The organism is Paraburkholderia sp. BGA-UO-ETr-F21, from assembly GCF_059567925.1.
Genome location: NZ_JCAQOY010000040.1, coordinates 856084 through 1086769, shown reverse-complemented (window position 1 = coordinate 1086769; position 230686 = coordinate 856084). Strand labels below are relative to the sequence as shown.

General features: G+C 63.1%; 190 protein-coding genes, 2 tRNA genes, 2 pseudogenes and 1 riboswitch (1 of these 195 cut by a window edge). Of the genes and pseudogenes, 87 read left to right on the top strand and 107 right to left on the bottom strand.

From position 1 onward, the window contains the following. Positions 1–286 precede the first annotated feature (286 nt). From lpdA to aceE, 3 genes are all read right to left on the bottom strand, one after another. Entirely contained in the window at positions 287–2095 is a 1809-nt protein-coding gene (gene lpdA, locus AC57B1_RS37265; protein ID WP_408301729.1) for a dihydrolipoyl dehydrogenase, read from the bottom strand. Between the two features lie 262 nt (positions 2096–2357). After that, the gene (gene aceF / locus AC57B1_RS37260) at positions 2358–4016 is read right to left on the bottom strand and encodes a dihydrolipoyllysine-residue acetyltransferase (protein WP_496420190.1); all 1659 of its coding nucleotides are present in this window, start codon (positions 4014–4016) and stop codon (positions 2358–2360) included. Positions 4017–4103: 87 nt separating this feature from the next. Continuing rightward, the gene (gene aceE, locus AC57B1_RS37255) at positions 4104–6800 is read right to left on the bottom strand and encodes a pyruvate dehydrogenase (acetyl-transferring), homodimeric type (protein WP_091792880.1); all 2697 of its coding nucleotides are present in this window, start codon (positions 6798–6800) and stop codon (positions 4104–4106) included. Between the two features lie 275 nt (positions 6801–7075). On the opposite strand from aceE, the gene fixL reads away from it, so the two are divergent. The 5 genes and pseudogenes from fixL to folD all read left to right on the top strand — a co-directional run bounded on the left by fixL (position 7076) and on the right by folD (position 14297). Continuing rightward, positions 7076–9592 (top strand): oxygen sensor histidine kinase FixL, encoded by a 2517-nt coding sequence (gene fixL / locus AC57B1_RS37250; protein ID WP_408347710.1) that lies wholly within the window; start codon positions 7076–7078, stop codon positions 9590–9592. Continuing rightward, positions 9589–10233 (top strand): oxygen response regulator transcription factor FixJ, encoded by a 645-nt coding sequence (fixJ, locus tag AC57B1_RS37245; RefSeq protein WP_007181270.1) that lies wholly within the window; start codon positions 9589–9591, stop codon positions 10231–10233. Before fixL ends, fixJ begins: the two co-directional genes overlap by 4 nt. Before the next feature lie 600 nt (positions 10234–10833). Next, positions 10834–12236: pseudogene (locus AC57B1_RS37240) on the top strand (DUF3300 domain-containing protein). A gap of 18 nt (positions 12237–12254) precedes the next feature. After that, on the top strand, positions 12255–13196 hold the full coding sequence (locus tag AC57B1_RS37235; protein ID WP_496420189.1) for a DUF2950 domain-containing protein: 942 nt from the start codon (positions 12255–12257) through the stop codon (positions 13194–13196). Between the two features lie 240 nt (positions 13197–13436). Next, the gene (gene folD / locus AC57B1_RS37230) at positions 13437–14297 is read left to right on the top strand and encodes a bifunctional methylenetetrahydrofolate dehydrogenase/methenyltetrahydrofolate cyclohydrolase FolD (protein WP_496420188.1); all 861 of its coding nucleotides are present in this window, start codon (positions 13437–13439) and stop codon (positions 14295–14297) included. A gap of 195 nt (positions 14298–14492) precedes the next feature. On the opposite strand, the gene AC57B1_RS37225 is transcribed toward folD, so the two are convergent. Then, the gene (locus AC57B1_RS37225; RefSeq protein WP_496420187.1) at positions 14493–15608 is read right to left on the bottom strand and encodes an acyltransferase family protein; all 1116 of its coding nucleotides are present in this window, start codon (positions 15606–15608) and stop codon (positions 14493–14495) included. Positions 15609–15942: 334 nt separating this feature from the next. On the opposite strand from AC57B1_RS37225, the gene AC57B1_RS37220 reads away from it, so the two are divergent. Continuing rightward, positions 15943–18051, top strand: a complete 2109-nt coding sequence (locus AC57B1_RS37220; protein WP_408187439.1) for a M3 family metallopeptidase — start codon at positions 15943–15945, stop codon at positions 18049–18051. A gap of 100 nt (positions 18052–18151) precedes the next feature. Here AC57B1_RS37220 and AC57B1_RS37215 read toward each other — a convergent pair whose 3' ends face one another. Next, positions 18152–19444: an amidohydrolase family protein gene (locus AC57B1_RS37215; RefSeq protein ID WP_496420186.1), complete on the bottom strand. Its 1293-nt coding sequence runs from the start codon at positions 19442–19444 to the stop codon at positions 18152–18154. A gap of 213 nt (positions 19445–19657) precedes the next feature. Between AC57B1_RS37215 and AC57B1_RS37210 the strand changes: the two genes are divergently transcribed. Continuing rightward, positions 19658–20356 carry an aspartate/glutamate racemase family protein gene (locus AC57B1_RS37210; protein WP_496420185.1) on the top strand — a complete coding sequence of 233 codons (699 nt, stop codon included), beginning with the start codon at positions 19658–19660 and terminating at the stop codon, positions 20354–20356. A gap of 188 nt (positions 20357–20544) precedes the next feature. Here the strand turns inward: AC57B1_RS37210 and AC57B1_RS37205 are convergent, their stop codons facing one another. Then, positions 20545–21930, bottom strand: coding sequence for a hypothetical protein (locus AC57B1_RS37205; RefSeq protein ID WP_496420184.1), 1386 nt, complete (start codon positions 21928–21930; stop codon positions 20545–20547). A gap of 872 nt (positions 21931–22802) precedes the next feature. On the opposite strand from AC57B1_RS37205, the gene tssF reads away from it, so the two are divergent. From tssF to AC57B1_RS37185, 4 genes are all read left to right on the top strand, one after another. After that, entirely contained in the window at positions 22803–24689 is a 1887-nt protein-coding gene (gene tssF, locus AC57B1_RS37200) for a type VI secretion system baseplate subunit TssF (RefSeq protein WP_496420183.1), read from the top strand. Positions 24690–24777: 88 nt separating this feature from the next. After that, positions 24778–27537, top strand: a complete 2760-nt coding sequence (locus tag AC57B1_RS37195) for a type VI secretion system Vgr family protein (protein ID WP_496420182.1) — start codon at positions 24778–24780, stop codon at positions 27535–27537. Positions 27538–27575: 38 nt separating this feature from the next. Further along, positions 27576–28976, top strand: a complete 1401-nt coding sequence (locus tag AC57B1_RS37190) for an N-acetylmuramidase family protein (protein WP_496420181.1) — start codon at positions 27576–27578, stop codon at positions 28974–28976. Then, a complete protein-coding gene (locus tag AC57B1_RS37185) occupies positions 28960–29706 on the top strand; it encodes a hypothetical protein (protein WP_408347675.1) in 747 nt (248 codons plus the stop codon). The genes AC57B1_RS37190 and AC57B1_RS37185 overlap by 17 nt, the downstream gene beginning before the upstream one ends. A gap of 383 nt (positions 29707–30089) precedes the next feature. Here the strand turns inward: AC57B1_RS37185 and AC57B1_RS37180 are convergent. Together AC57B1_RS37180 and AC57B1_RS37175 are read right to left on the bottom strand one after the other, a co-directional pair. Next, positions 30090–30166: transfer RNA gene (locus tag AC57B1_RS37180), tRNA-Met, on the bottom strand. Positions 30167–30244: 78 nt separating this feature from the next. After that, positions 30245–30532 (bottom strand): hypothetical protein, encoded by a 288-nt coding sequence (locus AC57B1_RS37175; RefSeq protein ID WP_091792866.1) that lies wholly within the window; start codon positions 30530–30532, stop codon positions 30245–30247. 171 nt (positions 30533–30703) lie between these two features. On the opposite strand from AC57B1_RS37175, the gene xth reads away from it, so the two are divergent. Continuing rightward, positions 30704–31480, top strand: a complete 777-nt coding sequence (gene xth / locus AC57B1_RS37170) for an exodeoxyribonuclease III (RefSeq protein WP_091792865.1) — start codon at positions 30704–30706, stop codon at positions 31478–31480. Between the two features lie 67 nt (positions 31481–31547). Here the strand turns inward: xth and AC57B1_RS37165 are convergent, their stop codons facing one another. The 4 genes from AC57B1_RS37165 to glnA form a co-directional block, all read right to left on the bottom strand. Beyond that, positions 31548–33629: a prolyl oligopeptidase family serine peptidase gene (locus AC57B1_RS37165; protein WP_496420180.1), complete on the bottom strand. Its 2082-nt coding sequence runs from the start codon at positions 33627–33629 to the stop codon at positions 31548–31550. Between the two features lie 154 nt (positions 33630–33783). Then, positions 33784–35298, bottom strand: a complete 1515-nt coding sequence (gene ntrC / locus AC57B1_RS37160; protein ID WP_091792863.1) for a nitrogen regulation protein NR(I) — start codon at positions 35296–35298, stop codon at positions 33784–33786. 35 nt (positions 35299–35333) lie between these two features. Further along, positions 35334–36476 carry a nitrogen regulation protein NR(II) gene (gene glnL / locus AC57B1_RS37155; protein WP_091792862.1) on the bottom strand — a complete coding sequence of 381 codons (1143 nt, stop codon included), beginning with the start codon at positions 36474–36476 and terminating at the stop codon, positions 35334–35336. Between the two features lie 199 nt (positions 36477–36675). Beyond that, on the bottom strand, positions 36676–38091 hold the full coding sequence (gene glnA, locus AC57B1_RS37150) for a type I glutamate--ammonia ligase (protein WP_091792861.1): 1416 nt from the start codon (positions 38089–38091) through the stop codon (positions 36676–36678). Positions 38092–38532: 441 nt separating this feature from the next. On the opposite strand from glnA, the gene AC57B1_RS37145 reads away from it, so the two are divergent. Then, a complete protein-coding gene (locus tag AC57B1_RS37145; RefSeq protein WP_091792860.1) occupies positions 38533–38997 on the top strand; it encodes a rhodanese-like domain-containing protein in 465 nt (154 codons plus the stop codon). Positions 38998–39260: 263 nt separating this feature from the next. Here the strand turns inward: AC57B1_RS37145 and AC57B1_RS37140 are convergent, their stop codons facing one another. The 4 genes from AC57B1_RS37140 to AC57B1_RS37125 all read right to left on the bottom strand — a co-directional run bounded on the left by AC57B1_RS37140 (position 39261) and on the right by AC57B1_RS37125 (position 43239). Continuing rightward, positions 39261–40097, bottom strand: a complete 837-nt coding sequence (locus AC57B1_RS37140; protein ID WP_408347669.1) for a competence/damage-inducible protein A — start codon at positions 40095–40097, stop codon at positions 39261–39263. A 30-nt stretch (positions 40098–40127) separates the two neighbouring features. Beyond that, entirely contained in the window at positions 40128–40961 is an 834-nt protein-coding gene (locus AC57B1_RS37135; protein ID WP_091792858.1) for an EI24 domain-containing protein, read from the bottom strand. Between the two features lie 201 nt (positions 40962–41162). Beyond that, the gene (locus AC57B1_RS37130; RefSeq protein ID WP_408347663.1) at positions 41163–42161 is read right to left on the bottom strand and encodes a sterol desaturase family protein; all 999 of its coding nucleotides are present in this window, start codon (positions 42159–42161) and stop codon (positions 41163–41165) included. Positions 42162–42219: 58 nt separating this feature from the next. After that, a complete protein-coding gene (locus AC57B1_RS37125; RefSeq protein ID WP_408187247.1) occupies positions 42220–43239 on the bottom strand; it encodes a YVTN family beta-propeller repeat protein in 1020 nt (339 codons plus the stop codon). A 251-nt stretch (positions 43240–43490) separates the two neighbouring features. On the opposite strand from AC57B1_RS37125, the gene AC57B1_RS37120 reads away from it, so the two are divergent. Both AC57B1_RS37120 and AC57B1_RS37115 read left to right on the top strand, forming a co-directional pair. Next, positions 43491–43772: a hypothetical protein gene (locus AC57B1_RS37120; protein ID WP_408347660.1), complete on the top strand. Its 282-nt coding sequence runs from the start codon at positions 43491–43493 to the stop codon at positions 43770–43772. Between the two features lie 59 nt (positions 43773–43831). Beyond that, a complete protein-coding gene (locus AC57B1_RS37115; RefSeq protein WP_496420179.1) occupies positions 43832–46477 on the top strand; it encodes a YadA-like family protein in 2646 nt (881 codons plus the stop codon). Positions 46478–46737: 260 nt separating this feature from the next. On the opposite strand, the gene hrpA is transcribed toward AC57B1_RS37115, so the two are convergent. Next, positions 46738–51129, bottom strand: coding sequence for an ATP-dependent RNA helicase HrpA (gene hrpA, locus AC57B1_RS37110; protein ID WP_496420178.1), 4392 nt, complete (start codon positions 51127–51129; stop codon positions 46738–46740). A gap of 23 nt (positions 51130–51152) precedes the next feature. Here hrpA and argA point away from each other — a divergent pair, with 23 nt between their 5' ends. The 3 genes from argA to proP all read left to right on the top strand — a co-directional run bounded on the left by argA (position 51153) and on the right by proP (position 55153). After that, positions 51153–52541 (top strand): amino-acid N-acetyltransferase, encoded by a 1389-nt coding sequence (gene argA / locus AC57B1_RS37105; RefSeq protein ID WP_091792853.1) that lies wholly within the window; start codon positions 51153–51155, stop codon positions 52539–52541. 109 nt (positions 52542–52650) lie between these two features. Next, a complete protein-coding gene (locus AC57B1_RS37100) occupies positions 52651–52923 on the top strand; it encodes an oxidative damage protection protein (protein WP_007181244.1) in 273 nt (90 codons plus the stop codon). A 727-nt stretch (positions 52924–53650) separates the two neighbouring features. Continuing rightward, on the top strand, positions 53651–55153 hold the full coding sequence (gene proP / locus AC57B1_RS37095) for a glycine betaine/L-proline transporter ProP (protein ID WP_286162033.1): 1503 nt from the start codon (positions 53651–53653) through the stop codon (positions 55151–55153). 72 nt (positions 55154–55225) lie between these two features. On the opposite strand, the gene AC57B1_RS37090 is transcribed toward proP, so the two are convergent. The 4 genes from AC57B1_RS37090 to AC57B1_RS37075 form a co-directional block, all read right to left on the bottom strand. Next, a complete protein-coding gene (locus AC57B1_RS37090; RefSeq protein WP_408347651.1) occupies positions 55226–55714 on the bottom strand; it encodes a metallophosphoesterase family protein in 489 nt (162 codons plus the stop codon). 138 nt (positions 55715–55852) lie between these two features. Continuing rightward, positions 55853–56662: a hypothetical protein gene (locus AC57B1_RS37085; RefSeq protein WP_496420177.1), complete on the bottom strand. Its 810-nt coding sequence runs from the start codon at positions 56660–56662 to the stop codon at positions 55853–55855. 206 nt (positions 56663–56868) lie between these two features. After that, on the bottom strand, positions 56869–57285 hold the full coding sequence (locus AC57B1_RS37080; RefSeq protein WP_091792851.1) for a VOC family protein: 417 nt from the start codon (positions 57283–57285) through the stop codon (positions 56869–56871). Beyond that, positions 57282–57824: a helix-turn-helix domain-containing protein gene (locus AC57B1_RS37075; RefSeq protein ID WP_408347645.1), complete on the bottom strand. Its 543-nt coding sequence runs from the start codon at positions 57822–57824 to the stop codon at positions 57282–57284. Before AC57B1_RS37075 ends, AC57B1_RS37080 begins: the two co-directional genes overlap by 4 nt. Positions 57825–58312: 488 nt before the next feature. Here AC57B1_RS37075 and AC57B1_RS37070 point away from each other — a divergent pair, with 488 nt between their 5' ends. Then, positions 58313–60733 (top strand): glucose/quinate/shikimate family membrane-bound PQQ-dependent dehydrogenase, encoded by a 2421-nt coding sequence (locus AC57B1_RS37070; RefSeq protein WP_408347642.1) that lies wholly within the window; start codon positions 58313–58315, stop codon positions 60731–60733. A 687-nt stretch (positions 60734–61420) separates the two neighbouring features. On the opposite strand, the gene AC57B1_RS37065 is transcribed toward AC57B1_RS37070, so the two are convergent. Further along, positions 61421–62572 carry a branched-chain amino acid ABC transporter substrate-binding protein gene (locus AC57B1_RS37065; RefSeq protein ID WP_091792846.1) on the bottom strand — a complete coding sequence of 384 codons (1152 nt, stop codon included), beginning with the start codon at positions 62570–62572 and terminating at the stop codon, positions 61421–61423. 124 nt (positions 62573–62696) lie between these two features. Further along, positions 62697–63944 (bottom strand): NAD(P)/FAD-dependent oxidoreductase, encoded by a 1248-nt coding sequence (locus tag AC57B1_RS37060; protein WP_496420176.1) that lies wholly within the window; start codon positions 63942–63944, stop codon positions 62697–62699. Between the two features lie 343 nt (positions 63945–64287). Here AC57B1_RS37060 and AC57B1_RS37055 point away from each other — a divergent pair, with 343 nt between their 5' ends. From AC57B1_RS37055 to AC57B1_RS37015, 9 genes are all read left to right on the top strand, one after another. Then, on the top strand, positions 64288–65700 hold the full coding sequence (locus AC57B1_RS37055; RefSeq protein ID WP_408301681.1) for an aminotransferase-like domain-containing protein: 1413 nt from the start codon (positions 64288–64290) through the stop codon (positions 65698–65700). 206 nt (positions 65701–65906) lie between these two features. Then, positions 65907–66215, top strand: coding sequence for an EthD family reductase (locus AC57B1_RS37050; RefSeq protein WP_408347630.1), 309 nt, complete (start codon positions 65907–65909; stop codon positions 66213–66215). 392 nt (positions 66216–66607) lie between these two features. Further along, a complete protein-coding gene (locus tag AC57B1_RS37045; protein WP_496420175.1) occupies positions 66608–67324 on the top strand; it encodes a FadR/GntR family transcriptional regulator in 717 nt (238 codons plus the stop codon). A 50-nt stretch (positions 67325–67374) separates the two neighbouring features. Next, positions 67375–69087 carry an IlvD/Edd family dehydratase gene (locus AC57B1_RS37040; RefSeq protein ID WP_408347627.1) on the top strand — a complete coding sequence of 571 codons (1713 nt, stop codon included), beginning with the start codon at positions 67375–67377 and terminating at the stop codon, positions 69085–69087. Positions 69088–69113: 26 nt separating this feature from the next. Then, on the top strand, positions 69114–70022 hold the full coding sequence (locus AC57B1_RS37035; protein ID WP_496420174.1) for a dihydrodipicolinate synthase family protein: 909 nt from the start codon (positions 69114–69116) through the stop codon (positions 70020–70022). Positions 70023–70363: 341 nt separating this feature from the next. Beyond that, positions 70364–71203, top strand: coding sequence for an ABC transporter permease subunit (locus AC57B1_RS37030; RefSeq protein ID WP_496420342.1), 840 nt, complete (start codon positions 70364–70366; stop codon positions 71201–71203). Continuing rightward, positions 71200–71943, top strand: a complete 744-nt coding sequence (locus AC57B1_RS37025) for an ABC transporter ATP-binding protein (RefSeq protein ID WP_408184554.1) — start codon at positions 71200–71202, stop codon at positions 71941–71943. Before AC57B1_RS37030 ends, AC57B1_RS37025 begins: the two co-directional genes overlap by 4 nt. Before the next feature lie 35 nt (positions 71944–71978). After that, positions 71979–72983 carry an NrtA/SsuA/CpmA family ABC transporter substrate-binding protein gene (locus AC57B1_RS37020; RefSeq protein WP_091792838.1) on the top strand — a complete coding sequence of 335 codons (1005 nt, stop codon included), beginning with the start codon at positions 71979–71981 and terminating at the stop codon, positions 72981–72983. An 11-nt stretch (positions 72984–72994) separates the two neighbouring features. Continuing rightward, positions 72995–74209 carry an acyl-CoA dehydrogenase family protein gene (locus tag AC57B1_RS37015; protein WP_496420173.1) on the top strand — a complete coding sequence of 405 codons (1215 nt, stop codon included), beginning with the start codon at positions 72995–72997 and terminating at the stop codon, positions 74207–74209. A gap of 48 nt (positions 74210–74257) precedes the next feature. Here the strand turns inward: AC57B1_RS37015 and AC57B1_RS37010 are convergent, their stop codons facing one another. Continuing rightward, positions 74258–75319, bottom strand: coding sequence for an LLM class flavin-dependent oxidoreductase (locus AC57B1_RS37010; RefSeq protein WP_496420172.1), 1062 nt, complete (start codon positions 75317–75319; stop codon positions 74258–74260). A gap of 419 nt (positions 75320–75738) precedes the next feature. Here AC57B1_RS37010 and AC57B1_RS37005 point away from each other — a divergent pair, with 419 nt between their 5' ends. Beyond that, on the top strand, positions 75739–76995 hold the full coding sequence (locus tag AC57B1_RS37005; RefSeq protein WP_496420171.1) for a cation:proton antiporter domain-containing protein: 1257 nt from the start codon (positions 75739–75741) through the stop codon (positions 76993–76995). Between the two features lie 88 nt (positions 76996–77083). Here the strand turns inward: AC57B1_RS37005 and phoU are convergent, their stop codons facing one another. Continuing rightward, on the bottom strand, positions 77084–77791 hold the full coding sequence (phoU, locus tag AC57B1_RS37000) for a phosphate signaling complex protein PhoU (RefSeq protein WP_091800274.1): 708 nt from the start codon (positions 77789–77791) through the stop codon (positions 77084–77086). A gap of 67 nt (positions 77792–77858) precedes the next feature. Beyond that, a complete protein-coding gene (locus AC57B1_RS36995) occupies positions 77859–78299 on the bottom strand; it encodes a hypothetical protein (RefSeq protein WP_496420170.1) in 441 nt (146 codons plus the stop codon). 402 nt (positions 78300–78701) lie between these two features. Here AC57B1_RS36995 and AC57B1_RS36990 point away from each other — a divergent pair, with 402 nt between their 5' ends. Beyond that, positions 78702–78899, top strand: a complete 198-nt coding sequence (locus tag AC57B1_RS36990) for a DUF3562 domain-containing protein (protein ID WP_496420169.1) — start codon at positions 78702–78704, stop codon at positions 78897–78899. A gap of 156 nt (positions 78900–79055) precedes the next feature. Here the strand turns inward: AC57B1_RS36990 and AC57B1_RS36985 are convergent, their stop codons facing one another. Then, entirely contained in the window at positions 79056–79979 is a 924-nt protein-coding gene (locus AC57B1_RS36985; protein WP_408347601.1) for a LysR family transcriptional regulator, read from the bottom strand. A gap of 104 nt (positions 79980–80083) precedes the next feature. On the opposite strand from AC57B1_RS36985, the gene AC57B1_RS36980 reads away from it, so the two are divergent. Then, positions 80084–80827 (top strand): SDR family oxidoreductase, encoded by a 744-nt coding sequence (locus AC57B1_RS36980; protein ID WP_496420168.1) that lies wholly within the window; start codon positions 80084–80086, stop codon positions 80825–80827. A gap of 61 nt (positions 80828–80888) precedes the next feature. Here the strand turns inward: AC57B1_RS36980 and AC57B1_RS36975 are convergent, their stop codons facing one another. Then, positions 80889–82640, bottom strand: coding sequence for an IlvD/Edd family dehydratase (locus tag AC57B1_RS36975; protein ID WP_496420167.1), 1752 nt, complete (start codon positions 82638–82640; stop codon positions 80889–80891). Between the two features lie 300 nt (positions 82641–82940). Here AC57B1_RS36975 and AC57B1_RS36970 point away from each other — a divergent pair, with 300 nt between their 5' ends. The 4 genes from AC57B1_RS36970 to arsH all read left to right on the top strand — a co-directional run bounded on the left by AC57B1_RS36970 (position 82941) and on the right by arsH (position 85670). Further along, a complete protein-coding gene (locus tag AC57B1_RS36970; protein ID WP_408300664.1) occupies positions 82941–83273 on the top strand; it encodes an ArsR/SmtB family transcription factor in 333 nt (110 codons plus the stop codon). A gap of 128 nt (positions 83274–83401) precedes the next feature. Next, entirely contained in the window at positions 83402–84487 is a 1086-nt protein-coding gene (gene arsB / locus AC57B1_RS36965) for an ACR3 family arsenite efflux transporter (RefSeq protein WP_496420166.1), read from the top strand. After that, positions 84484–84906 (top strand): arsenate reductase (glutaredoxin), encoded by a 423-nt coding sequence (arsC, locus tag AC57B1_RS36960; protein WP_091792828.1) that lies wholly within the window; start codon positions 84484–84486, stop codon positions 84904–84906. The genes arsB and arsC overlap by 4 nt, the downstream gene beginning before the upstream one ends. Next, positions 84906–85670 (top strand): arsenical resistance protein ArsH, encoded by a 765-nt coding sequence (arsH, locus tag AC57B1_RS36955; protein WP_496420165.1) that lies wholly within the window; start codon positions 84906–84908, stop codon positions 85668–85670. The genes arsC and arsH overlap by 1 nt, the downstream gene beginning before the upstream one ends. A 90-nt stretch (positions 85671–85760) precedes the next feature. Here arsH and AC57B1_RS36950 read toward each other — a convergent pair whose 3' ends face one another. The 11 genes from AC57B1_RS36950 to AC57B1_RS36900 form a co-directional block, all read right to left on the bottom strand. Beyond that, a complete protein-coding gene (locus AC57B1_RS36950; protein WP_408347583.1) occupies positions 85761–86987 on the bottom strand; it encodes an HlyD family secretion protein in 1227 nt (408 codons plus the stop codon). Beyond that, positions 86988–88508, bottom strand: coding sequence for an efflux transporter outer membrane subunit (locus AC57B1_RS36945; protein WP_496420341.1), 1521 nt, complete (start codon positions 88506–88508; stop codon positions 86988–86990). A gap of 56 nt (positions 88509–88564) precedes the next feature. After that, positions 88565–89551: a glycosyltransferase family 2 protein gene (locus tag AC57B1_RS36940; protein ID WP_496420164.1), complete on the bottom strand. Its 987-nt coding sequence runs from the start codon at positions 89549–89551 to the stop codon at positions 88565–88567. A 10-nt stretch (positions 89552–89561) separates the two neighbouring features. After that, positions 89562–91082: a DHA2 family efflux MFS transporter permease subunit gene (locus AC57B1_RS36935; RefSeq protein WP_091800267.1), complete on the bottom strand. Its 1521-nt coding sequence runs from the start codon at positions 91080–91082 to the stop codon at positions 89562–89564. Between the two features lie 143 nt (positions 91083–91225). After that, positions 91226–92557, bottom strand: a complete 1332-nt coding sequence (locus AC57B1_RS36930; protein ID WP_496420163.1) for a glycosyltransferase — start codon at positions 92555–92557, stop codon at positions 91226–91228. Between the two features lie 10 nt (positions 92558–92567). Beyond that, the gene (locus AC57B1_RS36925) at positions 92568–93137 is read right to left on the bottom strand and encodes a methyltransferase family protein (RefSeq protein ID WP_408347574.1); all 570 of its coding nucleotides are present in this window, start codon (positions 93135–93137) and stop codon (positions 92568–92570) included. Positions 93138–93151: 14 nt separating this feature from the next. Then, positions 93152–94114: an alpha/beta fold hydrolase gene (locus AC57B1_RS36920; protein ID WP_496420162.1), complete on the bottom strand. Its 963-nt coding sequence runs from the start codon at positions 94112–94114 to the stop codon at positions 93152–93154. A 433-nt stretch (positions 94115–94547) separates the two neighbouring features. Beyond that, positions 94548–95717: an acetylornithine deacetylase gene (gene argE / locus AC57B1_RS36915; RefSeq protein WP_496420161.1), complete on the bottom strand. Its 1170-nt coding sequence runs from the start codon at positions 95715–95717 to the stop codon at positions 94548–94550. Next, on the bottom strand, positions 95710–96387 hold the full coding sequence (locus tag AC57B1_RS36910; RefSeq protein ID WP_496420160.1) for a DUF1028 domain-containing protein: 678 nt from the start codon (positions 96385–96387) through the stop codon (positions 95710–95712). Before AC57B1_RS36910 ends, argE begins: the two co-directional genes overlap by 8 nt. A gap of 10 nt (positions 96388–96397) precedes the next feature. Beyond that, positions 96398–96835, bottom strand: a complete 438-nt coding sequence (locus AC57B1_RS36905; protein ID WP_496420159.1) for a RidA family protein — start codon at positions 96833–96835, stop codon at positions 96398–96400. Between the two features lie 59 nt (positions 96836–96894). Next, the gene (locus tag AC57B1_RS36900) at positions 96895–98238 is read right to left on the bottom strand and encodes a flavin-containing monooxygenase (RefSeq protein WP_496420158.1); all 1344 of its coding nucleotides are present in this window, start codon (positions 98236–98238) and stop codon (positions 96895–96897) included. Positions 98239–98499: 261 nt separating this feature from the next. Between AC57B1_RS36900 and AC57B1_RS36895 the strand changes: the two genes are divergently transcribed. The 6 genes from AC57B1_RS36895 (at position 98500) to AC57B1_RS36870 (ending at position 105186) form a co-directional block, all read left to right on the top strand. Beyond that, the gene (locus AC57B1_RS36895) at positions 98500–99426 is read left to right on the top strand and encodes a LysR family transcriptional regulator (protein WP_408347556.1); all 927 of its coding nucleotides are present in this window, start codon (positions 98500–98502) and stop codon (positions 99424–99426) included. A 182-nt stretch (positions 99427–99608) separates the two neighbouring features. After that, the gene (locus AC57B1_RS36890) at positions 99609–100772 is read left to right on the top strand and encodes an SRPBCC family protein (protein WP_496420157.1); all 1164 of its coding nucleotides are present in this window, start codon (positions 99609–99611) and stop codon (positions 100770–100772) included. Positions 100773–100801: 29 nt separating this feature from the next. Further along, complete coding sequence (locus AC57B1_RS36885; RefSeq protein WP_408347550.1) at positions 100802–101983, top strand: ABC transporter ATP-binding protein; 1182 nt, start codon at positions 100802–100804, stop codon at positions 101981–101983. A gap of 1 nt (position 101984) precedes the next feature. Then, positions 101985–103031 carry an ABC transporter substrate-binding protein gene (locus AC57B1_RS36880; protein ID WP_091792814.1) on the top strand — a complete coding sequence of 349 codons (1047 nt, stop codon included), beginning with the start codon at positions 101985–101987 and terminating at the stop codon, positions 103029–103031. Positions 103032–103068: 37 nt separating this feature from the next. Then, positions 103069–104322 carry an ABC transporter permease subunit gene (locus tag AC57B1_RS36875; protein WP_408300688.1) on the top strand — a complete coding sequence of 418 codons (1254 nt, stop codon included), beginning with the start codon at positions 103069–103071 and terminating at the stop codon, positions 104320–104322. 36 nt (positions 104323–104358) lie between these two features. Further along, the gene (locus AC57B1_RS36870; protein WP_408184578.1) at positions 104359–105186 is read left to right on the top strand and encodes an ABC transporter permease; all 828 of its coding nucleotides are present in this window, start codon (positions 104359–104361) and stop codon (positions 105184–105186) included. Positions 105187–105193: 7 nt separating this feature from the next. Here the strand turns inward: AC57B1_RS36870 and AC57B1_RS36865 are convergent, their stop codons facing one another. The 6 genes from AC57B1_RS36865 to AC57B1_RS36840 form a co-directional block, all read right to left on the bottom strand. Continuing rightward, positions 105194–105769, bottom strand: a complete 576-nt coding sequence (locus AC57B1_RS36865; protein WP_408347547.1) for a TMEM175 family protein — start codon at positions 105767–105769, stop codon at positions 105194–105196. Between the two features lie 141 nt (positions 105770–105910). After that, positions 105911–106279 carry a cupin domain-containing protein gene (locus AC57B1_RS36860; RefSeq protein WP_496420156.1) on the bottom strand — a complete coding sequence of 123 codons (369 nt, stop codon included), beginning with the start codon at positions 106277–106279 and terminating at the stop codon, positions 105911–105913. A 27-nt stretch (positions 106280–106306) separates the two neighbouring features. Continuing rightward, positions 106307–107707: an FAD-containing oxidoreductase gene (locus AC57B1_RS36855; protein ID WP_496420155.1), complete on the bottom strand. Its 1401-nt coding sequence runs from the start codon at positions 107705–107707 to the stop codon at positions 106307–106309. 167 nt (positions 107708–107874) lie between these two features. Beyond that, positions 107875–108063, bottom strand: a complete 189-nt coding sequence (locus AC57B1_RS36850; protein ID WP_091792808.1) for a hypothetical protein — start codon at positions 108061–108063, stop codon at positions 107875–107877. A gap of 221 nt (positions 108064–108284) precedes the next feature. After that, on the bottom strand, positions 108285–110594 hold the full coding sequence (locus AC57B1_RS36845; protein ID WP_408300635.1) for a putative bifunctional diguanylate cyclase/phosphodiesterase: 2310 nt from the start codon (positions 110592–110594) through the stop codon (positions 108285–108287). A 290-nt stretch (positions 110595–110884) separates the two neighbouring features. After that, positions 110885–111664, bottom strand: coding sequence for an SH3 domain-containing protein (locus AC57B1_RS36840; RefSeq protein ID WP_496420154.1), 780 nt, complete (start codon positions 111662–111664; stop codon positions 110885–110887). A 299-nt stretch (positions 111665–111963) separates the two neighbouring features. Between AC57B1_RS36840 and AC57B1_RS36835 the strand changes: the two genes are divergently transcribed. After that, complete coding sequence (locus AC57B1_RS36835) at positions 111964–112542, top strand: lysozyme inhibitor LprI family protein (RefSeq protein ID WP_408347535.1); 579 nt, start codon at positions 111964–111966, stop codon at positions 112540–112542. A gap of 210 nt (positions 112543–112752) precedes the next feature. Here AC57B1_RS36835 and AC57B1_RS36830 read toward each other — a convergent pair whose 3' ends face one another. The 4 genes from AC57B1_RS36830 to AC57B1_RS36815 all read right to left on the bottom strand — a co-directional run bounded on the left by AC57B1_RS36830 (position 112753) and on the right by AC57B1_RS36815 (position 116399). Then, positions 112753–113295: a nucleoside deaminase gene (locus tag AC57B1_RS36830; protein ID WP_496420153.1), complete on the bottom strand. Its 543-nt coding sequence runs from the start codon at positions 113293–113295 to the stop codon at positions 112753–112755. A gap of 43 nt (positions 113296–113338) precedes the next feature. Beyond that, positions 113339–114469 carry a BMP family ABC transporter substrate-binding protein gene (locus tag AC57B1_RS36825; RefSeq protein WP_408347529.1) on the bottom strand — a complete coding sequence of 377 codons (1131 nt, stop codon included), beginning with the start codon at positions 114467–114469 and terminating at the stop codon, positions 113339–113341. 161 nt (positions 114470–114630) lie between these two features. Continuing rightward, positions 114631–114939 carry a helix-turn-helix domain-containing protein gene (locus AC57B1_RS36820; protein WP_408300629.1) on the bottom strand — a complete coding sequence of 103 codons (309 nt, stop codon included), beginning with the start codon at positions 114937–114939 and terminating at the stop codon, positions 114631–114633. Between the two features lie 17 nt (positions 114940–114956). Continuing rightward, on the bottom strand, positions 114957–116399 hold the full coding sequence (locus tag AC57B1_RS36815) for an aminotransferase-like domain-containing protein (protein ID WP_496420152.1): 1443 nt from the start codon (positions 116397–116399) through the stop codon (positions 114957–114959). A gap of 171 nt (positions 116400–116570) precedes the next feature. On the opposite strand from AC57B1_RS36815, the gene AC57B1_RS36810 reads away from it, so the two are divergent. Continuing rightward, positions 116571–118886 carry an FdhF/YdeP family oxidoreductase gene (locus tag AC57B1_RS36810; protein WP_496420151.1) on the top strand — a complete coding sequence of 772 codons (2316 nt, stop codon included), beginning with the start codon at positions 116571–116573 and terminating at the stop codon, positions 118884–118886. Positions 118887–118910: 24 nt separating this feature from the next. On the opposite strand, the gene AC57B1_RS36805 is transcribed toward AC57B1_RS36810, so the two are convergent. The 3 genes from AC57B1_RS36805 to AC57B1_RS36795 all read right to left on the bottom strand — a co-directional run bounded on the left by AC57B1_RS36805 (position 118911) and on the right by AC57B1_RS36795 (position 120343). Further along, positions 118911–119414: a M48 metallopeptidase family protein gene (locus AC57B1_RS36805; protein WP_091792800.1), complete on the bottom strand. Its 504-nt coding sequence runs from the start codon at positions 119412–119414 to the stop codon at positions 118911–118913. A gap of 19 nt (positions 119415–119433) precedes the next feature. Beyond that, entirely contained in the window at positions 119434–120066 is a 633-nt protein-coding gene (locus tag AC57B1_RS36800; protein ID WP_408184589.1) for a hypothetical protein, read from the bottom strand. Between the two features lie 192 nt (positions 120067–120258). Further along, positions 120259–120343, bottom strand: a tRNA-Leu gene (locus tag AC57B1_RS36795). 194 nt (positions 120344–120537) lie between these two features. Between AC57B1_RS36795 and AC57B1_RS36790 the strand changes: the two genes are divergently transcribed. Beyond that, entirely contained in the window at positions 120538–121608 is a 1071-nt protein-coding gene (locus tag AC57B1_RS36790; protein WP_496420150.1) for a LacI family DNA-binding transcriptional regulator, read from the top strand. Between the two features lie 97 nt (positions 121609–121705). Here AC57B1_RS36790 and AC57B1_RS36785 read toward each other — a convergent pair whose 3' ends face one another. After that, entirely contained in the window at positions 121706–122359 is a 654-nt protein-coding gene (locus AC57B1_RS36785) for a hypothetical protein (RefSeq protein ID WP_496420149.1), read from the bottom strand. A gap of 490 nt (positions 122360–122849) precedes the next feature. Between AC57B1_RS36785 and AC57B1_RS36780 the strand changes: the two genes are divergently transcribed. Genes AC57B1_RS36780 through AC57B1_RS36760 form a run of 5 tightly spaced genes read left to right on the top strand, consistent with a single transcriptional unit; the run spans position 122850 to position 127584 of the window. After that, positions 122850–123899 (top strand): ABC transporter substrate-binding protein, encoded by a 1050-nt coding sequence (locus AC57B1_RS36780; protein WP_091792796.1) that lies wholly within the window; start codon positions 122850–122852, stop codon positions 123897–123899. Further along, complete coding sequence (locus tag AC57B1_RS36775; protein ID WP_408347510.1) at positions 123896–124720, top strand: ABC transporter permease; 825 nt, start codon at positions 123896–123898, stop codon at positions 124718–124720. The genes AC57B1_RS36780 and AC57B1_RS36775 overlap by 4 nt, the downstream gene beginning before the upstream one ends. Before the next feature lie 47 nt (positions 124721–124767). After that, a complete protein-coding gene (locus AC57B1_RS36770; protein WP_496420148.1) occupies positions 124768–125670 on the top strand; it encodes an ABC transporter permease in 903 nt (300 codons plus the stop codon). Next, positions 125667–126713, top strand: coding sequence for an ABC transporter ATP-binding protein (locus AC57B1_RS36765; RefSeq protein ID WP_496420147.1), 1047 nt, complete (start codon positions 125667–125669; stop codon positions 126711–126713). The genes AC57B1_RS36770 and AC57B1_RS36765 overlap by 4 nt, the downstream gene beginning before the upstream one ends. Before the next feature lie 43 nt (positions 126714–126756). Then, positions 126757–127584 (top strand): phosphodiesterase, encoded by an 828-nt coding sequence (locus AC57B1_RS36760; RefSeq protein ID WP_496420146.1) that lies wholly within the window; start codon positions 126757–126759, stop codon positions 127582–127584. 22 nt (positions 127585–127606) lie between these two features. Here the strand turns inward: AC57B1_RS36760 and AC57B1_RS36755 are convergent, their stop codons facing one another. Next, positions 127607–128092 (bottom strand): DUF2569 domain-containing protein, encoded by a 486-nt coding sequence (locus AC57B1_RS36755; RefSeq protein WP_496420145.1) that lies wholly within the window; start codon positions 128090–128092, stop codon positions 127607–127609. Between the two features lie 227 nt (positions 128093–128319). On the opposite strand from AC57B1_RS36755, the gene AC57B1_RS36750 reads away from it, so the two are divergent. Beyond that, complete coding sequence (locus AC57B1_RS36750; protein WP_091792790.1) at positions 128320–129528, top strand: MFS transporter; 1209 nt, start codon at positions 128320–128322, stop codon at positions 129526–129528. Between the two features lie 25 nt (positions 129529–129553). On the opposite strand, the gene AC57B1_RS36745 is transcribed toward AC57B1_RS36750, so the two are convergent. The 5 genes from AC57B1_RS36745 to AC57B1_RS36725 form a co-directional block, all read right to left on the bottom strand. After that, entirely contained in the window at positions 129554–129982 is a 429-nt protein-coding gene (locus AC57B1_RS36745) for a response regulator (RefSeq protein WP_408184595.1), read from the bottom strand. Positions 129983–130002: 20 nt separating this feature from the next. Continuing rightward, positions 130003–130635: a response regulator gene (locus tag AC57B1_RS36740; protein ID WP_408184596.1), complete on the bottom strand. Its 633-nt coding sequence runs from the start codon at positions 130633–130635 to the stop codon at positions 130003–130005. Positions 130636–130795: 160 nt separating this feature from the next. Beyond that, the gene (locus tag AC57B1_RS36735) at positions 130796–131368 is read right to left on the bottom strand and encodes a ferritin-like domain-containing protein (protein ID WP_496420144.1); all 573 of its coding nucleotides are present in this window, start codon (positions 131366–131368) and stop codon (positions 130796–130798) included. Between the two features lie 101 nt (positions 131369–131469). Continuing rightward, the gene (locus AC57B1_RS36730) at positions 131470–131631 is read right to left on the bottom strand and encodes a DUF1328 domain-containing protein (RefSeq protein ID WP_006052455.1); all 162 of its coding nucleotides are present in this window, start codon (positions 131629–131631) and stop codon (positions 131470–131472) included. 108 nt (positions 131632–131739) lie between these two features. Further along, complete coding sequence (locus AC57B1_RS36725; RefSeq protein WP_091800263.1) at positions 131740–131916, bottom strand: DUF1328 domain-containing protein; 177 nt, start codon at positions 131914–131916, stop codon at positions 131740–131742. Between the two features lie 252 nt (positions 131917–132168). Here AC57B1_RS36725 and AC57B1_RS36720 point away from each other — a divergent pair, with 252 nt between their 5' ends. Further along, entirely contained in the window at positions 132169–133638 is a 1470-nt protein-coding gene (locus tag AC57B1_RS36720; protein ID WP_408347492.1) for a sensor histidine kinase, read from the top strand. A 235-nt stretch (positions 133639–133873) separates the two neighbouring features. Continuing rightward, the gene (locus AC57B1_RS36715) at positions 133874–134008 is read left to right on the top strand and encodes an entericidin A/B family lipoprotein (protein ID WP_091792786.1); all 135 of its coding nucleotides are present in this window, start codon (positions 133874–133876) and stop codon (positions 134006–134008) included. Positions 134009–134345: 337 nt separating this feature from the next. Here AC57B1_RS36715 and AC57B1_RS36710 read toward each other — a convergent pair whose 3' ends face one another. Continuing rightward, entirely contained in the window at positions 134346–135140 is a 795-nt protein-coding gene (locus AC57B1_RS36710) for a DUF4397 domain-containing protein (RefSeq protein ID WP_408300601.1), read from the bottom strand. Positions 135141–135500: 360 nt separating this feature from the next. Here AC57B1_RS36710 and AC57B1_RS36705 point away from each other — a divergent pair, with 360 nt between their 5' ends. Further along, on the top strand, positions 135501–137543 hold the full coding sequence (locus AC57B1_RS36705; RefSeq protein WP_496420143.1) for a 2,4-dienoyl-CoA reductase FMN-binding domain-containing protein: 2043 nt from the start codon (positions 135501–135503) through the stop codon (positions 137541–137543). A 66-nt stretch (positions 137544–137609) separates the two neighbouring features. On the opposite strand, the gene AC57B1_RS36700 is transcribed toward AC57B1_RS36705, so the two are convergent. Beyond that, on the bottom strand, positions 137610–138539 hold the full coding sequence (locus tag AC57B1_RS36700; protein WP_408347483.1) for an EamA family transporter: 930 nt from the start codon (positions 138537–138539) through the stop codon (positions 137610–137612). A gap of 944 nt (positions 138540–139483) precedes the next feature. Here AC57B1_RS36700 and AC57B1_RS36695 point away from each other — a divergent pair. From AC57B1_RS36695 to AC57B1_RS36670, 6 genes are all read left to right on the top strand, one after another. Beyond that, positions 139484–139894, top strand: a complete 411-nt coding sequence (locus AC57B1_RS36695) for a GreA/GreB family elongation factor (RefSeq protein ID WP_177204949.1) — start codon at positions 139484–139486, stop codon at positions 139892–139894. A 149-nt stretch (positions 139895–140043) separates the two neighbouring features. Next, a riboswitch (TPP riboswitch) is annotated at positions 140044–140162 on the top strand. Between the two features lie 94 nt (positions 140163–140256). After that, the gene (thiC, locus tag AC57B1_RS36690) at positions 140257–142188 is read left to right on the top strand and encodes a phosphomethylpyrimidine synthase ThiC (RefSeq protein ID WP_408347480.1); all 1932 of its coding nucleotides are present in this window, start codon (positions 140257–140259) and stop codon (positions 142186–142188) included. 264 nt (positions 142189–142452) lie between these two features. Further along, positions 142453–142665, top strand: a complete 213-nt coding sequence (locus AC57B1_RS36685; protein WP_091792782.1) for a YMGG-like glycine zipper-containing protein — start codon at positions 142453–142455, stop codon at positions 142663–142665. A 262-nt stretch (positions 142666–142927) separates the two neighbouring features. Beyond that, positions 142928–143419 carry a hypothetical protein gene (locus AC57B1_RS36680; RefSeq protein WP_091792781.1) on the top strand — a complete coding sequence of 164 codons (492 nt, stop codon included), beginning with the start codon at positions 142928–142930 and terminating at the stop codon, positions 143417–143419. Positions 143420–143743: 324 nt separating this feature from the next. Then, entirely contained in the window at positions 143744–145342 is a 1599-nt protein-coding gene (locus AC57B1_RS36675) for an L-lactate permease (RefSeq protein WP_408184601.1), read from the top strand. Between the two features lie 573 nt (positions 145343–145915). Continuing rightward, on the top strand, positions 145916–146842 hold the full coding sequence (locus tag AC57B1_RS36670; protein ID WP_496420142.1) for a DMT family transporter: 927 nt from the start codon (positions 145916–145918) through the stop codon (positions 146840–146842). A gap of 874 nt (positions 146843–147716) precedes the next feature. Here the strand turns inward: AC57B1_RS36670 and bamC are convergent. Further along, on the bottom strand, positions 147717–148952 hold the full coding sequence (gene bamC / locus AC57B1_RS36665) for an NlpB/DapX family lipoprotein (RefSeq protein ID WP_496420141.1): 1236 nt from the start codon (positions 148950–148952) through the stop codon (positions 147717–147719). Positions 148953–149466: 514 nt separating this feature from the next. On the opposite strand from bamC, the gene AC57B1_RS36660 reads away from it, so the two are divergent. Continuing rightward, entirely contained in the window at positions 149467–149877 is a 411-nt protein-coding gene (locus tag AC57B1_RS36660; protein WP_408347834.1) for a DUF2844 domain-containing protein, read from the top strand. 9 nt (positions 149878–149886) lie between these two features. On the opposite strand, the gene AC57B1_RS36655 is transcribed toward AC57B1_RS36660, so the two are convergent. Continuing rightward, on the bottom strand, positions 149887–150186 hold the full coding sequence (locus AC57B1_RS36655; protein ID WP_496420350.1) for a hypothetical protein: 300 nt from the start codon (positions 150184–150186) through the stop codon (positions 149887–149889). On the opposite strand from AC57B1_RS36655, the gene AC57B1_RS36650 reads away from it, so the two are divergent. Then, a complete protein-coding gene (locus tag AC57B1_RS36650) occupies positions 150152–151240 on the top strand; it encodes a DUF3443 domain-containing protein (protein ID WP_496420140.1) in 1089 nt (362 codons plus the stop codon). The two genes, AC57B1_RS36655 and AC57B1_RS36650, sit on opposite strands and share 35 nt — an antisense overlap. A 147-nt stretch (positions 151241–151387) precedes the next feature. Next, the gene (locus AC57B1_RS36645; protein ID WP_496420139.1) at positions 151388–153262 is read left to right on the top strand and encodes a glycosyl transferase family 1; all 1875 of its coding nucleotides are present in this window, start codon (positions 151388–151390) and stop codon (positions 153260–153262) included. Positions 153263–153477: 215 nt separating this feature from the next. Here the strand turns inward: AC57B1_RS36645 and AC57B1_RS36640 are convergent, their stop codons facing one another. Beyond that, positions 153478–153960 carry a hypothetical protein gene (locus tag AC57B1_RS36640; protein ID WP_496420138.1) on the bottom strand — a complete coding sequence of 161 codons (483 nt, stop codon included), beginning with the start codon at positions 153958–153960 and terminating at the stop codon, positions 153478–153480. Positions 153961–154282: 322 nt separating this feature from the next. On the opposite strand from AC57B1_RS36640, the gene AC57B1_RS36635 reads away from it, so the two are divergent. Further along, entirely contained in the window at positions 154283–154912 is a 630-nt protein-coding gene (locus AC57B1_RS36635; RefSeq protein WP_496420137.1) for a cadmium resistance transporter, read from the top strand. Between the two features lie 125 nt (positions 154913–155037). On the opposite strand, the gene AC57B1_RS36630 is transcribed toward AC57B1_RS36635, so the two are convergent. Next, positions 155038–155367, bottom strand: a complete 330-nt coding sequence (locus AC57B1_RS36630) for a hypothetical protein (protein ID WP_408347460.1) — start codon at positions 155365–155367, stop codon at positions 155038–155040. A gap of 334 nt (positions 155368–155701) precedes the next feature. Between AC57B1_RS36630 and AC57B1_RS36625 the strand changes: the two genes are divergently transcribed. Both AC57B1_RS36625 and leuA read left to right on the top strand, forming a co-directional pair. Further along, the gene (locus AC57B1_RS36625; RefSeq protein WP_496420136.1) at positions 155702–156586 is read left to right on the top strand and encodes a class I SAM-dependent methyltransferase; all 885 of its coding nucleotides are present in this window, start codon (positions 155702–155704) and stop codon (positions 156584–156586) included. 267 nt (positions 156587–156853) lie between these two features. Then, positions 156854–158572 (top strand): 2-isopropylmalate synthase, encoded by a 1719-nt coding sequence (gene leuA / locus AC57B1_RS36620; protein ID WP_496420135.1) that lies wholly within the window; start codon positions 156854–156856, stop codon positions 158570–158572. Between the two features lie 171 nt (positions 158573–158743). Here the strand turns inward: leuA and AC57B1_RS36615 are convergent, their stop codons facing one another. The 8 genes from AC57B1_RS36615 to AC57B1_RS36580 all read right to left on the bottom strand — a co-directional run bounded on the left by AC57B1_RS36615 (position 158744) and on the right by AC57B1_RS36580 (position 168690). Then, positions 158744–159526, bottom strand: a complete 783-nt coding sequence (locus AC57B1_RS36615) for an amino acid ABC transporter ATP-binding protein (RefSeq protein WP_408347454.1) — start codon at positions 159524–159526, stop codon at positions 158744–158746. Continuing rightward, positions 159526–160203: an amino acid ABC transporter permease gene (locus tag AC57B1_RS36610; RefSeq protein WP_091792769.1), complete on the bottom strand. Its 678-nt coding sequence runs from the start codon at positions 160201–160203 to the stop codon at positions 159526–159528. The genes AC57B1_RS36615 and AC57B1_RS36610 overlap by 1 nt, the downstream gene beginning before the upstream one ends. A gap of 22 nt (positions 160204–160225) precedes the next feature. Further along, positions 160226–161008: an amino acid ABC transporter substrate-binding protein gene (locus AC57B1_RS36605; protein WP_496420134.1), complete on the bottom strand. Its 783-nt coding sequence runs from the start codon at positions 161006–161008 to the stop codon at positions 160226–160228. A 357-nt stretch (positions 161009–161365) separates the two neighbouring features. After that, on the bottom strand, positions 161366–162817 hold the full coding sequence (gene hydA, locus AC57B1_RS36600; RefSeq protein WP_408347451.1) for a dihydropyrimidinase: 1452 nt from the start codon (positions 162815–162817) through the stop codon (positions 161366–161368). A 69-nt stretch (positions 162818–162886) separates the two neighbouring features. Continuing rightward, the gene (locus AC57B1_RS36595; protein WP_496420133.1) at positions 162887–164398 is read right to left on the bottom strand and encodes an NCS1 family nucleobase:cation symporter-1; all 1512 of its coding nucleotides are present in this window, start codon (positions 164396–164398) and stop codon (positions 162887–162889) included. 111 nt (positions 164399–164509) lie between these two features. Next, the gene (gene preA / locus AC57B1_RS36590) at positions 164510–165847 is read right to left on the bottom strand and encodes an NAD-dependent dihydropyrimidine dehydrogenase subunit PreA (RefSeq protein ID WP_496420132.1); all 1338 of its coding nucleotides are present in this window, start codon (positions 165845–165847) and stop codon (positions 164510–164512) included. A 66-nt stretch (positions 165848–165913) separates the two neighbouring features. Beyond that, entirely contained in the window at positions 165914–167263 is a 1350-nt protein-coding gene (locus AC57B1_RS36585) for an NAD(P)-dependent oxidoreductase (protein ID WP_496420131.1), read from the bottom strand. 146 nt (positions 167264–167409) lie between these two features. Beyond that, positions 167410–168690, bottom strand: a complete 1281-nt coding sequence (locus tag AC57B1_RS36580; protein ID WP_496420130.1) for a Zn-dependent hydrolase — start codon at positions 168688–168690, stop codon at positions 167410–167412. A 302-nt stretch (positions 168691–168992) separates the two neighbouring features. On the opposite strand from AC57B1_RS36580, the gene AC57B1_RS36575 reads away from it, so the two are divergent. The 3 genes from AC57B1_RS36575 to AC57B1_RS36565 all read left to right on the top strand — a co-directional run bounded on the left by AC57B1_RS36575 (position 168993) and on the right by AC57B1_RS36565 (position 170454). Further along, positions 168993–169742, top strand: coding sequence for a TetR/AcrR family transcriptional regulator (locus AC57B1_RS36575; RefSeq protein WP_496420129.1), 750 nt, complete (start codon positions 168993–168995; stop codon positions 169740–169742). 83 nt (positions 169743–169825) lie between these two features. After that, positions 169826–170062 carry a type II toxin-antitoxin system Phd/YefM family antitoxin gene (locus AC57B1_RS36570; protein ID WP_408347436.1) on the top strand — a complete coding sequence of 79 codons (237 nt, stop codon included), beginning with the start codon at positions 169826–169828 and terminating at the stop codon, positions 170060–170062. Further along, positions 170059–170454 carry a type II toxin-antitoxin system VapC family toxin gene (locus AC57B1_RS36565; RefSeq protein ID WP_408347433.1) on the top strand — a complete coding sequence of 132 codons (396 nt, stop codon included), beginning with the start codon at positions 170059–170061 and terminating at the stop codon, positions 170452–170454. Before AC57B1_RS36570 ends, AC57B1_RS36565 begins: the two co-directional genes overlap by 4 nt. Before the next feature lie 52 nt (positions 170455–170506). Here AC57B1_RS36565 and boxA read toward each other — a convergent pair whose 3' ends face one another. The 4 genes from boxA to AC57B1_RS36545 all read right to left on the bottom strand — a co-directional run bounded on the left by boxA (position 170507) and on the right by AC57B1_RS36545 (position 176165). Continuing rightward, positions 170507–171748, bottom strand: a complete 1242-nt coding sequence (gene boxA, locus AC57B1_RS36560) for a benzoyl-CoA 2,3-epoxidase subunit BoxA (protein ID WP_408347430.1) — start codon at positions 171746–171748, stop codon at positions 170507–170509. Positions 171749–171801: 53 nt separating this feature from the next. Continuing rightward, positions 171802–173229 carry a benzoyl-CoA 2,3-epoxidase subunit BoxB gene (boxB, locus tag AC57B1_RS36555; protein ID WP_091792759.1) on the bottom strand — a complete coding sequence of 476 codons (1428 nt, stop codon included), beginning with the start codon at positions 173227–173229 and terminating at the stop codon, positions 171802–171804. Between the two features lie 165 nt (positions 173230–173394). Further along, positions 173395–175065: a 2,3-epoxybenzoyl-CoA dihydrolase gene (gene boxC, locus AC57B1_RS36550; protein WP_496420128.1), complete on the bottom strand. Its 1671-nt coding sequence runs from the start codon at positions 175063–175065 to the stop codon at positions 173395–173397. 116 nt (positions 175066–175181) lie between these two features. Then, positions 175182–176165, bottom strand: a complete 984-nt coding sequence (locus AC57B1_RS36545) for a helix-turn-helix transcriptional regulator (protein WP_408347424.1) — start codon at positions 176163–176165, stop codon at positions 175182–175184. A 193-nt stretch (positions 176166–176358) separates the two neighbouring features. Between AC57B1_RS36545 and AC57B1_RS36540 the strand changes: the two genes are divergently transcribed. The 6 genes from AC57B1_RS36540 to AC57B1_RS36515 all read left to right on the top strand — a co-directional run bounded on the left by AC57B1_RS36540 (position 176359) and on the right by AC57B1_RS36515 (position 183710). Continuing rightward, positions 176359–176826, top strand: a complete 468-nt coding sequence (locus tag AC57B1_RS36540) for a DUF4863 family protein (protein ID WP_496420127.1) — start codon at positions 176359–176361, stop codon at positions 176824–176826. Positions 176827–176834: 8 nt separating this feature from the next. Then, a complete protein-coding gene (locus tag AC57B1_RS36535) occupies positions 176835–178430 on the top strand; it encodes a 3,4-dehydroadipyl-CoA semialdehyde dehydrogenase (RefSeq protein ID WP_496420126.1) in 1596 nt (531 codons plus the stop codon). 120 nt (positions 178431–178550) lie between these two features. Continuing rightward, positions 178551–180143, top strand: coding sequence for a benzoate-CoA ligase family protein (locus tag AC57B1_RS36530; RefSeq protein ID WP_496420125.1), 1593 nt, complete (start codon positions 178551–178553; stop codon positions 180141–180143). An 8-nt stretch (positions 180144–180151) separates the two neighbouring features. Beyond that, the gene (locus AC57B1_RS36525; RefSeq protein ID WP_496420124.1) at positions 180152–181003 is read left to right on the top strand and encodes an alpha/beta fold hydrolase; all 852 of its coding nucleotides are present in this window, start codon (positions 180152–180154) and stop codon (positions 181001–181003) included. Positions 181004–181190: 187 nt separating this feature from the next. Further along, the gene (locus AC57B1_RS36520; RefSeq protein ID WP_408184624.1) at positions 181191–181517 is read left to right on the top strand and encodes a hypothetical protein; all 327 of its coding nucleotides are present in this window, start codon (positions 181191–181193) and stop codon (positions 181515–181517) included. An 81-nt stretch (positions 181518–181598) separates the two neighbouring features. Next, positions 181599–183710, top strand: a complete 2112-nt coding sequence (locus tag AC57B1_RS36515) for a phosphocholine-specific phospholipase C (RefSeq protein WP_496420123.1) — start codon at positions 181599–181601, stop codon at positions 183708–183710. Positions 183711–183821: 111 nt separating this feature from the next. Here AC57B1_RS36515 and AC57B1_RS36510 read toward each other — a convergent pair whose 3' ends face one another. The 8 genes from AC57B1_RS36510 to AC57B1_RS36475 are packed head-to-tail and all read right to left on the bottom strand — an operon-like array spanning position 183822 to position 190814. After that, the gene (locus AC57B1_RS36510) at positions 183822–185111 is read right to left on the bottom strand and encodes an MSMEG_0569 family flavin-dependent oxidoreductase (protein ID WP_408347410.1); all 1290 of its coding nucleotides are present in this window, start codon (positions 185109–185111) and stop codon (positions 183822–183824) included. Between the two features lie 26 nt (positions 185112–185137). Next, on the bottom strand, positions 185138–185422 hold the full coding sequence (locus tag AC57B1_RS36505) for an MSMEG_0570 family nitrogen starvation response protein (RefSeq protein WP_091792750.1): 285 nt from the start codon (positions 185420–185422) through the stop codon (positions 185138–185140). A 14-nt stretch (positions 185423–185436) separates the two neighbouring features. Beyond that, positions 185437–186606, bottom strand: a complete 1170-nt coding sequence (locus tag AC57B1_RS36500; RefSeq protein WP_496420122.1) for an MSMEG_0565 family glycosyltransferase — start codon at positions 186604–186606, stop codon at positions 185437–185439. Continuing rightward, on the bottom strand, positions 186603–187586 hold the full coding sequence (locus AC57B1_RS36495; protein ID WP_496420121.1) for a sll0787 family AIR synthase-like protein: 984 nt from the start codon (positions 187584–187586) through the stop codon (positions 186603–186605). The genes AC57B1_RS36500 and AC57B1_RS36495 overlap by 4 nt, the downstream gene beginning before the upstream one ends. Further along, entirely contained in the window at positions 187583–188200 is a 618-nt protein-coding gene (locus tag AC57B1_RS36490) for an MSMEG_0567/Sll0786 family nitrogen starvation N-acetyltransferase (protein ID WP_496420120.1), read from the bottom strand. Before AC57B1_RS36490 ends, AC57B1_RS36495 begins: the two co-directional genes overlap by 4 nt. 2 nt (positions 188201–188202) lie before the next feature. Continuing rightward, a complete protein-coding gene (locus AC57B1_RS36485; RefSeq protein WP_496420340.1) occupies positions 188203–189273 on the bottom strand; it encodes an MSMEG_0568 family radical SAM protein in 1071 nt (356 codons plus the stop codon). Continuing rightward, a complete protein-coding gene (locus tag AC57B1_RS36480) occupies positions 189266–190312 on the bottom strand; it encodes a Nit6803 family nitrilase (protein WP_408184630.1) in 1047 nt (348 codons plus the stop codon). The genes AC57B1_RS36485 and AC57B1_RS36480 overlap by 8 nt, the downstream gene beginning before the upstream one ends. A 19-nt stretch (positions 190313–190331) precedes the next feature. Further along, positions 190332–190814, bottom strand: a complete 483-nt coding sequence (locus AC57B1_RS36475; protein ID WP_054040483.1) for an MSMEG_0572/Sll0783 family nitrogen starvation response protein — start codon at positions 190812–190814, stop codon at positions 190332–190334. A 351-nt stretch (positions 190815–191165) separates the two neighbouring features. Between AC57B1_RS36475 and AC57B1_RS36470 the strand changes: the two genes are divergently transcribed. The 3 genes from AC57B1_RS36470 (at position 191166) to AC57B1_RS36460 (ending at position 196178) form a co-directional block, all read left to right on the top strand. Then, positions 191166–192557, top strand: coding sequence for an aminotransferase-like domain-containing protein (locus AC57B1_RS36470; protein WP_408184631.1), 1392 nt, complete (start codon positions 191166–191168; stop codon positions 192555–192557). Positions 192558–192775: 218 nt separating this feature from the next. Then, positions 192776–194575 carry a methyl-accepting chemotaxis protein gene (locus AC57B1_RS36465; RefSeq protein ID WP_496420119.1) on the top strand — a complete coding sequence of 600 codons (1800 nt, stop codon included), beginning with the start codon at positions 192776–192778 and terminating at the stop codon, positions 194573–194575. Between the two features lie 22 nt (positions 194576–194597). Beyond that, positions 194598–196178, top strand: coding sequence for a methyl-accepting chemotaxis protein (locus tag AC57B1_RS36460; RefSeq protein WP_496420118.1), 1581 nt, complete (start codon positions 194598–194600; stop codon positions 196176–196178). 81 nt (positions 196179–196259) lie between these two features. Here AC57B1_RS36460 and AC57B1_RS36455 read toward each other — a convergent pair whose 3' ends face one another. The 5 genes from AC57B1_RS36455 to AC57B1_RS36435 form a co-directional block, all read right to left on the bottom strand. Continuing rightward, the gene (locus tag AC57B1_RS36455; RefSeq protein WP_091792742.1) at positions 196260–196640 is read right to left on the bottom strand and encodes a DUF5594 family protein; all 381 of its coding nucleotides are present in this window, start codon (positions 196638–196640) and stop codon (positions 196260–196262) included. Positions 196641–196740: 100 nt separating this feature from the next. Next, positions 196741–197109, bottom strand: coding sequence for a ribbon-helix-helix domain-containing protein (locus AC57B1_RS36450; protein WP_496420117.1), 369 nt, complete (start codon positions 197107–197109; stop codon positions 196741–196743). Positions 197110–197254: 145 nt separating this feature from the next. Next, on the bottom strand, positions 197255–198841 hold the full coding sequence (locus AC57B1_RS36445; RefSeq protein ID WP_408347394.1) for a GMC family oxidoreductase: 1587 nt from the start codon (positions 198839–198841) through the stop codon (positions 197255–197257). A gap of 118 nt (positions 198842–198959) precedes the next feature. Further along, positions 198960–199646 (bottom strand): twin-arginine translocation signal domain-containing protein, encoded by a 687-nt coding sequence (locus AC57B1_RS36440; protein ID WP_408300531.1) that lies wholly within the window; start codon positions 199644–199646, stop codon positions 198960–198962. A gap of 111 nt (positions 199647–199757) precedes the next feature. Then, positions 199758–200156, bottom strand: coding sequence for a VOC family protein (locus AC57B1_RS36435; RefSeq protein WP_496420116.1), 399 nt, complete (start codon positions 200154–200156; stop codon positions 199758–199760). Between the two features lie 391 nt (positions 200157–200547). Here AC57B1_RS36435 and AC57B1_RS36430 point away from each other — a divergent pair, with 391 nt between their 5' ends. Continuing rightward, positions 200548–200958: a DUF2000 family protein gene (locus AC57B1_RS36430; protein ID WP_408185838.1), complete on the top strand. Its 411-nt coding sequence runs from the start codon at positions 200548–200550 to the stop codon at positions 200956–200958. Between the two features lie 24 nt (positions 200959–200982). On the opposite strand, the gene AC57B1_RS36425 is transcribed toward AC57B1_RS36430, so the two are convergent. Genes AC57B1_RS36425 through AC57B1_RS36415 form a run of 3 tightly spaced genes read right to left on the bottom strand, consistent with a single transcriptional unit; the run spans position 200983 to position 204088 of the window. Beyond that, positions 200983–201507 carry an Lrp/AsnC family transcriptional regulator gene (locus AC57B1_RS36425; protein ID WP_091792736.1) on the bottom strand — a complete coding sequence of 175 codons (525 nt, stop codon included), beginning with the start codon at positions 201505–201507 and terminating at the stop codon, positions 200983–200985. Further along, positions 201504–203174 (bottom strand): acyl-CoA synthetase, encoded by a 1671-nt coding sequence (locus AC57B1_RS36420; RefSeq protein WP_496420115.1) that lies wholly within the window; start codon positions 203172–203174, stop codon positions 201504–201506. The genes AC57B1_RS36425 and AC57B1_RS36420 overlap by 4 nt, the downstream gene beginning before the upstream one ends. Beyond that, the gene (locus tag AC57B1_RS36415) at positions 203171–204088 is read right to left on the bottom strand and encodes an SDR family oxidoreductase (protein WP_496420114.1); all 918 of its coding nucleotides are present in this window, start codon (positions 204086–204088) and stop codon (positions 203171–203173) included. The genes AC57B1_RS36420 and AC57B1_RS36415 overlap by 4 nt, the downstream gene beginning before the upstream one ends. Before the next feature lie 172 nt (positions 204089–204260). Here AC57B1_RS36415 and AC57B1_RS36410 point away from each other — a divergent pair, with 172 nt between their 5' ends. Continuing rightward, the gene (locus AC57B1_RS36410) at positions 204261–204965 is read left to right on the top strand and encodes a TetR/AcrR family transcriptional regulator (RefSeq protein ID WP_496420113.1); all 705 of its coding nucleotides are present in this window, start codon (positions 204261–204263) and stop codon (positions 204963–204965) included. Between the two features lie 80 nt (positions 204966–205045). Here the strand turns inward: AC57B1_RS36410 and AC57B1_RS36405 are convergent, their stop codons facing one another. The 4 genes from AC57B1_RS36405 to AC57B1_RS36390 form a co-directional block, all read right to left on the bottom strand. Continuing rightward, positions 205046–206395, bottom strand: coding sequence for a dicarboxylate/amino acid:cation symporter (locus AC57B1_RS36405; RefSeq protein ID WP_496420112.1), 1350 nt, complete (start codon positions 206393–206395; stop codon positions 205046–205048). Between the two features lie 100 nt (positions 206396–206495). After that, entirely contained in the window at positions 206496–207110 is a 615-nt protein-coding gene (leuD, locus tag AC57B1_RS36400) for a 3-isopropylmalate dehydratase small subunit (RefSeq protein WP_496420339.1), read from the bottom strand. Next, positions 207110–208525, bottom strand: coding sequence for a 3-isopropylmalate dehydratase large subunit (gene leuC / locus AC57B1_RS36395; protein ID WP_496420111.1), 1416 nt, complete (start codon positions 208523–208525; stop codon positions 207110–207112). The genes leuD and leuC overlap by 1 nt, the downstream gene beginning before the upstream one ends. Before the next feature lie 17 nt (positions 208526–208542). Further along, positions 208543–209421: an alpha/beta fold hydrolase gene (locus tag AC57B1_RS36390; protein ID WP_496420110.1), complete on the bottom strand. Its 879-nt coding sequence runs from the start codon at positions 209419–209421 to the stop codon at positions 208543–208545. 94 nt (positions 209422–209515) lie between these two features. On the opposite strand from AC57B1_RS36390, the gene AC57B1_RS36385 reads away from it, so the two are divergent. Further along, positions 209516–210418, top strand: a complete 903-nt coding sequence (locus AC57B1_RS36385) for a LysR family transcriptional regulator (protein ID WP_496420109.1) — start codon at positions 209516–209518, stop codon at positions 210416–210418. A gap of 40 nt (positions 210419–210458) precedes the next feature. Here AC57B1_RS36385 and AC57B1_RS36380 read toward each other — a convergent pair whose 3' ends face one another. Continuing rightward, positions 210459–210650 (bottom strand): hypothetical protein, encoded by a 192-nt coding sequence (locus AC57B1_RS36380; protein WP_496420108.1) that lies wholly within the window; start codon positions 210648–210650, stop codon positions 210459–210461. 161 nt (positions 210651–210811) lie between these two features. After that, positions 210812–211750 carry a LysR family transcriptional regulator gene (locus AC57B1_RS36375; RefSeq protein ID WP_408347360.1) on the bottom strand — a complete coding sequence of 313 codons (939 nt, stop codon included), beginning with the start codon at positions 211748–211750 and terminating at the stop codon, positions 210812–210814. Between the two features lie 146 nt (positions 211751–211896). Between AC57B1_RS36375 and AC57B1_RS36370 the strand changes: the two genes are divergently transcribed. From AC57B1_RS36370 to AC57B1_RS36360, 3 genes are all read left to right on the top strand, one after another. After that, positions 211897–214017: a 3-hydroxyacyl-CoA dehydrogenase NAD-binding domain-containing protein gene (locus AC57B1_RS36370; RefSeq protein WP_496420107.1), complete on the top strand. Its 2121-nt coding sequence runs from the start codon at positions 211897–211899 to the stop codon at positions 214015–214017. 79 nt (positions 214018–214096) lie between these two features. Then, positions 214097–215305 carry an acyl-CoA dehydrogenase family protein gene (locus tag AC57B1_RS36365; RefSeq protein ID WP_496420106.1) on the top strand — a complete coding sequence of 403 codons (1209 nt, stop codon included), beginning with the start codon at positions 214097–214099 and terminating at the stop codon, positions 215303–215305. A gap of 12 nt (positions 215306–215317) precedes the next feature. Continuing rightward, complete coding sequence (locus AC57B1_RS36360) at positions 215318–216448, top strand: acyl-CoA dehydrogenase family protein (RefSeq protein WP_408347353.1); 1131 nt, start codon at positions 215318–215320, stop codon at positions 216446–216448. 168 nt (positions 216449–216616) lie between these two features. Here AC57B1_RS36360 and AC57B1_RS36355 read toward each other — a convergent pair whose 3' ends face one another. From AC57B1_RS36355 to AC57B1_RS36340, 4 genes are all read right to left on the bottom strand, one after another. Beyond that, entirely contained in the window at positions 216617–217081 is a 465-nt protein-coding gene (locus AC57B1_RS36355) for a RidA family protein (protein ID WP_496420105.1), read from the bottom strand. Between the two features lie 77 nt (positions 217082–217158). Then, positions 217159–218682: a M81 family metallopeptidase gene (locus AC57B1_RS36350; RefSeq protein ID WP_496420104.1), complete on the bottom strand. Its 1524-nt coding sequence runs from the start codon at positions 218680–218682 to the stop codon at positions 217159–217161. Positions 218683–218694: 12 nt separating this feature from the next. Further along, entirely contained in the window at positions 218695–219444 is a 750-nt protein-coding gene (locus AC57B1_RS36345; RefSeq protein ID WP_408479168.1) for a creatininase family protein, read from the bottom strand. A gap of 128 nt (positions 219445–219572) precedes the next feature. Beyond that, positions 219573–220859 carry an MFS transporter gene (locus AC57B1_RS36340; RefSeq protein ID WP_496420103.1) on the bottom strand — a complete coding sequence of 429 codons (1287 nt, stop codon included), beginning with the start codon at positions 220857–220859 and terminating at the stop codon, positions 219573–219575. A gap of 136 nt (positions 220860–220995) precedes the next feature. On the opposite strand from AC57B1_RS36340, the gene AC57B1_RS36335 reads away from it, so the two are divergent. Beyond that, the gene (locus AC57B1_RS36335; RefSeq protein ID WP_496420102.1) at positions 220996–221970 is read left to right on the top strand and encodes a LysR family transcriptional regulator; all 975 of its coding nucleotides are present in this window, start codon (positions 220996–220998) and stop codon (positions 221968–221970) included. A gap of 256 nt (positions 221971–222226) precedes the next feature. Here the strand turns inward: AC57B1_RS36335 and AC57B1_RS36330 are convergent. The 4 genes and pseudogenes from AC57B1_RS36330 to AC57B1_RS36315 all read right to left on the bottom strand — a co-directional run. Then, positions 222227–222712, bottom strand: a pseudogene (locus AC57B1_RS36330) (hypothetical protein); the annotation flags it as partial. Between the two features lie 478 nt (positions 222713–223190). Further along, positions 223191–223598: a hypothetical protein gene (locus AC57B1_RS36325; RefSeq protein ID WP_091792718.1), complete on the bottom strand. Its 408-nt coding sequence runs from the start codon at positions 223596–223598 to the stop codon at positions 223191–223193. Continuing rightward, positions 223595–224761, bottom strand: a complete 1167-nt coding sequence (locus AC57B1_RS36320; RefSeq protein WP_496420101.1) for a cupin-like domain-containing protein — start codon at positions 224759–224761, stop codon at positions 223595–223597. The genes AC57B1_RS36325 and AC57B1_RS36320 overlap by 4 nt, the downstream gene beginning before the upstream one ends. After that, positions 224755–225705: a TylF/MycF/NovP-related O-methyltransferase gene (locus AC57B1_RS36315; protein ID WP_496420100.1), complete on the bottom strand. Its 951-nt coding sequence runs from the start codon at positions 225703–225705 to the stop codon at positions 224755–224757. The genes AC57B1_RS36320 and AC57B1_RS36315 overlap by 7 nt, the downstream gene beginning before the upstream one ends. 507 nt (positions 225706–226212) lie before the next feature. Here AC57B1_RS36315 and AC57B1_RS36310 point away from each other — a divergent pair. From AC57B1_RS36310 to AC57B1_RS36300, 3 genes are all read left to right on the top strand, one after another. After that, positions 226213–226836 (top strand): DUF3455 domain-containing protein, encoded by a 624-nt coding sequence (locus tag AC57B1_RS36310; RefSeq protein WP_496420099.1) that lies wholly within the window; start codon positions 226213–226215, stop codon positions 226834–226836. Between the two features lie 73 nt (positions 226837–226909). Continuing rightward, complete coding sequence (locus AC57B1_RS36305; protein ID WP_496420098.1) at positions 226910–228001, top strand: LLM class flavin-dependent oxidoreductase; 1092 nt, start codon at positions 226910–226912, stop codon at positions 227999–228001. A gap of 193 nt (positions 228002–228194) precedes the next feature. After that, positions 228195–230686 carry the 5' portion of a hypothetical protein gene (locus tag AC57B1_RS36300; protein ID WP_408347330.1) on the top strand. It continues 727 nt past the right edge of the window, so the window shows 2492 of its 3219 coding nt (coding positions 1–2492); the start codon lies at positions 228195–228197; the stop codon falls past the right edge of the window.

Here is a 230686-nt window from a genome sequence, read left to right as displayed (position 1 = left end):
CGGCGTTACCGCAAGCAACAGCGTCGTGCCGTTGCCGCTCACACGGTGTTAATTGGCCGAACGCTCCGATACGTTAAACAGCGTATCGTTTGCCCGGCGCAAGGCCGGGATTTTTTTTCCCGCCGCGTCTGTTCCGGCGCCGGTGACGTTGAGCGGATTTGATACCGTCGTCGTTGCACGGTAATGGCCCTGCCCTGCTGTCCGAAAGAAAAACGGCGCGTCCTTTGCGGGACGCGCCGTTTTTTTATCCGGACCACCCGCATGAATGCGGGCGGCCCAGTGCGCATTACTTCTTTTTCTGCGGCGGCAAGTCGGTACACACGCCTTCATACAACTCGGCGGCCATACCGATCGATTCGCCCAGCGTCGGATGCGGGTGAATCGTCTTACCGATATCCGTTGCGTCCGCACCCATCTCGACCGCGAGACACACTTCGCTGATCAGGTCGCCCGCATTCAGACCGACGATCCCGCCGCCGATCACGCGATGCGTTTCCTCGTCGAACAGCAGCTTCGTGAAGCCTTCGTCGCGGCCGTTGGCGATCGCGCGGCCGGAAGCCGCCCACGGGAACACCGCTTTGCCGTACTTGATGCCGGCTGCCTTCAACTGGTCTTCCGTCTTGCCCGCCCATGCCACTTCCGGGTCGGTGTAGGCCACCGACGGAATCTGCAGCGCGTCGAAGTACGCTTTCTCGCCATGCGCGGCTTCGGCGGCAACGTGGCCTTCGTGCACGGCCTTGTGCGCGAGCATCGGTTGACCGACGATATCGCCGATCGCGAAGATGTGCGGCACATTGGTGCGCATCTGCTTGTCGACGTCGATGAAGCCGCGCTCCGTCACCGCGACGCCGGCCTTGTCCGCGCCGATCTTCTTGCCATTCGGCGTACGGCCGACGGCGACCAGCACGAGGTCGTAACGCTGCGCTTCGGCCGGGGCTTTTTCGCCTTCGAACGACACGTAGATGCCGTCGTCTTTGGCTTGCGCACCGGTAGTCTTGGTCTTCAGCATGACGTTGGCGAAACGCTTGCTGTTGTACTTCTCCCAGACCTTGACCAGATCGCGGTCCGCGCCGGCCATCAGGCCGTCGAGCATTTCGACCACATCGATCTTCGCGCCGAGCGTGGCGTACACCGTGGCCATTTCCAGACCGATGATGCCGCCGCCGATCACCAGCATGCGCTGCGGAATCTGACGCAGTTCGAGCGCACCGGTCGAATCGACCACACGCGGATCTTCCGGAATGAACGGCAGCTTCACCGCTTCCGAGCCCGCGGCGATGATCGCCTGCTTGAACTTGACGACCTTCTTGCCGCCCTCGGTCTGCACTTCCATGTGATACGGATCGACGAACGAGCCGTTACCCGTCACGACTTCGACCTTGCGCATCTTCGCCATGCCGGCGAGACCGCCGGTGAGCTTCTTGACGACGCCCGACTTGAAGTCGCGCAGCTTGTCGAGATCGATTTGCGGCTTGCCGAACGTGATGCCGTGCGCGCCGAGCGCTTCGGCTTCGTCGATCACGAGCGCGGTGTGCAACAGCGCCTTCGACGGAATACAGCCGACATTCAGACACACGCCGCCGAGCGTCGAGTAACGTTCGACGAGCACGGTCTTCATGCCAAGGTCGGCGGAACGGAACGCGGCGGAATAACCACCGGGGCCCGAACCGAGCACGAGCATGTCGCACTCGATATCCGCGGAGCCGGAATAGCTGCCGGCTTGCGGCGCGGGTGCTGCCGCCTTGGCCGGAGCCGCAGCAGCCTGGGCCGCCTGCGGTTTGGCTTCCGCTTGAGCGGGCGCTTTCTCGGGTTCTTTGGCCGGAGCCTTCGGTGCATCTTTCGCGGGCGCCGCGTCTGCCGATGTTTCGACGAGCGCGATCACCGTACCTTGCGAGACTTTGTCGCCGGCTTTGACGCGGACTTCCTTGACCGTGCCGGCGGTATCGCTCGGCACTTCGATGGAGGCCTTGTCGGACTCGAGCGTCATCAGCGCCTGTTCATTCTCGATGACGTCGCCCGGTTTGATATTGACTTCGATGACATCGACGTCTTTGAAGTCGCCGATATCCGGCACTTTTACTTCGACGAGACTCATTAGTGTCCCCTTCTCTTATTGATCGTGATGAAGGAAGAACCTCAAAAAAGCAGCCTACAAGCTGGCAGCGCGGCGAACAGAATCATCCTTTGCAGTCCGCCGAAGGACGCGCCTTTCTTTTGCCTACTTTTCTTTGGAAGACAAAGAAAAGTAGGTGCCGCCCCGCACAGGGGCGACACTAATAGACCGACAAGAAAGCAGGTTCTACAGAGAGACGCGGATCACAGAAACACAACCCGCGCCCCGCGCAACCATCACCACATCAAAGAATCACACGCCGGAAATCGGCAAGAAGCGCCCCAAGATACGCATTGAACCGGGCCGCCGCAGCACCATCAATCACCCGATGGTCATACGACAAAGAGAGCGGCAGGATCAAACGCGGCACGAACTGCTTACCATCCCAAACCGGCTTCATCGCACCGCGCGACAGACCAAGAATGGCGACTTCAGGCGCATTGATAATCGGCGTGAAGTTCGTGCCGCCAATGCCACCCAAAGACGAAATCGAGAAGCACCCGCCTTGCATCTGATCCGGCTTCAACTTACCGTCGCGAGCGGCCTTCGACAGCTCGGCCATTTCCTTGGCGATATCGATCAAGCCCTTCTTGTCCGCATCGCGAATGACAGGAACGACCAGACCATTCGGCGTGTCAGCCGCAAACCCGATATGGAAGTACTGCTTGAACACCAGGTTGTCGCCGTCGAGGCTGGCATTGAACGTCGGGAACTGCTTCAAGGCCGAAACAACAGCTTTGATCACGAAAGCCAGCATGGTGATCTTCACGCCTGCCTTTTCGTTCTCCTTGTTCAACTGCACGCGCAGCGCTTCGAGATCGGTGATGTCCGCTTCGTCGTTGTTCGTGACGTGCGGAATCATGACCCAGTTGCGATGCAGATTCGCGCCCGAAATTTTCTTGATGCGCGACAGCGGCTTCGGATCGACCGGACCGAATTTCGTGAAGTCGACCTTCGGCCACGGCAGCAGGTTCAGTTCGCCACCACCTGCCGCAGCCGGCGCAGCAGCACCGGCCGGCGCCGCACGCTGGCCGGTCATGACGCCCTTGATAAAGGCGGTCACGTCGGCTTGCGTGATGCGGCCCTTCGGACCCGTGCCCTGCACCTGTGTCACGTCGACGCCGAGTTCGCGCGCGAACTTGCGCACCGACGGCGACGCATGGCTCGCGTGACGCGCGCCACCTTCGCCGGCCGGAATGACCGGTGCCTGTGCGAGCGCCGACGGCGCCGCCGGAGCCGGCGACGGCGTGGCCGGTGCATCGGACGGCTTCTCGACGGCTTCCTGCTTCGGAGCCGGAGCCGGAGCCGGCGCAGCCGCGCCGCCTTCCGCTTCCACCACCACGATCACCGAGCCTTCCGAGACGGTATCGCCGACCTTGACCTTCAGTTCCTTGACAATACCGGCAGCCGAGCTCGGCACGTCCATGGTCGCCTTGTCGGATTCGAGCGTCACCAGCGACTGCTCTTTCTCGACGCGATCGCCGACCTTCACCGCGACTTCGATCACGGGAATGTCTTTGTAGTCGCCGATATCCGGTACTTTGACTTCCTGCAGACCGCCGCCCGCGGCAGCCGCGGGTGCGGCAGCTGGTGCCGGAGCCGCAGCCGCAGCCGGAGCCGGTGCAGCGGCAGGCGCCGGAGCAGGCGCAGCCGCGCCGCCTTCAGCGCCTTCCAGCACGACGATCAACGAACCTTCCGAGACGTTGTCGCCGACCTTGACCTTCACTTCCTTGACGACGCCGGCGGCCGAGCTCGGCACGTCCATGGTCGCCTTGTCGGATTCCAGCGTAACGAGCGATTGCTCTTTCTCGACGGTGTCACCCGCCTTCACCAGCACCTCGATCACAGGGATGTCCTTGTAATCGCCGATGTCCGGCACCTTGACTTCGATCGCTTGACTCATTGTTAGTGTCTCCTGGGCCGCGCACGCGCCCAACCCCTGTCGATCAGGGGACGGGCGCGCACGCCATGGCACACGGGGAAGGATGCCTTAGACGGTCATCGGGTTGGGTTTGGCGGGATCAAGGTTGTATTTCTTGAGCGCCTCGGCGACGACCTTGCGTTCGATCGTGCCTTCATCTGCCAGTGCATTCAACGCAGCAACCGTGACCCAGTAGCGGTCGACTTCGAAGAAGTGGCGCAGCTTTTCGCGCGTGTCCGAACGGCCGTAGCCATCCGTGCCCAGCACGACGAACTTCTGCGGCACGAACGCGCGAATCTGCTCGGTCAGCGCGCGCACATAGTCGGTCGAAGCGATGACCGGACCTTGCGCGTCCTTCAGCAGCTTCTCGACGTGCGAGAGCTTTTTCTCTTCGGTCGGGTGCAGCAGGTTCCAGCGCTGCACTTCGTGGCCTTCGCGCGCGAGTTCGGTGAAGCTCGGCACGCTCCACAGGTCGGCGGCGACGCCCCAGTCGTTCTTCAGCAGGTCGGCGGCGGCGATCACTTCGTTGAAGATCGTGCCCGCGCCCATCAGTTGCACGCGCGGCGCCTTCTTGTCCGCTTCGGCCTTACGGAACGCGTACATACCCTTGATGATGTCGGCCGCTACAGCGTCGCCCTGCGGAATCGCCGGGTGCTCGTAGTTCTCGTTCATCACCGTGATGTAGTAGTACACGTCTTCCTGATCCGCGACCATGCGGCGCAGGCCGTCCTGCATGATGACCGCGAGTTCGTAACCGAACGTCGGGTCGTAGCTGATGCAGTTCGGCACCGAAGCCGCCCACAGCAGCGAGTGGCCGTCTTCGTGCTGCAGACCTTCGCCGTTCAGCGTGGTGCGGCCCGCCGTGCCGCCCAGCAGGAAGCCGCGCGAGCGCATGTCGCCCGCTGCCCATGCCAGGTCGCCGATGCGCTGGAAGCCGAACATCGAGTAGAAGATGTAGAACGGGATCATGATCTCGCCGTGCGTCGAGTACGACGTCGCGGCTGCGATCCAGTCGGCCATGCCACCGGCTTCGTTGATACCTTCCTGCAGGATCTGACCGGTTTCCGACTCACGGTAGAACATCAGCTGGTCGGAATCTTCCGGCACGTACTTCTGGCCGTCCTGATTCCAGATGCCGATCTGACGGAAGAGGCCTTCCATACCGAACGTACGCGACTCGTCCGGCACGATCGGCACGATGCGCTTACCGAGTGCCTTGTCCTTCAGCAGAATGTTCAGGATCCGCACGAACGCCATGGTCGTGGAGATCTCGCGGCCTTCGCCCGTGCCCTTGAGCAGCGGCTCGAATACCGACAGTTCCGGCACCGGCAGCGACTCGGCCTTCTGGCGACGCGCCGGCAGATAGCCACCGAGGTCCTGGCGGCGAGCACGCATGTACTCCAGTTCCTTCGAACCTTCTTCGAACTTGAGGTACGGCACGTTGACGAGATCTTCGTCGGAGATCGGCAGGCGGAACTGGTCGCGGAATTTCTTCAGCTGATCCACGTGCAGCTTTTTCTGCTGGTGGGTGATGTTCATGGCCTGGCCGGCTTCGCCCATGCCGTAGCCCTTGATCGTCTTCGCGAGAATGACGGTCGGCTGGCCCTGCGAATTCGACGCTTCCTGGAACGCTGCGTAGATCTTGTGCGGATCGTGCCCGCCGCGGTTCAGGTTCCAGATTTCCTCGTCGGACCATTCGGCGACCAGCGCCTTGAGTTCCGGCGTGTTGAAGAAGTGTTCGCGCACATACGCGCCCGACTCCGACTTGTACGTCTGATATTCGCCGTCGACCACGGCCATCATGCGGCGCATCAGCGCGCCCGACTTGTCGCGTTGGAACAGCGCGTCCCAACGGCTGCCCCAGATGACCTTGATGACGTTCCAGCCGGCGCCGCGGAATTCGCTTTCCAGTTCCTGGATGATCTTGCCGTTGCCGCGCACCGGACCGTCGAGACGCTGCAGGTTGCAGTTGATCACGAACACGAGGTTGTCGAGGCGTTCACGGCCAGCCATGCCGATCGCGCCGAGCGATTCCGGTTCGTCGGTTTCGCCGTCGCCGAGGAACGCCCAGACCTTGCGGCCGTCGGTCTTCGCAATGCCGCGCGCCTGCATGTACTTCATGAAGCGCGCCTGATAGATCGCCATGATCGGGCCGAGGCCCATCGATACGGTCGGGAATTGCCAGAAGTCCGGCATCAGCCACGGGTGCGGGTACGACGAGATGCCCTCGCCGCCCACTTCCTGGCGGAAGTTGTCGAGCTGGTTCTCGGTCAGACGGCCGAGCAGGAACGCGCGCGAGTACACACCCGGCGACGAATGGCCCTGCACGAACACGAGATCGCCGCCATGTTCAGCCGACGGCGCATGCCAGAAGTGGTTGTAGCCGACGTCGTACAGCGTGGCGGCCGAAGCGAACGAGGCGATGTGGCCGCCCACGTTGGTTTCCTTCCCGGCGCGCAGCACCATGGCAATGGCGTTCCAGCGGGTGTACGAGCGGATACGGTGTTCGATGTCCTGATCGCCGGGAATCTTCGCCTGGCGCGAAACGGGAATCGTGTTGATGTACGGCGTGTTGGCGGAGAACGGCAGATGTTCGCCATGCACGCGGGCGAACTCGATCTGTTTCTCGATCAGGTAGTGAGCGCGATCGGGGCCCACAGCAGAAATCACGCCATCCAGCGCTTCAAGCCATTCGCCGGTTTCCTGGGGATCGTCGTCTTTTTCAGCAGCGACATATTTCATGACTTCGTCGGGTACAGCGGACATGCTCGTCTCCTGGATGTAGAGGAACGCTCTTTGAACAGACGACGCGGACGAAGCACGGCCGCGGCAGCTTCGGCCGATTGTAATAAGGGTCCCGACGTCCGCGCAACAAAATTTTCGAATTACGAGATCGATTCTCATAATGCGGAAAATTGTTGCGACGCAACCTGATTTGACTGCCGATCGACGAATACGTCGGCTAGTTTGCGCCGATTAATGGCACTTTCAGCGCTTTTTTGCGCCATTTACTAGCTTCACGCTGCGCTACAATGCCTCGCATGTTGACCGAACGGCTTTTCGCACGCTCGGCGCGCACCGCCGGTTCGCCTGCGGATTCGACGCCGTCCTCCCGCTGGCACCACGGACCGTGGTGGTCCAATTCCTATTTGCTCACGCCGCTCCTGTCGATCCTGGTGTTTCTGGTCGTCATGAGTCTGATTCTGTGGAGCCTGAACCGGCGCGAACAGCAACAGCAGGAAGACACGCTTTACCGTAACGTCGCGTGGGCGCAGCAGCAGATCCGCCTTTCCATGACCGGCGCGCAGGAACAGATCCAGGCGCTCGCGCGCGATCTGGTCGCCGGTCACGCCGATCCGCATTCGTTCCAGGTGTCCACCACGGACATCATGCAGGGGCATCCCGAGATCCTCTACATGAACTGGTACACGAGCCAGCAGCAGCCGCGCTGGCCCAATACCGCGCTGCCGGTGTTCGGCCAGCGGCTCGCGAGGCCGAACGACACGCAGATGGACGAAGCGGTCAAAGCCGCCTTCGCCGAGGCGCGCAATACGCGCCGCCAGGTCTATTCGCCGCTCATCTACGACGACCTCGGCAACGGCTACATCACGCTGCAAACGCCGGTGTTCCGCGACCGCGACTTCCTCGGCACGATCGCCGCGGTGTTCTCGGTGGAAGGGATCCTCAAGCACGACATTCCGCCCGAGCTCTCGGCGAAATACAAAATCTCGATCATCGACGTGAACAACCGCGAGTTGACCACCACGTCGACCCGCCCGCGCCTGCCGCGCGACATGTTCTACGACCTGCCGCTCGACCCGCCGGGCCAGGGCGTCTCGGTACGCGTCTACGCGTTCCCGCAGATGACCAACTTCACCAACAACACGCTGGTGTGGCTGGTGGCGGGTCTGTCCTGTTTCGTGTTGTGGAGCCTGTGGAGCTTGTGGAAACACACGCGCCAACGCTTCGAGGCGCAGCAGGCGCTGTACGCCGAGGCGTTCTTCCGCCGCGCGATGGAAAACTCGGTGCTGATCGGCATGCGCGTGCTCGACATGCACGGGCGCATCACCCACGTCAATCCAGCGTTTTGCCGCATGACCGGCTGGGACGAAAGCGATCTGGTCGGCAAGAACGCGCCGTTCGCCTACTGGCCGCGCGACGCTTATCCGGAAATGCAGCGCCAGCTCGACATGACGCTGCGCGGCAAGGCGCCTTCGTCGGGCTTCGAATTGCGGGTGCGCCGCAAGGACGGCTCGCTGTTCCACGCCCGCCTCTATGTGTCGCCGCTGATCGACAGCTCGGGCCGCCAGACCGGCTGGATGTCGTCTATGACCGACATCACCGAGCCGAAACGCGCGCGCGAAGAACTCGCCGCCGCGCACGAGCGCTTCACCACCGTGCTCGAAAGCCTCGACGCGGCCGTGTCCGTGCTGGCCGCCGACGAAGCCGAACTGCTGTTCGCCAACCGCTATTACCGGCACCTGTTCGGGATTCGCCCGGACGGACATCTGGAATTGGCGGGCGGCGGGTTCGATAGCGCACAGGCGTCGTCCGATTCGATCGATATGGTGGACACCTATGCCGGGCTGCCCGCCGCGGCGTTGACCGAAAGCACCGCCGATGCGCAGGAAGTCTACGTGCAAAGCATCCAGAAGTGGTTCGAAGTGCGCCGCCAGTACATCCAGTGGGTGGACGGCCACCTCGCGCAGATGCAGATCGCAACCGACATCACGACGCGCAAGCAGGCGCAGGAACTGTCGCGCCAGCAGGACGAAAAGCTGCAGTTCACCAGCCGTCTCATGACGATGGGTGAAATGGCCTCCTCGCTCGCCCACGAGTTGAACCAGCCGCTCGCCGCGATCAATAACTATTGCTCCGGAACCGTCGCACTGGTTAAATCCGGTCGGACGACACCTGACAATCTGCTGCCCGTGCTCGAAAAGACGGCCCAACAGGCGGTGCGTGCCGGCATGATCATCAAGCGCATTCGCGAGTTCGTGAAGCGCAGCGAGCCGAAGCGTCAGGCCACGCGCGTGGCCGATATCGTCGCGGACGCGGTGGGTCTGGCCGAACTCGAGGCGAGAAAGCGCCGCATTCGCATCGTTACCGATCTGCGCGCGCGCCTGCCGGTGATCTATGTCGATCCGGTGCTGATCGAGCAGGTACTGGTCAACCTGCTGAAGAACGGCGCCGAAGCGATGGCCGAAGCCCGTCCGAACGCGGTTGATCCGGTGATCCGCGTGGTCGTTCGGCTGGAAGGCGGGTTTGTCTGCATCAGCGTCGTCGACCAGGGGCCGGGCGTCGACGAAGCAACAGCCGAGCGGCTGTTCGAACCGTTTTACAGCACCAAGTCCGATGGTATGGGCATGGGGCTGAATATTTGCCGTTCGATTATCGAATCGCACCGCGGTCGTCTGTGGGTGGTGAACAACGTCGAATCTGACGGCCACATCACGGGCGCCACGTTCCATTGCAGTCTGCCTATTGGAGAGCCTGACGGCCCGAGCAACGGCGGGTCACAGGCGCCGACACCACAAACCGTTACGGGAGAGCTATGAACAGCCCAGTCACCACACAGGAAACTGTCTTTGTCGTCGACGACGACGAGGCCGTGCGAGATTCGCTGCGCTGGCTGCTGGAGGCGAACGGCTACCGCGTGCAATGCTTCTCCAGCGCCGAGCAGTTCATCGACGCATGGCAGCCGCACACGCATCCGGGCCAGATCGCCTGCCTGATCCTCGACGTGCGGATGTCCGGCATGAGCGGGCTCGAGTTGCAGGAACGCCTGATCGCCGACAACGCGTCGCTGCCGATCATCTTCGTGACGGGCCACGGCGATGTGCCGATGGCTGTGTCCACGATGAAAAAAGGCGCGATGGACTTCATCGAAAAGCCGTTCGACGAAGCCGAGTTGCGCAAGCTGGTCGAGCGCATGCTCGACAAGGCGCGTAGCGAAAGCAGCAGCGTGCAGCAGCAGCGCGCCGCCGCCGAGCGTCTCGGCAAGCTGACCGCACGTGAGCACCAGGTGCTCGAACGCATCATTGCCGGCCGCTTGAACAAGCAGATCGCCGACGACCTCGGCATCAGCATCAAGACGGTCGAAGCGCACCGCGCGAACATCATGGAAAAGCTCAACGTCAACACGGTCGCCGACCTGCTGCGACTCGCGCTGTCGAACAAGCCGCAACCGGCGCAATAAGCCGCACCTGCCGGCACGCCCGAAGGAAGTCCCCTCGCGGGACTCGCCACCGGAACAGTGCCGCGCATCAATGGCCGGACTATCCACGAGTCCGGCCCGCCCCGCCCTCTCCCGCCTGCCATTCCCTCAGCGCCCTTCAGCGCCCTTCAACGCCCTTCAACGCCCTTCAGCGCCTCGCACACTTCTCACGGCCATCAACGCGAACTGCGTTAAATCGACGCATTTCCCGGAAAATAATACGCATTACTCAGCAAATGCTTACCCGATTTCGCAACAATTTCTTTCCTCAGACAAGATTGACGGACTGATCCGCACCCTTTAATTTACGCAGAACTCCTTAGCGGTTGTCGTCGATAGCGCGATCAACGCGGGAATGACGTGCTGCAAAACGCCGCACGCCGTATCGCCTGGTGGTGCGAAACAATCGGATAGGATCGAATGTTTCCTTCTAGCAGCACGTGTTTGCGCCGAGCCACTTGACGGCAAACCGGACACCTGCTCGCTCCGCCACTCCATGGCAGATTCCATTGCGACGAACCGACGCAGTCAGTACTGCGAATCCACGTCGCGTCTTATCAACACCACCGGGAGGAATTCATCGTGAAACGATCCGGAGCACACCGCTCGCGTGCGTTGTTCGTCTGCGCGGTTCTCGCGGGCGCGCCGCTCTTCAGCGGGCTCGCCACGCCGGACGCCGTCCATGCGCAAGCCGCCACCAGAATGTCGAACCAGCAGCTCGATTCGCTGGCCGCTCCCGTGGCGCTTTATCCGGACGCCCTGCTCGCCCAGGTGCTGATGGCCTCGACCTTTCCGCAAGACGTGCGGGCTGCGGCCGCATGGTCCAAAGCGAACGCCAGGCTGCAGGGCGACGACGCGGTCAGAGCGGTCGCAGCCGAGCCGTGGGACGCGAGCGTGCAGTCACTCGTCGCTTTTCCGCAGGTGCTCGCCACCATGGCCTCGAAATCCGATTGGGTCGCGCAACTCGGCACCGCGTTCCTTGCCCAGCCTGGTGACGTGATGGACTCCGTTCAGCGTCTGCGCAGGCAAGCGCAAGCGGCCGGCAATCTGAAAACGAGTGCGCAACAAACGATTGTGGTCGAGCAGAACTCGATTCAGATCGTGCCGGCCAATCCGCAGGTGGTGTACGTGCCGACCTATAACCCCACGGTGGTCTACGGTGTATGGCCCTATCCCGCTTATCCGCCGGTGTATGTGCCGCCGCCGCCCGGCTACACCATCGCCACCAGCTTCATGGCCGGCCTCGCGTTCGGCACGGGTATCGCCGTCGCGAACGCGCTGTGGGGCGGCTTCAACTGGAACTCGCATGACGTCAATATCAACGTGAACCGGTACAACACGATCAACGTGAACAACCGGCTCAACGTGAATGGCAGCACGACGAACTGGAATCGCAACAGCAATGTCAACCGCAACGACAACAACGCGAATCTCGAACGCAACCTGAACAACAACGTCGGCGGCACGCAGCGCGCTGCGTATCGCGGCCGCGACAACGCCCGCGCTCAGGCACAGCAGACCTTGCAGAGCCGCACCGGCCAGAATCTGGGCGGCAGCGCGAGCGAGCGCCTGCAAGGGATCCGCCACGGCGGCACGGCGAACCCCGAACTGCAAAACCGCGCGCGGAACGCCAATCGCGACAATGCGCTGCGCGGCGCCGGCGACGGCAACGCCGCGCGACAGGACACGCAGCGCGGTCAGACAAGCCGCGACGCGCTCGCCAGCCGCGGTGGCCAGCAGTACGCAGCGGGAGATCGCGGTGCGAACGCAGGCGGCTGCAACACTCACACGCCGCGCCTGGTGCAAACGGCGGGGGCCAGCAGCGCGCGTCGGCAGGTCTCGGCGCAAACGGCGGGGGCCAGCAGCGCACGTCGGCAAGTCTCGGTGCAAACGGCAGCGGCCAGCATGGCAGTGGAATCGGCAATTGGAGCGGCGGATTGGGCGGCGGCGGCGCAGGTGAGCACCACTTCGGCCGCGGCCGTTGAACAAAAAAGGAGTCTCTGATGATGCGTCTATTCTCAACGCGCACGCTGCGCGCCAACGTCCTGAACGTAGCGGTCGCTCTCGGCACCACTGCCACGCTGCTCCTTGCTCCGGTGCTGCTGATCAGCACGATCCCGGCCCATGCCCAGGCGATCTACCCTAGCGCCAACGACGCCGCCAATGCATTCGTCGAAGCGCTCGCCCGTAACGACGAGGACGCGCTCAAGCACGTGCTCGGCAGCGACTTTCAACGCGTCATTCCGACCGAAGGCATCGGCGAGGACGACATCTACCAGTTCCTCGGCGAATGGTCGAAAAACCATCAGATCATCGAGGAGCCGGCTATCGACAGGGGGCGCGTCACCGCGCATCTGACAGTGGGCTACAGTGGCTGGAACCTGCCGATTCCGCTCGTGCGAGCGGGCAACGGTTGGCGCTTCGACCTGCCGGCGGCACGCGACGAGATGCTGACGCGCCGCATTGGCCGCAATGAGCGCGCCGCGATCCTGACTTCGCTCGCCTACCTGGATGCGCAATACGACTATCGCAACCTGACCCAGCGCTACGCACAACGCTTCGTCAGTACGCCGGGACAGCATGACGGACTGTATTGGACAACGGCGCCGGGCGAACCGGAGAGCCCGTTTGGACCGCTCGCCGCCACCATGCCGAACGGCACGCTGCCTCAGGAGGCCTATCACGGCTATCACTATCGCATCCTCACGGCGCAAGGGCCGCACGCGAAGGGTGGCGCGCAGAACTACTTCGAACACGGCGTGCTGTCCAAAGGCTTCGGGCTGATCGCCTCGCCGGCCGAATACGGCAAGACCGGCGTGATGAGTTTCATCGTCAACCAGGAGGGGCAGGTGTATCAGAAAAACCTCGGGCCGCAAACCACGCGTGCGGCGGCGGCGATCAAGACGTTCGATCCGGACTCGGGTTGGCAAGCGGTCCAGCCGTAGCGAGCCGGCGCGACGGCGTACGCGTCTCCCCCCGCAACGCCGCGATGCAACCGGCCATCCGTGCGCGGCGTGCGAGCCAGGGCCGGTATAATGTCGGACTTTGCAGCGCCGCATAACCCCGATTCGCGCCGCGCGCTTTTCACGTGCCGACCCATTCCCGCTGAAAAGCGCCATCGCGCGTGGCCCGCTCGAGCGTCTGCGCCCTGCCCCGCTTTCCAAACTGCCCATCTCGACCCGACCATGACTGCCAAACTGATCGACGGCCTCGCCCTTTCCAAGACCCTGCGCGCCGACGTCGCCGCACGCGCCGCCGCCCTCACCGCCCGCGGCCATCAGCCGGGCCTCGCCGTGGTGCTGGTCGGCGACAATCCGGCTAGCGAAGTGTACGTGCGCAACAAGGTCAAGGCGTGTCACGACAATGGCCTCGGCTCGTCGTTCGACCGTTATCCGGCCGACCTGCCGGAAGCCGAACTGCTCGCGCGCATCGACGAACTGAACCACGACCCGCGCATCCACGGCATTCTGGTGCAACTGCCGCTGCCGCCGCACATCGATAGCCATAAGGTGATCGAGGCGATCGCGCCGGAAAAGGACGTGGACGGCTTTCACGTCGCCAACGCCGGCGCGCTGATGACCGGCCAGCCGCTGTTTCGCCCGTGCACGCCGTACGGCGTCATGAAAATGCTCGCGGCCTACCAGATTCCGCTGCAGGGCGCGAACGCGGTGGTGATCGGCCGCTCGAACATCGTCGGCAAGCCGATGGCGCTGCTGCTGCTCGAAGCCGGCGCGACCGTGACGATCTGCCACAGCAAGACGCGCGACCTGGCCGCCCACACGCGCAACGCCGACGTGGTGGTCGCCGCCACGGGCTTGCGCAACATTCTCACGGCCGACATGGTGAAGCCCGGCGCGGCGGTGATCGACGTGGGCATGAACCGCGACGAAGCCGGCAAACTGTGCGGTGACGTCGACTTTGCGGGTGTCAAGGAAGTGGCCGGCTATATCACGCCGGTGCCGGGCGGCGTCGGCCCGATGACCATCACCATGCTGCTCGTCAACACGATCGAAGCCGCCGAGCGCGAAGCAGCAGCGAACGCGTAAAGCGGAAAATGTCAGGCGGAGAACGTCGGGCGGTGGACGTCGGGCGGAAAGCCGGCAGAGCGCAGAGCCGCTCCGCCGGCATCGAAACCTTTCAGGCCCTGGCCTCGCGCCAGGCATCGACCATGATCGGCGCCACACCGCGCCACCTTCGCGCCACCTTCGCGCCATATACCCGCCCCACACGCGCCGCATATCTCAGCGCACGGCTTGATCGCTTGCCGGCATACCCGTCGCCAGCGGCGTCGAGCGGCGCGCCAGACGCCCGCGGCACCACTTCAGCACGGGCCGTTCCACGAAGTGCCACGACAGCGCCGCGCACAGCAGGATGAACGGCGCGGCGATCAGGATCGCCGCCACATGGCTCAACTGCGGCGCGAGATTCGCAACGCATTGCTGCACCATGAAGCCATACAGATAGATGCCGTACGAGTAATCGTGACGCGGCACGAGGCGCCGCAACAACGGCGTCGTTCCGACCCACAGCACGCCATACACGAAGGCCAGATAAAACAGCGGCTGCGCGCCGGCCGTGTCGCGGAACACCAGAAACACCATCGTGAGCGCCAGCGCCGTCAGACCGTTGATGTCGATGCGTTCACGCCAGCCGTACAACAGCATGCCCAGCATGAAAAACGGCTCCGGCCAGAATGAATATCCGCCGGGCGTTTCGCTGAAATCGCGCAAGCCGACCTGCCAATGCGACAGATTCACGCGCAGTACGAACGCGGCGCAACCCAGCGCGGCAGCGAGCGCCACGCCGCGCGAACTGGACAGCAGTCCGACCATGCCGGTCACGAGCACGATCAGATAGCACCTTACTTCGAGCGGCAGCGTCCAGAGCGGTGCGCAGACGTCGACGGGAAAGCGGTTGTGCTCGAACACGCCCGGCAGCGCCCAGCCGGTTTTCAGCACGATGGTCGAGAAATTGTCGAGGTTGGCCCACGTCATGCCAGAGGCGAAGTACTCGCGCAGCGGCAGCGTCGTAAACAGCGGGCCGACGATGAACACCGTCACCAGCGAACCGGCCGCGATCGCTGGCCAAAGGCGCGCGATGCGCAAGACGGCGAAGCGCGGCACCGAGCGCTGCCGGTCGAAGCTGGCGATGACCAGCATGCCGCTCAAGAGGAAAAAGGCGTAGACGCCGAGCGCGCCAAAACCGTCGAAACCGAGCGCGTTCTGGACCCAATCCGTGGTGCCGTCGGGCGCCTGGAGCAGGTAGGAATGACCGTAGACGACGGCGATAGCGGCCAGCAGCCGCACGAGATCAAAGTTGTTGCCCTTGCGCGATAACGCATCCGAAAGCGGGTTCATCCATACCTCTTTTACGAAAAACGCCGCTGACCGGTAGCGACACCCCACCTTGCCGCATAGCAGCAATTGGAACCGTTCGTTTTCGCACAAAGCACAGTGGCGCTTTTTCCCCGCGCCGCGCTTGTGCCGCTTGTCCCGCTTGCGCTGCAACCCACACGGCGCGGCGACATCTGATAATTTGTCTGCCGACGGATTGGAATCGGCGCGCCCTGCCCCAATAATGTCTGTATCGGCTGCGACAGGGCGTCGTCGCGCGCGCCCCGAAGGGCGTTGCCCAAGGGAACACCCGTCCATGCACCGATTACCCGTTCACCCGCGTCAGACAGGAAGCCTCATGTCCACTACCGCCTCGAATCACGACAATCCGCTCCTCGATTTCTCCGACCTGCCGCGCTTTGGCCAAATCCGTCCCGAACACGTCACGCCCGCCCTCGATGTGCTGCTCGCCGACGCTGCCGCCGCCGTCGAGCGCGCCGCCCAGCCGATCACGCCCGCCTCGTGGGCCGACGTGGTCGAACCGGTCGAGCGCGCGACCGAACCGCTATCGCGCGCCTGGAGCGTGGTCGGCCATCTGAACGCCGTCGCCGATACGCCCGAATTGCGCGCCGTGTATGGCGAGAACCTGCCGCGAGTCACCGAATTCTGGTCGAGCGTTGGACAGAATCTCGCGCTGTACGAAAAGTACAAGGCGCTGCATGCCAGTAGCGATTTCGCCTCGCTGACCGGCGAGCGCAAGAAGATCCTCGGCAATGCGCTGCGCGATTTCCGCCTGTCCGGCGCGGAATTGCCGGAAGACCAGAAGCCGCATTTCGCCGAATTGCAGGAACGTCAGGCGGCGCTCTCGAAAGCGTTTTCGGATCACGTGCTCGACGCGACCAATGCGTATGCGTATATCGTCGAAGCCGGCAATGAAGCGCAACTGGCCGGCCTGCCCGAAGACGTGGTCGAAGCCGCCAGGGAAGCGGCCGAGCGCGAAGGCAAAACCGGCTACAAATTCACGCTGCATTTCCCGTCGTATTTCCCGGTGATGCAGTACTCGGAAAATCGTCCGATGCGCGAGGCGATGTATCGCGCGTACGTGACGCGCGCTTCAGAGCTCGGCCCGCAATACGGCAACGGCAAGCCCGAGTGGGACAACACGGCGGTGCTCGCCGAGCAGTTGAAGCTGCGCGCTGAAGAAGCGCACATGCTCGGCTTCAACAACTTCGCCGAAGTCTCGCTCGCGCCGAAAATGGCCGAGTCGCCCGCCCAGGTCATGAGCTTCCTCGAAGACCTCGCCACGCGTGCGCGTCCGCATGCCGAGCAGGACTGGAAGGAGCTGCGCGAATTCGCCGCGAACGAACTCGGCATGAGCGAGCTGCAACCGTGGGACATGACGTTTGCCGCGGAGCGTCTGCGTCAGAAGCGCTATTCGTTCTCCGAGAACGAGGTCAAACAGTACTTTCCGGAAGACGCTGTCTTCAAGGGTCTCTTCAAGGTCACGGAAACGCTGTTCGGCGTGCGCATCCGCCGCGACGAAGCGGCCGTGTGGCACCCGGACGTGCGCTTTTTCCGCGTCGAGAATCAGGACGGCGGGCTGGTCGCGCAGTTCTACCTTGATCTGTATGCGCGCGAAGGCAAACGCGGCGGCGCCTGGATGGACGACGCGCGCGGCCGTCACAAGCACACGCATGGCAGCGTGCAAACGCCGGTCGCGTATCTGACCTGCAACTTCTCGGCGCCGGTCGGCGGCAAGCCCGCCTGCTTCACGCACGACGAAGTGATCACGCTGTTCCACGAGTTTGGCCACGGCTTGCATCACATGCTCACGCGTGTGGATGAGCTGGGCGTGTCGGGCATCAACGGCGTGGAGTGGGACGCGGTCGAACTGCCGTCGCAATTCATGGAGAATTTCTGCTGGGAGTGGGACGTGCTGAGCGACATGACTTCGCACGTCGAAACCGCCAAGCCGTTGCCGCGCGAACTGTTCGACAAGATGCTCGCCGCGAAGAACTTCCAGAGCGGTCTGGGCACGCTGCGCCAGATCGTCTTCTCGATGTTCGACATGCAACTGCATACCGGCTTCGACGCCTCCGGCACCAAGAACGCCACCGAACTCGCGAGCGAAATCAACGAGCGCTTCCACGTCGTGCCGCAAGCGCCGTTCTCGCGCTGGCCGAATACGTTCAGCCATATTTTCGCGGGCGGCTATGCGGCGGGCTACTACAGCTACAAATGGGCTGAAGTGCTCTCTGCCGACGCCTACGCGGCATTTGAAGAAGCGGCGCAAGCGGCGAGCGGCAGCGTGCTCGATCAGGCGACCGGCATGCGTTATCGCAAGGAGATTCTGGAAGTGGGCGGCAGCCGTCCGGCGATGGAATCGTTCAAGGCATTCCGCGGCCGCGAGCCGAATATCGACGCACTGCTGCGTCACAACGGCATGACGCCGGGCGCGGCGCATTGAGGGGTTAATGCGAGCGTCGGCGCTTGCGTCGTCCGATGAAAGCCGGTGACTTGCTTAACGCAAGCACCGGCTTTTTTCTTTGTCAGCGCTGAACGCGCAACTAGGCGCGATGCAGTTTGAAATCCACTTCCGATGGCCGCCCTTCGAGCGACAACGCGGCACGCGCAGCCGGCGCGCGGCTCACCACCTTGCCGCGACTCACCACAGCAAGACGCGCCGCGCGCAAGCGGATTGCTTCCACCGGATCGCGCGCGTCGAGCAACACGAGATTGGCCGCGCAGCCCGGCGCGATGCCGTAGCCTTCGAGGCCGAGAATGCGCGCGGCGTTCGCCGTCACCGCGTCGAAGCAGGCGCGCATGCCTTCGACACCCGTCATCTGCGCCACATGCAAACCCATGTGCGCGACTTCCAGCATGTCGCCCGACCCGAGGCTGTACCACGGGTCCATCACGCAATCGTGGCCGAACGCGACGTTGATGCCCGCTGCCATCATTTCCGGCACGCGTGTCATACCGCGACGTTTCGGATAGGTGTCGCTGCGGCCTTGCAGCGTGATGTTGATCAGCGGATTCGCAATCGCCGCGACGCCCGCCTCGCGCAGTAGCGGCAGGAGTTTGCTGACGTAGTAGTTGTCCATGGAATGCATCGAGGTCAGATGCGAGCCGGTCACGCGCCCCTGCAAGCCGAGCCGATGCGTTTCGGCCGCGAGCGTCTCGATGTGACGCGACAAAGGGTCGTCCGATTCATCGCAATGCATGTCCACGCGCAAGCCCTGCTCCGCCGCGTACTCGCACAAGAGACGCACGGACTGCGCGCCGTCGGCCATGGTGCGCTCGAAATGCGGAATGCCGCCGACCACATCCACGCCCATCGCGATCGACCGTTTGAGATTCTCGAAAGCGCCCGCGCTGCGCAACACGCCGTCTTGTGGAAAGGCCACCAGTTGCAGGTCGAGATACGGCGCGACGCGGCGCTTCACTTCGACCAGCGCCTCGACCGCGAGCAGGCGTGGATCACACACATCCACGTGGCTGCGGATGGCCAGCAGCCCGCGCGCGACGGCCCAGTCGCAATACTGCAGCGCGCGCTCGATCAGCGCCTCCTGCGTGAGGTCCGGCTTCAGTTCGCCCCATAGCGCGATGCCCTCCAGCAGCGTGCCCGATGCGTTCACGCGTGGCAATCCGTACGAGAGCGTCGCGTCCATATGGAAATGTGGATCGACGAACGGCGGCGTGACAAGTGAACCGGCGGCATCGATTTCTTCGCGCGTGCTCGCGGCCAGATTCGGTTCGACGGTGACGATGCGGCCCGCTTCGATGCCGATGTCGACCGGCTCCTTGTGCTGCGGCGCGGCGCCCGGTGGCAACGTCGCGCGGCGGATGATCAGATCCATGTATCGCTCCCTTTGGCCCTTCCTGATTGATCACGATTCTATCGGCGTCAGAAAGCGCGTGGCGACGTTTATCCGGCGTTTTTCGCGCGTTTTTTCATCTGGCCGTACCGGCGAGCGGCGCGCGATCCGTACCGGCTGCGCGTCCCGCCGCCCGCCTATACTCGCCGGACAGACGGTCGATGCCGCGCCGTCATTCACTCAGGGAGCAGGCACATGAAAACAATTGGGGTGATCGGCGGGATGAGTTGGGAATCGTCCACCGAGTATTACAGGCTCCTGAACCGCCACGCCAAAGCGCGCCTGGGTGGCCACCACAACGCCCGCAGCCTGATGCTCACCGTCGACTTCGCGCCGGTCGAAGCGCTCCAGCGCACGGGCGACTGGGACACGCTTGGCCGACAGTTGGCCGATGCCGCGCGCCAAGTCGAACGCGGCGGCGCCGATCTGGTGCTGCTCGCAACCAATACGATGCATCGCGTGTATGAATCGATCGAAGCGGCGATCGACGTGCCGTTCCTGCATATCGCCGACCCGACCGGCAACGCGTTGCGTGCGGCGGGCGTCGAACGAGTGGGTTTGCTCGGCACGCGCTATACGATGGAGCAAACTTTCTACACAGGGCGCCTGCGCGAGCGCTATGGCCTGACGACACTGGTTCCGGATGAAGCCGAACGTGCCGAGGTGCACCGCATCATCTACGACGAGCTGTGCCACGGTAAGGTGAATGACGCTTCACGCGCGGTTTATCGGCGTGTGATCGAGGCGCTGGCCGCGCGTGGCGCGCAGGCGGTGATTCTCGGCTGCACGGAAATTACGTTGCTGATCAAGCCGGAAGACTCGGTGTTGCCCGTGTTCGATACGACCGCCTTGCATGCGCAGGCGGCGGTGGAGTGGGCGATTGATGGGGAGTGAGGGCCGCACGGGCGGAGCGGAAAACTTCGGTGCACGCGTCCTCGCCCAGCTGCCCCTGGCGGTGCTCAAGGCACATGACCATTTCGCGGCGCGGACGGCAAGATCTTCCTATTACCCGGGCGAACGGTTTGATTGCCCTGCGTGCGGGGCTGCGACCCGGCTGCCCCGCACGCGGGTCAGAAAAACCGTCAGGCTTTAGCCGCGCCTGCTTCCTTTGGCGGCTGCAACGTGACGTCCTTGCCACGCATGCCGTTCCTGTCAACTATATGGGCAGTCTCGGAACCGTCGGCATTGACAGTCGCGACTGTCCGGCTACCGTCTTTGTGGTACTCCACCAGGAACGTATCCTTACCATTCTCGTCAAGGTCACGCGACAATACGGGCTGTCCATCGCGAGCGTACTGGAACTGCGCCCGAACACGTCCTTCTGCATCATAGTTGGACACCGTACGCCCGCCGTCCGTTGACTTGCGATCCTGAACGGCGAACTTTCCCGTTTCTGGAACGAGGTAATCCGCCGCGATTTTCTCTCCTTGGCTATCGAATTGGGCAATCTGGGTGTTGCGGTTTCTTGCATCGAACGAAGTGACCTGAGACGAGTTATCGCTCGCATAGTCGCGTACTGTTCCTGACCTGTCCGCATTGAACTCAGCACGCGCAGTTTCACGTCCCGCGCCATTCCTGACATCGACCGAATAGGCACCGTCCTTTGCGTAACTATAGGCCGCTGTCGAGGTTAATTCGCCGTGAGCGTTCGCGAGTTCTGCAGTCTGGATTTTGCCTCTGGAGAACGTCTGCGTGCCGACATCACCGGACGCCCAATGTTCAGTCATCGAATTAATGTCACCCTGCGCGTCGCCGGTGAACTCGACCTGCTTGATACTGCCAGTTTCCGGTGCCGGCATGCCGCTGCCCTCTCCGTAGTACTGGTAGTAGGTCTTATCAGTCGCAGTGGAGGGATTTACATTAACGTAACCGTTCATTCCGGCAACGATGAGATTGTTGCGATCCTCCGCGATCGACTTGCCGGCGCCTGCATCGGCTGCGCGCAGGGCATCGAGTTTCTCCTGCAGGCCCGGTATTTCGCTAACTTCGATCTGGATTGCAGGCGCGTTCTCCGAAGCCGTGTTTTTCTGGATTTCCTGTTGAATCTGATAGTTGTTCGCGACCGCCTCCCCTTCTTGATGAGAACCCATTAGCGCCGCCACGTTATAGGCCTGGGGATCGCGCGGATTGACAGCATACTGCGACCTGAACGCTTTATCGTTTGCGCGATTCTCGTAATGTCCAATTTCATGCGACAAATCACTTAGTAACGTAGTGTCTGACGTTGTGGAGTCTTGATATTGACCGATGACGATGTACCTGTCGTCTAAATACGTGGCAAAGTCTTTGCCCCTGTTCATCGGATCCATTTTGCCCGACTTTACGTCACTGCCATAATCGAATAGTTGAGATCGAAACTGGGGGCTCGCATTGACGAGCCTGATCTGCTCGGGTGTCAGCTTCATGTCACCAAAGTAGGATTCCTGACCAGTGACCAGGTTCGTTCCAACACTCAAGTTCGATGCCATATCCATCCATCCGTTAGCGATTGAGGAGCCTGTCGCGATCCGCTTGCCTGTGCGCGTAGCGCGAGAGGGCCGCGCGCCTGGCGCGACGAGATGGAGTGTGCCGATCTGTTTCTGGCACGGGTGGTGTTTGCTCACCCCCTTCGAGTCTCAACACCTAGCCGGCATGTGCACGACTCGGCACAAGGCCGTTGACGAACACCTTAATTGGTAAATGGATTGTCTTGCTGAACGGTGGTGGGTTGTCCGCAGCGGCAACGGTCATAGCCGGATGCCGTCACGACGTGATTCGGTTCCCGGCTAGCTATGCAGCCTCGCTGTGCGCCGCGGGATAAGAATCGCCGTGCCGCTATCGAAGGTAGCGATCAGATTTCGCTCATCGTGAATCATGCAGGTTCTCACAGCGCTCACGGCGACGGCATCGCTTTGCTGATTCATCTGCGTCGTACACGTCATATTTCAAACGGCACGAGTACAGATTGTCGACGGCCGGTTTGACGAAGTGTCGCAACGGGTCACGGCAAAACACAGGAGCCTGGGGAGGCCGTAACCGGTGACTCGACCAACGACGCAAGGCAAATCATTGCAACGCTAATGGGACCGATCAGGAAAGCATTGCGCGCTGACCGCGCGCAGCCAATTCGCACTGTGTTCGACGCGAGCGCCCTAAGGGAAATATCTCCTGCCTTTTTGTGAATTTTCCGATGGCAGGACGGGCCGGCTTACGATTCAATGACGGTTCCGGTCTAGCTTTCAGCTCAAATAATAAGGATGACATAACGATGAGATATGCAGAGGACACGCGTGTCCACCCCTGCAACGGACGCACCTTTGCGTTTGCCTCGCCGACGCGCTGCCCGAGGTAATGCGCACAGATGCATCCGCGACTTCTTGAGCACTACCACGCCGAACTGCTCTACATGTATGAACTGGCGCAGGAGTTTGCCAACGCGCATCCGAAGATCGCGAAGCGACTCGGCATGCAGGCGGGCGAAGTCGGCGATCCCTTCGTCGAGCGCTTGCTCCAGTCATCGGCCTTCTCGACCGCGCGCATGCAGATGCGCCTCGATGAAACCTTCGCGGAGTTCACCCAGCCGCTGCTGCAAACCCTCTATCCGAACTATGTCAGCCAGACTCCCTCAATGGCTGTCGCGCGTGTGTTCCCGCTCGCACGAGGAAAGCAGTTCGCCAACGCAACCGTGGTGCCGCGCGGCACGGCCTTCATGTCACGCGTGCCCGACGGTGAGCTGACGGCCTGTGAGTTCCGCAGCAGCCAGGACGTGACGCTGTATCCACTGGAAATCGCGCAGGCACGGCTAACCGGCATTCCGCCCGACATTCCGGGGCTCGGCCGCTACGTCGCCCAAGACGTGCAGATACAGGGCGCATTACGGCTTCTTCTGCGAACGATCAACGGCGCGCCGATCTCAAGTCTCGCGGAGCTCGACCGGCTGACGGTCTGCCTGGCCGGCGACGAAGCGAGCGCCTCGCACCTGTTCGAACTGGTTCACGCGGCCGGCGTGGCCACCATCACGGGCGTACCCGGCGAGTTTACGACCGGCACGCTGCATGTCGTCACCGAGAATGCGGTCGTGCATGATGCACTCGAGCCGGAACAGGGCCTGCTGCCCGCCGTCCCTCACAAGTTCCACGGGCACAACCTGTTGCAGGAGTATTTCAGCTGCCCCGCACGCTTCTGGTTTTTCACGCTCACCGGCCTCTGCATGGGGTTATCCGCCATCGGCAGCAACGAGGCTGAAATCGTCGTGTTGCTCGACCGCCGCGTGGACAAGCTGGCAGAGACGGTCGACGCATCGCATTTCGCGCTGTTCTGCACGCCCATCATCAACCTGTTTCCACGGCGCACCGAGTGGCTGACGCTCGGCGCTCGGGCAACTAACCACCCGCTCGTGCCTGTGGCCAAATTTCCGCGTGACTACGACGTGTATTCGGTATCGGGTGCCTGGGGACAGGTTTCGGAACACGCGGAAGCGCTGCGACTCCATCCCCTGCACACGCGCTACCGGGATGGCGATGGTCAAAGCGGGCGCTACTTTACGATACGGCGCGAGTTGACCCGCCCGGCTGATGACTCCCGCCACTACGGCAGCCGCCGGCCGTTCACGGAAACACGCACGTTCCTCTCGCTGGTGGACGAGAAAGGAATGCCTGATGCAGAAGGCATTCGCAATGTGTCGCTCGAAGCGCTCCTGACCAATCGTGACCTCCCGTGCGTGGTGCCGTGCAACGGCGTGTCCGACCTGTCTGTGGCGAGCTCGATTCCCCAAAAGAGCATTGGCCTGCTGCGCGCGCCGACGACGCCCCGGCCACCGCTTGCGTTCGGTAAGCGCGCATGGCAGTTGATCGGGCAACTGAGCTTCACCTACAGGGCGTTCGACGACCGGCCGGATCAACCGTGCGCCGGCGACGGACTGCGCAGGCTGATGGACCTGTACCTGGGCACCGAGTCTCATGAATTGCGGCGTCACGTGGCGGGGCTCGTGGGCGCAACCGCCACGCCTGTCAACCGTCGTCTGGCGCTCGACGGCGATCACATGTTCGGCCGCGGGATTGAATGCGAGCTGACTTTCGACGAAACGGAGTTCGGTGACGTGAGCCCGTACACGCTTGCGCTCGTGCTGGAACGCTACGTGGCCCGTCATGTGTCGCCTCGTTCGTTCACCACGACCGTATTGCGCTCGAAGCAGCGCGGGCGAATTGGACGCTGGCCACCGCGCGCCGGCACGCGCGACGCGGTTTGAGCGGCGTGACGATCCCATTTTCCAGTGCCTGATTTACCCCCCTATCTGAGTTGCTCGCCAAGGGAGTTGCTGATGATCGGAGTCGCCGATGTCCTGGTTTAAACAGCCGCGCACGCTGGAAATGAGCGGCAAGGCGCTGCCGCAATGGGCAGGCGAACCACTGTTCGTCGTTGGCCGGCTGGCGGGGAAAGAGAAGCTCGGCCATCTGTACGACTACGATGTCGATGTCAGCACGATGGATGACGCGCGGCTGAGCGTTGTCGAGGCGCAGCGGCTAGTCGACGTCGACTCGCTGATCGGCAAGGAAGTCACCGTCAACATCGCTATCGAGGGCAGTGGCGCCTCGGATCCGGGCCGCTCGGGCGCGGCAGCGAACTGCGGCGCGGACGTGCGCAAGCTGACAGGGCTGATCGTCTCGGCGAAGTGCGTCGGCGCGGATGAACGGCGTGCGCACTACCGGCTCAACATTCGCCCCTGGTTATATCTCGCCACGTTGAACCGTGATAGCCGGATCCTGCAAGACAAGGACGTGACCGAGATAACGCGCGAGGTACTGCAGAAATACCCGTACCCGTTCGACATGCGCCTCGCCGGTCCCGGCGCTGCACGCCGCCCCTATCCGAAGCGCGAGTATCAGCGGCAGTGGTGGGAGTCGGATTTCGCGTGGCTGTCCCGGCTTTGGCAGGAATGGGGCATCACGTTCTTCTTCAACGAGAGCACGCTGGTGTTGTGCGACTCGCCTGGCGCCTACCAGAAGCACCCGCCCGCTTATCAGACGCTGCGCTTTCTCGACCGCGACGGCCAGCGCATCGACGAAGAACATATCCACGCGTTTCGCGTTGCCCGGCAACTGACGACGGGCCAGGTGACGCTGGTCGACTACGACTACACGCAGTCACTTGCGGCGCTGACGGTCGAACAGTCGGACCACAGTCGGCGCTCATGCGACAACGCCGAGGATTATGCGTGGGGCGACTACTCGCAGCCCATGGAAGGACCGAACGGTGTCGATCCTTCGTGGCGCAATGATCCCGACTTCGACAGCAGGCACCTCGCACGCGTGAAAGTCGAAGCACACCGGTCGAAGAGCCTGCGCGCGAAAGGCAAAGGCAACCTGCGCGGACTGATGACAGGCTATACGTTTGCCCTCCAGGGCTATCCGCTGACGCCCGGCGACGGCGAATACCTGGTCGTGTCCACCCATACCGAAATCGTCAACAACGACACCGTCTCGCAGCACGGCAGTCTCATGCGCCGGTACAGTTGCGAAACGAAGTTTATGGCCGTGCCCGCCGCCACGTTCTACCGTGCGCCGCAAAAAGCGAAGAAGCCCCGCGCTTACGCCGAAGCGGCCGTCATCACGGGGTACGGAGAAGAGTCAACCTACTGTGACCAGTACGGGCGCGTCAAAGGTCATTTTGTCTGGGACAGGATCGGGCCGACCGACCAGGACGCAAGCTGCTGGCTGCGGGTCGCGTCGCCCTGGCATGGCGCCGAACACGGCGCCATGTGGCTGCCGCGCGTCGGACACCACGTACTGGTGGGCTACTACGACAGCGACCCGGACCGGCCCTACATCATGTCCGAGCACACGACAGAGCTTCACCAGGCTCCGTGGGCCTTGCCGAAGAACGATGCGCTGTCGGGCTGGCGCAGCCGGGAACTGAAAGGCCACTCGGCCAACAGCGTCGTGACGGACGACACGCCCGGACAGTTGCAGGTTCAGGTGGCAAGTGACCACGCGCAGTCGCGGCTCGTGCTCGGCTTTAACACGCGTATCGACGGACACCGAGGACGCGACGAGGCGCGCGGTGAAGGCTTCGAACTGGCAACGCAGGCCCACGGCGTGGTGCGTGCAAACCAGGGCATGCTGGTGACGACCGAGCCACGGGCCGGAGCAATGTCGCCCGTCAAGGACATGGGTGAAACGGTGCAGCGTCTAACGCGGGCGCGCGAACAGCATGAAGACCTCGCGCAGCTTGCGCAGCGGCACAACGCCCAACCCATCGAAGCAAACCAGAACGACGCAGCCCGTTCGATCGGCGCGCAGAACAACGCACTCAACGGCGGCGCAAGAACCTGCGAGAACCCGTCACCGGAAATGACGCGCCCAGATTTGCTGCTGGCGAGTAGCGCGGGCATCGCGACCTCGGCGGCCGACGGCACGCACATGGCGAGCGCGAATGATCATGCGGTCACGGCGGGCCGCGACGTGAGCGTGTCATCGGGGCGGTCTTTACTCGCCTCGGCGCGCGGTGCGATCTCCATGTTCGCCTACGCGCTCGGCATGAAGCTGATCGCGGCGAAAGGCAGGATAGACATCCAGGCGCAAAGCGATGAACTGGCGCTTGCCGCACTCAAAAACATCACCCTTGGCAGCACAGACGGCAAGATCGTTCTCACCGCCGCGAAGGAGGTCTGGATTGGCGCGGGCGGTTCGTACATCCAGATCAGCGCGGGCGGCATCGTCAACGGCTCACCCGGACCCATTCTCGAAAAGACCCCTCACTGGGGTAAACCGGACGCATCGTCGATGCGCGCGCCACTGCCCGTCCTTCCGCTCGCCCCGCTCGTTCAGAATCCGGCCGGCATTTACACCCAGACGTTCGACGTGAGTACCGTCGCCAGGAATCACGGCGTCGGCCTAAGGCTGGCAGACCAGCCTTATCGAATTTATCTGCCTGACGGCACGATCCAGCAGCAGGGGATGTTGACGAACGGGGCCACCCTCACCGTCACCACGCCGGCATCGACCCAAGTGAAGTGCGAAGTTGGCGCGGGCGACTGGCGCGTCGCGGAAGACGCGTACGACGATGACGAGTCCGACGATAGCGACGCGTCGGCGTGAGTCGTGTGTGCAAACGAACAACGAACCTGCAAGAACCTATGGCTCATCACAAGCATCCAGCAAGTCAGCCGAAGGCATCGGCTGCGCCCTACGTGCAAGCTACCCTTGTCTTTCGTGACGTTCTGCAGAAGCCCATTGAAGGACTCTGCGTGCGGATCAAGGCGGGTGCGGGCGCGCGGCCCGCTCCGCAATGGACAACCGGCGCACAGACCGACGCTGTCGACGCATCGGCACCGCTAGCCACGTCCGCACCCGCTGTCGCCTCCGCGGCTATCGCACCTCCCCCGCCTGCGACTGCAAACAGCATTGAAGCGACAACGGACAAAGACGGCTACGCGATCACGATTCGCAATGCCGCACGCAACCAGCCGATAGACGTGCTTGTGAAGAACCGTCGAGGCGAGTTCGTCTGGAAGGCCACGGTCACACCGAAGAAAGACATCAGCGTATTCACGGTCACCAGCCCCGAATACCACCTGGAAGCCACGACGAAGCGCACGCCGAAGGAGGAGTTCGAGCAGGAAATGAACCTTCCTGTGGTGCAACACGATGAAGTCATGACCGTCGAGCGGCTCGTGGGCGAGTTTGGGCCTTATATCGGTTGGTCGCAGAAAGTCACTGAGCAAGGCAAAGTCAAAAAGGATACGCCGACACGCCATAAGGAAACCACGATCGACGACAAGACGAAAAAGGAAAAGACGACCGTGACCATTGACCACCACTACACGGTTGTCGATACCGGCAAGCCGACCACTGTCGCATTCAACGTGCTCGGATCAAAGCTCAACTATCCCAAAACGCTCGAAATAAGCGAGAAGAAATACGCTGAGGCGGCGAAGACTCTCGGCTGCGAGGCGGCTGCCATCAAGGCGGTCGCGATGACCGAAAGCGATGGGGTGGGATTCTGTGACAACGGCTTGCCAAAAATTCGCTACGAACGTCATGTCTTCTTTCGATCCCTCTTGCCGAAGGACAAGAGAAATGAAAGGCCGGCTTTATTAAAAAAGCAGCCGAATCCTTTCCCGGCATTTCCTAATCTTTGCCTGCCGATTCAAGGCGGATACACGGCTGGCGAAACTGACGATCATGGCTGGTCGCACAGCGATGAAAAAGTCATGCACCAATACGAGCGTTTTGTTCAGGCATGCGCGTTGAATCGTGATGCCGCGATCATGGCCTGCTCATGGGGAGCATTCCAGGTGTTGGCCTTTTTCTACGAAGAAATGGGCTACGCAAGTCCCATCGAGTTAGCCAACCTCGAAATGCAGGGCGTTGACGAGCAATTTGATCTTTTTGTCGCCTACGTCAACATGAACAGTTCAGCAAAAAAAGCCCTGCAAGAGAAGAACTGGGAGTCTTTTGCATATTATTACAACGGCCAACATTACCCTCAAAAATATCCTGACTCGATGAGAAAATTTTATGAAAAATTCAAATAGAGGGCTTTTCAAAGCGATTGCATCCTGCTTCCTTATGTTGGCCTGCCAAATCGCCACCGCCGGTGTCGCGACGACATACGACGAACTGAGTTTCGTAACGTATCAGTCGGGAGAGGATATCGTCGGCTATTACCGCACCCAGGAAACCCCATTCTCATGCGGGTTCCTGTTCATGGCGAACAGAGATGAGGGAGTCAAAAGCGCGGACGGAACAGAGGTGTTGCGAATGAAGACGTTCGACTTCATTCCCTATAAAGGAATGTTCTCCTATGCTCAACGCGACCCACGGGCGGAAATCGACGGCACGCTGTATCTGCACGACAATGAAATCGCGCTAAAAACAGATCGTCCGCACGCGGGGTGTCAGAGTGCAGCGGGCTTGTTCAATGCGGCGCCCGGAGAACGTGGCGCAAGTCAGTATTCGGCGACTGAACGATTCGACGCCGTTGGTATCGCCGTTTCCACAAACAAAACCTATTTCTATGAAAAACCGGGCATCGGCAAACGGCGGCAGTATATTTTGCCAGGAGATCTCGTCACATTACTTAGCCGGCGCGAAGGTTACTCGTACGCGCGCTACGTGAGTCCCGATATGTCGATTGACGAAACAGACTCTCGTAAGATCGTGACCGGATGGCTTCGCAACCGCGACTTGACCAACCCCTTCCCTACTTCCGCGCCAAGCGAGTCGGTACGAACGACCAAGATAGGGAGACAGGACAATGATTGAGCTGGTGCGGCTCAGGTGACGCCATCCATCGCGAACGCAGCGTACGGCGCGAATTTGCGTTAGTCCTCGTCCGCGTCTGGCGCGAGCTGGTGTAGCGCTTCGAGATCGTTCACGACGATCAAGTGATATCCATTCGCTTGCAAGCCCGCTGCCGCGAATGGTTGTAATGCATGCAGCCTCGCACGAGTAGTTGTCGAATGCGTTAGCCAGCGAGTCTCAACAGGTCAGATGCGGAAAACAAAAAACCCGCCGTAGCGGGTTTGATGTTTTGCGATATCTTGCGATTTTTTTGGACACTCACGCCTGAACTACATGACGATTGCCCTGCAAGCAATGAACCTTTTGCATGCCACCCAGCTATCGCGACACTTACTACTGGGCTTTGGTTGCGGGGGTAGGATTTGAACCTACGACCTTCGGGTTATGAGCCCGACGAGCTGCCAGACTGCTCCACCCCGCGTCAGAGAAAACGAATTGTATAGAGATGTTCTCAATACGTCAAACAAACGCGCGAATTATTTCGCGCTCGCGAAACGACTCACAGATCCTGGACCGTCGCGCCTTCCACCTTGCCGTCGATGATATCCGCGCCGTACTGGCTCGCGCTGCGCTTGGCCACGCCAAAATCGGAAAACGTGGACGGCCGCACGAGACGAAACACGCGGCTTGCCGTCGAGCCGCTAATCGCGCCGGGCCGGCAAACGCGTACCGCGACGTCGTAACCTTCGGCATGACGCTTGTGGCCGTCGAACTTGTCGAACGTCCGCGAAAATACCAACGGGTGCACTTCGAAGTCCTTATAAAGAGCCGGATAAAGTTCAGCCATGATGTCTCCCCCGATGCGCAAGAATGCGAGTGTGTGTGATCCCACTATACGCCGCAGCGGGACGGCACCGCCCTTTTATTTTCGTTGCCGCGCCAGGGCCATTTTCACCACCCCCTCTTCCGCGCGATAAGATGCGGGACTATCGGAATCACGCAAGCTTGTGAGAATGTCATGAAAATCGCCACCTGGAACGTCAACTCCCTCAAAGTCCGCCAGCAGCATGTGATCGACTGGCTCGAAACCAGCGGCACCGACGTGTTGTGCCTTCAGGAACTGAAGTTGCCGGACGAAAAATTTCCCCGCGCCGAACTCGCGGAGAAAGGTTACCGGAGCTGGTTTGCCGGTCAGAAGACTTACAACGGCGTCGGCATTCTGGTGCGCGACGGCCTGACGGTCGACGAAGACAGCGTCGTGCGCAATATTCCCGGGTTCGAGGATCCGCAGCAACGCGTAATTGCAGCGACCATTGAAGGCACGCGCGTTATCTCCGCCTACTTCCCGAACGGCCAGGCGCCGGGCACCGACAAGTTCGCCTACAAGCTGCGCTGGCTCGCCGCACTGCACGACTGGATCGCGAGCGAGATGGCATTGCATCCGAAGCTCGCGCTGCTCGGCGACTACAACATCGCGCCGGAAGATCGCGACGTGCACGATCCGAAAGCGTGGGAAGGCCAGAATCTGGTGTCGCCCGAAGAGCGCGCGGAGTTCGTGCGTCTGATCGAACTCGGCCTCGTCGACGCATTCCGCCAGTTCGAGCAGCCGGAGAAGCTCTACTCGTGGTGGGACTACCGGATGATGGCGTTCCGACGCAACGCCGGGCTGCGCATCGATCACATTCTGCTCTCGAAGGCGCTGGCTGAAGTGTGCTCGTCATGCGACATCGACAAGGTGCCGCGCAAGTGGGATCAGCCGTCGGACCACGCGCCGGTTGTCGCGCAACTCGGCTGACGCTCGCCTGGCCGACTGACTGGACCTCACGCGCCGACATGGCGCTCAGGTGGCGCTAAGGTGGCGCTCAAGTGGCGCGCCGCTCGCCGTCACCCAGGCACGACCACAAGAACTCGAAGACAAGAGCGTCCTGCACCGCCATTTGCAGCCCGTCCGCGGCTGCGTGGCCGCCCTGTGTGTCCTCGAAGTACCAGACCTGCGCGGCGCCGAGCGCCTGCATTCGCGCGGTCATCTTGCGGGCGTGGCCGGGGTGTACACGGTCGTCGTCGGTGGATGTCATGAACAGCACGGGCGGGTACTCCCGGCTAGCCGACACCCGATGGTAAGGCGAATACGCGGCGAGCACGCTCGCGTCCTCCGGGACATCCGGATCGCCGTATTCTTCGAGCCATGATGCCCCTGCGTGCAGAAGCTGATAGCGGCTCATGTCCAGCAGCGGCATCTGACTGACCACGGCACCGAACAACTCGGGCCGTTGCACCATGCAAGCCGCCACCAGCAGACCACCGTTGCTGCCGCCCTGAATGCCCAGTTGCGCAGGCGTCGTCACCCCGGTGTCAATGAGCGCCTGCGCGACAGCGATGAAGTCGTCGAACGCGCGCTGCCGGTTGGGACCCACCGCCGCGGTATGCCAGGCAGGGCCGAACTCCCCGCCACCACGCGTATTCGCCACCACGTAGACACCGCCGGCCTCCAACCAACCGAGACCGACGCCGCTCATGTAGCCCGGCGTCAGCGAAATCGCGAAGCCGCCATACCCGTTCAGCAAACACGGCCGCGGTTGCTCTGTGCGCTCTCGCGGCCCGATCAGGGTATAGGGCACCCGGGTGCCGTCCGCCGACATCGCATGAGCGCGCGTCACCGCGAAAGGCGTGGCATCGAAACTGGCAGGGTATCGGTCAATCAATTGCCACTGCGAGAGATCATCCTGCGCGAGATCGACAATCCAGCAACCACCCGGTTGAAGATAGTCCTCCACACTGACATACGCCTCGTCGCCGATGGTCGACTCGATCGGCGAAACACCGACCTGCACGTTCTCCTGCAATGGAAACTCGCGCGATACCCACTCCCAGGACGCATCGCCCGACGGTCTTGCATGCCACAGAACCGTGCGCTGCTGCACGTCGTCGAGATATGAAAGGATCAGCTGGTGCTGCGTGATCGAGTAGCCGCAGCCCGAAGTTGTCGGCGTGGGCACGAAGAGTGGCACGCAATCGCGCTCGCCGCGCAAGAATGCCGCCTCGCGAACGGCGAGTAATGTCCCGCCGGCATAGACCACCCCGCCGCAATCCCAGGGAAGGCGCGGTTGAAGCAGCAGCCAGCCGGCCCACGCCTCGATTGCGACGTGCGTCGGCGCGTCGAAACGCTGCCACTCCTGCGAAGCGGAAAGATAGTAGGTCTCCGAATCAAATGAATCGACGGAGACGGACAGCGCGTGGCGCCGATCGACGTGATCGTAAAAGGCGCAAACCGAGACATCGTCGAATTCTGCGCGGAACACGACCGGTGCGTCCGTTATCGGTGTGTCGCGCGTCCAGCGCCGCACTTCGCGCGGGTAGCCGGAACGCGTCAGACTCGCGCCGCCGTTGTCCCAAGCAACATAGACAGTGTCACGGTCGATCCAGAAAATCGAATGCTTGCCTGGTCCGGGAAGCGCGAATCCATCGTCGACAAAACGCAGTGTTTCCAGATCGAACTCGCGCACGACGAGCGCATCCGCCCCACCGGGCGAGAGGAAAATCAGCGCCCGGTCGCCATCCGGATCGAGGATCTTCTCATTGACGCAGACCCACGGCATCTGCTCTTCTTCGCAAAGCAGATCGAAATCGAGCAATGTCTGCCAGTCGGGTTGACCGGCACGCCAACTCGCCCATGAAGTGCGGCGCCAGATACCTCGGGGATTGTGTTCGTCCTGCCAGAGATCGTAAGCCCAATCCCGCCATCGCCCGGGGATGACCGGGCGATCGTCACGCAAGTAAATCGCGGCGAGCCGGACTTTGAACGCGTCAAAGCGCGCCCCGCTCCCCCATTCCGCAAGCGTACGCGCATTCTGCCGCTCCACCCAATCGAGCACCACCGGATCGTCGAGCGCTTCGAGTGCGAGGAAGGTGTCGGGCGAAAGAGGCCAGGAAAACGGCGTCGACATAACGGCTCCCGAAATAGAAAGGAGAACCGATTATGCGGCCCGCTCTGCGGGTGAACTCGTTAAGGCGACATCGTGCCGCACCATGCGCGCCAAAGCGCCCATGGTGCCAGACATCACGTTCAGAATAGATAGGATTACCGACCAGGCAATCCCCTTAAGGCTCGAGATTCAGTTCCTGAATCTTGCGAGTAATCGTATTGCGGCCGATGCCAAGACGCTCGGCCGCTTCCACCTTGCGGCCGCGCGTGAAGTCCAGCGCCTCGCGAATCACCGCTGCTTCGAACCGGCGCGCGAGTTCGTCCATGACGTCCGCCGCGTTCTCGCGCAACATGCGCGCGACTTCGGTGCGCAAGCCACCTTCCCAGGCGCTGACAGGACTCGCAACCGGCAATCCGCCCGCCGCGGCCGGATGCACCGCAGCGCTCGCGCCGTTGACCGGCGCGCCGCCGGCCAGGCTCGCCTCCCCCGCACCGATCGCGCCGCCACCACCAGCCAGATCGGTCACGCCTGCTTGCGCGGGCCCGAGGTCGGGCGGCAAGTCCTTGATCTCGATCGTCTGCGCGGGCGCCATCACCGTCAGCCAGTTGGCGAGGTTCTCCAACTGACGCACGTTGCCCGGAAACGGCAGCGACGCGAGATAGGCCAGCGCCTCTTCGGACACGCGCTTCGGCTCGACGCCGAGATCGCGCGCGCTCTTTTGCAGAAAGTGGCGCGTGAGGAGCGGAATGTCTTCACTACGTTCGCGCAAAGCCGGCAAACGCAAGCGGATCACATTGAGACGGTGATACAAGTCTTCCCGAAACAGGCCCTGACGAACACGCGATTCGAGATTCTGGTGCGTCGCCGCGATCACGCGCACATTCGCGCGCAACGGATTGTGGCCGCCGACGCGATAAAACTGACCGTCCGACAGCACGCGCAACAACCGCGTCTGCAAATCGAACGGCATGTCGCCGATTTCGTCGAGAAAGAGCGTGCCATTCTCAGCCTGCTCGAAGCGCCCCTGGCGCATGGCCTGCGCACCGGTGAAAGCGCCCCGCTCATGACCGAACAATTCGGATTCCAACAGATCCTTTGGAATGGCCGCGGTGTTCAGCGCGATGAAGGGACCGTTCGCCCGTGGGCTATGTCGGTGCAACGCACGCGCGACCAGTTCCTTCCCGGTGCCTGATTCGCCGGTAATGAGCACGGTTGCAGCAGAATGGGACAGTCGGCCGATCGCGCGAAACATGTCCTGCATGGCCGGCGCCTGGCCGAGCATTTCCGGTGTTTCGGTGACGCGCTCGTCCCACGTCTGTTCGCCGCGCATGCTTTCGTCCACCGCGCGGCGAATCAGTTCGACCGCCTTGTCGACGTCGAAAGGTTTGGCGAGGTATTCGAACGCGCCGCCCTGGAATGCGGCGACCGCGCTATCCAGATCGGAGAATGCCGTCATGATGATGACGGGCAAGCCCGGCACCTTGTCACGGACGGTTTGCAGCAATTCGAGGCCGGAGCCGCCAGGCATCCGGATGTCGGATACCAGCACCTGCGGGCTGTCGTGATCGAGCGCGGCCGACGCTTCGCGCACGTTCGCGAAGCTGCGGGTCGCGAAGTTTTCGCGGGCCAGTGCTTTTTCGAGCACCCAGCGAATCGATTGATCGTCGTCTACTATCCAGATCGGCTTCATATGGGTCGGTCAGAAGTCTTGAGATACATATCGTGTTAGCAGTCGAGCGGCAGCAGAATCTGAAACTCGGTGTGGCCCGGGCGGCTATCCACTTCGATCAAACCGTCGTGCTGTTGCACGAATGTCTGCGCGAGCGTCAGTCCGAGACCGCTGCCGTCCTCGCGCCCCGACACGAGCGGATAGAAAATGCGGTCACGGATTTCTTCGGGAATGCCTGGGCCGTTGTCAGTAATACGCAAGTCCAATGCCAGCTTACATAAACGTTTCGACACGGTGATCTTGCGGGCCACGCGAGTGCGCAATTCGATCCGCGCATCGCCTTGCGAAATCCGTTCGCGCAGCGCTTCGGCCGCGTTACGCACGATGTTCAGGAGCGCCTGGATCAGTTGCTCCTTGTCGCCGCGCAGGTCCGGCACGCTCACGTCGTAATCGCGCTCGATGGTGAGGCCGCGCGGAAACTCCGCGAGAATCACCTGGCGCACGCGCTCGCACACCTCGTGAATGTTCACGTCGCCGACGATATGCGGATGGCGGTGCGGTTCGAGCAAACGGTCAACCAGCGTTTGCAGCCGATCCGATTCCTTGATGATGACCTGCGTGTACTCGCGCAACTCATCGCGCTGACGCTCGCCGAGTTCGAACTCGAGCAGTTGCGCCGCACCGCGAATCCCGCCCAGCGGATTCTTGATTTCGTGCGCGAGATTGCGGATCAGTTGCTTGTTGACCGCCGTGAGGTCGTTGATGCGCTCCTCACGGTCGGTGCGTAAATGCCGCTCGTTCTCGAACAGTTCGAGCAGCACATAGTCTTGCGCGCTTTCCAGAAAGCCGACGATCGCATGCACATGCAGCGGCTCATGGCCCGGACGCTCGAGCACGGCGTCCAGATGCGTCGCGTGAAAACGGTGGGCGGCGATCGCGGAAATGGTCGCGACCAGTTCGTCGGCATTCGAAAAAATGTCTGGCCACGCCATCTGCGTGAGTTGCCGGCGCGAGAGATCCAGCATCGACTCCGCTGACGGATTCGCAAACGCGACCCGCAGCGTGCGCTTTTCGAGCACCAGCACGACCGTCGGCAGCGCCTCGAAGCCGGGCAGCAAACCGGAGCTGACGAGTTGAGCGTCGTCCGAGAGCGTCTGCTCGTGCCCTTTCCTTGCCTTGATCAGATTCTTTAGAACCATCTTGCAGTCTGGCCGATAGGAGATGGTGATAAATCAGGTAGTCCGCTTGTTGCCATGCTCAATACCTACACAACGCCCGCACGCCGCAAACGTTGTGCTCGGCCTAACAAAAAAGGGACGGCGCCGCCGTCCCTTCGTGACCGATCGCGAGCGTCGGGCAAAGCGCTTCGCCGTGTGAAGGGCGAAGCGCCATTGCCGCTTACAGCGAGTAGTACATTTCGAATTCGATCGGGTGCACCGACTGACGATAGCGTTGCAGCTCGCCCGTCTTCAGTTCGATGTACGCGTCGAGCATCGAATCCGTGAACACGCCACCGCGCGTCAGGAATTCGCGGTCGCCGTCCAGCGCGTCCAGAGCCTGGTCGAGGCCGGCGCACACGGTCGGGATCTTTGCATCCTCTTCCGGCGGCAGGTCGTACAGATTCTTGTCGGCGGCTTCGCCCGGGTGAATCTTGTTCTGCACGCCGTCCAGACCCGCCATCATCAGCGCGGAGAAGCACAGGTACGGATTCGCCATCGGATCCGGGAAACGCGTTTCGATACGGCGGCCCTTCGGGTTCGACACGTGCGGAATGCGGATCGATGCCGAACGGTTGCGAGCCGAGTAAGCCAGCTTGACCGGTGCTTCGAAGTGCGGCACGAGGCGCTTGTACGAGTTCGTCGACGGGTTCGTGATCGCGTTCAGCGCGCGAGCATGCTTGATGATGCCGCCGATGTAGAACAGCGCGAATTCCGACAGACCTGCGTAACCGTTGCCTGCGAACAGGTTCGTGCCGTCTTTCCAGATCGACTGGTGAACGTGCATGCCCGAACCGTTGTCACCGACCACCGGCTTCGGCATGAACGTTGCCGTCTTGCCGTACGTGTGCGCGACGTTGTGGATGATGTACTTCATTTGCTGCAGCCAGTCAGCGCGTTGCACCAGCGTCGAGAACTTCGTGCCGATTTCGTTCTGGCCCTGGCCCGCGACTTCGTGGTGGTGCACTTCGACCGGAATGCCGATCTGTTCGAGCAGCAGACACATTTCCGAACGGATGTCCTGGAACGTGTCGACCGGAGCGACCGGAAAATAGCCGCCCTTCGTGCCCGGACGGTGGCCGGTGTTGCCGCCTTCGAAGTCCATCGACGACGACCACGGTGCTTCTTCCGAACCGATCTTGACGAACGTGCCCGACTGATCCGTGCCCCACTTGATCGAGTCGAAAATGAAGAATTCGGGTTCCGGACCGAAGAATGCCGTGTCGCCGAGGCCCGTGCTCTTCAGATACGCTTCAGCGCGCTTCGCCAGCGAGCGCGGGTCGCGCTCATAGCCCTTGCCGTCCGCCGGTTCGACGACGTCGCAGGTCAGCACGAGGGTCGATTCTTCGTAGAACGGGTCGATGAAGGCCGTGTTCGCGTCCGGGACCAGCAACATGTCCGATGCTTCGATGCCTTTCCAGCCGGCAATCGACGAACCGTCAAACGCATGGCCGCTTTCGAACTTGTCTTCATCGAATGCCGACACCGGCACCGAAACGTGTTGCTCTTTGCCGCGCGTGTCGGTGAAACGGAAGTCGACAAACTTGACGTCTTCGTCTTTGACGAGTTGAACGACGTCGGCCACGGATTTACTCATAACCTATCTCCTGATTAACGAATTCGGCGGATTCAGCCGCCGCCCAATCTAGCTGACCCGTCCCGGCACGTCCACCCCTCAATGCCTCAGGATGAATATAAATATATGCTCGGACAAATCGATCGGCACCAATAAAGCAGCTTCTGTGCCATGTATGCGCCAACCCGGCGCAAAACCACACCCCACGCGCGTTCGCGGGGAATGGGCGCACCGCGCCACATGCAGCCCTAAAAACTTTGGGCTCTACACCGCACCAAATACGTGCATTCGCTCAAGCGGCAACATCCGTGATCTTTATTTTGGTGCATGCACGGAAATTTGCACCATGTTTGCGCACACCTCGGGTCGCGGCGGTCACGGCGTTCGGCGCAGTTCGAGCTATGCATGCGCGCTCTTGCCGCGCGCTAGAATGATCATTTGGTCCGAAGGAGATTTGCGCTCATGAGCTCGCTCGAACAGTTGTACGCAGTCGCGGACAAGCGCCGCAACGAGAACCAGTTGCCGTACGCGGGCGCAGTGTCGCCGGCGGAAGCATTCGAACTGTTGCAGCTCGATCCGCGCGCCCGCCTCGTCGACGTGCGTACCCGCGCCGAACTCGATTGGGTCGGCCGGCCGGTTATCGGCGACGGACAATACGCGCATGTCGAATGGACACGTTATCCGGGTGCGGTGCCGAATCAGGAGTTCCTTCAGCAATTGAATCAGGTGGCCACGCCCGATACGCCGGTGCTGTTCCTGTGCCGCAGCGCCGCGCGCTCCAAGCTCGCCGCGATTGCCGCCACACAAGCCGGCTTCAACAAGGCGTACGACCTGCTGGAAGGCTTCGAAGGCGACAAGGACGGCCAAGGGCATCGTAAGACAGTGTCGGGCTGGTGCTTTCGCGGGTTGCCGTGGATCGGCGCATGAATGACGGGATGTCCCACCGCGATTGCGGCCTCGTTTTTGCCTGAAGTGTTCGCGCAGGTGTGGCCTGATCCCTGGCTGTTGCCGAGGTTCGTCGAGGCCGGTGCAATACCGCCTTGATGCGGGCTCGCCTGTGAGAACAGGCTTATCGTCTGCGCCGAATGTGACAGGCCGATGATGCGCTCAAGCCGCGCTCGAATCGAAGACGCGCGCGGTGAAAAACGGGCGCCGCAGCGCCCAAACCCACCTGAAAAATGCCGCGCGGCTCAGGCGCGCGGTTTCGCCGCCGCAGCCGCCGCCTCGGGTTCGACGATATCGCCGCCCAGCAGGTGCACCCCCTCGCGCAGCTTGACGAATGCCGCCGCCACTGCCTCGGGCTCGCCCTTCACACCCAGATCGATATGATGCCGCGCATACACGCCGCCGCGTTCCGCATCGCCCACGCTCGGCAGGCTGAAGACGCGCACGCCCGGGAAATCGTGTTCGATCTTTTCCATCAGCGGCGTGACGCGCGACTCCGGCAACTCGAACACCAGTAGCGACTTCTCTGCGTGCGGCATGGCGTGATGCAGATGCGCGTACTGCGTATCCAGCACCCATTCGATCATCGGCCACGCCATGACCGGAAAGCCCGGTACGAAGTGATGCTGGCGAATCGAAAAGCCCGGGATCTTGTTGTAGCCGTTCGGAATGATCGACGCGCCCTGCGGATAAGTGCCCATATTCAGACGATGCAGGTTCTCCGGCGACTGCAGATCGAGCGGCGCCGCCGAGTTAGCCGGATGCATGTCGCGGATGCGCTCCTGAATCAGCTTCGCGGCCTCCGGGTGCAGTTCGAGCGGCACACCGAGCGCGGCCGCCGCGCATTGGCGCGTGTGGTCGTCCGGCGTGGCGCCGATGCCGCCCGTGGAGAACACGATATCCCCCGAAGCGAACGTGCGCCGCAGCGTCGCCGTGATGCGCTCGGGGTCGTCGCCGATGTATTCCGCCCAGCCGAGCGACAGCCCACGCGCGCCGAGCAATTCGATGACCTTCGGCAGATGCTTGTCGATACGCCTGCCGGACAGGATTTCATCGCCGATGATGATGACGCCAAATGCCATTGCCGCCTCTTTTGCTTAGTCAGTAATTCATCAGTAAGGAACCGGCGCCGCGTGCCGCACGCCGCCGTGCTCTTCCGCGCGCATGCGTTGCAGCGCGCGCAAACAGTAGTAGCCGAACCACAGCGCCGAGAAGACGAGGATGAACGCATAGATCCAGATCGTCACGGCCGTGATCACCGGGAACAGCACGATCAGCCAGACCGACGACGCCCACAGCAGCGTGGGCAGCGAACCCAGCAAACCGCTCGCAATGCCGATCAGCAGCAGCGGCAGGCGGAATCGCCGCACCAGCGCGCGCCGCTCGTCGCGCGTGGCATGCAGCGCGAGCGCGTCGTAGGTCATCACACGATACGTGAGCCAGCCCCACAGCAGCGGCGGAATCAGCGCGAAGAACGGCGGCACGAGCCACAGCGGCAGCGTGACGATCAGCAGCACCAGACAGACCAGCGTGGTCCATAACGCCTGAGCGAGGCTACCGTACCACGTTCCGCCGCGACGCATTTCCAGGCTGGGGAATTGGCGCGCAGACAGGAAGCGGATCACCGAGGGCATCGACAGCGTGGCGATCAGCAGCAGCACGGTGACGACGATCAGCGGAATCGCCATCGCGATCACGATAAACGGCGCGATCGCCGTGTGCAGCGCCGCAAAACCCAGCCAGTCGAACAGATGATAAAGCGTGAGCGTGAACGACCAGCCTTCGAGCCAGGTGCGGGTCGCGCCGATCAGCGTCTGCCAGGAAAACCACAGGATCACGCCCCACCCGACCGTTGCCGCGAGAAACGGCATGAAGGTCAGCCAGAGCATGCGCGGGTGGAGCGCGCTTGCGAGCGCGCGCCCGAACGAGCGCAACAGATCATTCATGCGAGCCAGTGCCGGTGAGCGAAACAGTGGAACAAAGAGAACCGCGCGACGAAGCGGCCATGCGGCCCGCCGCTCGCCCCACGCAGGGACATCCCGTGGCGCGGCCCTCGAGGGGATTTACCGCGGGACGTGCGCAAACGTGAACAGGATAAACCACGTGACGCGCCGCCGGGGAAACCAGCGGCGTGGGAGGAGGCTCGCTCAAACGGCGGCGGCGTCGTTACTTTCGGTGCGGCGCTTCGGCGAAAGACGCCCGGCGATGCGCACAAAGGCGAGCCAGTGCTGCGCCCAGAAACCGTCGCCATAGCGGCGGCCTTCGAGCTGATCGCTGATGCCGGTCGGCTCCATCTCGCGGCTCCAGGACACGCTGCGAAACAGCATGTCCCACCACGGAAACAGCACGCCGAAGTTGCAACCGTATTTCAAGCCTTCGTGACCGTAGCCGATGGCATGGTGGCGGCGATGGAAGGTCGGACTGACCAGCAGACGCTCGCCGAGCCAGCCGAAATACAGACGGATGTTCGCATGCTGGACGCTCTGCGCGAGATTCGTGATGGCCACCAGCACGACGAACTGCGACGGCGGCACGCCGATCACCAGCGCGATCACCGCGAAGAACGAGGCTTGCAGCAGACCGTCGAGCAGATGGTTACGGTCGTCGGACCACAGCGACATCTGCTGCTGGCTGTGGTGCACCGCGTGCAGTTCCCACCACACGCCGATCCGGTGTTCCCAACGGTGATACCAGTAACCGGCGAAGTCGAGCACCAGCAGATACATCACGAACGTGACGAGCGGCTGTGTGGTCACGCCCGGCCACAGATTGTCGAACTCGATATTCGAGATGTTGTGCAGCCGCAGCCACGCCTGCACGTTGTCGAAGAACGGCTGCAGCGCGAAGAAAAAGAACAGGTTGAGAATGCCGAGCTTGGCGATCCACGTGTAGATCACGTCGACGCGCACCGCCTTGCGGCTCTCCCACTGCTCCACCGGACGCAGCGCTTCGAGCGGGCGCAGGATCGCGTACATGGCCAGCACTTCGACGACGCCCACGATCACCCAATACAGGCTGTCGTAAGTGTCTTCGTCGTAGTCCATCAGGTTGAAGCGGAACAGCAGCGGCTGCACCACGTCGACGTACAGCAACGTCTGCACGGCCGAGACGAAGCTGTCGAGAGAAGAAAAAATCAGATGGAACATGGTGCTGGCCTGTTACTTCATCCGTGTCGGTTCGCCTGGTGCAGCGTGAGCCCCCGCATCAGGCGCCGTTCGGCGCCGTGATCGGCGCGCGATTGAAGAAATAGATGCCGTGCGGCGAGCGGCCTACGGCAATCGTCTGGATCAGCTTACGCGTTGTCAGGTCGATGATGCCAACGTGCTTGGCGAAGCGGAACGTAACCCACAGATAGCGTTTGTCGGCGGAAAGTTCCATGTCGTCGGGTCCGGGCATCAAGCCGGTGATGTCGCCGACGTTGGTAAGCGAGTCTTCGTCGATGATGCTGATGGTGCTCGCCACGCGGTTCGACACCGCAACGTGCTTGCCGTCAGCCAGCGAACGGAAGTTATGCGCGCCGTTGCCCGTGTGGATCGTCTTGACGATCTTCTGGTTGCGCCAGTCGACTACCGCGACGTAATCCGCGCCGGTCATACCGATCAGCAGGTATTTCTCGCCCGGCGTCATCCACAGGCCCGCCGGCACCTTGCCGACCTTCATCTTCCACTTGACGGTTTGCGTGGCCAGGTCGATCGCGGCCAGTTCGCCCGAAACCTGCAGCGTGACGAAGACCGTCTTGCTGTCGGCCGTGAACGCCATATGGCTCGGCATGACCGCAAGCGGCAGGCGCGAGGCCAGCGTCATCTGGTTCTTCTGGCCGTCGTAGTGATAGATATCGAGACGGTCCAGACGCAGGCCGGTGGTGACCAGCCATTTGCGGTCAGGCGAGAAGCCGATCTGATACGGATCTTCGATGTTTTCGACCCAACGCTGCACCTGGCCGGTTTTTGGATCGACGAACATCAGATTGTTCGACACCGAATTCGCCACGATTAGCGACGAATTGTCCGGCGTGGCCATCAAGTGATGCGGTTCCTTGCCCGTGGGCACGGTGCCGATGACCTGGCGGCTGGTCTCGTCGATCAGGCTCAGCGTGGCTTCGCCGGAGTTGAGCACGATCACGTTGTTGGCGTGGGCCGCCGGAGAAAAAAAACCTGCGGCAGCGACCAGCGCCGTAGCCGCGGCGAACGTGGCAGTCAAGCCGGGAAGAAAAAATTTGCGCATGAAAACTCACTTCGGAGAACAGCCATCATTGTAGAACGTTTGCCAGGGCCAGCGGTTGACGTAGGTCGCTATCCGCGTACAAGAGAAATCGGGGGCGCGATGCCGCCCGCCGCCGCTCGGCGGGCGCCATCGCAATGGGCGCTCAAGCCATTCTGAAATGGCCTTCAATGAGTAGCGCGCTTGAGATTTCGAATCTCACGAAAGACGTATAAATACAAGAACACACTCAGATTATAAAAATAATTATCAGATTGAATGCGACCATTCCTTGTTTAATCTATTTTCCCACACCAGCGAATCGAGCGTTAAACACACAAAAGGATTTTTCCTCGCCGCCTTGGGATTTAACTGAATTCTCGCCGCACCGCCGGATTAGACAATCCCGCAGCCTCATCGCCCACGCAATCAGCCCGGTGGACGCGCAGGCATGTCGCGGGCGTTTCGTGCGCGCAAAAACTCAAGGCATTGCCAGGAAAAGCGAAACCTGCGGGCCTTTATTTTTTGTGCAATTTATCAGGGCGATGAATCCTTAATTGGCTCCCCCGCGTTGATGCGCCGTCCACTTACGCAATACCGCGGAGTTTCTAAAACAATGAATTGCAATAACCCATTGACCTGGTGTGACGCGACGCAAACGTCGCTGGCGGCACCGGCGCCGGCAAGATCGAAGACAAAGCGAGTAACGGCCCGGAAGAAAGCGATTGCCCAGGCAGTACTGCTGCTGACGGTATTGGCGGCGGGCGCGCCGGCGGCACACGCCGCCACGATCTATTTCGCGGCGGCGCCGTTCAATCCCGCTACGGACACGAATGCGATGGCCGTTGGTGCCGGCTCGATTGCAGAGGGTATCGCGGCGCAGGCCGTGGGCGCCTATTCCATTGCGCACGGCATGCAGGCGAACGCGGCCGGCACCCATTCGGTAGCACTCGGCGCGGGCTCGCAAGCGCTGGACGAAAGCTCGATTGCAATGGGCTTTCAGGCCACGGCGGCAGCCACCTTCTCGATTGCAACGGGCGTGCAGTCGAACGCGCTGGGCTTCGGCTCGATTGCGACAGGCGTGCAAGCGACTGCGCTGGGCGACAAATCGAGCGCGATAGGCCTTCAGGCCGACGCCGAGGGCGACAGTTCCGTCGCGACAGGCGCGCAAGCAAGGGCGATCGGTATGAGTTCTGTCGCGATCGGCTACCTGTCGACCGCCCTCGGCACGAGTGCCTTCGCGGGCGGCAATCTGGCGCTGGCGGCGGCTGACTACAGCACGGCGATCGGCAATCAGGCCTTCGCGAACGGCGTGGGGGCGATGGCATTGGGCGCGTTCGCGCAAGCGACCGGCGAGAATGCCACGGCGCTCGGCGCCAGTTCGAGTGCCTCGGGAACCGGCTCAGCTGCGCTCGGGGTTAATGCCTCTGCCTCAGGAGCAGGCTCGGCCGCGCTCGGCGCCAATTCCGCAGCCACGGGAACCGGCGCGGCCGCACTCGGCGCCTCAGCATCCGCAGCGTCGGCCGGCAGCATCGCGATTGGTTACGCCGCCGTTGCCAACAACGCCGACTCGATTGCGCTCGGCCGTGACGCGCATGCGTCGGCGGACGGTTCGGTCGCCTTGGGCCAGGGTTCGCTGGCCGACCGCGCCAATACCGTCTCAGTCGGCTCCGCAGGCAACGAACGGCAGGTCACGAACGTCGCAGCCGGCACCCAGGCGACCGACGCCGTCAACCTGAGCCAACTGCAAGCCGTAAGCGTAAACGCGTCACGCTATTTCAAGGCAAACGGCCTGACTGACGGAACCGACGACGCATCGGCCACCGGCGCCAACGCAGTCGCCATCGGCAGTGCGGGGCTCGCCGCGGGACAAGCGAGTGTTGCCGTCGGCACCGGTTCGCAGGCAAACGGCGATTTCAGCACGGCAATCGGCGGCTTCGCCACCGCTCAGGCGGACGGTTCCACTTCTATTGGCAATCAGGCGAGCGCAATGGCGGCCAACTCCACCGCGCTTGGCTATCAAGCCACCGCCTCAGCCGCCAATTCCACCGCGCTCGGTTATCAAGCCAAGGCCACGGCCGCGAATTCCACCGCGCTCGGTTATCAATCCAGCGCAGTAGCCGCCAACTCCGTCGCACTCGGCCAGGGCTCGATAGCCGACCGGGCGCGCACCGTCTCCGTGGGCGCCGCCGGCCAGGAGCGCCAGATTACGAACGTCGCGGCGGGTGCCGCCGACACCGACGCCGTGAATGTCGCGCAATTGAAAGCCGTGAGCGCCCAAGGCGCGGCCACCGCCGCGAAGCTCGACGGCGCGGTGATGTACGACAAGAACCCCGACGGCAGCGTGAACCGCAACAGCGTCACGCTCGGCGGCGACAACTCGGGCGGCGGCACCGTGCCCACCAGCTTCGCAGCAGGTCTGAACGCGGCGAGCGGCGGCACCATGATTCACAACCTCGCGGCGGGCGTTGCCGGGACCGATGCGGTCAACGTGGATCAGCTGAACGCAGCCATCTCGGGCGCCGTCAACAACGCCGTGGTCGATGCCGCCGATCCGTTCTTCAGCGCGCAAGGCAATCGCGATACCGAAGCCGCCGTGTCATCCGGCGCGCACGCCGTCGCGATGGGCGCGAGCGCTCAGGCCACCGCCGCCAACGCCGTCGCCATGGGCGCGAGCGCGCAGGCCACCGGCTCCAACGCCATCGCGATGGGTGCGAGCGCGCAGGCCACCGGCTCCAACGCCATCGCCATCGGCGCAAGCTCGGTTGCCAGCGGCAACAACGCCACCGCGCTCGGCGCGGCGGCGAATGCCGGCGCCGACAACTCCGTCGCGCTAGGCCAGGGCTCGGTCGCCGATCGGGCGAACACGGTGTCGGTCGGCGCGGCGGGGCAGGAGCGTCAGATCACCCAGGTCGCAGCCGGCGTGCAAGCGACCGACGCCGTCAACGTCAGCCAGTTGCAGCAAAGCACCAGTGGCGCGGTCAGCCAGGCGAACAGCTATACCGACGACCAGATCCGCTCCGCGCGCCGCGACGCCTACGGCGGCACGGCATCCGCCATGGCGATGGCCGGTCTGCCGCAGGCTGTGCTACCGGGTCACGGGATGGTTGCCATGGCCGGCGGCACCTATGCCGGCCAGTCGGCGTTCGCCATTGGCGTATCGCAGCTCTCGGAAACGGGCAAGTGGGTCTACAAGCTGCAAGGCACCACGGATTCGCGCGGCCAGTTCGGCGCGTCGATCGGCGCCGGCATGCACTGGTAGGCCAAACCGGCAGGACGAGTCCGGGCAAAGGTCATGGCGGCCATGGGCTGGGGATCGATTTAGCGGGTGTCTCAGGCGCGGGTCCGAACAAAGGCCCGCGCCTTTTGCGCGTGACGTCATTCTCATGAGGCATGGCGTCGCGCGCCTTTTTATCCGTGCCGCGACCGCGTGCCGGCGCCACGTGAGCCGCCACCTCAGCCGCCCGCGAGACGTCCGCGAGGCGGAGCAGGCATGGCGCCCCGCCCCGCTAATCGCCGCGATCAGCGCTGCATCGACTCCCACACCTTATGAAGGCGCTTCACCGACACCGGCATCGGCGTGCGCAATTCCTGAGCAAACAGGGAGATCCGCAACTCCTCCAACAGCCAGCGGAATTCCGACAGACGCGGATCCAGCACGCCGCCACGCTGCGCCACCGCGCGCTGATAGTTCTGCAACAGCGGCTGGAACTCGGCGAACTGCCGGGCGTCGCGCGCGGGGTCCGCTTTCAGCTTGTCGATGCGCAGCGCGATCCCTTTCAGATAGCGCGGGAAATGCGCCAGTTGCGTGTACGGCGTATCGACCACGAAGCGCTTGCCGATCAGTCCGTCGAGCTGATTGTGCAGATCCGCATGCGCCGCCGTGAACGACTTCGCCTGCACCAGCTTCTTGGTCACCGTCGCGTATTCGCTGAGAATCTGTCCGACCAGCCGGGCAATTTCCTGAGCCAGCAATGTCAGGCGGCTACGGCCCTCGTCGCGGCGCGTGTGGAAAGTAACATCGTCGTCGGGCAACGGGTCTTGCAGGCAGGCACGGTCGAGCGCGGTGTCGATCAATTGATCGCGCAACTCTTCCTGCGTACCGCGTGGCATGAACTGCATCGCCATTTCGCGCAAGCCCGGCAGATTCTTTTCCAGATACTTGATCGGTTCCTTCAACTGCAACGCGAACAGCCGGCGCAATCCCGCGCGATGGATCCGCGCGGCTTCGTCGGGCGAATCGAACACTTCCACGTCGCAATGCGTGCCGCGATCCACCAGCGCCGGATAACCGAATAGCGTCTGGCCGCCGCGCCGGATTTCAAGCAGCTCGGGGAGCTTGCCGAAGTTCCAGGTCGTCAGCTTTTCGTACAACGCCGTTCCCTGCGCACCGTCTTGCGGCGCGGTCTGCGGACCCGACGCCGGAGCGCCCTTACCGCGCTGCGCCGCGGCGTTTGCCAGGCCAGACGCTTGCGCCGGCGTCGCGACACTGCCGCCGCCCGCGTCCGCCAGCGCCGCGCCCGCCGCGCTCGAAGCGATCTTCTGGAAATGCTGCTGCGCCTGGCCGCCGAGTTCGGCGCGCAGTTGCGACAGATTGCGGCCCATCGCGAGTTGACGCCCGTGCTCGTCGACGACCTTGAAGTTCATGAACAGATGCGGCGGCGTTTCGAGCTTGAAGTCCGACTGCTTCATCGCGACCTGGGTCTGCTCGCGAATATCGGCGATCAGCGACTCGAGCAAGCCGCCCGCGCCGAAGCGCGGACCACTATGCCGTTCGACGAAACCCGCCGCGAACTCGGGCAGCGGCACGCAATGACGGCGCAGCTTCTGCGGCAGGGACTTCAGCAGCAGCTGCGTCTTCTCCTTCAGCATGCCGGGCACGAGCCATTCGCAGCGGCGCGCGTCGACCTGGTTCAGCGCATACAGCGGCACGGCGAGCGTGACGCCGTCGCGCGGCGAACCCGGTTCGAAGTGATAGGTGAGCGCCATCTCGACGCCCGCCATCGTCATCCGTTTCGGGAACAGGTCGGTGGTCACGCCGGCGGCTTCGTGCCGCATCAGATCGTCGCGAGACAGGTACAGCAGGCGCAACTTGTCTTCCGGCTGACCGCTCTTTTTCACCTCATCGCGATACCAGCGCTCGAACGACGCGCCGGTATAAATGCCCTTCGGCAACGCCTGATCGTAGTAGGCAAAAATCAGCTCGTCGTCGACCAGCACGTCCTGACGGCGCGACTTGTGTTCGAGCTGCTCGATATCAGCAAGCAACTTGCGGTTGTGCGCGAAGAACGCGAGCTTCGTATCGAACTCGCCTTCCACCAGCGCGCCGCGAATGAACAGCTCGCGGGCGCGCGCCGGATCCTGTTTGCCGAAGCTCACGCGCCGCCGGTGATAGATCGGCAGGCCATACAGCACCGCGCGCTCGAATGCCGAGACCTGCGCCGCGCGCTTTTCCCAATGCGGCTCGGAAAGCGACTTCTTCAACAGATGCGAGCCGATCTTCTCGATCCACTCCGGCTCGATCTTCGCGATGCAACGCGCGTACAGCCGGCTCGTCTCGACCAGTTCGGCGGCCATCACCCACTTGCCGGCTTTCTTCACCAGCGCCGAGCCCGGCCACAGGTAAAACTTGATGCTGCGCGCGCCGAGGTAATACGGTTCGTCGTCGGCTTTCAGGCCGATGTTGCCGAGCAAACCGGTCAGCAGCGCGAGATGGATCTGCTCGAAGGTCGCTTCCGCTTCGTTCAAGCGCCAGCCGTGCTCACGCACCACTGTGAGCAGTTGCGAGTGCACATCGCGCCACTCGCGAAGACGCAGCTGCGACAGGAAGTTCTTGCGGCACTCCTCGTGCAACTGTTTGTTCGACTTCTTGTGCGCGATTGCTTCTTCGAACCAGTTCCAGATTTTCAGCCATTGCAGGAATTCCGAACGCTCGTCGGCGAACCGGCGATGCGCCTGATCGGCCTGCTCCTGCGCTTCGATCGGCCGGTCGCGCGGATCCTGCACCGACAGGGCGCTGGCGATGATCAACACTTCCTTGAGCGCCTGCTGGTCGCGTGCAGCCAGAATCATCCGGCCGACGCGCGGATCGAGCGGCAAGCGCGCGAGTTCGCGGCCGAGCGGCGTGAGCTGGTTGTCGTCGTCGACGGCGCCGAGTTCGTTGAGCAGCTGATAACCGTCGGCGATGGCGCGGCCCGGCGGCGGTTCGATGAACGGGAACGTCTCGATCGCCGTCAGATGCAGCGACTTCATCCGTAAAATCACCGAGGCCAGCGACGAGCGCAGAATCTCCGGATCCGTGAAACGCACGCGGCCCTGGTAGTCGCTTTCTTCGTACAGGCGAATGCAGATGCCGTCGGCGACCCGGCCGCAACGCCCGGCCCGCTGATTGGCGGCGGCCTGCGAGATCGACTCGACCTGCAACTGCTCGACCTTGTTGCGATACGAGTAGCGCTTCACCCGCGCGAGCCCGGTGTCGACCACATAGCGAATGCCTGGCACCGTCAGCGAGGTTTCGGCGACGTTGGTGGCCAGCACGATACGCCGCGCGTTCGACGTGCGGAACACGCGCTCCTGTTCGGCCGCGGAAAGACGGGCGAACAGCGGCAGAATTTCTGTATGCGGCGGATGGTGCTTGCGCAGCGCCTCGGCGGCGTCGCGAATTTCGCGCTCACCGGGCAGGAACACGAGCACGTCGCCCGGACCTTCGCGGCAGAGTTCGTCGACGGCGTCGACGATGGCTTCCATCAGATCGCGATCGGTTTCGCGCTGGGTTTTCGGCCGCTCGCCTCGCGGCGCGGAGGACGACGCGTTGCCTTCGGCGGCCTTCACCGCGGGGCTGTCTTCCGCGACGGGCCGGTAGCGCACCTCGACCGGATAAAGCCGCCCGCTCACTTCGATGACCGGCGCGGGCTTTTCTTCGCTGCCGAAGTGGCGCGCGAAACGGTCCGCGTCGATCGTTGCCGAGGTCACGATCAGCTTCAGATCGGGACGCTTGACGAGGATTTCCTTCAGATAACCGAGCAGAAAGTCGATGTTCAGGCTGCGCTCGTGCGCCTCGTCGATGATCAGCGTGTCGTACGCTTTCAGCAGCGGATCGGTCTGCGTTTCGGCGAGCAGGATACCGTCGGTCATCAGCTTGACGGAGGCGCCCGGCGACAGATTGTCGGTAAAGCGCACCTTGTAGCCGACCACCTCGCCGAACGGCGTGCCGAGTTCTTCGGCGATGCGGCGGCCCGTCGCCGAAGCGGCGATCCGGCGCGGCTGCGTGTGGCCGATCAGACCGGAGCCGCCCGCACCGAGCCCGCGGCCGAGTTCGAGGCAGATCTTCGGCAGCTGGGTGGTTTTGCCGGAGCCGGTCTCGCCGCAGACGATCACGACCTGATTCTGTGCAATCGCCTTGGCGATTTCCTCACGGCGGCCCGATACGGGCAACGCTTCCGGATAGGTGATCGGCGGAATCGGATTGGGCTCGACGACACGCGCTGCGCGCGCGGCGCGGGGCGGCGCTTGCTCGCGGCGCGACCCGCCGTCTCGCGAGTCCGCTTGACGTGGCTGATCGCCACGAGCGGCGCTTTTCTGCTGGTTCGCGCCAGACGCGCTCTGCTGCCGCGCACGCCCGGGGTTGTGGTCTGACCTTCGGCCTTCCCTGCCCTCACGCGGCTGCGGCTCGCCACTTCCAGTGGGTTTTGCCACCTCGCCACTTTCATGATTGCGGGCTTCGCGGCGCGGATGATTTCTCTGCGCCGACGCTTGTGCATTTTCTGCGGCGCGCCGCGGCTCGCGCGCCGTGTGCGGCGCGTTCGGTTGAGCGTCCGGTGCTGTGCGGCGTGCGGCGTCGCCGGCCTTCGGTTGATCGGCGGCCGGCGCCGGATTCTCGTTCGCCGCAGCGGGACTTTTGGGTACATTCGACATGGGGGCGCATTATAATCCCCGGCATGAATTCCCAAACCGACCTCGTCCCCGCGCCCGCGAGCGCTCCGGCCCCCGCCGGAGCAACGGAAAACCTCGCACAGCACGCGCAATTCGTCGACTGGATGCGCTCAGTCGCCCCTTACATCCATGCGTTCCGTAACAAGACGTTTGTTGTCGGTTTCGGCGGCGAGGTGGTGCATCAGGGGCTCCTGAATGCGCTCGTGTCCGATATCGCGCTGCTGCAAGCCATGGGCATCCAGATCGTGCTGGTGCACGGCTCGCGGCCGCAGGTCGAAGAGCAGATGAGCCTGCACGGCGTGGAGTCCGAGTTTTCGCACGGCATGCGCATTACCGACGCGCGCGCACTGGAGTCCGCAAAAGAGGCGGCTGGCGAAGTGCGTCTGGATATCGAGGCCGCGATCAGCCAGGGTCTGCCGAATACGCCCATGGCGCACGCGCACATCAGCGTGGTGTCGGGCAACTTCGTGACGGCGCGGCCGGTCGGCATTCTGGACGGTGTCGATTTCGCCCACACCGGTGTGGTGCGCAAGATCGACGCCGATTCAATCCGTCACTCGCTCGCGAGCCGCAAGCTGGTGCTGCTCTCGCCGCTCGGCTTCTCGCCCACCGGCGAGGCCTTCAATCTGGCCATGGAAGACGTCGCGTCCGCCGCGGCGATCGCGCTGCGCGCCGACAAGATCGTGTTCCTGACCGAGACGCCGGGCCTGATGGAAGCCGGCGAAGACGGCCCCGTACTGGTGCGCGAACTCTCGCTCGACGACGCCTACAAGCTGCATGAAAGCGGCGAAGTCACCGGCGACGCGGGCTTTTATCTGAAGCACTCTATTCGCGCCTGCCGCGGTGGCGTGGCGCGGGCCCACATCATCCCCTACGCGCTCGACGGCAGCCTGCTGCTCGAACTGTTCCTGCACGACGGCGTGGGCACGATGATCTCGTACGAGAATCTGGAAAGCCTGCGCGAAGCCACGCCGGACGACGTCGGCGGCATTCTCGCGCTGATCGAGCCGCTCGAATCGGACGGCACGCTGGTGCGGCGCGGCCGCCACCAGATCGAGCGCGACATCGACCATTTCTCGGTGATCGAGCACGATGGCGTGCTGTTCGGCTGCGCGGCGCTGTATCCGTACACGTCCGAGCGCATCGGCGAAATGGCGTGCCTCACGGTCTCGCCCGAAGCGCAAGGCACCGGCGACGGCGAGCGCCTGTTGAAGCGCATCGAGCAGCGCGCGCGGGCGCGCGGCCTGACGCGCATTTTCGTGCTCACCACGCGTACCGAGCACTGGTTCCTCAAGCGCGGTTTCGTCAAGGTCACCGTCGACGATTTGCCGGAAGACCGCCGCAGACTCTATAACTGGCAGCGCAAGTCGCTCGTGCTGATGAAACAGCTCTGAGCGGCCCTATATAGCAACTGCCTGTCCCGGCATCGACACATCAACCCATTTTTACGGGACCGGAGTCAGTGCTGAAGCACTCACCCGGTCGACAAAGGAGAAGCACAGCATGACTCGTATGGTTCAATGCGCGAAGCTCGGCAAGGAAGCCGAAGGCCTCGATTTCCCGCCGCTGCCGGGCGAACTCGGCAAGCGGATCTACGAAAGCATTTCGAAGGAAGCCTGGCAGGCCTGGTTGAAGCAGCAAACCATGCTGATCAACGAAAACCGCCTGAACATGGCTGATCCGCGCGCACGCCAATATCTGATGAAGCAGACCGAAAAGTTCTTCTTCGGCGAAGGCGCGGATACGGCGCAAGGTTACGTGCCGCCTTCGGCGTAATCGAGCGCTTTCGCGCTTCAGGGCCGCATTACCGAAATCCGCGCCGCGTGCGCGGATTTTTTTCGTCCGCGCCGCCGCAAGTCCGCTCCATCACGCAACGTTCGTTCGATCGCTCGAACGAAGCGGAAAAATTCTCCAAACGGTACATTTCAGGTCATTTTTAAGCCGCTTCTTCAGACCGCCCGGATCCGCGCAATCCCCCGCCCCGCAAGGGATTGAATGCCCCCACCGAGGTCCCCCGCGGACACCCGGTTTGCACGATCCTCCGTTATCGTGCTATTATGTGCATCGTTCCAACAGCATTTCACCTTCATTCACGTTCTCTTCAATCTGGCGCGCAGTGCGTACATAGTGCGCATGGCAATGTGTTGCCACTCCGAATTGAACAGTTTTTATACAAGAAGGCTTGTCGGTCGTTTCCCGTCCCATGTCTCGGCATGAGCGGCGAATACAGCACCGGCCTTTTTCGTTTCAAGCCTTCCAGCGGCGCGTGGGCCAGCTTTCAGCCACCCAGCGTCCTCATGCATCTGCCCCCCTTCCACGGCCACGCAGGTGCAACAGTCAGCACAATCTAGACGAGTGTTTTTTCGCGACCTGTCTCGCGAGGCACGGGCGTTGTGTTTTTTCGCGCCCAACTCTGTCGCCCTTCGACGGTGACGAAGACGCCTTTCGCCTTGCTCGCGACACTGCACTTCCCAGCAACCGTGGCGGAACGTTCATGCGCATCATGAGTTTCGTCGCAGTCATTGGAGTTTTCACCTTGACCGCTTCCAGCAACGGCTTCTGGCGACATCACAAAGAAGAACAACGCCTCTCTCTGGACGACATCACCGTCGTCGACAAATCTCTCCTCAAGCGGGCCGTCGGCGCCATGGCGCTCGGCAACGCGATGGAATGGTTCGATTTCGGCGTGTACAGCTATATCGCTGTCACGCTCGGCAAAGTGTTCTTTCCGTCAGCGAGCCCCGCGGCGCAGCTGATCGCCACCTTCGGCACGTTCGCCGCGGCGTTCCTCGTGCGGCCGGTCGGCGGCATGGTGTTCGGGCCGCTCGGCGATCGCATCGGCCGACAACGCGTGCTGGCGATGACCATGATCATGATGGCACTCGGCACCTTCGCGATCGGCCTGATCCCCAGCTACACGAGTATCGGCATTTTCGCGCCGGTGCTGCTCTTGGTGGCGCGTCTGGTGCAAGGCTTCTCGACCGGCGGCGAGTACGGCGGCGCGGCGACCTTCATCGCCGAATTCTCGACGGACAAGCGCCGCGGCTTCATGGGCAGCTTCCTGGAGTTTGGCACGCTGATCGGCTACGTGCTCGGCGCGGGCACGGTGGCCGTGCTGACCGCGACGCTCTCCAACGAGGCGCTGCTCTCATGGGGCTGGCGTGTGCCGTTCCTGATCGCGGGTCCGCTGGGTCTGGTGGGTCTGTACATCCGGATGAAGCTCGAAGAAACGCCTGCGTTCAAGAAGCAGGCGGAACAACGCGAAGCCGAAGACAAGGCGCTGCCCAAGCAGTCGTTTCGCGAATTGCTCATGCAGCAATGGAAGCCGCTTCTGCTGTGCGTTGGCCTCGTGCTGATCTTCAACGTCACTGATTACATGGCGCTTTCGTATCTGCCGAGCTATCTGTCGGCCACGCTGCACTTCAACGAAACGCATGGCCTCTTCCTCGTGCTGCTCGTCATGGTGCTGATGATGCCGATGACGCTCGCCGCCGGCCGCCTGTCCGACACGATCGGCCGCAAGCCGGTCATGCTGTTCGGTTGCGTGGGTCTGTTCGCGCTGTCGATTCCCGCCCTGCTGCTGATCCGCATGGGCACGGTGCTGCCGGTGTTCGGCGGCCTGATGATTCTCGGCGTGCTGCTGTCGTGCTTTACCGGCGTGATGCCGTCGGCGCTGCCGGCGCTGTTCCCGACCAGGATCCGCTACGGCGCGCTCGCGATCGGCTTCAATGTTTCGGTGTCGCTGTTCGGCGGGACGACGCCGCTCGTCACGGCGTGGCTGGTGAACAGCACCGGCAATCTGATGATGCCCGCGTACTATCTGATGGGCGCTTCGCTGATCGGTGTCGTCTCGGTGCTCGCGCTGCGCGAGACCGCCCGTAAGCCGCTGCTCGGCTCGGGCCCGTGCGTGGCGACGCGTGCGGAAGCGCATGCCGTGCTGCGTGGCGAGCGTGAAGCCGCGGAGATCGACGAAGGCTATGCGGCAACCGCCACGGCGCGTGCCTGAGCACGCGGTGCGCCCCGGTTAGCGCAAACTGAGTTGTGAGAACGGGCCGGCAAATCTTTGCCGGCCCGTTTTTTATGGCACCAGCGAATCGAAGCTCGCGCTTGCGCTCGCCCCTTCGACGATCAGGATTGCGGCCGAAACTGGCAGTTTAAAACGCCGTGGCCCGGCGCTGCCCGGATTGACGAACAGCACGCCGTCGCGCTCGCTGATCGACGGTTTGTGCGAATGGCCCGTCACCACTACATCGATTCCCCGGCTGCGCGGATCGGCGCCCACATCGGCGATGTCATGTACGACGAGAATTGCCACCTGCTGCACGGTGAGCGTGACGTGCGTCGGCAGCGACACGGCCCAGCCGCCAGTGTCGTTGTTGCCGCGCACGGCCGTGACCGGCGCAATTTGCGTTAGCGCTTCGAGCACGGCCGGGTTGCAGATATCGCCCGCGTGGATGATCGCGTCGCAACCGGCGAGATAGCGCAATGCCTCAGGGCGTACGAGGTTGTGCGTATCGGAAATCAGGCCGATTCTTGTGCGGGTGGAGAGTTGATCGCGCGAAGTCATGTTGGCAGTATCGGGCAAATGGGTGAGACGTGTGCGCGGTCGTTTTGCTCGTGAGCAGGTGGGCCCTGAACCGCTCAGAACTCAACGAGCGGGTACGAACTGCGATGAACCGCCGCAAGTCTCGGCGAACCCTCGCGCTCAATCCGCCGCCTGTCGCTCCACGATCTCACGCGCCGAAACCTGCGCCGGCCGCGTCGCGTTGAGCATCCGCCTCGTCGCGCCATGCACGAGGATCGAAACCACCGCCGCGCACAGAAAGCTCAGCCACACGCCGTACCGCGGCAGCATGCTCGCGGTCACGGCGAAGAATGCCGCGAACGACGCACGGCCGATTACCATGCCGCGCATCAGCAACGCGACGAAGTCCGCGCCGTGCGCGCGCTGCGCCGAGACCGCGAGCACGATGCCGAGCAAAGGAAACACTGAGAGCAGTCCGCTCCATGTCGCGCCCATCGACGCGGACAGGGTGGTCACCGCGACCGTCAGCAGCGCGCCGGCGAGCATGCGCACAACGAGGTCGCCGAGTCCGAGGCGCGCCGCCGGTACGTGACCGCTCACGCGCGGCAAGCCGCTTTGCGACACCGCCACGGCCACGCAGGCCGCCACCGCCGCGCATGCGAGGCCGGCGGGAAGCTGCGTCAGCAAACTTGCCACGCCGACCCAACCCACCATCCCTACAACCAGCGCGAGGGGCCATGCAAAGCGCCGGCAGGTCCACGCGTAGGCGAAATTGAACGCTTCCGATGCGGCGATCGCCGCAATCGAGGCCGCCGACGCTTGCGCCGCGAACGGCGAACCGCGCTCCAGCGCAAGCAGCAAGACAATCGGCCCGGCAACGACCGGCAGCCCCGCGAGCCACCCCGCCACCGTCGGCCCCCATATGCGCCCCGCCACCGTCAGCGCGGCGAGAAACGCGGGCACCAGCACGAGTTTGAGCGCGAGCAGCATGCCTATGCTTCCTGCATATAGTCGATGCTCCCAGATAAGCCGGGCAAGCTAATTCCCTTCACGACATTCCCTCTCAAAGACAATCGCCTGCTCATGCGAGTCGGCAGCACAGGCTCGTTTCCGGCGAATAACGGCGCCGGCGCTTATCCGCCAGCGCAACGCCGATGGATACCCGGCCACCCGAACCGACGATCCCGCTGCTGGCGTCACGTCGAGTTCCTCGGTGCCTGGATCATCTTCCAGCCATTGCCGGCCGGGTCGCGAAAGCCGGCATCGACGCTGCCGAAGCGGTCCACCGGCTCCTGGGTGAATTCCACGCCGCGCGCTTTCAGGCGGGCGTAGCTCGCACGGCAGTCGTCCACGGAGAGAACCAGAGGCGGCATCGCCCCTTTGGCGACCATGGCGCGCAAGGTTTGCGCGGTGGCCTCGTCGTGGATGGGCGGGCCGGGTGTGAACAGTCCGAGCTGAAACGCGGGTTGATCGGGATGCTGGACCGTGAGCCAGCGATAAGCGCCGTTGCGCACGTCCGTGTGGACGCGAAATCCGAGCTTGTCGACGTAGAAAGTGAGCGCTTCGTCCTGGTTGTCGACGTACAGGCCCACCACATTGATACCCTCGTTCATGACACCTCCCTGGTTGATGGCCAGACTGTATCGTCGGCCGCGCGGCGGCGCTTCTCCGAAACTGCGGTGGTGAGATCGGGGCGCTGCGCGGCCTTCGCCACGCAGGCGGGCATGCACTCGAGTCGCGGCATGTTGGCCTGGCTCTCGACGCGCATGGCGCTGGGGCTTTTCCCGGTGATGTCGTGGAAGATTCTGCCGAAGGTCCCGAGGCTCTCCCAGCCGGTGGCAAAGGCAATTTCCGTGATGCTGAGCCCGGTGTCGCGCAACAGGGTGACGGCCTGCTCGATGCGGCGCGTCAGCAGGTAGCGGTGCGGCGGAACCCCGAAGGCCCGCTTGAAGGAGCGCGCGAAATGAGCTTGCGTGACGCCGCTCACCTCGGCAAGGCGCTTGACGGGCCAAGCCTCATGCGACGCGGCGTCCATGCGGTCCTTGGCGCGCAGCAGCCGGCGCAGCAGGACCGGATCTTGCAACGCGTCAGCGCCGCCCGGTGCGGGGGACGAGGCAAGTGGCCGGGCGCGAGGGTCTTTGCGAGGAGGCATGAGTCCGGGAGGGCTGACGGAATGCGTAGTTTAGGCTCGCGCGAGCGCTTCGTGGGCGCGAACTTGGGCGCGTGCAGAAGTACTGGAGCCACGGCGTCGGCTGCATCCGGGCAGGAAGCGGCGGCGCATCGCCAGCCGAGTCGGCCACGTGATGCTTGATGCACTTCGCCGCCTACAACCTACAATTTGAACGCGCGCCTCTCCTTGTGCGGTACGGTTGCGTAAATCGAAAGACAGCAGTTGAAAGACGGCGGGCACCGCACCTTCGCGGCATCCGCGGCCCTGTCGGAATCGAACCGGGCCGCCTGCGGATCGCGGGCCGTCCAACATTGGGGTAATGCAGGTGCTGGCGTGACTGTTTTACCGCCTTGCACGAGCGCGGCGCACCGGCCGGATGCCGCGCTGGCGTTCGCGTCGGCGTATGAGCGCTGCTTGCATCGCGTAACAGGCGATGCAAGCAGCACCTTAAGAAAAAGATTGAGGTCACCATGTACAGACAATCGACATCGCCGGGTTTCATCGCCGTCATCACGTTGCTGTTCACTGCGCTCACCGCGCTCTATCTGCTGATAGGCGGGGCATGGCTGCTCTCGCTCGGCGGCTCCGCGTATTACGTCGTGACCGGCATCGTGCTGCTCGGTGTGAGCTGGCTGCTGTACCGTCGCAGCGCGGCGGCGCTCGCGCTCTACGCACTCGTGCTGGTCGGCACGGCGGTCTGGGCGCTGTGGGAGTCGGGCCCCGACTTCTGGGCGCTCGCGCCGCGCTCCGGCGTGCTCGTCGTGTTCGGCGTGTGGCTGTTGCTGCTCGTGAGCCGGCGCCTCGACGCGCCGCGCAAGCTCGGCGTGACGTCGCTCATCGGCGCGCTCGTGATCTGGGCCGGCGTGCTCGTCTATGCGAGCTTCAACGATCCGCAGACGCTCAACGGCACGCTGAGCGCGGCGGCCACGACGCCCGCGGCCAACCCGAACGGTATCGATCCGTCCGACTGGCCCGCGTATGGCCGCACCCAGGAAGGCACGCGCTATTCGCCGCTGCAGCAGATCACGCCCGAGAACGTCAAGAACCTGCAGGTGGCCTGGACCTTCCGCACCGGCGACATGAAAGGTCCGAACGACCCCGTCGAAATCACCAATGAAGTCACGCCGATCAAGATCGGCAATCTGCTGTATCTGTGCTCGCCTCACCAGATCCTGTTCGCGCTCGATGCAAAGACGGGCGAGCAGAAATGGAAGTTCGATCCGAAGCTGCGGGCCGACCCGTCGTTCCAGCACGTGACCTGTCGCGGCGTGTCGTATCTCGATCTCTCCGCCAGCGCCGCGACCGCGCAGCCCGCCACGCCCACGAGCGACGCCGCCGCGGCAGCCACGGTGGCGTCCACGGCCAATGGCGCGTGTACGCGCCGCATCTATCTGCCTGTCAACGACGGCCACCTGTACGCGCTCGATGCACAGACGGGCGAGCGCTGCGCGGGCTTCGGCAACAACGGCGACCTCGATCTGCAACACGCGCAGCCGGTCACGACGCCGGGCATGTACGAACCGACCTCGCCGCCGATCGTGACGAACACGGCGATCATCGTGGCGGGCGCGGTGGAAGACAACTTTTCGACGCGCGAACCTTCCGGCGTGATCCGCGGCTTCGACGTGCGCACCGGCCAGTTGCTGTGGGCGTTCGATCCGGGCGCGCAAGACCCGAACAAGATTCCGGGCGCGGGCGAAAACTACACCATCAATTCGCCGAACTCGTGGGCGCCCTCCGCCTACGACGCGAAACTCGACCTCATCTATTTGCCGATGGGCGTGACGACGCCGGACATCTGGGGTGGCAACCGCACGGCCTTGCAGGAGCGCTATGCAAGCGGCCTGCTGGCGCTGCATGCATCGACAGGCAAGCTGGCGTGGTTCTATCAGACCGCGCACCACGATCTGTGGGACATGGACCAGCCCTCGCAGCCCACGCTCGCCGATATCACCGGCAAGGACGGCAAGACCGTACCGGTCGTGTATGCGCCGGCCAAGACCGGCAACCTGTTCGTGCTGGACCGCCGTACCGGCGCGCTGGTCGTGCCCGCGCCCGAAACGCCGGTGCCGCAGGGTGCCGCACCCGGCGATCATGTTTCGCCCACGCAGCCGTTTTCCGATCTCACGTTCCGCCCGAAGAACCTGCTCACCGACGCCGACATGTGGGGCGCGACGATGTTCGACCAGCTCGTATGCCGCGTGATGTTCCACAAGCTGCGGTATGAAGGCACGTTCACGCCGCCTTCGCTGCAAGGCACGCTGGTGTTTCCAGGCAACCTCGGCATGTTCGAATGGGGCGGCATTGCCGTCGACACCGATCGTCAGCTCGCCATTGCCAATCCGATCGCCCTGCCCTTCGTCTCCCGTCTGATCCCGCGCGGCCCGGGCAATCCGACGGAGCCGGAGCCGGGCGCAAAAGGCAGCGGCACGGAAGCGGGCATCCAGCCGCAATATGGCTTGCCGTACGGCGTGACGCTGAACCCGTTCCTCTCGCCGCTCGGTCTGCCATGCAAACAGCCGGCGTGGGGCTATATTTCGGCGATCGATCTGAAGACCAACGAGATCGTGTGGAAGAAGCGCATCGGCACAGTGCGCGACAGTTCGCCGATTCCGCTGCCGTTCAAGATGGGCATGCCGATGCTCGGCGGGCCGATCGTGACGGCGGGCGGCGTCGCGTTCATCGGTGCGACCGCGGACAACTATATCCGCGGGTTCGATGTCAACAACGGCAAGGAAGTGTGGCGCGCGCGTCTGCCCGCGGGCGGCCAGGCCACGCCGATGAGCTATTCGATCGATGGCCGCCAGTACATCCTGATCGCCGCGGGCGGCCACGGGTCGTTCGGCACCAAGCTTGGCGATTATGTGATCGCGTACGCGCTGCCGCAGTAGCGCAGTAGATCGGGCGCGGGTCACAACGTGATCCGCGCCCTTTGAAGAAGGCTTTTGGAACGTTACGGAGGATATCGTAAGGAGTCCATGATCCCCGCCAGTCATCGCAAAATGGTCATTCGTGAAGACGCGTAACCTCACGTCATGCCTTTGCGCTGACAGGCAAATATCTACCCGGCAAGAAAGCTTTAGTAAGCGCTTCGCCTTAAGGCTATCTAATCCCGTTTTGGCAACCGGGACTCGAGCTCTAACATGCGCAGCAAGGCTGCTTTGTCGTTTTGATATTAAGAGTGGGACAAGAAAGGAAACCAGAACATGAATTGTCGCGTACGCCAGATCCCGGTATCAGGAGCAAATGTGAGGTGGCTGCTGTTGATCGCCGCGCTCGCGGGAACCAGCGGATTGCAAGGTTGCTCGACTACGCTCGAAACGTTTGGACTAGGGGCTGGATTGGGCATCGGCGTAGGCGTGATTGGCGCTGTGGGCACGATCGCGTGCGCGATCGGTTGTGAGCGCAACCACGGATTTTGACGGGTCTCGCGAGGATCCAACGCGAGCGGCCCATGCCGAAGCATCCGGCACGGCCGCTCTCCGAAGTACTCAAGTTTGTTTCGCGCCGAGTCTACGCGATGCTTCGCCCGGATCGGGATGACCCTCCGTTGCGCACAGGCGCCGTGCTCGTGAAAATCAGGCGCCGCTCCCTCCAACCGTCTTCATACTCTTCCACTGACCTTGCTGAACCTGAAACAGCGTGTACGGCGGCTTGATCAGATCGCCGTAAGGGTCGAACGTGATCTGTCCCGTCACGCCCGTGACGCTGACCTTGGACAGACTATCGACGATCTTCGCGCGGTCCAGTGAATTCGCCGTGTGGATCGCCTTGAGCATGGCGAGCGCCGCGTCGTACGCGAACGGCGCATACAGTTCCACGTCCTGATTGAAGCGCGCCTTGTAGCGCTTGCCGAACTCCACGGCCGCCGGCAGCTTGTCGAGCGCGGGGCCCGGCTCCAGATCCTGCGTGCCGTCGCCCGCCGTACCCGCGATCTGCAGGAACGCATTGCTCTTCAACGCGCCCGCGCCGAACAGTTGAGCCGTCATGCCGAGGGAGCGCATCTGTTTGATCAGCATCGCCCCCTGTTCATCCAGGCCGCCGAAGAAAATCAGATCGACATTCTTACTCTTCAGCGTCGTAAGGACGGCGCGGAAATCGACCGCCTTGTCGTTGGTGAACTCGCGATCGACGATGTTGCCATTCGCTTCTTTCGCGCCTTTTTCGAACGCATCCGCCAGTCCTTGTCCGAACGCCGTGCGGTCGTCGATGATACCGATGCGCTTCGCCTTCATCTGCTCGACCACGAAGTGCCCCGCCACCACGCCGCCGATGCCGTCGTGGCCCATCGTGCGAAACACGTTCTTGTAGCCCTGTTTTGTCAATTGCGGATTGGTCGAACCGGGCGTAATCATCGCGACGTTCGCCTGGTGATAAACCGTCGAAGCCGGAATGCTGCAACCCGAGTTGTAATGACCGATCACGCCGACCACGCCGTCGTCGACCAGCTTCTGTGCCACCTGAATCGCCACGCGCGGATCGGCCTGGTCGTCCTGCACGTCGAGCACAAATTTCACCGGCTTACCATCGACAGTGGGATGCCGCGCGTTTTCTTCATCGAGCGCCAGTTGCGCGCCGTACTGCAGGTCTTTCCCCACGCGTGCAACGGGACCCGTCAACGGTCCGACAAAGCCGATCCTGACGACTTCAGGGTCGGCTGCCCACGCGAACGGTGCGTGCGCACCGATCAGACAAACGGTAAAACTCAACAGCCAATTGCGGCGATTCATGATGCGCTCCTTGCGAGTTGTCACGTCGCGCGTTATGTCGAATGAGCGGCTCGATGCGCGACGCGTCGAAACCGTCCTACGTAGAGGTGGATGAAACTGAAACCTGGTGCCACGATGTTCGCCGTTATGCCTTTCGCCCCGCGCGGAAACGCGTCGCCGCGTACGGCGCGAGATCGAGCGCAGGCGCGCGCCGTGCGACCAGATCCGCGACGATGCGCGCGCTTATGCCGGCGAGCGTCACCCCGAGATGCTGGTGACCGAATGCATAGATCACGCGTTCGCTCGCGCGTGAACGCGCGAGCACTGGCACGCCGTCCGGCAAGGTCGGGCGAAATCCGAGCCAACTGCTGTCGGGCGTAGTGAGCGCGGGCAACGCGCGTCTGGATGAAAACGTCAGCAAGTCGATCAGCGAGCGGTTGCGCGAGTCGCTAAAGCCGCCCAGTTCGACCGTTCCCGCGACGCGGATACCGTCGCTCATCGGCGTCATGTAAAAGCCTCGCTCGGCCCAGCCGACCGGCCGTGAAATCAGTTGCTGCGCGCCCGGATAACGCACGTGATAGCCACGCTCGGTGTCGAGCGGCACGCTGTCGCCGCATTGCCGCGCAAACTGCGCAGAACGCGCGCCCGTCGCGACGATCACATGGCTAAAGCGCCGCGTAACGCCGTCGGCTGTCACACTTGCGCCATCGGCCGCAGGCTGCACCGCGCTGACCGTCGATCGCTGTAGCGTCAGCCCTTGCGCCACGAGCTGCTCATAAAGCGTTTGCAGGAAGCCTTGCGGATCGGAGAAATGCCAACTGTCGCTGAACAGCACGCCGCGCTCGAATATCGGCGCCAGCGACGGTTCGAGCGTGCGAATGTCGTTGGCGCCCAGCACGTCGAACGCGGCGCCGAGTTGCTTGCGCAAACCGAGTGCGGGACTCGCCGCGTCGAACGACGCCGCGCTCGAATAGAGATAGAGACACTCGCGCCGCCTTACAAAACGCGCCAGGCCGTCGTTTGCCAGCAACGGCGCGTAACCCTCCTGCGCTTGCGCGAGCAATGCAGCGAGTGCGCCGGCACTCGCCTTGTAACTGCGCGGCAGCGAACTCATCATGAAGCGCGCGAGCCATGGCACGAGGTGCGGCAGATACTGATAGCGCAGCCTGAATGGACTCTCGCCAGAAAACAGGTAGCGCGGCAGATCGCGGAACACAGACGGGTTATTCACCGGAATGCACGCGTAGTGGGCAAACGTTCCCGCGTTGCCGAACGACGCGCCCTGTCCGACGCCGGACGGATCGAACAGCGTGACCCGATGCCCGTCGCGCATCAACGACGCCGCGCTGGCGAGGCCGATGAATCCCGCTCCGACAATAGCGATCTCCGACATTACTTGCGCCCTTCCATCGCATACGACAGCCACGAAGACAAAACGCGCATTGCAACACTCCCACTGACAGATTCCTGGGCACTGCCCGGCGTCGTTGCTGCATGTCCGCCACCAGACAAACTCTGGCATCTAGAATCACACAATAAATTTTTGTATGCAATCAAAAAACATATTGTGTGGTCATAGCATTTTCCCTGGAGGGTCCCAGGCATGCTCTTCGCCACCTGCCGGCGGTTCAGCGGGAAACTCGCGGAAGCCTCGCAGTCGCACGGGGGTGGTATAGAATCGCCACACCTCCGCACAATTGCGGACAAAGCCAGTTTGTATGGAGACAGTTGATCTTATGGCTTCTGGCAAAGACGCAACCCGCGCCGCCAACGGCACGCCGGATCCGGCGAAGCGCTCGACTTACATCGAGGTGTCCAGTTCGATCGAGAAGGACATCCGCAGCGGCATCTATCCGCCCGGCAGCCGGCTGCCGCCGCAGCGGCAACTGGCGACTGATCTGGGCATCAACGTTTCGACAGTGTCGCGCGCGTACAAGGAATTGCAGTTGCGCGGGCTGGTGATCGGCAGCAAACGGCGCGGGTCGCTCGTGACGGGCGGGGCGATGCCGAGTGTCGAACCCGCGCAATCCGCGCAATCGGCGAGCAATGGCTTGATCGACCTCACCGTGAACCGGCCGGCGACGGGCGAATTTCTGGCGTGTCTGGCGCGCACGTTGGCCGAGTTGCCGCGCGATCCGCGCTTTGCGCAATTGCAGGAATACCAGCCGCCGCAGGGCCCCGAATGGGCGCGCGCCGCCGGCGCCCGGTGGATGGCCGCGCCCGGCTTCACGCCGGATGCCGGCCAGGTGGTCGTGACGAGCGGCGCGCAGCACGGTTTGTATGCGGTGCTGAACAGCCTGATCGGCACGGACGGTGTGATCCTCGCCGACCGCCTCACCTACTATGGGTTGAAAGCGCTCGCGCCCGTGTTTCAGTTCGAGATCGTCGGCATTCCGAGCGACGGCGATGGACTGCTGACCGATGAAGTCGACGCCGCGTGCCGGCGCATGCCCGTGAAGGCGATCTTCACGGTGCCCAATCTGCAGAATCCGACTGTCACGACAATGAGTCTCGAACGCCGCATGGCGCTCGTGGATATCGCTCGCCGGCACGGCGTCGCGATCATCGAGGATGACGTGTATGGGCCGCTGGTATCGCAGCGTTTGCCGACGATCGCAAGTCTTTGTCCGGAACTGACTTTCCATATCGCGGCGACCTCGAAGATTCTCGCGCCTGGGCTGCGGCTCGGCTACCTGTCGAGTCCGCCGGACAGCTCGGCGCTGTGCGCGGAGGCCGTGCGCACGACCGCCTGGATGCCTGCGCCAATGTCGATGCTGATCGCGTCGATCTGGATCGAGGACGGCACTGCGCGCCACATCATGGACGCGCAACTCGCCGAGATTCGCGCGCGCCACGCGCTCGCACGGGAGTTGTTGCCGCAGGCGTTACTGCGCTCCGATCCGGCGTGCATGTTCGTCTGGCTCAAGTTGCCGCCGCCCTGGCGCGCCGATGATTTCGCCGCCAATGCAAAGGCGCGCGGGGTGGTGGTGATGCCTTCCTCGGCGTTCGCAGTGGATCGCTCGGAGATCGAGCACGGCGTGCGGATCAACCTTGCTTGCGCGTCGAGCCGCGACCAGCTTGTTAGTGCGTTGCGCTTGCTGGCTGGAACATTGAAGGATCGGCCGAGGGCGTTGTTTGGGACGATCTGAGGCGGGTCATCAATGCGAAGACACGTGAAAGCTTCGATGCGAATTCACAGCCGGCGTAGAATCCAAGCTGCATTCTCGACCGGGTAAAGTGGTTGTACACCCGACTCCGTATCAGTCTGACACGATCCCGGCCGCCAGCGGGTTGAAGCGCGAGACGCTCATTCCGCCGTGCACCGATCTTGCCGGGTGCACAAGGAGACATGACCATGGCAAAGCTCGTCGCGCTATACAAGACGCCGTCAAATACCGAAGCATTCGACGCACACTACTTCTCGAAACATGTGCCTCTGGCCAAGACGATAACCGGACTTCAGCGCTACGAAGTGAGTACCGGGCCGGTCGCGACCCCGCAAGGCGGCTCCCCGTATCATCTCGCGGCAATCCTGAGTTTCGATTCGATGGAATCCCTGCAACAGGCACTCAGTTCACCTGAAGGTAGAGCGACAGCGGGCGATCTGGCCAATTTCGCACAAGCCGGTGTCGAGCTTCTCGTATTCGACACTAAAGACGTTTAAACATTGGCCGGTGAGCAGGCTGCGCGCGAAGCATCGCGGCCAGCATGAATTTTGGCGCAGCGCGGCGGTGGATGAGCACTGCCGTCGCTAGCTAACCGCAGGCGCCCTCGGGACGACGCTCGATAAGAAGGACTCGCCGTCCTCGCCGGATTATCCATCCCTCGCGATTCAAACACCGAACCACGCTGGCGGCTGTCATTCGACACTGGTCACTGCACGTCCCCGCTCTTCTTGCCCAAGTCCGATGCGCTGCCATCGGCGATGCCAAACCGCACCTTTCCGCCTTAATATGTATGTCAATTAAATGCCAAATAGTGGCATAACTAAGGTCAATTTGAGCAGTCAGCCATTTTGTGCCAGAATATGTACTACATATTTAGCATGGAAAGAAGATGCTGAAGCTTCATGAGCCGATCGTGACGGAAATGATCGAGGCCATCGTGTCAGGGCGACACGCGCCGGGCGCCTCCCTACCGAACGAGATCGATCTGGCCCAGGCGCGAGGGGTCAGCCGCACTGCAGCGCGGGAAGCCATGCAAAGGCTGCAGTCACTCGGACTGATCGAAGTGCGTCGACGCAAGGGGGCCAGCGTGCTGCCACGCAGCAACTGGAATCTGCTGGACCCGACCGTACTCGACGCGGCCATTGCATATGCTACGGACGTCGACTTTTTCCAGTCCCTCATCGAGGTACGCCTGCTGATTGAACCGCGTGCCGCGGAACTCGCCGCACAACGCGCGAACGATCGGGATCTCGAACGGATCGGAGCCGCACTCGCTTCAATGGAGGCCGAGGCCGAAGGAACGCGGGGTCCTGGTTGGCGGATTGCGGATCTGGCGTTCCACACCTCAATCATCGACGCAACGGGGAACTGGGTTTTGCGGCAGCTGATCGTGACAATCGGAGCTGCGCTTGCCGCCGAGATCCGCGTGACGGGTCAGTACGCGGCGTCCCCTAAGGAATCCTTGCAACTGCACCGGAACGTCTTTGAAGCGATTCGCCGGCATCAGCCCACGGAGGCGCATGCCGCGATGACCTGGCTGCTCATCTCGACACAGCGCGAGCTTGACGCATTGAATCGCGACGGCAAATTCCGCCCGAGACAATAAGCGGCTAACTGAATATCAAACGGCACCCAACAAATGGATAGGGAGACGACATGCGCAAACTCCGCTCGCAAAGCTGGTTCGGCAGAAACGACAAGGATAGTTTCATACACCGTTCATGGATGAAGAACCAGGGCATTCCGCACGACGAATTCGACGGACGTCCGGTGATCGGCATCTGTAATACGTGGTCCGAACTGACGCCTTGCAATGCGCACTTTCGTGAGCTGGCGGAGTACGTGAAGAAAGGCGTGCATGAAGCGGGCGGCCTGCCGCTGGAATTCCCGGTGATGTCGCTCGGCGAATCGAATCTGCGCCCCACCGCAATGCTGTTTCGCAACCTCGCTTCCATGGATGTCGAGGAATCGATTCGCGGCAATCCGATGGACGGCGTGATCCTGCTGGTCGGCTGCGACAAGACCACGCCGGCTCTGTTGATGGGCGCGGCGTCGTGCAATCTGCCCGCACTGGCGGTCTCTGGCGGACCGATGTTGAACGGCCGCTTTCGCGGCAAGAACATCGGCTCAGGCACGGGCGTATGGCAGATGTCCGAGGAAGTACGCGCCGGTACGATGACGCAGGAAGAATTCACCGAGGCCGAGTCGTGCATGAACCGCTCGCGCGGCCACTGCATGACGATGGGCACGGCGTCGACCATGGCCTCGATGGTCGAATCGCTCGGCATGGGACTGCCGCACAACGCGGCGATTCCCGCCGTCGATGCGCGCCGTCAGGTGCTCGCGCATCTCGCGGGCCGGCGCATCGTCGACATGGTTCGCGAGGATCTGACGATGGACAAGATCCTCACGCGCCAGGCCTTTGAAAACGCGATCCGCACGAACGCCGCGATCGGCGGCTCGACCAATGCGGTCGTCCACCTGATCGCGCTCGCGAAGCGCATTGGCGTGGAGTTGTCGCTGGAGGATTGGGAGCTCGGTTCGAACGTGCCGTGTCTCGTGAATCTGCAACCGTCCGGCGAGTATCTGATGGAGGATTTTTACTACGCGGGCGGCTTGCCGGCCGTATTGAAGCAACTCGGCGAACAGGGGCTCCTGCATAAAGAAGCGCTGACGGTGAACGGCAAGACGCTCTGGGACAACGTGCGCAACGCGCCGAATCACGACGAGAAGGTCATCACGACGTTCGCCGAGCCGTTCAAGCCGAAGGCCGGCATTGCGGTGCTCAAGGGCAACCTGGCGCCGAATGGCGCGGTGATCAAACCGTCGGCGGCGACCGCGGCGTTGCTCAAGCATCGCGGCCGCGCGGTCGTGTTCGAGAACATCGAGGAGTTGCACGCGAAGATCGACGACGATTCGCTCGACATCGACGAGCATTGCATCATGGTGCTCAAGGGCGCGGGGCCGAAGGGTTATCCGGGCTTTGCGGAAGTCGGCAACATGCCGCTGCCAAAAAAGGTGCTGCAAAAAGGCATTACGGACATGGTGCGCATTTCGGATGGCCGCATGAGCGGCACGGCTTACGGCGCGGTGGTGCTGCACGTGTCGCCGGAAGCGGCCGCGGGCGGCCCGCTCGCGTTCGTGCAAACCGGCGACATGATCGAGCTGGACGTCGAGGCAAGGCGCCTGCATCTGGACGTCACCGACGAGGAACTCGCGCGCCGGCGCGCCGCATGGCAGGCGCCGGAAGCGCCCAAACGCGGCTACTACAAACTCTACGTCGAACACGTGCTGCAAGCCGACCAGGGCGCGGATCTGGATTTCCTGGTGGGATCGAGCGGTGCGCCGGTGCCGCGCGACTCGCACTGATCCTGAACTGGCAGCGGATGCTATCCATGACACTTGACACCCATTCTTCACCGAGCGGAATCTGGCCTGTCCTCTACGCCTTCTTCGACTCCCGCAACCAGTTGGATCGCGAAGCGCAAAGAATTCAGATCAACGCGACGATCGCGGCGGGCGCGCGGAGCATCGTCATACTCGGTCTCGCGACCGAGGTAAACCGGTTGACGCCCGAAGAGAAACATCGCCTGATCGACTGGGCCAGCGAAGACATCGCGGCACGTGTCCCGCTCGTCGTGACGATCACGGGCGACACCGTGGACGCGCAAGTCGCGCTGGCTAACTACGCCGTTGAACGCGGTGCTTCCTGGCTGATCCTTCAGCCTCCGTCGATGCGCGACAAACCGGAGTCGTTCTATTTCGACTTCTTTGCCGCAGTGATGCAGCGCACACACGCCCCCGCAGGCATTCAGAACGCCCCGGAATATCTGGGCGTCGGCCTGTCAGCGGAATCGATTGTGACGCTTGCGAGTCAATGCCCCAACTTCCGCCTGCTTAAAGGCGAGGGACCGGCGACAACGATTCAGCACACCGTCGACCGGCTGCGCGGGCTCGGTCACACGTTACCGGTCTTCAATGGCAGAGGTGGGCAAGAACTTGTCGACAACCTGCGAGCCGGATGTGCGGGACTGATCGTAGCGCCAGACACCTTCGACCGGCAGGTCGCGATACACCGGGCATTCGCTAACGGACTCGAACAGGAAGCCGAAGCACTGTACGCCCAAACGTTGCCGGCTATCGTCTTTGTGATGCAGTCGCTCGACGCGCTCACGTGCTACGGCAAACGGATCGCCGCGTGGCGCATGGGCTTCGACGTGCAGCACGATCGCGGCGTCGCGCCGACGGCGTTTGGGCTGGAATGCGCGCGGCGCTTCGCAATACAGCTAGGTCCCTTCGGCTAACGAAAACCCGCACACGCCGGCTAGAAACGCCAACCTTCCGCCACTTACGCCCGTACCGCGCAAACCTGCGCGGACCCTCGACAACGGCGTCATCACGCGCCAGGCATCGCCGCCCTCGAGCAATGCGTCAGAACTGAAAAGCAAAGCATAAATAACTGTTTGTCATCGCAATGCGAATCGGCCTTTAATAACAAACTCGCCTTCGCGAGGCACCGCCTTTAGCCGATACAAATTCGCCGTCCGGATCGCTGGGCAAAATGAATCCGCCCTGAGGTGTGTTGACCCGTACTGGCTCCATCTCGGAGCAGTCCTTTTTCATGGCTTATCTGGGACCGACCGACATGGCTGATGTCACCTATTCGCGCAACGGCTATGCCGCTTCGCGCCGGTTTTACCGGGGCGTTTCGAAACGCACGCTCTACAGGTGGCTTTCGTGGGCCGTTCCAGCACTCGTGCTCGTGCTGTGGCAAGTCGCGGCGCGCGTTGGACTGATTGCGCCACAAGTGCTCCCGGCTCCGAGCAGCGTTGCGGCAAGCGCGCTGGATCTGGCCAGAAACGGTGATCTCTTCATTCACCTCGGCGTGTCGCTATTGCGTGCCGCTACGGGCTTTGCAATCGGTGGAACGATCGGACTCGCGCTCGGCATTCTGGTCGGCTTCTCGCCGCTCGCTCAGGCGCTGCTGGATCGCTCGATCCAGATGGTGCGCGCAATTCCTTTCCTCGCGATGCTGCCGCTCGTCATCGTCTGGTTCGGCGTGGGCGAGGCGGCGAAAATCTTTCTGGTCGCGCTTGCCGTGCTCTTCCCCATCTACATCAACACCATGCTGGGCATTCGCCAGATCGATCCGAAGCTGATGGAACTCGCGAAGGTGATCGGCTTGAACCGGAGCGCGGTCGTACGGCGCATCATTCTGCCTGGCGCGATGCCGTCGATCCTGACGGGCGTGCGTTACGCACTCGCCCATGCCTGGCTCGCGCTCGTCATTGCGGAAACGCTTGCGACAACGAAAGGCATCGGCTTTCTGGCCATGGATGCCCGCGAATTCCTTCAGACCAACGTCATTCTGTTGACCATCATCATCTACGCGATCGTCGGCGTCGTGGCGGACGCGCTGGTGCGGCTGCTCGAAGCGCGTTTCCTCTCGTGGCACGCGAACTACGCCAAAGGAGCACGCCAGTGAGCCTGGATCTTGCACTGCCCCAGGATGCCGCCGTTCAGGCGCTCAATGAGGAACGGGTGAACCGCTCGCCGCTCGCCGTATCGGTACGCGGTCTGCAACGCAGCTACGGCACGCGTGTCGTCATCGATGCGCTGGACCTCGATATCCGCGAAGGTGAATTTGTCGCGCTGCTCGGAGAAAGCGGTTGTGGCAAGACCACCCTGTTGCGGGCGCTGGCCGGGCTCGATCTACCCGACGCCGGCCAGATCCGTGCGCCCGAACGCCCTTCCGTCGTGTTCCAGGAGCACCGCCTGCTGCCTTGGGCGACGCTGTGGGAGAACGTCGCGCTTGGTCATGAAACGACGATCGGCCGTGCGGGAGCGGCGCGTGCGTTGGCCGAAGTCGGGCTCTCCGGCCGGGAAGACGACTGGCCGCGCAATCTCTCCGGCGGTCAGGCGCAACGCGTGGCGCTGGCGCGCGGCCTCGTGCGCGATCCCGCGCTGCTGCTGCTCGATGAACCGTTCGCGGCGCTCGACGCGCTCACGCGCATCAAGATGCACGGACTCGTCAAGGAACTCGTCGCGCGCCATCACCCTGGCGTGCTGCTCGTCACGCATGACGTCGACGAGGCGCTCACGCTCGCCGACAGGATTCTTGTCATGCGCGCGGGGCGCATCGCGGCGTCCTTCCAACCCAACAACCACACGCCGCAGGCACTGCGGCCAATCCTGCTCGACGAGCTCGGCGTTCAGTCTCACTAAGCGCTTTTCCGCATGACTCCAAGGACCTGACAAGGATGAACGATTCTTTACTGAGCCGCCGCCAGCTGTTGCGCGCGGCGGGTGGCCTGCTGGCCGGCGCCGCCGCCGGCGGACTGTTTCCGGCTCGCGCCGCCGAGCCGCGCAAGCTGACCCGCAACACCGATACGGTTCGCGTCGGCTGGGGATACGGCGCCCTGCCGGACATCGCCAAACAGCGCGGTGTGTTCGAAAAGACACTGGCTGCAAAGGGCATCAAGGTCGAATGGGTCGGGCCGTTCCCGAACCATGCGCCGTCGATTCAGGCGGTCGTCGGCGGCAGCGCGGATTTCGGCTTCTGGGGATCGACGACGCCGGCGCTGGCCGCGATGCTGGCCGGCTCCCCTCTCGTCTTCAACGCGTTCGACATCTATTCGCCGCGCTCGACCGCGATCATCGTGAAGAAATCGAGCGGTATCAATTCGGTTGCCGATCTCGTGGGCCGCAAGGTCGCGGTCAACCGCTCGGGACTGGGCGAATTCCTGTTGATTGCCGCGCTGGAGAAGCATCACATCGACCGCAGCAAGGTCGAGTTCGTCTACCTGAATCCGCCCGATGCCGCGCCGGCGTTTGCGCAAGGCGTAGTCGACGCGTGGTCGATGTGGTCGCCGGCCGTGGACATCGCACGCCATGCCAACGACGCGAAGGACATTTTCAACGAAGGACGCGACCTCGATTTCCTGATCGATTACAGCTCGCTCGTGACGCGCCGAAAATTTACCGAAGAGAATTCCGAGTTGATTCGCGCGGTGATCGATGCGTACTACGTCGAAGGCGCGTGGCAGTCGGCACATTCCGCAGAATCCGAGCAGCTCGTGCAGCAGGAAGCCAAATATCCGGATCAGGTGCGCGACTATCTGACGAGCCTGAAGCGCGTGAATCAATTCCACGAACCGGACGACGCCGCGTTCATCGCGCAGTTCCAACGCGCCGCCGATTGGCTCGCGGAACGCAAGATCATCAAGTCGCGAATCAAGGTCGCGGACTACAGCGTGAAGGTTTGATGGGACATACGATGGCAACCAGGCTCGTCTCACCCTTGTCCGCCACACTCGGTTTCGCCGATGCGCTAACCCATATCGCAGCGACCGCGGTCGAGCGGGAACGCAATCACCGTTTGCCGCATGAGGAGATCGCGACACTCAAGGCGCTCGGCTTCGGCGCGCTGCGCCTGCCTGCGCAGGCCGGCGGCCGCGGTGTGTCGTTGAGCGAACTTTTCGCCGTGGCGCGCGACGTTGCGGCAGCGGATTCGAACATTGCTCACGCGTTCCGCAATCATCTGTGGCAAGTCGAAGCGGCGCTCAGACGCCGGGATCACCCGTTCCATGCACACGTTCTCGATCTGACGGGCAAGAACAAAACCGTTGGCCTCAGCTTCACCGACAGCGACGCCGTGGCGGCCGGCGCGCGTCCGAGCCAGGTGCTGAGCCGGCTCGAATGGGACGAAGCGCGCCGCGCGTATATCGGCTCTGGCGAGAAGGTCTACGCGACCGGCAACCTCTACAACGACGCATTCGTTGGACTCGCGGTGGAAAGCCGTGAGGGCCGAACCGTGCAATACGTGCTCGACCGTGGCCAGGGTGTCGGCAACGACGACGACTGGCAGGGATTTGGTCAGCGCCTGACGGGCTCGGGTACGGCGAAGTTTCATGCCGTGACGGTGCCCGCGGCGCACGTGTATCCCACAGACCCACCGCGCGGCGAAGAAGCGGCGCCGTGGGGCTACACCTTTCATCAGGTCTATCTGACCAACTGCATTGCAGGCATCGTGCGGCGGGGCGCGTTGGACGCCGTCGAGGTGTTGCGCGCACGCGGGCGCAACTTCTATCACGGCGACGCGGCGCATCCCACCGACGAGCCGGTACTGCAAATGCTGCTTGGCCGGATTCGCGCCTATGCCGCCAGCGTCGAGGCAACCGCCGATCGTGCCGTAGCGGCGCTCCAGCGTACCTGGGACAGCTATGGCACAGCCGACGAATATGACACCACGCTCGCCGCCACGCTCTCGGCGGCGGAAGCCAAGGTCGTGATCGACGAGCTCGCCCCGCAGATCGCCAGTTGGCTGATCGATCTCGGGTCGGGCTCGGTCGTATCTCGCGTGGGCGCGCTGGACCGGCATTGGCGCAACATCAAGGTGATTGCTTCGCACAATCCGCGCCTATACAAGGAGCGGTTGCTTGGGCAGAACCTCTTGACCGGACAGCTTCCGCCCACCGGCGCGTTCTTCTGATTGAACACCGGATCGCGCGCGTCGCGCGCGATCCGGAAACGGTTACGCTCAGTTCGAAAGAAGCCGGCGAACGCGCGGCACGACCTCTTCCGCAAAGCGGCGCATGTCGGCTTCGAAAGGCTGGAACTGCAGCATGAAGAGTTCGATGCCCGCGCGGTGAAACGCGGCAACGCGCTGCGCAACGGTGTCGTAATCGCCGACCAGCCCCGCGGCCGTGCCGCCATTCGAGCCGACACGCGCCGATTGCGCGAAGGTCTGGTGCATCACCGCTTTCGGATCGATATTGGCTTTCTGCCGCTCGCGCAGCGGCTTGTCCAGTTCGGCCAGCGCGAACAGATGCGCGAGATGCGCCTCTGCCTGCGCCTGTGTCTCGCGTGCGATCACGAAGGCCGACAGACCGAAACGCAATGCAGCCTGCGCGGCGGGACGCGGACGGGCGGATACATCGGCGATCAGACGCGCGACCTCGTCGTGCGGCTGACCGTTGATGAACCACACGTCGCCGTGCGCCGCCACCAGTTCGCGCGCCGGCTCCGACTCGCCGCCGACATAGATGCGCGGACGCGCGCGAAACGGATCAGCGGGACGCAACTGATATTCGTCGATACGAAAGTTGTCGCCGTGATGATTCACCACTTCGCCACGCAACAGCGCCGCGACGACTTCGATCCATTCGCGGCCGTAGGCGTAGCGTTCATCGTGCTCAGGAAAGCCAATGCCGGCACGTTCCAGCTCTGGACGATTCCACGCGTTCACCAGGTTGATCGCAAAGCGCCCGCCGCTGATGTGCTCGATCTGCTGAGCCATCTTCGCGAGCACGACCGGATGATAGAGATAAGGCTTGATCGCCGTGATGATCTCGATGCGCGACGTGAGCGCCGCCAATGCAGCCGACGCGGTCCATGCCTCGAGCTGGTCGAGCGAAGGATCATGCGGATTGACAGTGTGTTGGGCGACGAGCACCGAGTCGTAGCCGAGGCGCTCGGCCTCGAGTACAAGAGCCTTGTTGCGTTCCCATGAAGCATCATAAGGTTCGGCGGGATCCTGCAACGCGGCACGGCTACCGTGCACGAGCGCCCAGATGCCGAAGCGTGGAAGTTTGACTGACATCGCTTTTGATATTCGGAAGGCGGAAGAGCAAAACGCCCATGCTAACCCTGCCCGCGCGCGCGGCCTTCCAATTTCTATCGATATGGAAGTGACGGAAAGGCATTAAGAAAGCGAGGCGCCTCGCTGCTGGCCAGGAGAACTCGGTTGCGACTGCATGGAACCGGGACGCAACACGCCATCGGGTCAACCCCAGGATGCCGGATACAAGTCGCAGCTCTCTACGCACTACCGCGCATTCCTTGATCTCCGGCAAATAACTGCGGCGTAAGCTGCCTAGGCTTAAACACAGGATGGGAATGCGTCTCCCGTCCATGCAGCGATGCAGCGACAGCGCGTGTGCTTCCTGCCGACGAATACACCATGTTTGAAACGCAACACCCGGATGGCGGCACATCATCGGGTATTCGAAGGATTGGCCAATGTTACTGATCGCCGCATTCATTTCGCTCGTGTTCCTTTACAGTCTGGTGTCGCGAAGACTGGAGAAGACGGCTATCACCGCACCAATCCTGTTCACCGCAGCCGGCGCCCTACTCGCGATTTTTCCTGAAGCAGCAACCGAGCTAGTGCTCGACCGCAAAGGCTTGCTCCTCGTTGCGGAGCTGGGGCTTGTCATGACGCTCTTCACGGACGCCTCACGCGTCAGCCCGGGGATGCTGAAGGGCCATACGAACCTGCCAGTCCGGCTACTGAGCATTGGCATGCTGCTAACGATCGTGCTCGGCGCGCTATGCGCGATGGTCGTTTTCCGAACGATTTCCTGGTGGGAGGCCGGCATTCTTGGCGCGATTCTCGCGCCGACCGATGCCGGGCTCGGTCAGGTGATCGTGAACAGCGAGCTGGTGCCACAACGGATTCGTCAGGCGCTGAATGTCGAGGCAGGGCTCAATGACGGGCTCGCAGTCCCCTTCATGATGTTTTTCATTGCACTGGCGGTGGCGCAAGAGACCCACACTGGCGGCGCCGTGTTCGTCAGATTTGTCGTTGAGCAACTCGGCTACGGGGCGCTTGTTGGACTCGTTATCGGGCTTCTAGGTGGCTGGCTGCTAGGCCTTTCGCGCCGCAAGAAGTGGATGGCCGAGCCGCTCGCTCAACTCGGTGTGGTGACGCTGCCACTCGCTTGCGTGCTGGCTTCGGACGCCGTTGGCGCGAGTATGTTCATCGCGGCTTTCGTGGCAGGACTCGCCACTCAAGTGGGCTTTAACGAGGTTGGCAAACATAGCGTCGAGTTCGCAGAAGACTGGGGCCAACTCTTCAACCTGTTCGTATTCTTTCTCTTCGGTCTGGTCGTTAGCCGGGTGTGGACGCACTTCAGTCTCGTCGTCGTGATCTACGGCGTACTGAGCCTGACGTTGATTCGCATGGTGCCGGTAGCGATTGCGCTCACAGGCACGCACCTCAGCCGTCCGACCGTCTTGTTCATGGGTTGGTTCGGTCCGAGGGGGCTTGCGTCGATCGTCCTTGCACTGGTTTATCTCGAAGGAGAATTGAATCTGCCGGCCGAATCCATTATCAAACAAGCCGTCATGGCGACCGTGCTGTTCAGCATTTTTGCCCACGGGATCACAGCGCTAGTGGGCACGCGACGCTACGCGAATGCAATTACTCCTTTGAGCAGCAGTGCGCCGGAGCATGAGACGGTCGCGCCCGCTGTGGAGTATGTCGAGGATGCCTGAGGCATCCGAGGCATAACCCGACGGCCAGATTGAATTGTGGAACAAAGGCATGATGGTTGGATCCAGCCCGACTACCAGCATCTCAGCCTTATCTGCCGTAGATTTCGTGCCCACGCTGCTTCCTATGCTCGTGGCGAATGTCGGTACCCCGAACCACATAGACGACGGATTCCGCGATGTTGGTGGCATGGTCGCCGATACGCTCGATGGATTTCGCAATCAACAGGTAGTCGAGCCCAATCCGGACTGTCCGGGGATCTTCCTTCATGGAGGTGACAAGCTTGACTACGCCGGCCCGAAATTCGGCGTCGATGGCTTCGTCGTCGCGGACAATCTGTGCGGCCGCCGTTGCATCCATGCGCGCAAATGCGTTGAGCGCTCTGCGAAGCATCTGCGTGGCCATTTCCCCAGAAGTCTTGATTTCAGCGATATTGAGTTTCCACGCGCCCGCATCCACGGCGACGCGGCGAGTTCGCTTCGCTATCTTGCGTGCCTCGTCGCCAACACGCTCAAGGTTGGCTGCGCACTTCAACGTCGCCATCAGAAGGCGCAAGTCGGAGGCTGCCGGCTGCCGGCGGGCAATCACGTTGACCACTTCGTCGTCGATCTCTATTTCCATGAGATTGAGCCGGCGTTCAGCATCGCCAACATGCTCGATAAGCGCCAGATCGAACGATTTCAGCGCTTCCAGCACGCACGCTATCTGTGACTCGACCAACCCGCCCATTTCGAGCAGCTTCGTGGAGACCCGAGCGAGTTCGGTATCAAACCTGCTTGAAAGATGCTTGTCTGGCATGATCTGCTCGACTAGAAGTGGCGATGCTGTGCCGACGCGGGCTGCCCGCAGCACAGCAAGCGCCGCGTTACGATTTTGCGGGTCGACCGGTTTTAACTGTTTCGACAGCCGAAATCGCCTCAAGCAGGCGTTTCATTGATGCCGTCTCGAGCAGAACCAAGCCCGCTCGCAGAAGCTCACTCTTCTTCACCGACACGCCCGCGTCCAGGCACTTCTGTTTCAGCGCCGCAATCTTTTCATAGTCGGACTTCGGCATTGTGAAGCTGTCACGTACGACCTTCTCCTTCTTTTGACGCTGCGCTTTTTCCTCTACGGCTATCTCGATTGGTGTGGCTTCCTGCGACACCACACGCTTTTGTTTCTTCGCCTTTGTCGGAGCGGCCTGAATATCGGCGGCTACCGCTTCCGGCGCGTCCGCCTGCCTCTCCTCGGGTAGCGCATGGCCATTGGCATGCTTCGGAAAGTGAGAGGCCTTCTTCGTCGCCTTCCTGACGCGGGGTTCAATCATGGTCAACTCCAGATTTAACAAACGATATAAACAGTATATACCGTTTAATAAATCTTTCCTGGCAGCAGGATGGATGGTCTACACGCGCCGCACGAGCCGAAAACTGTCCACAGAATCTGTTCGCAAGGCTGTGGACAACACATGGGCAAGCTCGACAAGTCGTTGATAGGACAGCTTTTGTGTGACGCGCGCTATACACGGGCGAGGATCAGGCCCGGATGACTTTTTTACTATGGAGCAGGCACACCGCGTACTGGAAGATTGCTCAGTATGTTCAGACAAGTCGGCGACAACTGACATGCGTCAACCATAGGCCGATTCAATTTGCGCGCAGGTCGGCAACGTCGTCTAATCGACTTCCCGCTGGCTTGCATCCCTCTCTTTGAACGCCAGGAGCACGTAATGGTCGACCTCAACTTTGACGACGTCGTCAAGGCAATTGCATCTGACACCAACACCCCGACCGAGACCGTATCGAGGATGTACGCTGAGACGTGGGCCCAATACAGTGACGGGGCGCGCGTGCTGGACTATCTGACGGTTCTCGTCGCTAAACGCGTCCGCGAAAATCTGCGCGGAATCTCGCAAGACAGGCACTAGCCGACGGCCACAAGATCTACCTGAGCGTGTCGCGGCGCCCGACTTCCACAGGTGGTCTGTTGTTGAAGAAGACAGACCGGTTCGCCTCGACCGACTTTCGGAGTCATTCGGGCGCCGCTCGGCACACAGTCAAATTGATTGATCAGTTTTCCTCTATTAGCGCGCGTCGAACTTAGACGCGTACTTCTGCCTTTTAAACGCGGCCACCACGAACTCAATGAACACCCGCGTCTTTGCCGGAAGCAGTTTCTTGTTCGGGTAATAGAGCGAAATCGGGCCCTGCTCGGCGTACCAGGCCGGCAGCAGACGCACCAGCGCGCCGCTCGATAGCCAGCGGAACGCGTGGGGCATCGGCAGAAACGCGACGCCGTAGCCGAGAATTGCCGCGTGCGCGATAGCCTCAGGGTCATCCAGGATGATGCGCGTTCGACACTCCGCCTGGCATTGTTCGCCAACCTGGTTCTTGAGCGTCCACACCCTGAGGCGTCCGGTCTCGGCCGAGCGACGCACGATCCCATCGAATTGGCTGAGTTCCGACGGGTGTTTCGGCATCGTGCGGCTCGACATGTACGCAGGAGACGCGGCGACGATCACATGCGTGCGCGCAAGTTCACGCGCTACGATCCCCGGTGTCAGTTCTATTCCACCGCCGATAGCCACGTCGAAGCCGCCGGCAATCAGATCGACAGGCCGGTTGTCAAAATGCCAGTCCGGTACGATCGCCGGATATAAATCGAGGAATTCGCCGAGCAGCGGCACCAGATACTCACGGCCGAACGCAAGTCCCAGGCTAACCTTGAGCGTTCCGGCCGGTTTTCCGTCTTGCGTGACGACATTGGCGAACGCGTCCTGCAGGGCAGTAAAAGGCTGGGTGACGTCACCCAGAAACTGCTCGCCGGCTGCGGTCAGCGTGAGACTGCGTGTGCTGCGCTGGAACAGCCGCAGTCCAAGCGTCGCCTCCAGTCTTGCCACGTTTTTGCTGACCGCGGCCGGCGTCAGACCCAGTCGACGAGCCGCCGCGGAGAAACTCCCGTGCTCTGCGCTGAGAAGAAACGATTCGACCAGGTTGAGCGCTTCCATGATCATTTGATACAAATGGTTGAAAGAGATAGTCTAGATCACCCGCTACTCAAGCTTGAATGTCAGGACGATACTCCTTTCATCAACTCTTCTGGGAACACAACATGACTTCGAATCTGACTGGCAAAGTGGCGTTCGTGACCGGCGGCGGCCGTGGGATTGGCGCGGCTATCGTGCGGCGCCTCGCGCAAGACGGCGCAACCGTGGCCTTCACCTACAAAGGCTCGGCGGCCACCGCCAATGCACTTGCTCAAAGCATTGCGGACCAAGGCGGACGAGCCATTGCGCTGCAGGCGGACGCCGGCGACGCCAGCGCTTTGACCCGCGCCATCGACGAGGCCGCTGCGAAGTTCGGCAAGATCGACATCCTCGTCAACAACGCAGGCGTTCTTTTGATGGGCCCGGTGGACAGCTTCTCGCTGGAAGACTTCGACACCACGCTCCAAGTCAACGTCCGGGCGGTGTTCGTCGCCATCAAGGCCGTTCTGCCGCATATGGGCAATGGTGGCCGTATCGTGAACATCGGTAGCTGCAATGCCGAGCGCATGCCGTTCGCCGGCGGCGCGGCCTATGCGATGAGCAAGTCCGCACTGCAAGGGCTCGTTCAAGGGTTGGCCCGCGATCTCGGGCCGCGGGGAATTACGGTCAACAACGTTCAGCCGGGCCCGACCGATACGGATATGAATCCCGAGTCCGGCGACTTCGCCACTGCGCTGCACGGCCTGATGGCGATCCAGCGCCACGCGCATCCCGACGAAATTGCCGGCATGGTTGCCTATGTGACCAGCCCGGAAGCGGGATTCGTCACCGGCGCGAGCCTGACCATTGATGGCGGCTTCAACGCCTAAGCGCACGAGGTGTTGCGCAACGAGCCGCCCCGCCCGTGTCCTACGGTGAGGGGCGGACTCGTTAGCCCTTCGGCGTCGTGCCGACACGCCTCGGCGCGCGCAAGAAATCGAAATCGACGCCCTGGTCGGCCTGTAACACGGTGTCGAGGAACAGCTTCTGATAGCCGCGCTCGGCAGTCGGCATATCGATGGGCGCGGCGGCCGCGCGGCGCGCCAGTTCGGTGTCCGATACGAGTAGCGCGATTTCACGGGCGGGCACGTTCAGCCGGATGCGGTCGCCGTTCTGCACATGCGCCAACGGGCCGCCGACGGCCGCCTCGGGCGTCACGTGCAGCACGACGGTGCCGAAGGCGGTGCCGCTCATGCGCCCGTCGGATATCCGCACGATGTCCTTCACACCTGCGCGCGCGAGCTTCTTCGGGATGGGAATGTAGCCGGCTTCAGGCATCCCCGGTGCGCCCTTCGGGCCGATGTTCTTCAGTATCAGAATGTCGTCCGCCGTGACATCGAGATCGTCCGAGTCGATACGCTCAGCCATGTCCTTGACGTTCTCGAACACGACCGCGCGCCCCTCGTGCTGCATGAGCCGGGCATTGGCGGCCGATTGCTTGATGATCGCGCCGCGCGGCGCGAGGTTGCCCATCAGAACGGCAATGCCGCCTTGCGGATAAATCGGGTCGGCGATGGTGCGCACCACGTTCTGCTCGAAGCCGGGGCCGGCCAGTTCGATCTCCTCGCCCAGTGTGCGGCCAGTCACCGTCATCGCATCGAGCTTGAGCAGCGGCTTGAGTTCGCGCAGCAACGTCGCCATGCCGCCGGCATGATGAAAGTCTTCCATGTAGTGCTGGCCGGATGGTTTCAGGTCCAGCAACACCGGCGTTTCGCGCCCCATGCGGTCCAGTGCCTGCAGATCGACATCCAGTCCCATGCGTCCCGCTATGGCGCTCAGGTGAACGATCGCGTTGGTCGAGCCGCCGATCGCCAGCAACACGCGTATGGCGTTCTCGAATGCATCGGCGGTGAGGATCCTGTCGATGGTCAGGCCGCTACGCGCCAACCGCACGGCCTGGGCGCCCGTCTCCTCCGCGATGCGGATACGGTCCGCGGTCACGGCCGGCGGCGATGCGCCGCCCGGCACGGTCATCCCCAACGCTTCGGCCACGCAAGCCATGGTGCTGGCGGTACCCATCACCGAACAGGTGCCCACGCTCGCCACCAGCTGATCGTTCACGGCGGCGATTTCCTGGCTATCGATCTCGTCCGCGCGAAATTGTCCCCAGTAGCGCCGGCAATCGGTGCACGCCCCGACACGCTCGCCACGGTGAGAGCCAGTCAGCATGGAACCCGTGATCAACTGGATGGCGGGAATGTTCGCCGATGCAGCGCCCATTAACTGCGCCGGCACGGTCTTGTCGCAACCGCCGATCAGTACGACCGCGTCCATCGGCTGGGCGCGGATCATCTCCTCGGTATCCATCGACATCAGGTTGCGCAGGTACATGCTGGTCGGCTGCGAAAAACTCTCATGGATGGAAATGGTCGGGAAATCCATCGGCAAGCCGCCGGCCAGCATCACGCCGCGCTTGACCGCCTCGATCAATTGCGGCGCGTTGCCGTGGCACGGGTTGTAGGCGCTGCCGGTGTTGGAGATGCCGACTACCGGTCGATCCAGCGCTTCGTCCGTGTAACCGGCCCCTTTGATGAAGGCTTTGCGCAAGAACAGCGAGAAGCCGCTGTCACCATAGTTCGTGAGACCTTTGCGGATTCCGGTGGCCGGTGCGGTGAGCGATTCTTCTGGTTTGGTCTTGGACATGGGAACACCCGGCGAAAGAATGAGTGGCAAAGGGGCCAGGCAGATGCGGGAAGCGATGCTGCGCACCCGCGTGGCGGGACAACATTCACATTCATTATCGAAAATGCGGGACAACACAAGAACCCACTGTTGATATTTTCAAACAATAAAGATTCTTCTGGTCGGCGCGAGCGCTGCATCAAACCAGCGGTCCGCCACCGAGCGGGGTTGACCGCTCGCCTATCGAGCACCGCCCCATCCCGCCTCATCTGCATTTCAACAATACTTGAAATATGGAAACAAAACCTCTATCGTTACGGTATGGACTCATACCTCGTTGTACGCGCCTTGAGCGCGCTCGCCCATGAATCGCGCCTCGCGATCTTCCGGCTGCTGGTCGTAGCCGGCCCGGACGGCATGGCTGCCGGTGAAATCGCCCAGCAGCTTGGGCTTTCCCCTTCCAGCCTTTCGTTTCACCTGAAAGATCTGTCACATGCGGATCTGGTGAAGCCGCGACAGGACGGACGGTTCGTCATCTACACGGCGAACTTTGACGCCATGACCGGTTTGATCGGCTTCCTGACCGAGAACTGTTGCGCGGGAGAGACCTGCGCGGCGAGCACTCTGCCAGGCTGCTGCGCAGACAAAGCATGACGCGTGGCGCATCCCTATCGCGATTGAGAATCTGAGTGACAACAGCCGGCTTCGCCGTGCCCTGTTCGATCACAAAGCGATTCAGACAGCAATCCCTGACGTTGGCGCAAGCCGTGTAGAGGAATTTAATGAGCAGCACTAATACAGCGGCCGGTGGCGAACGACCGGCTATCGGATTTTTCGAGCGTTACCTGACGGTCTGGGTCGCGCTCTGCATCGTTGGTGGCATCCTCCTTGGCCAACTGCTTCCCCTGCTCTTCCAGGCAATCGCCCGCATGGAAGTGGCGCAGGTCAATCTGCCGGTCGGTGCACTCATCTGGGTGATGATCATCCCGATGCTGGTCAAGATCGACTTTGCGGCTATGTCCCAGATCAAGAGCCAGTGGCGCGGCATTGGTGTCACGCTGTTCGTGAACTGGTTCGTCAAACCATTCTCAATGGCGCTGCTCGGCTGGATTTTCATCCGTCATGTGTTTGCGCCGTGGCTTCCCGCCGATCAACTCGACAGCTATATCGCAGGCCTGATTCTGCTGGCCGCCGCGCCCTGCACCGCGATGGTGTTCGTCTGGTCGCAACTCTGCAAGGGCGATCCGTATTTCACGCTTTCGCAAGTCGCCCTGAACGACTCCATCATGATCGTAGCTTTTGCGCCGCTTGTTGCGCTGTTGCTCGGCCTGTCCGCGATCACGGTGCCGTGGGATACGCTGCTCATGTCGGTCGGACTCTACATCGTGATCCCCGTGGTGCTCGCCCAGTTTCTGCGCCGGCATCTGCTGGCCGGGGGCGACGCGCATTTCCGCCAGGCGGTCGCACGCATGGGCCCCTATTCGATCAGCGCCTTGCTCGCGACACTCGTGCTGCTGTTTGCGTTTCAGGGGCAAGCGATCATCCGGGAGCCGCTCGTTATCGCCATGCTCGCGGTGCCGATCCTCATTCAGGTGTTCTTCAACTCCGGCCTTGCGTACCTGTTGAACCGCCGGCTCGGCGTCGCGCATTGTGTTGCGGGGCCGTCCAGTCTGATCGGCGCCAGCAATTTCTTCGAACTGGCCGTCGCCACGGCAATCAGCCTGTTCGGGTTTCATTCCGGCGCGGCGCTCGCCACGGTGGTCGGTGTGCTGATCGAGGTGCCGGTGATGCTGTTCGTCGTCGGCATTGTCAACCGTTCTCAGCACTGGTACGAAGCGAAACACATCAGCAATGGGGAACCGCTATGAACGTCACGATCTATCACAATCCCGACTGCGGCACGTCGCGCAACACGCTAGCCATGATCCGCAATGCCGGGATCGAGCCGGAAATAATCGAGTATCTGAAGACCCCGCCTGAGCGGGAGACACTGAAGCAGCTCATTGCTCGCGCCGGCTTGACCGTACGCGCTGCGCTGCGCGAAAAGGGCACGCCCTACGCGGAACTGGGTCTGGGCGATGCATCCCTGAGCGATGAGCAGTTGCTCGACGCCATGCTGGAACATCCGATCCTGATCAACCGTCCGTTTGTGATTACACCGCTTGGTGTGCGCCTGTGCCGTCCGTCCGAGGCGGTGCTCGATATCCTGCCAGCCGCGCAGCAGGGCTCATTCGCGAAAGAAGACGGCGAGCAGGTTGTCGATAGCGAAGGACGGAGGCTCCTTTAATGCCGCAGGATCTCCCCAACGTCAGCGCGCCGCACCTCGACACGCCGGATCTGCGCAAGCTCGAACCGGGCACGGTTTCGCAACACGCACCTCGAATCCTGCTGCTGTACGGCTCGTTACGCGCCACCTCATATAGCCGGCTTCTCACATTCGAAGCCGAACGCATCCTGCGCCATTTCGGCGCGGAAACCCGGGTTTTCGATCCACACGGTTTGCCACTGGTGGACAGCGTGCCGGCCGACCATCCGAAGGTGGTCGAACTGCGCGAACTCTCGGAATGGTCGGAAGGACAGGTCTGGTGCAGCCCGGAACGTCACGGCACGCTGACGGCCGTATTCAAGAACCAGATCGACTGGCTACCGCTCGAAAGCGGCGGCGTTCGCCCAACACAAGGCCGTACGCTCGCGGTGATGCAGGTGTGCGGCGGCTCGCAGTCGTTCAACGCCGTGAACGCGTTGCGCATTCTCGGCAGGTGGATGCGTATGGTGACCATTCCGAATCAGTCGTCGGTGGCGAAGGCCTGGCAGGAATTCGACGCAAGCGGCCGGATGAAGCCCTCGGCGTACTACGACCGCGTGGTCGACGTGATGGAGGAACTGTACAAGTTCACGCTGCTGGTGCGTGACAGGTCGGACTATCTGACAGATCGCTACAGCGAGCGGAAGGAAACACACCCGGAGCTTGCCACGACACTCGCAGCCGCCGCCATGAATCAGGAAGCAGCGACCGCCAATGCGGACACCGACGACAATGAAACGGAGTGATCGCGACGCCGGCCGGCGAGCTGTCGCGGCATGGACGCTCGCCGTTGTGCAGTTCGTTCGTGGTGCGGTAAACCGTGACGCCGCGGATCGCTAACTGTCACCGCCGCGGTCGCTATTCTCCCGAATGATCTTCTCGATCAACGCGTCCGCATCGCGCGACACGTTGTCATGCACACGCGTGCTTTGCGTCGGCGCCGGCGTATCGTTGCCGATCAGATGTCCGCTGCGCACATGCGTATCCACCGACACCTGCATCGACAAGCCGAGCCGCAGCGGATGCGCGGCGAGATCAGCCGGGTCGAGCGAGATCACGATAGGCACGCGCTGCACGACCTTGATCCAGTTGCCGGCGGCGTTCTGCGACGGCAGCATCGAAAATGCGCTACCCGTGCCCGCCGAAAAGCCTTCGACGCGGCCGTGATACACCACCTGCGAGCCGTACACATCCGACACGATGCGCACCGCCTGCCCCACGCGCATGCTGCGGATCTGCCCTTCCTTGAAGTTGGCCTCGACCCACAACCGTTCGAGCGGAATGATCGACATCAGCGCGAGACCCGGCCCGACCTGCTGACCGATCTGTACCGAGCGCTGGCCGACCGTGCCGTCGACGGGCGACACGATAGTCGTGCGTTGCAGATTGCGATAAGCGAGGCGCAATTGCGCCGCAGCTTGCAGAACGGGGGGGCTCGCCTCGACCGGGAATTTGCCGCCGAGCGCGCGCGCGGCGTCCAGCTGAACCTGCGCCGAAGCCAGATTCGCCTGCGCCACGGCCACCGCCTCGCGGGCGCGCGCCAGTTCTTCCGGCGACACGACTTCGACTGACGCGTGGTCGCGCGCCGCCAGCGCGCGCTGCGCCAACGCCAGTTCGGCACGCCGCGCGTCGATGGATTGCACGTACAGCTTGCGCGAAATCGTTGCGTTCGCCACCTGCCGCACGGCCAGCGTCAGTTGCGCGCGCGCCTGGGCGAACGCCGCGGCCGCTTCGGCGTCGTCGAGCCTGACGAGCGGCTGGCCCGCGCGCACCTGGCGCGTGTTGTCCACCAGAATATCGGTGACAGTACCCGGTATCTGCGCGGCGATCTGGACGATATTGCCGGCGACGTAGGCGTCGTCGGTCTCTTCAAAGAAGCGCGCGCTCAACCCCCACCACGTCGCCCATGCGGCGCCGGCGAGCGCCACCATGCCGAAGAAAATGGCGAAGCGACGCCGGCGCGTCGCCCGGATGCGATCGCGCGCGCCGTGCGCTACGTTTGCCGCGTTGACCTGTTCCTCGGTCCAGCCGGCGGCATCATGTGCCTGTTTATCGTTGTGCATTCAATCGAAGTGCGTATCCGTAATGCGCGCGTGAGAGGGAAAAGTAGTCTGATAGTGCGAGAGCGGTGCGCCGGCCACCTTGCGTTCGTCGAAGCCGCCGCCGAGCGCGCCGACCAGCGCAACCTGCAACAGCCTGCGGCGGCCCTGCAGATCGACCTGTTGCGCGCGTTCGTCGAGCAGCGAGAGATCGGCGAGCGTCACGTCTTTCTGCATGCCGATACCGCGCCGGTGCCGCTCCTCGGCAATCGCGACGATGCGAGCCGCTGCATCCACCGCGCGAGTCTGCTCGTTCGTGAGCGTGTCCACCGTGCGCAATGAAGTGAGCTGACGCGCGACCTCGCCGAGCGCTTCGTCGACGGTCTTGTTGTAGAGGCTCACCGTCGCGTCGACATTCGCATAGTCGCCGCCGAGTTGCGCGCGCAGGCGGGTCCGGTCGAACACCGGCAACGAGATGGCCGGGCCGATCGAGCCGGTCATCGCCGCGCGCGAGAACAGCGCGGCAGGCGTCAACGCAGTCAAGCCGGCAAACGCCACGAGATTCACGTCGGGATAGAACTGCGCACGCGTGACATCGACGCTCGCGAGTGCCGCTTCGGCGCGTAACCGCGCCGCCACGATATCGGGGCGACGTCCCAGCAGATCGACAGGCAGTTGCGCCGGCATCGGCGCGTCGGCCGCCTCGGCCAGTTGCGGCCGATGAAGCGACAAACCGCGCTCCGGCCCGCGCCCCGTCATGACGCCGATCTGCAACTCGGTCAGCGTGATGCGCTCGTCGTTGAGCGCCTGCTGCGCGGCGAGCCGGCTTTGCTTGAGCGTTGCATCCGCGGCGTCGTAGGCGTTATCGAGGCCGCGCGCGCTACGTTCGCGCAACACCGTATCGACCCGCTCCGCCGCCTGCTGCTTCTGCCGCAGAATGTCCTGCATCGCGAACGCGCGGTCGAGTTCGCAGTAGAGCGTCACCAGCGCGACTGTCAGCGTGAGCCGCACCTGCTCGGCATCGATCCGTGCCGCGTCGCGCGACGAGAGCAGACCGCGTGAGAGCGCCGCATTCCTGCCCCACAGATCGAGCTGATAGCTCAACCCCGCGATCAGCGCGGCGGGCGACACCGTCGGGTCGTTGAACACCTGCACCGGAATCTGCTGGCCGCCGACTGAAACGTTGGCCACATCCGCCGGCTGAGGCAAGCGGGTTTTGCTCACGGTGGCCACCGCCGTGCCCGTGAGGCCCGTCAGCGACGCGAACTGTTCGAGCTGCGCCTGCGCGGCGCTCACGCGTGCCTTCGCGACCTGCAGGTCGGGATTATTCTGCAGGGCTTCGGCGACCAGTTCATCCAGTTGCGAATCGCGATACCGCCCGACCCAGTCCGGCGCGGGCCACGCGCCGTGGGTGCCCGGACCGGCGGTTTGCGCGAGCGCATCGGCGGAAGGTTTGCGAGGCTGAACGTTCGCATGCAGGCCCGCATCGCTGACGCAGCCGCTCAGTGCCGATGCAATCAGCAGCAAGGCGCACGAATGGCGCATGCGGTGGCGAATGAGGTGGCGAATGAGGTGGCGCATCAGGCGTCGCATCGGCTGCTTCATGAGTGGTGCGTGCGAGGCATCGCACCTTCAGTAGCCGCTGGCGTATTCACGGCGGCCGCCATCGCCGCTCTGGCCGCGAGCCGAGGCCGGGTTTCTCCAAGCGGCCCCATCCGGGCGAACAATCCATCTATGAGACCCAGCGCAATCGCATTCAGTTTGTCGAGCTTGTGTTTCTCCAGCAGCACGATCTGCACGATCTGCCATAGCGTCAACAGGTTCGGTACGACCGCGACCGGCAGACGCAGTCCATATTGCAGCGCCAGCTGCATTGCGTTACGCGCGCTGTAATAGCGGCGAAATGCAGGGTGATTCATCGTCGTCACTTCGAAGGGGCCTAATTGATGGCGGTGGCGCGTGCCGATCCGATGCAATAGCACCAGCGACGGCACGATGTAGACAGGCACATTGCACAGGAGCGCCCGCAGGCAATACTCGGTGTCCACGTGATCGATGAACAGCGATTCGTCGAAGCGGCCGAGCCGCGCGAACGCTTCACGCGAAATCACGCAACCCGACGAGATCAGGAACGCGCAGCGCTGCAAGCCAGCATCCATGCGCAACGACAATCTTTCGACACCCAGACCGCTGGTCGACAGTTCCGGCAGAAAGCGTTGATCGTTTTCATCGAAGATGCGCGGGCCGGCCATAAACGCAGTACCGTTCACCGACGCACACCGGTCGCGCATCACGTCGAAATAGCCGGACGGCGCTTCGGAATCCTGGTCGAACAGCGCGACCGCATCCGCGCCCCGCTCGAACAGCACACGCAGGCCGCAGTTGAATGCACCGGCAATGCCGTGGCGATTGCCGTGATGCAGCAGCTCGATCCCTGCTTCGCCCAGCACCAGGGCCGCGCGACTGTCCGGCTGCGGAGAATTGTCGACCACCAGCAGGCGGTCGCACTCGTCGCGCATCGCCACGGCTCGCATCAACTGCGCCTCGCCCGGATGAAACAGGATGATCAACGCGCCCAGGATCGTCATGACTCTGCTCCTAGTGACCTAAGGTCATCGCGGCGCCGCGTTTGGGACGCGTCAGCCACATCATCGCGGCGAGCACGAGGCAGGTGATGCTCGCCATGTAGAACATGTCGCCGGTCGCCATCATGTACGCCTGTTGCTGCACGATGTGGTGCAACGTGCTCAGTTCGCGCGCGCCGTCGATACCCATGCCGTGCAGGATCTGAACGAAGCGCTGCGTGTTGCCGGACGACTTCGCCACCGACTGCGCAACCACGTCGTAGTGATACAGCGCGCGGTTGTCCCACAGCGTCACGCTCATTGCCGTACCGAAGGCCGCCGACAGCGTGCGTAGAAAGTTCGACAGACTGGACGCCGCAGCGAGTTTGTCGTCGGACACGCGTGAGAGCGTCGCGGCGGTCAACGGAATAAAAAAGCACGGCAGGCCGATGCCCTGAATCAGGCCAGGCGTGATGATCTGCGTAAAGGTCATCGTCAGCGTGAAGTGCGCGTCCCACCACAGCACGCCCGCAAAGATCAGAAAGCCGAACGTGGCGAGCACGCGCGCGTCGAAACGCGCCGAGAAAATGCCGACGAGAATCGAGAACACCAGCGCGAGTATGCCGAGCGGAGCAGTGGCGAGCCCGGCCTGAAACGCGGTGTAGCCCATCACGGCCTGGAGCCACAACGGGAAGATCACGCCGACTACCGAGAAACTCATCATCCCGAGTGAAATGATCAGCACGCAAAACGAGAACGTGCGGTCGCGAAACAGGCTGAGATCGATCACCGGATCCTTCTCGCCCGCTTCCCAGATCAACAGCGACACGATCGCAAGCGCGGCGACGATGGCGAGCGTCAGGATCAGCGGCGAATCGAACCAGCCCCGGTCATGGCCGAGATCGAGCACGGCCTGCAACGACCCGACGCCGACGATCAGCAGCACGATGCCCGGCAGATCGACCGGCGCGGCTTTCGCACCGTGCGCGTTGCGGGTATCGGGACGCAGCAGTGTCATGCACACCGCGAACGAAAAGATGCCGATCGGCAGATTGATCAGGAAGATCCACGGCCACGAGAAACTGTCGATAATCCAGCCGCCGACCACGGGCCCGAGGATCGGCGCGAGCAGCACGGTCATCGCCCACAGCGCAAGAGCCACCACGCGCTTGTCGGGTGGGAACGTACGCAACAGGATGGTTTGCGAGAGCGGCACCATCGGCCCGGAAAAAAGGCCCTGCAATGCGCGGCACACGACCAGCAGATGAAAGTCGCCGGCCACGCCGCAGAGGAGCGACGTCAGCGTGAAAAGAATCACCGCCGCGAGAAAGAGGCGGGTTTCGCCGACCCGTCTGGATAACCAGCCTGTCAGCGGCACCGCGATTGCGGCCGCGACCGAGTAGGAACTGATCACCCACGTGCCCTGGCTATTGGACACGCCGAGGCCACCCGAAATGGCGGGGACCGCGACGTTGGTCACCGTCGAGTCGAGCACCTCGATGAAAGTCGCGAGCGAAAGCGCAAAGGTGAGCAACGCGAGGCGGGCGCCGCGCATGGTTCGATTGTTGTGCTCGTTGTGCTCGTTGTGCTCGTTGCGTTCTTCGCGCCCGCTGTCCACGCCGGCGCGCGCGTCACGGGCCGAGCCGCCTCGCGCGTCATCGCTTGACCCTGCGCCCTCCGGCATTCGCGCTGCGGCGCTCATACGCCCTGCCCGCTCAACGCCAACGCGGGCGACAACACGCGAGTGCCGGCGGCCGCGCGCAAGCCCGTCTGCATGAAACCCTCGATCTCGCGCGCCGCCGCTTCGCATCCATCCGGCGACGCGGCGAGCCGGTCGTGCACGCGCCCACACTGCGTCGCAATCGACGGACTCCCGAGCACCTGCCTGAGCGCGCGGGTCAACGTCCGCGCCTCGATCGGTCCATCCACCCGAACCCCGCACCCACTCGCGACGACGCGCTGCGCGTTGTCGAACTGATCGTGTGCGAATGGCGTCACGACTTGAGGGATACCGGCGGCATACGCCAGCGCCGCCGTGCCAATGCCGCCGTGATGCACCAGCGCGCGACAACGCGGTAACAGCCTCTGCAGCGGTACATAGCGGCGCTCGATCAACGTGGAGAACGAACTCGCCTCATTCGCAGCGGCGCGATTCTCGACAGGCGCGTCGGGCCGCAAAAGAATGCCGCGCAGCCCGCTCTCGCGGAGCGTGTCGCGCACCGCTCGCGCATAACGCGCCTGATCGATCAGCGTCGAGCCCGCCGTGAAAACCACGGGCCGTTCGCCCGCGGCGAGAAACGCGTCGAGTTGCGGATCGGGTGCGCACGCAACGGTGTCGTTGAACAGCGGAAAGCCGCTCATGCAATACGGAGACGGCCAGTCGGGCTGCGGCTGCGCAAACCAGTCGGGAAAAAGACAGAGCACGCGATCGGTCGAATGCAACCATTTGCCGAAGATGCGCGTGGCCGGTTCGAGACCCAGCTCCGCGCGCAACGCGTTCAGCGCCGGACCGCACACCTTGTCGAGCGCGTACCGTTCGATCGAACGCATCAGCGCAGCCTTTACCGCGAGCGGCAAACATCGTGGAATGGTGAGCCGCGGATGGGTCGGCGGAGCGTGCGCGGAAAGCAAGGTGGACGGCGACACCTGCACGGATACGAACGGGATCCGGTATAGCTCCTGCATCAGCCGGGCGGAAAAAGCCCATAACGTGCCCACCAGCACCGTATCGGGAGTGGTCAGTGATGCCAGCGTGTCGAAATGCGCTCGCAGGGTCGGCGCAATGACCGCCCACAAGGTGCGAAACGACGTGCGCGGATTCCATAGCGCCGGATTCGCCATCGCGTCGGCGTAGTCCGCAGCCGTGCCGATCGGCACGAACATGAAGTCGCGGCGCGTCGCCGCTTCCGCGAACGGCGGATGCGTGCAGAACACGATCTCGTGTCCGCGCGCCGCGAGTGCCGCGCCGATGCCGAGCAGCGGATGCACGTCGCCCGCGGAGCCGATTGCCGTGATGATGACTCTCGTCATGCCCGGCAGCTCAGAAGAGGCCTGGGATCAACGCAGCCACGTCGCGGCGATACTGCGAATAGGCGCGGCCGAAGTGGCCGGTCAGCCAGCTCTCCTCCACCCGCACCTTGTACGCGAGCGAAGCGAAAATCAGTAGCAGGCCGAGCACGCCGCGCCATTGCATGCCGATCAGCACGCCGCCCGCGAGCGCCAGCAGGCAACCGGTGTAGATCGGGTGCCGTACGAGCCCGTACGGGCCGCTGCGCACCAGTTCATGATCTTCTTTCAGCGTGACCGACACGCTCCAGTTGGTGCCGAGATGCAGGCGCGCCCACACTGAAAACGCGAGGCCGGCAAGCAGCACGGCAAGGCCGGCGAATTGCAGCGCACCGATCGAATGCGAGTCGAACGACCACGCCGCGGCATTGAAGTCCGGCAGCACGATTAGCGCGCCGCCGGCGATCAGCGGAATCGACTGCAAGGTGCGCGACACGGACGCCTCTTTTCGCGCGGTCTCCTTGACCTGGTTCGACGTGGCGATCCAGTACAGCAGCCACACTGTCCACGGTACGACGATGGCGATGCTCTGAGCGATATTCACGATGGTTCGACCTGTTAGAACGAGTGATCGGCAGCGGTCTGCAACGCGGGAGTTGCGACGTTCGCGATGGCGGGGTCGGGCACGAGCGGGAGCGAAGCGCGGCCGCTCGGCCCGTCGAAGCAGTCGAGCGCGCGCACGGGTTGCTGAACCGGCGCGGCGCCGAAGTAATCCATAATCGCCGTGCGCACCTGACGCAGCGCGGCGCGCCCTTCCAGATCGAGGAAATGCCCGGCCTGATCGATGGTCGCGAACTCCGCACGCTTCAGATGATGGCCGAGCGAGCGGACGTCGTCGGGCGTGGTGTACGCATCGAGCTCGCCGTTGATGAACTTCAGCCCGCAGTCTATGTTGCTGAATTCGTGCAGATACTGCTCCGGGCGAATCGCCAGAATCTGGTCCACATGAAACGCCACCTGGTGCTGCTCGTCACGCGGCAGCGTCGACAGATAGCGGTAGTTGTAGAGCTTCATGATCCGCGGCAAATGACAGCCCACGGTGTCGTTGAGCAGTTGCGCGGCCTTCAGGTTTTCGCCCGCGGCGATGTAGTCGCGCGCCGCGGTCACGTACGCGGTCATGGCCTCGTTGAGCAGCGGCGAGAACGACGCGATCACCGCGCGGCGCACGCTCGTGCGCGCTCGCGAGAGCGCGAGCAGCGACGCCACGCCGCCCCAGGACACCGACAACAGGAAGCCCGGCTCGAATAAGCCGATGAGATACAACAGAATGTCGACTTCATCGTCTTTGGTAAGAATGAAGCCGCATTCGTTATGCGCTTTCGATTGCCCCGCATAGGGCAAATCGAAACAGATTGGGTTATAGCGTTCGCCGAGGTATTTGATTGTCTGTCCAAACGACGCCGTGGTGGCTAACGCGCCGTTGATCAGAATGACACTCTCGAAGGCCGGATCGAATACGTGACGTTCAACGTAGACTTTCAGGCCCGCCGGTAGCGGAACAAGGAGTTTTTCGATGGGCATGGCGTATTCGCAGGCACTTGCCCGAGGCAAATGCGTACTGACACCGCGTCCGCGCGAGCGAACGCCTTGCGGCCGTACTACCGTGGATCAGGCCCATGCGACTTGCCATTACACCTTTACGCCGGCAAATCCGATCCGCGACGACCGCTGCTGCACCGAACACACGCATCACAGGACATGATGCCTGCCCGCTCCCCGCAGCGCGCCTGACTTCAGGCCGCTTCAATCGAGCGTTCGATGCCTCGTGATATTTCTTATATTTAATTGAAAAGCATTACTTCAATCGCTACTGCTTGTCATTCGTCGACGCCAGTGTTGCCGCTTCGCGTGAAGCCTTGATGTCAACATACGATAACGGAATGCTTTTTAACATGTTTCAAAAATAAAAGCTAAAAAATCATTGAGCGAATGTTCGAAATCGGGAAGCGAAATATTAATGAAAGGATTCGCTCGAGAGGTAGTCCGCGAGGCGAATCAACATCGCATCGCAATCGCGCAATTGCTCGACAGTGACAAACTCGTCGGGCTTATGCCCCTGGTCCATACTGCCCGGGCCGCAGACCACCGTGGGAATGCCGGCCTGCTCGAAGAGCCCACCCTCGGTGCCGAATGCGACCGTGCCGAATTCAGTGGAGCCGCTGAGCAGCGCGAGAAGCCGCGCCGCTTCGCTATCGGGCGATGTCGCCAATCCCGGATAGGCGGAAAGCGGCTGAAGGCGGATGCCGGTGTCGGACTTCACGGCGCGCATCTTCGGCAGCAACTCGGCTTCGGCGTAGGTCTGCAACTGGTCGGCCACCGTGTGCGCATTGAAGCCTGGCAGCGCGCGCACTTCGAAGTCGAATTCGCATTCGGCCGGCACGATGTTGAGCGCACGCCCGCCTTTGATCACACCCGTCTGCACGGTCGAGAACGGCGGATCAAAGCGTTCGTCGTGATGCTCGGGTTGCGCCAGCTGCTCGCCGATCTCTTCCAGATGACCGATCATCCGCGCGGCGTATTGAATCGCGTTGACGCCATAAGGCGCGTAAGCCGAATGACATGCCGCGCCTTTCACGTGACAGCGCATTGCCAGTTTGCCCTTGTGACCCAGCACCGGCTTAAGCTCGGTAGGCTCGCCGATCAGACACAGAGCCGGCTTGTGCGGCCGCTGCTCCAGGTCCGCCAGCATGGAACGCACGCCGAGGCATCCTACTTCCTCGTCGTACGAGAACGCGAGGTGCACCGGCAGCTTCAGTTCCCGTTCGATAAACATGGGCACCGCCGCCAGCACTGAAGCGATAAAGCCTTTCATGTCGGCCGTGCCGCGGCCATACAGCCGCCCTTCGCGTTCAGTGAGACGAAATGCATCGACGGTCCACGGCTGGCCGTCAACAGGCACCACGTCGGTGTGCCCGGACAGCACGACGCCGCCTCCCTCACACGGACCGATGGTCGCGAACAGATTCGCCTTGGTGCGCTCGGCGTTGTAGAACAGCTCGCACTCGACACCCAGTTCCTCGAGGTAAGTCCGAATGAACTCGATCATCTCCAGATTGGAGTCGCGGCTGACCGTGGCGAAACTGATCAGCCGTTCGAGCAGCGCACGGCTCGATCGGTCATTCATTGCCTGGCACTCCGTAGCTGGGCGCGGCGGTCGGATTCAACGCGCGTGTGATGTAGTCCTGCATCTGCGGCCGATAAGCCTGCCATAGACCGTCGAGCTGACCGATGGGATCTTCATCCGCCCAATCGACGCGCAAGTCGACGATCGGCCAGCTCGGCTCGCCCACGATCTTGAGCGCCGCGGAATGCACGGGGCCTGCTTCGCCGCCGGCGGCCATCGCGGCATGCATGGCCGCGAGCAGGCGCTCGGCCAGCGTGCCGGCTGCCTGCTCGAACGCAGGAACCATCGCCTCGATCACTTCGACACCAGCGAGCATGTTGCCCGCCGCGACGCATTGCGCGCCGGCAACAGCGTGATAGGTGCCCAGCGCTTCCTTGCCGCTGAAGAAAGCCGTGCGGCCCTGGCTATCGATCACCGTCACCTGCCGGTACTCGCTCCACTCGCTCCCGCCGAGCGCTTGCTCCAATGCCGCGGCCGGATCCAACTGTCCTTTCTCCAGAAGATCGAGAACCTGCGGGCCGAGCGCAGGCAGCGTGACGTTCTGCGTCGCCACCGCGCCCACGCCTGCGCGCACCCACGGGCATCGCGCGCCCACCGCGATACTGGACGAACTGATCGCGATGCCAAGCTGCCCGGACTTGGCACACCGTCCGACGATAGAGAATGTCATGTCCCGCTCCTTAAGCCGCCGGCGGCGTCCATCCATCCGGAATGACGGCGACGACATCGATTTCCATCAACCACTGCGGCTGACCCAGTGCGACCACCACGAGGCCCGTGGAAATCGGAAACACGCCCTTCAGCCACTTGCCGACTTCCTGATAGACCGGCTCGCGATAACGGATGTCCGTCAGGAACGTCGTCGTCTTGACGACGTGCGACAAATCGCTGCCCGCCTCCGCGAGCAACTGCTTGACGTTCTTCATTGCCTGCTCGGCCTGAGCGCGCGGATCGCCGAGGCCGACCAGACGGCCGTCGAAATCCGTGCCCACCTGACCGCGCACATACACGGTGTTGCCGGCGCGCACGGCCTGACAAAGATCGTTGTCGAGCGTCTGGTTCGGATACGTATCCTTCGTGTTGAACATGCGGATACGGGTGTGCGTAGGTTGGCTCATCAATGCACCTCAATGCTAGGAAGAAATGGATCGCGGATTAAAGACGCATGCACATCAGTTCAGCCCATCGCGCTGACTTTATGAACGGGTGAATGGCCGGAAGTATTGTCACCGCTTTCGTCGCGGCCGTGCTGTGCATCTGACTGCGCACCGTCGTAATACGCGAGATATTTGCGCTGCGTGATGATGTGATCCGCGATGTGCTTCGCGTCGTGCCACACGCCCCAGATAAACGCGGAGCCACGACGCGACAACCACGGCAGACCGAGGAAGTAGACGCCGGGTTCCTTCGACACGCCGCGCTGATGTTTCGGCTTGCCCTTTTCATCGAAAGCGTCGACGTTCAGCCAGTTGAAATCGAGCGCATAGCCGGTTGCCCAGACAATCGACGTCACGCCGGCTTTAGCCAGATCGAGATCGTGCAACGGATGCGTCACGCAATCCGGATCCGCGGGAATGATGCGGGCTTCGGGCTCTTGCGGAAGATCGAGGCCGTTGCGGGCCGCATAAGCGTCGGCCGCGTCCAGCAGCGACAGATAGTTCTCGTCGCCGCGCGCGATGTTCTCCGCCAGATCCGTTTCGAAGGTCGCCACGCCATGCTCGAACGATTTCGTCAATCCGACGAGCGTGATGCCCTGCTGCGCGAGACGCCGGAAGTCCACCGTATGGCCGCCGCGCGCGCCGCTCACCGCAATGGTGACGTGTTCCCTGCCGGGCTTCATGACTTCCGCGTCCCATTCGCCGAGCACGCCCAGCCACCAGCAGAAATCGCGGCCGCGATAGGCGCGCGGCGGGCGATCATGCGCGCCAACCGACAGATAGACGCGCTTGCCCGCGCGTTGCAACTCGTCGGCGATCTGCACGCCTGACGATCCCGCGCCCACCACCAACACGCCGCCTTCGGGCAATTGCGCGGGATTGCGGTAGTCGGCGGAATGAATCTGCGTGAGACTCGAATCCTGCGGCGCGATCGGCGGAATCACGGGGCGTTGAAAAGGGCCGGTGGCGACCACCACGCGATTGGCCTCGATCGTGCCCTCCGATGTTTCGATCGTGAAGCCCTGCCGTCCCGCATTGCGCACGACCTTCCTGACTTCCACGCCGGTGCGGATCGGTGCATCGAACTTCTTTGCATAGGCGACGAAATAGTCCGCGACCTGCTCTTTCGGCGCGAAACCGTCAGGGTCGACCTCCGCGAACTCGAGATTGGGAAACCGATCGTGCCATGCGGGGCCGTTGGCGACCAGCGAATCCCAACGTCCCGTGCGCCAGCGCTCGGCGATTCGATCGCGCTCCAGAACGAGGTGTGGCACGCCGAGCCTGCTCAGGTGTTCGCTCATGGCGATGCCGGCCTGGCCGGCACCGACCACGAGCGTATCGATTGACGTTGTTTCCACTGTCATGGCTGTGTCCTTCTGAATGGCGGAATGTTTCGATTCGGTGGCGGCCTCGCGGCCTTCGAGCGCTCGCCACCGTGGCGGACCCAGTCGTGTTTTTCGATGGCGCGTTCCGCCTTGGGCCGTTCGTGTCGGTGAAAATCTACGCGCCCGTCCCGAATCTGAAAAATATATTTAAAAAATGCATAGCATCGGATTTTCCTATGCATGTCTTTTTGGCCGTCGCACAATCCCATCCATTGAAGGCCCTGAGATGGAGCGTTGTCGATGGAGAGCCACCCCCTGCGCTACTCGTTGCGCCAGTTGCGTTATTTCGTGGTCACGGCGGAGGCGCTGTCCTTCACCGCCGCCGCGAAGCGTCTGCACATTTCGCAGCCGTCCATCTCGACGGCACTCGCGGACCTCGAAGTGTCGTTCGGTGTGCAACTGTTCATACGGCATCACGCAAGCGGACTCTCGCTCACGCAAGCGGGACGCGATCTGCTTGGGCAAGCGCGCAATCTGCTGAAGATAGCGGAAGAATTGCAGATGGCCGCGAAGGAAATGGACGGCGGCATGACGGGCGCCATCGCGCTCGGCTGCCTCGTTTCGCTCGCGCCGCCGCTCATGCCGAGGCTTATCAGCCGCTTCACGGCCGAGCACTCGGGCATATCGTTTCGCACTGTCGAAGCGCATCAGGACGGCCTCCTGCGTGGCCTGCACGACGGTTCGCTCGACATCGCCCTCACCTATAGCCTCGACCTGACCGAGGACATCGCCTTCACGCCGCTGCTGTCGCTGCCACCATATGCGATTCTGCCGCGCACGCATCGCCTCGCGCGCGCCCGCAAGGTATCGCTCGCGGACCTCCTGCCCGAGCCATATGTGATGCTCGATCTGCCACACAGCCGCGAGTATTTCGCCGCGCTCTTCGATGCGGTGGGCAACCGCCCTGTGCCCGCGTTCCGCTCGTCGCAGCCGGAGGTCGTGCGCGGCATGGTGGCCAACGGTCTCGGCTATAGCCTGCTGAACTTTCCGCTCAAATCGAATCGCACCGTGGACGGTGAAGAGTTCGTCATTAAACGTTTCAAAGACAACGTCAACGCCACGATGCTCGGCATTGCGCAGTCACGTACGATGAAACCGCGCCAGGTCGTGCATCGCTTCGCGTCGTTCTGCGAGACGTACATTCGGCGACTGCATCTCGACGATTGATCGGCAAAGCGCGCTTACACGCGTCGAACGGGCCGCCGCTGTATAGGTAAAAACTTTGCTTTGTATCTAAAAACAATATTTTGGCTTGCAATTTGGCTTGATAGATTTGTGTCCATGTTGAGCGCCACGCCACAAAGCCTCGTGCTGGTGCGCTCTTACCGTGATGAACCCAGGAGGACACCATGGCCCACCCGTCAGAGACGATTGCAGTGCAAGCGCTGGTCGACGAACTGCAGACGGGTTGCGAGCGGTCATTCGGCGATGCGCATGCAATGCCGCCCGGTGTCTATACGTCGCCTGAATTCCTCGCGCTGGAAGAGCGCACGATCTTCCAGCGCGAATGGCAATGCGTGGGCCGCGCCAGTGCGCTCAAAGCGCCAGGCGATTACCTGACCACGCGTATCGGCGCACAACCGATCGTGATCTTGCGCGACGAACAGATGCAGCTCAAGGCGATGTCGAACGTGTGCCTGCATCGCATGTCGGTGCTGCTCGAAGGGCGCGGCAATGTGCGTCGTATCGTCTGCCCGTATCACGCGTGGAACTATTCCCTCGACGGCGCGCTGCAAGGCGCACCGCTCATGGACCGGCAAGCGGGCTTCTGCAAGGAAGCCTACAGACTGCCCGCCGTGCGTTGCGAAGAATGGCAAGGCTGGCTCTACGTGACACTCGACCAGAACGCGCCGCCCGTCCACCTGCAGCTCGCCAAACTGGGCGAACTGGTTGGCGCATACGGCATGTCCGACTACATTGAAACCTTCTATGAAGAGCACGTGTGGGACACGAACTGGAAGATCCTCGCGGAAAATTTCATGGAGAGCTATCACCTGCCGATGCTGCATCGCGCGACGGTAGGCCCGCATTCGCGGCTCGACGAAATGGAATGCCCGCCGGGCTATCCCGCCTTCAACTATCACTGGATCACGAAGGAAGCGAGCTTGCCTATCGGCAATGCGCATCCGGATAACACACGTCTCACGGGACACTGGCGCAAGACCACGGCATTGCTCGCCATCTACCCGACGCATCTCGTCACGCTCACGCCAGGTTACTTCTGGTATCTCGTGCTGCAGCCTCAAGGCGTGGGGCGCGTGCATATCCGCTTTGGCGGCGGCCTTGCGCCCGAATTCATCGCCGATCCCGCGGCCAACGCGCACATGACGACGTTGAAGAAGCTGCTCGACGACGTGAACGCCGAAGACAAACGCGGCGTGGAAGCCGTCTTTCGCGGCGTGCATGCGCCGCTCGCGAAACCCGGCCATCTGAGTCATCTCGAACGCCCGAACTACGATTTCGCGCTCTATCTTGCGAGCAAAGTCGCCACGGCGACGCTCGGCGCGCACTGAACCCGCTTCACCGACAGGACGCAATCACGATGTCAAACCCTTCCTTCATTTCGTTCTCGGGCGTGAGCAAAACGTATGACGGCACGCAAAATGTCGTCGACGATTTGAACCTCGACGTGCGCAAGGGAGAATTCCTGTCGCTGCTCGGCCCGTCCGGCTCGGGCAAGACGACCACGCTCATGATGCTCGCGGGATTCGAATCGCCCACGCACGGCGAGATCCGCCTGGATGGCCGCCGGCTCGACGACAAGCCGCCGCATCAACGCGACATCGGCATGGTGTTTCAGAATTACGCGCTCTTTCCGCATCTGACGATTGCGGAGAACGTCGCGTTTCCGCTCTCCGTGCGGCACGTGAGCCGCGCTGAACAGAAAACGCGCGTGAAGCGCGCACTCGAAATGATCGAGCTGCCGCATCTGGCGAACCGGCGCCCCGTGCAACTCTCGGGCGGACAGCAGCAGCGCGTGGCGCTCGCGCGCGCGCTCGTGTTCGAGCCGAGCGTCGTGCTGATGGACGAACCACTCGGCGCGCTCGACAAACGCCTGCGCGAAACCATGCAATACGAAATCATGCGCCTACATCGCGAGCTGTCGCTCACGATCGTCTATGTGACGCACGATCAGGCCGAAGCGCTGACCATGTCCGATCGCGTCGCCGTGTTCTCGGACGGCCGCATCCAGCAAGCCGCCACGCCGAGCGAACTCTACGAGAACGCGCAGAACGCGTTCGTCGCCAACTTCGTCGGCGAGAACAACGGGTTGAGCGGACGTGTCGTCAATGTGGGCGACGACTGGGCGACGCTCGCGCTGTCGGACGGCAGCGTGATTCGCGGCCGTTGCGAACCCGGTCTGCGCGCGGGCGACGAAGCGATGCTCGCGTTGCGCCCCGAGCGCGCGCATATCCCGAGCGCGGAAGGCCTGCACGTCGACGAAAACAGCAACGTGGTGCGTGCGCGCGTCGAGGAACTGGTGTATTGCGGCGATCACCATCGCGTCCACCTGAAGCTCGGTTCGCGCGATTCCCTCGTCGTGAAAGTGCCCAACACGCAGCGCCACGCGCTGCCTTCGCCCGGCAACGAGATCGACGTCGCCTGGCGCCACGACGACTGCAAGATTCTCGCGGCGGCCGCGCCACGCAGCGCGCCCTCGCTCCACGTATCCACACCGCCGTCACCTTCCATCATCACTACAGCAGCCGCAGGAGCCAACTGAAATGCGCACTCTTCACAAAGCACAAAGCGCCGCACTCGCCGCACTCGCATTCGCCACCGTGACCGTCCAGGCCGCGGAGACGCTCTCCGTCGTGACCTTCGGCGGCGCATATGAAGCGGCCGCGAAAAAGGCCTATTTCGAACCGTTCACGCAGGCCACCGGCATCGGCTTTTCGACCGAATCGTACGACGGCGGTCTCGCCAAGCTCTCCGCCATGGAGCAGGCGAAGAACACCACGTGGGACCTGATCGACCTCGAAACGAACGACGCGATCACCGCCTGCGACGAAGGCCTCCTGCAGAAGTTCGACAAGAAGTCGCTCGGCAAGACGAGCGACTTCATTCCCGGCTCGATCAGCGATTGCGCGGTCGCGAGCATGGTCTGGTCCACGGTCTATGCGTACGATGCCAGCAAGCTGAAGACCGCGCCGACCACCGTCAACGACTTCTTCGATCTGCAGAAATTCCCCGGCAAGCGCGGCCTGCGCAAATCGCCAAAGGTAACGATGGAATGGGCGCTGATCGCTGACGGCGTCGATCCGAAGGATGTCTATAAAGTGCTCGGCACGCCCGCCGGCGTGGATCGCGCGTTCAAGAAACTCGACACGATCAAGAAGAGCATCGTGTGGTGGGAGTCGGGTGCGCAGGCGCCGCAGTTGCTCGCGGACGGCGCGGTCGTGATGACGCAGGCCTACAACGGCCGTATCGACGACGCCGCGAAGAAGGACAACAAGCCGTTCAAGGCCGTCTGGGACGCACAGGTCTACGACTTCGACTGGTGGGGCGTTCCGACCGGCGCGAAGCATGCCGACGCCGCTGCGAAATTCATCGTCTCCGCATCCCAGCCGAAGGCGTATGCGGATTTGTCGAAGTACATCGCCTATGCGCCGCCGCGCAAGGACGCGATCGCGCTCGTCGACAAGCAGCGCCTCGCCGATCTGCCGACCTCACCGCAGAACTTCAAGCGCGCGCTGCAGATCAACGCAGGCTTCTGGGCCGACAACGCGGACCAGATCAACAAGCGCTTCCAGGTGTGGCTGACGCAATAAACCCATCGTCCGACGAGAGCCCAACTTGACTACCAGCATGCCCGCCCCGGCCCGCGCCTCATCCCTGGGCTCTCCGACGAGAGCCGACGGCGGCGCTTCATTTCAGAAAGCGCGTCGCCGCGCATCGGTGCGGGCATTGCTGCTCGCGCTGCCGCTCATCGTGTTCCTCGTGTCGACGTTCATCGCGCCGATCGCGCTGCTGCTCGCGCGCAGCGTGCAGAACCATGAAATGTCCAGCAGCATGCCCGCATTGACCCGCGCACTCGACGCGTGGGACGGCCGCGGCGTGCCGGACGAACATACCTTCGCCCTGCTCGCTGCGGGCCTCAAGGAAGCGCAGCAGAGCGGCCAACTCGGCACCGTCGCGCGCCGGCTGAACTTCGAGCAGGCCGAGTTCCGCAGCCTGCTGATGCGCACCGCGCGCCAGCTTCCCGCCGATGCGCCGCCCGCGTGGAAACCGGCGCTCGTCGAACTCGACGAACGCTGGAATTCGCCGGAAACCTGGCGCCTGCTCAAGCGCGCCGCCGCGTCGCCGACGCCCGACTATCTGCTCGCCGCCGTCGACGCGCAAGTCACGCCACAAGGTTCGGTCGCGTTCGTGCCGGACAATGCCTCGATTTATCGGCAGGCCTTCTTGCGCACGATCTCGATCAGCGCCACGGTCACGCTGCTGTGCCTCGTGCTCGGCTATCCGGTGGCATGGCTGCTCGCGAACCTGCCCGCGAAAAGCAGCAACCGCCTGATGCTCTTCGTGATCGTGCCGTTCTGGACCTCGCTGCTCGTACGCACGACCGCGTGGTACGTTTTGCTGCAACCGGGCGGCGTCATCAACAGCCTGCTGATGGGTCTGGGCCTCGCCACGCATCCGCTGCCACTCATCTTCAACCGCACCGGCGTGCTCATCGGCATGACGCACGTGCTGCTGCCCTACATGATTCTCGCGATCTACTCGGTCATGAAAAGCGTGTCGCCCGTCTACGTGCGCGCCGCTCAATCGCTCGGCGCGCATCCGTTCACCGCGTTCGTGCGGGTCTACATACCGCAGACGCTGCCAGGCGTGGGCGCCGGCTGCTTCCTCGTGTTCGTGCTCGCGCTCGGTTACTACATCACGCCCGCGCTGCTCGGCGGCGCAGGCGACGAGATGATCAGTCAGCTCATTGCGATCCAGACCAACACGCAGCTCAACTGGGGACTCGCCGGCGCACTCTCGGCCTATCTGGTGATTTTCACGGCGATCTTCTATTTCCTGTTCAACCGCATCGTCGGTATCGACCGCTTGCGCTTTGGTTAAGCCCGGCCGAACACGCGCACACGACGAAGGAACGACATGCAAGACAAACGCAACAAGGTGCTGACGGAACGCATCGCCACACGCTGGGTGCGGGTACATACGGCGCTCGTGCTTTTCTTTCTGATTGCGCCGATTCTCGCCATCATCCCGCTCTCATTCAATTCGGGTTCGTACTTCTCGTACCCGATGCAGGGCTTCTCGTTCCGCTGGTATGAGCAGGCGCTCACGAGCGCGGACTGGCAACGCTCGCTGCTGAACAGCATTGGCATCGGCGCGGCGTCCACGTTGATCGCCACGTGTCTCGGCACGCTCGCCGCGCTGGGTCTTTCGCGCGCGCAGTTTCCGCTGCGCTCGCTGATCATGCCGATCATCATTTCGCCGATGATCGTGCCGATCGTCGTGGTCGCGGCGGGCTTCTATCTGATCTTCGCGCCGCTCGGCCTCGTCAACTCGTATCCCGGCGTGGTGCTGGCGCACGCGGCGCTCGGCACGCCGTTTGTCGTGATCACCGTGACCGCGTCGCTGCTGTCGTTCGATCAGAGTTTGTTGCGCGCCGCTTCCGGGCTCGGCGCGGCGCCCTGGGTCACGTTCCGGCGCGTCACGCTGCCGCTCATCATGCCGGCGGTCGCAACCGGCAGCGTGTTCGCCTTCGCGACCTCGTTCGACGAAGTGATCGTGATTCTGTTCATTGGCGGCCCGGATCAAACCACCGTACCGCGGCAGATGTGGAGCGGCATTCGCGACTCGATCGACCCCTCGATTCTCGCCGTGGCGACGATGCTGATCGTATTCGCCGTGCTGCTCTTCGCGAGCATCAACTGGCTGCGCGGCCGCGCGGCCGCGGCCAGCAGCGCGCTCACCTGATGCGCGCTCACGCTTCCATCACGTGTTCGATACGGCGATCCGGCACCAGCCACCACGCGGCGGCGAGCGTATACAGCGCCGCCGAACCCCACGGCACGACGAACGCCAGCGCGATACCCGTGAGATAGATCACGACCGAAACCTTGCCCTTGAAGTCATTGCCAACGGCTCGGGCAAGAGTCGAATCCTCGCCGTGCTCGCGAATCAGCACCCGCATGAGGATGAAATAGGCGATCGCCGACATGAACAGCACCACGCCGTACATCGCGGTCGGCCAGGAGGCGAGATGGTTTTCGCCGACCCAGTGCGTGACGGCCGGTAGCAGCGACAGCCAGAACAGCAGATGGAGGTTCGCCCACAGCACCGCGCCGTTGACCTTCTGCACGGCATGGAACATGTGATGATGATTGTTCCAGTAGATGCCGACGTAGATGAAACTCAGCACATACGCGCAGAACACGGGGAGCACCGGGCGCAGCGCCGCGAGATCGAAGCCTTCCGGCACCTTCAACTCGAGCACCATGATCGTGATGATGATGGCGATCACGCCATCGCTGAAGGCTTCGACACGTCCTTTGCCCATGGATTGGATTCCTGATGATGGTGTTGAATGCGGTTGCGCGCCAAGGCGGCCCGCACTCCGCGGGCGACCCGCGCCGCTGCCGATTATCCGCGAAGCCGTGACGATTTGTCGATCCGGCCGGGTTCGACTCGCGTGCCGTGTTCAGCGCGAAGCGTCGTCCGGGTAGTAGACGGCGAGCCACACGCTGGGCTCCCGGTCGCTTGTCCATGCCACCCGATGCCGGCCATGCGCTTCGATCAGCACGTGATCGCCTGGCTTCATCGAAAGCGGCTCGGCCTCGCCTTCGAATTCGAGCGTGGCCGCGCCGCTCAGCAGCACGACGAACTCGGCGCGAGGACTGTCGTACCAGAAGCCCGGCGGGCTCGCGTGCCCCATCGAGACGATCCGCTCGATGCTCACGCCACCCTGCTCCACCAGGGCGTCGACCTGCTCGCCCTCTCCTTCGCCCTCGCTCCCGCCCGCCGACGCGCCGCGGTCGAACAGATTGCCGCTCCGCATCACACGCTTCATCGTGGCTGCTCCGCTTGTGCGTACCGCTCACTTCATGGGCTTGAGCCCGTCGAGCAAGGTCGGCACCAGTTCACTGATGGTCGGATGAATATGCATGGCGTACTGCAAAGTCGGATACGGCGCGCCCGCCGTCATGATGTCGATGAAGGTATGAATCGCCTCATCGCCTTCAATGCCGTGAATGGCCGCCCCGAGAATCTGCTTGCTTTGCGCGTCGACCATCACCTTCATGAAGCCATCGGTCTCGCCGCGTTCGCGCGCGCGGCCCACGCGCGACATCGGCATAGTGGCGATCAGCGCATCGCGGCCCGCTTTGCGCACCTCGGCCTCCGAAGCGCCGACACGCGCAAGCGGCGGATCGACGAACACCGCATACGCCATGATGCGTGTGTCCACGGTGCGCGCGCCGCCGTCGAGCAGATTGGCCGCGACGATCTGAAAGTCGTCGTAGGAAGTGTGGGTGAAAGCGCCACGCCCGTTGACGTCGCCGATCGCCCACACGCCCGGCACGTTGGTGCGCAACTGGCCGTCCACGGGAATCGTGCCGTGCTTGTCCGTCGTGATGCCGGCGGCCGCGAGGCCGAGGTCGTCGGTATTCGGTTCACGGCCGGTGGCGAACAGCAGATGCGACGCTTCGAGCGCGGGAATGTTCTGCTCGAAGCCGATACACAGCTCGTTCGGGTGATGCGGATGCGGCTCGACTCGCGAAGGCTGCACGCCGAAGTGAAACTCGACACCCTCGCGGGCGAGCACCTTCTGCACGGATTCGGCGAAGTCGGCGTCCTCGCGGGTGAGCACGCGTTCGCCGCGCACCAGCACGGTCACGCGGCTGCCGAAGCGACGAAAGATCTGCGCGAATTCGAGCGCGATATAGCTCGCGCCGACGATCACCAGATGCCCCGGCAATTCCGTCAGTTCGAGCAGATTGGAGTTCGTGTAGTACGGAATCCGCTCGAGACCGTGGAGCGGCGGCACGACGGCGCGCGTACCTGTGTTGATGAAGATTTCGTCGGCGCTGAACTCGTCGAGCAGTTCGCCGTCCGGTCCGCTAACCGAAAGCGTATGGGGGCCGGTAAAGCGCGCATGGCCTGTGAACACGCTCACGTTCTTCGCGCCGCGCAGCCATGTCTCGACGCCGTCGCGCGACTGCCCGATGATCCTGTCCTTGCGCGCCTTGACGGCCGCCAGATCGACGCTGACCGCACCGCTCAGTTGCACGCCGAGTTCCGCGCAATGGCGCGCGACATGCGCCGCGCGAGCACTGGCGACGTAGGATTTGGTCGGGGTGCAGCCGACGTTCACGCACGTGCCGCCAAAGGCCCCGCGCTCGATGACCGCGGTTTTACGGCCGCTTTGACCAAGACGCACGGCAAGCGGCGCGCCGCCTTGTCCCGTACCGATCACGACTGCATCGAAGTGCTGTGACATGGCAACTCTCCGGAAGCTGGGATGCATGTCGTAGCATCTTACCCTCAGCCTCTCGAATCGCCACGCTGCGTTGCCGGTTGCCGGTGGTTGCTGATCACCGACTAATTGTCATTCGAATGCCAACTGCTCCGCACTATTGCTTCTCACGGTCCGCAAAGCCGCGAGGCTTAATCGTGGCAATGCACGGCGCAGATCAATTCACGCGAGCGTTGCAGCGCGGCCTGCGCGCCACGTGACGCCACGACCCAGCCGACCTGGCCCAGGTTGAAATCCTGTGACACCATCACCTGCATGAGGGCGACCATCGGCAATAGCACCGACGGCCGGTAAAGCTGGTTCCTGATCAAAGCTGGCATGACAACTCCCGTCGAGCGGCGCCGCTTCGGCTTCGCTCTATTCACGTTTCGATGGGAGGATTGTAGGGAGGTGGCCTTCGCGGATAAATACCGCTAACGCGAAGGCACTTGTTTGTCAAACCGAACAATCGAATCCGGCCCCACGCGCCCGCGCACGACGAAATCCCGCGCAGCCAAGCCTGGCTGGGCGCACAGGCTTGCGCGCGTAAGCGCCGGCGCGCTCAGGAAGCGTCGACCAGACCGACCTGCGCGTCCCACAAACTACGCGCATACGCACTGGCCCCGACCGGGCGGCTGTAAAAATAGCCCTGCTGCTTGTCGCAATGGATCGCGCGCAGGAACGCCGCCTGTTCGGCGGTTTCCACCCCTTCGGCGGTAACGTTCATGCCGAGCGAGTGCGCCATCGCCACCACGGCCTGCGTAATCGCAATCGAATCGCGATGATCCGGCAAGCCGGCGACGAACGAGCGGTCGATCTTCAGGTTATGCAGCGGAAAGCGTTTCAGATAAGACAGCGACGAATAACCGGTGCCGAAATCGTCGACGGAAATGCGCACACCCATGTCGTTCAGCGTGCTCAGCATGGGCAACACGGTTTCGCTGTCGCTCATCAGCAGCCGTTCGGTGATTTCCAGTTCCAGCGCCGACGGCTCCAGCCCGGATTGCATCAGGCAGCGCTGGATGCGCTCCACCAGGCCGTCGTTGAACTGCCGGGGCGACAGGTTCACCGCGACGATCAGTTCCGGCGCCAGTGTGCGCCGCCATTGCGCCACCTGCTCGCAGGCCCGCGCCAGCACGAAGTTGCCGATCTCGCCGATCAGGCCCGCATCTTCGGCGACGGGGATGAATTCCCCCGGCGACACGTTGCCCAGTTCGCTGTTGTACCAGCGCAGCAGCGCTTCCGCGCCGATCGTGCGGCCGTCGCGGCTATCGACGATCGGCTGGTACACGAGGCTCAGTTCGTTGGAAGCGAGCGCGCGCCGCAGCGATTGCTCGATCGTGAAGCGCCGTTGCAACTGCTGATTCAGCTCGGCGGTGAAGAACTGAAAGTTGTTGCGGCCGCGCTGTTTGGCGTGATACATGGCCGAATCGGCGTTGCGCATCAGCGTGGCCACGTCCTGGCCGTCCTCGGGAAAGCGGCTGATGCCGATCGACGCGCCCAAGTAGTACTCGTTGTCCGCCACCGCGAATGGCTCCGCGATCATGTCGAGGATGCGCCGCGCGAGGCCGATCAGTTGCCCGGTGTTCTCATACGCGCTGACCACGATCACGAATTCGTCGCCGCCCACCCGCGCGAGCGTGTCCTCCGGCGAGATACACGCCGAGAGGCGTTGCGCCACGCTGCAAAGCAGGGAGTCGCCGGCCTCGTGACCCGCAGTGTCGTTGACCTTCTTGAAGCCGTCCAGGTCGACGAACAGCACGGCGACGCTCGCCAGTTCGCCGACGCCGGACGCGGTGTCGAGCGAGAACAGATCGCGCAGCCGCTCGGTGAGGTACGCGCGGTTGTAGAGGCCGGTGAGCGAATCGCGAGTGGCGAGGAATTTGAGTTGCCGTTGCGCTTCGCGCACGGGTCCGATGTCCGTAAACGAGATCAATACCGAGCTGGGCTCGGTATCGCCCGGCTTGATGATCGGCACCACGTTCTCGGTGATCCAGACGACGTCGCCGCCAATCAGCTCCACGCCGATCGTGACACCCAGCACGGGTTTGCCGGTGGCGAGCACCTGAGCGGTCGGGCGCGCGGCCTCGGTGACGAGCGAGCCGTCCTCGTGATACGCGCGCACCATCACCGACTGGATACTGCGGCCGACGAGCTCCGGCGTTGCGCGCAAAATCCGCTGCGCGCTCGGGTTGCAGGCCAACACCACGCCTGCGCGCGACTGCACGACGATCCCTTCGATCAGGTGATGGACCACCAGACGGTGATGCTCCTCGCTGTGCGCGAGCCGCTGCGCCATGGCGTCCTGATGCACGGCCAGACCAACGCTGCGGCCGATGTCGCGCAGCATCGCTTCTTCTTCGGCACTGGGACGGCGCGACGTGCGGTAATACACCGCGAATGCGCCGAGCACCACGCCGGAATCGTTTTCAAAGTGCACCGACCAGCAGGACCGCAGGCCGATCGGCAACGCGAGGTGCCGGTAGTCGGCCCACAGCGGATCGGTTTCGATATCGTCGACGGCGACGAGACGCCGCTCGAACATCGCAGTCCCGCATGAGCCCACCTGTGGCCCGATCATCACGCCGTCGATGGCCGCGCTGTAGTGCCTGGGCAGCGAAGGCGCGCCGCCGACCCTGGCGTGCACGCCGTCGGCGTCGAGCAACAGGATCGAACAGGATGCACCTTCCCCCAGCAGCGCTTCCGCGCGGCGGCATACTTCGTCGAGCAATTCCGGCAGCGGTGTGTTCTGCGTAATCAATCGCAACACCGTGCGCTCGGACGCGAGCACGCCTTCGGCCAGATTCGCACAGTAGCGAATGCCTTCAGGCGCGGCTCCCGTCTTGTTTTCTGATGTCGCTTCGCAAGTCATTTGTGCGCCCCCTAACCCGACATCGGCAGTTTAGTGTACGCGGCACACCGGGGTTTACGCGAGGGTGGCGAATTATATTCTTCGCGCATCGCGTAATGCACGCTCGATCTCGACTGTCAATCACCGGATCAAACGGTTCAGTTGCCGGCATGAGTTGACGGCATTCTGCTCGGGTTCCGCAGGTAGGATTCCGGCACCGCCTGGCGGAACGCCGGAACCCAAATCAGTCATTAGCCTGTCGCGGCGGCTTTTTGCTGACTTTTTGGTATTTGCCGGCCGTGTGGTTGCAATCAGCCGTGCTGGTCCGGTGGGCGGCCCCCGCCGCCATTTCCGCCGCCGTTTCCGCCACCATGCCCACCGTTTCCGCCGTTTCCGCCGCCCGGCGGCCGACCGCCACCACCTCCGCCACCACCTTGAGGCGGATGGCCGCCCGCGTTCCCCGGCGGCGGACCGCCTTGCGGCCTTCCCCCGTCATGCCCCGACGGCGGACCGCCCTGCGGCCTTCCCCCGTCATGCCCCGGCGGCGGTCCACCCTGCGGCCTTCCCCCGTCATGTCCCGGCGGCGGTCCACCCTGCGGCCTGCCACCTCCATGCCCCGGCGGCGGTCCGCCCGGCGGGCGACCTCCGGATGGCCGTCCGGCGTCAGGACGCGGCGGAGGCGGCGGCGGATGATGCGCCCAGCGCGATTGCTGGCCGTACCAAGGTCGGCCGCGATAGTAATCGCCCCAATACGTGCCGATCGAGAACGTCACGATGGGCAGGCCGATCACCGTGCCGTAGTTCATCACAGGCACGTTGGCGCCCTGGTACGGATAGCTGAGCCGCCCCGCATAGACCCAGCCGCGCAGGTTGGGCGCGGCGATGTCACACCACTGATAGTTGCTGATACACCCCATCACGCTCACCGGCACACCGCCCGGCAGTTGCGTCACGACCGGGTAATCGGAGGCCGGGCCCGCGCGCACGTTGACCGTGCCATTCGTGTATGCCTGCGACTGCGCGCACGCCACGGCGGGCAATGCCAGCACGCCGGCCGCCGCATAAAGACATCGAACGAGGTGTTGTTTCATTCTTTCTCCCGATTCAGCGTCCGCGGTCCGCCGCCGGCACGCCTCTGCTGATGCGTTATGGATATTGTTTCTTCTTGCACAACTCATCGCGTTGCCGCGCGATGCCAGCTACCTGTAAGGACGTTGCACGGCACGTGCCTGAAAGCGCTCAGTCGAACCTTAATCGATTCTTGCGGCGTCTTCGCCGGGCAAGATTTGGTAACCACCCGGCCGAAGTCACGCGTTTTTCGGGCGTCCGTGTTTCGGCAATCCGACCGATCATCGCTTCCATGAACAAGCCATGCACTGCCGGGACTGCGATGAAACTCCTCCGTCCGCTTCTGATCGCCGCGCTCATGCTCACGCATCCGCTCGCCCATGCCGCGAGCTTCGACTGCAATAAGGGGCGCTCGCTGACCGAGAAGATGATTTGCCACGACCCCGCGCTCTCGAAGCTCGACGACACCCTCGGGCAACTGTACTGGAAAGCCCGGCGGCGAGTCGCCAACCGGCGCGCCTTTCTCACCGATAGCGACAGTAAGTGGGCATGGCGGGAAGCGAATTGCCGTGACTCGGCGTGTCTGGGGACGTGGTACGCAACGCGCATCGAAGAATTGCAGCAGCTGATAGAAAGCCTGCAAGCGGGGACGCCGCAGCCGTTTGCCTCACCGGCCGAACCGGACTCGCGCAGCAGGCCGGTCGTGGCTCCTGAGCAGTCCACCGGCATGGCGATGCTTCAGTGCACGGCGGCGAATCCGGGGATCGTAGTGAACGAGCAGTGCTCAGCCGTGCTCACGGAGAACGGCAGTCAATGGAAACACAAGCCGCATGACGGCGGCTGGTTTTGCGGCGTGGCCACACTGGCGCCGGCGGAACTGCAGGCGGACGCCGCGAACTAGGAAGGCTGTTGCGCATGCCTGCCGCGCCAACGCGGCGATACAGGCGCGCGGCTTACGCAAGCAGGCGAGATGGCGAGCAGGAAGGCGAGCACCGAGGTGCTCGCTATGCGTGGACACACCGCCAGCAACTAGCCCGGACGCCCTTCTCCCGGAACCGCGAAAAACGCCGCTCGGGAGAAGGGAAAAAGCCAGGAAGGTGAGAAACCGCCGCTACCGGCTGCTCCAGAATCTGCGCTGAACCTCCATCACCTCGGCTTCCACCTCGGGGACCGGCCCGATCACCTCCACCGGTTTCTGGCAATGATCGAAGACATACCGGCAATCCACGCTCATGGTGGGATTCTCGGCGTGATCGCGGGTCGCTTCCAGCAAGCGCTTTTCGGTCATGCCGAACACGACCCGGCCGATGTTGGCCCAATACATCGTCCCGGCGCACATGCAGCACGGTTCGACCGATGTGTACAGCGTGCAACTCCACAAATACTCCGGCGTGAAGTTCAACGCGGCCACGCGCGCAAGCACCGACTCGGCGTGATTCACCGTATCGACGTTGCCCTGCTCCATCAGCACCGTCTCCTGGTCCGGGCCGACCAGCACCGCGCCGAACGGATGGTGCCCTAGCAGCGTCGCCCGTTCGGCCACCCGGCTCGAATGCTGCAGATGCCGCACGATCTGCTCGTGCGTGGGCGTCAAACCCTGCGGCGGATAGTTCGAGGCCGCAGCGGCGGCCCCGCTCGAGACGGTCAGACTCACGGGCGATCTCCTTGAATAATAGTTAGATTTGCGAAGCAAATTATTACTTCGGCAGCGTGCCGTCCACGCCCTCTACGAACCAGTTCAAACGCAGCAGTTCCGGATCGCTCAGCGACTTGCCGGCGGCCACCTTCACCGCGCCGGACTGATCCATGATCGGTCCGGCAAACGGATTGAACTTGCCGGAGATGATGTCGTCGCGCTTCTGGCTCAAGGCTTTCTGCGCGGTCGGCGACACGGCTTCAGTGTTGATGTCGGCGAGATCGATCGCCTTCTCTTTCAGCCCCCACCACACCGGCGAGTTGTTCCATGTGCCCGACATCACCTGCTCCACCAGATGCGTGTAGTACACGCCCCAGTTGCTCACGCACGCACCCAGTTGCGCATTCGGCCCGAACTTCTTCATATTCGAGTCCCAGCCGAACGCATGCACCTTCTTCTGCTCAGCGGTCTGCATCGTCGCCGTCGAATCGGTGTTCTGGATCAGCACGTCGGCGCCCTGGCCGATCAGCGTTTCGGCAGCCTGCTTTTCGCGGCCCGGATCGAACCAGCTATTGATCCACACCACCTTCACGCGCGCCTTTGGATTGACCGAACGCGCGCCCATCGTGAATGCATTGATGTTGCGCACCACTTCAGGCACCGGCACCGAGCCGACAAAGCCGAGCGTGTTCGACTTGGTCGTATAGCCCGCGACGAGGCCGGCCAGGTATGCGCTTTGATAGGTGCGTACGTCGTAGGTGGCGAAGTTGGCCGCCTTCTTGTAGCCGGTCGCATGCTCGAACACGGCGTCCGGGAAGTCCTTGGCCACTTTCAGTTCGAAATCCTGGAAGCCGAAACTCGAGCCCACCACGATCTTGTTGCCCTTGGACGCCAGGTCGCGGAACACGCGCTCCGAATCCGCCGACTCCGGCACGTTCTCCACGCGCGTCACTTTGACCTTGTCGCCGAACTTCGCCTCGACTTCCTTCACGCCCTGCTCGTGAGCGTAGGTCCAGCCGGCGTCGCCCGGATTGCCGAGATAGACGAAGGCGATGCCGATCGGCTGCGTGGTGGCGGCGGCCGCCCCGGCGGCGCTGAATGCCAGCGTCGCGCCAAGCGTTGCCGCGAGTACGGTTCGGACGGTTTTGATGCGCAGTGAATGATGCAGCGCTCGCGCCAGCGTTGTTTTCATGAATTCTCCGAAGATGGTTGAAGTGCCTGCCCCAGCGCTCGGGATAACCCGGGCAAGGCTCCAGCATAGGGGGCCATATTCGAAGGTCAATTTCAGCGGCAAAATTATTATTCGTTATCCCGCCCATAACGAAACCCGTATTTTGGTGACCGGACGACGCCTCAGTGAAGTTTCGGCGGCGGGTCTGGCTGATCTTCATCAGGTGCCTCACCGTCGCCGAACAACTCGCCGCACAGCGTTTCGCCGAGTTCGCTCAGGCGCGCCGTGCCGGTGCCTTCCTCGCTGAAGGTGGTGAGCACCAGACCACCGTCGACGAGCGCCGTCAAATGCCGCCGCAGGCCGCTCATCGGCACGCCGGCCTGCTTCGACAGTTTGGCGAGCGACCACGCGCCGCCCGGCGTTTCCCGATGCGCGCGCCAGAGTTGCGTCAGCACGGCGGCGAGCACCGGATCGAGTTCGTCGTCTTCCATGGTGAGTCTCCTTGTCCTTACGCCATCTGCATGACCAGCTCGCCGAGCGTCTTCAACGCCGCTTCGGTCTGCGCCGTCCACGGATAGCTGTAGTTGAGCCGGATAAAGTGGCGAAAATCGTTGCGCGTAGAAAACATCATGCCCGGCCCGACGGTGATGCCACGCGCGAGCGCCGCCTGGTAAAGCCGCATCGAATCGACGCTGTCCGGCAACTCGACCCACAGCACATAGCCGCCTTGCGGCGTCGACATGCGCGTGCCCGCCGGAAAAAACCGCTGCACCATCGCCATCATGATGCTCGCCTGCTGCCGGTAGACCTTGCGCACGTGTCGCAAGTGGCGGTCGTAGCCGTCCTGCCGCAAATAGTCGGCGACCGCGACTTGCGGCACCGACGGCGTGGTCAGCGTGTTGAGAAACTTCAGCTTCTCGACCTGCGCGCGATAGCGTCCCGGCAGCGCCCAGCCGATCCGGTACGACGCGGTCAGGCTCTTCGAAAACGACGCGCAATGCAACACCAGCCCTTTCGTGTCGAAGTTCTTCAAGGTCGACGGCCGCGTCTCGCCGAAGTACAGCTCCTGATAGACGTCGTTCTCGATCACGGGAATCTCGTGCGCGGCGAGCAGTTCCACCAGTTGCCGCTTGCGCGTATCGGGCATGCGGAAGCCGAGCGGATTCTGGAAGTTCGGCATCACCATGCACGCTGCGATTTTCTGCTCGGCGATCACCTGCGCGAGCGCCTCGATGTCGATGCCATGAACCGGATGCGTCGTCACCTCGATCGCGCGCATACCCAGCCGCTCGATGGCGTGCAGCATCGCGTAATAGGTGGGCGACTCGACCGCGACGGTGTCGCCCGGTTTCGCGACCGCCTGCAGGCTCAGGTTGATCGCTTCGGTCGCGCCGAGCGTGATGATGATCTCGCCGGGATCGACCGGCACGCCGTTTTCGGCATAGCGCCGGGCGATCTGCCGGATCAGTTCCGGATTGCCGGGCGGCAGGTCGTCGATCAGATTCCAGCTCGCCTGGCGTCGCGCGATCGCGTTCGCATACTGGTTGATGCGCCGCCACGGGAACAGCGACGGATCCGGATACGGCGAGCCGAACGGCACGGCGTCGTGCGCGCGGATGCTGCGCAAGGTCGACAGCACGAGGCGGCTCACGTCCACGGTCGCCGCGACCGGTGGTGTCTGTGGCGCTTGCGGCGGCCTTGGGCGGCCGGGCTGCGGCTCGTCGAGCGCCGCCGACAGCGCCGCGGCGTCGCGCACGAAATAGCCCGACTGCGGGCGCGTCTCGACAATCCCCCGGTTTTCCAATAGCGCGTAAGCGTGCAACACCGTCTTGATGCTGACGCCGTGCTGCTGGCTCGCCTGCCGCACGGACAGAATCCGTTCGCCGGCCGCGAACACGCCGCGGCGCACGGCTTCCGTGATTTCGTCGGCGAGTTTTTCGTACAGGTTCAAGGGCCTGGATCGAGCAAAGACATGGGTTGGAGCGTCAGTCTATGACAAAAACGCACCAACTGTATCCCTCACCTTTCCAAATTTCTGTATGCTGCGCACTTTTTGGAACACAGTAGGCTTGCACCTATCAGCCTATCCAAGCGCGTTCAAGCCCGACACCGCGGCACCCTCATGAAGAAACCCGAAACTCGCATCGAACCGTACACGCACCCCGCCGCCGGCTGGGGCGCCCTCAAGTACGTCGCCATCAATCTCATCAAGGAAAAGGTGACGGGCGGCGACTACCGCATGCTGCTCAAGCAGAATCAGCCGAACGGCTTCGACTGCCCGGGCTGCGCGTGGCCGGATCGCGAGCACGCGTCCACCTTCGAGTTCTGCGAAAACGGCGTGAAAGCCGTGGCCGCCGAAGCGACCAGCAAACGCGTGACACCCGCGTTCTTCGAGCAGCACACGGTTGCCGAACTGATGGCGCAATCGGACTTCGAGCTCGAACAGCACGGCCGCCTGACCGACCCGCTCGTCTACGACGCGCTGCGCGACCGGTATGTGCCGATCGGCTGGGACGAGGCGTTCGAGCTGATCGCCGCGCACCTGAAGCGGCTCGACGATCCGGACCGCGCCGCCTTCTACACCTCGGGACGCGCGAGCAACGAAGCCGCGTTCCTCTACCAGTTGTTCGTGCGCATGTACGGCACCAACAACTTCCCCGACTGCTCGAACATGTGCCACGAGGCGACCAGCCGCGGCTTGCCGCATACGGTCGGCATCGGTAAAGGCACGGTCACGCTCGACGACTTCGAACACGCCGATACGCTCCTGATCTTCGGCCAGAATCCGGCCACCAACCATCCGCGGATGCTCGGAGAGTTGCGCGAGTGCGCCAAACGCGGCGCGACCATCGCGTCGATCAATCCGCTCAAGGAGCGCGGCCTCGAACGCTTTGCGAGCCCGCAGCATCCGGTCGAAATGCTGACGATGGGCAGCACGAAGATCAGTTCCGTGTTCATTCGCCCGAAAGTCGGCGGCGACTTCGCGCTGATCAAGGGTGTCGCCAAGCGCGTGATCGAACTCGACGACGAAGCGTTGATCTCGGGTCTCGACCGCGTGCTCGACATCGCTTTTATCGCCGGGCACACCGTGGGTTTCGACGCGTTCGCCGACGACCTGCGCGCGGAAAGCTGGGACACCATCGTCGCCGAAGCAGGCGTGCCGTTCGAGGACGTGCTGAAGCTCGCCGACATCTACGTGAAGGGACGCGCCGTGATTTCGACGTGGGGCATGGGCCTCACGCAGCACAAAAACTCGGTGCCGACGGTGCAGATCCTGTCGAACCTGATGATGATGCGCGGCAATATCGGCCGGCGCGGCGCGGGCCTCTGCCCGGTGCGTGGGCACTCGAACGTGCAAGGCGACCGCACGGTCGGCATCGAGGAACGGCCTACGCAGGCGTTCCTCGACCGGCTCGGCGAAGTCTACGATTTCGAGCCGCCGCGCGAGCACGGACTCGACGTCGTCAACACGATTCAGGCGATGCTCGACGGCAGGGTGAAAGTATTCATTGGCCTCGGCGGCAATTTCTCGATTGCGACGCCGGACACCCCGCGCACGTGGGACGCCATGCGTTCGTGCGATCTCACCGTGCACATCACCACCAAGCTGAACCGCAGCCACCTCGTGCATGGCCGCGACGCGCTGATTCTGCCGACGCTCGGGCGCACCGAGATCGATTTGCAGAACGGTGTCGCGCAAGGCGTGAGCGTCGAGGACTCGATGAGCATGGTGCATATCTCGTACGGCATGAACAAACCGGCTTCGGAGAATCTGTTGTCGGAGATCGCGATCGTCGCGCGCATGGCGCATGCGACGCTCGGCAGCGCGAAAGTGGATTGGCTCGCGCAGGCAGCGGACTATTCGCTGATTCGCGACGGCATCGCCAACGTGATCGAGGGATTCACGGACTACAACGAGCGGCTGAAGAACCCTGGCGGCTTTCATCTCGGCGTGGCCTCACGCGAGCGGATCTGGAAAACGCCGAGCGGCAAGGCGCAGTTCCTCGTGCATGCGATCAACACGGCGACGCCGATTCATCAGGCGCGCAAGCAACATGGCGAGCGGCTGATGACGTTGATGACGACGCGCTCGCACGATCAGTACAACACGACGATTTACGGCCTCGACGACCGTTATCGCGGGGTGTATGGTCAGCGTCGCGTGCTGTTCGCGAACAGGGACGATCTCGCGATGCTGGGGTTCGAGGCGGGGCAACGCGTGGATATCACGAGCGTGTGGGCCGATGGGATCGAGCGTCACGCGGACGGTTTTCTGCTCGTTGAGTACGACATTCCGCGCGGCTGTCTCGGTGCCTATTATCCGGAGACGAATCCGCTGGTGCCGCTCTCGTCGGTCGCCGACGGCGCGGGAACGCCGACGTCGAAATCGATTCCGGTTTTGTTGACGGCTTCCGCGGCTGGCGCGATTGCGGCTTGATGCATGAGACCTGACGCTGGATCGTCAGGTCTGCTTTTTCGCCAGTTCCCGATGCGTCAGGTAGAGACGCAAGTCGAATTCGATCTGGTGGTAACCCGGCTGCATGAACTCGCACAGGCGGTAAAACGCCTTGTTATGATCGCTTTCCTTCAGATGAGCGAGTTCGTGCACCACGATCATTTTCAGAAATTCCGGCGCGGCTGATTTGAACAGCGACGCGATGCGGATTTCCTTCTTCGCCTTCAGCTTGCCGCCTTGCACGCGGGAAATGCTCGTATGCAGACCTAGCGCGTGGCGCACCACGTCGAGTTTGCTGTCGTACGTGACTTTGTCGATCTGCTCCGCGCTGCGCAGGTGCTCGCGTTTCAGGTCCGCGCAATACGCGTAAAGCGCCCGGTCCGTTTGGACCTCGTGCGTGTTGGGGTAGCGCGCGACGAGGTACGCGCCGAGCTGGTCTTCGGCTATCAGCTGTTTGACCTTCTCCTGGAGCGCGGCTGGGTAGCCGGTGAGGTATTTCAGGTGGGACATGCTTCGGCTCGGCGCACGGTCAACCGGCGCGGCGATTGTCTTCGCAATCGTCCCAATAGCGCAGCGGGTCGCGATGATCGGGATATTGCGTGTCCAGCCAGTCGGAGAGAATCTTCCACTGCGGATGGTTCGGACCGCTTCTCGTGTCCCAGAACGATTCCTTCAACACAGCGTTGTTTCGGCCGCGGTCCCGCACGACGATCCGGCAGTGATCGTTCGACTCATGGAATTCCGCCTTCAGGTAGTAGCGCGGGAGTATCTGCAGCATCGCGCCTTCCACGATCCGGCCCTGTGCACGAACCACACCCGCGCATTCGATTCGCAGAACACCGTCCACCGATTTGTCCGCGCGCCAGCCGACCGGCAGGCGCACCACGCATTCGTCCTTGCCGACCTTGATCCAGTCCATCCGCCAGATGCGGGCGAGCGCATCGCGCATGGCTGCCGCATCTTCGTAACCGGGCGGCAGTTCGAACTGGGCCGGCAGCACGACGAGTGCATCGCCAGCCGGCGTTGTGCCGGCCGGCTTTTGAAATGGATCGTCGTCGAAGGGATTCGAGGGGCGGCTGGCCCTGGTGTTGCTGGCGCTCGGCAAATCCCCGAAAAGGCTTTCGGCTGCGCGGCGTGCGCGCTTCGATTTTTCGTTGCCCATCGATTTCTCCGTTGGAGTTGGGTTGCCTTGGTGTGACACGCAGGTTGACTACGTCATAGCATCGCACGTCGTCGAACACGTGGGCGAGCGGCTGCGCGTTTCAGATACGGCGGGAAGGAAAGGCGTCTGATCCGGTTGCGCGCAGGTTGAACCGGGTTCGGCTGAAAGCGCGCAAGTCCTTGGCGGGACGATTGGTGCCGGGGACCGGACTTGAACCGGCAAGCTGTGAAGCGGCGGATTTTAAGTCCGCTATGTTTACCAATTTCATCACCCCGGCAGGGGTCAGAACGCATGTGGACGCGAATTCTACCATTTCGCGGCAGGCGTACCAAACCGCCGCAGCGCCCGCCCCGTACCGCGATTTTCAGGCGCGGCACAACCCAAAAACCGAATTCATCCGGGGGTCACAAACGTTGCCGATAATCCGCTCACGGAAACTCACGAAAACGTTTACGACCCGAGCGGAAACCCATGACTCCGACGATCAAAGATGTCGCTGCCCACGCCGGTTTCTCCATCGCCACGGTATCGCGCGCGATCAACGCGCCGCATACCGTCAACCCGGTCACGCTCGACAAAGTGCGCCAGTCCATCGACGCGCTGAACTTCCGCCCCAGCCCGCTTGGCCGCCAATTGCGCGGCGAACGCACACGCCTGATCGGCGTGATCCTGCCGACGCTCGCCAATCCCGTATTCGCCGAGTGCCTGCAAGGTATCGACGAACTCGCCTCGGCGCAAGGCTACCGGCTCATGCTGATGACCACGCAGTACGACGCCGACCGTGAACGCCACGCTATCGAGACGCTGCGCGAACACCGCGTGGAAGGACTGATCCTGACCGTCGCCGATGCCGACACGCACCCGCTGCTCGACGAACTCGACCGCGCGGGCCTGCTCTACGTGCTGATGCATAACGACACGGTACGCCGTCCGTCGGTCGCCGTCGACAACCGTCTCGCGGCCTACGACGGCGTGCGCATGCTGATCGCTCACGGCCATCGCCGCATTCTCATGCTGGCGGGCACGCTGGCTGCCTCAGACCGCGCCCGCCAGCGGCATCTCGGCTATTCGCAGGCCATGCAACAAGCCGGCTTGACGCCGGCGCCCGCGCTCGAGGTCGATTTCAACGCGGAGGAGTTGTCGCCCGCGGTGCTCGCCCATCTGACGAGCGGCGCGAACCGCCCCAGTGCCCTCTTCTGCAGCAACGATCTGCTGGCGATGGTGGTCATGCGTGGCCTGCGCCGCGCGCGCCTGCAGATTCCTCACGACATGTCGATTCTCGGCTTCGACGGACTCGCGATGGGCGAACTGCTGTCGCCGCCGCTTGCCAGCATCTGCGCGCCGAATCGGGAAATCGGCTGTGCGGCCTGGGAGCGTTTGCTGGCGCGCGTCACCGGCAGTTACGAAGCCTTGAGTGAAACATCGCTCACGCTGACCTTGCCGCACAGCTTGCGCGAGGGCGCCACCATCGCGGCGATTTCGAACCGCAACGAGCCCTCGCGGGTGCGTGCGTCGGAAAATGCCGAGCGGCCGGTTGTATGAGGCGCCGGCGCATTGCTCGCTGGTGACTGCTGAAGCCCGAGGCGCCGTACCTCATCCGGACGCCGAGATGGGCACGGGCTCGGGCAGAAAGAAAAAACTATTTCAACGTGGCATTGAATATCACCGACCTTACGGCCACTTCGTCGACCGCTCCAGAGATATTAAAGCTGCCATGTATCGTCTCGTTGGACCTGAACGTGCCTTTCGCACCTTTATATTCCGGACTCACATAAAACTTAACCCCAAAGGTAAAATGCTTAGCCCCGTTCAAGCACTTCTTTTCCTTTGAATCCCCTACGTCATATAGTTTAACGTACGAGTTATCAGGGGGAATAAATCCGGAATTATCGGTGCATGCGTCGTTGGTAATTTTAACAGTGTAGTATATTCCCTGCGCCGTTGTCCTATACAAAACAGCGTGATGGGAATTACCGTTGGCATCTGTAACGGACACATATTTATAGTCCGTCGAAGCCGGCCGGTTATTCCTGGCCCTCAATGCCTGGCCGCCCTGCCCGAGATCGCAGTTCGAGGTGATGTTGTCGTCGGTGGGCGTGATGGACATGCCTCCGGCCGGGCTGATCGCGGCGTACCCGGACTTGGGCGCAGCCACGTTCTCAAACACCAGATTGTCGATGTTCAAATCCACAGCGTCGTGGGTTTTCTCGAAATAACATTCCGTGGCTGCGTGAGCAGACGCGCAAACAGATAAAAGCACGGCAGTCATGGCCAACAATAGATTGGTTTTCATACAAGCCTCTAATATCAAAATTGAGATTACCTTCGAACAAACCGGGACAAAAACACAACAGCTTCGCAACGCCTCCGTTTTATGAAATTAAATCCGCTTTACCGCCATGCCGCGTAACAAGCGGCAATTTCATAGTGAATTTCGCCCTGCTCACCGCCCATCGGAGAACTCCTAAAATCACGGAAAAACCGGAATTGGGATTTCCCTGCGAATTAGCCGGCGCAAGAAAATAACGCGCAGATTTAAGGTCAAGAATCAACTGATCCAGTCAAACAGGAACCCGGAGAACGGCCGCCCGAACGGCAAGCCACACGTCACAGCGTCGTCACATACGTTCCCGATAATCCGCTCGACGAAAACGTTTACATCGCCAGACAGCACGGCACACACGCGATGTCCAGCAACCCGCATCGCGCCACCTGTATTGCGTCAGTTCACCCGTACTCGACACCACCGCTGAAGCCACCTTGTCCATCTCTGGGAGATTGCTGTGACCCGCCGTTCCTCCACCGCTTTTGTTCGAGTGCGTCAATTGGCGCGCGCCGCGTTCGCCGCCTCGGCACTTGTCATGACTCTGGCCGCACCGTCGCTCGCGCATGCCGACGAAACCGCGATCTGCTACAACTGCCCGCCCGAATGGGCCGACTGGGCGAGCCAGATCAAGGCGATCCAGCAGAAGACCGGCATTCGCGTGCCGTTCGACAACAAGAATTCCGGCCAGTCGATCGCGCAGCTCATGGCCGAACAGAAGAGCCCGGTCGCCGACGTGGTGTACCTCGGCGTCTCATCGGCTTTCCAGGCGAAGGACAAGGGCGTGATCCAGCCGTACAAGCCCGCGCATTGGGATGACATCCCCGCCAACATGAAGGACCCGCAAGGCTACTGGTTCACGATTCATTCGGGCACGCTGGGCTTTTTCGTCAATAAGGACGCGCTCGAAGGCAAGCCCGTGCCGCGCTCGTGGGCCGACCTGCTCAAGCCCGAGTACAAAGGCATGATCGGCTACCTCGACCCGTCGAGCGCGTTCGTCGGCTATGCGGGCGCGGTGGCGGTGAACCAGGCGCTCGGCGGCACGCTCGATAACTTCGAGCCGGGCCTCGACTGGTTTCGCAAGCTGAAGGCCAATGCGCCGATCGTGCCGAAGCAGACCGCCTACGCGCGCGTGATGTCCGGCGAAATTCCGATCCTGCTCGACTACGATTTCGACGCCTACCGCGCGAAGTACAAGGATCACGCGAACGTCGAGTTCGTGATTCCGAAGGAAGGCACGATCTCCGTCCCGTACGTGATGAGTCTGGTGAAGGGCGCGCCGCACGAGGCCAACGGCAAAAAGGTGCTCGATTTCGTGCTCTCCGACGAAGGCCAGAAGCTGTGGGCCGACGCCTATCTGCGCCCGGTCCGCGCAAACGCGATGACGGCCGACACCGCCGCGAAATTCCTGCCCGCTAGCGACTATGCGCGCGCCAAACCGGTGGACTTCGGCAAGATGGCCGAGAAGCAGTCGAGCTTCGGCGAGCGTTATCTGCAGGTGATGCATTGAACGACATCACGTTCCCGCTGCGCTGGCGCATCGCGTTGATCGCGCCGGCGCTAGCGGTATTCATCGCCTTCTGGCTGTTGCCGATGGGCGCGCTCGCGCAGTTGAGCGGCGACGGCCACGCGTTCGCCACCTATCGCGCGATGCTGACGAATCCGCGCTACATGTCGAGTCTCGGCGCGACCGTGCTGTTGTCCGCGGCGGTCACGGCGGCGACGCTGGTGCTCTCGGTGATCGCGGGATTGCTGCTGGCGCGCCGCGAGTTTCCTTTGAAGCGCACGCTGCTCGCCCTGCTCACCTTTCCGCTGGCGTTTCCCGGCGTGGTGGTCGGCTTCATGGTCATCATGCTCGCCGGGCGCCAGGGGCTGGTGGGCGCGCTCTCGCTGAAACTCACGGGCGACCGCTGGGTGTTCGCGTATTCGATGAGCGGCCTCTTTCTCGGCTACCTGTACTTCTCGATTCCGCGCGTGATCGTCACCGTGATGGCCTCGGCGACCAAGCTCGATGCATCGCTGGAAGAAGCCGCGCGCTCGCTCGGCGCGTCGCCGTGGCGCATCATGCGCGACATCGTGTTGCCCGCACTCTCGCCTGGTCTGATCGCGGCGGGCGCGGTGTGCTTCGCCACCGCGATGGGCGCATTCGGCACCGCCTTCACACTCGCCACCGACATCGACGTGCTGCCGATGACCATTTACACCGAGTTCACCCTCAACGCGAACATGGTGACCGCCGCGGGCCTCTCGATCGTGCTCGGCATGGTGACGTGGGCCGTGCTGGCGTTGGCGCGCAGCGTGAGCGGTTCGGCCGTGGCGGCAAGCGCATGAACGGTATGTTCAAACCTGGCGCCGCCAGACCGGAAGACAGGACCTCAATGAATTCCATCACCGCTTCTCTACAGCCGGCAACGAAGCCGCGCTCGCGTGCGCGCCTGCCGGCCGCCAGAACGTGGCTCGCAGCCGGACAATGGCTCGTGACGCTGCTGCTATGCGCGTTCCTGATCGTGCCAGTCGTCATGTCGATCATGGCGGGTCTGACGGTCAACTACTTCAAAGGCGTATCGAGCGGACTCACGCTGCGCTGGCTCGAAGAAGTGTGGACGCAATATCACGGCTCGGTATTTCTCTCGCTCGAAGTGGCGGCGGCGACCCTCCTCATCACGCTGCTCACCGGCGTGCCGGCGGGTTACGTACTCGCGCGCAGCAAGACGAGGCTCTCGCGCATCATCGAAGAATTTCTGGTGCTGCCGATCGCGCTGCCTGGCCTTGCGTCGGCGCTCGCGCTGCTGGTGGTCTACGGCGGCTTCACGATGTTCCGCATGAGCGTGGCGTTCATCGTCGTCGGCCATGTGGTGTTCACGCTGCCCTTCATGGTGCGCGCGGTCGCCGCCGTGTGCGCGAGCAGCGATCTGCGCACGCTCGAAGAAGGCGCGGCGAGTCTCGGCGCGAGCTTTCTGCAACGCTTCGTGACGATCGTGCTGCCGAACGCGCGCCCCGGCATCGTGGCCGGCGCGCTGGCGGTGCTCACGCTCTCCATCGGCGAATTCAATCTCACGTGGATGCTGCACACGCCCGATACCAAAACGCTGCCGGTGGGTCTCGCGGACACGTATGCGTCGTTGCGCATCGAGATCGGCAGCGCCTACACGATTCTGTTTTTCATCATGACGATGCCCCTGCTCGTCGCAATGCAATGGCTCGGCGTCGATGCGACCGGCCAGCGCAGCGCGGCGAAAAAACGCGCCACCGTCTCTCCTTCGAAGTCGCTCAAACCATGAAACTTGCCTCCGTACCCATCGCGCTGACGCAATGCGCGAAAACGTTTCGCGGCACGCGCGTGCTCGAGCCGCTCGATCTGCATATCGACGCCGGTGAAACGCTGGTATTGCTCGGGCCGTCCGGCTGCGGCAAGACCACGACGCTGCGCATGATCGCGGGGCTTGAAACGCCGGACGCTGGCGGCCGCATCGCGTTCGGCGACGACGACGTCACCGCCCTGCCGATCGAAAAGCGCCAGGTCGGCATGGTGTTCCAGAGCTACGCGCTGTTTCCCAACCTGACAGTGCGCGGCAACATCGGCTATGGCCTGAAGATCAAACGCGTGCCGGCCGAGACTGCCCGTCAACGCGTCGACGAATTGCTCGGCATGATGCGTCTCACCGCTCACGCCGACAAGCCGATCGATCAGCTTTCCGGCGGGCAGCGCCAGCGTGTGGCACTCGCACGCGCGCTCGCCGTGCAGCCGCGCGTGCTGCTGCTCGACGAACCGCTCACCGCCCTCGACGCCCGCTTGCGCGACACCTTGCGCAGCGAGATGAACACGTTGCTGCGCGAGTTGGGCATTACGACCGTGTACGTCACGCACGATCAGGCCGAAGCAATGGAACTGGGCGACCGCATCGTCGTGATGAGCGCGGGGCGCATCGAGCAGATCGGCTCGCCGCGCGAGATCTATTACCGCCCCGCCAACCGGACGGTCGCGCAGTTTGTCGGCACGATCAACCGGCTCGCGGGCGAGCGGCGCGACGGCCTGCTGACGACCACCGGCGGCGCCGTGCCGCTGCCCGCGGGCGACGTGCACGCGAGTTCGGCGCACGAGATTTTCTTCCGCCCTGAAGACGCTTATCTTGCCGATCCGGCTCATGCGCAATTGCGCGGCCATATCGAAAGCACCGCGTTTCTCGGCGAGCGAACACGGCTGACGGTGGGCGGCGCCGCTCCCGACGCGTTGCTGATCGACGTGGCGGGCCGCGTGGAATTGGCGCGTGGCACACCGGTCGGCATTTCAATCGCGCAGGACGCGCTGATTGCGCTATCGTAATGAAGTGACGCCTTTGTTTGGCGCGCTATAAAAAGGACACCCCATGCTGCTGGCTCAAATTAGCGACCTGCATATCAAACGGCCCGGCGCGCTCGCTTACCGCCGCGTCGACACCGGCGCCTATCTCGCACGCTGCGTGGCCGCGCTCAATGCGCTCGAACCGCGTCCCGACGCGGTGATCATGACGGGCGACCTAGTCGATCAGGGCGACCCGGAGCAGTACGAGCATCTCAAGACCCTGCTCGCGCCGCTCGAGATTCCCTACTTCCTGCTGGTCGGCAATCACGACGAACGCGCCGCGTTGCGTGCCGCATTTCCCGATCGCGCGGAATTGCAAAGCGGCGGCGAATTCGTGCAATACGCGGTCGATCTCGGCGCGCTGCGACTCATCGCGCTCGATTCGATGGTGCCGGGCCAAAGCGCGGGCGATCTGTGCGACGCGCGGCTCGCGTGGCTCGCCACGCAACTCGACGCGGCCCAAGGCAAACCGACGGTGGTCGCGTTGCATCATCCGCCGTTTGTGTGCGGCATCGGACATATGGATGAATTGCGGCTCGATCCCACCGCATCCGACAAACTCGCGGCGTTGATCGCGCGCTATCCGAACGTGGAACGCGTGATCTGCGGGCATGTGCACCGGCCCATGTTCGTGCGCTTTGGCGGCACGATCGCCTCCGCGGTGCCGGCGCCCGCGCATCAGGTCGCGCTCGATCTGCGCGACGATGCGCCGTCCGCGTTCATGATGGAGCCGCCGGCGTATGCGCTGCATCACTATGACCCGGCAACCGGCATCGTCACGCATCACGCGTATGTGGATGCGGCGGATGGGCCGTATCCCTTTTACGAACCCGAGGGCGATCTGATCGATTGATCTGATCGACTGAGGCGCGCACTCACGCGCGGATGAAGGTCTCATGCACGCGCCGGGACGACCTGAAATACGGAATCCCGAGCGCGGCCGCGACGACGGCCTGAATAAGATCGCCGTAGGGAACGGTAATGTCGATGCCGATGGCGCGTGTCATGTAATCGCCGAGCAGATACGCGCCGGCTCGCATCGCGACAATGGCGACGAGCCAAGCCTGCACCTGCGGCGCGAAGCGCGCGGATCTACGCAGCACGAGCAGCGCCAGCCAGCCCGCGCCGGCCACGATGAATACGCCCGTGACGACATCACAGCCGACCATCGCGAGCACGGCGCGATACCAGCCATGCGTTTCGCGCCGGACGAACACAGCCAGCAGTTCCCATTCGAGCATCAGTTTGAGCGGATCGCGCATGGTGATCGCCGTATGGAGCACCCACGCGGCAACGCAGATCAACGCGACGAGCAGCCAGCCGCCGATGTGTCGAGGTTCATGTTTCGTGATCGAGCCCATGGAGTCGTTCTTCGTTTGCTTCGTTCTGTCGTAATCGGTCGGATGAATCGCGCCGATTCTACGAACTAACCACGAACGACCATCTCATTTTGTCGACGCGTCCCTTTCAGGTGGCTTGGAACTGGCTTGTTTGCGCGCTCGCGGCCGTCAGCACGATCCGCCATGCTCCGGTATGATCGGCACGCTTGAGGACCGTGCATGGGCCGGTCCGTCAATCGCCCTCTCTCATGTCCACTTCCAACGCGTCCACTCCCGCTTCCGCCGACCGGTCGTTGCGCGGCCTGCTGCTTCTGCTCGCCACTATCGCGGGCGTCGCGGTCGCGAACATCTATTACAACCAGCCGCTGCTCGACGACTTCCGGTTGTCGTTTCCGCACAGCGCGTCGTGGGTCGGCGCGGTGCCGGCCGTCACCCAACTCGGCTACGCGGCCGGCATGCTGTTGCTGGCACCGCTTGGCGACCGCTTCGATCGCCGCCTTCTGATCCTGCTGCAGATCGCCGGCATCTGTGTCGCGCTGGTAGTGGCCGCCGCCGCGCCAACGCTGTCCGTGCTGATCTTCGCAAGTCTGGCGATCGGCGTGCTCGCCACCATCGCGCAACAAGCGGTGCCGTTCGCGGCGGAACTCGCGCCGCCGGCCGAACGCGGCCACGCGGTCGGCACGGTGATGAGCGGTTTGCTGCTGGGGATCCTGCTGGCGCGAACGGCGTCGGGCGTGATCGCCGAATATTTCGGCTGGCGCGCGGTATTCGGCGCGTCCGTGGTCGCGTTGCTGGTGCTCGCGGTCGTCATCATTCTGCGTCTGCCCAGGAGTCAGCCGACGTCCACGCTGCCCTACGGCAAGCTATTGGTGTCGATGTGGCATCTGGTAGTCGAGCACCGCGCGCTGCGTGAAGCGTCGCTGACCGGCGCGGCCCTGTTCGCTGCGTTCAGCATTTTCTGGTCGGTGCTGGCGTTGCTGCTGGCCGGTGCGCCGTTTCATCTCGGGCCGCAAGCGGCGGGGCTATTCGGTATTGTCGGCGCGGCAGGCGCGATGGCCGCGCCGCTCGCCGGCAAGTTCTCCGACCGGCGCGGACCGCGCGCGATCATCACCGTGTCGATCGTGCTGGTGGCGATTTCGTTCGTGGTGTTCGGCGCATCGGCGAGAAGCATTGCGGGGCTCGTGATCGGCGTGATCGTTCTCGATATCGGCGTGCAGGCCGCGCAAATCTCTAATCAGTCACGCATCTACGCACTCAAGCCGGACGCGCGCAGCCGCGTGAATACGGTGTACATGGTGGCGTATTTCATTGGCGGAGCGATCGGCTCCGGCGTTGGCGCGGCAGTGTGGCCGACGTTTGGATGGCTCGGTGTGAGCGCGGCCGGCCTCGTGTTCGCCGGGCTGGCGGCGTGGAATCATCTGGCGCTGCCCGCAGGCGTGAAGGATGTGAAGGGTTAATCGGCGCCCTGTTCGCGCGGAGCGCTCATTGGCCGCTGCGCGCCGACGCATAGTCGTGCAGCGCGTCGATCACCCGGTCGAACTCGAACGACTTGTCGTAAAAGTGGCGCACGCCGTATTGCTCGCAGCGCTCCCGATACGCGGGCAACGCATGATTGGTCAGCACCGCGGCGAATACCCGGTCGATCAATCCCTCTCGCTGCAAGTACGCGAGTACCGGCACGCCCGAGCCCTGCTTCAACTGCAGGTCGACGATCACCGCGTCGAAGGGCTCGTCGCTCAATAGCGCAATCGCCTGATCCGCGGAATCCGCGTAGGCGGCTACCTTGAGCAGGCCGGAGGCGTCGATCGCTTCCACGAGGCTTCGGCGGATCAGCGGCGAATCCTCGATCAGCAGCACGCGCAAGGGTGCGCGGCTGGCTTGATCGGCGACAGGGTTCGATTCGCTGTTCATCGGAATATCTCGATCGTCCATTATTCGATCAAACCATTCTTGATCGCGTAATAAGTCAGATCGGCGTTGTTCGCCAGTTGCATTTTCTCCAGTACGCGGGCCCGGTAGGTACTCACCGTCTTCACGGACAAATGCAATTCCTCGGCAATCTCAGTGGGAATCTGCCCGGCCGCGAGCTTGCAGAAAATCTGGAACTCACGCTCGGACAGCGCTTCGTGCGGCCGCCCGGCGGACGGCTTGTCGAGATTGTCGGCGAGCGCGTCGGCCACCGCCTCGGAAAGGTAGCGATGCCCGCGCGCCACCGAGCGAATCGCCCGCACGATCTCGTCGGGCTCGCAATCCTTGTTCAGATACCCGTTCGCGCCCGCGCGCAGCAAGTTGATAGCGTACTGGCTCTCCGGGTAGCCCGACAGAATCAGTACGCCCTGCTCCGGACGCACCTGCTTGATCACACGCAAGGTGTCGATACCGTTCTTGTCCGGCATCGCGATGTCGAGCAGCACCACGTCGAACGCCTGCTCGCGCACGAGGCTGATGGTTTCGTCGCCGGTGGCCGCTTCGGCCGCGACGCACATATCCGGCTCGTCAGCGACGAACTGCCTGAAGCCACCTCGGACGATCGCATGGTCGTCGGCTATCAACACTCGAATCATCGGTTTGGGTGTCCGTGTATTGGAATCGCTCCAAAGCAGACATTGTAATGATCTCCGGCACGGCGTCTGCCGGAATCGGAGAAGGACATGGCGGCGCATGCCGGCGCGGGAAACCTGCCACACCCGCCCAGACCCGCCCGTGCCCGCAGCGCCCTCCCGCTTACTCGCGGCCTTCGAGCAGATCCGCCATATCGTCCGCGTGCTCTTCTTCCACAGCGAGAATCTCTTCGAACATACGACGCGTCGTCACGTCCTTGTCGCCGAGATAGCGAATGATCTCGCGGTAGGTATCGATCGCAATCCGCTCGGCGATCAGATTTTCCTTGATCATCTCCGTGAGGCTGTCGCCTTCCTTGTATTCCGAGTGCGAGCGCGTCTTCAAACCGTCCGGTGCGAAATCGGGCTCGCCGCCCAATTGCACGATCCGCTCGGCAATGCGGTCGGCGTGTTCCTGCTCCTCCGCGGCATGTTCGGCGAATTCCGCGGCCACCGCCTCGGAGTTGATGCCCTTTGCCATGAAGTGATGCCGCTTGTAACGCAGTACGCAGACGATTTCGGTGGCCAATGCGTCATTGCACAGCTTCAGCACCGTTCCGCGGTCCGCGCCATAGCTTTGCGTGACCGGACCGTCCGACATGTGCTTGCGTGCGTCTTCGCGAATCTTCGCCAGATCCATCACGAACGGATCCTTGGATTGAGTGGCCGCGCCCTGGGCGCCAGGTGACTTCGACATTGAATTTCTCCTTTATCCGGTATTGGGGGTAACTGCGCATCACGCACGAATCGCGCCTGATGCGCCGGCACAAGGAATGCGGGCTACCAATAAGCGCCCGTCTACGTTCGGAATACGCCGAGCAGCAGCGTGACCACGAACACGACGAGGAAAATGTAGAACAGGATCTTCGCAATTTCAGCCGCCCCTGCTGCGATTCCGGTAAAACCGAACACGGCGGCGATGATCGCGATCACGAAAAAAACAATGGCATAGTGAAGCATGGCGACTCTCCTTCTTGTTGGTATCTGCGTGGCCTGGCTCGGCACATTCAATGGCGAACCGTCTGCCAGTTTCGAAGACACGGCCTGCGAACTCCTCGTCGAACCACGCTAATCGACGATCTTTTTCGTCACCACGAAGCCGAGCACGAGGAACACGACACACAGAATCACGAACACGATAAACAGGAACTTCGCGATTGCCGCCGCGCCTGCCGCTACGCCGGTAAAGCCAAGAAGGCCGGCGATCACCGCCACGACGGCGAAGAACAACGCCCATTTCAGCATGATGGCTTTCTCCCGAAACATTGATTGAACGATCAGGATCATCGTAGCCATCAGCGACGACGGGCGCATTCCGACGCGCGCCGGTTTTCGTGTGAGAATCCGCTGACATTGGATTACGGCAGCGTTACGGCGAGCGCATAAGCCACGCGAGGCCGATGTGTTGCGCCGCGACGGCGGCCGCGTCGGCGCGATACTCGCACCGTCGCCGGACGCGGCGGACGTTACACTGAAGCCCCAATAGAGGAGCCGAAATTGCCAAATGAGCAGAACGCGCCGAACGCGGCCGCCCTTGGGCCCGCCACCCGCCTGAGCGACTGGATGCGCAATCGCAGTTGGGCGATTGCCATGACCGTGGCGATCGTCATTACCGTGGGCGGTCTCGTGATTCTCGAGACCGCGCGCCAACGCATTGCCGCCGAATACGAGACCGCACTCGAAGCGCGCGACGTCACCGTGCAACTGAGCATTCTTGCGAGCCAGCTCTCGCGCCTGAGTGCGCAGCAAAGCGATTTTCTTCTGACGAAGCAGGACGCTTTAGCGCGCGATTTCTGCGCGACTGCTGTGCGCATCCGTCAGAGCGAACAGCAGTTGAACCGCTTCTACCGCAGCGGCAAAGCCGACAGCGCGGAACTCGCCAGCTTCACGCAGATCCTTGCGCTGATCGAGGCGCGTATCGGCGCGGGCGCGTCCGCGCTGCAGCGCGCCGCGCCGCATCCGCTGGATCTCGCCGCCTGCGGCAGCGCGAGCGAAGCCAGTCCGGCCGATGCGTCGCTCGTGGACAGCACGCTCTCGCTGCTGCGCGACAACGAGGAGCGCCGCGCGCAACACGCGCTTGCCGCGAGCCGCGGCGATCAGCGCATCTCCACGCTGTGCGCAGCGGGCTTGTCGGCGCTGAACATCGTGCTGTTCATCCTGCTGTTTCGTAACCTCGGCATTCAGATCGATCGTCAGGCGCGCGTGCAGCGTCAATTGATCACACAACAGGAGGGGCTCGACCAGCTCGTGAATGAACGCACCCGTCAGCTCGAAGCGCTCGGCTGGCACTTGCAGGCAGTCAGCGAAAACGAAAAGACCCAGCTCGCACGCGAACTGCACGACGAGCTCGGCGCGATTCTGACCGCGAGCAAAATGGACGTGGCGTGGGCCAACCGCAAACTGAAGGACAGCGCGCCGGATATCTCCGAGAAACTCAAGCGGGCGCTCGCGAATCTCGACCAGGGCATTGCGCTCAAGCGCCGCATCATCGAAGACATGCGGCCTACGGTGCTGGCGAACTTCGGGCTCGTTACCGCGTTGCGCACGCTCGCCGACGAAGCCGCGCAGCGCAACAACTGGACGCTCGAACTGCACCTGCCCGCCGACGACATCAAGCTCGACGAGCAGACGGAGATCGCGCTGTTTCGCGTCGCGCAGGAGTCGCTCACCAACGCCGCCAAGTACGCACGGGCTTCGAAGGTGTCGATCGCGTTGCAGGTCGGCGATGGCCAGGTAGCGCTGCATATCGCCGATAACGGCGTCGGCATCATGCCGGCCGATCTGAAGCGCACCCACACGCATGGGCTCCTGGGCATGCGCCAGCGCGTCGCCGCGCACGGCGGGCGCTTCGATATCCGGCGCGGCGTGCCCAACGGCACCGACATCCATGTGGAGATGCCGAGCGTGAGCACCGCGACGCCTTCGATCGACCTGCCGCCGGCCACGCCTTCGCGAACGGCCGTCTAGCACATGCTCGCGCAACGTCACCGTGAGGCTTGTAGGAGTGCGCCGACGCAAACAGCGGAGCACGCCTACAAGAAAATCGCAGCCCGGCCGACAGCGCCTTCCGCGCCCTTTTTTTACCATGCAATCAGACCGGATCGACTGGCGTAAGCCCCGGTCGGACGACAGCTAGCTTAGCTGGCGCGTGCCGTAGAACACGGGCACGTCAACCGATGCATTCTCGACAAGGAGAACTCTCATGAATCGACTGATCGCTTTGCTTCTCATTGCAGGGACGGCTGCGCTCGCCGGTTGCAACACCATGGCGGGGGCCGGGCAGGACATTTCGAAGGGTGGCGACGCCATCACGAATTCGGCTGAAAAGGCCAAGTAAGCAGGTCATATGAAGCAGACGCCCGGCGCCTTGAGGCGCCTGGCAACGGGGGTTCGTGAAAGCCCGCCGCGGGAAACCTCGGCGGGCTTTTTTTCGCCTGATGGTCGGGCTTCGTTGTTTGCGCATCCTTCGCGCACGCATCGGCGTGATGCTCGCAACAGTCACGGCTTCGCTACCGACGCTCAGCGACGCCACAAACAAAACGGCGATCCACTCGCGTGGATCGCCGCTCCGTCCTCCCTAGGACGTGTCGCTTATTGCATGCGTCTGATTCAAGCGCCGCTTGCGGGCATTCCTGTCAGCGCACTTCTTCGCGTACTTCGCGCACTTCGCGTACTTATTGGCCCGTCAGCGTATTCGTCAGTTCGACGCTCGGCGTCTGCGTATTGCCGTTCTGCGCGACCAGCAGATGGATCTGGCCCGGCACGAGCTGGCTCAGCGCCCCCGCGATCGGCACCGACGTCACCAGCCAGTCGGCATTGTTCGACAACGTGAATGCCGGCGACTGGAAGATCGGCGTCTTGCTGCCCGCCGCTGTCGCGATCAGCACGTACGTGCCGCCGGACACGTAAATCGAGTCCTGACCGCTCGCCGGCACCGCGTTCTTGAATGCCACGCCGGCCATGGTCGGCGAGACGTTGGCGATGTTGGTGGCGGTGGATTGGACCAGATACAGGTCGAGATTGGTCGCATTCGCCGAAGCGTTGAAGCCGCGCACACGCGCGCTATTCGAGAGCAGCCCCTTGTCGAACGGATCGTCGATCAGGCCGATGTCCGGTGCGGCGAGACCCGGCAGAGCGAGCACGGTGTATTCGTGGCCCTTGGCGACATCCGGAAAGCTGCCGCTTGCAAGCGCCGTCGTCGAACCGGTGGCCGAGTAAGCGACAGTCGTCGCACCTGTGTTGATATTGGTGAGGTTCGTCACACCCTTATAGCTAATGTTCGTCTGACCAGAAGGCGCGGCGCCATTCACGAGAAAGTCGACCGCCGGGCCACTCGGAATGGCATGGATGAAATGGATCTCCGGATTGGTCAGCCCGAGTTCCTTGCCCACGTCGTCGGAACCGCCGCCACACGCGCTCAGGATGGATGCAACTGCAGCCATCGCCACCATAGTTCGGATCAGTTTCATTATGTTTACCTATCGATGTTATCGGGCTCTCGGCCCATTGATTTGTGGACGACCCGCTTCGGACAACACGCCGTCTAAAGCCTTGTTCGCTGGTCGATGGAACGGTTCCGGCCAGCTCTCCAAAGCGGAGCATCCCCTCCTATCCCTGCCGCACATCACGCATTTTTTCCAACGGCGCGGTCCGTGTCGATGGACGCTCGCTATGAGCAATGCGTGTGCCGCGGGGGTTGACACAGCCGGTGGCGGCTAAACAATGTCTTACGGAGCAATGACTTGCGAGGATTAGACGTTTTCCTCGGAAGGTTGGCGTGCGACGCGGTGTATTGTTCGTGCGCATCCAATACTTACACGGTCCTCCGCATGTCTTACCAACACTTACTCGCCGAACTCGACCTGGGCTTCACTCGCTTGCGCAATCGCGTAGTGATGGGTTCGATGCACACGGGTATGGAAGACCGCTTCTGGAATTACCCGAAGCTGGCCGCGTATTTCCGCGAGCGCGCGAAAGGCGGCGTCGGTTTGATCGTCACGGGCGGGATCTCGCCGAATCGCGAAGGTTGGCTGTTGCCGTTCGGCGGCACGTTGAATTCCGTATTCGATCTGCGCAATCACCGGAAATTGACCGAGGCCGTGCATGCCGAAGGCGGCAAGATCGCGCTGCAGATCCTGCACGCGGGCCGCTATGGCTATCAACCGTTCGTCGTCTCCGCATCGGCGATCAAGTCGCCGATCTCGAAGTTCAAGCCGCGAGCGCTGACTATCGCCGGCATTGCGAAGACCGTGCGCGACTACGCGCGCTGCGCACGCCTCGCTCAACGCGCGGGCTACGACGGCGTCGAGATCATGGGCAGCGAAGGCTATCTGCTCAATCAGTTCCTATGCCCGCGCACCAATCAGCGCACCGACGCGTACGGCGGCAGCATCGAAAACCGCATGCGGCTCGCGCGCGAGATCGTCGAGGCGGTGCGCGCGGTATGCGGCGAACGCTTTATCGTCGTGTACCGGATCTCGCTGATCGATCTGGTGGAAGGCGGCAACACGTGGGACGAAACCGTGCAGGTCGCGCAGGCGCTCGAAGCCGCCGGCGTCACCATGTTCAACACCGGCATCGGCTGGCACGAGGCGCGTGTGCCGACCATCGTGACCTCGGTGCCACGCGCCGCGTTCGCCGCGCTGAGCGCGCGATTGAAGGCCGCCGTCAAGGTGCCGGTGATCGTGTCCAACCGCATCAATACGCCCGAGGTCGCCGAAGAACTGCTCGCGCAGGGAGCGGGCGATCTGGTTTCCATGGCGCGGCCGCTATTGGCCGATCCCGAGTTCGTGGTGAAGACCGCCGAGGGACGCGCGCACGAAATCAACACCTGTATCGCCTGCAATCAGGCCTGCCTCGATCACACGTTCAAGAACCAGCGCGCCACGTGCCTCGTCAATCCGCGCGCGGGACGCGAGACCGAATTGATCTACCGGCCCGTCGCCGGGGCGCAGGCCGCGCGCTCGGTGGCCGTGGTCGGCGCGGGTCCGGCGGGGTTGTCGGCGGCGACCGTCGCCGCGGCGCGCGGGCATCGCGTGACGCTGTTCGATGCGAGCGCAACGATCGGCGGCCAGTTCAATCTGGCGATGCGCGTGCCCGGCAAGGAGGAGTTCAGCGAAACGATCCGCTATTTTCAGAGCCAGTTGCAACGCCACCGCGTCGACGTGCGGCTCGACACACGCGTCGACCCCGCCCTGCTGGCCTCGGGCGCTTACGACGACGTGATCGTCGCCACTGGCATCGTGCCGCGCCGGCCGGCGATTGCCGGTATCGACGCGGCCAACGTGCTGTCGTATGTGGACGTGCTGCGTGGTGCGCCGGTCGGCCAGCGCGTCGCGGTGATCGGTGCGGGCGGCATTGGCTTCGACGTCAGCGAGTTTTTGCTGCATCGCGCGGGCGAGCCTCTGCCAATGCCGCGCGACGCATGGCTCGACGAATGGGGCGTCGATCTGGCCGTGCGGGAACGCGGCGGGCTGAAACCGCCCGCGCCGGCGCGGCCGCCGCGGCAAATCTGGCTGTTGCAGCGCAAGGCCGGCAAGCTCGGCATGGGGCTTGGCAAGACTTCCGGCTGGGTGCATCGCGCGACGCTGGCGAGGAACGGCGTGACAATGCTCGGTGGCGTGTCATATCTGGAAATCGCGGCGCGCGGGCTGAAGATCGCGCATCAAGGCGTCGAAGAATGGCTCGACGTGGATACGATCGTGGTGTGCGCGGGGCAGGAATCGCTGCGCGATCTGCACCCGCAGGCGGCGGGTGAAGCGAATCAGACCGGCGGCCCGCGTTATCACGTGATCGGCGGGGCGAAAGTCGCGACTGAACTGGACGCGAAACGCGCAATTCGCGAAGGCGCGGAAGTGGCCGCGGCGCTGTAATAACGGGCCGCCGCCCCGGCACAATGAGACTCACAGGGGCACCCCCAACGCAAGCCCGCTCCAGGCTCAGGCGAGCCCCTTCTTCCGGTAGTCGAACCAGAACGACAGTCCCACGCTCGCCAGAATCACGACCGTGGCGATCACCGTGGAGCGGGTGACCGGCTCGCCGAGCAACAGCGCACCGAGCGCCACGGCCACCACCGGGTTCACGTACATGCAACTGCTGGCGATGATCGGGCTGGTGTGCCGAATCAGAAAACCATACGCGACGTAGGCGGCCATCGTGCCGATCAGCATCAGGTAGATGAACGCCAGCACCGGCAGAACATGCACCTCGAGCATCCGCTCGCCGGAGACCCAAGCGACCAGCGTCGACATCGCGCCGCCCAGACCGATTTGCAGCGACGTCGAGAGAAACAGGTCCGAGGGCAGTTTCAGACGCCCGGCCAGATGCGCGCCGCCCGCCCAGAAAAGCGCACCGCACAGAATCGCCAGGCTGCCGCCCGCGGAGCCCGGCGCACTATCGCCATGGCTGAGAATCGCGATGCCTACCAGACCGAGGCCGACCGCGAACCACTCGCCCCGGCCGATCTTGCGCCCCGCCACGGCCGCGATCACCGTGGCGAACAGCGGCACGGTGGCGACCATCACCGCCGCGGTGCCGGTGCCGACGGTGCGCATCCCGTAGGCGAGCATGCCGCTCGACAAACCGACCAGCATGGTGCCCACCAGCCCCGCATTACGGATTTCGGCGGCGCCCGGCCAGACCGGATTGCGGCGCGCCGCAAAAATAAAGAGGCCTACGCCGGCGAACAGATTGCGCAGCCCCGAAAGCAGCAATGGAGGAAACGAACCCAGCGCGACGTGCACGGCAAGATAGGTCGAGCCCCACACGACATAGACGACGGCGAGCGCGAGCGCGAGCTGGCCATTGCGGGACTGCGGCAAACGGAGCGAAAAACCACGCGGAAAACGGCTTGGGAGTTGCAGCGACATGCGTTCAACCCGCCCATGCCGCTCGAGGTGCGGCGCCCCCGCTGAAGACCCTGAGGCGGGATGGCGGACACCGCATCGGCGATACGGTCTGACGGGCGAGGCTGGCGGACATGTTGGTGGAGCGCAAGGACGATAGATGGCCAATGAGCCACAACGCCGCGGCGGCCGAAGAAATCGGGCCACGGCGAACACGCGCCAAATAGTGGGCGCGCACGGCATTATGCAGTAAGCGCCCACCGCGTCGCTTGAAAGAATCGTAACTTTTTGGCGTACTTGCAACAAAAACGCCGTGGACGTTTCCCCCGTATCTGCCACGTCGATTCCACAGAACGCGTTGAATGCACAGGGCATAGCGATCTGTGTTTCGGCATGAGCCGCCGTGCGTTGCTGCGGATCTTTGAGTGGTCGATCCTCCCGCCGCCTGGTTGAGTGGATGCTCAAGCAAGGTCGACGATGATTCGGCCTCCGTAACTTTCGGGCAGGCGGCGGTCTGGCCGGACTACGGTCCGCGCGCTTTGCCAACGGCTGTCGGCCGATAGCGCATGGTGAACGACGGTCCTTGGCGGCGAGTCGGGAGACACGCCTCGGCCTTGTGCTACAGTCGGTAGAGATTAGCCCCGTGCTAACATTCAGCTTTCGATCGCGCCGCGTGCAACTGTATCGTGGCGCCCGCTTCCCCTCTTTCGCTATCCACCGGCCACCTCGATGCGCTTTCCGACTTTCCGTGCCCACTTCCGCTTGCGCCCTCGCCGCGCAACCGGCTGCGCGCGCGCGGAATTCATGCCGCGTCGCGCCGGCGAGCCGTCCCGAACGCTCCCGCTCCACGCCGCCCGGCGCCCGATTTAACGCTGCTCGCTCCATTGCCTGAGCCGCGTTGTCGGGCTCCGGGCCGATCTCATCCGCACGCTGTTCCCCTACATGCAGATCGAATTGGAGTACCCATCGTGAAAAAGACAAAAACCTGTTACCTCACCGAACTCGACGTCACCCGTCTCGAGAAGCACGCAGCCGCGCCCGGCGCCGACGCGCGTTTGCAAGACATGCTCGACGACGTGTTGGAGCGCGCCGTGATCGTCGACTCGCACGAGATTCCGGCCAATATCGTCACGATGAATTCGCAAGCCACGCTGGTCGACGAAACCAGCGGCGAGCACATGACCTGGACCGTGGTCTATCCGCCGAACGCGGACTTCGCGCATGGCCGCCTGAACGTGTTCTCGCCCGCCGGCCTCGCCTTGCTCGGCGCCAAACGCGGCGAGCGCATCCGCTTCACGCCGCCGAGCGGCACGGAGAAAGTGCTGAAGCTCGAAAAGATCCTCTTTCAGCCCGAAGCCGCCGACAATTTCACGCTGTAAGCACAGCGCAATGGCGTAGCAACGCGTGTTGCGCCGCTTCATGACGGCCCCCGAATACGGCAATGCCGCATGGCTTGCCGCTGTGATATCCGCCATCCGATGTTCGAAGACGGGTTGCCAAGCAGCGTGTGGCCGGTGTATCGTGTGCGCTGCTAACGCGGGGGTCCTGCGTCGCACGGAGGTTGGAGGTCCGTGCTGCGCGGGTGAGAAATACCCTTTGAACCTGATCTGGATAATGCCAGCGCAGGGAAGCGTGCGGAATTCGCACTCCAGCTCTACAGCCTCATCTCTCGCGATTTCCGACAACTTCCGTCTCGTCTCCTGCTTAGCCGCCCCACATAGCTTTGCACAGGAGATATTGCATGAACGCCAACCCGAAGTTCCTTTCCGCCGACGCTCACGTCGATGAAGCCGCCGTCGCGCCGCTGCCGAATTCCCGCAAGGTCTATGTGACCGGCTCGCGTGCCGATATCCGCGTGCCGATGCGCGAAATCTCGCAGGCCGACACGCCCGACAGTTTCGGCGGCGAAAAGAATCCGCCGGTCTATGTCTACGACACGTCGGGCCCGTACTCGGACCCGGAAGCCAAAATCGATATCCGCGCCGGTCTGCCGGCACTGCGTCAGGCGTGGATCGAAGAGCGCGGCGACACCGAAGCGCTGACGGGCCTGTCGAGCGACTTCAGCCGCGAGCGCGCCGCCGACACGGCGACCGCCGAATTGCGCTTCCAGGGCCTGCACCGCACGCCGCGCCGCGCGATCGCCGGCAAGAACGTCTCGCAAATGCACTACGCGAAAAAAGGCATCGTCACGCCGGAAATGGAGTACATCGCGATTCGTGAGAACCAGCGCCGCGCCGAGTATCTGGAAAGCCTTAAGACGAGCGGCCCGAACGGCGAAAAGCTCGCCGCGATGATGGGCCGCCAGCATCCTGGGCAGGCGTTCGGCGCGAGCGCGTTCGGTCCGAATGGCCTCACCGAAATCACGCCGGAATTCGTGCGCGAAGAAGTGGCGCGCGGCCGCGCGATCATCCCGAACAACATCAATCACCCGGAAAGCGAGCCGATGATCATCGGCCGCAACTTCCTCGTGAAGGTGAATGCGAACATCGGCAACTCGGCGGTGACGTCCTCGATCGGCGAGGAAGTCGACAAGATGACGTGGGCGATCCGCTGGGGCGGCGATACGGTGATGGATCTGTCCACCGGCAAGCACATTCACGAAACGCGCGAGTGGATCATCCGCAATTCGCCGGTGCCGATCGGCACGGTGCCGATCTACCAGGCGCTGGAAAAGGTCAACGGCAAGGCCGAAGACCTGACGTGGGAAATCTTCCGCGACACGCTCATCGAGCAGGCTGAGCAGGGCGTCGACTACTTCACGATTCACGCGGGCGTGCGTCTGCAATACGTGCCGCTCACGGCCAAGCGCATGACCGGCATCGTCTCGCGCGGCGGTTCGATCATGGCCAAGTGGTGTCTCGCTCATCACAAGGAAAGCTTCCTGTACGAGCATTTCGAAGACATCTGCGAAATCATGAAGGCGTATGACGTGGCCTTCTCGCTCGGCGACGGCCTGCGTCCCGGCTCGATCTACGATGCCAACGACGAAGCGCAACTCGGCGAATTGAAGACGCTAGGCGAACTCACGCAGATCGCGTGGAAGCACGACGTGCAGACCATGATCGAAGGCCCCGGCCATGTGCCGATGCAACTCATCAAGGAGAACATGGACCTGCAACTGGAATGGTGCGACGAAGCGCCGTTCTACACGCTCGGACCGCTGACCACCGACATCGCGCCGGGTTACGACCATATCACCTCGGGCATTGGCGCTGCGATGATCGGCTGGTTCGGCACGGCCATGCTCTGCTACGTGACGCCGAAGGAACACCTGGGCTTGCCGAACAAGGACGACGTCAAGACCGGCATCATCACCTACAAGCTCGCCGCGCATGCCGCCGATCTGGCGAAGGGCCACCCGGGCGCGCAGGTGCGTGACAACGCGCTCTCCAAGGCGCGCTTCGAATTCCGTTGGGAGGACCAGTTCAACCTCGGCCTCGATCCGGACAAGGCGCGCGAATTCCACGACGAAACGCTGCCGAAGGATTCGGCCAAGGTCGCGCATTTCTGCTCGATGTGCGGCCCGCACTTCTGCTCGATGAAAATCACGCAGGACGTCCGCGAGTTCGCCGCGCAACAGGGCGTCACCGACGACGAAGCGTTGAAGAAAGGCATGGAGGTGAAGTCGATCGAGTTCATGAAAAAAGGCGCTGAGATTTATCAGCGGCAGTAAGGTTCGCACGCGGGTCGCGTGTTTTCGCGGTGCAGTCCAAGCCGCCACTCGATCCGCCAATCTTTGCATTGCAGCACCGAAGCCCGCCACTGGCGGGCTTTTCCGTTTACGGCTTCCGGGCACGTCGCATGCTAAAGGCAGGGAAACATTTGATTACGAAACCGACAGTTCGTTGACAAGCGCAAACATCTGGATACGGGCTGCGGCGATACCATCAAATGCAAGGAAGGTGTCGTTCCAACTACAACTACCGGAGTCAGCATCATGAAATCGATTCGTCAAATCGGCACGCTCGCGGCCATCGTGGCAGTCGTGGTGAGTCTTTCCGCGTGTGAAGGCATGAGCCGGCAAGGCCGCGATACGGCTATCGGCGCGGGCTTGGGCGGCGCCGCGGGCGCGGCGATCGGCGGCAATGCGCTGTCTACGATCGGTGGCGCAGCGGCGGGTGGCATTATCGGCAATCAGGTCGGGAAGTAAGCGGACGGCAGGTCGTAGCGCGATCCATCACATGACACGCACGAGGGGCGAGCGAAGCTCGACCCTCGGCGAGTTGGACACATCACTCATAAGCGCAACGCGCGCGACATGCGTTTTATGCTCGGGTTCATGCGGGTCGTGAATGGCGCTGCAATGGGGTGAAATAAGCCGTTACTGTTTTGCAATCCGGTCGGCGTCGCAGCAGCGTAAGCTGGTACCGTGACGCCCCAATGGCGGCGTTCGATTCAACCAGGAGCGCGTCATGAAGTCCCGCCTCATCAACACGGTGTGTGCGATCGGCCAGCGGTTGCCGCTGCGGTTTTCCCGTTCCTCCTTCCCTCGACTCTCATACACCGGCATGGCGCTTGGCGGCATGGCCTGCGCCCTCACCCTGTCCGGTTGCTACTACCCATACGGTTATTATCCGGCTGGCTATTACCCGTATTACGGCGCCGTGCCCGCGGCGGGTACGCAGCAGGCCGTGCCGATGGGCCAGGACGCTTCATACCCCGCGCAGCAGCAACAGGCGCAGGGTGGTCAGCAGAGCCCGCCTCCCACCTACGCGGTTGCCGCCCCGCCCGTGTATGTGGCGCCCGCACCTGCCTATCCGGTCTACTATCCGCCGCCGGTCTATCCGGCTTATTACGGCTATCCAGGCTGGTATGGTCCCTCGGTTTCGATCGGCTTCGGTTTTGGTGGCTACTGGGGTGGCCACGGTGGAGGCGGCGGGCACGGTCATGGCCATGGGCACTGACGCGTGCCGGCGCGTTTCGACTCATTGACGGTCTTGCCGTGAACTGCACGGCAGACCCTGCAGCACGCCGCCCCGCCGCGCTTCGCGCATGCTGCCTCACGCAAGCGCAACGCGGGTTCCCAGCCCTCGCCCGCTTCGCCCGCAGTTTCTTCTTGACGCAGCCCGACCGGGTTCTATGCTTGGGAAAGCCCCACCCAGTACCTGTTTAAATAAGCGATCCGGCCCGGCCCGCACGTACCGCCGACGCCCATCCGTCCTGCCAGAGCGACGCGTCCCATAAAAAGAAGTGCCGCGTCGAGTTCGAACAACAACGAAGGAGACGCGATGTTCCATCAACTACTCACCCCTGTCGGCAATTCGCTATTGCCATCGTTCCTGGTCGCGGCCTTACCGATCATCGTCGTGCTGCTCCTGCTCGGCTGGGCGCGGCGGCCGGCATGGCAGGCGTCGCTCGCGGGCCTGATCGTCGGCTTGATCGTGGCGATCTTTGTCTGGCAGTTTCCGGTGGGACTGGCGGTCGATTCGGTCGTGGCCGGCGCCGTATTCGCATGCTGGCCGGTCATGTGGATCGTGTTCGCGGCGATCCTGCTGTACAACATCTCGCAGCGCTCAGGGCGCTTCGCGGCCTTTCGCATGTGGATGATCGACAATCTGCCGAACGACCGGCGCGTGGTGCTGGTGGTGATCGGGTTTTCGTTCGGCGCGCTGCTCGAAGGGATCTCCGGCTTCGGCACGCCGGTCGCCATCACCAGTTCGTTGCTGATTCTGCTCGGCTTTCCCACGCTGGAAGCGCTCACCTTCACGCTGATCTTCAATACCGCACCAGTCGCCTTCGGCGCGCTCGGCGTGCCGATCACCGTGCTCGGCGCGGTCACGCACCTGCCGGCCGATTCGCTCGCCAAGATGGTCGGCCGCCAGTTGCCGTTCTTCGCCTTTCTACTGCCCTTCTATGTGATCAGCGTCTATGCGGGCTTTCGCAACATGCTGAAAGTGTGGCCGGTGCTGCTGGTATCGGGCGCGAGCTTTGCGCTGACGCAGTTCGTCGCCTCTAACTACGTGAACTACAGCCTGACCGACGTGTTGTCGTCGATGGTTTCGCTCATTCTGACGATCGCCTTCCTGCGCGTCTGGCGGCCCGCGGTTGACCCGAAATTCGCGGTCAACATCGACCGTGTCGGCGAGGTGCGCGGCAAGATCGGCGGCGGCCAGGGCTGGTATCCGTGGATCATCGTGTCGGTCGTGGTGATCGTCTGGACGGTGGCGAAAATCTTCCTGATCGGCGACGTCAAGGTGCCGTGGCCGGGGCTCGACAAGGCCGTCTTCATCACGCTGTACAACACGCCGTACGGCGCGGTATGGGACTTTCAGCCGCTCGCGACCGGCACCGCGATTCTCGTTGCCGCGCTCATCACCACCTTCGTGGTCGGCCTGAGCGCGCGCGAGTTTGGCGCGGCCATCGCCGACACGTGGGTGCAAACGCGCATCGCAATCCTGACGGTAGCGACCATCGTCGGGCTCGCGTATCTGATGAACTACTCGGGGCTCACCTACACGCTCGGGCTGGGCGTCGCCTCGGTCGGACCGTTCTTTCCGCTGGTGTCGGCGTTCCTTGGCTGGGTCGCGGTGTTCCTGTCCGGCAGCGATACGTCGGGCAACGCCCTGTTCGGCAATCTGCAGGTGGTGGCGGCCAATCAGTTGAATCTCAACCCGATCCTGATGGCGGCGACGAATTCGTCGGGCGGCGTGATGGGCAAGATGATCTCGCCGCAAAACATCTCGACCGGCGTGGCCACCACCGAGCTTAAAGGCAAGGAAGGCGTGGTGTTCGCCAAGACGTTCAAGCATTCGATTCTGTTGACGGTGCTGCTCGGCGTGCTGGTCTGGCTACAGCAGAATTTCCTGCAGTGGATGATTCCGCACTGAGGGGGTGGCGCTCGTTCCGGCGGGATTGCGTACCGAGGGCGTGGCGCTCTCGTACTGGCGAAATTCCGTACCGAAGGCGTGGCGCTCGTACCGGCGGGATTCCGTACCGAAGGCGTGGCGCTCGTACCGAGGGAATTCTGTACTGAGGGCGTTGCTTACGGTGGGAACGACACGCTTGGAATACTACGCACTGAGACGGGTTTCGCCAAGTCGCGCCGGGTCGCGTCTGGTCGGCTCAAGCAGCTGGCCCGGCGCGCCCGACCCGCGCTTGCGCCGCATGCACACCACCCCCGCCAGCGAGCCATCGACCGCAAAATAATTCACGACGCTCAAGCAGACACCATATCCTGCCTGAGCCCCTCCCCTCCATCACACCGTCCTGATCGCAATTTTTCTCACATCAGCGTGAGAATTGCTCGTTTTGCGCACGCCGCCCTTACACTTACGATCACGACTATCAGACGCCTTTCATCTCCCGGATCTTGCCGTTTCATTCCAGCCTGAAACGTTTCGCACGATTGCGCTGCTACGATGCGCGGGCGTCTCGACTCAACCGCGCGAGGCGCCATCCCGATGAATGCCAAGAACCTGCTGCAACTGCTGATCCTCGCCGCCCTATGGGGCGCGTCGTTCCTGTTTATCCGCGTCGGCGTCACCGACTTCGGCGTCGCACCGTTGATGGCGCTGCGCGTCGGCATCGGCGCGGCGTTTCTCGCCGTCGTGCTGATCGCGCGACGCCCGCTACGCCAATCCGCGACCATCCTGCGCACGCGCGCCTTCCCGCTGCTGGTGGTCGGCATCCTGAATTCGGCGGCGCCCTTCTGCCTGTTCGCCTACGCCGAGTTGACGCTGTCGGCGGGAGTCACCTCCGTGATCAATGCGAGCACGCCGCTCTGGGGCGCGCTGGTGGGCTTTCTCTGGCTGCGTGACCGGCTGAGCGCGCTGCGCACGCTCGGGTTGGTGATCGGCTTTCTCGGCGTATTGATGCTGGTCTGGGATCAGATCGCTGCGCCGAACGGTACGACCGCGACCCCGCTCAGCACCGCGCTTGCGGCCGCCGCGGCACTCGGCGCCACGCTGCTGTACGGCGTCGCAGCCAACTACACGAAGCGCCACCTGACCGGCGTCGACGCGCTCACCGTCGCGACCGGCACCATGACCGGCGCCACGATCGTGCTGCTGCCGCTCGCCGTGATCTACTGGCCGGCGGCGCCGGTCTCGCTCCACGCGTGGGGTGCGGTGATCGCACTCGGCGTCGCGTGTACGGGGGTGGCGTATATGTTGTTCTTCCATCTGATCGCGGTGGTCGGACCGGCGCGCGCGATTACGGTGACCTTCGTGATTCCGATCTTCGGCATTCTGTGGGGCGCGCTGTTTCTCGGCGAAAGCGTGTCGCCCGGCATGCTCGAAGGTTGCGGCGTGATCCTGGTCGGCACCGCGCTGGCCACGGGCGTTATCAAGCGTCTGCCGTGGATCGGAACGCGCCGCGCCGACACCTGACATCCGCTTCGTTGCGCGCGACGCTCCCCGGCGTCGCCGACCCACGCATTCTTCCCGCAGTCCCGCCATCCCGCCGCCGCGGCGACTCCCAAGCGCAAAAAAATAGCCCGCACTCCACAGGAGTGCGGGCGAAACCGTCGCCCTACGAGGATAGGCGACGGGGCCACCGAGGCCGCGCGTCATCGCGCAGGCCATCATCGGGCTAGGCATCGGTTCGTCGGCCGATGCTGGAATGGTCAGAATTCCTTGATTGATTCGTTCGCTGGACGACTCGCCGCAAACCCATGTGGGGCAAACCAATCCGGTTTCACGCCCTGTTAAAAGCAGCTTGTGTGCCAGCTTGCCAAGCGACTGCAGCCAGTCACCGCAAACGGTTGATTCTTATTGAATTTATTCGCGACGGAGAGTCGACAGGGCGCGGCGGAAAGAAGGTTTGGAAAGTTACGTCACCGGCGTAACGTCACGTTACATGCGGCCGCACGAGGTGCCACCGCATCATCCCCGCCGCGGGCGGCGGGACGCGATTCAGGGCGGTTCAAAGGATCCGCCACTTCGAACGCCGCGCTGCCGTCTGGCGGACTCGCGGGCCGGTTGGCCGCTGCGACTCCCTCGGGCCCAAGGCTGCGCCACACACGAGCGCCAGGACGAGCAAGCTCGCCGCCCACATCCAGTAAGGCATCACGTCGAACATGGCCAACTCCCATTGAATTCCGGTTCGTACCGGTATCCTGGAAGCAAAGCAAAACACATGCGCGCGTTGGGCGATCGCTTTCGAACCGCGGGTTGCGCGCGGGTTGCGTAATATCCGGCCGTAAAAAAACCCGCCCGGGTCGACCCCGGGCGGGTTTCATACAGCGTTCCAACTTGCCGAGTCTTAGTGCAACTGGTCGGCCATCAAACTCATGATCTGCTTGGCTTGCGGGCTTTCATCGATCGAGCCCTTGTCGTCGACGACGGCCACGCGCGTCTGGTTAGGCGTCACCGCGCGCACGTTCACGAGATACTGCTTGGCGACTTTTTCCTTCTTGCCGTGGAACACCTGGCTCCAGAAGCCCTGCTCGGCCGACGTCATATCCTTCGGATCGACGTAGCGCACGAAGTACAGGCCACGAGTCAGATCGCGGTCGTCGACCGTGAAGTTGCTGCGGTCGAGCGCGAGGCCCACGCGCAACCAGGCGCGGTCATACGGCTCGCCGAGCGTGAGTTCCGTGGAGGAAAACTGCGCCGAGGTATTGTTCGCAGAATCCGCATCCGGCATAGGCTGCTGCGCGGACAGCGCGACGTTTTGCGCCGCCGTGGCCGCAGCCGCCGACTTCGCACCCGCCGTAGCAGCGTTAGGCGCGGTTTGCGCACCGGCCGGCGACAGATCGGCGCTTTGCGTGCCGCCCGACCTCGTGCGCGAATCGGCCAGCGCGAGCGCTGCCTGGAGGCGCTTCAGATACTCCTGTTCGAGCCCCGGATCGTTCGGCTTCGGCACCCAGGTGCTCGAATCGTTATTCGTGCCGGTGAGCGCCTCACGCATGCCCTTCTGGCTGATGAACACGTAAGTGCCGCCGTTGGGCGCCGCTTCGAGACGCGTGCGGTACTTGTTGCGCTCCGAAGTCACATAGCTGTTGCCCATGGCCTTGGACAGCGTGTTGCGAATCAGGCCGTCGTTGATCTGCGCGTGGGTTTCGTTCCAGTCGGTTTCCATCACGCCCTTGTCGCGCTGGTCGACCACCAGCAGGAAACCCTGCTCCTGCCAGAAGCGGCGGATTTGCGCCCATGCCTGCTCGGGCGCCTTGTTGTCGATGACGAGCCAGCTTTCCGTGCCGTCGCGCTGGATATGCATGCCGGCGACCGGCGGCACCACCACGACGGAATTGGCCGACGGCGCCTGGGCCTGGACCTGCTTGAGCGTGGACAACGAGGTTTCGCCGCCCTGCGGGGGCAACGAACGCTGATCGGCCGTCTCATCAATCATGTTCGGCGGTACGGCAAGTGACACCTGCTTCGATTTCGAGTCGCTCTTGTAGTCGATTTTGGTCGGCGACGAAGTACTGCAGCCGGCGACCAGACCGCCTGCCATCAGCATTACTGCAAACCGCTTGGTAAGACGAAGATCAGTCATGTTCGGGGAATCCTTCCGCTACGCCACGGCAAGTTTCCGTGGATCAACCCGACATTTTACCGATCCCGGCGGACTGTGTGCAAAAAGCCGGGTTTGCCTGTGAATTGAGCAGCGCGCGCCGCGCGTGAAACCGCCCTGGATCGACGCGTGGGAAGAATACGCCATCCGCTTGCCTGGCGAATTTTGACTGCGTGCGAGAGCGTGGTTTTCGCACCGGAAAGCGGCTCGCAGCGCGGCAGATTTAACAATCGCCCACACTTCCCAAGCACCTGTCAGACACACCCTAATTACTCGTCAGAACATTGATTCGACGGCCTTTTCCGAGACCGTCGCACGATCAATTTTGAGACCTCAAAAATCGTCGAGTGCCGCTTCTGGTAACGGTCACAAAACCCCGGTGATATCTTGAAATGGACATCTCAAAAAGCCTTCGAGAGCGCCGACCAGGAGACCGATCGTCATGCCATTGCCCACTTTCACACCCAGCCTCGCCGTCTACGCACTGGCGGCTGTCATGTCGTACCTCAGCGCCGATGCACGCGCCCAATTGGGCGGCGCCATGCCGGCTCAAGCGGATTCGAACGCGAGCGCGCCGCGCCTCTTGTTGAATGGAGCACTGCGCATGCGCACGCTGACCGACGCGGGCAACACGACCATCAACGAATACGCCACGAACACCGGCCAGATCATCGCCTACGCGTGGCAGGGCCCAACCATGCCCGACCTGCGCGCACTGCTCGGAAAGTACGCTGACTCGTATCGCGCGGGCGCGCAAGCGGCGCCCGCGGACGCCAATCTGCACGTCTCGCGCGTGGCACGGCCGGACGTGGTCGTGGAATCCGGCGGACCGATGCGCGGCTACGTGGGACGGGCATGGCTGCCCGCCGCGCTGCCGCCGGGCGTCACCGCCGACGATTTCCAGTGACGCAACGCATCAGGACTCCGCTTCCACCCATGCTCCCGACGCCATGAAACCCGCCCTTCGCCTATACGCCCTGCTCCTCGTCTGCGCCGCCTTCTCGGGGTGCGGCGGCGGTGGCGGCGGCACGCCGGCCACGACTTCCCCGAGCGGCGCCGCCGCTCCGGCCAGCGGCCCGAGTGCCGCCAGTGCGCCGTCGGCCGCCGCGCCGCCCGCCACGTCGAGTTCCGGCACCAGCGGCTCCGTGCCACAGTCGAATACGCCGAACGTCCAGCCGATCATGGTCACGAGCGCGCCAGGTCTGACGCGCAACATGTTGACGACGAGCGTCACCGTCTGCCAGCCCGGCACCAGCAACTGCGCGACGATCGACAATGTTCAGGTCGACACCGGCTCGCACGGCTTGCGGATTCTCGCGTCCGCACTGCCGGCGAGCCTGCCGTTAGCGGCAATCGCAGCGGGCGCCGGGATCGCGGGCGAGTGCGCGGTGTTCGGCGGCGGCTACACGTGGGGCGCGGTGCGCAGCGCGGACGTGCGCATGGCCGGCCAACTGGCCGCGTCGATCCCGATCCAGACGATCGCCGACCCGGCGCTGCCCGCCGTCCCCGCCGACTGCGCCGGCTCCGGCCGCGCCATGCAGACGGTGGCGGGCCTGCGCTCGAACGGCATTCTCGGCGTCGGCCTGTTCGCGGCCGACTGCGGCAGCGGCTGTGTGAATGCGGCGCTGCCGCGCTGGTACTACAGCTGCAATACTGGCGGTACGGGCAGTACGGGCAGTACGGTCAATGCGGGCGACGCGTGCCAGCCGAGTACTCAGGCGCTCGCGCAGCAGGTAACCAATCCGGTCAGCCGCTTCGCGCTCGACAACAACGGCGTGGTGATCGACCTGCCGGCCATCGCCGACGCCGGCGCGGCCAGCGTATCGGGTTCGATGATCTTCGGCATAGGCACGCAGGCGAATAACGCGCTCGGCGGCGCCAGCGTCCTCAAGGCGAACAGCGTGACGGGCTACGTCGTCACCACAAGCGGCGGTCAGACGTTTTCGCAAAGCTATCTCGATAGCGGCTCGAATGGGCTCTTCTTTCGCAATACGCAGTTGCCACAGTGCGGTTTCTGGTACTGCCCGTCTTCGGTACAGGCCGCGAGCGCCGCGATCACGGGTACGGATGGCGCGTCGAGCACGGTGTCGTTTGCGATCGGCAATGCGAGCGCGCTGTTCGCGTCGGCGAATAACGCATTCAATAACCTCGCCGGCGTGGCCAGCAACGGCTTCGGCTGGGGCCTGCCGTTCTTCTTCGGGCGACGCGTCTTTACGGCGATCGCCTCGCGCGAGACGTCAGCGGGCCCGGGTCCTTATTATGCGTTCTGAGCTTCCGAACAGGAGGCTTCTTTCGGTCCAGAAAATTCCCAAACTCGTCGACCGGACAGATTTGATATCCATTGGCTGCGATAATTCTCGCATCCGGCTAGCTCGCTTCCAATTAGTTAGCCATGCAAATTCTGGAATTATCGGCAGATGGAAGAACCCACTTTTTCGCTCGATCACTTCGAGCAGCTCGTTTATACGCAACAGCACGTCAAGGCTGCGATCCAGTTCATTGCCGCGCTAGCGCTCCTTCAGCAAAAGCGCGGCAAGCTGGACGGCAGCTTTCTTGCCTCGGGCATCGCCGATCTGCCGCCTGACGAGCAACGCCAGCGCTTCTGCACACGCCTTGCGAGCGCGGCTTCAACCCTGTTCGCCGACCCGGCGTTCAAGCTTCCGCACGAGTGCTTCAGGCTGCTGCTGACATTGCACGAATGGGTCGGACTGGTCTTCTCCTCCACCCCATTCGGCAACGCGGACCACGTGGCCCGCAACCTGAATCCGCGTGGTCCGGATAACGCCCAGTTTCTGCCCGGCGACAGCTTCGCCGAGAAACTCTGCGTGCTCTATTCAACGGAATCCGAATTTGAACTCGATTTCGCCGCGCTGTGGGCGTACAACAAATCCCTCGCCGCCTGTCTCGCCCTCGTGTTGCTTGCGCCGGTCTTCAAGGGCTCGGCGAGCGCGCATATCAAACGCGAGGCGCTGATGGAATGGCTGCCCGGCAAACTGCAGCAGATCGACGACCTCGACGACCTGCCCACCGCCCTGCTGCATAACGCGTATATGTTCTGCAGCTACGCGGACACGCCGCGGCGGCATGAGATCAAACGCGACATCAACGCACTGGTGCGCCGCAAGCTGGATCAATTGGGACTGACCGACCTTCCCGCGTCGCAGCTGGCCCGCGCGAAAAACCGCAAGCAACGCGGCAAAAAGCCGCTCATGGTGGTCGTGCTCGAGTGGTTCGGCGGCGCCCATTCGATCTATCGCACGCACTCGCGCACGCTCGAAGCCGCGCGCGAGCATTTCGAGGTGGTGGCCTTCAGCTTCGGCTATGCCATCGACGACATTGGGCGTGCGGTGTTCGACCGTTTCATCGAACTGGAAGAGCCCGAATATCTCGGCGAATGTCTGAAAACGATTCGCGACTTTGCCGAGGCGCAACAGCCCGACGTGCTCTATATGCCGAGTGTCGGCATGTTCGCGCTGACCGTGTTCATGTCGAACCTGCGCGTTGCGCCGCTGCAGATCGCCGGGCTCGGCCACCCAGCAACGACTCACTCCGACAAGATCGACTATGTCAGCGTAGAGGAAGATTATGTCGGCGATCCCCCCTGCTTCAGCGAGCGTCTGCTGAAACTGCCGAAAGACGGGCAGCCGTACCGGCCGTCGGTAGCGCTGCCGGACATCGTCGCCGAGATGCCGCCCTCGCGCGACACGCTGGAGGTCGTCATTACGGCCAGCGCCATGAAGCTCAATCCCGGCTTTCTCGAAGCGTGCCGTGAGATCGGCGCGCGCGCCGCGACACCGGTCGAGTTTCACTTCATGAGCGGCGTGCCCGCCGGTTTGCCGCTCGAGCGTATGCGCGAAGTGATCCGCGAGGCGCTGCCGCGCGCGGTCGTCCACGGCTTTCACGATTACGCGGACTACCTGGCCCGCGTCAATCGCTCCGACCTTTTTCTCAGCCCGTTTCCATTCGGCAATACCAACGGTATTGTCGACGCGCTCACGCTGGGTTTGCCCGGCGTCTGCAAACACGGGCCGGAAGTGTTCGAGCGGATCGACGGCGCGCTGTTCAAACGCGTGGGTATGCCGTCGTGGACTACGGCAGAGAGCGTGGAGGATTACATTGCCGCCGCCGTGCGGCTGATCGACGCGCATGGCGAGCGCGCCGCCTTGCGGCAGCGGCTGATCGACACACGGGCGGTAGATCGTTGCTTTGAAGGGCGGCCGCAGGCGTTCGGTGAAAGCGTGCTGCGACTGGTGCGGGATAAGCAGCGCCACCGCGAGGAGGCGGTGGTTTGAGGTTTGTCGTGACTTGCGGCGCGTTGTAGTTTGAGGCTTGCCTTCGGCTTGAGGGTTGCCTTCGGCTTGAGACTTGCCTTCGGCTTGAGACTTGCCTTCGGCTTGAGACTTGCCTTCGGCTTGAGACTTGCCTTTGGCTTGAGACTTGCCTCTGCCTTGAGACTTGCCGTGGCTTGATGTTTGTCGAATCTTGCGGCGCGCTGCAGCGCGACGCGCTATTCGGTCGCGTTTGCGGGCGGGGTCACGAGATTCGCCGGTGCGAGCCAGTTGAATGCGTTTAGCGTTGGCCCGTGGAACGTGCATTCGGCGGCGGCTGGCGTGACGATCTTCTGCGGTTTGGCAGGTTTGAGCGAGACTGCTTCGGTTGCCGAAGCAGTTGATGCACCTGATGCACCTGATGCACCAACAGACACCGCCGACGCCGTGTGCGCGCCCGACGCGCTCAACGGCGCCGTTGCCGCCGAAGCCGAAGCCGAAGCCGAAGCCACCACATGCTCGATCGATCCCTCGACCACCACCCGCGAGCCGTAAATGCCTGCGCCCGCATGGCCGATTTTCAGCGTATCCGTCGAGGTGTCCGCCAGCTTGCTTCGCATCAACTGCTCGCATGCGTCCGTGTTCTTGTAGACGGTCGTACAGGCCGCCAGCAGCGCAGCAGCGGTCGTGACGCAGGCGATAGAGAGAATCCGAATCTTCATTGATGTTCCGTTTTTCAAGCCGTCGGCAATTGTAGCTTACGACTCACTTGACCTGCACCCGCTCTGCGCGCCGTATGCGATCTCGCTGAACGCCCGTTGCGTGCCGGCCGCTTCTGACGATGAACCCTTTCGCCGCCTACCCGGCACGGGTATGCCGCAGTGACCGCTCGACCGCATGACCACTTGACCGCAACAGTTCGCACCGGCATCGTGTCAACCGGCCGCAACTCATCGACGCGCCGCCAACTTCCCGACCGGGCCTCGCGACCAACCTCGCTTCGCCTTACAGCCTTTATCACTGAGTGCCGATCCGCTTTCCTGCATGTTCAGCCTTGCCCTGCTCGCCGTCGCGGGTTACACCGCCACCAACATCGACAACCTGTTCGTGCTGCTCGCGTTCCTGGCGGAAGCCGGCAGCAAGCGGCGGACCGTGATCGCCGGGCAGTATGCCGGCTCGCTGGTCTTGATCGTGGGGTCGATATTGCTCGCCGGATTGCTAAAGCATTTGCCGGCTGGATATGTCGGTTTGCTCGGCATCCTGCCGATTGGCGTGGGACTCGCCAAAGCGTGGGAGCGCTTTGGCCCCGGTAACACGCAGGAGGATGAGGCGGTACGCGCCGACGGCCAGTCGACCGCATCGCGCGGCTCATCCTGGTGGGTGGTAGCCTGCGTAGCCATCGCCAACGGTTCCGACAACCTCGCCGTTTATGTGCCGTTGTATGCCAGTCACTCACACAACGAGGGCGCGTTCATCTCGCTGGTCTTTATCGTGATGATCGGACTCTGGTGCGCCGGCGCGGTGTGGCTCGTGAAACATCCATTGCTCGGTGCGCCAATCCGTCGCTACGGCACCGCGCTCTTACCGCTGATCCTGGTGATCATCGGCGGCTCGGTGATCGCGCAAAACGATACGCTGCGGATCATGTTCGGAGTCTGGGCAAAGCTTCATTGACTGATGGCAATCTGCCCGCAAGCAAGCAGGCAAGCAAATCGCCGAATAAAACGGCATGGTCCGTGCAGGGATGCGCGCGTTCTATCCAGCGCACGATGCGGCACGACCTTCGTTCTCGCGACCGCTCAATTCGACGGCGCTTGCGGTTGCACATACGTGCGCACGCCGGCAAGCGGTGAACCATAGCCGCCGGAATTCGTGTGATTCGGTAAGCCGTTGACCAGTTGCGCGCGCGGGTCGGTCGGATTCAGGTTCATTTCCCCAGCCTGCTGATTGCCGTGCGTTGGATATTCGCTGCCTCGCGCGGCATTCGGCATCAAACGCGTGCTGTTTTGCGGTGCGTTCATGTCGTCCTGCGGGCTCAGTCCCTGCGCTCCCGCCTGCGCGGCGATCGCGCATGCGGCTGCGCACAGTAAAGCCCGACCTACCCGCAACATCGTCGATGCTTGTTTCATACCTGCCTCCGGCCAATGAAATGAAGTGAATCAAGTCGCGCTCGATATACACCAGGCCTGCGCGCGACGGCAAACGCTGATTACCCTTCATCACGCTATTTATACGCGCCACCCCGCGCTTCGGATTCGGCAATCGTGGCGCGAGCGACGGCAAACAGGGAAACCGGCGGCCACGGTCTTTTATTCCGCTCCGCGGCGGCGGCCACCGTCTCTTTTTCCCGCCGTCGCGGCCACTGTCTTTTTTCTCCCGCCGCAGCGCCGGCCACGCAAATCCAGCAAGCGCCTATCCTTATGACGATTGCCGATTTCCCTCGAAGGCCGATCGAACCCGATAATGGATGCCATGAACCCTCGCCCCGATCTCCCAGCCCGCGCGTTGCGCACCACGCTCGCGGCGTTCAGTGCGGCGCTGCTCGTTGCCGCCTGCGCCAATCCGTCAGTCTCGACTTCCCCCTCCGCGTCGGCCAGTCCGGCGCTGCTCGACGCGGCCATTGCCGGACCACAGCGCGGCGACAAGGCCCGCGCGCGCGATATCTATCGCCATCCGAAAGAGACGCTGCAATTCTTCGAACTCGCGCCGTCGCAAAGCGTGCTGGAGATCGAGCCGGGCGGCGGCTGGTACACGGAGATCCTCGCGCCCTACCTGCACGACCACGGCAAGCTCTACGAAGCGCAGTACGACGGCCCGCTGAACACGCCGTCGGCGGAGGCACAGGCGAGCCGGGCTGCGTTCGCGCGCAAGCTGGCGGCCACGCCCAATGTCTACGGGAAGGTCGTGGTCGGCACGTTGCACGCCGGCCAGTTCAACGGATTTCCGGCCGATGCCAGCGTCGACGAGGTGCTGACCTTCCGCAATATCCACAACTGGATCAAGGACGGCCAGATCGACGCGAACCTGCGCGCCTTTTATGCCGCGCTCAAGCCGGGCGGCGTGCTCGGCGTCGAGGAACACCGCGCGGCGCCGGGCACCACGCTGCAACAGACCATCGAAACCGGCTACGTGACCGAAGACTACGTGATCGAACACGCGCGCGCGGCCGGCTTCGAGCTGGCCGGCAAGAGCGACGTGAACAGCAACCCGCGCGACACCAGGAATTACCCCAACGGCGTCTGGTCGCTACCGCCGACCTTCGAAGGCGGCGACGTCGACCGGGCGAAATTCGCGGCCATCGGCGAATCGGATCGCATGACCTTGCGCTTCGTGAAACCGGCCCACTAACCTCGCGCCGCCCGGGACGGCGCTTGACGCCGTCCCAATAATATGTTCCTATTGCGCCCTATGTACCGCGCCCAGACCATCCTATCGCTACTACTAGCCCCCTCTACCGGGCTAGGTCTGCTGCTGCGCGCTTCCATCTGATACACCCGAAGCACCGCTCAATTCCCCAGTAACTGACCCAGCCCCGGTTTCCGACCGGCGCCCAGTTATGTCTTTTCGTCGTCCGGTCGACTCCCAGCTATCTGGTCTCACCCACGGACGAAGAAAATGTTGAAGAACCCTGCTACCAAATACCGCGCGTTCAAGCCCATCAACTTGACGGATCGCCAGTGGCCTTCGCGCACGATCACGCACCCGCCGATCTGGATGAGCACCGACCTGCGCGACGGCAACCAGTCGCTGTTCGAGCCGATGGATGCACAGCGCAAGATGCGCATGTTCAAGACGCTGGTGCAGATCGGCTTCAAGGAAATCGAAGTCGCGTTTCCGTCCGCGTCGCAGACCGATTTCAATTTCGTGCGGGAGTTGATCGAAGGCGGCCATATCCCCGACGACGTCACGATCGAAGTGTTGACCCAAGCGCGCGACGACCTGATCGAACGCACTTTCGAGTCCTTGCGTGGCGTGCCGCGCGCCATCGTCCACCTGTACAACGCGACCGCGCCGGAATTCCGCAAGATCGTCTTCAATCTGGAAAAGAGCGGCGTGAAAGAACTGGCGCAAAACGCAGCCCGCACGATGAAGCGCATTGCCGCCACCATGCCGGAAACACAGTTCACGTTCCAGTACAGCCCGGAAGTGTTCAGCGGCACCGAGATCGAATTCGCCAAGGAAGTCTGCGACGCCGTGTTCGATATCTGGGAACCGACGCCGGAACACAAGGCGATCGTCAACTTGCCGGCCACTGTTGAAATGTCCACGCCGAACATCTACGCGGACCAGATCGAGTGGATGCACCGCAATCTCAAGCGCCGCGATTCACTCTTCATCTCCGTGCATCCGCATAACGATCGCGGCACTGCGGTGGCCGCAGCCGAACTCGCTGTGATGGCCGGCGCGGATCGTATTGAAGGCTGTTTGTTCGGCAATGGCGAGCGCACCGGCAACGTCGATCTCGTTACGCTTGCGTTGAATCTGTACACGCAGGGCGTCGATCCCGGCCTCGACTTCTCGAACATCAACGAAGTCGCGCGTACCGCGGAAGAATGCACGCAATTGCCGATCCATCCGCGTCACCCGTATGTCGGCGATCTGGTGTTTACGGCCTTCTCGGGTTCGCATCAGGATGCGATCAAGAAGGGCTTCGCGGTGCAGAAACCGGACGCGGCCTGGGAAGTGCCCTATATGCCGATCGATCCGGCCGACCTCGGCCGCACGTACGATTCGGTGATTCGCGTGAACAGCCAGTCGGGCAAAGGCGGCATTGCCTATCTGCTCGAACAGGGCTATGGCGTGGTGTTGCCGCGCCGTCTGCAAGTGGACTTCAGCTCGGCCGTGCAGCGCTTCACCGACGACAGCGGCCAGGAAGTCACGTCCGCGCAGATCTGGGAATTGTTCCAGCAGGAGTACGTGCAGAACACCGCGCCGATTCATTACGTCGGCCATAGCCTGTCCGAGCGCGAGGGACGTGAGCACATCAAACTCACGGTCGACATCAACGGTACGCGACGGGTGCTGACCGGCGCAGGCAATGGCCCGCTCGACGCCTTGATGCACGCGATCGGCGTGCCGGTGCGCATTCAACATTACGAAGAGCGCGCGTTGACTCAAGGCGCAGATGCACGCGCGGTGGCGGTGGCCGAAATGGCCGGCGCCGATGTGACCGGCAGCGCGTTCGGCGTCGGCATCGATGCGAATCTGGTGACGGCGTCCATTCGCGCGGTGATCAGCGGCGTGAATCGCGCTTATGCCCGTGTCAATGCGCAGGCGAAGGAACGTTTCTTCGACGCCGCGATGAGCGATGCCACGGAAAGCGTGGGCGTTTAAGGTTTGATGTGCGTGGCTAAGCGGTTGTAGCCGTGATGTTAAAAGGGGGCGTTTCGACGCCCCCTTTTATTTTGGGTTGTTGGAATGACGCGCTGGTGCGTTGGCGCGTGAGGCATGGCGCTGCGCCGCTGAACAACACCGTTCACCTGCTACTGACGCCTTCCACTACCCTCAGGTGGACCCGCTCGATGCAGTCCACTCATCCGGCAGACTATGGGTCAGCGTCGACACGAAACGCTCGGTCTCCGGCGCACGCGGTTGCATGAAGATTTCACGCGACGGACCGGCCTCCACCACCACGCCGTTGTTCAGAAACACCACGTCACGCGCGATCGTTGCGGCGAGCCGCAAGTCGTGCGTGGCCATCAGCATCGTCATGCCTTCGGTGGCGAGTTGCTTGAGCACCTCCACGACTTCCGCGGCAAGACCGGGATCGAGCGCCGAGGTCGGCTCGTCGCACAGCAATACTTCCGGCGAAGGCGCCAATGCCCGCGCAATTGCCACACGCTGCTGCTGACCGCCCGAAAGCGTCGAAGGCCACGCATCCGCCTTGTGCGCGATACCGACCTTCTCCAGCAATTCGTCGGCGCGAATCCGGGCCCTTTCTTTGTCCCACTTCTGCACGGTGAGCAAACCTTCCATCACGTTCTGACGCACCGTCAGATGCGGAAACAGCTGGAAGTTCTGAAAGACCATGCCCGTGCGGCGGCGAATGGTCAGCACCGCTTCACGCGAGGGTTTGTGCTCGCGACTGAATTCCAGCCGCTGGTCGCCGAGTTCGAGCGAACCGGACTCGGGAATCTCGAGCAGATTCACGCAACGCAGCAGCGTGCTTTTGCCGCTGCCTGAAGGACCGATCAATGCGGTGACATTACCCGGAGCGAGTTGCAGATCGACCGAGTTCAGCACCCGTTGCCCGCCGAAGTACTTGTCGATTTTTTCCAGTCGGATCATCAGTTGCCTGCATGGAAAAGTGCGTGGCGGCCGAATTTGCGCTCGAGCCTGACTTGCGCTGACGACAACACCGAACTGAAGACCAGATAAACCAATGCCGCTTCGGTATAAAGAATCAGCGGCTCGTAAGTGACCGACGCGATCCGCTGTGCCGCCTGAAACACCTCGGGCACGGTCAGCACCGCGGCGAGCGACGTGTCCTTCACCAACGCGATGAACGAATTGGACAGCGGCGGCAGCGCAACGCGCGCCGCCTGCGGCAGGATCGCGCGACGCAAGGCCTGTTCGCGCGTCATACCCATCGAATACGCCGCTTCCCACTGCCCTTTCGGAATCGACTCGATCACGCCGCGTATCACTTCGGAGTTATACGCGCCGACATTCAGCGAAAACCCGATGATCGCCGCCGTCAAGGGATCGAGCACGATGCCAACGTTCGGCAATCCATAGAAGATCACGAAAAGTTGCACGAGCAACGGTGAGCCGCGAAACAGCCACACGTAGAAACGCACGATCGCCACGGCCCACTTCGGTCCGAACAGGCGGACCAGCGCGACGATGAACGCGAGCGCCAGCCCGATGGCGAACGAGACCAGCGTGAGCGGCACGGTAAACACAAGCCCCGCATACAGCAGGGGCCACAGCGACTGCGCCATCAGATGCAACCATGCCGGCATGATTCAGACTCGCGGAAGGCGTTTACTGGGAGACGTCTTTGCCGAAATACTTCTGCGAGATTTTCGCGTAGGTGCCGTCTTTCTTGATGTCGGCGAGCGCCTTGTTGATCGCGGCCTGCAATTCGGGGCTGCCCTTGCGGATCAATACAGCGGACTTGTCGCTGCTGTCGCTCGACGTATCGAGCGCGGCGATTTTCACCTTCGCGTCCGGCTTGTGCTTCTTGAAGTCGAGGAACGACAGCGAGTCGTTGACAGTGGCATCCACGCGGCCCGAGGTCAGCAGATCGATCGACTCATTGAAGCCTTGCACGGGAATCACTTCTGCGCCGTGCGCGGCCGCGATCTTGCCGAAGTTGCTGGTCAGCGTGTTCGCCGACTTCTTGCCTTTCAGGTCGTCGAAATTCTTGATCGTGGTGTTGTTCGACTGCACGATCAAGGCTGCGTGCGATGTGATGTACGGGTCTGAGAAATCGTATTTGACCTTGCGCGCGTCGGTGACGGCCACTTCATTGATCACCGCATCGTAGCGGTTCACGTCGAGACCCGCGATCAGACCGTCCCATTTGCCTTCCACGAATTGCGGCTTGACGCCGAGACGCTGCGCGATCGCAGTGCCGATTTCAACGTCGAAGCCGGTCAGCTTGCCCGACACGTCGTGATAGGTGAACGGCGCATAGGTGCCTTCAGTGCCGATCCGGAACACGCCGGCCGATTTGATCTGCGCGAGTTCATCGGCGGCGAATGCGGAGCTCACGGCGACAGCCTGGAACAACGCGATCAGCAGAATGGAACGAATCGATTTCATCAGGCAGCTCCGTCAAGTGTGCCACGTCGGTGGCTTGGTCTTGTGTTGGACAATCCTCACCGGCGCTTGCGCCCGGCTGAGTGGGCGGACTGTAGCAAAAGGCCTGGGTTTTTACAAAGGATCAGGTTTTCGATCCATATGCGCTTGCGTGCTAAGCGAGCAGCCATGACCTCCACTATGACGTGGATTCCCACTCTACAGCAGATAGAACAGACGCGGCATGCATCGCAACATGGAACCCATGTCGCGCGCCATCGGGGAAAACGCGAGAGGGGCGCGGCCGCGGCGAACGCGCGGCATGAAAAAACGGGCGGCGCCGCATTCGATGCCGGCGCCGCCCGTGGGACTGCGAACCGCTTACCGCTCGACCGGATGCGGCTCCTTGCGTTTGTTGGCGACCCGGATCGCGTCGAAGTAAGCCCCGTTAGGCGGGCGCTTCAGATAACGGCCCGCACCGCGCACCGCGCGCAACTCACCATTGGTCCAGGCGAGCGCGCCTCGCGTGAGCGTGTGCATCGCCACGCCTTGCACCGTCATGCCTTCGAACACGTTGAAGTCGACTTTCTGATGATGCGTCTTCACCGAAATCGTCTTGCTCGCGTTCGGGTCCCACACCACCAGATCGGCATCCGCACCGACCCGCACCGCGCCTTTACGCGGATACAGGTTGAAGATCTGCGCGGCGTTCGTCGACGTAATGCGCACGAACTCGTTCGGCGTGAGACGCCCGGAGTTCACGCCGTGATGCCAAAGCACCGCCATCCGGTCTTCCACGCCGCCGCAGCCGTTCGGGATCCTGGTGAAGTCCTCGCGCCCCATGGCCTTCTGCGACGCGCAGAACACGCAGTGATCGGTTGCCGTGGTGTGCAACTGGCCGGCTTGCAAACCGCGCCACAGCGCCTCGCGATGTTCGGCCGAGCGGAACGGCGGGCTCATCACATGGGCCGCCGCGCGGGTCCAGTCGGGATCGCGGTACACGGCTTCGTCGATCACCAGGTGGCCTGGCAACACTTCGCCGAATACACGCAGACCTTCGCTGCGCGCGCGCGCGATTGCATCGACTGCGTCTTTCGCGGACACGTGCACGATATACACCGGTACGCCCAGCACCTGCGCGATCCGGATCGCGCGATTGGCCGCTTCGCCCTCCACTTCCGGCGGCCGCGATAACGGATGCGCCTCCGGACCGGTAAAACCTTTAGCGAGCAACTGACGCTGCAACTGGAACACCAGCTCACCGTTTTCCGCATGCACGGTGGGCAGCGCGCCGAGTTCGAGCGAACGTGAGAAGCTGTTCACCAGCACTTCGTCGTCGGCCATGATCGCGTTCTTGTAGGCCATGAAGTGCTTGAAGCTCGACACGCCGTGCTCCTCCACCAACGTGCCCATGTCGCGATAGACCGAATCGTCCCACCACGTCACCGCGACGTGAAAACCATAGTCCGCCGACGCTTTCTCCGCCCAGCCGCGCCATTCCCTGAAGGCGTCCATTAACGGCTGCTTCGGGCTTGGAATCACGAAGTCGATGATGCTCGTCGTGCCGCCCGACAAACCCGCCGCCGTGCCCGTGTAGAAATCGTCGCTCGCCGTGGTGCCCATGAACGGCAATTCCATATGCGTGTGCGGATCGATGCCACCGGGCATCACATACTGCCCGCCCGCGTCGACGATCGTGGCGCCCGCCGGCGCCTCCAGGTCCGCGCCGATCTGCAGGATCGTGCCGCCGTCCTGCGGGTCCGCACACAACACGTCCGCACGATACGTGTTCTCCGCGTCGATAATCGTGCCGCCGCGAATCAGGGTCGTCATGTTGCCGCCTCCTTATGAACTGCTGGTTTCGGTGCTACGTACTTCGTTTCGTCGATACGCGTGCGCGTCTCAGGCACTCGCCACGCGCGCACTCGGCCCTTTGCTCAACTTCATCCACGCGCTGTATACGATCGACGCCAACGCCAGTCCGACAAACCACGCATACGTATAGAGCGTGTTGAAGATCGCCGGCACGTTCGGGAACGACGCCGGAAACGCGGTGTGCAAAAAGCCCGGCAGATTCGGCAGCACGCCGATCACGAGTGCCACCACCGCGCCGATATTCCAGCCGCCGGTATAGCTGTACTCGCCGTGTTCGTCGAACAGTTCACGCGTGTCGAGCCGAGTGCCCCGAATCAGGAAATAGTCGACCATCAGAATACCCGCCACCGGACCGAGCAGCGCCGAGTAACCGACCAGCCACGTGAAGATATAGCCCTGCGTGGTGGCGAGAATCTTCCACGGCATCATCACGATCGCGATGGTCGCGGTAATCATGCCGCCCACGCGATACGAAATGCCCTTGGGCCACAGGCTCGAAAAATCATAAGCCGGCCCGACGAGATTCGCCGCGAGATTGCAGCACATCGTGTCGAGCGTGAGGATGATCAGCGCGACACCCACGCCGATGCCGGTCATGCGGCTCGTCAGATCGATCGGATCCCAGATCGCCTTGCCGTAGATCACCACGGTGGCCGACGTGACCACTACCGAGATCACCGAGAGCAACGCCATCGGCACCGGCAAGCCGACTGACTGACCGATGATCTGATCACGCTGCGTTCTGGCAAAGCGCGTGAAGTCGGGAATATTCAGTGCGAGCGTGGCCCAGAATCCGACCATTGCCGTAAGGCCTGGCCAGAAGGTGGCCCAGAACATGCCTTCCTTCTTGCCACCCGGCACGAATTGCGACGGCGCCGACAGCATCGAGCCAAGACCGCCGGCTTTCGAGGTCGCCCACCACACGAGCGCAATGCACATGACGATCTTGATCGGTGCGGACCAGCTTTCGAGCCAGCGGATCGAATCGGTGCCATGCACGATGAAGTAGATCTGCAGCGCCCAGAACACGAGGAAACACGCGAGTTGCGCGAGCGAAATGTCGAGAAACGGCAAAGCCGCGCCGTGCAGCGCGTTGCCCGTGAGAATATTGAGCAGCGTGTAGATCGCGCTGCCGCCGAGCCATGTCTGAATGCCGTACCAGCCGCATGCGACGATCGCGCGCAGCATTGCCGGCAATTTGGCGCCCTGGGTTCCGAACGAGGAGCGCACCAGCACCGCATACGGAATGCCGTGCTTCGCGCCCGCGTGGCCGATCAGCAGCATCGGCACCAGCACGATCAGGTTGCCGAGCAACACGGTCACCACGGCTTGCCACGGCGACATGCCCTCTTCCGTCAAGCCGGCGGCGAGCATGTAAGACGCGATGTTCATCACCATCCCCACCCACAGCGCGGCGAAGTGATACCACTTCCACGTGCGCTGTGCGACGCCGGTCGGCGCCAGATCGTCGTTGTATAGACTGCTGCCCTGCACGCCGGCCGCGAACTGCGGGTCGGCGGATTGCGCTGTCTGCTTCATCTAAAGATCTCCACTCGATCGTTGAGGCCCGCGCGGCTTCTTGCGGCGCGTCGGGCCATGGGAATGACAGGTTCAGTACTAGCGCTGCGTTTTTTCCGACCCCATGCTGTTTCAGGCGGCTTTTGCCGCTGCGTGGGCATGGGCGTGCCCGGCGGTTTCGGCCGCGTCCGCTGTTGCCCCCTCTTCTGCGCCCACGCGCGCCGGGTTATTCGGATGCGTGGTCCAGTTCGCGTACTCGCCGTTGTCCACGCGCTCCATCGTGATGCACTGTTCGACCGGACACACATGCATGCACAGATTGCAGCCGACACATTCGGAGTCCATCACTTCAAAATGCCGGACGCCATCTTTTTCTTTCATGATCGCCTGGTGAGCCGTGTCTTCGCAGGCGATATGGCACAGGCCGCACTGAATGCACTTGTCCTGATCGATGCGCGCCTTGATGTCGTATTTGAGGTTCAGGTATTTCCAGTCGGTCACGTTCGGCACGGCGCGGCCGCGAATGTCGTCGAGCGTCGCGTAGCCTTTTTCGTCCATCCAGTTGGAGAGGCCGTCGGCGAGGTCGGAAACGATACGGAATCCGTAGTGCATCGCCGCCGTGCAAACCTGTACGCTGCCCGCGCCGAGCACCATGAATTCGGCGGCGTCGCGCCAGGAGGAGATTCCGCCAATGCCGGAAATCGGCAGGTTCGGCGTTTCCACGTCGCGTGCGATTTCCGCGACCATGTTCAGCGCGATCGGTTTCACTGCCGGGCCGCAGTAGCCGCCGTGGGTGCCCTTGCCGTCGACCATCGGCAGCGGCGACATCGCGTCGAGATCGACGGCGACAATCGAGTTGATCGTGTTGATCAGCGACACGCCGTCCGCGCCGCCTTTATAAGCCGCGCGCGAACCCAGACGAATGTCGCTGATATTCGGCGTGAGCTTGACAAGGCACGGCAGCTTCGTGCCCTCCTTGACCCAACGCGTGACCATCTCGACATATTCGGGCACCTGGCCGACCGCCGCGCCCATGCCGCGCTCGCTCATGCCATGCGGGCAGCCGAAATTCAATTCGACCGCATCGGCGCCGGTGTCCTCGACGAGCGGCAGGATCCACTTCCAGTCGCGCTCGTTGCACGGCACCATCAGCGAGACGATCATCGCGCGATCGGGCCAGTCGCGTTTGACTTGCGCGATTTCCTTAAGATTGACCTCGAGCGGACGGTCGGTAATCAGTTCGATATTGTTCAAACCCGCAATACGCTGGCCGTTCCATTGCACCGCGCCGTAACGCGAGCTCACGTTCACCACGTGCGGGTCGAGGCCGAGCGTTTTCCACACCACGCCGCCCCAGCCCGCCTCGAAGGCGCGGTTCACGTTGTAGGCTTTGTCGGTCGGCGGCGCGGAGGCGAGCCAGAAGGGATTCGGCGAGGTGATGCCGGCAATCGTACAGCGCAGATCGGCCATGTTCGGCTCCTTGGGGACTGCTGTTTTTGTCTGGTATGACGCTTCGTTCAATTTGGCATGGTTCGTTCAGGCGGCCTTAACCGCTGTACGAGCGAACTGTGCGTCGATCGCGGCAGCGGCCATTTTGCCGTCCTGCACCGCCTGCACCGTGAGGTCGATGCCGCCGGTAGCCGCGCAATCGCCGCCGGCCCACACGCCCACGAGCGAGGTCTGGCCATTCGCATCCACCGCGATGCGGCTGCCGTCCAACGTCAGCAATTCCCGTTCTATGCCGACCGGCACGAGCGTCTGGCCGATCGCCTTGAGCACCATGTCCGCTTCGACGACAAACCGCTCCTCGCCACCGTCATTCAACGTGCGTGCGAATTCGACGCCCGTAACCACGCCGCCTTCGCCGATCAAACGCATCGGCGTGGCGTGCGTGACGAGCGTGACGCCGCTGGTCCGCGCGAAATCGCGCTCGGCCCACGTCGCGCTCATCGATTCGACGCCGCGCCGGTACACCATCGTCACCGAGGTTGCGCCGAGCTTGCGGCTTTGCACGGCCGCATCCACCGCCGTATTGCCGCCGCCGACCACGACGACCCGCCGGCCCACCGGCACCGTGCCAAGGTCGCTCGCGCTGCGCACCTGTTCGATGAAGTCCACCGCATTCATCACGCCGCCAAGGTCCTCGCCTTCCATCGCAAGTGCCCGCACGCCGGTGAGACCGATCGCGAGGAACACAGCATCATGCTGCTTGCGCAGTGTGTCGAGGTCGACATCGCGTCCAAGCGAGACGCCGTGTCTGATCTCGATGCCGCCAACCGAGCACAGCCACTCCACCTCACGCTGCGCAAAATCGTCGACGGTCTTGTAGGCGGCAATGCCGTACTCGTTCAGACCACCGGCCTTTTCGTGAGCGTCGAAGATCGTCACGTTATGGCCGGCCAGTGCAAGACGGTGTGCACAGGCGAGTCCCGCCGGACCCGCGCCGACCACCGCAACGTGTCGGCCGGTTTCGGCTGCGCGCTTGAAGAGCGCTTCACCGCGCGCCATTGCCCAATCGGTGGCATGACGTTGCAGTGCGCCGATCGCCACCGGCTTCGCATCCTGATGGTTACGCACGCAGGCGCCTTCGCAAAGAATCTCTGTCGGGCAGACACGTGAGCACATGCCGCCCAGCGGGTTGGCGGACAGAATGTCCACTGCCGCGCCCTTCAGATTGCCGTTGCTGATCTTGCGGATGAAACTGGGAATGTCGATCTGCGTCGGGCAGGCGTTCACGCACGGCGCGTCGTAACAGTAGTGGCAGCGGCTCGCCGCCGCGGCTGCGGCGCTCGCGTCGAGCAACGGTGCGATGTCGGAGAACTCGCACGAGAGCTGCTCGGGCGACAGGCGCTGAGCGGCAATGTCGCCGGTTTGCTTGATGGCCATACGCGTTCCTTCTTCGATGTGAGGACGTAGCCGCTCCCGCCGGCCGCGCGTCAGGCGCAACCGGGACGGCATGTTTTAATGGGCACTACGGTGAAGCGGGTCGAACGGGTGGTAAGGACCGCAACCGCCAAAGCGTTATGACATCGTCATGAAACCGGCTCGCATGCCCGCTCCAGCATGGCGTGCAGCAACACGTTGGCGCCGGCTTCGATCCATTCGAAGGTGGCGTCCTCGATCTCGTTGTGACTGATACCGTCCACGCACGGCACGAACACCATCGAGGTCGGCGCGACTTGCGACAGATAACAGGCATCGTGTCCCGCACCGGACACCATATTGCGATGCGGATAACCGAAGCGTTCCGCCGCGGCGCGCACGGACTTCACACAGGCTTCGTCGAAAGCGACGGGCGCGTAATAAAAGATCTGCTCGAGTTCGGTTTCGAGCCCGATGCCGTTCGCGATGTCCGCCACGCCCTTGCGCAACGCGGCGTCCATTTTCGCGAGCACTGCATCGTCCGGATGACGGAAATCGACGGTGAAAAACACGCGGCCTGGAATCACGTTGCGCGAGTTCGGATAGACCTGCATCATGCCGACCGTCGCGCAACCGAACGGTGCGTTGTCCAGACCGATGCGATTGACCAGATCGACCACGCGAGCGGCGCCGAGCAAGGCGTCGCGACGGCGCGGCATGGGCGTCGGACCCGCGTGCGCCTCCTGCCCGGTCAGCATGATTTCGTACCAGCGCTGACCTTGCGCGTCGGTCACCACGCCGATGGTTTTCTGTTCCGCTTCGAGAATCGGCCCTTGTTCGATGTGCAGCTCAAAGGCCGCGTGCAGTGGCCGTCCACCGCACGGTACATCGCCCGCATAGCCGATGCGTTCGAGTTCCTCGCCAATGGTTTTGCCATCCACGTCCTTGCGCGACAGACCGTAGTCGAGCGTGAACACGCCGGCGAACACGCCCGATGCCACCATGGCCGGCGCGAAGCGCGAGCCTTCCTCGTTGGTCCAGATCACCACTTCGACCGGATGCTCCGTCTCGATACCGTGATCGTTCAGACTCCGAATCACTTCGAGACCGCCCAGCACGCCATAGATGCCGTCGAAGCGCCCGCCGGTCGGCTGCGAGTCGGCGTGCGAGCCGGTCATGACCGGCAGCGCGGCGGGATTGCGCCCGGCGCGACGCATGAACACATTGCCCATCTGATCGACGCTGACTGTGCAGCCGGCTTGCTTCGCCCAACTCACTATCAGGTCACGCCCTTCCTTGTCGAGGTCGGTGAGCGCGAGGCGACAGACGCCGCCTTTGGGTGTCGCGCCGATCTTCGCCATCGTCATCAGACTGTCCCACAACCGCTTGCCATCGACCTTGATCGAGGTGGTGGGCTCTGCGCCCTTCAGCGCTTCGGATACCGCGTTCATTCGTCTCGCTCCTTTCGGTGAACCGACGTAAAACTGGTGCATCGGCGGTGGATTTTGGGGCGCTGCCGCACGCGGGCGGTGCATACGCGATGAGTTCGATCGCCTCTTATAGAGAGGGCAAACCCTGGGGTATCGCCTGCTCTTCCAATCCTGTCCAGTTGGACAGGTTGTAGACGATTAAACTCGCCAAATCAACACCTTTCGTGCGGTGAGAAACATAGCGAGAAGCGTGCCATTGCATTGCAACATGGATTTGGGGCGGGTAGCGAATGCGCGTGTGAGCGCCGCGCCAAACGACTAGAATGAAGCGCGACGCGGCACAGATGCCGCCGAAGGCGAACATGAGAGACGACGACGTGGCGGCCGACATCACGGAAAATGAAGAAACGCGCGCGCCTTTGCGGCGGCGCAAGGCACACATTCGCGAATCGAATGAAGCGCATCTTCTGGCGTGCGCGGAGGCGGTTTTTGCGGAGCGCGGACTCGACGGCACGAGCACTGCGATGATCGCTGAACGTGCAGGCTTACCGAAAGCCAACTTGCACTACTACTTCCCGACCAAGCTCGCGCTTTACCGGCGCGTGCTGGAAGATCTGTTCGAAGACTGGTATCGCGCGGCCGACACGTTCGAATGCAGCGACGACCCGGTCGAGGCGATTGGCGGCTATGTTCGCGCGAAAATGGAATTGTCGCGCCGCCGCCCGCTCGGTTCGAAGGTGTGGGCGAGCGAGATCATTCACGGCGCGGAACACATGGAGGACATTCTCACGGAGCGTGTGAAGCCGTGGCTCGACAGCCGTGTGAAGGTGATCGACAACTGGATCGCGCGCGGGTTGCTTGCGCCGGTGAATGCGCAGACGTTGATGTACATGATCTGGGCGACGACCCAGCACTACGCCGACTTCGATGCCCAGATTCGGGCGCTCAAAGGCAAACGTGCGTTGACGCAGAAAGCGTTCGAGGCGACGACGGAGGAAGTCGTGCAGTTGGTGATTCGGGCATGCGGGGCGGTGTCGCCGGAGACGTCGGACTTGTCCGAGGGGCGCGCATAAAGAAACTTCTATTTCCGTCGCTATAGCTATGTCGCTTTCCACCTTATAATTATGACTATAGACATGTGACTATAGGTACAATTATGGCGGGAAATCTGGTGTCGAAATCCGAGTTCAAGGCTAAAGCACTCGAATTTTTCAGGCAGGTGGAAACAACGGGAGAAAGCGTGATAGTGACGGACCATGGCAAACCCGCAGTTGAAGTTCGTCCCTACCGAGGGGTCGAACGCAGCCCCCTCGAGATACTGCGCGGCACGGTTTTGCATTACGACAACCCCACGGCACCTATTGGAGAGGACGATTGGGAGGCCGCGCAGTGATCGTTCTGGACACCCATACTCTGATCTGGTGGGCCACCGGCGATTCGACTTTAAGCAAGAAGGCAAGAACGGCTATCACGCACGAACTGGCTGACGGAGAAATCGCAGTCTCGGCGATCTCCGCATGGGAAATTGCCATGCTGGTAGAAAGGGAGAGGCTCGTGCTCTCCATGGATGTAAGCAGTTGGCTCGCCACGGTTTCCGCGATCGAAGCGGTACGCTTTGTGCCGGTCGATGTTGAAATTGCAACGAAGTCGGTCGATCTTCCCGGCGAGTTTCACAAAGATCCCGCCGACCGGATGATTGTCGCCACGGCGCGCAAGTTCGCGGCCCCCCTTATCACGAAGGACGAGAAGATCCGCGCCTACCCTCATGTCAAGACTATCTGGTGACCTATCGCAAGACCAGAAAGTCAGTGCCGCTTAGCGACCGGACAAAGTCCGGTCAGTAAGTCTCCAGATGCAACCGTCCCTCACGCTTGAGCTTCCCCCACAGCGCCTCCCAATCCAGCTGATGCTGCTCGCCGATCTCCTTGAGCGCCTGCAACACACCATCTTCCATGCCCTTCAATCCGCACACGTAGATATGCGTGTTGTCGTCTCTTAGCATTTGCGCCACATCGACCGCGCGCTCGCGCATGGCGTCCTGAACGTACCGCTTCGGCTGGCCCGGCGTGCGCGAAAACGCCAGATTGGTATCGATGAAATCCTTCGGCAGATTCGTGAGCGGGCCGAAGTACGGCAACTCTTCTTTGGTCCGCGCGCCGAAGAACAGCATCAGCTTGCCGGTCGCGCCCTTCAAGCGGCGCCGGCGGCGATACTCGGTCATCGCGCGCATCGGCGCTGAACCCGTACCCGTGCAGATCATCAGCAGATGCGAGTTCGGATGGTTCGGCATCAGGAAGGTGCCGCCGAACGGGCCGATCACGCTGACCACGTCACCCTTCTTCAGATCACACAGGTAGTTCGAACACACGCCGTCGGTCGAATCGCCGTGCTGCTGCGAAACGCGTTTGACCGTCAGCGAAATGTTGTTATAACCGGGCCGCTCGCCATCACGCGGGCTCGCAATCGAATACTGGCGCGCGTGATGTGTGCGGCCATCGGCGCTCGCGCCGGGCGGCAGAATGCCGATCGACTGGCCTTCCAGCACCGGAAACGGCATCGAGCCGAAATCGAGCACGATGTGATGAATGTCGCTGTCGGTCGAACCATCGGTGAGCCGGTAATTGCCGACCACCGTCGCGGTAGTCGGCGCTTTGTGCGTGTAGAGATTCACATACGGCTTCGCGGCCGACCACGGCGGCACGACCGAACCGCGCACGGTGTCCACTTCGATGCCGCTCGCGTCCGCAGGCGTATCGCCGTATGCGCCCGCGCCCGGCGATTCGTCCGCAGCGGGCACGGCCATTGTGTTCTGTTCCGGCAGGACGTCCCATGTGAACTGCTCGTCGATCGGATAGGCATCGGCCTTGAGCACCGTGCGCCAGTTGTCGATTGCGCCGGTCGGACACGGCGGCACGCATGCCATGCAGCCGTTGCAGATCTCCGCCTTGACCACGTAGTTGTTGTCGTCGTGCGTGATCGCATCGACCGGGCAAGTCTCTTCGCACGTATTGCAGCGAATGCAGATTTCCGGATCGATCAGATGCTGCCTGAGAACTTCGATCGATACTGGGCCGTTCATGACTTCCTCCACCAGGATGTGCGGCGCAAGCGTGCTACGCGCCGCTCGCGCGTTCAGTTAAAGCGCACGTATTCGAAATCGACCGGCTGACGGTTCACACCCATTGCAGGCGGCGCAATCCAGTTGGCGAACTTGCCGGCTTCCGTAACGCGCCCCATCAACGACGCGACGTAGGCGCGATCTTCCGGCGTGGCGAGCCATTTCGCCTCGTTGGCGGCCCATTCGGCTTCGCTGACCACGCGGCCATCGGGCGACACACGCGTGCCCGCGAACGTGCCGATCTGACGATTGAACGCTTTATGCGGCACTGTCATGCGGAAATCGATGCCGGCCTTTTCGAGCACCTTGTTCCAGCGCGCCACGCCCGCCACCGAATCCTTGATGTAGTCGTCGCGCAGCACTTCGTTCATGGCGTTGAGCATCGGCACTTCACGCTCGACCAGTTTGCCGTCCTGCACGTCGAGCAGCTTGTAGCTCTGGCCGTTCAATTGATGATCGTCGTCGCGCTTGTTTTCTTCGTAGCGGCCTTTCAGGCCCGAGCTATAGAACGTGGCCGCGTTGGACGAATGATCGGCGCCGAACAGATCGATCGTGACCGAGTAGTGAAAGTTCAGATAGCGCTGAATGGTCGGCAGATCGATCACACCGGCCGCGCGAATCTTCGCGACGTCGTCCGTGCCCAGTTCGTTCATGACCTTGGCGGTGCGCTGGATTACCCGCGAGACACCCGATTCGCCCACAAACATGTGATGCGCTTCTTCGGTCAGCATGAACTTCGTGGTGCGCGCGAGCGGATCGAAGCCCGACTCGGCGAGGGCCGACAACTGGAATTTGCCGTCGCGATCGGTGAAGTACGTGAACATGAAAAACGCGAGCCAGTCCGGCGTTTTCTCATTGAACGCGCCGAGAATGCGCGGGTTGTCCTCGTCGCCCGAGCGGCGGCCGAGCAATGCTTCGGCTTCCTCACGTCCATCGCGGCCGAAGTAACGATGCAGCAGGTACACCATCGCCCACAAGTGGCGCCCTTCTTCCACGTTGACCTGGAAGAGGTTGCGCAAGTCGTACATGGAAGGCGCGGTCAAGCCGAGGTGGCGCTGCTGCTCGACCGACGCGGGTTCCGTATCGCCTTGCGTCACGATAATGCGCCGCAGATTCGCGCGATGTTCGCCCGGCACGTCCTGCCACGCTGCTTCGCCCTTGTGTTCGCCGAAGTGAATCTTGCGGTCCTGCTCGCCGGGCGTCAGGAAAATGCCCCAGCGGTAGTCGGGCATCTTCACATGATCGAAATGCGCCCAGCCACCCGCATCCACGCTCACTGCGGTGCGCAGATAGACGTCGTAGCCGTGCGAGCCTTCCGGACCCATGTCGCCCCACCACGCCAGAAAATTCGGCTGCCATTGTTCGAGCGCGCGCTGCAGCGCCCGGTCGTCGGCGAGGTTGACGTTGTTCGGAATCTTTTCGCTGTAGTTGATCGTTGACATGGTCGGTTCCTGGTTCGGAAACTTCAGTGACGATGAGAGGCGCGTATGGGAAAGTCGCCGGCTTCGATCGCGCTCGCCGCGCTGATGGCGTTCGACCGCGCATCAAGCACCTGACAAGGGCGCATCAACGCGTATCAACGCGCATCAAGCTGAATCAAGCGTGCATCAAACACGCGAGACGTCGAATTGCGCTTTGCTGCCCTTGCCGTACACCTTGAGCGCGCCCTTCTCGCCCACCGCGTTCGGCCGGTTGAAAATCCAGTTCTGCCACGCGGTGAGACGGCCGAAGATGCGCGTCTCCATCGTTTCCGGCCCGTTAAAGCGCAGATTCGCTTCGAGCCCGGTCAATGCATCCGGTGACATGGCCGCGCGTTCTTCGAGCGCGATGCGGATTTCGTCGGCCCAATCGATGTCGTCGGGCGACGCCGTCACGAGACCGAGCCGTTCGGCTTCGACCGGTTTGATCGGCTGACCGATCAGGGAGCGCACGGCGTCGAGCGGCGCGGCTTCTTCATAGAAACGCCGTGCAAGACGCGATTGGTGCGTGACCATCGGATAGAGACCGAAGTTGACTTCCGAAAGCGTGATGGCCGGCTCTTCGTCCTCATTGGCCGGCAACGCCGCCATATAAGTGCGGTCGGCGGCGAAGGCGAGTTCCGCGAAAGTGCCGGCAAAGCACGAACCCGGCTCGATCAGCGTGAACAGCGAACGCGACGAGACGTCGATGCGAGCCAACGTGCGGCGCAACAGGCCGATCGTCTCGCGAACGAACCAGTGGTCCTTGTGCTGCATGAGTGAAGCGTCCGCGGCGAGCAGATTGCGCGCGTCGCCTTCGGTCCTGAATACCCACGTGCCGACCGCAAGCTCGTTGGTGCGCATGGACAGGATCGCGTCGTCGAGTTCACGGGCGAATTGCAGCGGCCACCAGTTCGCGCCGGCTGCGACAATGGCGTCGATATCCGACGGCGGTTCGGTTTGCGGAGCCCTGGCCGTGAACGTTGCAATACGCTTCGCGCGATCGATCGTCACGTCGAGCGTTTTATACGTGAGGCCGTCTTCGCGATCCGTGCGCTCTATACGTGTGAGCATCACGCCTTGTGCGTCCGCGGGACGATCGCTCTGCGCGGCAAGTTCGAGCGCACGCGCCTGGATCGCCTGATCGAACTGGTTCGGCTTCACGACTTCATCCACGAGTCGCCACGCTTTCGCGCGTTCGCCGCGCACGCCTTCGACCACCGTGCAGAAAATGTCGGCGCGATCGTGGCGCACCTTACGCTTGTCCGTCACCCGCGTGAGGCCGCCGGTGCCCGGCAGGACGCCGAGCAGCGGCACTTCCGGCAACGACACTGAAGACGAGCGGTCATCCACCAGATAGATCTCGTCGCAGGCAAGCGCGAGTTCGTAGCCGCCACCTGCGCAGGCGCCGTTCACCGCTGCGAGAAACTTGAGACCGGAATAGCGCGAGGAATCTTCCAGACCATTGCGCGTTTCGTTGGTGAACTTGCAGAAGTTCACCTTCCACGCATGAGTGGAAAGACCCAGCATGAAGATGTTGGCGCCCGAGCAGAACACGCGATCCTTCAGACTCGTCAGCACCACGGTTTTCACTTCCGGATGCTCGAAGCGGATGCGCTGTATTGCGTCGTGCAGTTCGATGTCGACGCCGAGGTCATATGAATTCAGCTTGAGCTTGTAGCCGTCACGGATACCGCCGTCCTCGGCGATGTCGATGCCGAGCGTCGCGACCGGACCATTGAAGCTCAGCTTCCAATGCTTGTACTGCGAGGGATCGGTGCGGTAGTCGACCGGCGCAACGGCGGTTTCTGCTGTGGACATGGGGCGTCTCCTGACTGGACGATGCAAATTTGTTTTTTGAACAATAGTGCACCGACAAACCCATGTAAAGCACTTTAGTGCATGTTTGCTAGTAAACCCTGACGCCGGAGCGCAGATCAACCCACCCGCACGTCATCCGGCGATTCGGCGGCAAGCCTTGCAGCGAGGCGGTCGCGCAGTTGCAGATAGGCGTCGGCCAGGGTTTTTTCGCTGGTGTCGAAGGTCATATCGGCGCGACCATACAGTTCGCTGCGCCCCGCCAGGATGCGCTTGAGGTCGTCCATCGCCTCCTTGTTACCCGACATCGGCCGCAGGTCGCCTTGCGCGACGACCCGGCGCATATGTTCCTCCGGCGCGGCCTGCAGCCACACCGTGTAGCAGTGCGACAGCAAGGTATTGAAGGTGCCCGATTCCGACACCAGCCCGCCCGGCGACGCAATCACCGCATGCTCGTGCTCCTGAATCACGGCCTCGAGCGCACGGTGCTCATAGCGCCGGTAAGCGGCCGCTCCGTACAGCGAATGAATCTCCGAAGGCGGGCAGCCGGCCAGTTGCTCGATCACCCGCGTGAGTTCGACGAACGGCACCTTGCGCTCCTGCGCCAGCATCCTTCCGAGCGTCGATTTGCCCGCGCCACGCAGGCCGATCAGCGCAATCCGGTCCTTGCGATGCGGGTCGCGCGGCGCCTGCGCGAACATCTCGGCCAGCGTCACGCGGGCGCGCTGCAGGGCCGCCTGATCGCGCCCGTGAAGCAATTCGCGGATCAGCAGCCACTCGGCGGAGGCGGTGGTTTCGTCGCCGATCACCTCGGCCAGCGAACAGTTCAAGGTGGTCGCGATCTGCCGCAGCACGAGCACCGACGCATTGCCCACACCTGATTCCAGATTCGCCAGGTGCCGCTCCGACAGGCCCGTTTCCGTTGCCAGCGTCTTGCGTGTCATGCCACGGCGCGCACGCAGGAGGCGCACGCGCTCGCCCATTGCCGTGAGAAAGGGATCGCGCTCTTCGCGCTCGACGCCGCGCTCCGCCGGCGCGCCCGCGCGGCCCGCATCCTCGTCTGGGGAGTCGTCCAATGGCGCAGGAGAGTAATTTTGGTTCATGTTTTGCTACCCCTTAACTTCGGTACATGTACTATAGTGCTTGACACGCAGGTGGTGAACGGTTAATTTTCGCCAAATATTGATTCAATAACAAACGCTGCCGAGAATTTCCGGCGGCGTCATGGAGAGTGCGCGACGACTCGCATGCATTAACGTGCGTGTGGCGGTCGAACGCGCCGACCTGGAGGCTCGCATGTCCCCACATGAATTCCAGCGCCTGATTGCGGGCGTCACGGAGCAACTCGCCGGCCGGCCGCTCGACGGCAGCCTGGCGGCGTGGCTGAACGACACCTATCCCGCTGAAGGCGGCACGTTCCGCGAGCTTGCCGAAGCCTGCCGCAGCGGCGTCGCCGAAGGCTGGCTGTGCAACCGCGAAGGCGGCGGCATTCGCTACGGCCGCATCTTCAAGGCGCTGCCCGAGACGCACGGCTTTTCCGTCGACGTGGTCGATATGAACGATATCGCCGGCCCGCACCATGTTCACCCCAATGGCGAGATCGATCTGATCATGCCGCTGACCGCAGGCGCCACGTTCGACGGCCACCCGGCCGGCTGGTGCGTGTACGGCCCCGGCTCCGCGCATCGACCGACGGTGGCGAACGGCGAGGCGCTGGTGCTGTATCTGTTGCCGCAAGGCGCAATCGAATTCACTCCCGCTTGAGCGCCGCCATGACCGAACTATTGAAGAACCACGTGGGCGGCCAGTGGATCGCGGGCAGCGGCACAGGCGTCACGCTCACCGATCCGGTGACGGGCGAAGCGCTCGTGCGCGTCTCGAGCGAGGGCCTCGATCTCGCCCACGCCTTCCGCTTTGCCCGCGATGAAGGCGGCGCGGCGTTGCGAGCGCTGACCTATGCGCAGCGCGCCGCCCGCCTCGCCGATATCGTCAAGCTGCTGCAAGCGAAACGCGACGACTATTACGCGATCGCCACCGCGAATTCGGGCACCACGCGCAACGACTCCGCGGTCGATATCGACGGCGGTATTTTCACGCTGTCGTATTACGCGAAACTCGGCGCAACGCTTGGCGAGGTGCATGCACTACGGGACGGCAACACCGACTCGCTGAGCAAGGATCGATCGTTCAACGTGCAGCACGTGCTGACGCCGACACGCGGCGTCGCGCTGTTTATCAACGCCTTCAATTTTCCGTCGTGGGGCTTGTGGGAAAAAGCCGCGCCGGCCCTGCTCTCGGGCGTGCCCGTCATCGTCAAGCCCGCCACGGCCACCGCCTGGCTCACCCAACGCATGGTCGCCGACGTGGTCGACGCGGGCATTCTGCCGCCCGGCGCGCTCTCCGTGATCTGCGGCGGCTCGGCGGGCCTGCTCGATCAGATTCAGCCTTTCGACGTGGTGTCGTTCACGGGCTCTGCGGACACGGCCGCCACGTTGCGCGCACATCCGGCATTCGTACAGGGCGGTGCACGCCTGAACGTCGAAGCCGACAGTCTGAACAGCGCGATTCTGTGCGCCGACGCCACGCCCGAGACGCCCGCCTTCGATCTGTTCATCAAGGAAGTCGTGCGGGAAATGACGGTGAAATCCGGGCAAAAATGCACGGCCATCCGCCGCGCTTTCGTGCCGGAGGCTGTACTTGAAGCTGTGCTCGAGGCACTAAAGGCGAAGCTCGCGAAGATCACCGTCGGCAATCCGCGCAACGACGCCGTGCGTATGGGTTCGCTCGTGAGCCGCGAGCAATACGAGAACGTACTGGCCGGTATCGCGGCGCTTCGGGAAGAAGCGGTGCTCGCTTTCGACGGCTCAGCAGTGCCGCTCATCGATGCGGACGCAACCATCGCGGCTTGCGTCGCGCCGCATCTGTTCGTCGTCAACGATCCTGATAACGCGACGCTCCTGCACGACCTCGAAGTATTCGGACCGGTCGCGAGCGTGGCGCCTTATCGCGTTTCCGCCGCTGGACATGCGCTACCCGAAGCGCACGCAGTCACCCTCGCGCGACGCGGTCTCGGATCCCTCGTCGCATCGATCTATTCGAACGACGAAGCGCATCTCGGCCGCCTCACGCTGGAACTCGCGGATTCGCACGGTCGTGTGCATGCCATTTCGCCCTCCGTGCAGCAGAGTCAAACCGGTCACGGCAACTTGATGCCGATGTCGCTGCACGGCGGACCGGGCCGCGCGGGCGGCGGCGAAGAACTCGGTGGCTTGCGCGCACTCGCTTTCTATCACCGGCGCTCGGCCATCCAGGCCGCGAGCGCGGCAATCGAGGCGCTCACACAGACGACGCATTTACCCTCGGCCTGACGGCGCACGACCGCAGCAAAAACGTAGCAATCAGGACCGGGCACGCGAATCAGCCCGCAAGCATCGAGCGGATCATGAGCACAGAACAGCCGGACCGCGCCCACCCGATGGAGGAGACACATGGAAGCCCTGCTGGAAAAGGCGGCTAACCAGCCCGCCGCGACGGTCGAAGCGCCGCCCGCGCTGTTCAATTTCGCGGCCTACCTGTTTCAATTGAACGAAACGCGCGCCGGCAAGACCGCCTATATCGACGACACCGGCAGCACGACCTACGGTGAACTCGAAGACCGCGCGCGGCGCTTCGCCAGCGCGCTGCGTACGCTCGGCGTGCATCCTGAAGAGCGAATACTGCTGGTGATGCACGACACCATCGCGCTACCGGTTGCCTTTCTCGGCGCGCTCTACGCGGGCGTCGTGCCGGTCGTGGCGAACACGCTGCTCACGCCCGCCGACTACGTGTACATGCTGACGCATAGCCACGCGCGCGCCGTGATCGCCTCGGGTGCGCTCGTGCAGAACGTGACGCAGGCGCTGGAGTCCGCCGAACATGACGGCTGTCAGCTGATCGTCTCGCAACCGCGTGAAGGCGAGCCGCTCCTCGCGCCTCTGCTTGACGACCTGATTGACGCCGCCACGCCTGCCGCCAAAGCCGCCGCGACCGGTTGCGACGACATCGCCTTCTGGCTGTACTCGTCGGGCTCGACCGGCAAGCCGAAGGGCACCGTTCACACGCACGCCAACCTTTACTGGACTGCCGAGCTGTATGCCAAGCCAATTCTCGGCATTGCCGAAAGCGACGTGGTGTTTTCCGCGGCCAAACTGTTCTTTGCATACGGTCTCGGCAATGGACTGACATTCCCGCTCTCGGTCGGCGCGACCGCGATCCTGATGGCCGAGCGCCCCACCGCCGACGCGATCTTCGCGCGCCTCGTCAAACATCGCCCGACGGTGTTTTACGGCGTGCCCACGCTCTACGCGAACATGCTGGTGTCGCCGAACCTGCCCGCGCGCGCCGATGTCGCGATACGCATTTGCACGTCGGCGGGCGAAGCGTTGCCGCGCGAAATCGGCGAGCGCTTTACCGCGCACTTCGGCTGCGAAATTCTCGACGGCATCGGCTCGACCGAAATGCTGCACATCTTTTTGTCCAATCGCGCGGGCGCAGTCGAATACGGCACCACGGGCCGACCGGTGCCCGGATACGAAGTCGAATTGCGCGACGATGCGGGCCACGCCGTGCCCGACGGCGAAGTCGGCGATCTGTTCATCAAAGGGCCGAGCGCGGCGGTGATGTACTGGAACAACCGCGAGAAATCGCGCGCCACCTTTCTCGGCGAATGGATTCGCAGCGGCGACAAGTACTGCCGGCTGCCGAATGGCTGCTATGTCTATGCGGGCCGCAGCGACGACATGCTGAAAGTCAGCGGCCAGTATGTCTCGCCCGTCGAAGTGGAAATGGTGCTGGTGCAGCACGACGCGGTGCTCGAAGCCGCGGTGGTCGGCGTCGATCACGGCGGCCTCGTCAAGACGCGCGCGTTCGTCGTACTGAAGCGTGAATTCACGCCATCTGAGATACTCGCGGACGAGTTGAAAGCTTTCGTGAAGGACCGGCTCGCGCCGCACAAATATCCGCGCGATATCGTGTTCGCCGACGATCTGCCGAAAACCGCCACCGGAAAAATTCAACGTTTCAAACTGCGCGAGCAGTCATAAGGTGATTTATGCAGAACCCCGCCAGCGCCAACGTTACCGCCGCAACGACCGTTAGCGAGTTCGCTGAACTGCCCGCTACCGCGTCGCATGGACCGCTGCGCATCGAGTATCGCTGGGTGAATGCGCGCGCGACCGACGCGCCGATCGCCGTCTTCCTGCATGAAGGCCTCGGTTCGATCGCGATGTGGCGCGACTGGCCGCAAACACTGTGCGAACGGCTCGGCATGCGAGGGCTCGTCTATTCGCGGCCCGGCTACGGGCTTTCCACACCGCGTGCGCATGAGGTGAAGTGGCCCACCGATTTCATGACGGCGCAGGCGCGCGACATTCTGCCCGCATTGCTCGACGCACTCGGTATCGATTCACGCGAACGCCGCCGCATGTGGCTGATCGGTCATAGCGACGGCGGCTCGATCACCCTGCTGTACGCCGCGCTCCATGCCGAGGAATTGGCCGGCGCGGTGGCGATTGCGCCGCATGTGTTCGTCGAGGATATTTCGGTGGAAAGCATCGCGCAGACCAAACAGCTCTACGAAACCACCGACCTGCGCAGCAAACTCAGCCGCTATCACGCGGACGTCGATTCGGCGTTTTATGGCTGGAACGACATCTGGCTGAATCCGGCATTCCGAACGTGGACGATTGCCGGGGAACTGGCGTCCATCCGCAAGCCGCTGCTCGCGGTGCAAGGCCATGACGACAACTACGGCACGATGGCCCAGATCGATACGATCGCCGCACACGTTCCACATGCGCAACTGGTCAAGCTCGAGGCTTGCGGGCATTCGCCGCATCGCGACGCGCCCGAGGCTTTGAACGAAGCCATTGCGGCATTCGTTGCTGGAAGCGCGTCTTCCTGATCATCGAGCGAGGCCAAACCTTTCGGCATGCTAACGCAGTGTGCGATTGGTCGGCGCCCAGCTCTCACCAAATACTCAAATTTCCACATCTTCACAAAAGTTACACAGGTCAGCGACTATTCTTGCGTATCGCTGACCTGGGCACGTCGATGCCCTCGCGCATCTTCCCCGTGCCGGAGACATTGCCATGTCCGTTGTGTCGAAGCCGTCTAAAGCCTTGCATTGCAAACGTTTGGCGGCCGCGCTGGCTGCCCTGTCGCTTTGTGCGCTGGTCGGTGCTTGTGGCAACGACGACGACAAAACAGCCGGCACGAGCGCGGTTAGTCCTACCGAGATTCCCGCCAGCGAGAGCACTGCCGCCGCGCTTCTCCCGGCGAATCCGTCCTCCGCTTCACCGGCGCCCGCCGCGCTGACGATTCAAACCCCAGCACTACCCGCATCAAGCGCCGACCCGGCACTGTCTGCTGCCGCGCCGGCGCCGCTCGCCACGCCCGTCATCCACACCGTGGACTGAGTTTCGCGCCTCACGCGACGCGCGGGTGGGGCTCGCGCGCCTCGTGGATCGTTCCTCCACCGAAGATCGAAAGCCAATACCATGACCTCAAAAAATCGCCGTGATTTTCTGCGCTCCGCCGCGCATGCTGCCGGTTCCGCCACCGCATTGAGCATGCTGCCTCTGGGCATTCGCAACGCGCTCGCCATTCCTGCCAACAACAAGACCGGCACGATTCGCGACGTCGAGCACATTGTCGTGCTGATGCAGGAAAACCGCTCGTTCGACCACTACTTCGGCACGCTCAAAGGCGTGCGCGGTTTTGGCGACACGCGCGCGACCAATTTGCCGAACGGCAAGCCCGTGTGGTATCAGCCGCTCGCGGCGGATCTCGGCTACGTGCTGCCGTTCCACCCCACCGCGCCCAATCTGGGCCTGCAATTCCTCCAGGATCTCGCGCACGACTGGACCAGCACGCACGCGGCGTGGAACGGCGGCCGCTACGATCAATGGGTACCCGCGAAAGGCGCCACGACGATGGCCTACCTCACGCGCGAGGACATTCCGTTTCACTATCAGCTCGCCGACGCCTTCACGATCTGCGACGCGTACCACTGCTCGCTGATGGGACCGACGGACCCGAACCGCTATTACATGTGGAGCGGCTGGGTGGGCAATGACGGCAGCGGCGGCGGACCGGTGATCGACAATTCCGAACTCGGCTACGGCTGGTCCACCTACCCCGAAGTCCTGCAGAATGCGGGCATTTCGTGGAAGATCTATCAGGACATCGGCACCGGTCTCGACGCCAACGGCTCGTGGGGCTGGACGCAGAACCCGTATATCGGCAACTACGGCGACAACTCGCTGCTCTACTTCAATCAGTACCGCAACGCGCAGCCCGGCAACCCGCTCTACGATAACGCGCGCACCGGCACGAATGCGGCAAAGGGCGACGGCTACTTCGATATTCTCAAGCGCGACGTGCAGAACAACGCGTTGCCGCAAGTGTCGTGGATCGTCGCGCCCGAAGCCTATTCCGAACACCCGAACTGGCCGTCGAACTATGGCGCGTGGTACATCGACCAGGTGTTGCAGATTCTCACGTCCAATCCCGAGGTGTGGAGCAAGACGGTGCTGCTCATCAACTACGACGAGAACGACGGTTTCTTCGATCACATGGTGCCGCCCTTCGCACCTTCGTCGAGCGCGAACGGCTTGTCGACCGTGGACACCAGCAACGAAATCTATCCGGGCGACGCGAAGACTCCCGCCGCACCGTACGGCCTCGGAACGCGCGTGCCGATGCTGGTGGTTTCACCGTGGTCGAAAGGCGGTTACGTGTGCTCGGAACTGTTCGACCATACGTCGGTGATCCGTTTTATTGAAAAGCGTTTCGGCCACGATCACAATCTCGGCGAATCGAACATCACGCCGTGGCGCCGCGCGGTGTGCGGCGATCTGATGTCCGCGTTCAACTTCAGCAATCCGAACGACGCCTTCCCGACGCTACCGAGCACGAGCGGCTACGTGCCGCCGGACCAGAACCGCCACCCGGATTACGTACCGCTGCCGCCTGCCCTGCAGGCACTGCCGAAGCAGGAAGCCGGCGTGCGCCCCGCTCGCGCGCTGCCTTACGAGCTGTTCGTGCGCGTGCACGGCGAAGGCGCGGCCAATCAACTCACCATGCGCTTCGTCAACACGGGCCGCACCGGCGCGGTGTTTCTGGTCTACACCGCCCACAGTCTCGATGCGCCGCGCACCTATACGGTGGAAGCCGGCAAGCGCTTGCAGGATCAGTTGCCGTGCAATGCCGACGGCAGCTACGACTTCACCGTGCACGGCCCGAACGGCTTTCTGCGCCGCTTCGCGGGCAGGCCGGTTGCGCGCAGCTGGTGGCATGGTTCCGATATCGCGCGGCCCGAAGTGGCGGAAGGCTACGACGTCTCGAACGGCAACCTGCAACTGCGGCTGGAGAACGTGGGCAGCGCACGTTGCCAGTTCACGATCGTCAACGCGTACGATCCGGGCAATGTCATCAAGCATTCAGTACGCGGCGGCGATACCGAGCAGCTCTACCTCGACCTTCGCAATGCGCATGGCTGGTACGACCTGGCGATAACGGTCGATACGGACCCGCTGTTCGCGCGGCGCTTTGCCGGACACGTGGAAACCGGCAAGAGCAGCATGAGCGATCCGGCGCTGGGCGCTTAAGCTTAAGCCTGAGCCGGAGCCGAACGTCTCGGTGAAATACAACGGCCGCTGCGATAGAAACCGCAGCGGCCGTTTTCCATGCTGCCTCCCGAGCGCATGGGCAACATCACGTCATGCGGCAACGGCAGCCGACAACGACGCGCGCTCGCGTGCCTTCTCGCGAATCGCATGCACGATGAACTCCGCATCGCGCGCGACGCCGGAGAAACGCCCGGAACCCCATGTATGCAGCCACGGCAGGCCGACGAAATACAGACCGTCGATCGGCGTTACGCCACGCGTGTGCGCCGGATACCCGCGACCGTTGAACACGGGGGCATCGAGCCAACTGAAGTCCGGCGTAAAACCGATGCACCAGATGATCGCCGCAATACCGCTGCCCTCCAGATCGAGCGTAGCGCGCTCTTGCGCGGGACGCCAGACCGGTTCGTACGCGCCACCCGCCGGCGCATCAATGCCGTGCTTCGCGATGAAGCCGTCAATGCTCGCGTTGATCCGGTTATACGTATCGTCGGCGGCATCGAGATTGGCGGCCAGCGTAGGCGAAAAGTGGAACTGCCCGTCGCGCAGATCGTCGAGCCGCCCATACAATTCCATGCCTTCAGCGGCGAACTTGCGCAGGTCGATATCGCGGCCACCATCGCGGCCCGTCACATAGTGATTGGTGTTGTCGCGCACCCCTTCACGTAACGGATGTTTTTCGACCGGCATATCGTAGTACTGCATGTCGGCGAGCCAATCGACCACGTCACGCCCCCGATAAAAGCGCGCGCAACGCGGCGCCTCGCCGACCGCGAGCACCACCTTGCGGCCCGCCAGATGCAGATCCTCCGCGATCTGCGCACCGGATTGCCCCGTGCCGACCACCATCACCGCGCCCTCAGGCAAAGCCTGCGGGTTGCGATACGCTGACGACTGCAGTTGCATGATCCCCGCAGGCAAGCGCTCCGCGAGGCGCGGCACGATCGGCGTGTGATAGCCGCCCGAGGCCACCACCACCTGGTCCGCGGTGAAGTCGCCGTGCGTCGTCGTGATGGCGTAGACGCCGTCGTCGCGCTGCTTGACGCGTTTGACTTCAGTGCGCTCCAGCACCGGCGCGTCGACATGCGCGATGAAGCCATCGAGGTAGGCAGTGATTTCGTCTTTCTTCATGAAGCCGTGCGGGTCATCGCCACGATACGGATAGCCGGGCAATGCGCATTGCCAGTTCGGCGTGACGAGGCAAAACGCGTCCCAACGCTGTTCGCGCCACGTATGCGTGAGCACATTCCTTTCCACGACCAGATGGTCGATGCCGGCCTGTTTCAGGTAGTAGCTGACCGACAGCCCCGCCTGGCCGCCGCCGATGACAAGCACGCCGTAGTGGCCCTCGGCGCGCGCGTGATGGGTTGGATTCGACATGATGCGTCCTCTGAAAGAATAAGCGCCTAGCTGAATTCGATGACCTTGACGGTCGCGTCCGGCCGATCGCGAAAGCGCGCCGCGTCGCGCTCGATCTGTGCAAGCTGGTCCATTGCCGCCGAGCAGGCAAAGCCGTATTTCTCGCGCACGCGCTCGGACGCGATGCCCAGCGCCTGCCGGGAACGTTCGACGAAATCCTCGAGCGCATAGGCCTCGCCCGGCGTAAAAAAATCGCCGATCACGAGCGAAGGCGAATAACAGTTCGCTTCGTCGCCATCGGGCCATTGAATGCGAAAGTGCATGACAGGCATCGTTTATCCTCGAATCAATGGGTAAGCAGAGCGCGCTTCGCGAGGAAACGGCGGTAGGCATCCACATGGCACCGTGCGCTCGCCGCCCAGCTAAAGCGCGCGAGCAACGCGGGCACGGCATTCTCGAAATCGATACCGTTTTCACCCAACGCACGCACAAGGGCCGCGGCGATCGATTCCACGTCGTCAGGATCGGCCCAGCAGCAGGTGGCGTCGTCTAGATACTCGGTGAATGGCGCAATCGAAGACACCACCACCGGTGTGCCGCTCGCCAGCGCTTCCAGCACGACAAGACCGAAACCTTCGCGCAGCGACACCATCGAAAGAACATCGGCGCTTCGAAACAGAGCGGGCATGACGGCGTCTTCGAGCGGGCCGGTCAGCACGACGCTTTCATGAGGTCCGATCGACAGGCCCAACTCACTCGCCCGTTGCAGCAAGCGTCGGCTGTAGGCGTCGTGGTCGAGAAGGCTCGCGCCGCCTGCAATGACGAGTTGCGCTTGCGGCAAACCGCTGCGCACCGAGGCAAACGCTTCGAGCAGGCCCAGCGTGTTCTTGCGCGCTTCGATACCGCCCACCGCAAGCACGATCGGGCCGCCTTGCAGTCCGAAACGCTGCCGCAGCTGCGCGTCGTGTTGATCGCGTCGCGAAGAAAAACGCGCCACGTCTACACCGTTCGGCACAGTGCTTGCGCTAATGCCGTATACCGACTGCATGTCTCGCGCCCATGTATCGCTCACACACAGCACGTGGTCGGCATCCTGAAACGCACGGCGCTGCCACGCCGTCAATTGCTGATCTTCGAACTGATCCAGGTGATGCACCGTGCGCATGAAGCCGTGAATAAGACCCTGCGCTTTCAACTCGGCCAGCGCGTTGCCGCTGATGCTGTCCTGCGCGTGCAGTACGTCGAACGCAGCTGCGTCGTGCTCGATCAACGCGCGCCGGAATGCATGGATTCGGGCCTCGACCATCGCAACCGTATCAACCTGAGCCAGAACGATCGGCGCATACACCACTCGGCAAGGCGGCAAACGAAACAGTCTCTCGCCGGGCGCGGCCGGCACGAACACCGTTACCTCGTGCCCAAGCGCCGTCAATGCGCTCGCCAGTTCGAGCGTGTGCACCACGCCACCGCGCGGATTGACCGAATGCGTGAGCAACGCGATACGCAGCGCGCTCATTTCGCCGCCCCCTTTCCGACGATGAACGGCTCACGCTGGAAGTCCCATAGCGTAGCGGCGTCATCCTGCCGATGCAGGACCACCCGGCTCGTTGCATCCACGGAACCGATCACTGAGCACGCAAGCGATCGGGCGCTGAACTTTGCTCGCACAGTCTCCACATGTTCGGGCCGCACGGACAGCAGATATCCAAAACTCGGAAACGCGGTCACCCAGCGTTCCAGCGGCACGCCCTCGGGCGTGGGGATGCGCGCGAGATCGATCCGCGCGCCGACCTCCGAACATTCGAGCAACATTAGCGCCGTGCCGAGCGTGCCCGCCATGCTGATATCCTTCGCGGCGTCGCACAGGCCGCTCTCCGCCAGTTGCGGCAGCAGTTCGAGATCGCCCCTTAGACGCTCGGGCGGCGCATCCACCGAAGCATTCCAGAACGGATACGGCTCTTCGAAGCGGCCGCGCAGATCGACAGCCATCATCAGGCTGTCACCGGGTTTCGCGTTGAAACTCGACAGCAACGCCTTCGCGCGGCCGACAATCGACACCGCCAGTTGCGCTGCATCGCTGCGCGTATTCGTGTGGCCGCCGACAATCGGCACGCCATACGCGAGCGAAGCCGCCGCCATGCCCGCCAACACCTGCTCCGCCGCGCCGATGCCCTGACTCCACAGCGCATCCACCACCGCCAATGGCCGCCCGCCCATCGCATAGATATCGCTTACGTTGACCATCACGCTGCTATAGCCGGCGAACCACGGCATGGCGCTCACGAAATCGCTGACCATGCCTTCGATAGCGAAGAGCAGATAGCCGTCCCCGTCGGCGAGCGCGGCGCAGTCGTCGCCGAGCGCCACAGCCTGCGCGAGATCGCGCGCGCCGCGCGGCAAGCGCTTCGCCAGCGAGTCGACGACACCCACGATATCGGTCTTGTGCCGGAATCCGCGGCTCTCGCGCAGACTCGCGACAAGGTCGGCGACAGTCATGCGGCGCTCCGCTCTGGCTCACGACCGCGCGAGGGCGGCGACGAATGCGCTCGCGTCTGCGTGACAAAGCCGCCATAAGGCTCCGCGCACGGCGGATAGCGGTCCAGTTGCGCCTGCATCAGATGATGCGGTCTGCCCAGCAACGTTTCCTCCGCCAGCACATCCCAGTACATCGCGCGAAACAGCGGCACATTCTGACTCTGCACATGCGCGAGAAACGTCTCGCAGCCGAGCGCGTGTGCGCTGCTCACCGCGAGACGAATCAGCGTTGCGCCGATCTTTCCGTGCCGGCGAAAGGCCGCATGCACGGCGAGCCGCGAGCCAAACCACACATTGTCGTGATCGCGATGAATACGCACGGTGCCGACCACCTGTTCCGGCATGCCGGCGAGACAACTGAGCGCCACCAGTTGCTGCGCGTGCTGGTCGATATCGTCGCGATCATCGCCGACAAAAATGCCCTGCTCGATGCAGAAGACCGCGCGCCGCAATCTGAACGCCTCTTCGGCTTCCCAATTCAACGTGGTCCACTTGATACGGAATTCGCTCGGCGCATACGGCGCGAAAACAATCTCGCCATCCAGCGCCTCGCCTGCAATCGCTTCGCCGAACATGATCACTCCTCGTACGATGACAGCGACGAACACGCGCCGCATTTGCCGCAACCCGCCTTGATATCGCTTGAACGCATGGCCGCGGCATTGAGCATGCCGCCAAGCGGCTGCAAAACCGACTTCATGAATTCGGGCGTAGGTGCCGGATGATCTTCGAGCGGTGTGCCGCTGATCGGCACGAACGGCACGACGAATGGATAGACGCCGATCTCGATCAGTTCGCGCGACATCCCGAGAATTGATTCGGCACTATCGCCCAGGCCCGCGAGAATATAAGTGCTGACCTGTCCGCGTCCGAACACGGCCACCGCGGCTTCGAACGCCTCCATGTAGCGCGACAGCGGCACGCTCGCCTTGCCGGGCATGATGCGTTCGCGCAGCGCGGGCGTGACGACTTCGAGGTGCATGCCGAGTGTGTCGATGCCGCTCGCTTTCATGCGCGCGAACCAGCGGTCGTCGTCGGGCGGCTCGCACTGCGCCTGGATCGGCAGATCGACCGCGGCCCTGATCGCGAACGCGCTCTCACACAGAATCTGCCCGCCGCGATCCGGCGTGGGCGGTGTGCCGGTGGTCAATACCATATGCTTCACGCCGTCGAGCAACACGGCCGCGCGCGCCACTTCCGCCAGTTGCTCAGGCGTCTTGCGCGCAATCGTGCGCCCCGCTGCGAGCGATTGCCCGATTGCACAGAACTTGCAGCTCTTGCGCCGGCTCTCGTAGCGAATACAGGTTTGCAACACGGTGGTCGCGAGCACGTCGGCGCTATGCAACGTGGCGATATGCGAATAAGGCACGCCGTCGAGTGTCTGCATGCCGTAGAAACGCGGCGACTTCGGGAAGCTGATATTGGCGATCGGAATCGTGCCGCGCAGCAGCGCGCTCGACCCACTCGCATCCGGCGTCTGCGCGACGAACGGCGAGTGCCACGCGGTGCTCGTATGCACGGGCACCATGATCGTCACGCCATCCACCGTTACTGCCTTGTGGTCGGACGGACCCGCGCCGCCGCGGCGGCTGGCCGCGCCCGCATCCGGCGACACGAGCCGCAAGCCGGCCGACTGCAATTCAGTCATCAATTGCCGGCTCTGCGCCGACAGTGATTCGCTGGCGCTCATCGCACCCTCCTTCGGTTGAATTGAAATCGGCGCTCGGGACGGACGGCCACGCCGGCATCGGCGCCACGGTTTCCGCGGGCCGCCGGTTGATCGCAAGACTCAGCAATTCGGGACGCGCGTAATGGCCGACCGAATCCATCATGCGTTTGCGCTTGGTGATCAAGGCCATGTCGAGATCGGCGATCACCATGCCTTCGCCCTCGCGTAACGGCTCGGCCAGATGCTGCCCTTCCGGCGAGATGATCGCGGTGTTGCAGCCGCCGCGCAGCGCCTTCTGCAGATTCGTATCCGGGGTGACGGACGCAATCTGCGCTTCGCTGAGCCATCCCGTCGCGTTGACGACGAAGCAACCCGATTCCAGCGCGTGATGCCGGATCGTCACCTCGATCTGATCAGCGAAAATCGGCCCCACCAGCGAACCGGGAAACTGGCTGCAATGAATCTCTTCGTGCTGCGTCATCAACGCATAACGCGCGAGCGGGTTGTAATGCTCCCAGCAGGCGAGCGCGCCCACGCGCGCCACCGCGGTGCGCGCCACCGTCAGACCGGCCGCGTCGCCTTGCCCCCAGATCATCCGCTCATGAAATGTGGGCGTGATCTTGCGGCGCTTGAGCACGATCTGGCCATCCACGTCGAAAATCAACTGCGTGTTGTAGAGGCTGCCGTGATCGCGTTCGTTGACGCCGAGCACCACTACCATCCGATGCAAACGCGCCTGCTCGGCCACCGCCTGTGTCACGGGGCCCGGCACCACCACGGCCTCTTCATAGAGCTTCATGTGATCGGCGCCGGAAGCGACGGGCGGCCGTACGAAAGAGAAGTACGGGTAATACGGCACGAAGGTTTCGGGAAATACGATCAGTTGCACGCCTTCGCGCGCCGCCTGTTCGATTGCCTCGCAGACCTTGTCGAGCGTGCCGCCGCTGCGCTCGAAGTCCGGTGCGATCTGGACCGCCGCGGCGCGCACGATGCGTTTGCCGGTCGTTTTATCGGACATAGTGGTCACTCGCCTCTCGTCAGACCGTCCACGTATGGATGATCAGTGCGTTGTCCTTGCGATGAAGCAACTGGATGTCGAGCACATCGAGCGGGCTGATTGGACGAATGCCTTCGATCAGCGAGGCCTCGCCGTGTCCATATAGCGCCTGCAGCGCGAAGCGGCACGCGTAGACCTTGCCGCCTTCTTCCATGAACTTCATCAGTTGCTTGTTGAAGTTCAGATGGCCGGGGAACGCTTCGTCGCCCAGTGTCGGAAAGCCGCGTTGCAGACCGAGCGTCACGCCCGGTCCGTACAGCAGCACCGATGTCTCGAAGCCCTTGCGTTGCAGGCGCGTGGCCTGCAATAGATTGACGAAGCCGATCGAGCCTTCGAACGCGACCGTGTGGAACGTGACGAGCGCCTTCTCGCCGGGTTCGGCTTTCACGTCTTCGAAGACTTTCTCCTCATAGTCGACAAGGTAATCGCCTTTCTGATGCAGCGGTTTGTTGACGGCTGGCATGGCACTCTCCGATCAGGGTTGCTAAGTAAAAGATGGCGCGCGTTCAGGTTGTGCGCGCTTCCTCCAATGCAACGGCCGTGCCATTGATCGACCCCGCGAATGCGATCAATCCGCGATCAATTCCGCCTCGATTCGAAGTGCGACTCGAAAATTTTTTGGGCGCGAAGGTTGCATACAGTTCCGACATCCCGTGCAAACGCTGTTGGTGCGGCTTTACCGCACCAGCCAAGTGCGATTCGCGCAGTCCAACGTGTCGGCATGGTGCAGTCATTCACCACAGTCGATCAATCCAATCATTGATCGCATGCGAATGCGATCATCTTTTCCAACGTGAATAGAGACTCGAAGGCAATGAGCAGCCCGACACATCACTGGATCAAACGTCTTGCCGACATTCGCAAGCCGGCTTATCTCGCGATTCCCGATCTGATCGAAGAAGATCTCGCCACCGGGCGGCTGCGTCCGCGCGACCGCTTGCCGGGACTGCGCGATCTCGCCGAAGAACTCGCGCTGAACTACACGACAGTGGCGCGCGCCTATGCCGAAGCGCGCAAGCGCGGCCTGCTCGATTCGCGCGCCGGCAGCGGCACGTTCGTGCGAGGCCGCACAGCCACCTTGCCGCTTGCGGGCGGCAGCAGCATCGAAATGTCGATGAACACGCCACCCGAGCCGCCCGATTACGCCATGCGTCTGCGCGACTCCGCCGCGCGCCAGATGGCCGACAGCGATCCTTATCAGTTGCTGCGTTACCAGGACTTCGGCGGCTCGGCGGCGGACAAGGATGCGGGCGCCGAATGGCTGAGGCGCCGGGTGCCGCATTGCGACGCGCAAAACGTGCTGGTGTGCCCCGGCATTCATAGCGCGCTGGTGGCGCTCGTCTCGCAGCTCGCGCGGCCCGGCGGCACCATCTGTCTCGATGCGCTCGCCTACCCCGGCATCAAGGCGATCGCCGCGCAACTCGGTGTGCGTCTGCAAGCGCTGCCGCGCGACGACGAAGGACCGCTCGCTCACGCGTTCGAAGCGCTCTGCAAAACCGACAAGCCGAGCGCGTTCTATTGCAATCCGACGCTGCAGAATCCGAGCACGCTCACGCTCACGCACAAACGGCGCGAGGCGCTCGCCGACGTAGCGTTGCGCTACAGCGTGCCGATCATCGAAGACGATGCGTATGCCATGCTGCCGCAGAGCGCGCCCGACGCGCTCGCGAGTTTCGCGCCCGAACTGACGTATTACGTGACGGGCCTGTCCAAGAGCTTCGGCGCCGGCTTGCGCGTCGCGCATCTGCATGCGCCGACGCCGCGCCAAACGCAGCGGCTAGCCGGCGCGTTACGCGCGACCACGGTGATGGCGAGTCCGTACACGGTCATGCTCGCGACGCAATGGATCGCGGACGGAACCGCGGCGGAGATGCTCGGCGCGATCCGCAACGAATCGCGCGCACGCCAGGCCATTGCCGCGCGCATGCTCGAAGCGTGGCCTTACGAAGCGCATCAGGATGGTTTTCATTTGTGGCTGCCGGTGCCGGTGGAAAGCGGCTGGAGCGCATCCGAACTTGCCTTGCAGTTGCGCAATCAGGGCATTGCCGCCGTGGCGGGCGCCGCGTTCTCCACCGACGGCAATCCGCCCAATGCCATGCGCGTGTGCCTCGGCGGATCGAAAACGCGTGACGAATGCGCACAAGCGCTGCACATCGTGGCGGAGACTCTCGACCATCCGCATCATCTGCATTCGCCGGTGATGTGAAACGATCCATCCGATCGCGCGTTATTGTCATACGAATACAACGACGTGCGCGAAGCCACTTACTTCTGCATGCGACACTCCGCCGCATGCGGCACCCCTACGTTTGGGGTAATTGAAAGGATTCGCTGCTCAAGTCGGGCCTGCTCAGGCCGTATACCGCAGGTGAGGCCCCCGCCTCGCCGACTCCGGTTTACCGCTCACCCCCAAAGACTCCCGACATGTTCACCTCCATTCGCGCGCGCATCGTCGCCCTATGCGTTGCTATCGTTGTGGTTGCGCTCGCTGCCAACGCGGTTCTCAACTACGTCGTCGCCAACTCGTATAACGCCGATGCCATCGACAGCAGCCTGACCTCGGTGGAAAGCGGTCACGCGGCCGGCATCAGCGACTGGGTTGCCGCCAACACCCAGATGATCAACTCGCTGCAGGACGTGGTACTGCAACCCGATCCGTCCGCTGCGTTAAAGCAGATCGCCGCGGCCGGCAAGTTCTCGAACGTGTATGTCGGCTATGCGGACAAGACCTCGAAGTTCTCCGACCCGACCGGCATTCCGGCGGACTACGATCCGACCGGCCGCCCCTGGTACAAGCAGGCCGCCGCCGCTGGCAAGCCGGTTGTAACGCCGCCCTACGTGGACGTGGGCACAGGCAAACTGGTGGTGGCATTCGCGGCGCCGGTCGTGCGCGACGGCGCGGTAAAAGGCGTGGTGTCCGGCGACGTGGCGATGGACAGCGTGATCGCCAACGTCAAGGCGATTCATCCCACACCGGCGAGCTTCGGCATGCTGATCGACGCAAGCGGCCATATCGTCGCGCATCCGGATCCCAAGCTGACCTTGAAGCCCGTCTCCGATGTCGCGCCCGGTTTGACCGGCGACAAGCTCGCCGCCCTCTTCAGCGCCGACCGTCCGCTCGACATGGACGTGAATGGCAGCACGAAGCTGATGCGCGCGCAAGCGATTCCCGCCACTGACTGGTACGTGGTCGTCGCGCTCGACAAAGCCGAAGCAACCGCCGGCATGCGTTCGCTGCTGACCGCTTCGATCATCGCGCTGATCGTGATCGCCGGCATCGCCGCCGCCATCGTGGCGGCGGTGACCGCGGTGTCGTTCCAGCGTCTTTCGAAAGTGCGCGATGCCATGGACGCCATCGGCTCCGGCGAAGGCGATCTGACGCAGCGCCTGCCGGCCGTCGGCAACGACGAAGTCGCACAGATCGCGCGCTCGTTCAACACCTTCATCGACAAACTCAGCCACGTGATGCGCCAGATTCGCGACGCCAGCGAATCGGTGCGCGTGGCCGCCAATGAAATCGCCGCGGGCAACGTCGATCTGTCGGGCCGCACGGAATCCGCTGCCGCGAGCTTGCAGCAAACTGCGGCATCGATGGAAGAAATCACCTCAACGGTCACGCAATCGGCCAGCTCCGCGAAACAGGCCGACAGTACCGCCGTTTCCGCCTCGCAGGTCGCCTCGCGCGGCGGCGTGGTGATCTCCGAAGTGATTGCGACGATGGGCGAGATCCAGCATGCGTCGGTGAAAATTTCCGACATCATCGGCGTGATCGACGGCATTGCGTTCCAGACCAACATCCTCGCGCTGAATGCCGCGGTGGAAGCCGCGCGTGCAGGCGAACAGGGCCGCGGCTTCGCGGTGGTGGCCGGTGAAGTGCGCAGCCTCGCGCAACGCAGCGCGCAGGCCGCGAAGGAAATCAAGGCGCTGATCGAAGCAACCGTGGCCAGCGTTTCGTCGGGTTCGGGCCAGGTGCGCCAGGCCGGCGAGACGATGACTGAGATCGTCAGCAACGTCGCTAACGTAACGACCATCATTTCCGAAATCACGCAGGCGGCCAACGAGCAGACGCGCGGTATTCAGGAAGTCAACCGCGCGGTCAGCCAGCTCGACGAAATGGTGCAACAGAATGCCGCACTGGTCGAAGAATCCACGGCGGCGGCGGCCGCACTGCAGAGCCAGGCCGTGAGCCTCGCCAGTGCAGTGACGCAATTCAAACTCGATTAAAAGCCAAAGTTGGAATCCTGCAGTGACGTTCTATAGAAATCTGAAAATCGCCGTTAAATTGGCGTTGCTCGGCGCGGTATTGTTGGCCGCGACGATGGTCGTGGGTCTCGAAGGCTGGCATGCGTTGTCCAGAACGCATGCGCTACAAATCCAGTCCGCCCAATCGCTCAGCCAGTACGCGCAAGCCGCCGATACGGCGCGCGTCGCGCAGGTCGAATTCAAGAAGCAGGTGCAGGAGTGGAAGGACCTGTTGTTGCGCGGCGCGGACCCGGCCGCCTTCGCCAAATACCGTGATGCCTTCAACAGGGAAAGCGGAACGACGCACGCTGCCCTGCTGCGCCTGAAGGATCAGTTGAGCGCATTGGGCGCGAGCGTGGACGGTGTCGACAAGGCGCTCGCCACGCATGCATCGCTGCAGGACAGTTATCTCGACGCGCTGAAACACTACGACGCCGCCGATCCGAACACGGCGCACGTGGTCGACGCTCTCGTAAAAGGCATCGACCGCGCGCCGACCGCCGCTATCGACGATATCGTCGCCACCGTGATGCAACAGGCGCATGACTCCAGCGTGCGCACGAGCGAAGCGGCGGAGCAGGCCTACACGATCGCGACCGTGCTGTTGCTGTCGGTCGTTATCGGTTCGCTCGGCGTCGGCGCTTTCGCGATCTGGTTCCTGAGCCGCAGCATCACGGTGCCGGTCAGACAGGCGGTGGGCGTCGCGCAGGCGGTGGCGGCAGGCGATCTGCGCGCCGACGTGCCCGTGGTGAGCCGCGACGAAACAGGCCAGTTGCTCACTGCCCTCAACGACATGAACCAGCGCTTGCGGCATATCGTCAGCGAGATCCGTGAAGGCGCGCATACGATTTCCACGGCCACGCAGGAAATCGCCGCAGGCAACCTCGACCTGTCGGCGCGTACCGAGCAGCAGGCGGCCTCGCTTGAAGAAACCGCCGCGTCGATGCAGCATTTCACCGACTCGGTTCAGCGCAACGCCGCCAACGCCCGCGAAGCCACCACGCTCGCGCAAACCGCCGCGCATGCCGCGCGTGAAGGTGGCGTTGTCATGAGCGACGCGGTGCGCACGATGGGCCAGATCGATGCGGCGTCCAAGCGTATCGTCGATATCATCGCAGTGGTGGAAGCCATTGCGGCGCAAACCAATATCCTCGCGCTCAATGCAGCGGTCGAAGCCGCGCGCGCCGGCACGCAAGGGCGCGGCTTCGCGGTGGTCGCGAGCGAAGTGCGCAGCCTCGCGCAACGTTCCGCCGACGCCGCACGCGAGATCAGGACGCTGATTCGCGAGTCGGTGGCCACGATCGAAGCCGGCACGCAACTGATCAACCACGCGAGCACGACGATGGACGGCGTGGTGGAAAGCGCCGGCAGCGTGACGCGTATCGTCGAGTCGATCGCGACCGCGAGTGTCGACCAGGCAACCGGCATCGCGGAAGTCAACGACGCCGTCACACAGATGGACCAGGCGACGCAAAGCAACGCGGCCTTGGTCGAGCAGGCGGCGGCCGCGGCCGACGCGGTGCAAAGCAAGGCATCCGGACTCGTGCAAAGCGTGAGTTTCTTCAGGCTGGGCGCCGCGGCCTGACGGAGCAGCGCCGTGCTCGTCGCGCGGCGCCTGTTGCTCCAGTTGCAGCGTAAGTGGATGAAGCGGCGCGCCACGCGCCGCTTACGACTCGAAGTCGAGTCCGCCGATCAGGGCGACCGGCTCGGCCTGCGTATGCGAGAGAAAGTCCAGCTCGCGCGCATGATTCCAGGCCGCGAGCTTGCGCGGCAGCGCGGCCAGATAACCAGCAAAACGCGACGGCCCTTCGGCCCCCATCAGCCTCTCGATTTCGTCGCTGTCCCAGGTCAGATACAGATTCAACGGATGGGGGTACAGTCCCATGTCCTCAATCGGCGTGGCATGAATCCGCACGCGGGTGGGATGCCCGTGGCCGCCGTAAGGCAGCACTTCGGTATGCACGGTGGTGGCGAAACAGGCGGCAATGGCCTCGGCGATGCGAGGCGCGAACTGTTCATCGAAACGGGCGGCATTCTCCGGACGCATCCATGTCTCCAACGTTGTGCGGAATGTGCGAAACATCCTAGCACGCGGTCCGGTGCGCGCTTCCTGTCTATCCGCTGCGGATTCGCGTCGCCCTTATTCGTCAAACTGTCTTCAGAATTCGCGGCTTCGCTTCGCTCGCCACAGCCGCAGCCGAAGCCGAAGCCACCGGCCCGGGAACCGCGCCGGGTTCATCGACGTCCTTCTCCGTGCGCATGGACAGATAGCGCAAACAGCACACGCGCAGGAACGACGCGAAGTTAGTCGGCAACTCGCCCCGCAGCGCGATCAGTTCGTCGTACAGTTGCACGGCGAACTGACTGGTCGTCATGTTCTCGCGCGCGGCGATTTCGTGCAGTACGTCCCAGAACAGATTTTCCAGCCGGACCGTGGTGATCACGCCGTGAATGCGCAGCGAGCGCGTGCGCGACTCGTACAGGATCGGATCGGCGTTGATGTACACCCTACACATGGCGTTACTCCCTGATTTCGGGCAGGCGTGCCGTGGCGCCCTTCATGCAGCCACGGCACGCCGCCCGCGTTCGACAACATACGCCGGCATTCACCGCTCGACAATTGCCTCGAACCCGAACGCCGCCCTGCCCCGTCGGACCGCTTTATACCGCGCGTTTGTTCATTTGCGCCGCAATATGATCGGCCTGGCGGATCGCCAGCGTCACGATCGTCATGGTCGGATTTTCCGCCGCGCCGGTGGTGAACTGGCTACCGTCCGAAATGAACAGGTTCGATACTTCATGCGTCTGCCCGAACCGGTTGCACACGCCGTCTTCGGCGCGCGCGCTCATGCGGGCCGTGCCGAGGTTATGCGTGGACGGATACGGCGGCACGCGATACACCGTCTTCGCACCCGCCGCTTCGTACACCGCGGTGCCCTGCCTGTACGCGTGCTCGCGCATCGCTTCGTCGTTCGGATGATCGTCGAAATGCACGTTGGCGACCGGCTGGCCGTACTGGTCCTTCACGTCGGTATTCAAGGTCACGCGATTGCTCTCGCGCGGCATATCTTCGCCGACGATCCACATGCCCGCCGTGTACGCGTATTGATCCATTGCCTGGGTGAAGGTCGGACCCCACGCGCCAGGATTGAGAAAGGCCGCGTAAAACGGCAGGCCGAGCGACACGGTCTCCATGTGATAGCCGCCTGCGAAGCCACGCTGCGGATTGAACGCCGCCTCGTCCTCGATGATGCCGGCCATCGTGGTGCCCTTGAACATTTCCACCTTGTCGTTGAACACCGCGTACACCGAGCCCGTGGTATGACGCATGTAGTTGCGGCCCACCTGCCCCGATCCGTTCGCGAGGCCCTGCGGGAACCTGCTCGAATGCGAGTTCAGCAGCAGGCGCGGCGTTTCGATCGAGTTGCCGGCCACCGCGACGATGCGCGCCTTTTGCCGCTGCAGCTTGCCGTTGCCGTCGTAGTAGAGCACCTCCTTCGCCTTACCGCGCGCGTCGGTTTCAATGCGCACCACGTGGGCCTGTGTGCGCAATTCCATATGGCCGGTGGCCTGGGCGCGCGGCAATTCGGTGTAGAGCGTCGACCACTTCGCGCCAGTGCGACACCCCTGAAAACAGAAGCCGCGCTGGAAGCAATGCGCGCGGTCGTCACGCACCACGCTATTGATCGCCATGTGCCCGGTATTGCAGTCCTTGTAACCGACCTTCATCGCGCCGGCCGACATCACCTTGAAGTTGTTGTTGCCTGGCAGGCCCGGCAGACCGTTGGTGCGCGTAATGCCCATCTTCTGCTGCGCGCGGTCGTAGTACGGATCGAGTTCCTCGCGCGTGAGCGGCCAGTCGAGCAGATTGGCATCCTTGATAGCGCCGTAGGTCGTCTTCGCCTTGAACTCGTGCGGCCTGATCCGCAGACTCGCGCCGGCCCAGTGCGTGGTCGTGCCGCCCACCGTCTTGCAGATCCAGGCGGGGAGATTCGGAAAGTCTTTGGCGATGCGCCAGGTGCCCGAGGTGGTGCGTTTATCGAGCCAGGACAGCATCTGGAACGAGCCCCACTCGTCGGTTGTGAAATCGCCTTGCGTGTGCAGCTTGCCCGCCTCCAGCACGACGACGTTGATACCCTTCTGCGCCAGTTCGTTGGCAAGCGTGCCGCCGCCGGCACCCGAGCCGATAATCACGACGACCTTGTCGTCGTTGTGCGAAAAACGCACCTTGTTGTTGTCCTGATCCATGTCCTGTCTCCTCTATTGACCCGAGTTGGGCTGCCGGCCAGAGTCGGCGCTTTAGCGCTTACTCGAGTCCCTTGGCGCATGACTCCGGTCCTATGCATGATGGTGACTGTCGCAGCGGTTAGCTATCCGTCGGAATCGGGCCGCTGGCGGCGGCCGGCGGATTGGGCAGCCACGAGAGACTGTTGAAGCCCTTGTACAGGTAGCCGCCATCACCTTCCGAAGCGCCGTAGCCGAAGTGCGCATACGCCATGGTGTTGGCGTATAGCGAGACCACCGCGGTGCCGCGTATCGTGTTGAAGAACGGTGTGCCCGCGAGCGCCGCGACGTCTTGCGCCTGGTCCGCCGGCGTGCGTTTGAGCCAGTCCGAACCCGCTTGCGCGTCGAGCTGTTTGACACCATCGGCGAGTTGCTGGCGCACCGCCGGATCGGCTTTCGCTTTGGCGTCGAGGTCCTTGACGACCAGCGCGTAGACCGCGTTGTCGAGCGTGGGGTGCGGATAGAGCTGCCGCGTGAAGGCCAGAATCACTTCGCCCTGGTGCGTGTCCAGTCCTTGCATTTCGAGGGCCCAGGCGCGGCTCGGCGCGAAGGCCGACAACACCGAAGAAGCCGCCAGCGTGCCCATCAGCACGCCGGTGCCTTTCAATAGCTCGCGCCGTGTAAGCGGAATCCGCAATGCGGCGGTGGCGGCGGTGGCGGCCTTCGCCGCGCCATGCTCACCGGGGTGCTCGTGAGTATGCTCGTGCCCGTGATGATGCGCATGATGTGCGTGACCGGACGCGACGATCGGGATGATCGTTGTCTTCATGTCTGTCTCCTTTGTCGACCGGAGCAAGTGCAAAGCACTTACTCGGTCCCATCTAATCTGGTTGCTGTGGGGTACTGCAACTCCACGCGGTGACCGCCTGGATTGCTTTGACTATTGATAGTGGCCGAAGCGTTCCAGCACTTCGATCTTGTAGCCGTCAGGGTCCGGAATGAAAAAGTAGCGCGCCAGCAACTCGCCGTTGTCGTTGTGAAACTCGCGCAGATCGTTGGGCGCCATGCCGAGGTCGAGCAGACGCTGCCGTTCGCTCTTTGCGTCGTCCACGCAGAACGCAACGTGGCCGTAGCCGTCACCATGCGAATACGGTTCCTCCCGGCCTTTATTCCAGGTGAGTTCTATTTCGGCGTCGGCCTCCTCGTTACGCAAGTAGACGAGCGTGAAGTCCGGAAAGTCGAGCCGGTGCGATATGTCCAGATTGAAAGCTCTTTGATAGAACTGCAGCGAGCGCGGCAGATCGTGCACACGGATCATCGTGTGAATGAGTTTGGCCATCGGTGTCCCCTCCTGTTTGAACCAAGTTTAGGAGGCCGCGACCGCGAGTGGTAATGCACGGCTAAATCGCGCCAGGGACTTGCCCTATGTTGCGGGCGCGTCGACGGCATGCGCCTGCCGCACGTAATAGCGGCGCAAATGGCGATGAGCATGACACCCCTTCAAGTTGCAATGCAGCATGCGACGCAATTCGAGCGCTGTTTGCTGAATGGCATTAGGGCAAAACCCGACATGGACCGCGTGAAAAAGCGCGGCTGGTGAAGTCCATTCGTTTTTGCTCTGCACTCGTGCACACGCGCTCGAGTTTCCATAAGATTCGAGTGTGAATACCTTCTTGACCGACGGGCGCTGTAGCAACCCTGCATCGCCCGGCTGTGGAGCGTCGTGCGTTATGGAATTCGATACGAAAGTCGCGATCATCGTGCTGGACGATCTCGCTGTGTGGCAAAAACTCAATGTGACCGCGTTTCTCGCAACAGGAATCGCGGGCGCGGCGCCTGAGGCAATGGGCGAGCCTTACGAGGACGCGGCTGGCCGTCGGCATGCGCGGCTGCTCGGCCAGCCGATGATGGTGTACCAGGCGGACAACGCAGGCTTGCAGCGCGCGCTTCGTCAGGGTATCGAACGTGAATTGACGCGTGCCGTGTATGTACGCGCGATGTTCTCGACCGGTCACGATCAGGCGAACCGGGAAGTGTTCCGCGCCGAACCCGCTGATGCGCCTGATCTCGTCGGGCTTGCGGTGCGCGGACCGAAGAAGGCGGTCGACAAAGCGGTGAAAGGTCTCTCGCTGCATGACTGAGACGCAGCGATCGCTTATCGTGCTTCAGAGTGCCGGACTCGGGCCGCGCTCCAGATACGTAGTCAGCGCGATATAGCTGCGCGTGCCGGTAAAACCTTCGATCGCGTGAATGCGCGCAAGCAGCTGTTCGAGCGATTGCGTGTTACGTGTGCGGACTTTGAGCAGCATGGCGCTCTCGCCCGTCACAGTGTGAATCTCCTCGACTTCCGGCAGTTCTTCCAACGCCAGTAGTTGCCGCGTCACCGCCCAACTCGTCGTATCGACATGCACGAACGCGAGTAACGGACGATTCAGTTTGGCGGCATCGAGTGCGGCGACAGTGGCCTTGATCACGCCTTCCTTCTTCAAGCGCCTCGCGCGCTCGTGGACGGCGGGCGCCGAAAGAAACAGCAGTTTGCCGAGTTCCGCATAAGTACGCGTCGCGTCTTCGGCGAGCAGCGCGAGGAGCCTCCGGTCGGTGTCGTCCAGTGGCGCCGCGCCGGGTTGCGCGCCCGAATCTCTCGGCGCCCTGCCGCCGCGCGTCGCCGGTTGACGCTGGCGCGTGCTCATCGCGGCTCGGGTTTTGACACGGGATTCTCCGCGCCTTGTCCGAGTCCTTCGCGCAGCGCCTTGCGGATCACCTTGCCGGTCGCCGTCAGCGGCAGGCTGTCGACAAAGCGAATCTCGCGCGGATATTCGTGCGCGGCGAGACGCGTTTTGACGTGCTGCTGTATCTCACGCACGAGCGCCGCGTCGCCGACAAAGCCGGGGTTCAGCACCACGAACGCCATGACGATCTCCGTGCGCTCGCGATCCGGCGCACCGATCACGGCCGCCATCGAAACAGCCGGATGACGCAGCAGCGAATCTTCGATCGAAGCCGGCCCGATCCGGTAACCCGCGCTCGTGATCACGTCGTCGCCACGGCCGACAAAACGGATAAAGCCGTCCGCGTCGCGCGTACCCAGGTCTCCGGTCACCAGAAACTTGCCGCGGAATTTCTCGCGCGTCGCCGCCTCGTTGCCCCAGTAGCCGAGAAACATGACCGGATCGGGCGCGGCTACGGCGATATCGCCGATCGCACCGGGCGGCAGTTCGTTGCCATCCAGATCGACGATCGCAACATGATGCCCCGGCACCGCGCGCCCGATCGCGCCGAAGCACGGCTCGAACAGCGCCGCGCACGACGACACCACGACGTTGCATTCCGTCTGCCCATAGAACTCGTTGATGGTGACGCCCAGCGCCTTGCGGCCCCAGCCGATCAATTCCTCGCCGAGCGATTCGCCGCCGCTCGCTACCGAACGCAACGCGAGATTCCAGCGCTCGGGACGTTCGACGCCGCGCATCATCTTCAGCGCGGTGGGCGGCAAAAACGTATGCGAGACCGCATGACGCGCCATCAGATCGAAAGCGGCCTGACCGTCGAATTTCGCAAAGCGGCGCGCCAATACCGGCACGCCGTGATGCCACGACGGCAGCAGCACGTCGAACAGGCCGCCGATCCACGCCCAGTCGGCGGGCGTCCACATCAGCGTGGCGTGCGCCGGAAAACCCTGCTGCGATATTTCCACGCCGGGCAGATGACCGAGTAACACGCGATGCCCGTGCAACGCGCCTTTCGGTTTGCCGGTCGTGCCGGAGGTATAGATGATGACGGCGGGATCGTCGGCGCCGGTGTCGGCGGGCGTGAAGTCCGCGCTCGCGTGGTTCAGCGCGTGCCAGAACGAACGCACGGGCGATTGCGGATCACCATTGTCCTCAGCGATATCCACGCTGAAAACAGTGCGTAGCGCAGGCAATGCCGCGCGGATTTCGTCGACCTTGCACATGCCGCCTTGATCGGTAATCAACGCTACCGCGCCGCTATCGCCGAGCCGGTGTTCGATCGCGTCGACACCGAATAGCGCGAACAGCGGCACGGCTACCATGCCGGCCTTGTAGGCGGCGAGATGCGCGATCGCCGTTTCGACAGACTGCGACAGGAAGATGCCGATGCGGTCGCCGCGCTGCGCGCCCGCTGCGAGCAACGCATTGGCGAAGCGGTCGGACAGCACCTTCAACTGGTCGAACGTATAGCGGGTGGCGTTGCCCTCGGGATCTTCGTAGATCAGCGCGAGACGCCCGGAGCCGTCGGCCCATTTATCGCACACGTCGACGCCGATGTTGTAGCGCGCCGGGATCTGCCAGGCGAAGTTTGCCGTCAACGATTCGTAGGTCTGGCCGTCGAGGTTCATGGTGTTAGCTCCTGCAAGCCGGCCGGCGGTTGATAGCGCGGGAAGCCGTTATATTCGATCGTACGCTCCGCTTGCGGAAGCGGCCATGAATGGCGAGCGTTCGGTACGCCGCCGTCGACGCGGATCACCGTGCCGTTGATGAACGCCGAGGCCTCCGACAACAGAAACACTGCAGCGCTGGCGAGTTCGGATTCGGTGCCGAAGCGCTGCAGCGGGACCTTGTGCTTGAGCGTGCGCAGCAGCGCCTGGTAGTCTTCGTTGTAGCTGTCCATACCCGCCGACGCTATCCAGCCCGGTGCGACGGCGTTGACTCTTACCCCCGCGTGACCCCATTCGCATGCGGCGGTTTCGGTGAAATTCCATACACCCGCGCGGGCCGCGCCCGAGTGCCCCATGCCGGGCATGCCGCCCCAGATGTCCGCCAGCATGTTCACGATCGTGCCGCCGTGATGTTCCATCCATTGCGTATAGCACTCGCGGGACATCAGAAACGTGCCGTGCAGGTTGTTGCGCACGACCGCGTCCCAGCCGTTCAACGAAATCTTTTCAAGCTTTGCTGGGAATTGGCCGCCCGCGCAGTTGAAGAGGCCGTCTATGCGGTGCAGGTCTGCCACGATCGAAGCGATCGTTTCACGTACCTGTTGCTCGTTGCGAATGTCGCAGGAATAAATCTTGTGGCCGGCGGTGTGACGGTGATCTTCGGCCAGTTCGGTTTGCACCGTTTTCAGCTTGTCTTCGCTGCGGCCGACCAGCGCCAGGGTCGCCCCTAACGACGCGAGTTCGTGCGCCGTGCATCGGCCTAAGCCACTGCCCGCACCGGTGACGATAATCACTTTGCCGGCGAAAAGGCCTTCGCGGAAAACTGAACGGTAGCCGCTCGCTGGCGGCAATGTACTCGACGAAGCTGCGGGCATTCGGCTGTCTCCTCCATGTGCTGCGCTTTCGATGTTTGTTGAGTTTAGCTCAGGTCTTTATCCTGTGCTGCGTTAGATGGTTAATTTTATTTGCATCATGTTAGTCTTTGCACGGCCGCATTCCTTGAGCTAGACTCAACTCACCAAATCACAGCATCGCCCGGCTCTCTCGATGACCACCTCGGCCCTTTCCCGCCGCGTGCCCGTGCAGGCGCGCTCCGAACAGCGACTCAAGGCGATTCTGGAGGCGGCCCGGCTCGTCTTTTCCGAAGTCGGCTATGCATCGGCCACCATGACGGAGATCGCCGGGCGTGTCGGCGTGTCCGAGGCGACGATCTTCACGTACTTCGCCAGCAAGCGCGATCTCTGCGTGCGCGTGCTCGGCAATTGGTACGACGAGATCATCAGCCAGGTCGAAAGCGAATTGCCGCTGATCGCAGGCACGCGCCACAAGTTCGCGTACCTCGTGCGCACGCACCTCTACCGGCTCACCGTCGACGGCACCGGTTTGTGCGCGCTCATTCTTTCCGAAGGCCGCGAGAAGGACGACAAGTTCGGCGACGTGATCGTCGAACTGCAGCGCCGCTATACGGCGCCGATGATGAACGTGCTCGCCGAAGGCATGGCGAGCGGCGATATTCGCGGGGATATGCCGCTCGGCCTGCTGCGCTCGGCCGTATATGGCCCGATGGAACACGTGCTGTGGGACGCGGTGCGCAAACAGAAAGCCGTCGATATCGAAGCCACCGCCGCTTCGCTGAGCGATCTGCTATGGCAAGGACTCGTGCCGCCCGATGCGCAGCAGGCCGCGTTGCGGCAACTGCGCAGCGATGTTGTCGGTGCGGTGAAGCGGTTCGAGGCGGCGGCGTTGAAGTGACGGTGCCGCGGCTCAAGTGAGGCGTTGCCGTGGCTGCCGTGAATCGAACTCATGGTTTGTCACGGGCGGCAGCTGCATGATCATATCGAGCGACGCGCGTCCCCTTCCCGCACGGCAGCGGCCATCGCACCTCCTTCCGTCGCACTCGCCTCACTCACCGAGCCCGCGCCCGCCGGCCGTGCCAACGCCGCCCTGAGCCTGTCGCGATCCAGTTCCTTTTCCCACGCCGCGATCACGATCGACGCCACGCCGTTACCCATCGTATTCGTCAGCGCCCGGCACTCGGACATGAAGCGGTCGATGCCGAGTATCAACACCATGGCCGTCACCGGCACGGTCGGCACCACTGAAAGACTCGCGGCCAGCGTGATGAAACCCGCCCCCGTGACGCCCGTCGACCCTTTGGAGGTCAGCATCGTCACGGCCAGCAGCGTGATTTCCTGGGTGATCGTCAAATGGGTATTGGTGGCCTGCGCGAGAAACAGCACCGCAAGTGTCATATAGATATTGGTGCCGTCGAGATTGAACGAGTAGCCGGTCGGCACCACGAGTCCGACAATCCCGCGCGAGCAGCCGAGCCGTTCGAGCTTGTTCATCAGTTGCGGCAACGCCGCTTCGGACGTGGACGTGCCGAGCACGATCAGCAACTCGTCCTTGATGTACACGACAAAGCGCCACAAGCTGAACCCGCATGCGCGGGCAATCAGGCCGAGACCACACGAGACGAACAGAAACGCGGTCAGATAGAACGTGCCGATCAGTTTCAGCATCGGCAGCAAAGAGACGATGCCGTACTTGCCGATCGTGAACGCGATCGCGCCGAACGCCCCGATTGGAGCGAGGCTGGTAATCATGCGCACGATACGAAAGAACGTTTTCGACAGCAATTCGATCAGGCCGATCAGCGGTTTGGCGGGTTCGCCCATCACCGCGAGCGCGGTGCCGAACAGCATCGCGATCAGCAGCACCGGCAGGATGTCGCCCTGCGTGAAAGCGCCGGCGAACGTCTCGGGAATGATGCGCATGAAAAAACCCGCGAGCCCATCACCATGCGCGGCTTGTGCGGCGTAACCCGCGATCGCGCCGGCATCGAGCGTGGCGGGATCGACATTGAAGCCGACGCCCGGTTTCAGCACATGCGCGGCGAGCAATCCGATCGCCAGCGCGAACGTCGACACCACTTCGAAATACAGCAGGGCTTTGCCGCCGACGCGCCCGACCTTGCGCATGTCGTGCATGCTGGCAATCCCGGTCACGACCGTGCAGAAAATCACCGGGCCGATGATCATCCGCACGAGTTTGATGAAGGCGTCGCCGAGCGGCTTCATCGCCACGGCGTCCGTGGGCAGAAAGTGCCCGAACGCCACGCCGATAACGATCGCCACGATCACCTGCACATACAGCACCTTGTAGAACGGCTTGCGTTTCATGTCTCCTCCGTTATTGCGGGCAAAGCGCGTCCCTTCCCTTCTGGCGGGGAATCCGTCACGCGCGGTTCGATTGATCGGCGGCGAAGATGCCGCCATGGCGTTACAACACGGCGGCCCAGCTATGCCGTGCCAAGTGATCCCGCTCGAATGCTTCGATATCGTGCAATGAAGCGAGCGTGAGATCGATGGTGTCCATGCCTTCCATCACCATCCGTTTATGACGGGCGCCGAGCGGGAACGCGAACACGCGCCCCGCGGCGGACGTCACTGTTTGTCGTGCGATATCGATATGTAATGCCGCTGCGGGTTGCGTGGCCGCGTCATGAAGCAGGAGGTCGATCGCGTCGCGTTCCAGTTGAACGAGCAGCAAGCGGTTGTTCATCGCGTTCGAATAGAAAATCTCCGCGAAGCTCGGCGCGATGACCGCTTCGAAACCGGCTTGCTGAAGCCCCCACACTGCGTGCTCGCGGCTCGATCCGCAGCCGAAGTTCGAGCCGCCGATCAGAATCCGCGCGTGGCGATACTCAGGCCGGTTCAGCACGCAAGCGGCACGCGGCTCGCCTTGCGCGTCGAAACGTAGATCGTAGAGCAGGCCGTCCTTGAGCCCGGCCTTGTCGATGATGCGCAGAAACTGCTTCGGCATGATCTGGTCGGTATCGAGGTTTTCGATCGGCAACGGCACGGCGCTCCCATGGATTTCAGCGAGTCGGGTCATCATGGCTGCGTCTCCAGTGTGCGAACGTCGGTGATGCGCCCGGTCAGGGCGGCCGCCGCGGCCATTGCCGGACTCATCAGGTGAGTGCGGCCGCCACGGCCCTGGCGACCTTCGAAGTTGCGGTTGGTGGTGGACGCACAGCGTTCGCCGGGCGCCAGAAAATCGTCGTTCATCGCGAGACACATCGAGCAGCCCGGCTCACGCCACTCGAAACCGGCCTCTTGCAAGGTGGCCGCGATGCCTTCGGCTTCCGCCTGGCGGCGCACGCTGCCCGAACCGGGCACGACCATCGCTCGCACGCCCTGCGCGACGTGCCGCCCTGCTGCGATCGATGCGACGACGCGCAGGTCTTCGATGCGTCCATTGGTGCATGAGCCGATGAACACGCGATCGATCGGCGTGCCCGCTATCGGCTGATCCGCATCGAGACCGACATAGTCGAGCGCGCGGCGCAACGCGGCGGCGGCTTCCGGTGTTGCCTGCGCGGACGCGGTGGGAATCCGTTCGTCGACGGCAATGGCCTGGTCGGGACTCGTGCCCCATGTGACGAACGGCGCCACCTCGTGCGCGTCGAATCGATGTTCGATATCGAAGTGCGCGCCGGGATCCGTTTTCAGTTCGCGCCAGTCGTCCAATGCGGCACGCCATGCGGCCTCGTCGAGCGAGGCCGCATGGGTCCGCACATAGTCGAACGTGGTGGCGTCGGGTGCGATCAGCGCGGCACGCGCGCCTGCTTCGACTGTCATGTTGCACAACGTCATGCGCGCTTCCGCCGACAGCGACGCGATCGTCGGGCCGGCGAACTCCACCGCATAGCCGCGCGCGCCCTGTGCGCCGATGCGGCTGATGACCCACAGAATCAGGTCTTTCGACGAAGTGCCGTATGGCAACGCGCCGTCGATCGTGATACGCATGGTCTGCGCGATGCGATAGACCAGCGTCTGGGTGGCGAGCACATGCTCGACCTCCGACGTGCCGATGCCGAAACCCAACGCGCCGAGCGCACCATACGTGGTGGTGTGGCTGTCGCCGCACAGCACGACCATGCCCGGCCTGACCAGCCCGCGCTCGGGCGCGACGATATGCTCGATACCTTGCAGCGGATCGTTCGCCGCGTGCAACGCGATACCGGCCTCCGCGCAGTTGCGCGCCAGGTTGTTCGCCAGCAGCGACGACGCGGCATCGCGGATCACGCGGGGCGATTCAGCATGCGTCGGAATAATGTGGCTGACCACCGCAAGCTGCTGCTTCGGCCGGCGTACGCGCCGCACTTTCTCGGCCAGCGCGCTAAAGGCCTGCGGGCTCGTGTACTCGTTCATCAGATGCAGATCGACGTAGAGCAGCACGTTCTGTTCGTCGACACGCGTCACGACATGCGAGTCGACCAGCTTCTGGTAAAGGGTTCGGTTTGACATGATGAATGCTCGAACGGCTAGGCTTGCAGGAACGGAAGAACGCGTTCGAGCAGCAACTCGGGCGCTTCCTCGGGAATGTAGTGACCGCAAGGCAGTGCTTCACCGCTTACGTGAGCCGACCATTGCCGCCATTCGGCGAGCGGCTCGAAGCATTGTTCGATCACGCCATGGGCGCCCCACAACGCCAGCAGATCGCATTCGATCTTTTGCCCTTCAGCGAGCGATGCGCGGTCATGTTCGAGGTCGATTGTGATGCTCGCGCGGTAGTCCTCGCAGATACCGTGTGCGGTGGCGGGGTCGCTCAGGCAGCGCAGATACTCGGCGTAGGCCGCATCCGTAAACGGAGCGAGTCCGGCGCTGCGCGCGCCGATGGTCTGCTTCAGGTAGAGATCGGGGTCCGCGCGAATCAGCGTCTCGGGAAACGGCGCGGGCCGCACGAGAAAGAACCAGTGCCAGTAAGCGCGCGCGAAGTCGAACGAGGTTTGTTCGTACATCGCAAGGGTCGGCGCGACATCGAGTGTCACGAGTCGCGTCACCGTGCGCGGGTGATCGAGCGCCATGCGAGCCGCGACGCGCCCGCCACGGTCGTGGCCGATCACGGCGAAGCGGCTGAAACCCTGCTCGCCCATCAGCGCGACCTGATCGGCGGCCATCCTGCGCTTCGAATAATTCGCGTGGTCATGGCTGCCTTGCGGTTTGCCGCTGTCGCCATAACCGCGCAAATCGGCGGCGATCACCGTGAAGTGCCGCGCCAGCGTCGGCGCAACCTTGTGCCAGATCGCGTGAGTCTGCGGATGCCCGTGCAACAGCAGCAAAGCCGGCCCCGTGCCGCCGCGGACCGCGTTGATGCGGATTCCGTCGATCTGCGTCGAAGCATCCGTGAAATCTTCAAACATCGTTGCCTCCCATGTTTGAATGAAGTCTAATTGATGCCTACAACGATAGGGTTTCTCTTAAGGCAATCCGGAATTAACTTTTAGGAACGAATCGATGGACGGCTTTTCCGACCTGAATCTGTTCGCGCTGGTCGCACGTCACCGCAATCTGGCTGCGGCTGCCCGCGAGCTCGGCGTCACGCCGCCGTCGATCAGCAAGCGCCTTGCGCAACTCGAGCAGCGCCTCGGCGTGCGGCTCGTGAACCGCACCACGCGGCGCGTCAGTCTGACGGCGGAGGGCGAAATCTATCTCGCGAACGGCTCGCGCATTCTCGACGACCTCGCCGAACTCGAACAACTGGTCACCCAGAGCCGCGCCGAACCGGCCGGGCTGTTGCGAGTGAACGCGTCGTTCGGGTTCGGTCGCGCGCACGTCGCCCCGGCGATCTCGCGTTTCAGCGAGCGTTTCCCGTCGATGAAGATTCAATTGCATCTGTCCGACAGACCGGTCAGCCTGCAGGAAGAAGGCTTCGACCTCGGCATCCGCTTCGGCGAAGTGCCGGACGCGCGCATCAATGCGCGTTTGCTGCTGGAAAACCAGCGCCTCGTGTGCGCGGCGCCGGTTTATCTGAAGCGCCACGGTGTGCCGGCAATGCCGCACGATCTCACGCGCCATGCGTGCCTCGTCTTGCGCGAGAACGAATCGGCGTATGGCACGTGGCATTTCTCGCGCGGCAAGAAATCGGAGACGGTGAAGGTGGACGGGCCGTTGAGCAGCAACGACGGCAGCGCGGTCCTCAAGTGGGCGCTCGACGGCCGCGGCATCGCCGTGCGCTCGGCGTGGGAAGTCGCCGGTCATTTGCAGCGCGGCGAACTGGTGCCGCTCCTCACCGAGTGGAAGCTGCCGAGCGCGGACATTCACGCCATCTATCTGGAGCGGCACCGCCTGTCGGCCAAGCTGAGAACGTTTATCGACTTTCTCGGCGACGAATTGCGCGAGAGCGTTCGGCGCATGTAGCGAGTCATCGGCCGAATCGGGTGAATCGACGAAGTGCGCGTTACCCGGTTCGCTTGTTCCGCTGTTGCGCCCGGTTGGCACGCCAGCGCAGCACAAACCCGACGAGCGCGGCAAAAGCGGCGGTCGCCGCGTAGCCGGCGAGGCGAATCGCGTCTTCACTGGGCAAGCGGGAGATCATCAGCACGGCCACGGCGAGTGCAAGCACGGCTGCAAGTCCGATGATCCATTTCATGTCAGGTCTCCATTGCCACGGTTTTTATCAGGTGAGCACCGCTGTTCCCGCTGTTCCCGCTGTTCCCGCTGTTCCCGCTGTTCCCGCTGTTCCCGCTGTTCCGTTAAGCATACCTGTGCGCCGCTCAAGATAAATCCGCAGTTTCTCTATGACGTCACGCATTATTCAGCCGCGTCGCTCCCTGTAGCCGAAGACACGGGCAACCCTCTCCCCGCCCCATGTGCCTGCTGCAAGATGAAATCGATGAACGTCGCGGCCGCGCGCGTGTGATGCCGGTTCGGCATATACAGCATGTACATGTGCGTGCCGAAGATGCTCAAGCGCCATTCGTCGAGCGCGGTCAATATCTCGCCACGGCGCAGGTCGTCCTGCACCACGTAATCCGGCACGAGGCCCACGCCCAGTCCGGCGAGCACCGCCTCGCGCAGGAACAGAAAGTTCTCGGAGATGAGGGTCGGCTCCAACAGCACTTCGTGCCGCTCGTCGCGCAAGTAAGCGGCCACGCGCAACTGCCTGCCGACCACGGCCGCTGTAATCAGCGGCGCCGTGCGCAGATCGTCGAGTTGCTTCGGCATCCCATGCGTTTCAGCAAAGGCCGGCGACGCACACGCCACGTATCTGACCGGCCCCATGTCGCGCGCGACCAGGTTTTGCGGCGGCTCGGACATCACGCGCACGGCGATATCGACTTCGTCGCGCATCAGGTCTTCAACGCGGTTCTCGAACATCACGTCGAGCACGATGCCGGGATAAAGCCGCTTGAACGCAATCAGCCACTCCGACATGACGAGTTGCCCGTAACCGCTCGGCACGCTCAACCGTACGCGGCCCTGCAGGCTTTGTCCGAGCGTGGCGACGGATTCGCGCGCGGCGAGCAGCGCATTCTGGATCGTGCGGCCGTGCTCGTAGAGCTGCAAGCCGATCTCGGTCGGCTCGACCCGGCGCGTGGTGCGTCTCACCAGTTGCAGGCCGACAGAACGCTCCAGCTGGTTCAGGTGATAGCTCACGTTCGCGCGGCTCATTTTCAGCCGGCGCGCGGCTTCGCTGAGATTGCCGGCGTCCAGAATGTCTACCAGCAAGGTCAGGGAATTGACGTCCATGACGGCACCTTTGTCAAAATAAATTTGACAGTCTGTCAACCGCCCATGTGATTGTCAATAAACCTTGACCAACCCACAATCAGAGAATTCGCCAGACCCGGCATGCTTTCCCGCGTGCAACCGATAACCAGTCAGGAGACGACATCATGACCCTCAACCCTTCGGCCGACGTTGTGACGCGCGAATTGCGCGGCAAGGTGCTGCTCGTGACGATCGACCATCCGCCGGTCAACGCGCTGTCAGCCGACGTGCGGCGTGGCCTGCTCGCCGCCGTCGAAGCCGCCGACGCCGATCAGGCCGTGGAAGCCGTGTTGATCGTCGGCGCGGGGCGCAATTTCATCGCCGGCGCGGACATTCGCGAGTTCGGCAAGCCGCCGGTGCCGCCCACGCTCCCGGACGTGTGCAACCGCATCGAGGCATGCACGAAGCCGGTGGTCGCGGCGATTCATGGCGCGGCGCTCGGCGGTGGTCTGGAAGTGGCGCTCGCGGCGCATTACCGGATTGCCGTCGAGGGCGCGAAGCTCGGCCTGCCTGAGGTGCAACTCGGCCTGCTGCCGGGCGCGGGCGGCACGCAGCGCACGCCGCGCCTGATCGGCGCCCAGGCCGCGCTCGATCTGATCCTGAGCGGCCGCCACGCCAGCGCGAAGGAAGCGCTGGCGCTCGGTCTGATCGACCGCCTCGGCAGCAGCGACGACATCCTCGCCGAAGGGCTTGCCTATGTGCACGAGTTGCTGGCCGCCCACGCGCCGGTGCGCCGCACGCGCGACGCCGCGGCGCTCGGCGACCGTGCCGCGAGCCTCGCCGCGGTTGCCGCCGCGCGCGCGGAAACCGCGAAGAAATCGCGCGGCCTGTTCTCGCCGCTGAAAATCGTCGAGGCCGTCGAAGCCGCCGTCGAACAGCCTTTCGACGAAGGACTGCGACTCGAACGCAAACTGTTCCTCGAATGCATCGACAGCCCGCAACGTGCCGGCCTGATTCACGCGTTCTTTGCCGAGCGCGAAGTGCTCAAGGCGCCCGAAACGCGCGAGGCCAAACCGCGCGCGCTGAACACGATCGGCGTGGTGGGCGGCGGCACGATGGGCGCGGGCATCGCCGTCGCTGTGCTCGACGCCGGACTGCCGGTGACGATGATCGAACGCGATGACGCGTCGCTTGCGCGTGGCCGCGCGCACATCGAAAAAGTCTATGACGGCCTGATCGGCAAAGGCCGCATGAGCGCGGAAAAGAAGGCTGCGGTCATGACGCGCTGGAGCGGCAGCACGTCGTACGATGCGCTCGCCGACGCGGATCTCGTGATCGAAGCCGTCTTCGAAGACCTCGCCGTCAAACAGGCCGTGTTCGCCGAACTCGATCGCGTGTGCAAAGCAGGCGCCGTGCTCGCGACCAACACGTCGTATCTCGACATCGACGCCCTGGCCGCGAGCATTTCGCGCCCCGCCGACGTGATCGGCCTGCACTTCTTCTCCCCCGCCAACATCATGAAGCTGCTGGAAGTGGTGGTGCCGAAACAGGTCAGCGCGGACGTGGTCGCCACCGCGTTCGAACTCGCCAGGAAGTTGCGCAAGACACCGGTGCGCGCCGGCGTATGCGATGGCTTTATCGGCAACCGGGTGCTGGCCGTGTATCGCAGCGCCGCGGACGCCATGATGGAAGACGGCGCCTCGCCCTATCAGATCGATGCGGCCGTGCGCGCGTTCGGCTTTCCGATGGGACCGTTCCAGGTGGTGGATCTCGCGGGCGGCGACATCGGGTGGGCGGCACGCAAGCGGCGCGCGGCTACGCGCAATCCCGCAGCACGTTATGTGCAGATCGCCGATCGCCTGTGCGAGCGCGGCTGGTTCGGCCAGAAAACCGGACGCGGTTTTTATCTGTATTCCGAAGGTTCACGCAGCGGCACGCCTGATCCCGAAGTCGAAGCGATTATCGACGCCGAACGCGCACGCGCCGGCATCACGCCGCGCAGTTTTACCGACGACGAAATCATCCGCCGCTATATGGCCGCAATGATCAACGAAGGCGCCAACGTCGTGCATGAGCGGATCGCGCTGCGGCCTCTGGATGTCGATGTGACCTTCCTGTATGGCTACGGCTTTCCGCGCTATCGCGGCGGCCCGATGAAATACGCGGATACGGTCGGCCTGCCGAAGATCCTCGCCGACATCCGCGAGTTCGCCAAGGAAGACCCGCTGTTCTGGAAAGCCTCGCCGCTGCTGGTCGAACTGGTGGAGCGCGGCGCGGATTTCGCGAGCCTGAATCAGACCGCCTGAGCCGGCGCATCATCGATACGAATCGACCGGCGTTGCATTGTCCACGCCGGTCGGTCAACCCTCTTCAGAACGACCCGCCATGGATCTGAACTTCACTCCCGAGGAAGAAGCCTTCCGCGCCGACGTGCAGGCCTTCTTGCGCGACAAACTCCCGCAGCGTCTCGCCGCCAAGGTGCACGGCGGCCGCCGTCTCACGCGCGATGACATGGCCGCGTGGCACGCCATTCTCAACGCGCAAGGCTGGCTCGCGAATCACTGGCCCAAAGAGTACGGCGGCCCGGGTTGGAACCCGGTGCAAAAATTCATCTTCGAAAACGAATGCGCGCTGGCCGGCGCGCCGCGCGTGGTGCCGTTCGGCGTCAACATGCTCGGCCCGGTGCTGATCAAATACGGCAGCGAAGCGCAAAAACGCCATTGGCTGCCGCGCATTCTCGACGGCTCGGACTGGTGGTGCCAGGGCTACTCGGAACCGGGCGCCGGCTCCGATCTCGCCTCGGTCAAAACCAGCGCGGTGCGCGGCACGGATGCGCAAGGCGAGCACTACATCGTCAACGGCCAGAAAACGTGGACCACGCTCGGCCACTACGCGAACATGATCTTCTGCCTCGTGCGCAGCGCCACCGACGTGCGCAAACAGGAAGGCATCAGTTTTCTGCTGATCGACATGAACACGCCGGGTGTCGAAGTGCGCCCGATCATAACGCTCGACGGTGATCACGAAGTCAACGAAGTGTTTTTCACCGACGTGCGCGTGCCGGTCGAAAACCTGGTCGGCGAAGAGAACAAAGGCTGGACTTACGCCAAGTACCTGCTCACATATGAACGCACCAATATCGCGGGCGTCGGCTTCTCGGTGGCCGCCTTCAACCGGCTGCGCAAGATCGCCGCGAAACAGCGGCGCAACGGCAGGCCGCTCGCGGAAGACCCCGCGTTCGCCGCGCGCATGGCGCGAGTCGAAATCGATCTGGAGAACATGAAGACCACCAACCTGCGCGTGATCGCGGCGGTGGCCGGCGGCGGCGTGCCCGGTGCCGAAAGCTCGATGCTGAAGATTCGCGGCACCGAGATTCGCCAGGAAATCTCGTCGCTCACGCGCCGCGCCATGGGTCCTTATGCGCAGCCGTTCGTCGAGGAAGCCTTGCAGGACGGTTTCGAAGGCACGCCGGTCGGCCCCGACGAAGCCGCGAGCGCCGCCTCGCTGTATTTCAACAATCGCAAGCTGTCGATCTTCGGCGGCTCGAACGAAATCCAGAAGAACATCATTTCCAAAATGATCCTGGGACTGTAAGGGGCGCACGTCATGAATTTCCAGCATACCGAAGACCGCCGCATGCTGGCGGACACGCTCAATCGGTTTGTCAGCGAGCAATACGGCTTTGAGACGCGCGACCGGATCGCGCGTTCGGCGCAAGGCTATAGCAGCGAGTTATGGAGCCGCTTTGCCGAACTCGGGGTGATCGGCGCATTGTTCGATGAAGCGGACGGCGGTTTTGGCGGCGGCGGTTTCGATATCGCCGTGGTGTTCGAGAGCCTCGGCCGCGGCCTCGTGGTCGAACCGTTTCTGGATACGCTGATTGTCGGCCGCGCGATTGCGCGCAGCGGCGACGTGGCGCAGAAGGCTGCGCTCGGTGACTTGATCGACGGCTCGCGAATCGTTGCGCTCGCGCACGGCGAGCCGGACAGCCACTACGAACTGGCCCGCGTGACGACGCGCGCGCAGCGCAGCGGCGACGCGTGGCAACTGAACGGCGCGAAAGCGGTCGTGCAGCACGGCGAGCATGCTTCGCTCTTTCTGGTCTCGGCACGCACGAGCGGTGATGACGACGACGAAGCCGGCGTGTCGCTCTTTCTCGTACCGCGCGATGCGGCCGGCCTCAGTGTGCGTGGCTATCCCAGGATCGACGGCGGGCGCGCGGCCGAAGTGACCTTCGACAACGTCACGCTCAACGACGACGCATTGCTCGGCACCGCGGGCGCGGGCTTTGCACCGCTCGAGTACGCGGTTGGCTGCGGTGTGCTGGCCTTGTGTTCCGAAGCGGTCGGCGCGATGGATGTCGCTAAAGACTACACGCTAGAGTATCTGCGCACGCGCAAGCAGTTCGGCGTGCCGATCGGCAGCTTTCAGGCACTGCAGCATCGCATGGCCGATCTCCTGCTCGAGATCGAACAGGCGCGCTCGGCGGTGATCAACGCGGCCGCGGCGCTCGGCGCCGAACGCCGGCAGCGGGAGCGCGCGGTGTCGGCGGCCAAGTACAGCATCGGGCGAATCGGCACGCGCGTGGCGGAGGAATGCATTCAGTTGCACGGCGGAATCGGCATGACGTGGGAACTGCCGCTCGCTCATTATGCAAAGCGTCTCGTGATGATCGATCATCAACTCGGCGATGAAGATCACCATCTCGAACGGTTTGTCGCACTGGGGCGGGAATAGGTGGGACGTGTGGGGAATCGCGATCGGCGGCGCGCGCAGACTGACGGTGAATGCAGCGCCGCCTTCTTCTGACCGCATCGCGATCGCGCCTCCATGGCGCCATGGCGATTCTGACGACTACCGAGGTCTGCCGGGACTGCGCAGGCGCGGCTGTGACCAGCGACGTCGTTAACCTATCTCGACGTTCATCTCAAGTTCCACACACGCGCCCAACGGAATCTGCGCCACGCCGAAGGCCGAGCGCGCATGCTTGCCGCGCTCGCCAAATACCTCCGCCAGCAATTCCGACGCACCATTCGTCACCAGATGTTGCTCGACGAAGTCCGGCGTTGAATTGACAAGACTCATCAGCTTGACGATCCGCGTCACGCGATTAAGGTCGCCCACGTGCGCGTGCAGCGTCGCGAGCAGATCGATGGCGATCGAGCGCGCGGCGATGCGCCCTTCTTCCGTTGTCAGGTTGCTGCCGAACTTACCTGACCACACTTTGCCGTCCTTCTTCGCGATATGGCCGGACAGAAAGATCATATTGCCGCTTTGCGCACTCATCACGTAGGCGGCCGCGGGTGCGCCGGCAAGCGGCAACTCGATGCCGAGTTCCTTGAGTCTGGCGTAAACGTCCTGTTGGACCATGACATGCTCCTTAAATAGTGGGGTGATCAAGATGAAATGCTTTGGCTTCGGGCAATGAAACCACGCTGACGCGATGCCTACAACGCGGTCGAATCGAACACCATCGCGCCGAGCTCGCCCAGCGACTTCCCGTTCGGACTCACACGAATTCGCGGATCGAGTCGCCGCCACGGCAGATCGGAAGGATCGGCGGCCATGGGACCGGGTGCTTTGGCGACGAGGATCGTGTCGGCAATCGCCTGAAAGTCCGCGCGGAAGTGCACTGAACTCTTGTTGACTAGAATCTTCATTCGTGACGGCTCGATCCCCGCCGCGCGATACAGGTTCTGCTCGAACATCTGCGTCTTGATCGAACTCACCGCTATCCTCACTCCGTCGATGCGAAGGCACGCCACAGGCCCAAGATCGCCCGGCATTCCGTTCATCATCGGTCCGTCAAAGCGGAAATGTCCGTCCGAAACATGTTCGACGTAAAACCTTGCTGCCAGCGGTTCGTCTCCGGGCACGCCCGACCGGCCTCCCAACGCGAGTTCGAGCGTCGCGCCCACGCCTGCCCGATGGGCTGCGGCTGCCGCCGGTGCGTCCCAGATCATGCCGAGCGCGGCATCGGCCGCGCCGTGGCGCAACAGCGCGCGCGCCATGAACATCGTGTTCGAATCGCCCCCTGCTCCCGGGTTGTCCTGTGTATCGGCAATGATCACGGGCCGCCGTGCGCTGCGGCTGCGCTGCATGGCGTCGATCACCGCCTGGTCCGGCGTGAGGAAGCGAACCGCCCACAACGCTTCGTGCGCGGCGATGCGTTCGAACAAGGTGTCGATAGCCGCCGTCAACGCTGCTTCGTCATTTCCGTAGCCCCAGATCATCGGCCCGCACTCCGGAAAGTCGGCCGCCGGGAACCCCGGTGCGAAGGATAGCGAAGCAATCGTGTCGCGTTCGAGCAAGGTCATGAGTTCATACACGCCGCGTGCGGGTTCGACGAGCGTGCACATCGCGTTGATGGGAATCAGAAACGGAATGCGCCGCGCCGCCCGCTTGAGCGGTCGCCCATTGGTCAACAGATCGTCGAGAATGCGCGCCGCGCGCTCCCCTGTTTGTGCCATGTCGACATGCGGATAGGTCCGATAGCCGACAAGGGCGTTGGCGTAGTTCAGCATTCGCTGGGTCACGTTCGCGTGCAGATCCAGCGTGGCGACGACCGGAACGCGAGCGCCGACAGCTAACCGGATGCGCTCCAGCAGTTCGCCTTCGCCGTCGTCGGTGTGCTCGGCGACCATGGCGCCATGCAGGTCGAGATAAATGGCGTCGAATGTCTCGGTCTCGACGGCCAGCAAAATGCTGCCCGCGATCCGTTCATAAGCGTCTCGCGTCACATGGGCCGACGCACTCGCGCCTGCCCAGATCACCGGGACCAACTCGTGTCCGGCGGCCTCGGCGTGCCGGATGAAGCCGGCGACCGGAACGTTGACGCCACGCAGATCCAGTACGCCGGCACCGCGCGCGAGCGCGGGAAAGCCCTCGCCTTGCAGAAAATTTTCCCAGCCGGCGCGGGTGGGCGCGAACGTATTGGTTTCGTGCTGAAAACCGGCAATCAGGATCTTCATTAGCGCAAGCTGTCAGTCCGGTACGCTTTCGCGGCTGAACGCATCCATCTCGCGGATCAGGCTTTGTGCGGCGAGCTTGACCAGCGCGCCGCCCTTTTCCGGAGAGGCGAGCCCCGGATCGGAGCCCATCCGTCCATCGGAATAGCGCGCGCGGAATTCGAGCGCCTCGCGAATCGGTCCCGATGGTGCGATCTTTGGCGAGTAGCTGGCCGTCTTGATCGACTCGGGAAGCGCCCATTGCGTAATGGCGATTTCGGAGGGCGTGGCATGGATGCCATGCCCTTCGGGAAACTGCTCTCGCGCCAGTTCGCCGACGCCTTCCAGATCCCACCAGTTGCACAGCTTCAGCGCGAACCCCGCGCGGCGTTTAGCGAAACTGGCCTCAGCATAGATCTCGGAGAAAGCGGCTTCGATCGACGCGACGTTGCCGCCATGGCCGTTCAGAAACAGGATCTTCTCGAAGCCGTGACCCGCGAGCGAGCGCGTCCAGTCGCCGATCGCGGCCATGAAAGTCGAGGGCCGCAGCGAGATGGTCCCCGGAAAGCCCAGGTGATGCTGCGCCATACCGATGTTGAAGGTCGGCGCAATCAGGATGTCAGCGCTCTTCTCGGCTTCGTGCGCGATGATTTCCGGGCACAGCCAGTCCGTGCCCAAAAGACCCGTGGGACCGTGCTGCTCGTTCGAGCCGATCGGCACGACGATCGAACGGCTTCGTTCGAGGTACTGCCCGACTTCGACCCATGTTGACTGGTACAAAAGCATTTGAAGTTCTCGCTTTCGCCGCTACCCGCAGGAAACGCGGCGCAATAGGGTTGACTGCGGCTCATCGACGACACCTGCGGATAACCGTCAACGAGCATCCTTATCCGGAGCTGGACCCGCCCCGCCCGTTATTCTGAAGGCAGCCTGTTCGCGACGAGCAGCACGGCGCCGCATAGCGCCAGACCGGCGACGATCAGGAGTCCAAGATGGAGGTTGCCGGTCGCCGTCTTGGCCCAGCCGATGATCGCGGGTCCCCAGAATCCACCAGACAGGCCGATCGTATTGATCAGGGCAATGCCACCCGCGGCCGCGTCGCCCTTGATAAATTCGGATGGGATCGCCCAGAACACCGTGTACGCCATCCACAGCATGGTTATGGCGAATGTCAGCAGAACGAGCGTGGCGACGAGATGGCCGTCGGTCAAGACGGACAACGAAAGCAAGATGGCGGCGAGCAACGCCGGCACGGAGCTGTGATAACGCCGTTCGCGACGCGCATCCGAACGGCGGCCGATCAGGTACATGCCGAACGCGGCCCCGACGTAGGGAATCGCCGCATACCAGCCGAGCCGGATCGTATCGTCGACACCTTGCGACTTCACGATGGTCGGCAACCAGAAACTCATGGCGTAGATCGACGCGATGATGCAAAAGTACGCGCAAGCCAGCAGATAAATCCTCGGGCTGCGCAGAACAGCCTTGAACGAATGGTCTCCAGCGGGCACGGCTACGAGTTCGGATTCGAGCAGGCGCTTCTCGTCATCGTTCAGCCAGTTGGCCTCGGCGGGCCGATCCGACAGCACGAACAGCGTGAGCACGCCCAGCACGATGCACGGCAGACCTTCCACGAGGAACATCCACTGCCAGCCGGCGAGACCCGCTTTGCCGGCGAGGCTCGTCATCAGCCACGCGGAGAGCGGGCCGCCCACAATGCCGCCGATCGGGCCGGCGAGAAACACGATCGCGATTGCGCGGGCCATACGTGAGGGACCGTACCAGCGCGAAAGATAAAAGATCATGCCCGGCGCAAACCCCGCCTCGAAGATGCCGAGCAGAAAGCGCATTCCGTAGAACATCTGCACGTTGCGCACAAACAGCATGCATGCCGAGGTAATGCCCCACAGCACGAGGATGCGGAAGAAGGTTTTACGTGCGCCGATTTTCGGCAGCATCAGGTTGCTCGGCAGTTCGAACAGCACGTAGCCCAGAAAGAAGATGCCGGCGCCAACGCCGTAAGCGGCATCGGAAAAGCCCAGGTCGCTTTGCATCTGCAACTTGGCGAAGCCCACGTTCACCCGATCCAGATAAGCGAACAGATAACAAAGCAGAAGAAACGGCAGCAGCCTGAAGTTGAGCCTGGCATAGAGCGCGGGAACGTCGTTCCAGCGGGTCGCCGCGGGTTGAATTGTTGCCATGCCAGCCTCCATGTCGAACGTCTTGTTCAGTTCATCCTGTATGCGCATGGTGGCGACTCCGAGCCGGACTAGCAACAGCAACTAAGTTCACGTATCGTTGCCTACAGAGCAACGACAGCGTCGACGGGAGACCGGCATGAGGGAAATCAATCAGCAGCGCCTGCGCTATTTTTATGAGGTGTTGACTCACGGCACGATTCGCGGGGCGGCGGATAGCCTGAACACGTCGCCCTCCGTCATTACGCGGCAGATCAAGCTGCTGGAGGACGAACTCGGCGCCACGCTATTCGAGCGCCAGGCGCGCGGCGTGACGCCCACCGAGGCGGCGGCGCATCTGCTCGAATTCTGGAGAGGGTATCGGTCGCAGCAGGAGAAACTGGAGGACCAGCTTCATGCGATGAAGGGGCTACAGCAAGGCCATGTGCAACTGGCCATCAGCGAAGGCTATGTCGACGCGCTGATCGACGAGGTGATCACCCCGTTCTGTGCGCACTATCCCAAGCTGGACATTGGCGTGGATATGCTGCCGGTCGACGACGTGTTGGCCGAAGTGGCCGAGAGCCGCGCCCATATCGGGCTGGCTTACAATCCGCCGCCCCATGCGCGGATTGAATATCGCGCCAGTTCCTCGCAGCCCATCGTCTTGCTGGTTCGATCGGAGCATCCGCTGGCACTGCGAGGCACGCCGGCAAGCGTCGAAGACCTGCTCGCTTATCCCCTCGCGTTGATGCCGGGCAACTTCGGAATTGGCCACGCGGCCAAGATGCTGGAGTTTGCCGAGAACATCGAGATTCGCCCTGCCCTCACCACGAATTCGCTGACCGCGCTCAAGCGCATCGTCGCTTCTGATAACTTCATCACGCTCGTGGGAGAATTCGCTGCGTATCGCGAGATCGCGGCGGGCGACCTGGCCGTCGTACCCATCGACCATCCATTGTTTCGCGGCATCAAGGCGCGACTACTCGTCAAATCCGGCCGCCCACTCGTGGCGGCTGCCCATGAGTTGCTCAACTGGATCCTGCAGCGCATGACGATGTTTGCGGAGCCGGACGACGCCGGCCGTGGCCGGACGGCTAGCGGCCGGCCACGCCGTCGTGGCGCGGCGCGCTAGCACGCACACGAGTGAGCGGCATGCCTGTTCGCACCAGACGGAACAGCGATGTCCGGGCAAGCTGGACAGGCATATCCCGAGCAGTGCGCGCTGGCGTTGCCCCTCTTGTCCGGATTGATTCGGCGAGTTGCAACCGGAGAGCCGCCACACCCTCGCGCGATCAGACGGACAGCGTCTGCTGAAAATTCAGATTGGGCGAGTTCAGCGCCAGATCCGTGCTCAGGTTGGGCAGGTTGAACGAACCGCTGCCGGAAACCGTCTGGTCGAGACCGCCTTGCGCGGCCCACTGGAAGTTGCCCACGCCGGAAACACCGTCGGCGCCGGACACGTCGTGCGTCTCGATCTGCTTGTAGACATCCGGGTTCTGCAGCATGTAGGAAGCCGCGGCCGACACATCGGACGGCGTGCCGGCGGGCGGATTATTAGCCAGCTTATAAAGCTGGTTCGGATCGAGCGACGAGATGCCGTTCTGGCTCATGTAGCTCGCGAGCGCACCGGCCGCGCTTTGCGCGCCCATCACGGCGCCTTGGGTGGAGATCGAATTCATCGTATCGGTTGCGCCCGGCGCGGGCTCGCTGTCGAGCCCGCCCTGCGCCGCCCACTCGAAGTTGCCTACGCCGGAAATGCCGTCCGCACCTGCCACGTCGTGCGTTTCGATCTGCTTGTAGACATCCGGGTTCTGTAACATGTACGCCGCCGCAGACGACACTTCGGGCGGTGTGCCCGCAGGCGGATTGTTGGCCAGCTGATAAAGCTGGTTTGGATCGAGCGACTTGATGCCGTTCTGGTTCATGTAGCTCGCGAGCGTGCCCGACGCACTTTGTGCCATCGCGTTCTGTCCCACCGACGACGAACTCTGCTGCAACGCCTGATTGATCATCGCATCGACTTGCTGCTCCAACTGCTGGATGGACTGATCTTCTGTAGAAAACGAAGCGTCGAAGCTCGGCGTGGCAAGACTGGAGACGGTGTCGTTGGCGATAGCGGTCATGGGATCCTCGGCAAGGAGAAACAGACCGCCGCCGGTCAGGCGGAAATGAAGCGGAGCACAGCGGCAGTCCGGGGTCGTCTAATGCTAATTGGGCGGTCGGCTCCGGTTCCGGCCCACGCGAACAGCGGGCCGAAAATGCGAAGCCATGTCCTCGCGAAGAGGCGTGCGCGGCAGCAGAAACGACACACCGGCAAACACGCCCGCGTGCCGCGGCAACCCGCGCCACGCATCACTGAACCTGCGCGGCGCCTCGCGCGGCCTGCCCTTCGCAGTAGGCGAGGTACTTGTCGTAGGCCTGTTGCGGCGGCGTTTTGGCGTACTGCCCGTAAAGACGATCGATAAAGGTGGTCAATTCCGCCTGTGCGTACAACTGTCGTTCGATCGGCATCGCCGCCGCCACGCGCTGCGCCTTGCGCAACTCGTCTTCCTTGCTGACGCCGGCATCACGGTCCTGCGCGATCAGCTTCGCGTTGTTCGCGCGCGTCGTGCAGACCTGCGTCATGGCCGCAGAAGCCTGCGCCTGCGCGGACACCGGGCCAAGCGCCGCCGCCGACGCGAGCAGCGCGCTCACGGCCATGCTGCGTACGAAGGGAAAAAAGCGCGCGCGGGGTGAGTCGCCTGGGGTTGTGCCGATCATCCGGTCCTCGTCGTATTCGATGCAATCGATGTTGAAGGGGTCCTGTCAAGCAGCGTTGCCGCGGTTACGTCGTCGGCAAACCGGCTGATCGACAGCACATGATCCAGCGCCCAGACGCAGTGAAACCAGCCGGTCGGAATCACCAGCAGGTCACCCGGTTCGAGCATGACATCCACGCCGAGCGCATCGGCAAAGCGCGGAAAGCGCGTCAGGTCCGGGGCTGCCACGTCGACGCGGCAAGGACGATACGTGTTGAACGCATCGACCGCGTAGACGGCGCGCTCCTGAGCCGGCGCATAGAGCCGCACGCGCTTGCGGCCGTGGAGCTGCGCGAGAAACGAATTCGCCAGATCGCAATGCAACCGCGTGACCAGTGCGGCGGCGCTGGCCCGCCCGAACCAGAGTTGTCCGGCGCCGAACAGGCGCGCCGGCAGCATCGGCAGGCAGAAGCGCGCTTCCCATGCGGGCGGTAGCAGGCAGCCTTCCGTGTAGGTCGCAGCGCCGGCGCCGGGAGCATGCTGCGCGACGAACCCGTCGATAAAGTCGGCGACAGTTTGCGCAAGGCCGCTCGACGGGTCCGCGCGCAGCACCGTCGCCCCCTCCTGGGTGCGCCAATCGTCCAGCGTCCACGCGACTTCGGGCCAGCTCACCATGCCGCGCAACACCAGCGGGATGGATGCCTCGAGCGTGTCCGCCAGTGCCGCATGCAGGCTCGTGTCGCTGCAGCCGCTCGCCCGCAGCGACGGCACCGTCTCCAGCGCAGCGGGTGCGCGCCGTTGGGCTCGCTCGAGCGCCATGCGCCCCATCGCCGAGGGCCGCTTGAGCAGTTGCAGCCAGTAAGCGGCGAGCCGCTCGGCGCCATCGATCCGCACACCGCCGAGCGCCGTGGCCGCGGCACTGCGGGGATCGAAGCCGGTGGGGTCGTCGAGCATTGCGCTCAGCAAGGCCCGCTTCAGCGTGATGCGAGCTGCGGCGCCGTGCGTGTCGCCACGCGGGATTGGCGCCGACTCGATTCGCCAACCGAAGGTGAAACGGCGGCTGGCCTCTGCACGATCGCTGACGATCAGATCCACGGTGGTCACTTGCGGCGGCGCCACGTAATGTTCGCCGAGCCGCGCTTCCAGAAACGCGCTGAGTTCGTCATGCGCGATCATGTTCACCATGGCTTGCGCCAGTACACCGCTTGAGCATTGACACGCATCAGCGGCGCATCGATGCGATGCGCGCTACGGTATTCGTCGACGGCGCGCGCGCAGCCGGTCGGCAGACCATAGTCGTCGACGATCACGAAGCCGCCCGGTGAAAGACGCGGATACAAGGACTCGAGCGCGACACGGGTCGACTCGTACCAGTCGCCATCGAGCCGCATCAACGCAAGGCGCTCGATCGGCGCATCCGGCAAGGTGTCGGCGAACCAGCCGGGCAGAAAGCGCACCCGGCGATCGAGCAGACCCACGCGCGCGAAAGCCTCGCGCACGGTCGCCAGATCGCTGCGCAGGAGGCCGACCGCGCGCATCAGGTGATGCCAGATCGCATCGCGTAGGTCGGTGACCGGGTCCGGCGCGGGCAGGCCCGCGAACGAATCGGCCACCCACACGCCGCGGCCGACGCCGCCGAACGCGGTCAGCGCGGCACGCATCAGAATCGTCACGCCGCCGCGCCATACGCCGGTTTCGATGAAGTCGCCGGGCACGCGTTCGTCGATCACCACGCGCGCCAACTCGACGACGTTATCGAGCAGCACGTCATCGCACATCGTCAGACGGCGCGACTCCTGGTGCATGTGGTTGAGCGCGTGCGCCATGCGTGAGGGCTCGATGCCGGCAATATCGGCAGCCGAGCAGCGGCGCGGCGCGAGCCATTCAGCGAACACACGGTCCGCCTCGGCGAGCCGCTCGGCGCAATCGTCGGCGGTGATCGGCGCGCCTCGAGCCGCCGCGCGATGCGCGGGATCATCGAGGTCGGCCGCGCCGCCAATGTAGCGGCGTATCATGGCCAGGTAGACATAGGCGCGCTCGTTATCGACGGCCAGCATGGATAGCCGCGGATCGGGGCCGGACGAAGAAGCGGAAGCAGGACGCGGAGGATTCGGAAGATTCAATTCCATCGCCGGTTCGGGTGGGCTCTCGGGCCGTTGTGCGCAGAGGGCGTTGCGCAGAAGCTGTCCCGCCAGATGGCGGGCGCTGCGGCAAGCGAGGCCAGTATCCCGCCTAGCCCGGGCACGGTTCGACTGAGGCGCGAATGGATGCATGCTCATGCGAACCACCGGCGCCTTGCCGTTTGCCGTTTGCCGTTTGCCGTTTGCCGTTTGCCGTTTGCCGTTTGCCGTTTGCCGTTTGCCGTTTGCCGTTTGCCGCTGCCGCTGCCGCTGCCGCTGCCGTCCTGCCGTCCTGCCGTCCTGCCGTCCTGCCGTCCTGCCGTCCTGCCGTCCTGCCCGGCCAGTATGTGTGCCCGTCGTACCTGCGTGCGGTTTTCGATCCAGTCTTTCGTGTCGAGCGAGGCAGTAGCGCGCCGGATCAGGTGTGATGCCAATATTGCCCGCCCGCCCCTTGCTCCCATGACCGGTTTTCCGCCCCGCCCCGTGCAGCCGCCGCGCCCCTCGACGCTGTGCCTCATGGCTTGCTGCCTGCTCACCCTCACCGGCTGCGCGACGGCGCCCAAACCGCCGCCGACCTCCGACGAATACCTACCCGCGGCATTGCGCGCCAGCCAGGACGAAGTACTCCAGGAAGTCATGACCACCCACGGCGACGAAACCTACGTGTGCCGGCGCATCAGGACAAGCCCGCCCGCCTTCGGCGTGACCGCGCGGCCGGACACGCTGCCCGGCGTCGCCCGCGACGGTACGCAACTGGCCTGGGATCCTCTGGGCTCCGAAGCAATTCTCGTCGACGCCGCAGGAAAAAGCGTCGGCACCGTCGCGCCGGGCCGTTACTTCCTCTCCTACGACGGCAGCTACGTGATCGGCAATATCGCCGCCGAAAGCCAGGTTGGTGCGAATGCGCTGACCTGGGTGCGCTACACGGCCCGCTTCGTCGCCGCCCCACGCCCCGGCGAAGGCCGTTTCGCCGACGTCAGCTCGATCCAGCGCATCGACACCTCGGGCGGTTTGCCGCCACAACCGTTGTGCGAACTCGAAGGCGCGCATCTGCTCGTGCCGTACGGCGCGACGTATATGTTCTACCGCGCGAGGGGCCACGCGCCTGCTGCACTGCCTGCGAATCAGGCCTCGCGGTAACCCCCGCGTCGAATGGGACCGCGGTAGCGCTGCTCAAGCGCTGACGCCGGCCGACTGCTGTATATGGGAGTCGATGATGCAATTTGGTCTGTTCATGACGCTGCCCGCGCCCGAGCCAAAGCCCGCCGCCGAGTTGTACCAGCGCGCGATCGCCATGGCCGAAGCCGCCGATACGCTCGGTTTCAGCCACCTGTGGCTTGCCGAACATCACTTCACGAACTATTCGCACTCGTCGCGGCCGCTGATGCTGCTGTCCCATATCGCCGCGCGCACCCGCCATCTGCGTCTCGGCCCGGCGATCGTGCCGGTGCCGCTGCATCATCCGCTCGTGATCGCGGAAGAACTCGCCACGCTCGACGTGCTGAGCGGCGGACGCGTCGAGGCCGGCCTCGGCAGCGGCTATCAGCGCTACCAGTACGAGCGCTTCCAACTTGTCAAAGGCGCCACCTCGGCCCGCGACGACGAAGCGATCGACGTGTTATTGCAGGCCCTACGCGAACCTCTGTTCTCGCATCACGGCGAACACTTCAGCATTCCCCGCACCGGCCTCGTGCCGCAACCGCTGCAACGCGCGATGCCGGTGTGGCTGGTCGTCAATTCAAGCCGGCGCGAGTCGGTCGAACAGGCCGTGCGGCGACGCGCAAACCTCTTCACCGGCGTGCTCGAACCCATTTCGAAGCTGACCGACGTACGGCGCCACTATCCGGACCTCGCCACCGGGCTCTCGACAGTACGCATCGGCACACAGCGGCCGGTGTTCGTCGCACAAAACGAAGCGCAGGCCCGCGAGGCCGTCGAGCATGCCCGCTGGAACGGACGCGCGACGCTGCGCCTGCGTCACGATATGGGTGACGTGGTGGACGGCATGGTACCGGCGCAGCCCCTGCCCGACGAACCCTCCGATGACGTGCTGCGCGACGATTTCCTCGTGATCGGCACCGCCGAGGAATGTATCCGCCAGTTGCGCCGCATTCGAGGCGGGCTCGGTTGCGACTACTTCAGCGCAAGTTTCTGGTTCGGTTCGATGCCGCACGACATGGCGATGGAATCGATGCGCCGCTTCGCACGCGACGTGATGCCCGCATTCGCCGGCGATGCGCCTGGAGCGGGCGCGCAACGAGCAGCGGCGTCGCGCCCGCAATGGGAAGCCACGCTAACGTGGTGAAGCGCGTGGTGAATAAAGCGCTGAACCCATTCAGCACGCATGACACGCTTGCCCGCGCGCCCCATTCGCCGCCGACACGTTCGCATCCTCGTTCCAAACTTCGGAGTTGCAGCACCGCCGTGTGACGTGGCAATGAAAATTCGTCATCGTCGGCAATCAGCCGATGCGACCGTCCTCACCTGGGAGACCGCTCGTGCCATTCGGGATTCGCAACCCTTTCTCACGCGGCGCGCCGCCGGTTCAGCAACAGCAGCAACCCGCGGCCCCACAGCCGAATCAGCCGCAGGCCAATACGCCCCTGCCCGAAACGCGCGTGGTCGGCGGCCCGCTCGACAAGCTGCGCGCATTGCGCAACCATCTGCCCAGCGCGCCGGTGCAGACGCCGCTTGCAACGGGGCAGACGCGCAGTGACCCGATGCCGCAAGGCTCGCCCTTCAACGACCTGACCGGCAGCGGCGCGAGCCGCGCCTATACGCCGTTTCATACGCGCACGACGGTGCGCGCGTCGCGGCCCGCGCCGGAGATCGAGCCGAGCGCGAAGCAGATGCACACGCCGAAGCCCAACGCGAGCACTCCGCTTGGCGTCAAATCGCACAACAACACCAATGTGAAGAGCGCGGTCGGCAAGAACGAGCGCGCCGCGTCGCAAGCGAGCACCGAACTGCGCAACGAGGCCGCGGCCGACGCGCATCTCGCCGCGAGCTTTCCGGCCGAACCCGGCACTCAGTTCGAAACCGACCGAAACGCGCTGCTGCACGACATCCGCGAAGCGATTCCACAAGCGCGGCGCGGCGATCCGCCGCTCGCCAAGGCGCGCTTTCTCGGTCATGCGCTGGCGGAAGCGACGGGCGGCAACGTGCAGCGCGCGAACGACGTGCTCGGCGTGCTGCAAGGCACGATCGCGCATCCCAACGCGCAGCAGGCGCGCGATGCGTTTGCCACCCGCTGCGCGATGGCGCGCTCGCAAGCCGCTTTCCACGCGCTGCGCGACGTCGAGGCGGCGCCGCCGCTGGGCGGCAATCTCCAGGCGCCCACCGAGCGCGACCGCAAGGTCCACGCGCAAGCCGACTGGCAAACCTGGCGCGCCGCGGACACACTGTTGTCGGCATGGCCGAACGGCATGGAAAAACCCGGCTCGCTGCGTGAACTCGGCGAAGCGGCCAACGCCATGCTGCCGGCCGCCGAACGCGACCCCAACACCCAGGTCGCGCAAAGCCAGCAGCAAGCCGCGATCAGCCTCGCGCTGGCGCCGCATACGCAGACCGCCAAGGCGATGCTGTGCGGCAACGCGCTGCTCGACAATCCGCGCGCGCAACCGGACACGCGTTTGCGTTCGGCGTACCTGGCGCATCGCAACGGGATCGCCGAAGCCGATGTCGGCCAGGTGCAGAACCGGATGTTCTCGGTGGTCAAGCACGCGCAGCGCAATGCCACCTCGGCACGCACCGGTTCGTGGATGAACCGCACGGCGCAGCGCTTTCGCAGCGGCGTCAAGCAGAGCTTCGGCCACGAGAAGGACCCGATCTCCGCGCTCGGCATGGGTACTGCCGGCGGACTGATGGACCATCCGGACAAGGACTTCAGCACGCTGCAATCCATCGATACGGTGGTCGATGCGCTAAATACGCAGGTGGTGAACGGGCAGCAACGGCGGCGCGGCGAAGCGCCGAACAATGCGACGATGAACGCCGCCGTGCGCGCCGCCGCGCTGCGCAACTGGAAGGCGAGCATCGGCACCAAGGGCTGGTTGCGCGACGACACCAAATTCGGCCGTCTGCAGCGAAACCAGATTGCGCGCGACGTTGCCGGCGCGCTGAACGTCGACAGGAACACGGTGCGCGACAGCCCGGCGTTCCGCGATCTGCCTAAAATGAACGCCGAGACGCTGCGCGCCTGGGCCACCGAATCGGGCGCGGACATGAACGCGCCGATCGGCGCGACCGGCCGCACGCTCGGCGAAAATCTCGACCGTATGCAGGCGATCCGCCAGGATCCAGTGGCGACGCCTGCCACGCCGCAAGGCAATATCGATTCGTTGTGCCATCTGGTCGAAAACGTGCCGAAGACGTGGAGCGTGCAGATGTCGAGCGGCGGCGTGTATGGGCTGGACGCGAACATCTCCGAGAATATCGCGACCGCGCTCGGGCTCGTCGGCGCGCCGAGCGCGTCGGTGGCGCCGGACGTGCGCTATCTGAAAGGCCGTCACGCGCTACTCGAAGTCGGCTCCACCTCGCATCACGGCGAGATGTTCATCGGCACCGACAACCGCAAGTCCGCGCACCTGGGCGTGGGCGGCTTCATTGGCTGGTCGCTCGCGGGCGGCAAGGCGATGGCAAGCGGCTACGGGTCCGTGATCGGCGGACGCGACACCAGCAATCCCCGCGGCGTGGTGATCCGCACGCCGTTCGACCAGACCGGCAGCAACGACCCCGAGGCGTGGCGCGGCAAGATGACCGACGTGGTGCGCACGCTCGGCGGAGCCGGTCCCGGAGGACAACTGCCGCGCACCAAGGACGAAATGTGGAACGGCATGGCGGACAAGTTCTTTGCCGATCCTGACGTGTCGATCGGCTGGGTCGACAACAAGAGCCGTTCGAATTACGGCTCGGTTGCCGTGACGGGTGGCGCGCGTTACGTGAGCCCGGCCAACGTCAAGTTCGGGCCGCTCGTCACGGCCGAGGCCGT

Coding starts and splice junctions, on each gene's coding strand:
- lpdA (WP_408301729.1), bottom strand. CDS start 2,095: ATGAGTCTCGTCGAAGTAAAAGTGCCGGATATCGGCGACTTCAAAGAC.
- aceF (WP_496420190.1), bottom strand. CDS start 4,016: ATGAGTCAAGCGATCGAAGTCAAGGTGCCGGACATCGGCGATTACAAG.
- aceE (WP_091792880.1), bottom strand. CDS start 6,800: ATGTCCGCTGTACCCGACGAAGTCATGAAATATGTCGCTGCTGAAAAA.
- fixL (WP_408347710.1), top strand. CDS start 7,076: ATGTTGACCGAACGGCTTTTCGCACGCTCGGCGCGCACCGCCGGTTCG.
- fixJ (WP_007181270.1), top strand. CDS start 9,589: ATGAACAGCCCAGTCACCACACAGGAAACTGTCTTTGTCGTCGACGAC.
- AC57B1_RS37235 (WP_496420189.1), top strand. CDS start 12,255: ATGATGCGTCTATTCTCAACGCGCACGCTGCGCGCCAACGTCCTGAAC.
- folD (WP_496420188.1), top strand. CDS start 13,437: ATGACTGCCAAACTGATCGACGGCCTCGCCCTTTCCAAGACCCTGCGC.
- AC57B1_RS37225 (WP_496420187.1), bottom strand. CDS start 15,608: ATGAACCCGCTTTCGGATGCGTTATCGCGCAAGGGCAACAACTTTGAT.
- AC57B1_RS37220 (WP_408187439.1), top strand. CDS start 15,943: ATGTCCACTACCGCCTCGAATCACGACAATCCGCTCCTCGATTTCTCC.
- AC57B1_RS37215 (WP_496420186.1), bottom strand. CDS start 19,444: ATGGATCTGATCATCCGCCGCGCGACGTTGCCACCGGGCGCCGCGCCG.
- AC57B1_RS37210 (WP_496420185.1), top strand. CDS start 19,658: ATGAAAACAATTGGGGTGATCGGCGGGATGAGTTGGGAATCGTCCACC.
- AC57B1_RS37205 (WP_496420184.1), bottom strand. CDS start 21,930: ATGGCATCGAACTTGAGTGTTGGAACGAACCTGGTCACTGGTCAGGAA.
- tssF (WP_496420183.1), top strand. CDS start 22,803: ATGCATCCGCGACTTCTTGAGCACTACCACGCCGAACTGCTCTACATG.
- AC57B1_RS37195 (WP_496420182.1), top strand. CDS start 24,778: ATGTCCTGGTTTAAACAGCCGCGCACGCTGGAAATGAGCGGCAAGGCG.
- AC57B1_RS37190 (WP_496420181.1), top strand. CDS start 27,576: ATGGCTCATCACAAGCATCCAGCAAGTCAGCCGAAGGCATCGGCTGCG.
- AC57B1_RS37185 (WP_408347675.1), top strand. CDS start 28,960: ATGAAAAATTCAAATAGAGGGCTTTTCAAAGCGATTGCATCCTGCTTC.
- AC57B1_RS37175 (WP_091792866.1), bottom strand. CDS start 30,532: ATGGCTGAACTTTATCCGGCTCTTTATAAGGACTTCGAAGTGCACCCG.
- xth (WP_091792865.1), top strand. CDS start 30,704: ATGAAAATCGCCACCTGGAACGTCAACTCCCTCAAAGTCCGCCAGCAG.
- AC57B1_RS37165 (WP_496420180.1), bottom strand. CDS start 33,629: ATGTCGACGCCGTTTTCCTGGCCTCTTTCGCCCGACACCTTCCTCGCA.
- ntrC (WP_091792863.1), bottom strand. CDS start 35,298: ATGAAGCCGATCTGGATAGTAGACGACGATCAATCGATTCGCTGGGTG.
- glnL (WP_091792862.1), bottom strand. CDS start 36,476: ATGGTTCTAAAGAATCTGATCAAGGCAAGGAAAGGGCACGAGCAGACG.
- glnA (WP_091792861.1), bottom strand. CDS start 38,091: ATGAGTAAATCCGTGGCCGACGTCGTTCAACTCGTCAAAGACGAAGAC.
- AC57B1_RS37145 (WP_091792860.1), top strand. CDS start 38,533: ATGAGCTCGCTCGAACAGTTGTACGCAGTCGCGGACAAGCGCCGCAAC.
- AC57B1_RS37140 (WP_408347669.1), bottom strand. CDS start 40,097: ATGGCATTTGGCGTCATCATCATCGGCGATGAAATCCTGTCCGGCAGG.
- AC57B1_RS37135 (WP_091792858.1), bottom strand. CDS start 40,961: ATGAATGATCTGTTGCGCTCGTTCGGGCGCGCGCTCGCAAGCGCGCTC.
- AC57B1_RS37130 (WP_408347663.1), bottom strand. CDS start 42,161: ATGTTCCATCTGATTTTTTCTTCTCTCGACAGCTTCGTCTCGGCCGTG.
- AC57B1_RS37125 (WP_408187247.1), bottom strand. CDS start 43,239: ATGCGCAAATTTTTTCTTCCCGGCTTGACTGCCACGTTCGCCGCGGCT.
- AC57B1_RS37115 (WP_496420179.1), top strand. CDS start 43,832: ATGAATTGCAATAACCCATTGACCTGGTGTGACGCGACGCAAACGTCG.
- hrpA (WP_496420178.1), bottom strand. CDS start 51,129: ATGTCGAATGTACCCAAAAGTCCCGCTGCGGCGAACGAGAATCCGGCG.
- argA (WP_091792853.1), top strand. CDS start 51,153: ATGAATTCCCAAACCGACCTCGTCCCCGCGCCCGCGAGCGCTCCGGCC.
- AC57B1_RS37100 (WP_007181244.1), top strand. CDS start 52,651: ATGACTCGTATGGTTCAATGCGCGAAGCTCGGCAAGGAAGCCGAAGGC.
- proP (WP_286162033.1), top strand. CDS start 53,651: ATGAGTTTCGTCGCAGTCATTGGAGTTTTCACCTTGACCGCTTCCAGC.
- AC57B1_RS37090 (WP_408347651.1), bottom strand. CDS start 55,714: ATGACTTCGCGCGATCAACTCTCCACCCGCACAAGAATCGGCCTGATT.
- AC57B1_RS37085 (WP_496420177.1), bottom strand. CDS start 56,662: ATGCTGCTCGCGCTCAAACTCGTGCTGGTGCCCGCGTTTCTCGCCGCG.
- AC57B1_RS37080 (WP_091792851.1), bottom strand. CDS start 57,285: ATGAACGAGGGTATCAATGTGGTGGGCCTGTACGTCGACAACCAGGAC.
- AC57B1_RS37075 (WP_408347645.1), bottom strand. CDS start 57,824: ATGCCTCCTCGCAAAGACCCTCGCGCCCGGCCACTTGCCTCGTCCCCC.
- AC57B1_RS37070 (WP_408347642.1), top strand. CDS start 58,313: ATGTACAGACAATCGACATCGCCGGGTTTCATCGCCGTCATCACGTTG.
- AC57B1_RS37065 (WP_091792846.1), bottom strand. CDS start 62,572: ATGAATCGCCGCAATTGGCTGTTGAGTTTTACCGTTTGTCTGATCGGT.
- AC57B1_RS37060 (WP_496420176.1), bottom strand. CDS start 63,944: ATGTCGGAGATCGCTATTGTCGGAGCGGGATTCATCGGCCTCGCCAGC.
- AC57B1_RS37055 (WP_408301681.1), top strand. CDS start 64,288: ATGGCTTCTGGCAAAGACGCAACCCGCGCCGCCAACGGCACGCCGGAT.
- AC57B1_RS37050 (WP_408347630.1), top strand. CDS start 65,907: ATGGCAAAGCTCGTCGCGCTATACAAGACGCCGTCAAATACCGAAGCA.
- AC57B1_RS37045 (WP_496420175.1), top strand. CDS start 66,608: ATGCTGAAGCTTCATGAGCCGATCGTGACGGAAATGATCGAGGCCATC.
- AC57B1_RS37040 (WP_408347627.1), top strand. CDS start 67,375: ATGCGCAAACTCCGCTCGCAAAGCTGGTTCGGCAGAAACGACAAGGAT.
- AC57B1_RS37035 (WP_496420174.1), top strand. CDS start 69,114: ATGACACTTGACACCCATTCTTCACCGAGCGGAATCTGGCCTGTCCTC.
- AC57B1_RS37030 (WP_496420342.1), top strand. CDS start 70,364: ATGGCTGATGTCACCTATTCGCGCAACGGCTATGCCGCTTCGCGCCGG.
- AC57B1_RS37020 (WP_091792838.1), top strand. CDS start 71,979: ATGAACGATTCTTTACTGAGCCGCCGCCAGCTGTTGCGCGCGGCGGGT.
- AC57B1_RS37015 (WP_496420173.1), top strand. CDS start 72,995: ATGGCAACCAGGCTCGTCTCACCCTTGTCCGCCACACTCGGTTTCGCC.
- AC57B1_RS37010 (WP_496420172.1), bottom strand. CDS start 75,319: ATGTCAGTCAAACTTCCACGCTTCGGCATCTGGGCGCTCGTGCACGGT.
- AC57B1_RS37005 (WP_496420171.1), top strand. CDS start 75,739: ATGTTACTGATCGCCGCATTCATTTCGCTCGTGTTCCTTTACAGTCTG.
- phoU (WP_091800274.1), bottom strand. CDS start 77,791: ATGCCAGACAAGCATCTTTCAAGCAGGTTTGATACCGAACTCGCTCGG.
- AC57B1_RS36995 (WP_496420170.1), bottom strand. CDS start 78,299: ATGATTGAACCCCGCGTCAGGAAGGCGACGAAGAAGGCCTCTCACTTT.
- AC57B1_RS36990 (WP_496420169.1), top strand. CDS start 78,702: ATGGTCGACCTCAACTTTGACGACGTCGTCAAGGCAATTGCATCTGAC.
- AC57B1_RS36985 (WP_408347601.1), bottom strand. CDS start 79,979: ATGGAAGCGCTCAACCTGGTCGAATCGTTTCTTCTCAGCGCAGAGCAC.
- AC57B1_RS36980 (WP_496420168.1), top strand. CDS start 80,084: ATGACTTCGAATCTGACTGGCAAAGTGGCGTTCGTGACCGGCGGCGGC.
- AC57B1_RS36975 (WP_496420167.1), bottom strand. CDS start 82,640: ATGTCCAAGACCAAACCAGAAGAATCGCTCACCGCACCGGCCACCGGA.
- AC57B1_RS36970 (WP_408300664.1), top strand. CDS start 82,941: ATGGACTCATACCTCGTTGTACGCGCCTTGAGCGCGCTCGCCCATGAA.
- arsB (WP_496420166.1), top strand. CDS start 83,402: ATGAGCAGCACTAATACAGCGGCCGGTGGCGAACGACCGGCTATCGGA.
- arsC (WP_091792828.1), top strand. CDS start 84,484: ATGAACGTCACGATCTATCACAATCCCGACTGCGGCACGTCGCGCAAC.
- arsH (WP_496420165.1), top strand. CDS start 84,906: ATGCCGCAGGATCTCCCCAACGTCAGCGCGCCGCACCTCGACACGCCG.
- AC57B1_RS36950 (WP_408347583.1), bottom strand. CDS start 86,987: ATGCACAACGATAAACAGGCACATGATGCCGCCGGCTGGACCGAGGAA.
- AC57B1_RS36945 (WP_496420341.1), bottom strand. CDS start 88,508: ATGCGCCATTCGTGCGCCTTGCTGCTGATTGCATCGGCACTGAGCGGC.
- AC57B1_RS36940 (WP_496420164.1), bottom strand. CDS start 89,551: ATGACGATCCTGGGCGCGTTGATCATCCTGTTTCATCCGGGCGAGGCG.
- AC57B1_RS36935 (WP_091800267.1), bottom strand. CDS start 91,082: ATGCGCGGCGCCCGCCTCGCGTTGCTCACCTTTGCGCTTTCGCTCGCG.
- AC57B1_RS36930 (WP_496420163.1), bottom strand. CDS start 92,557: ATGACGAGAGTCATCATCACGGCAATCGGCTCCGCGGGCGACGTGCAT.
- AC57B1_RS36920 (WP_496420162.1), bottom strand. CDS start 94,114: ATGCCCATCGAAAAACTCCTTGTTCCGCTACCGGCGGGCCTGAAAGTC.
- argE (WP_496420161.1), bottom strand. CDS start 95,717: ATGAATGACCGATCGAGCCGTGCGCTGCTCGAACGGCTGATCAGTTTC.
- AC57B1_RS36910 (WP_496420160.1), bottom strand. CDS start 96,387: ATGACATTCTCTATCGTCGGACGGTGTGCCAAGTCCGGGCAGCTTGGC.
- AC57B1_RS36905 (WP_496420159.1), bottom strand. CDS start 96,835: ATGAGCCAACCTACGCACACCCGTATCCGCATGTTCAACACGAAGGAT.
- AC57B1_RS36900 (WP_496420158.1), bottom strand. CDS start 98,238: ATGACAGTGGAAACAACGTCAATCGATACGCTCGTGGTCGGTGCCGGC.
- AC57B1_RS36895 (WP_408347556.1), top strand. CDS start 98,500: ATGGAGAGCCACCCCCTGCGCTACTCGTTGCGCCAGTTGCGTTATTTC.
- AC57B1_RS36890 (WP_496420157.1), top strand. CDS start 99,609: ATGGCCCACCCGTCAGAGACGATTGCAGTGCAAGCGCTGGTCGACGAA.
- AC57B1_RS36885 (WP_408347550.1), top strand. CDS start 100,802: ATGTCAAACCCTTCCTTCATTTCGTTCTCGGGCGTGAGCAAAACGTAT.
- AC57B1_RS36880 (WP_091792814.1), top strand. CDS start 101,985: ATGCGCACTCTTCACAAAGCACAAAGCGCCGCACTCGCCGCACTCGCA.
- AC57B1_RS36875 (WP_408300688.1), top strand. CDS start 103,069: ATGCCCGCCCCGGCCCGCGCCTCATCCCTGGGCTCTCCGACGAGAGCC.
- AC57B1_RS36870 (WP_408184578.1), top strand. CDS start 104,359: ATGCAAGACAAACGCAACAAGGTGCTGACGGAACGCATCGCCACACGC.
- AC57B1_RS36865 (WP_408347547.1), bottom strand. CDS start 105,769: ATGGGCAAAGGACGTGTCGAAGCCTTCAGCGATGGCGTGATCGCCATC.
- AC57B1_RS36860 (WP_496420156.1), bottom strand. CDS start 106,279: ATGAAGCGTGTGATGCGGAGCGGCAATCTGTTCGACCGCGGCGCGTCG.
- AC57B1_RS36855 (WP_496420155.1), bottom strand. CDS start 107,707: ATGTCACAGCACTTCGATGCAGTCGTGATCGGTACGGGACAAGGCGGC.
- AC57B1_RS36850 (WP_091792808.1), bottom strand. CDS start 108,063: ATGCCAGCTTTGATCAGGAACCAGCTTTACCGGCCGTCGGTGCTATTG.
- AC57B1_RS36845 (WP_408300635.1), bottom strand. CDS start 110,594: ATGACTTGCGAAGCGACATCAGAAAACAAGACGGGAGCCGCGCCTGAA.
- AC57B1_RS36840 (WP_496420154.1), bottom strand. CDS start 111,664: ATGAAACAACACCTCGTTCGATGTCTTTATGCGGCGGCCGGCGTGCTG.
- AC57B1_RS36835 (WP_408347535.1), top strand. CDS start 111,964: ATGAAACTCCTCCGTCCGCTTCTGATCGCCGCGCTCATGCTCACGCAT.
- AC57B1_RS36825 (WP_408347529.1), bottom strand. CDS start 114,469: ATGAAAACAACGCTGGCGCGAGCGCTGCATCATTCACTGCGCATCAAA.
- AC57B1_RS36820 (WP_408300629.1), bottom strand. CDS start 114,939: ATGGAAGACGACGAACTCGATCCGGTGCTCGCCGCCGTGCTGACGCAA.
- AC57B1_RS36810 (WP_496420151.1), top strand. CDS start 116,571: ATGAAGAAACCCGAAACTCGCATCGAACCGTACACGCACCCCGCCGCC.
- AC57B1_RS36805 (WP_091792800.1), bottom strand. CDS start 119,414: ATGTCCCACCTGAAATACCTCACCGGCTACCCAGCCGCGCTCCAGGAG.
- AC57B1_RS36800 (WP_408184589.1), bottom strand. CDS start 120,066: ATGGGCAACGAAAAATCGAAGCGCGCACGCCGCGCAGCCGAAAGCCTT.
- AC57B1_RS36790 (WP_496420150.1), top strand. CDS start 120,538: ATGACTCCGACGATCAAAGATGTCGCTGCCCACGCCGGTTTCTCCATC.
- AC57B1_RS36785 (WP_496420149.1), bottom strand. CDS start 122,359: ATGAAAACCAATCTATTGTTGGCCATGACTGCCGTGCTTTTATCTGTT.
- AC57B1_RS36770 (WP_496420148.1), top strand. CDS start 124,768: ATGAATTCCATCACCGCTTCTCTACAGCCGGCAACGAAGCCGCGCTCG.
- AC57B1_RS36765 (WP_496420147.1), top strand. CDS start 125,667: ATGAAACTTGCCTCCGTACCCATCGCGCTGACGCAATGCGCGAAAACG.
- AC57B1_RS36760 (WP_496420146.1), top strand. CDS start 126,757: ATGCTGCTGGCTCAAATTAGCGACCTGCATATCAAACGGCCCGGCGCG.
- AC57B1_RS36755 (WP_496420145.1), bottom strand. CDS start 128,092: ATGGGCTCGATCACGAAACATGAACCTCGACACATCGGCGGCTGGCTG.
- AC57B1_RS36750 (WP_091792790.1), top strand. CDS start 128,320: ATGTCCACTTCCAACGCGTCCACTCCCGCTTCCGCCGACCGGTCGTTG.
- AC57B1_RS36745 (WP_408184595.1), bottom strand. CDS start 129,982: ATGAACAGCGAATCGAACCCTGTCGCCGATCAAGCCAGCCGCGCACCC.
- AC57B1_RS36740 (WP_408184596.1), bottom strand. CDS start 130,635: ATGATTCGAGTGTTGATAGCCGACGACCATGCGATCGTCCGAGGTGGC.
- AC57B1_RS36735 (WP_496420144.1), bottom strand. CDS start 131,368: ATGTCGAAGTCACCTGGCGCCCAGGGCGCGGCCACTCAATCCAAGGAT.
- AC57B1_RS36730 (WP_006052455.1), bottom strand. CDS start 131,631: ATGCTTCACTATGCCATTGTTTTTTTCGTGATCGCGATCATCGCCGCC.
- AC57B1_RS36725 (WP_091800263.1), bottom strand. CDS start 131,916: ATGCTGAAATGGGCGTTGTTCTTCGCCGTCGTGGCGGTGATCGCCGGC.
- AC57B1_RS36715 (WP_091792786.1), top strand. CDS start 133,874: ATGAATCGACTGATCGCTTTGCTTCTCATTGCAGGGACGGCTGCGCTC.
- AC57B1_RS36710 (WP_408300601.1), bottom strand. CDS start 135,140: ATGAAACTGATCCGAACTATGGTGGCGATGGCTGCAGTTGCATCCATC.
- AC57B1_RS36705 (WP_496420143.1), top strand. CDS start 135,501: ATGTCTTACCAACACTTACTCGCCGAACTCGACCTGGGCTTCACTCGC.
- AC57B1_RS36700 (WP_408347483.1), bottom strand. CDS start 138,539: ATGTCGCTGCAACTCCCAAGCCGTTTTCCGCGTGGTTTTTCGCTCCGT.
- thiC (WP_408347480.1), top strand. CDS start 140,257: ATGAACGCCAACCCGAAGTTCCTTTCCGCCGACGCTCACGTCGATGAA.
- AC57B1_RS36685 (WP_091792782.1), top strand. CDS start 142,453: ATGAAATCGATTCGTCAAATCGGCACGCTCGCGGCCATCGTGGCAGTC.
- AC57B1_RS36680 (WP_091792781.1), top strand. CDS start 142,928: ATGAAGTCCCGCCTCATCAACACGGTGTGTGCGATCGGCCAGCGGTTG.
- AC57B1_RS36675 (WP_408184601.1), top strand. CDS start 143,744: ATGTTCCATCAACTACTCACCCCTGTCGGCAATTCGCTATTGCCATCG.
- AC57B1_RS36670 (WP_496420142.1), top strand. CDS start 145,916: ATGAATGCCAAGAACCTGCTGCAACTGCTGATCCTCGCCGCCCTATGG.
- bamC (WP_496420141.1), bottom strand. CDS start 148,952: ATGACTGATCTTCGTCTTACCAAGCGGTTTGCAGTAATGCTGATGGCA.
- AC57B1_RS36660 (WP_408347834.1), top strand. CDS start 149,467: ATGTCGTACCTCAGCGCCGATGCACGCGCCCAATTGGGCGGCGCCATG.
- AC57B1_RS36650 (WP_496420140.1), top strand. CDS start 150,152: ATGGTCACGAGCGCGCCAGGTCTGACGCGCAACATGTTGACGACGAGC.
- AC57B1_RS36655 (WP_496420350.1), bottom strand. CDS start 150,186: ATGTTGCGCGTCAGACCTGGCGCGCTCGTGACCATGATCGGCTGGACG.
- AC57B1_RS36645 (WP_496420139.1), top strand. CDS start 151,388: ATGGAAGAACCCACTTTTTCGCTCGATCACTTCGAGCAGCTCGTTTAT.
- AC57B1_RS36640 (WP_496420138.1), bottom strand. CDS start 153,960: ATGAAGATTCGGATTCTCTCTATCGCCTGCGTCACGACCGCTGCTGCG.
- AC57B1_RS36635 (WP_496420137.1), top strand. CDS start 154,283: ATGTTCAGCCTTGCCCTGCTCGCCGTCGCGGGTTACACCGCCACCAAC.
- AC57B1_RS36630 (WP_408347460.1), bottom strand. CDS start 155,367: ATGAAACAAGCATCGACGATGTTGCGGGTAGGTCGGGCTTTACTGTGC.
- AC57B1_RS36625 (WP_496420136.1), top strand. CDS start 155,702: ATGGATGCCATGAACCCTCGCCCCGATCTCCCAGCCCGCGCGTTGCGC.
- leuA (WP_496420135.1), top strand. CDS start 156,854: ATGTTGAAGAACCCTGCTACCAAATACCGCGCGTTCAAGCCCATCAAC.
- AC57B1_RS36615 (WP_408347454.1), bottom strand. CDS start 159,526: ATGATCCGACTGGAAAAAATCGACAAGTACTTCGGCGGGCAACGGGTG.
- AC57B1_RS36610 (WP_091792769.1), bottom strand. CDS start 160,203: ATGCCGGCATGGTTGCATCTGATGGCGCAGTCGCTGTGGCCCCTGCTG.
- AC57B1_RS36605 (WP_496420134.1), bottom strand. CDS start 161,008: ATGAAATCGATTCGTTCCATTCTGCTGATCGCGTTGTTCCAGGCTGTC.
- hydA (WP_408347451.1), bottom strand. CDS start 162,817: ATGACGACCCTGATTCGCGGCGGCACGATTATCGACGCGGAGAACACG.
- AC57B1_RS36595 (WP_496420133.1), bottom strand. CDS start 164,398: ATGAAGCAGACAGCGCAATCCGCCGACCCGCAGTTCGCGGCCGGCGTG.
- preA (WP_496420132.1), bottom strand. CDS start 165,847: ATGGCCGATCTGCGCTGTACGATTGCCGGCATCACCTCGCCGAATCCC.
- AC57B1_RS36585 (WP_496420131.1), bottom strand. CDS start 167,263: ATGGCCATCAAGCAAACCGGCGACATTGCCGCTCAGCGCCTGTCGCCC.
- AC57B1_RS36580 (WP_496420130.1), bottom strand. CDS start 168,690: ATGAACGCGGTATCCGAAGCGCTGAAGGGCGCAGAGCCCACCACCTCG.
- AC57B1_RS36575 (WP_496420129.1), top strand. CDS start 168,993: ATGAAGCGCGACGCGGCACAGATGCCGCCGAAGGCGAACATGAGAGAC.
- AC57B1_RS36570 (WP_408347436.1), top strand. CDS start 169,826: ATGGCGGGAAATCTGGTGTCGAAATCCGAGTTCAAGGCTAAAGCACTC.
- boxA (WP_408347430.1), bottom strand. CDS start 171,748: ATGAACGGCCCAGTATCGATCGAAGTTCTCAGGCAGCATCTGATCGAT.
- boxB (WP_091792759.1), bottom strand. CDS start 173,229: ATGTCAACGATCAACTACAGCGAAAAGATTCCGAACAACGTCAACCTC.
- boxC (WP_496420128.1), bottom strand. CDS start 175,065: ATGTCCACAGCAGAAACCGCCGTTGCGCCGGTCGACTACCGCACCGAT.
- AC57B1_RS36545 (WP_408347424.1), bottom strand. CDS start 176,165: ATGAACCAAAATTACTCTCCTGCGCCATTGGACGACTCCCCAGACGAG.
- AC57B1_RS36540 (WP_496420127.1), top strand. CDS start 176,359: ATGTCCCCACATGAATTCCAGCGCCTGATTGCGGGCGTCACGGAGCAA.
- AC57B1_RS36535 (WP_496420126.1), top strand. CDS start 176,835: ATGACCGAACTATTGAAGAACCACGTGGGCGGCCAGTGGATCGCGGGC.
- AC57B1_RS36530 (WP_496420125.1), top strand. CDS start 178,551: ATGGAAGCCCTGCTGGAAAAGGCGGCTAACCAGCCCGCCGCGACGGTC.
- AC57B1_RS36525 (WP_496420124.1), top strand. CDS start 180,152: ATGCAGAACCCCGCCAGCGCCAACGTTACCGCCGCAACGACCGTTAGC.
- AC57B1_RS36520 (WP_408184624.1), top strand. CDS start 181,191: ATGTCCGTTGTGTCGAAGCCGTCTAAAGCCTTGCATTGCAAACGTTTG.
- AC57B1_RS36515 (WP_496420123.1), top strand. CDS start 181,599: ATGACCTCAAAAAATCGCCGTGATTTTCTGCGCTCCGCCGCGCATGCT.
- AC57B1_RS36510 (WP_408347410.1), bottom strand. CDS start 185,111: ATGTCGAATCCAACCCATCACGCGCGCGCCGAGGGCCACTACGGCGTG.
- AC57B1_RS36505 (WP_091792750.1), bottom strand. CDS start 185,422: ATGCCTGTCATGCACTTTCGCATTCAATGGCCCGATGGCGACGAAGCG.
- AC57B1_RS36500 (WP_496420122.1), bottom strand. CDS start 186,606: ATGAGCGCGCTGCGTATCGCGTTGCTCACGCATTCGGTCAATCCGCGC.
- AC57B1_RS36495 (WP_496420121.1), bottom strand. CDS start 187,586: ATGACTGTCGCCGACCTTGTCGCGAGTCTGCGCGAGAGCCGCGGATTC.
- AC57B1_RS36490 (WP_496420120.1), bottom strand. CDS start 188,200: ATGTTCGGCGAAGCGATTGCAGGCGAGGCGCTGGATGGCGAGATTGTT.
- AC57B1_RS36485 (WP_496420340.1), bottom strand. CDS start 189,273: ATGACTGAATTGCAGTCGGCCGGCTTGCGGCTCGTGTCGCCGGATGCG.
- AC57B1_RS36480 (WP_408184630.1), bottom strand. CDS start 190,312: ATGTCCGATAAAACGACCGGCAAACGCATCGTGCGCGCCGCGGCGGTC.
- AC57B1_RS36475 (WP_054040483.1), bottom strand. CDS start 190,814: ATGCCAGCCGTCAACAAACCGCTGCATCAGAAAGGCGATTACCTTGTC.
- AC57B1_RS36470 (WP_408184631.1), top strand. CDS start 191,166: ATGAGCAGCCCGACACATCACTGGATCAAACGTCTTGCCGACATTCGC.
- AC57B1_RS36465 (WP_496420119.1), top strand. CDS start 192,776: ATGTTCACCTCCATTCGCGCGCGCATCGTCGCCCTATGCGTTGCTATC.
- AC57B1_RS36455 (WP_091792742.1), bottom strand. CDS start 196,640: ATGCGTCCGGAGAATGCCGCCCGTTTCGATGAACAGTTCGCGCCTCGC.
- AC57B1_RS36450 (WP_496420117.1), bottom strand. CDS start 197,109: ATGTGTAGGGTGTACATCAACGCCGATCCGATCCTGTACGAGTCGCGC.
- AC57B1_RS36445 (WP_408347394.1), bottom strand. CDS start 198,841: ATGGATCAGGACAACAACAAGGTGCGTTTTTCGCACAACGACGACAAG.
- AC57B1_RS36440 (WP_408300531.1), bottom strand. CDS start 199,646: ATGAAGACAACGATCATCCCGATCGTCGCGTCCGGTCACGCACATCAT.
- AC57B1_RS36435 (WP_496420116.1), bottom strand. CDS start 200,156: ATGGCCAAACTCATTCACACGATGATCCGTGTGCACGATCTGCCGCGC.
- AC57B1_RS36430 (WP_408185838.1), top strand. CDS start 200,548: ATGGAATTCGATACGAAAGTCGCGATCATCGTGCTGGACGATCTCGCT.
- AC57B1_RS36425 (WP_091792736.1), bottom strand. CDS start 201,507: ATGAGCACGCGCCAGCGTCAACCGGCGACGCGCGGCGGCAGGGCGCCG.
- AC57B1_RS36420 (WP_496420115.1), bottom strand. CDS start 203,174: ATGAACCTCGACGGCCAGACCTACGAATCGTTGACGGCAAACTTCGCC.
- AC57B1_RS36415 (WP_496420114.1), bottom strand. CDS start 204,088: ATGCCCGCAGCTTCGTCGAGTACATTGCCGCCAGCGAGCGGCTACCGT.
- AC57B1_RS36410 (WP_496420113.1), top strand. CDS start 204,261: ATGACCACCTCGGCCCTTTCCCGCCGCGTGCCCGTGCAGGCGCGCTCC.
- AC57B1_RS36405 (WP_496420112.1), bottom strand. CDS start 206,395: ATGAAACGCAAGCCGTTCTACAAGGTGCTGTATGTGCAGGTGATCGTG.
- leuD (WP_496420339.1), bottom strand. CDS start 207,110: ATGACCCGACTCGCTGAAATCCATGGGAGCGCCGTGCCGTTGCCGATC.
- leuC (WP_496420111.1), bottom strand. CDS start 208,525: ATGTCAAACCGAACCCTTTACCAGAAGCTGGTCGACTCGCATGTCGTG.
- AC57B1_RS36390 (WP_496420110.1), bottom strand. CDS start 209,421: ATGTTTGAAGATTTCACGGATGCTTCGACGCAGATCGACGGAATCCGC.
- AC57B1_RS36385 (WP_496420109.1), top strand. CDS start 209,516: ATGGACGGCTTTTCCGACCTGAATCTGTTCGCGCTGGTCGCACGTCAC.
- AC57B1_RS36380 (WP_496420108.1), bottom strand. CDS start 210,650: ATGAAATGGATCATCGGACTTGCAGCCGTGCTTGCACTCGCCGTGGCC.
- AC57B1_RS36375 (WP_408347360.1), bottom strand. CDS start 211,750: ATGGACGTCAATTCCCTGACCTTGCTGGTAGACATTCTGGACGCCGGC.
- AC57B1_RS36370 (WP_496420107.1), top strand. CDS start 211,897: ATGACCCTCAACCCTTCGGCCGACGTTGTGACGCGCGAATTGCGCGGC.
- AC57B1_RS36365 (WP_496420106.1), top strand. CDS start 214,097: ATGGATCTGAACTTCACTCCCGAGGAAGAAGCCTTCCGCGCCGACGTG.
- AC57B1_RS36360 (WP_408347353.1), top strand. CDS start 215,318: ATGAATTTCCAGCATACCGAAGACCGCCGCATGCTGGCGGACACGCTC.
- AC57B1_RS36355 (WP_496420105.1), bottom strand. CDS start 217,081: ATGGTCCAACAGGACGTTTACGCCAGACTCAAGGAACTCGGCATCGAG.
- AC57B1_RS36350 (WP_496420104.1), bottom strand. CDS start 218,682: ATGAAGATCCTGATTGCCGGTTTTCAGCACGAAACCAATACGTTCGCG.
- AC57B1_RS36345 (WP_408479168.1), bottom strand. CDS start 219,444: ATGCTTTTGTACCAGTCAACATGGGTCGAAGTCGGGCAGTACCTCGAA.
- AC57B1_RS36340 (WP_496420103.1), bottom strand. CDS start 220,859: ATGGCAACAATTCAACCCGCGGCGACCCGCTGGAACGACGTTCCCGCG.
- AC57B1_RS36335 (WP_496420102.1), top strand. CDS start 220,996: ATGAGGGAAATCAATCAGCAGCGCCTGCGCTATTTTTATGAGGTGTTG.
- AC57B1_RS36325 (WP_091792718.1), bottom strand. CDS start 223,598: ATGATCGGCACAACCCCAGGCGACTCACCCCGCGCGCGCTTTTTTCCC.
- AC57B1_RS36320 (WP_496420101.1), bottom strand. CDS start 224,761: ATGGTGAACATGATCGCGCATGACGAACTCAGCGCGTTTCTGGAAGCG.
- AC57B1_RS36315 (WP_496420100.1), bottom strand. CDS start 225,705: ATGGAATTGAATCTTCCGAATCCTCCGCGTCCTGCTTCCGCTTCTTCG.
- AC57B1_RS36310 (WP_496420099.1), top strand. CDS start 226,213: ATGGCTTGCTGCCTGCTCACCCTCACCGGCTGCGCGACGGCGCCCAAA.
- AC57B1_RS36305 (WP_496420098.1), top strand. CDS start 226,910: ATGATGCAATTTGGTCTGTTCATGACGCTGCCCGCGCCCGAGCCAAAG.